The organism is Nonomuraea salmonea (genome assembly GCF_042428605.1).
Lineage (GTDB): Bacteria > Actinomycetota > Actinomycetes > Streptosporangiales > Streptosporangiaceae > Nonomuraea > Nonomuraea salmonea.
The window spans coordinates 396829-625422 of the sequence record NZ_JBHMCF010000029.1; the positions used below are offsets into that span (position 1 = coordinate 396829).

General features: G+C 71.2%; 205 protein-coding genes, 2 tRNA genes and 1 other RNA gene (2 of these 208 cut by a window edge). 105 read left to right on the plus strand and 103 right to left on the minus strand.

Annotation, left to right across the window (positions count from 1 at the left end):
* A protein-coding gene (locus ACFFR3_RS25965) for a sensor histidine kinase (RefSeq protein WP_345387353.1) crosses the window boundary here: on the minus strand, window positions 1–63 show its 5' end (the start). It extends 1053 nt beyond the left edge of the window; the window shows 63 of its 1116 coding nt (coding positions 1–63); its start codon is at window positions 61–63; the stop codon falls past the left edge of the window.
* 57 nt (window positions 64–120) lie between these two features.
* Entirely contained in the window at window positions 121–1347 is a 1227-nt protein-coding gene (locus ACFFR3_RS25970) for a glycoside hydrolase family 18 protein (RefSeq protein WP_379483984.1), read from the minus strand.
* A gap of 119 nt (window positions 1348–1466) precedes the next feature.
* On the opposite strand from ACFFR3_RS25970, the gene ACFFR3_RS25975 reads away from it, so the two are divergent.
* Window positions 1467–2384 carry an LLM class F420-dependent oxidoreductase gene (locus tag ACFFR3_RS25975; protein ID WP_364363737.1) on the plus strand — a complete coding sequence of 306 codons (918 nt, stop codon included), beginning with the start codon at window positions 1467–1469 and terminating at the stop codon, window positions 2382–2384.
* A 218-nt stretch (window positions 2385–2602) separates the two neighbouring features.
* The gene (locus tag ACFFR3_RS25980; protein ID WP_345387359.1) at window positions 2603–4003 is read left to right on the plus strand and encodes a sugar porter family MFS transporter; all 1401 of its coding nucleotides are present in this window, start codon (window positions 2603–2605) and stop codon (window positions 4001–4003) included.
* A gap of 204 nt (window positions 4004–4207) precedes the next feature.
* On the opposite strand, the gene ACFFR3_RS25985 is transcribed toward ACFFR3_RS25980, so the two are convergent.
* Together ACFFR3_RS25985 and ACFFR3_RS25990 are read right to left on the minus strand one after the other, a co-directional pair.
* Window positions 4208–4978 (minus strand): CAP domain-containing protein, encoded by a 771-nt coding sequence (locus ACFFR3_RS25985; RefSeq protein ID WP_364363733.1) that lies wholly within the window; start codon window positions 4976–4978, stop codon window positions 4208–4210.
* A 528-nt stretch (window positions 4979–5506) separates the two neighbouring features.
* The gene (locus ACFFR3_RS25990; RefSeq protein ID WP_364363730.1) at window positions 5507–6772 is read right to left on the minus strand and encodes a class I SAM-dependent RNA methyltransferase; all 1266 of its coding nucleotides are present in this window, start codon (window positions 6770–6772) and stop codon (window positions 5507–5509) included.
* A 65-nt stretch (window positions 6773–6837) separates the two neighbouring features.
* Here ACFFR3_RS25990 and ACFFR3_RS25995 point away from each other — a divergent pair, with 65 nt between their 5' ends.
* A complete protein-coding gene (locus ACFFR3_RS25995; protein ID WP_364363727.1) occupies window positions 6838–8463 on the plus strand; it encodes an alpha/beta hydrolase in 1626 nt (541 codons plus the stop codon).
* On the opposite strand, the gene ACFFR3_RS26000 is transcribed toward ACFFR3_RS25995, so the two are convergent.
* A complete protein-coding gene (locus ACFFR3_RS26000) occupies window positions 8460–10466 on the minus strand; it encodes an APC family permease (RefSeq protein WP_379483985.1) in 2007 nt (668 codons plus the stop codon). The genes ACFFR3_RS25995 and ACFFR3_RS26000 overlap by 4 nt on opposite strands.
* A gap of 139 nt (window positions 10467–10605) precedes the next feature.
* Between ACFFR3_RS26000 and ACFFR3_RS26005 the strand changes: the two genes are divergently transcribed.
* Together ACFFR3_RS26005 and ACFFR3_RS26010 are read left to right on the plus strand one after the other, a co-directional pair.
* Window positions 10606–11271, plus strand: coding sequence for a potassium channel family protein (locus tag ACFFR3_RS26005; protein WP_379483986.1), 666 nt, complete (start codon window positions 10606–10608; stop codon window positions 11269–11271).
* A complete protein-coding gene (locus ACFFR3_RS26010) occupies window positions 11271–11930 on the plus strand; it encodes a potassium channel family protein (protein ID WP_364363717.1) in 660 nt (219 codons plus the stop codon). The genes ACFFR3_RS26005 and ACFFR3_RS26010 overlap by 1 nt, the downstream gene beginning before the upstream one ends.
* 13 nt (window positions 11931–11943) lie before the next feature.
* Here the strand turns inward: ACFFR3_RS26010 and ACFFR3_RS26015 are convergent, their stop codons facing one another.
* Window positions 11944–12174 carry a hypothetical protein gene (locus tag ACFFR3_RS26015; protein WP_345387369.1) on the minus strand — a complete coding sequence of 77 codons (231 nt, stop codon included), beginning with the start codon at window positions 12172–12174 and terminating at the stop codon, window positions 11944–11946.
* A gap of 118 nt (window positions 12175–12292) precedes the next feature.
* Here ACFFR3_RS26015 and ACFFR3_RS26020 point away from each other — a divergent pair, with 118 nt between their 5' ends.
* Entirely contained in the window at window positions 12293–14020 is a 1728-nt protein-coding gene (locus tag ACFFR3_RS26020; RefSeq protein ID WP_379483987.1) for an HAD-IIB family hydrolase, read from the plus strand.
* A 97-nt stretch (window positions 14021–14117) separates the two neighbouring features.
* On the opposite strand, the gene ACFFR3_RS26025 is transcribed toward ACFFR3_RS26020, so the two are convergent.
* The 6 genes from ACFFR3_RS26025 to ACFFR3_RS26050 form a co-directional block, all read right to left on the minus strand.
* Entirely contained in the window at window positions 14118–14789 is a 672-nt protein-coding gene (locus ACFFR3_RS26025; RefSeq protein ID WP_364363708.1) for a DUF3159 domain-containing protein, read from the minus strand.
* A gap of 4 nt (window positions 14790–14793) precedes the next feature.
* A complete protein-coding gene (locus ACFFR3_RS26030) occupies window positions 14794–15180 on the minus strand; it encodes an OB-fold nucleic acid binding domain-containing protein (protein ID WP_355413502.1) in 387 nt (128 codons plus the stop codon).
* Window positions 15181–15208: 28 nt separating this feature from the next.
* A complete protein-coding gene (locus ACFFR3_RS26035) occupies window positions 15209–15844 on the minus strand; it encodes a DUF3710 domain-containing protein (RefSeq protein WP_364363705.1) in 636 nt (211 codons plus the stop codon).
* A 93-nt stretch (window positions 15845–15937) separates the two neighbouring features.
* Window positions 15938–16381, minus strand: coding sequence for a dUTP diphosphatase (dut, locus tag ACFFR3_RS26040; RefSeq protein WP_379483988.1), 444 nt, complete (start codon window positions 16379–16381; stop codon window positions 15938–15940).
* Window positions 16378–16932: a PaaI family thioesterase gene (locus tag ACFFR3_RS26045; protein WP_364363699.1), complete on the minus strand. Its 555-nt coding sequence runs from the start codon at window positions 16930–16932 to the stop codon at window positions 16378–16380. Before ACFFR3_RS26045 ends, dut begins: the two co-directional genes overlap by 4 nt.
* A 93-nt stretch (window positions 16933–17025) precedes the next feature.
* Complete coding sequence (locus tag ACFFR3_RS26050; RefSeq protein ID WP_379483989.1) at window positions 17026–18435, minus strand: AI-2E family transporter; 1410 nt, start codon at window positions 18433–18435, stop codon at window positions 17026–17028.
* Window positions 18436–18640: 205 nt separating this feature from the next.
* Here ACFFR3_RS26050 and ACFFR3_RS26055 point away from each other — a divergent pair, with 205 nt between their 5' ends.
* Both ACFFR3_RS26055 and ACFFR3_RS26060 read left to right on the plus strand, forming a co-directional pair.
* Window positions 18641–20791, plus strand: coding sequence for a DUF6351 family protein (locus tag ACFFR3_RS26055; protein ID WP_364363693.1), 2151 nt, complete (start codon window positions 18641–18643; stop codon window positions 20789–20791).
* A gap of 85 nt (window positions 20792–20876) precedes the next feature.
* Window positions 20877–21410, plus strand: coding sequence for an ArsR/SmtB family transcription factor (locus ACFFR3_RS26060; RefSeq protein WP_345387388.1), 534 nt, complete (start codon window positions 20877–20879; stop codon window positions 21408–21410).
* On the opposite strand, the gene valS is transcribed toward ACFFR3_RS26060, so the two are convergent.
* Window positions 21411–23918, minus strand: a complete 2508-nt coding sequence (valS, locus tag ACFFR3_RS26065) for a valine--tRNA ligase (RefSeq protein WP_364363689.1) — start codon at window positions 23916–23918, stop codon at window positions 21411–21413.
* Window positions 23919–23996: 78 nt separating this feature from the next.
* Here valS and ACFFR3_RS26070 point away from each other — a divergent pair, with 78 nt between their 5' ends.
* Window positions 23997–24281 carry a DUF4235 domain-containing protein gene (locus ACFFR3_RS26070; protein WP_345387390.1) on the plus strand — a complete coding sequence of 95 codons (285 nt, stop codon included), beginning with the start codon at window positions 23997–23999 and terminating at the stop codon, window positions 24279–24281.
* Here the strand turns inward: ACFFR3_RS26070 and ACFFR3_RS26075 are convergent.
* From ACFFR3_RS26075 to ACFFR3_RS26085, 3 genes are read right to left on the minus strand one after another with little or no spacing between them, the layout of a single operon-like run.
* Window positions 24214–25647, minus strand: coding sequence for an alpha,alpha-trehalose-phosphate synthase (UDP-forming) (locus ACFFR3_RS26075; protein ID WP_345387392.1), 1434 nt, complete (start codon window positions 25645–25647; stop codon window positions 24214–24216). The genes ACFFR3_RS26070 and ACFFR3_RS26075 overlap by 68 nt on opposite strands.
* Before the next feature lie 16 nt (window positions 25648–25663).
* Entirely contained in the window at window positions 25664–27202 is a 1539-nt protein-coding gene (locus ACFFR3_RS26080; RefSeq protein WP_379483990.1) for an FAD-dependent oxidoreductase, read from the minus strand.
* Window positions 27199–28146 (minus strand): MBL fold metallo-hydrolase, encoded by a 948-nt coding sequence (locus ACFFR3_RS26085; protein ID WP_364363682.1) that lies wholly within the window; start codon window positions 28144–28146, stop codon window positions 27199–27201. The genes ACFFR3_RS26080 and ACFFR3_RS26085 overlap by 4 nt, the downstream gene beginning before the upstream one ends.
* Before the next feature lie 191 nt (window positions 28147–28337).
* On the opposite strand from ACFFR3_RS26085, the gene paaI reads away from it, so the two are divergent.
* From paaI to ACFFR3_RS26100, 3 genes are read left to right on the plus strand one after another with little or no spacing between them, the layout of a single operon-like run.
* Window positions 28338–28706, plus strand: coding sequence for a hydroxyphenylacetyl-CoA thioesterase PaaI (gene paaI, locus ACFFR3_RS26090; RefSeq protein ID WP_379484089.1), 369 nt, complete (start codon window positions 28338–28340; stop codon window positions 28704–28706).
* A gap of 7 nt (window positions 28707–28713) precedes the next feature.
* A complete protein-coding gene (gene paaK / locus ACFFR3_RS26095; protein WP_379483991.1) occupies window positions 28714–30012 on the plus strand; it encodes a phenylacetate--CoA ligase PaaK in 1299 nt (432 codons plus the stop codon).
* Window positions 30005–30613, plus strand: coding sequence for a TetR/AcrR family transcriptional regulator (locus ACFFR3_RS26100; protein WP_345387400.1), 609 nt, complete (start codon window positions 30005–30007; stop codon window positions 30611–30613). Before paaK ends, ACFFR3_RS26100 begins: the two co-directional genes overlap by 8 nt.
* Here the strand turns inward: ACFFR3_RS26100 and ACFFR3_RS26105 are convergent.
* From ACFFR3_RS26105 to ACFFR3_RS26120, 4 genes are all read right to left on the minus strand, one after another.
* Entirely contained in the window at window positions 30603–31421 is an 819-nt protein-coding gene (locus ACFFR3_RS26105; RefSeq protein WP_364363673.1) for a hypothetical protein, read from the minus strand. The two genes, ACFFR3_RS26100 and ACFFR3_RS26105, sit on opposite strands and share 11 nt — an antisense overlap.
* 92 nt (window positions 31422–31513) lie before the next feature.
* On the minus strand, window positions 31514–31813 hold the full coding sequence (locus tag ACFFR3_RS26110; protein ID WP_020542847.1) for a DUF4193 domain-containing protein: 300 nt from the start codon (window positions 31811–31813) through the stop codon (window positions 31514–31516).
* 307 nt (window positions 31814–32120) lie between these two features.
* Complete coding sequence (locus ACFFR3_RS26115) at window positions 32121–33392, minus strand: sensor histidine kinase (protein ID WP_379484090.1); 1272 nt, start codon at window positions 33390–33392, stop codon at window positions 32121–32123.
* 38 nt (window positions 33393–33430) lie between these two features.
* Window positions 33431–34084: a response regulator transcription factor gene (locus ACFFR3_RS26120; protein ID WP_345387406.1), complete on the minus strand. Its 654-nt coding sequence runs from the start codon at window positions 34082–34084 to the stop codon at window positions 33431–33433.
* A gap of 255 nt (window positions 34085–34339) precedes the next feature.
* On the opposite strand from ACFFR3_RS26120, the gene ACFFR3_RS26125 reads away from it, so the two are divergent.
* Window positions 34340–34504: a hypothetical protein gene (locus tag ACFFR3_RS26125; RefSeq protein ID WP_165974805.1), complete on the plus strand. Its 165-nt coding sequence runs from the start codon at window positions 34340–34342 to the stop codon at window positions 34502–34504.
* 52 nt (window positions 34505–34556) lie between these two features.
* Here ACFFR3_RS26125 and ACFFR3_RS26130 read toward each other — a convergent pair whose 3' ends face one another.
* On the minus strand, window positions 34557–35345 hold the full coding sequence (locus tag ACFFR3_RS26130) for an inositol monophosphatase family protein (RefSeq protein WP_345387408.1): 789 nt from the start codon (window positions 35343–35345) through the stop codon (window positions 34557–34559).
* Window positions 35345–37366, minus strand: a complete 2022-nt coding sequence (locus tag ACFFR3_RS26135) for an alpha/beta fold hydrolase (RefSeq protein WP_379483992.1) — start codon at window positions 37364–37366, stop codon at window positions 35345–35347. Before ACFFR3_RS26135 ends, ACFFR3_RS26130 begins: the two co-directional genes overlap by 1 nt.
* 11 nt (window positions 37367–37377) lie before the next feature.
* Between ACFFR3_RS26135 and ACFFR3_RS26140 the strand changes: the two genes are divergently transcribed.
* Window positions 37378–38328, plus strand: a complete 951-nt coding sequence (locus ACFFR3_RS26140) for a ferrochelatase (RefSeq protein ID WP_364363663.1) — start codon at window positions 37378–37380, stop codon at window positions 38326–38328.
* On the opposite strand, the gene ACFFR3_RS26145 is transcribed toward ACFFR3_RS26140, so the two are convergent.
* Window positions 38319–39515, minus strand: a complete 1197-nt coding sequence (locus ACFFR3_RS26145; protein ID WP_345387410.1) for a lytic transglycosylase domain-containing protein — start codon at window positions 39513–39515, stop codon at window positions 38319–38321. The two genes, ACFFR3_RS26140 and ACFFR3_RS26145, sit on opposite strands and share 10 nt — an antisense overlap.
* A 99-nt stretch (window positions 39516–39614) precedes the next feature.
* Between ACFFR3_RS26145 and ACFFR3_RS26150 the strand changes: the two genes are divergently transcribed.
* From ACFFR3_RS26150 to sepH, 5 genes are all read left to right on the plus strand, one after another.
* Complete coding sequence (locus ACFFR3_RS26150; protein ID WP_345387413.1) at window positions 39615–40817, plus strand: MFS transporter; 1203 nt, start codon at window positions 39615–39617, stop codon at window positions 40815–40817.
* A 99-nt stretch (window positions 40818–40916) separates the two neighbouring features.
* A complete protein-coding gene (locus ACFFR3_RS26155) occupies window positions 40917–41636 on the plus strand; it encodes a polysaccharide deacetylase family protein (RefSeq protein WP_345387415.1) in 720 nt (239 codons plus the stop codon).
* A 44-nt stretch (window positions 41637–41680) separates the two neighbouring features.
* Window positions 41681–42958, plus strand: coding sequence for a D-arabinono-1,4-lactone oxidase (locus ACFFR3_RS26160; protein WP_379483993.1), 1278 nt, complete (start codon window positions 41681–41683; stop codon window positions 42956–42958).
* 192 nt (window positions 42959–43150) lie between these two features.
* Window positions 43151–44098: a protease inhibitor I9 family protein gene (locus ACFFR3_RS26165; protein ID WP_379483994.1), complete on the plus strand. Its 948-nt coding sequence runs from the start codon at window positions 43151–43153 to the stop codon at window positions 44096–44098.
* A gap of 157 nt (window positions 44099–44255) precedes the next feature.
* Entirely contained in the window at window positions 44256–47183 is a 2928-nt protein-coding gene (sepH, locus tag ACFFR3_RS26170) for a septation protein SepH (RefSeq protein WP_379483995.1), read from the plus strand.
* Between the two features lie 457 nt (window positions 47184–47640).
* On the opposite strand, the gene ACFFR3_RS26175 is transcribed toward sepH, so the two are convergent.
* Together ACFFR3_RS26175 and ACFFR3_RS26180 are read right to left on the minus strand one after the other, a co-directional pair.
* The gene (locus ACFFR3_RS26175; RefSeq protein ID WP_364363645.1) at window positions 47641–49119 is read right to left on the minus strand and encodes a PH domain-containing protein; all 1479 of its coding nucleotides are present in this window, start codon (window positions 49117–49119) and stop codon (window positions 47641–47643) included.
* Window positions 49120–49400: 281 nt separating this feature from the next.
* Window positions 49401–49922 (minus strand): PH domain-containing protein, encoded by a 522-nt coding sequence (locus tag ACFFR3_RS26180; protein WP_345387429.1) that lies wholly within the window; start codon window positions 49920–49922, stop codon window positions 49401–49403.
* A 793-nt stretch (window positions 49923–50715) separates the two neighbouring features.
* On the opposite strand from ACFFR3_RS26180, the gene ACFFR3_RS26185 reads away from it, so the two are divergent.
* The 4 genes from ACFFR3_RS26185 to ACFFR3_RS26200 all read left to right on the plus strand — a co-directional run bounded on the left by ACFFR3_RS26185 (window position 50716) and on the right by ACFFR3_RS26200 (window position 56333).
* On the plus strand, window positions 50716–51264 hold the full coding sequence (locus ACFFR3_RS26185; RefSeq protein WP_355413447.1) for a YbhB/YbcL family Raf kinase inhibitor-like protein: 549 nt from the start codon (window positions 50716–50718) through the stop codon (window positions 51262–51264).
* 184 nt (window positions 51265–51448) lie between these two features.
* Window positions 51449–53095 (plus strand): hypothetical protein, encoded by a 1647-nt coding sequence (locus ACFFR3_RS26190; protein ID WP_379483996.1) that lies wholly within the window; start codon window positions 51449–51451, stop codon window positions 53093–53095.
* Between the two features lie 78 nt (window positions 53096–53173).
* Complete coding sequence (locus ACFFR3_RS26195; protein ID WP_379483997.1) at window positions 53174–55450, plus strand: SulP family inorganic anion transporter; 2277 nt, start codon at window positions 53174–53176, stop codon at window positions 55448–55450.
* A gap of 250 nt (window positions 55451–55700) precedes the next feature.
* On the plus strand, window positions 55701–56333 hold the full coding sequence (locus ACFFR3_RS26200) for a class I SAM-dependent methyltransferase (RefSeq protein WP_379483998.1): 633 nt from the start codon (window positions 55701–55703) through the stop codon (window positions 56331–56333).
* On the opposite strand, the gene ACFFR3_RS26205 is transcribed toward ACFFR3_RS26200, so the two are convergent.
* On the minus strand, window positions 56334–57509 hold the full coding sequence (locus tag ACFFR3_RS26205; protein ID WP_379483999.1) for an epoxide hydrolase family protein: 1176 nt from the start codon (window positions 57507–57509) through the stop codon (window positions 56334–56336). It lies immediately after the preceding gene.
* Between the two features lie 177 nt (window positions 57510–57686).
* Complete coding sequence (locus ACFFR3_RS26210) at window positions 57687–58982, minus strand: FAD-binding oxidoreductase (RefSeq protein WP_379484000.1); 1296 nt, start codon at window positions 58980–58982, stop codon at window positions 57687–57689.
* 117 nt (window positions 58983–59099) lie between these two features.
* On the opposite strand from ACFFR3_RS26210, the gene ACFFR3_RS26215 reads away from it, so the two are divergent.
* Together ACFFR3_RS26215 and ACFFR3_RS26220 are read left to right on the plus strand one after the other, a co-directional pair.
* The gene (locus ACFFR3_RS26215; protein WP_379484001.1) at window positions 59100–62315 is read left to right on the plus strand and encodes an ATP-binding protein; all 3216 of its coding nucleotides are present in this window, start codon (window positions 59100–59102) and stop codon (window positions 62313–62315) included.
* Window positions 62312–62842, plus strand: a complete 531-nt coding sequence (locus ACFFR3_RS26220) for a hypothetical protein (RefSeq protein ID WP_345387448.1) — start codon at window positions 62312–62314, stop codon at window positions 62840–62842. The genes ACFFR3_RS26215 and ACFFR3_RS26220 overlap by 4 nt, the downstream gene beginning before the upstream one ends.
* 131 nt (window positions 62843–62973) lie before the next feature.
* Here the strand turns inward: ACFFR3_RS26220 and rnpB are convergent.
* The 4 genes from rnpB to ACFFR3_RS26240 form a co-directional block, all read right to left on the minus strand.
* An RNA gene (gene rnpB, locus ACFFR3_RS26225) (RNase P RNA component class A) lies at window positions 62974–63364 on the minus strand.
* Window positions 63365–63511: 147 nt separating this feature from the next.
* Window positions 63512–64864, minus strand: coding sequence for a bifunctional RNase H/acid phosphatase (locus tag ACFFR3_RS26230; RefSeq protein WP_379484002.1), 1353 nt, complete (start codon window positions 64862–64864; stop codon window positions 63512–63514).
* The gene (locus ACFFR3_RS26235) at window positions 64861–65601 is read right to left on the minus strand and encodes a zinc ribbon domain-containing protein (protein WP_364363616.1); all 741 of its coding nucleotides are present in this window, start codon (window positions 65599–65601) and stop codon (window positions 64861–64863) included. The genes ACFFR3_RS26230 and ACFFR3_RS26235 overlap by 4 nt, the downstream gene beginning before the upstream one ends.
* Window positions 65602–65603: 2 nt before the next feature.
* A complete protein-coding gene (locus ACFFR3_RS26240; RefSeq protein WP_364363613.1) occupies window positions 65604–66404 on the minus strand; it encodes a Nif3-like dinuclear metal center hexameric protein in 801 nt (266 codons plus the stop codon).
* A gap of 103 nt (window positions 66405–66507) precedes the next feature.
* On the opposite strand from ACFFR3_RS26240, the gene ACFFR3_RS26245 reads away from it, so the two are divergent.
* From ACFFR3_RS26245 to ACFFR3_RS26255, 3 genes are all read left to right on the plus strand, one after another.
* Window positions 66508–67959: a flavin-containing monooxygenase gene (locus ACFFR3_RS26245; protein ID WP_379484003.1), complete on the plus strand. Its 1452-nt coding sequence runs from the start codon at window positions 66508–66510 to the stop codon at window positions 67957–67959.
* Window positions 67960–68054: 95 nt separating this feature from the next.
* Window positions 68055–69080: a dipeptidase gene (locus ACFFR3_RS26250; RefSeq protein WP_364363607.1), complete on the plus strand. Its 1026-nt coding sequence runs from the start codon at window positions 68055–68057 to the stop codon at window positions 69078–69080.
* Window positions 69081–69324: 244 nt separating this feature from the next.
* The gene (locus ACFFR3_RS26255) at window positions 69325–70422 is read left to right on the plus strand and encodes a M20 family metallopeptidase (protein ID WP_364363604.1); all 1098 of its coding nucleotides are present in this window, start codon (window positions 69325–69327) and stop codon (window positions 70420–70422) included.
* A 52-nt stretch (window positions 70423–70474) separates the two neighbouring features.
* Here ACFFR3_RS26255 and ACFFR3_RS26260 read toward each other — a convergent pair whose 3' ends face one another.
* Complete coding sequence (locus ACFFR3_RS26260) at window positions 70475–70606, minus strand: hypothetical protein (protein ID WP_379484004.1); 132 nt, start codon at window positions 70604–70606, stop codon at window positions 70475–70477.
* 110 nt (window positions 70607–70716) lie between these two features.
* Window positions 70717–71676, minus strand: a complete 960-nt coding sequence (locus ACFFR3_RS26265; RefSeq protein ID WP_364363601.1) for a helix-turn-helix transcriptional regulator — start codon at window positions 71674–71676, stop codon at window positions 70717–70719.
* Between the two features lie 97 nt (window positions 71677–71773).
* Between ACFFR3_RS26265 and ACFFR3_RS26270 the strand changes: the two genes are divergently transcribed.
* The 5 genes from ACFFR3_RS26270 (at window position 71774) to ACFFR3_RS26290 (ending at window position 76839) form a co-directional block, all read left to right on the plus strand.
* Window positions 71774–72358, plus strand: coding sequence for a DinB family protein (locus ACFFR3_RS26270; protein WP_345387460.1), 585 nt, complete (start codon window positions 71774–71776; stop codon window positions 72356–72358).
* A 140-nt stretch (window positions 72359–72498) separates the two neighbouring features.
* Window positions 72499–73272, plus strand: coding sequence for a GNAT family N-acetyltransferase (locus tag ACFFR3_RS26275; protein ID WP_364363595.1), 774 nt, complete (start codon window positions 72499–72501; stop codon window positions 73270–73272).
* A 64-nt stretch (window positions 73273–73336) separates the two neighbouring features.
* Complete coding sequence (locus tag ACFFR3_RS26280; protein ID WP_345387464.1) at window positions 73337–74767, plus strand: Nramp family divalent metal transporter; 1431 nt, start codon at window positions 73337–73339, stop codon at window positions 74765–74767.
* A 75-nt stretch (window positions 74768–74842) separates the two neighbouring features.
* A complete protein-coding gene (locus ACFFR3_RS26285) occupies window positions 74843–75826 on the plus strand; it encodes a zinc-binding dehydrogenase (RefSeq protein WP_379484005.1) in 984 nt (327 codons plus the stop codon).
* Between the two features lie 17 nt (window positions 75827–75843).
* Window positions 75844–76839: a helix-turn-helix transcriptional regulator gene (locus ACFFR3_RS26290; RefSeq protein ID WP_364363589.1), complete on the plus strand. Its 996-nt coding sequence runs from the start codon at window positions 75844–75846 to the stop codon at window positions 76837–76839.
* Here ACFFR3_RS26290 and ACFFR3_RS26295 read toward each other — a convergent pair.
* From ACFFR3_RS26295 to ACFFR3_RS26310, 4 genes are all read right to left on the minus strand, one after another.
* Entirely contained in the window at window positions 76818–78308 is a 1491-nt protein-coding gene (locus ACFFR3_RS26295; protein ID WP_379484006.1) for an AMP-binding protein, read from the minus strand. The genes ACFFR3_RS26290 and ACFFR3_RS26295 overlap by 22 nt on opposite strands.
* Window positions 78309–79331, minus strand: a complete 1023-nt coding sequence (locus tag ACFFR3_RS26300; RefSeq protein WP_345387470.1) for an acyl-CoA dehydrogenase family protein — start codon at window positions 79329–79331, stop codon at window positions 78309–78311.
* Window positions 79328–80494: an acyl-CoA dehydrogenase family protein gene (locus tag ACFFR3_RS26305; protein WP_345387472.1), complete on the minus strand. Its 1167-nt coding sequence runs from the start codon at window positions 80492–80494 to the stop codon at window positions 79328–79330. The genes ACFFR3_RS26300 and ACFFR3_RS26305 overlap by 4 nt, the downstream gene beginning before the upstream one ends.
* A 133-nt stretch (window positions 80495–80627) precedes the next feature.
* A complete protein-coding gene (locus ACFFR3_RS26310; RefSeq protein ID WP_379484007.1) occupies window positions 80628–80981 on the minus strand; it encodes a hypothetical protein in 354 nt (117 codons plus the stop codon).
* A gap of 270 nt (window positions 80982–81251) precedes the next feature.
* On the opposite strand from ACFFR3_RS26310, the gene ACFFR3_RS26315 reads away from it, so the two are divergent.
* The 3 genes from ACFFR3_RS26315 (at window position 81252) to ACFFR3_RS26325 (ending at window position 83617) form a co-directional block, all read left to right on the plus strand.
* Window positions 81252–81899 (plus strand): sensor histidine kinase, encoded by a 648-nt coding sequence (locus tag ACFFR3_RS26315; RefSeq protein ID WP_379484008.1) that lies wholly within the window; start codon window positions 81252–81254, stop codon window positions 81897–81899.
* Window positions 81900–81963: 64 nt separating this feature from the next.
* Window positions 81964–82563 (plus strand): TetR/AcrR family transcriptional regulator, encoded by a 600-nt coding sequence (locus ACFFR3_RS26320; RefSeq protein WP_345387478.1) that lies wholly within the window; start codon window positions 81964–81966, stop codon window positions 82561–82563.
* Window positions 82564–82627: 64 nt separating this feature from the next.
* The gene (locus tag ACFFR3_RS26325) at window positions 82628–83617 is read left to right on the plus strand and encodes an AurF N-oxygenase family protein (RefSeq protein ID WP_345387480.1); all 990 of its coding nucleotides are present in this window, start codon (window positions 82628–82630) and stop codon (window positions 83615–83617) included.
* Here the strand turns inward: ACFFR3_RS26325 and ACFFR3_RS26330 are convergent.
* The gene (locus ACFFR3_RS26330; protein WP_345387482.1) at window positions 83574–84344 is read right to left on the minus strand and encodes a class I SAM-dependent methyltransferase; all 771 of its coding nucleotides are present in this window, start codon (window positions 84342–84344) and stop codon (window positions 83574–83576) included. The genes ACFFR3_RS26325 and ACFFR3_RS26330 overlap by 44 nt on opposite strands.
* 52 nt (window positions 84345–84396) lie before the next feature.
* Here ACFFR3_RS26330 and ACFFR3_RS26335 point away from each other — a divergent pair, with 52 nt between their 5' ends.
* Together ACFFR3_RS26335 and ACFFR3_RS26340 are read left to right on the plus strand one after the other, a co-directional pair.
* On the plus strand, window positions 84397–85080 hold the full coding sequence (locus tag ACFFR3_RS26335; protein ID WP_379484009.1) for a copper resistance CopC family protein: 684 nt from the start codon (window positions 84397–84399) through the stop codon (window positions 85078–85080).
* Complete coding sequence (locus tag ACFFR3_RS26340) at window positions 85077–86111, plus strand: CopD family protein (protein WP_364363568.1); 1035 nt, start codon at window positions 85077–85079, stop codon at window positions 86109–86111. Before ACFFR3_RS26335 ends, ACFFR3_RS26340 begins: the two co-directional genes overlap by 4 nt.
* 59 nt (window positions 86112–86170) lie before the next feature.
* Here the strand turns inward: ACFFR3_RS26340 and ACFFR3_RS26345 are convergent, their stop codons facing one another.
* From ACFFR3_RS26345 to ACFFR3_RS26355, 3 genes are read right to left on the minus strand one after another with little or no spacing between them, the layout of a single operon-like run.
* A complete protein-coding gene (locus ACFFR3_RS26345; RefSeq protein ID WP_364363565.1) occupies window positions 86171–87358 on the minus strand; it encodes a hypothetical protein in 1188 nt (395 codons plus the stop codon).
* 17 nt (window positions 87359–87375) lie between these two features.
* On the minus strand, window positions 87376–88194 hold the full coding sequence (locus tag ACFFR3_RS26350) for a class I SAM-dependent methyltransferase (protein ID WP_364363562.1): 819 nt from the start codon (window positions 88192–88194) through the stop codon (window positions 87376–87378).
* 33 nt (window positions 88195–88227) lie between these two features.
* Complete coding sequence (locus tag ACFFR3_RS26355) at window positions 88228–89487, minus strand: cytochrome P450 (RefSeq protein ID WP_379484010.1); 1260 nt, start codon at window positions 89485–89487, stop codon at window positions 88228–88230.
* Between the two features lie 283 nt (window positions 89488–89770).
* Here ACFFR3_RS26355 and ACFFR3_RS26360 point away from each other — a divergent pair, with 283 nt between their 5' ends.
* From ACFFR3_RS26360 to ACFFR3_RS26370, 3 genes are all read left to right on the plus strand, one after another.
* Window positions 89771–90178 carry a PaaI family thioesterase gene (locus ACFFR3_RS26360; RefSeq protein ID WP_379484011.1) on the plus strand — a complete coding sequence of 136 codons (408 nt, stop codon included), beginning with the start codon at window positions 89771–89773 and terminating at the stop codon, window positions 90176–90178.
* A gap of 303 nt (window positions 90179–90481) precedes the next feature.
* The gene (locus tag ACFFR3_RS26365) at window positions 90482–93307 is read left to right on the plus strand and encodes a CocE/NonD family hydrolase (protein WP_345387494.1); all 2826 of its coding nucleotides are present in this window, start codon (window positions 90482–90484) and stop codon (window positions 93305–93307) included.
* Window positions 93304–94152 (plus strand): ABC transporter permease, encoded by an 849-nt coding sequence (locus ACFFR3_RS26370; RefSeq protein WP_364363550.1) that lies wholly within the window; start codon window positions 93304–93306, stop codon window positions 94150–94152. The genes ACFFR3_RS26365 and ACFFR3_RS26370 overlap by 4 nt, the downstream gene beginning before the upstream one ends.
* Before the next feature lie 145 nt (window positions 94153–94297).
* Here ACFFR3_RS26370 and glpK read toward each other — a convergent pair whose 3' ends face one another.
* The 3 genes from glpK to ACFFR3_RS26385 form a co-directional block, all read right to left on the minus strand.
* Window positions 94298–95809 (minus strand): glycerol kinase GlpK, encoded by a 1512-nt coding sequence (gene glpK / locus ACFFR3_RS26375; protein ID WP_345387500.1) that lies wholly within the window; start codon window positions 95807–95809, stop codon window positions 94298–94300.
* 9 nt (window positions 95810–95818) lie between these two features.
* Window positions 95819–96625: an MIP/aquaporin family protein gene (locus ACFFR3_RS26380; protein WP_364363547.1), complete on the minus strand. Its 807-nt coding sequence runs from the start codon at window positions 96623–96625 to the stop codon at window positions 95819–95821.
* A gap of 100 nt (window positions 96626–96725) precedes the next feature.
* Complete coding sequence (locus ACFFR3_RS26385; protein ID WP_364363544.1) at window positions 96726–97175, minus strand: GNAT family N-acetyltransferase; 450 nt, start codon at window positions 97173–97175, stop codon at window positions 96726–96728.
* Between the two features lie 243 nt (window positions 97176–97418).
* On the opposite strand from ACFFR3_RS26385, the gene ACFFR3_RS26390 reads away from it, so the two are divergent.
* From ACFFR3_RS26390 to ACFFR3_RS26405, 4 genes are all read left to right on the plus strand, one after another.
* Window positions 97419–99518 (plus strand): ATP-binding protein, encoded by a 2100-nt coding sequence (locus ACFFR3_RS26390; protein ID WP_379484012.1) that lies wholly within the window; start codon window positions 97419–97421, stop codon window positions 99516–99518.
* A gap of 144 nt (window positions 99519–99662) precedes the next feature.
* On the plus strand, window positions 99663–100679 hold the full coding sequence (locus ACFFR3_RS26395; RefSeq protein ID WP_345387508.1) for a terpene synthase family protein: 1017 nt from the start codon (window positions 99663–99665) through the stop codon (window positions 100677–100679).
* Window positions 100680–101025: 346 nt separating this feature from the next.
* Complete coding sequence (locus ACFFR3_RS26400; protein ID WP_345387510.1) at window positions 101026–101925, plus strand: proteasome assembly chaperone family protein; 900 nt, start codon at window positions 101026–101028, stop codon at window positions 101923–101925.
* A gap of 62 nt (window positions 101926–101987) precedes the next feature.
* Window positions 101988–103082: a Gfo/Idh/MocA family oxidoreductase gene (locus tag ACFFR3_RS26405; protein ID WP_379484013.1), complete on the plus strand. Its 1095-nt coding sequence runs from the start codon at window positions 101988–101990 to the stop codon at window positions 103080–103082.
* A 187-nt stretch (window positions 103083–103269) separates the two neighbouring features.
* On the opposite strand, the gene ACFFR3_RS26410 is transcribed toward ACFFR3_RS26405, so the two are convergent.
* Window positions 103270–104073, minus strand: a complete 804-nt coding sequence (locus ACFFR3_RS26410) for a tyrosine-protein phosphatase (protein WP_379484014.1) — start codon at window positions 104071–104073, stop codon at window positions 103270–103272.
* Window positions 104074–104254: 181 nt separating this feature from the next.
* On the opposite strand from ACFFR3_RS26410, the gene ACFFR3_RS26415 reads away from it, so the two are divergent.
* Window positions 104255–105010 (plus strand): hypothetical protein, encoded by a 756-nt coding sequence (locus ACFFR3_RS26415; protein WP_364363529.1) that lies wholly within the window; start codon window positions 104255–104257, stop codon window positions 105008–105010.
* A gap of 90 nt (window positions 105011–105100) precedes the next feature.
* Here ACFFR3_RS26415 and ACFFR3_RS26420 read toward each other — a convergent pair whose 3' ends face one another.
* Window positions 105101–107200: a M6 family metalloprotease domain-containing protein gene (locus ACFFR3_RS26420; RefSeq protein WP_364363526.1), complete on the minus strand. Its 2100-nt coding sequence runs from the start codon at window positions 107198–107200 to the stop codon at window positions 105101–105103.
* A 105-nt stretch (window positions 107201–107305) separates the two neighbouring features.
* Here ACFFR3_RS26420 and ACFFR3_RS26425 point away from each other — a divergent pair, with 105 nt between their 5' ends.
* Window positions 107306–108463: a PucR family transcriptional regulator gene (locus ACFFR3_RS26425; protein ID WP_364363523.1), complete on the plus strand. Its 1158-nt coding sequence runs from the start codon at window positions 107306–107308 to the stop codon at window positions 108461–108463.
* Here the strand turns inward: ACFFR3_RS26425 and ACFFR3_RS26430 are convergent.
* Window positions 108430–108876: a MarR family winged helix-turn-helix transcriptional regulator gene (locus ACFFR3_RS26430; protein ID WP_379484015.1), complete on the minus strand. Its 447-nt coding sequence runs from the start codon at window positions 108874–108876 to the stop codon at window positions 108430–108432. The two genes, ACFFR3_RS26425 and ACFFR3_RS26430, sit on opposite strands and share 34 nt — an antisense overlap.
* Before the next feature lie 74 nt (window positions 108877–108950).
* Between ACFFR3_RS26430 and ACFFR3_RS26435 the strand changes: the two genes are divergently transcribed.
* The 6 genes from ACFFR3_RS26435 to ACFFR3_RS26460 all read left to right on the plus strand — a co-directional run bounded on the left by ACFFR3_RS26435 (window position 108951) and on the right by ACFFR3_RS26460 (window position 114741).
* A complete protein-coding gene (locus ACFFR3_RS26435; RefSeq protein WP_379484016.1) occupies window positions 108951–110684 on the plus strand; it encodes an ABC transporter ATP-binding protein in 1734 nt (577 codons plus the stop codon).
* A gap of 104 nt (window positions 110685–110788) precedes the next feature.
* Entirely contained in the window at window positions 110789–112042 is a 1254-nt protein-coding gene (locus tag ACFFR3_RS26440; RefSeq protein WP_345387522.1) for an MFS transporter, read from the plus strand.
* Between the two features lie 141 nt (window positions 112043–112183).
* Window positions 112184–112495 (plus strand): MerR family transcriptional regulator, encoded by a 312-nt coding sequence (locus ACFFR3_RS26445; protein WP_345387524.1) that lies wholly within the window; start codon window positions 112184–112186, stop codon window positions 112493–112495.
* 46 nt (window positions 112496–112541) lie between these two features.
* Window positions 112542–114086 carry a gamma-glutamyltransferase family protein gene (locus ACFFR3_RS26450; RefSeq protein WP_379484017.1) on the plus strand — a complete coding sequence of 515 codons (1545 nt, stop codon included), beginning with the start codon at window positions 112542–112544 and terminating at the stop codon, window positions 114084–114086.
* Between the two features lie 45 nt (window positions 114087–114131).
* Entirely contained in the window at window positions 114132–114383 is a 252-nt protein-coding gene (locus ACFFR3_RS26455) for a hypothetical protein (RefSeq protein ID WP_345387529.1), read from the plus strand.
* A 34-nt stretch (window positions 114384–114417) separates the two neighbouring features.
* Window positions 114418–114741, plus strand: coding sequence for a DUF5709 domain-containing protein (locus ACFFR3_RS26460; RefSeq protein WP_345387531.1), 324 nt, complete (start codon window positions 114418–114420; stop codon window positions 114739–114741).
* A 23-nt stretch (window positions 114742–114764) separates the two neighbouring features.
* Here ACFFR3_RS26460 and ACFFR3_RS26465 read toward each other — a convergent pair whose 3' ends face one another.
* From ACFFR3_RS26465 to ACFFR3_RS26475, 3 genes are all read right to left on the minus strand, one after another.
* Window positions 114765–115418 carry an HAD family hydrolase gene (locus tag ACFFR3_RS26465; RefSeq protein WP_345387533.1) on the minus strand — a complete coding sequence of 218 codons (654 nt, stop codon included), beginning with the start codon at window positions 115416–115418 and terminating at the stop codon, window positions 114765–114767.
* 105 nt (window positions 115419–115523) lie between these two features.
* The gene (hrpA, locus tag ACFFR3_RS26470; protein WP_364363502.1) at window positions 115524–119447 is read right to left on the minus strand and encodes an ATP-dependent RNA helicase HrpA; all 3924 of its coding nucleotides are present in this window, start codon (window positions 119445–119447) and stop codon (window positions 115524–115526) included.
* 92 nt (window positions 119448–119539) lie between these two features.
* A complete protein-coding gene (locus tag ACFFR3_RS26475) occupies window positions 119540–119899 on the minus strand; it encodes a VOC family protein (protein ID WP_345387535.1) in 360 nt (119 codons plus the stop codon).
* 57 nt (window positions 119900–119956) lie between these two features.
* Here ACFFR3_RS26475 and ACFFR3_RS26480 point away from each other — a divergent pair, with 57 nt between their 5' ends.
* Window positions 119957–120388, plus strand: coding sequence for a MarR family winged helix-turn-helix transcriptional regulator (locus ACFFR3_RS26480; RefSeq protein ID WP_345387537.1), 432 nt, complete (start codon window positions 119957–119959; stop codon window positions 120386–120388).
* A 78-nt stretch (window positions 120389–120466) separates the two neighbouring features.
* Here ACFFR3_RS26480 and ppgK read toward each other — a convergent pair whose 3' ends face one another.
* Window positions 120467–121183, minus strand: a complete 717-nt coding sequence (ppgK, locus tag ACFFR3_RS26485; protein WP_345387539.1) for a polyphosphate--glucose phosphotransferase — start codon at window positions 121181–121183, stop codon at window positions 120467–120469.
* A 112-nt stretch (window positions 121184–121295) separates the two neighbouring features.
* On the opposite strand from ppgK, the gene ACFFR3_RS26490 reads away from it, so the two are divergent.
* Window positions 121296–122429 carry a TIGR03118 family protein gene (locus ACFFR3_RS26490; RefSeq protein ID WP_379484018.1) on the plus strand — a complete coding sequence of 378 codons (1134 nt, stop codon included), beginning with the start codon at window positions 121296–121298 and terminating at the stop codon, window positions 122427–122429.
* 157 nt (window positions 122430–122586) lie between these two features.
* Here ACFFR3_RS26490 and ACFFR3_RS26495 read toward each other — a convergent pair whose 3' ends face one another.
* Window positions 122587–123165, minus strand: a complete 579-nt coding sequence (locus ACFFR3_RS26495) for an HAD family hydrolase (protein WP_345387543.1) — start codon at window positions 123163–123165, stop codon at window positions 122587–122589.
* 111 nt (window positions 123166–123276) lie between these two features.
* On the opposite strand from ACFFR3_RS26495, the gene ACFFR3_RS26500 reads away from it, so the two are divergent.
* Window positions 123277–124095 carry a DUF4253 domain-containing protein gene (locus ACFFR3_RS26500; RefSeq protein WP_364363494.1) on the plus strand — a complete coding sequence of 273 codons (819 nt, stop codon included), beginning with the start codon at window positions 123277–123279 and terminating at the stop codon, window positions 124093–124095.
* Window positions 124096–124160: 65 nt separating this feature from the next.
* Here the strand turns inward: ACFFR3_RS26500 and ACFFR3_RS26505 are convergent, their stop codons facing one another.
* Both ACFFR3_RS26505 and ACFFR3_RS26510 read right to left on the minus strand, forming a co-directional pair.
* Window positions 124161–124997: an SAM-dependent methyltransferase gene (locus ACFFR3_RS26505; RefSeq protein WP_379484019.1), complete on the minus strand. Its 837-nt coding sequence runs from the start codon at window positions 124995–124997 to the stop codon at window positions 124161–124163.
* Window positions 124998–125230: 233 nt separating this feature from the next.
* Window positions 125231–126487: a Scr1 family TA system antitoxin-like transcriptional regulator gene (locus ACFFR3_RS26510; RefSeq protein ID WP_364363488.1), complete on the minus strand. Its 1257-nt coding sequence runs from the start codon at window positions 126485–126487 to the stop codon at window positions 125231–125233.
* Window positions 126488–126711: 224 nt separating this feature from the next.
* On the opposite strand from ACFFR3_RS26510, the gene ACFFR3_RS26515 reads away from it, so the two are divergent.
* From ACFFR3_RS26515 to ACFFR3_RS26535, 5 genes are all read left to right on the plus strand, one after another.
* Window positions 126712–127449 (plus strand): hypothetical protein, encoded by a 738-nt coding sequence (locus ACFFR3_RS26515; RefSeq protein WP_345387553.1) that lies wholly within the window; start codon window positions 126712–126714, stop codon window positions 127447–127449.
* Window positions 127450–128223: 774 nt separating this feature from the next.
* Window positions 128224–128436, plus strand: coding sequence for a hypothetical protein (locus tag ACFFR3_RS26520; protein ID WP_364363484.1), 213 nt, complete (start codon window positions 128224–128226; stop codon window positions 128434–128436).
* A 58-nt stretch (window positions 128437–128494) separates the two neighbouring features.
* Window positions 128495–129241, plus strand: a complete 747-nt coding sequence (locus tag ACFFR3_RS26525; RefSeq protein ID WP_355413268.1) for a maleate cis-trans isomerase family protein — start codon at window positions 128495–128497, stop codon at window positions 129239–129241.
* Window positions 129238–130467: an FAD-dependent oxidoreductase gene (locus tag ACFFR3_RS26530; RefSeq protein WP_379484020.1), complete on the plus strand. Its 1230-nt coding sequence runs from the start codon at window positions 129238–129240 to the stop codon at window positions 130465–130467. The genes ACFFR3_RS26525 and ACFFR3_RS26530 overlap by 4 nt, the downstream gene beginning before the upstream one ends.
* Window positions 130468–130515: 48 nt before the next feature.
* A complete protein-coding gene (locus tag ACFFR3_RS26535; RefSeq protein WP_379484021.1) occupies window positions 130516–132558 on the plus strand; it encodes a hypothetical protein in 2043 nt (680 codons plus the stop codon).
* Between the two features lie 34 nt (window positions 132559–132592).
* Here ACFFR3_RS26535 and ACFFR3_RS26540 read toward each other — a convergent pair whose 3' ends face one another.
* A complete protein-coding gene (locus ACFFR3_RS26540; protein WP_345387565.1) occupies window positions 132593–134515 on the minus strand; it encodes a Xaa-Pro dipeptidyl-peptidase in 1923 nt (640 codons plus the stop codon).
* A 71-nt stretch (window positions 134516–134586) separates the two neighbouring features.
* Between ACFFR3_RS26540 and ACFFR3_RS26545 the strand changes: the two genes are divergently transcribed.
* On the plus strand, window positions 134587–135630 hold the full coding sequence (locus ACFFR3_RS26545) for an ADP-ribosylglycohydrolase family protein (protein WP_379484022.1): 1044 nt from the start codon (window positions 134587–134589) through the stop codon (window positions 135628–135630).
* A gap of 62 nt (window positions 135631–135692) precedes the next feature.
* Window positions 135693–136352 carry a FadR/GntR family transcriptional regulator gene (locus tag ACFFR3_RS26550; RefSeq protein ID WP_345387567.1) on the plus strand — a complete coding sequence of 220 codons (660 nt, stop codon included), beginning with the start codon at window positions 135693–135695 and terminating at the stop codon, window positions 136350–136352.
* Window positions 136353–136558: 206 nt separating this feature from the next.
* On the opposite strand, the gene ACFFR3_RS26555 is transcribed toward ACFFR3_RS26550, so the two are convergent.
* The gene (locus ACFFR3_RS26555; protein WP_345387569.1) at window positions 136559–137263 is read right to left on the minus strand and encodes a hypothetical protein; all 705 of its coding nucleotides are present in this window, start codon (window positions 137261–137263) and stop codon (window positions 136559–136561) included.
* Window positions 137264–137513: 250 nt separating this feature from the next.
* Between ACFFR3_RS26555 and ACFFR3_RS26560 the strand changes: the two genes are divergently transcribed.
* Complete coding sequence (locus ACFFR3_RS26560) at window positions 137514–137717, plus strand: hypothetical protein (protein ID WP_345387571.1); 204 nt, start codon at window positions 137514–137516, stop codon at window positions 137715–137717.
* A 124-nt stretch (window positions 137718–137841) separates the two neighbouring features.
* On the opposite strand, the gene ACFFR3_RS26565 is transcribed toward ACFFR3_RS26560, so the two are convergent.
* The 6 genes from ACFFR3_RS26565 to ACFFR3_RS26590 all read right to left on the minus strand — a co-directional run bounded on the left by ACFFR3_RS26565 (window position 137842) and on the right by ACFFR3_RS26590 (window position 146205).
* Window positions 137842–138369 (minus strand): YybH family protein, encoded by a 528-nt coding sequence (locus tag ACFFR3_RS26565; RefSeq protein WP_364363463.1) that lies wholly within the window; start codon window positions 138367–138369, stop codon window positions 137842–137844.
* Window positions 138370–138671: 302 nt separating this feature from the next.
* A complete protein-coding gene (gene nirD, locus ACFFR3_RS26570) occupies window positions 138672–139070 on the minus strand; it encodes a nitrite reductase small subunit NirD (protein WP_345387575.1) in 399 nt (132 codons plus the stop codon).
* A complete protein-coding gene (gene nirB, locus ACFFR3_RS26575; protein WP_379484023.1) occupies window positions 139067–141493 on the minus strand; it encodes a nitrite reductase large subunit NirB in 2427 nt (808 codons plus the stop codon). Before nirB ends, nirD begins: the two co-directional genes overlap by 4 nt.
* Entirely contained in the window at window positions 141490–142884 is a 1395-nt protein-coding gene (locus ACFFR3_RS26580; RefSeq protein WP_379484024.1) for an FAD-dependent oxidoreductase, read from the minus strand. The genes nirB and ACFFR3_RS26580 overlap by 4 nt, the downstream gene beginning before the upstream one ends.
* The gene (locus ACFFR3_RS26585) at window positions 142881–144893 is read right to left on the minus strand and encodes a molybdopterin oxidoreductase family protein (RefSeq protein WP_345387577.1); all 2013 of its coding nucleotides are present in this window, start codon (window positions 144891–144893) and stop codon (window positions 142881–142883) included. The genes ACFFR3_RS26580 and ACFFR3_RS26585 overlap by 4 nt, the downstream gene beginning before the upstream one ends.
* A gap of 1 nt (window position 144894) precedes the next feature.
* Window positions 144895–146205, minus strand: a complete 1311-nt coding sequence (locus ACFFR3_RS26590) for an MFS transporter (protein WP_345387579.1) — start codon at window positions 146203–146205, stop codon at window positions 144895–144897.
* A 201-nt stretch (window positions 146206–146406) separates the two neighbouring features.
* Here ACFFR3_RS26590 and ACFFR3_RS26595 point away from each other — a divergent pair, with 201 nt between their 5' ends.
* On the plus strand, window positions 146407–146697 hold the full coding sequence (locus ACFFR3_RS26595) for a hypothetical protein (RefSeq protein ID WP_345387581.1): 291 nt from the start codon (window positions 146407–146409) through the stop codon (window positions 146695–146697).
* An 86-nt stretch (window positions 146698–146783) separates the two neighbouring features.
* Here the strand turns inward: ACFFR3_RS26595 and ACFFR3_RS26600 are convergent, their stop codons facing one another.
* Window positions 146784–147251 (minus strand): GNAT family N-acetyltransferase, encoded by a 468-nt coding sequence (locus ACFFR3_RS26600; RefSeq protein ID WP_364363449.1) that lies wholly within the window; start codon window positions 147249–147251, stop codon window positions 146784–146786.
* A gap of 118 nt (window positions 147252–147369) precedes the next feature.
* On the opposite strand from ACFFR3_RS26600, the gene ACFFR3_RS26605 reads away from it, so the two are divergent.
* Window positions 147370–148347 carry an aldo/keto reductase gene (locus tag ACFFR3_RS26605; RefSeq protein ID WP_379484025.1) on the plus strand — a complete coding sequence of 326 codons (978 nt, stop codon included), beginning with the start codon at window positions 147370–147372 and terminating at the stop codon, window positions 148345–148347.
* Between the two features lie 179 nt (window positions 148348–148526).
* On the opposite strand, the gene ACFFR3_RS26610 is transcribed toward ACFFR3_RS26605, so the two are convergent.
* Both ACFFR3_RS26610 and ACFFR3_RS26615 read right to left on the minus strand, forming a co-directional pair.
* Window positions 148527–149045, minus strand: coding sequence for a hypothetical protein (locus tag ACFFR3_RS26610; RefSeq protein ID WP_379484026.1), 519 nt, complete (start codon window positions 149043–149045; stop codon window positions 148527–148529).
* Complete coding sequence (locus tag ACFFR3_RS26615; protein ID WP_345387585.1) at window positions 149036–149521, minus strand: hypothetical protein; 486 nt, start codon at window positions 149519–149521, stop codon at window positions 149036–149038. Before ACFFR3_RS26615 ends, ACFFR3_RS26610 begins: the two co-directional genes overlap by 10 nt.
* A 110-nt stretch (window positions 149522–149631) precedes the next feature.
* On the opposite strand from ACFFR3_RS26615, the gene ACFFR3_RS26620 reads away from it, so the two are divergent.
* A complete protein-coding gene (locus tag ACFFR3_RS26620) occupies window positions 149632–150972 on the plus strand; it encodes a YncE family protein (RefSeq protein ID WP_379484027.1) in 1341 nt (446 codons plus the stop codon).
* 136 nt (window positions 150973–151108) lie between these two features.
* Here ACFFR3_RS26620 and ACFFR3_RS26625 read toward each other — a convergent pair.
* Both ACFFR3_RS26625 and ACFFR3_RS26630 read right to left on the minus strand, forming a co-directional pair.
* Window positions 151109–151246, minus strand: a tRNA-OTHER gene (locus ACFFR3_RS26625).
* A gap of 120 nt (window positions 151247–151366) precedes the next feature.
* Window positions 151367–152098: a DUF7873 family protein gene (locus tag ACFFR3_RS26630; protein ID WP_364363434.1), complete on the minus strand. Its 732-nt coding sequence runs from the start codon at window positions 152096–152098 to the stop codon at window positions 151367–151369.
* A 265-nt stretch (window positions 152099–152363) separates the two neighbouring features.
* Here ACFFR3_RS26630 and ACFFR3_RS26635 point away from each other — a divergent pair, with 265 nt between their 5' ends.
* Window positions 152364–152660, plus strand: a complete 297-nt coding sequence (locus ACFFR3_RS26635; RefSeq protein ID WP_379484028.1) for an alpha-amylase inhibitor — start codon at window positions 152364–152366, stop codon at window positions 152658–152660.
* 151 nt (window positions 152661–152811) lie between these two features.
* Complete coding sequence (locus ACFFR3_RS26640; protein WP_345387595.1) at window positions 152812–154227, plus strand: glycoside hydrolase family 28 protein; 1416 nt, start codon at window positions 152812–152814, stop codon at window positions 154225–154227.
* Here ACFFR3_RS26640 and ACFFR3_RS26645 read toward each other — a convergent pair.
* Window positions 154217–155233 (minus strand): hypothetical protein, encoded by a 1017-nt coding sequence (locus tag ACFFR3_RS26645; protein WP_345387597.1) that lies wholly within the window; start codon window positions 155231–155233, stop codon window positions 154217–154219. The two genes, ACFFR3_RS26640 and ACFFR3_RS26645, sit on opposite strands and share 11 nt — an antisense overlap.
* 82 nt (window positions 155234–155315) lie before the next feature.
* Here ACFFR3_RS26645 and ACFFR3_RS26650 point away from each other — a divergent pair, with 82 nt between their 5' ends.
* Window positions 155316–155948 carry a maltokinase N-terminal cap-like domain-containing protein gene (locus ACFFR3_RS26650; protein ID WP_364363425.1) on the plus strand — a complete coding sequence of 211 codons (633 nt, stop codon included), beginning with the start codon at window positions 155316–155318 and terminating at the stop codon, window positions 155946–155948.
* Between the two features lie 75 nt (window positions 155949–156023).
* Here the strand turns inward: ACFFR3_RS26650 and ACFFR3_RS26655 are convergent, their stop codons facing one another.
* Window positions 156024–156395 (minus strand): DUF5997 family protein, encoded by a 372-nt coding sequence (locus ACFFR3_RS26655; protein WP_364363422.1) that lies wholly within the window; start codon window positions 156393–156395, stop codon window positions 156024–156026.
* A gap of 54 nt (window positions 156396–156449) precedes the next feature.
* Here ACFFR3_RS26655 and ACFFR3_RS26660 point away from each other — a divergent pair, with 54 nt between their 5' ends.
* On the plus strand, window positions 156450–157139 hold the full coding sequence (locus tag ACFFR3_RS26660; protein ID WP_364363419.1) for a LysR family substrate-binding domain-containing protein: 690 nt from the start codon (window positions 156450–156452) through the stop codon (window positions 157137–157139).
* Between the two features lie 13 nt (window positions 157140–157152).
* Here ACFFR3_RS26660 and ACFFR3_RS26665 read toward each other — a convergent pair whose 3' ends face one another.
* The 5 genes from ACFFR3_RS26665 to ACFFR3_RS26685 form a co-directional block, all read right to left on the minus strand.
* The gene (locus ACFFR3_RS26665; RefSeq protein WP_345387606.1) at window positions 157153–157638 is read right to left on the minus strand and encodes an NUDIX domain-containing protein; all 486 of its coding nucleotides are present in this window, start codon (window positions 157636–157638) and stop codon (window positions 157153–157155) included.
* A 29-nt stretch (window positions 157639–157667) separates the two neighbouring features.
* Window positions 157668–158114, minus strand: coding sequence for a DUF6941 family protein (locus tag ACFFR3_RS26670; protein WP_345387608.1), 447 nt, complete (start codon window positions 158112–158114; stop codon window positions 157668–157670).
* Window positions 158114–158299 carry a hypothetical protein gene (locus ACFFR3_RS26675; RefSeq protein WP_345387610.1) on the minus strand — a complete coding sequence of 62 codons (186 nt, stop codon included), beginning with the start codon at window positions 158297–158299 and terminating at the stop codon, window positions 158114–158116. Before ACFFR3_RS26675 ends, ACFFR3_RS26670 begins: the two co-directional genes overlap by 1 nt.
* Window positions 158300–158343: 44 nt before the next feature.
* Window positions 158344–158613 (minus strand): hypothetical protein, encoded by a 270-nt coding sequence (locus ACFFR3_RS26680; RefSeq protein WP_355413216.1) that lies wholly within the window; start codon window positions 158611–158613, stop codon window positions 158344–158346.
* Between the two features lie 190 nt (window positions 158614–158803).
* The gene (locus ACFFR3_RS26685) at window positions 158804–159295 is read right to left on the minus strand and encodes an Imm21 family immunity protein (protein WP_364363411.1); all 492 of its coding nucleotides are present in this window, start codon (window positions 159293–159295) and stop codon (window positions 158804–158806) included.
* Window positions 159296–159363: 68 nt separating this feature from the next.
* Here ACFFR3_RS26685 and ACFFR3_RS26690 point away from each other — a divergent pair, with 68 nt between their 5' ends.
* Window positions 159364–159885 (plus strand): GNAT family N-acetyltransferase, encoded by a 522-nt coding sequence (locus ACFFR3_RS26690; RefSeq protein WP_345387616.1) that lies wholly within the window; start codon window positions 159364–159366, stop codon window positions 159883–159885.
* Here the strand turns inward: ACFFR3_RS26690 and ACFFR3_RS26695 are convergent.
* From ACFFR3_RS26695 to ACFFR3_RS26710, 4 genes are all read right to left on the minus strand, one after another.
* Entirely contained in the window at window positions 159882–161450 is a 1569-nt protein-coding gene (locus tag ACFFR3_RS26695; protein WP_345387618.1) for a TROVE domain-containing protein, read from the minus strand. The two genes, ACFFR3_RS26690 and ACFFR3_RS26695, sit on opposite strands and share 4 nt — an antisense overlap.
* A gap of 189 nt (window positions 161451–161639) precedes the next feature.
* Entirely contained in the window at window positions 161640–161876 is a 237-nt protein-coding gene (locus tag ACFFR3_RS26700) for a hypothetical protein (RefSeq protein ID WP_345387620.1), read from the minus strand.
* An 889-nt stretch (window positions 161877–162765) separates the two neighbouring features.
* Entirely contained in the window at window positions 162766–163008 is a 243-nt protein-coding gene (locus tag ACFFR3_RS26705) for a GntR family transcriptional regulator (RefSeq protein WP_379484029.1), read from the minus strand.
* A 1074-nt stretch (window positions 163009–164082) separates the two neighbouring features.
* Entirely contained in the window at window positions 164083–164952 is an 870-nt protein-coding gene (locus ACFFR3_RS26710) for a GntR family transcriptional regulator (RefSeq protein ID WP_379484030.1), read from the minus strand.
* 112 nt (window positions 164953–165064) lie between these two features.
* Between ACFFR3_RS26710 and ACFFR3_RS26715 the strand changes: the two genes are divergently transcribed.
* The 3 genes from ACFFR3_RS26715 to ACFFR3_RS26725 are packed head-to-tail and all read left to right on the plus strand — an operon-like array spanning window position 165065 to window position 167912.
* Window positions 165065–166534, plus strand: coding sequence for a replication initiator (locus ACFFR3_RS26715; RefSeq protein WP_345387628.1), 1470 nt, complete (start codon window positions 165065–165067; stop codon window positions 166532–166534).
* The gene (locus ACFFR3_RS26720) at window positions 166531–166731 is read left to right on the plus strand and encodes a helix-turn-helix domain-containing protein (protein ID WP_345387630.1); all 201 of its coding nucleotides are present in this window, start codon (window positions 166531–166533) and stop codon (window positions 166729–166731) included. The genes ACFFR3_RS26715 and ACFFR3_RS26720 overlap by 4 nt, the downstream gene beginning before the upstream one ends.
* Complete coding sequence (locus ACFFR3_RS26725) at window positions 166728–167912, plus strand: site-specific integrase (RefSeq protein WP_345387632.1); 1185 nt, start codon at window positions 166728–166730, stop codon at window positions 167910–167912. The genes ACFFR3_RS26720 and ACFFR3_RS26725 overlap by 4 nt, the downstream gene beginning before the upstream one ends.
* 59 nt (window positions 167913–167971) lie before the next feature.
* On the opposite strand, the gene ACFFR3_RS26730 is transcribed toward ACFFR3_RS26725, so the two are convergent.
* The 7 genes from ACFFR3_RS26730 to ACFFR3_RS26760 all read right to left on the minus strand — a co-directional run bounded on the left by ACFFR3_RS26730 (window position 167972) and on the right by ACFFR3_RS26760 (window position 171509).
* Window positions 167972–168043 (minus strand) — tRNA-Val (locus ACFFR3_RS26730).
* 17 nt (window positions 168044–168060) lie between these two features.
* Complete coding sequence (locus ACFFR3_RS26735; RefSeq protein ID WP_364363392.1) at window positions 168061–169002, minus strand: ROK family protein; 942 nt, start codon at window positions 169000–169002, stop codon at window positions 168061–168063.
* Window positions 169003–169514: 512 nt separating this feature from the next.
* Entirely contained in the window at window positions 169515–169796 is a 282-nt protein-coding gene (locus tag ACFFR3_RS26740; RefSeq protein ID WP_345387636.1) for a hypothetical protein, read from the minus strand.
* Between the two features lie 72 nt (window positions 169797–169868).
* Window positions 169869–170324, minus strand: a complete 456-nt coding sequence (locus ACFFR3_RS26745) for a peroxiredoxin (RefSeq protein WP_345387638.1) — start codon at window positions 170322–170324, stop codon at window positions 169869–169871.
* 36 nt (window positions 170325–170360) lie between these two features.
* A complete protein-coding gene (locus ACFFR3_RS26750) occupies window positions 170361–170792 on the minus strand; it encodes a DUF3052 domain-containing protein (protein ID WP_345387640.1) in 432 nt (143 codons plus the stop codon).
* A gap of 117 nt (window positions 170793–170909) precedes the next feature.
* Complete coding sequence (locus ACFFR3_RS26755) at window positions 170910–171317, minus strand: secondary thiamine-phosphate synthase enzyme YjbQ (RefSeq protein ID WP_364363387.1); 408 nt, start codon at window positions 171315–171317, stop codon at window positions 170910–170912.
* Window positions 171318–171326: 9 nt separating this feature from the next.
* Window positions 171327–171509, minus strand: coding sequence for a DUF1918 domain-containing protein (locus tag ACFFR3_RS26760; RefSeq protein ID WP_345387644.1), 183 nt, complete (start codon window positions 171507–171509; stop codon window positions 171327–171329).
* Window positions 171510–172217: 708 nt separating this feature from the next.
* Here ACFFR3_RS26760 and aceE point away from each other — a divergent pair.
* From aceE to ACFFR3_RS26775, 3 genes are all read left to right on the plus strand, one after another.
* Window positions 172218–174965 carry a pyruvate dehydrogenase (acetyl-transferring), homodimeric type gene (gene aceE, locus ACFFR3_RS26765; protein WP_364363384.1) on the plus strand — a complete coding sequence of 916 codons (2748 nt, stop codon included), beginning with the start codon at window positions 172218–172220 and terminating at the stop codon, window positions 174963–174965.
* Between the two features lie 188 nt (window positions 174966–175153).
* Entirely contained in the window at window positions 175154–176674 is a 1521-nt protein-coding gene (locus tag ACFFR3_RS26770; protein WP_364363381.1) for an alpha/beta hydrolase, read from the plus strand.
* A 10-nt stretch (window positions 176675–176684) separates the two neighbouring features.
* Window positions 176685–177422: a maleylpyruvate isomerase family mycothiol-dependent enzyme gene (locus tag ACFFR3_RS26775; protein WP_379484031.1), complete on the plus strand. Its 738-nt coding sequence runs from the start codon at window positions 176685–176687 to the stop codon at window positions 177420–177422.
* Window positions 177423–177792: 370 nt separating this feature from the next.
* Here the strand turns inward: ACFFR3_RS26775 and ACFFR3_RS26780 are convergent, their stop codons facing one another.
* Window positions 177793–178515, minus strand: a complete 723-nt coding sequence (locus tag ACFFR3_RS26780; RefSeq protein ID WP_345387650.1) for a helix-turn-helix transcriptional regulator — start codon at window positions 178513–178515, stop codon at window positions 177793–177795.
* Between the two features lie 306 nt (window positions 178516–178821).
* Window positions 178822–179844 carry a PHP domain-containing protein gene (locus ACFFR3_RS26790; RefSeq protein ID WP_364363375.1) on the minus strand — a complete coding sequence of 341 codons (1023 nt, stop codon included), beginning with the start codon at window positions 179842–179844 and terminating at the stop codon, window positions 178822–178824.
* Window positions 179845–179973: 129 nt separating this feature from the next.
* Between ACFFR3_RS26790 and ACFFR3_RS26795 the strand changes: the two genes are divergently transcribed.
* The 9 genes from ACFFR3_RS26795 (at window position 179974) to ACFFR3_RS26835 (ending at window position 188372) form a co-directional block, all read left to right on the plus strand.
* The gene (locus ACFFR3_RS26795) at window positions 179974–180537 is read left to right on the plus strand and encodes a hypothetical protein (protein WP_379484032.1); all 564 of its coding nucleotides are present in this window, start codon (window positions 179974–179976) and stop codon (window positions 180535–180537) included.
* Window positions 180538–180540: 3 nt separating this feature from the next.
* Window positions 180541–181686 (plus strand): glutathionylspermidine synthase family protein, encoded by a 1146-nt coding sequence (locus ACFFR3_RS26800; RefSeq protein WP_345387658.1) that lies wholly within the window; start codon window positions 180541–180543, stop codon window positions 181684–181686.
* Between the two features lie 32 nt (window positions 181687–181718).
* Window positions 181719–182150 carry a DUF350 domain-containing protein gene (locus tag ACFFR3_RS26805; protein ID WP_345387660.1) on the plus strand — a complete coding sequence of 144 codons (432 nt, stop codon included), beginning with the start codon at window positions 181719–181721 and terminating at the stop codon, window positions 182148–182150.
* Between the two features lie 115 nt (window positions 182151–182265).
* Window positions 182266–183390: a PucR family transcriptional regulator gene (locus tag ACFFR3_RS26810; RefSeq protein ID WP_364364489.1), complete on the plus strand. Its 1125-nt coding sequence runs from the start codon at window positions 182266–182268 to the stop codon at window positions 183388–183390.
* 103 nt (window positions 183391–183493) lie between these two features.
* On the plus strand, window positions 183494–184390 hold the full coding sequence (locus tag ACFFR3_RS26815; protein WP_345387662.1) for an ACP S-malonyltransferase: 897 nt from the start codon (window positions 183494–183496) through the stop codon (window positions 184388–184390).
* On the plus strand, window positions 184387–185343 hold the full coding sequence (locus ACFFR3_RS26820) for a beta-ketoacyl-ACP synthase III (RefSeq protein WP_364363364.1): 957 nt from the start codon (window positions 184387–184389) through the stop codon (window positions 185341–185343). Before ACFFR3_RS26815 ends, ACFFR3_RS26820 begins: the two co-directional genes overlap by 4 nt.
* A gap of 75 nt (window positions 185344–185418) precedes the next feature.
* Entirely contained in the window at window positions 185419–185658 is a 240-nt protein-coding gene (locus tag ACFFR3_RS26825; protein ID WP_043614464.1) for an acyl carrier protein, read from the plus strand.
* Window positions 185659–185714: 56 nt separating this feature from the next.
* Window positions 185715–186947 carry a beta-ketoacyl-ACP synthase II gene (fabF, locus tag ACFFR3_RS26830; RefSeq protein ID WP_364363361.1) on the plus strand — a complete coding sequence of 411 codons (1233 nt, stop codon included), beginning with the start codon at window positions 185715–185717 and terminating at the stop codon, window positions 186945–186947.
* A complete protein-coding gene (locus ACFFR3_RS26835; RefSeq protein ID WP_345387666.1) occupies window positions 186948–188372 on the plus strand; it encodes an acyl-CoA carboxylase subunit beta in 1425 nt (474 codons plus the stop codon).
* Window positions 188373–188531: 159 nt separating this feature from the next.
* On the opposite strand, the gene ACFFR3_RS26840 is transcribed toward ACFFR3_RS26835, so the two are convergent.
* A complete protein-coding gene (locus ACFFR3_RS26840; RefSeq protein WP_364363355.1) occupies window positions 188532–189026 on the minus strand; it encodes a DUF3145 domain-containing protein in 495 nt (164 codons plus the stop codon).
* A gap of 174 nt (window positions 189027–189200) precedes the next feature.
* Between ACFFR3_RS26840 and ACFFR3_RS26845 the strand changes: the two genes are divergently transcribed.
* From ACFFR3_RS26845 to ACFFR3_RS26860, 4 genes are all read left to right on the plus strand, one after another.
* Window positions 189201–190226, plus strand: coding sequence for a S8 family peptidase (locus ACFFR3_RS26845; protein ID WP_364363352.1), 1026 nt, complete (start codon window positions 189201–189203; stop codon window positions 190224–190226).
* A gap of 72 nt (window positions 190227–190298) precedes the next feature.
* Complete coding sequence (locus ACFFR3_RS26850; protein ID WP_345387670.1) at window positions 190299–190835, plus strand: RNA polymerase sigma factor; 537 nt, start codon at window positions 190299–190301, stop codon at window positions 190833–190835.
* Window positions 190832–191281 (plus strand): hypothetical protein, encoded by a 450-nt coding sequence (locus tag ACFFR3_RS26855; RefSeq protein ID WP_355413162.1) that lies wholly within the window; start codon window positions 190832–190834, stop codon window positions 191279–191281. The genes ACFFR3_RS26850 and ACFFR3_RS26855 overlap by 4 nt, the downstream gene beginning before the upstream one ends.
* A gap of 66 nt (window positions 191282–191347) precedes the next feature.
* Window positions 191348–193870, plus strand: a complete 2523-nt coding sequence (locus tag ACFFR3_RS26860) for a CHAT domain-containing protein (protein ID WP_379484033.1) — start codon at window positions 191348–191350, stop codon at window positions 193868–193870.
* A gap of 25 nt (window positions 193871–193895) precedes the next feature.
* Here the strand turns inward: ACFFR3_RS26860 and ACFFR3_RS26865 are convergent, their stop codons facing one another.
* The 4 genes from ACFFR3_RS26865 to ACFFR3_RS26880 all read right to left on the minus strand — a co-directional run bounded on the left by ACFFR3_RS26865 (window position 193896) and on the right by ACFFR3_RS26880 (window position 199594).
* Entirely contained in the window at window positions 193896–194720 is an 825-nt protein-coding gene (locus ACFFR3_RS26865; RefSeq protein ID WP_379484034.1) for a sulfurtransferase, read from the minus strand.
* Window positions 194717–195832: an alkaline phosphatase family protein gene (locus tag ACFFR3_RS26870; RefSeq protein WP_379484035.1), complete on the minus strand. Its 1116-nt coding sequence runs from the start codon at window positions 195830–195832 to the stop codon at window positions 194717–194719. Before ACFFR3_RS26870 ends, ACFFR3_RS26865 begins: the two co-directional genes overlap by 4 nt.
* A 381-nt stretch (window positions 195833–196213) precedes the next feature.
* Window positions 196214–196804 carry a DUF5998 family protein gene (locus ACFFR3_RS26875; RefSeq protein WP_345387681.1) on the minus strand — a complete coding sequence of 197 codons (591 nt, stop codon included), beginning with the start codon at window positions 196802–196804 and terminating at the stop codon, window positions 196214–196216.
* A gap of 144 nt (window positions 196805–196948) precedes the next feature.
* On the minus strand, window positions 196949–199594 hold the full coding sequence (locus tag ACFFR3_RS26880; RefSeq protein ID WP_364363341.1) for a bifunctional acetate--CoA ligase family protein/GNAT family N-acetyltransferase: 2646 nt from the start codon (window positions 199592–199594) through the stop codon (window positions 196949–196951).
* 182 nt (window positions 199595–199776) lie between these two features.
* Between ACFFR3_RS26880 and ACFFR3_RS26885 the strand changes: the two genes are divergently transcribed.
* Window positions 199777–200670, plus strand: coding sequence for a carbohydrate kinase family protein (locus tag ACFFR3_RS26885; protein ID WP_364363338.1), 894 nt, complete (start codon window positions 199777–199779; stop codon window positions 200668–200670).
* Between the two features lie 105 nt (window positions 200671–200775).
* On the opposite strand, the gene ACFFR3_RS26890 is transcribed toward ACFFR3_RS26885, so the two are convergent.
* Together ACFFR3_RS26890 and ACFFR3_RS26895 are read right to left on the minus strand one after the other, a co-directional pair.
* Complete coding sequence (locus tag ACFFR3_RS26890; RefSeq protein WP_364363335.1) at window positions 200776–202890, minus strand: RecQ family ATP-dependent DNA helicase; 2115 nt, start codon at window positions 202888–202890, stop codon at window positions 200776–200778.
* Window positions 202891–202950: 60 nt separating this feature from the next.
* Window positions 202951–203775 (minus strand): TauD/TfdA dioxygenase family protein, encoded by an 825-nt coding sequence (locus ACFFR3_RS26895; protein ID WP_345387685.1) that lies wholly within the window; start codon window positions 203773–203775, stop codon window positions 202951–202953.
* Window positions 203776–204175: 400 nt separating this feature from the next.
* Here ACFFR3_RS26895 and ACFFR3_RS26900 point away from each other — a divergent pair, with 400 nt between their 5' ends.
* Window positions 204176–206677, plus strand: a complete 2502-nt coding sequence (locus ACFFR3_RS26900) for a DNA gyrase/topoisomerase IV subunit A (protein WP_364363332.1) — start codon at window positions 204176–204178, stop codon at window positions 206675–206677.
* A 128-nt stretch (window positions 206678–206805) separates the two neighbouring features.
* The gene (locus tag ACFFR3_RS26905; protein ID WP_379484036.1) at window positions 206806–209856 is read left to right on the plus strand and encodes a glycoside hydrolase family 3 N-terminal domain-containing protein; all 3051 of its coding nucleotides are present in this window, start codon (window positions 206806–206808) and stop codon (window positions 209854–209856) included.
* Between the two features lie 31 nt (window positions 209857–209887).
* Here ACFFR3_RS26905 and ACFFR3_RS26910 read toward each other — a convergent pair whose 3' ends face one another.
* Both ACFFR3_RS26910 and ACFFR3_RS26915 read right to left on the minus strand, forming a co-directional pair.
* Window positions 209888–210022 carry a hypothetical protein gene (locus tag ACFFR3_RS26910; protein ID WP_345387693.1) on the minus strand — a complete coding sequence of 45 codons (135 nt, stop codon included), beginning with the start codon at window positions 210020–210022 and terminating at the stop codon, window positions 209888–209890.
* Between the two features lie 151 nt (window positions 210023–210173).
* Window positions 210174–210581, minus strand: coding sequence for a VOC family protein (locus ACFFR3_RS26915; RefSeq protein ID WP_345387695.1), 408 nt, complete (start codon window positions 210579–210581; stop codon window positions 210174–210176).
* On the opposite strand from ACFFR3_RS26915, the gene ACFFR3_RS26920 reads away from it, so the two are divergent.
* Window positions 210580–211143, plus strand: coding sequence for a thioredoxin family protein (locus tag ACFFR3_RS26920; RefSeq protein WP_345387697.1), 564 nt, complete (start codon window positions 210580–210582; stop codon window positions 211141–211143). The two genes, ACFFR3_RS26915 and ACFFR3_RS26920, sit on opposite strands and share 2 nt — an antisense overlap.
* Window positions 211144–211278: 135 nt before the next feature.
* On the opposite strand, the gene ACFFR3_RS26925 is transcribed toward ACFFR3_RS26920, so the two are convergent.
* A complete protein-coding gene (locus ACFFR3_RS26925; RefSeq protein WP_355413133.1) occupies window positions 211279–211596 on the minus strand; it encodes a hypothetical protein in 318 nt (105 codons plus the stop codon).
* A 138-nt stretch (window positions 211597–211734) separates the two neighbouring features.
* Here ACFFR3_RS26925 and ACFFR3_RS26930 point away from each other — a divergent pair, with 138 nt between their 5' ends.
* On the plus strand, window positions 211735–212229 hold the full coding sequence (locus tag ACFFR3_RS26930; RefSeq protein ID WP_364363322.1) for a beta-class carbonic anhydrase: 495 nt from the start codon (window positions 211735–211737) through the stop codon (window positions 212227–212229).
* 719 nt (window positions 212230–212948) lie between these two features.
* Here ACFFR3_RS26930 and ACFFR3_RS26935 read toward each other — a convergent pair.
* Entirely contained in the window at window positions 212949–215015 is a 2067-nt protein-coding gene (locus ACFFR3_RS26935; RefSeq protein WP_345387701.1) for a DNA gyrase/topoisomerase IV subunit B, read from the minus strand.
* Window positions 215016–215262: 247 nt separating this feature from the next.
* Here ACFFR3_RS26935 and ACFFR3_RS26940 point away from each other — a divergent pair, with 247 nt between their 5' ends.
* On the plus strand, window positions 215263–215493 hold the full coding sequence (locus ACFFR3_RS26940) for a DUF7455 domain-containing protein (RefSeq protein WP_355413127.1): 231 nt from the start codon (window positions 215263–215265) through the stop codon (window positions 215491–215493).
* Between the two features lie 423 nt (window positions 215494–215916).
* Here the strand turns inward: ACFFR3_RS26940 and ACFFR3_RS26945 are convergent, their stop codons facing one another.
* A complete protein-coding gene (locus tag ACFFR3_RS26945) occupies window positions 215917–216618 on the minus strand; it encodes a GNAT family N-acetyltransferase (RefSeq protein WP_379484037.1) in 702 nt (233 codons plus the stop codon).
* 65 nt (window positions 216619–216683) lie between these two features.
* Between ACFFR3_RS26945 and ACFFR3_RS26950 the strand changes: the two genes are divergently transcribed.
* The gene (locus ACFFR3_RS26950; RefSeq protein ID WP_379484038.1) at window positions 216684–217418 is read left to right on the plus strand and encodes a YaaA family protein; all 735 of its coding nucleotides are present in this window, start codon (window positions 216684–216686) and stop codon (window positions 217416–217418) included.
* A gap of 119 nt (window positions 217419–217537) precedes the next feature.
* Here the strand turns inward: ACFFR3_RS26950 and ACFFR3_RS26955 are convergent, their stop codons facing one another.
* The 3 genes from ACFFR3_RS26955 to ACFFR3_RS26965 all read right to left on the minus strand — a co-directional run bounded on the left by ACFFR3_RS26955 (window position 217538) and on the right by ACFFR3_RS26965 (window position 222344).
* Window positions 217538–219184: an RNA polymerase sigma factor gene (locus tag ACFFR3_RS26955; RefSeq protein WP_364363310.1), complete on the minus strand. Its 1647-nt coding sequence runs from the start codon at window positions 219182–219184 to the stop codon at window positions 217538–217540.
* A gap of 242 nt (window positions 219185–219426) precedes the next feature.
* Window positions 219427–221520 carry a SpoIIE family protein phosphatase gene (locus ACFFR3_RS26960; protein ID WP_345387707.1) on the minus strand — a complete coding sequence of 698 codons (2094 nt, stop codon included), beginning with the start codon at window positions 221518–221520 and terminating at the stop codon, window positions 219427–219429.
* Between the two features lie 254 nt (window positions 221521–221774).
* Complete coding sequence (locus ACFFR3_RS26965) at window positions 221775–222344, minus strand: HhH-GPD-type base excision DNA repair protein (protein ID WP_364363306.1); 570 nt, start codon at window positions 222342–222344, stop codon at window positions 221775–221777.
* Between the two features lie 153 nt (window positions 222345–222497).
* On the opposite strand from ACFFR3_RS26965, the gene ACFFR3_RS26970 reads away from it, so the two are divergent.
* From ACFFR3_RS26970 to ACFFR3_RS26995, 6 genes are all read left to right on the plus strand, one after another.
* Complete coding sequence (locus tag ACFFR3_RS26970; protein WP_345387711.1) at window positions 222498–222722, plus strand: hypothetical protein; 225 nt, start codon at window positions 222498–222500, stop codon at window positions 222720–222722.
* 226 nt (window positions 222723–222948) lie between these two features.
* Entirely contained in the window at window positions 222949–224439 is a 1491-nt protein-coding gene (locus ACFFR3_RS26975; RefSeq protein ID WP_364364486.1) for a hypothetical protein, read from the plus strand.
* Between the two features lie 17 nt (window positions 224440–224456).
* Window positions 224457–225215, plus strand: a complete 759-nt coding sequence (locus ACFFR3_RS26980; protein ID WP_379484091.1) for a thioesterase family protein — start codon at window positions 224457–224459, stop codon at window positions 225213–225215.
* 23 nt (window positions 225216–225238) lie between these two features.
* The gene (locus ACFFR3_RS26985; protein WP_379484039.1) at window positions 225239–225994 is read left to right on the plus strand and encodes a LamB/YcsF family protein; all 756 of its coding nucleotides are present in this window, start codon (window positions 225239–225241) and stop codon (window positions 225992–225994) included.
* Window positions 225991–226608 carry a 5-oxoprolinase subunit B family protein gene (locus tag ACFFR3_RS26990; RefSeq protein ID WP_345387717.1) on the plus strand — a complete coding sequence of 206 codons (618 nt, stop codon included), beginning with the start codon at window positions 225991–225993 and terminating at the stop codon, window positions 226606–226608. Before ACFFR3_RS26985 ends, ACFFR3_RS26990 begins: the two co-directional genes overlap by 4 nt.
* Complete coding sequence (locus ACFFR3_RS26995) at window positions 226605–227471, plus strand: 5-oxoprolinase subunit C family protein (RefSeq protein ID WP_379484040.1); 867 nt, start codon at window positions 226605–226607, stop codon at window positions 227469–227471. The genes ACFFR3_RS26990 and ACFFR3_RS26995 overlap by 4 nt, the downstream gene beginning before the upstream one ends.
* On the opposite strand, the gene ACFFR3_RS27000 is transcribed toward ACFFR3_RS26995, so the two are convergent.
* Window positions 227461–228291: a PhzF family protein gene (locus tag ACFFR3_RS27000; protein ID WP_364363291.1), complete on the minus strand. Its 831-nt coding sequence runs from the start codon at window positions 228289–228291 to the stop codon at window positions 227461–227463. The two genes, ACFFR3_RS26995 and ACFFR3_RS27000, sit on opposite strands and share 11 nt — an antisense overlap.
* Before the next feature lie 61 nt (window positions 228292–228352).
* Between ACFFR3_RS27000 and sthA the strand changes: the two genes are divergently transcribed.
* Window positions 228353–228594, plus strand: partial view of a Si-specific NAD(P)(+) transhydrogenase gene (gene sthA, locus ACFFR3_RS27005; RefSeq protein ID WP_345387718.1) — the start only. Its footprint extends 1168 nt past the window's final position; 242 of the gene's 1410 nt are visible here — the first part of the coding sequence; it begins with the start codon at window positions 228353–228355; its stop codon lies off the right edge, out of view.

Consider the following 228594-nt stretch of genomic DNA (forward strand, 5'->3'; position numbering starts at 1 on the left):
CGCGATGGTGCCGTCCATCCAGTGCAGCAGGATCTTCTTGGCGGTCTCGGGACGCGCACCCATGACGCCCCTCCCCTGCTGACCGAAATCCTCCCGGGAACCTCCCAGGTCAGCGAAATCTTATCTATTGGCCGGGGTATGCCAAAGAATGCGTGACACGTCCGCCTCTGGGGCGGCGCCGCGCAGCGACAGCCAGGCCAGGCGGTGGCGGGTGGCGTAGGCGGTCAGCCTGCGGGCGTCGCCGGCGCTGAGGTCGCCCGTGTTCGCCTGGACCGGGGTGAGCGCCAGGTGCGGCCACACCTCGTCCTCGATCGTCAGGTCGTGGGCCTCGGCGAGCTGCTCGGCCGCCTTGCGTACGCCCGCCGCCATCAGGGCGAGCCGGGCGCCTCCTGAGGTGCCCGCTGAGGTGCCCGCTGAGGTGCCCGCTGGGGTGCGGGGCTCGACGGGGGCCAGCAGGTTGACGGTGCTCACCTCGGCGCCCGCCCTGCGGGTGGTCCGCAGCATGGCCACGTCGTCGGCCGACAGGCCGCCGGGGCCGAGCGGCAGCGTGAAGCTGACCCGCAGCGGGCGCTCGCGCTGCACGGCTTCGATGGCGCGGGCCCGGCGCAGCACGGCGGCGCGGTCGGCGCTGTCGCGGATCTCGAAGTCGGCGGACGCGGCGTCGAGCGTCCCCACGACGCGGCGGTACGCGGCGGTCAGCGCGCCCGGCCTCGTGCAGGCGGCGGCCAGTTCCCGCCCGCGCGGCCCGCCGAAGACCGGCACCGCGCTCCCCCCGAGCACCCGCAACCTCCCGACCCGCTCCACCACCCCGCCATCGCTCCCCTGCGACCCGCCGTTCCGACCGGCCATCCCGCCGTCGCTCCCCTCCGACCCCCCGTTCCGACCGGCCATCCCGCCGTCGCTCCCCTCCGACCCCCCGTTCCGACCGGCCATCCCGCCGTCGCTCCCTTCCGCCCCCCCGTTCCGGCCGGCCATCCCGCCGTCGCTCCCCTGCGACCCGCCGTTCCTGCCCGCTTTGCCTGCCCAGGTGGGGGTGCAGCCGTCGCCGGCGGCCACCAGGTGGCCGAGTGCGTAGTGGCGCAGGCCGGTGCGGCGGGCGTGGGACGCGAGGTCGAGCGGGGGCTCGCGGGTGGCGTCGGTGAACGCCACGAACCCGCTGGGCGGCTCCTGGGGCGGCTGCTCGACCTGCGTGGCGACCGGCCGCGCGGCCGGCGGGCGTTCGGGCCGCGGGGCGGCGCCCGCGGGGAGCATGCGGATCGCCGCGGCGGTGCCGGCGGCCAGGGCGAGCGCCCCGAGAACGGCGAGCGGGCGCGGGAGCGTGCCCGGCTCCCTCCTGTGCCGAGACATGGGCAACCCCGTGTGGTCGATCGGCTACGAATCGTCGCTGCGGCTGAACGCTAGCAAGCACTCACGGCGTGGCGCGGCCCTTTTCCGGTTCACGTCCGTTGTGTGCGGATAATGTGGTCATGAAGCTGCGGATCTTCACCGAGCCCCAGCAGGGCGCCACCTATGACGACCTGCTCTCCGTTGCCCAGGCCTCCGAGCGGCTGGGCTTCGATGCGTTCTTCCGGTCCGACCATTACCAGCGCATCGGCACCGGCGACCCAGGTCCCGGCTCCACCGACGCCTGGATCACCCTTGCCGGTCTTGCCAGAGAGACCTCCACGATCCGGCTGGGCACGCTGGTGTCGCCGGCCACGTTCCGGTTGCCTGGGCCGCTGGCCATCAGCGTGGCGCAGGTCGACCAGATGAGCGGCGGCCGGGTCGAGCTCGGCTTCGGCACCGGCTGGTACGACACCGAGCACTCGGCGTACGGCATTCCCTTCCCGCCCGTCAAGGAGCGCTTCGCCCGCTTCGAGGAGCAGCTGGAGATCGTCACCGGCCTCTGGACGGCGGAGAAGACGTATTCCTTTGAGGGCAGCTACTACCGGCTGGCCGACTCGCCCGCGCTGCCCAAGCCGGCCCAGCGGCCGCGCCCGCCGGTGATCATCGGCGGCACCGGGCCCAAGCGCACGCCGCGGCTGGTGGCCGCGTACGCCGACGAGTACAACGTGCCGTTCCACCGCCCGGCCGACACCGGGGCGGCGTTCGGTCGCGTGCGTCAGGCGTGCGAGGCGGCCGGGCGCGGCGTGATCCTGTCGGCGGCGCAGACCACCGTGGTCGGCGCCGACCGGGCCGAGGTGGAGCGGCGCTGCGCGGCCATCGGCGAGGACCCCGGCGCGCTGCGCGAGAGCGGCCTCGCGGGCACGCCGGCCGAGGTGCTGGAGAAGATCGGCACGTTCGCCGAGTTGGGGGCCGAGCGGCTCTACCTGCAGATCCTCGACCTGCAGGACCTGGAGCACCTGGAGCTCATCGCCGCCGAGGTGCTGCCGCACCTGCCGTAGCCGGTCACCGGCGGAGTGACTTCCCGAGCCGCGGGCCTTTTGTGCGGGCGCCGGGCGTGGGCTGGATGTGAGCGATCTGCTTGTCCCGCGCCCGGCGCCGCTCCCAGAACGCTGCCCTTTTCCGCGCCCCCTACGCACGCACGCCCGTCTGGGCCGGGTGTTCCGAATACGTGGGTGATCAGCGGGTAGCTCCCTTCCATTCTGGGGGAAGGACCTACATGGCTACTCAATACACCCATCATGAGCATTTGGGTCACGTGGTCTTCATCACCGCGGCCGCGGCCATCGGTGGGTTCCTCTTCGGGTACGACAGCTCCGTCATCAACGGCGCTGTGGTCGGCATCCAGCGTCACTTCCAGGTGGGCCCGGTCGAGATCGGTTTCGTGGTGGCCATCGCGCTGCTGGGCTCGGCGTTGGGCGCGTGGGCGGGCGGCGGGCTCGCCGACCGGTGGGGGCGTACGCGGTCGATGCAGGTCGCGGCGCTGCTGTTCGCGGTCAGCTCGGTCGGGCAGATGCTGCCGTTCTCGGTCTGGGATCTGGCGTTCTGGCGGGTGGTGGCGGGGTTCGCGATCGGCATGGCGTCGGTGCTCGGGCCCGCGTACATCGCCGAGGTGGCGCCGCCCGCCTACCGGGGGCGGCTGGGCTCGTTCCAGCAGCTGGCCATCGTGCTCGGCATCGCGGTCTCGCAGCTCGTCAACTACGTGTTCGCGCGCGTGGCGGGCGACGACGTGAACAACCACATCTGGTTGCTGCAGGCGTGGCAGTGGATGCTGGGCGCCTGCGTGGTGCCGGCCCTGTTGTTCCTGTTGTTCGCCTCGAACATCCCCGAGTCGCCGCGCTATCTCGTCATGTCGGGACGGACGAGCCGGGCCCGTCAGGTGCTGGCCGAGATCGAGAGCGACGACACCGACCTCGACGAGCGCATCGCGGAGATCCAGCACGTGCTGCGCACCGAGCGGGTGCCGGGGCTGAAGGACCTGCGCGGCAAGGCGCTGGGCCTGCTGCCGATCGTCTGGATCGGCATCGCGCTCTCCGCCTTCCAGCAGCTCGTCGGCATCAACGTGATCTTCTACTACTCGTCGGTGCTGTGGCAGTCGGTCGGCATCAACCAGAGCGACTCCCTGCTGATCAGCTTCTCCAGCTCGATCATCAACATCATCGGCACCTTCATCGCGATCGCGCTGGTGGACCGCATCGGGCGCAAGCCCCTGCTGCTGATCGGCTCGGCCGGTATGGCGATCTCGCTGGCCACCGCGGCCTGGGCGTTCAGCTTCGCGCAGGGCCAGGGCGAGTCGGTCTCCCTGCCCGACCCGCAGGGCACGATCGCGCTCATCGCGGCGAACGTGTTCGTGCTGTTCTTCGCGCTGTCGTGGGGTGTCGTGGTGTGGGTGCTGCTCGGCGAGATGTTCCCCAACCGCATCAGGGCCGCCGCCCTGGGCGTCGCCGCCGCGGCCCAGTGGATCGCCAACTGGGCGATCACCGTGTCGTTCCCCGCGCTGGCCGAGTGGAACCTGCCGCTGACCTACGCCGCGTACGCGCTGTTCGCCGTGCTGTCGTTCCTGTTCGTCGGCAAGTGGGTCAAGGAGACCAAGGGCCGCAAGCTCGAAGAGATGGGCTGACGGCACTGTTGGCGGCACTGTGGGCGGCACTGTGGGCGGCACTGTGGGCGGCACTGTGGGCGGCACTGTGGGCGGCACCGTGGGCGGCACCGTGGGCGGCACCGTGGGCGGCACCGTGCGTCGTGGCGGGGACGGGTAGAGGCGCGGCCTCCCCTTCCCCGCCACGAGCGCCCTCCTGGCGGAAGCCCTATACGGCAGGCGGGATCAGCGGGCGGCGAAGTCCTGGGTCCAGTAGATCTGGCCCCTGGAGTTCTTGGCCGCGCCGACTCCGATGAGCGTGTACTTGCAGTTCATGATGTTGGTGCGATGCCCGGCGCTGTTCATCCAGGACCTCATCACCTCGGCGGGCGTGCGCTGGCCCATGGCGATGTTCTCGGCCCAGGCGTTGCCGCCGGTGAAGCCGGCCGCCTTGATGCGGTCCATGAACGAGCGGCCGTCCTTCGAGTTGTGGGCGAAGTAGTTCTTCGCGGCCATGTCGGCGGAGTGGCCGTACGCGGCGGTGTGCAGCTGCGCGTTGTGCTGGAGCGGCCGGCAGCCGCCCTTGGCCCGCTCGGCGTTGACCAGCCTGACGACCTCGTTCTCCTCGGTGCTGCCGACTCCGCCGCCGTTGGCGGGCGGCGGCGTGACGGGCGCGGCGGTCGGGTTGCCGGGCTTGGGGGTCGGCGTGCCGGTGGCCGGCGGCGAGGGGACGGGCGTCGGCGTACCGCTACCGGGGGTGCAGGTGAGCTTGACCGGCCTGGACTTCGCGGTGTGCCCGCGGTAGTCGGTGGCGACGGCGTAGTACGTGCCCGGCTTGCAGGCCAGGGCGAGCGTGAGGCGGCCCTTCCTGGTGGCCCCGCTCTTGACGACCGGGTCGGCACCGGGGACGGCCCGCTTGATGCGGATGCGCATGAGCGCGCCCGTGAAGCAGCCGCGGCGGACGGCCGAGGACTGGATCTTCAGTGCGTCGCTGACGCGCGGCTTGGCCACGCTCACGCGGCACCGAGCCGCCTCCCTGGCTGCCTCAGTAGCCGCCTCCGTAGCCGCGGAAGCCTGTGCCGCGCTGAGTGGCGTGGCGATCGCTGCCAGGCTGACGGCGGCGGCGAGTACCCCAAGGGGTCTACGCATAGGGGGTTTCCTCCAGTTGCGGTAGACGCTGGATGGCAACGCATTCTGTCGGGACCGATACCGATTTGTCATCCGATCGGAGACATTTGGGACCCTCAGCTGTAAACCAAAGTGATCCCTGAGGCGTCTGCGCAGGCCAGCGCGGTCGTACCGAAACCCCTGTGAGCACGCGAGAACCGGCCTCCGCGTCAGAGCGCGCGGAGGCCGGTCATCCGGGCGGATGAGATTCCCGCCACATCACAGCAGCAGGTTGATGACGATCGTCAGCAGGATCGACAGCAGTACGGACACGACGATCATCGCCAGGCAGCCCATCCAGCCGCCCAGCGGTCGCACGTCCCAGTTCCCGAACCTCATGCCGGGGGCACCTGCCCCCTCAGCGCGGGTTCAGGTCCCTCATGACGGAGATTTGCCCTCGCGCACCAGCAGCGCCACGCATTCCACGTGGTGGGTCATCGGGAAGGCGTCGAAAGCGCGCAGGTCGGCGAGGGGGTAGCCGTGGTCGCGGAACCAGGCGAGGTCGCGGGCGAGAGTGGCGGGGTCGCAGGAGACGTAGACGATGCGCAGGGGCTCGAGCGCGCTGACCCGGTCGACCACCTCACGGCCGAGCCCGGCGCGCGGCGGGTCCACCACCACGATGTCGGCCCGCTCGATCTGGAAGCGGTCGAGCGCCTCCTCCACCCGGCCGCGCTCGACCCGCGCCTGCGGCAGGTCGCGCAGGTTGGCACGGGCGTCGCGGACGGCGGCCGCCTCGGACTCCAGCCCGAACACCGCGCCCTCGGGGCCCACCGCCTCGGCCAGCCCGGCGGCGAACAGCCCGACCCCGCAGTAGAGGTCGAGCGCCCACTCCCCCGGCTCGGGGGCGGCGTAGGCGAGCACCGCGTCGAGCAGCGTCTCGGCCGCCCCCGGGTGCACCTGCCAGAAGCCGCTGCCCGCCACCCGGAACTCGCGGTCGCCCACCTGCTCGTGCAGCACCCCCGAGCCGCGGCGCGGCACCGTGCGGCCCTTGCCCTGGTCGAGCAGGATCGAGGCGGGCGCGTCGAGCTCGGGCACGGGCACGCTGCGCCGCGGCCTGGGCGCGACCACGACGGCCCGCTCGCCGCCCGAGGAGGCGATGACCTCGACCACGGCGGCGCCCGGCCACGCGTGGTCCTGCGCGCCGACGGCCTCCACCTCGGGGTGGGCGATCAGGCAGGCGTCGACGACCTGGATGTCGTGGGAACGGTGCTTGCGGAAGCCCAGCTCGCCCGCCGGAGTGGCGGCGAACTGCACGCGCGTGCGCCACCCCAGGCCGTCTTTGGCGCCCGGCACCTCCTCGACGACGACCTCGCGCTCGATGCCCGCCAGCCGGCGCAACTGCTCGGCCACCACCTGGGCCTTGAGCCGCCGCTGCGCCTCCAGGGTCGCGTGCTGCCAGTCGCAGCCGCCGCACCTGCCGGGACCGGCGTAGGGGCAGGGCGGCACGACCCGGTCGGGCGAGGCGTCGAGGATCTCGACGGCGTCGGCCCGCAGGAACCTGGCCGTCTCCTCGGTGACGGCGGCGATCACCCGCTCGCCCGGCAGCGCGTGGCGTACGAACACGACGCGCCCTTCGTGGCGCGCCACACACCAGCCGCCGTGCGCGACCGGACCTACCGTCAGCTCGAGAGTTGCCTGTTCCACAGGGAACAGCCTATGCCCAGGCCCGGAGGGCTCCCGTCCCGCTCGGTCGCCTACTGTAGGTGGTCATGGACAGAGTGGTACGGCGGAGGCTCGGCTTCGGCGGCACTCTGCTGGCCACGCTGTTCGCGTGCGCCTCGCTGACCCCGTCGCTGCTGCCCCGCCCGTGGCTCTACCAGGGCGTGATGGGCGCGGTCACCGGCATACTCGGCTACGCCGTGGGCGCCTCGCTGGGCGCGCTCGGCCGCTCGGTCATCCGCTACCGCCCCTCTGAGCGGGCGCGGCGGATCAGCTGGCGGGTCATGCTGGGCGGCTGCGCCGCGCTGGCCGCCGTCGCCCTCTGGTACAGCTACGACTGGCAGCGCGACCTGCGATCGCTCATGGGCATGGACACCCGCATCACCTGGTTCCCGCCGGTGATCCTGGCCGTCGCCGTCGCGCTGTTCTGCCTGTGCCTGCTGCTGGCCCGGCTGATCCGCCTGGCCGGGCGCAGGCTCAACGCCTGGCTCGACCGCTACGTCCCCGCCTACGTGGGCCACGTGGTGGGCGCGTCCGTCATCGCGCTCGTGGTCACGGTGTTCGCCAACGACGTGCTGTTCAACGGGTTCGTGGCGCGGATCAGCGACATCTCCTCCGTCGCGAACGAGGGCACCCATCCCGGCGTGCGCAGGCCCGCCTCGGCGTCCGTGTCGGGCGGCCCGGGCTCGCTCGTCTCCTGGGAGTCGCTGGGCCGCGAGGGGCGCCGCTTCACCGCCACGGCCACCACGCCGGCCCGGCTGACCGCCTTCTCCGGCCGGCCCGCCGCCCAGCCCATCAGGGTGTACGTCGGCCTCGACGGCGCCTCATCACCGCAGCAGCAGGCCGCCCTGGCCGTACGCGAGCTGGAGCGGACCGGCGCGTTCGGCCGCCGGGTGCTGGCCGTGCTGGGCACCACCGGCACCGGGTGGGTCGATCCGCACATCGCCGACGCGCTCGAGTACATGTACAACGGGCAGTCCGCGCTGGTCGCGATGCAGTACTCGTACCTGCCGAGCTGGGTGTCGTTCATGGTGGACAGGGACAAGGCGGCGGCCGCGGGGCGGGCGCTGTTCGACGCCGTACGCGAGCGGTGGGCGCGCCTGCCCGCCGCGAAGCGGCCGAAGCTGGTGCTGTCGGGCGAGAGCCTGGGGTCGTACCAGATGGAGGAGAGCGTCCACGACCTCGACGAGCTGGCCGCGAAGGCGGACGGCGCGATGTTCGTGGGCCCGCCCAACGCCAACCCCATCTGGCGGCGCCTGACCACCGGCCGCGAGCGCGGCAGCCCCGTGTGGCGGCCGGTCTACGACGACGGCGAGACGGCCAGGTTCGCCCAGGAGCCCGGCGACCTGTCCGAGCCTCCGGCCCCGTGGCCCCACCCGCGCGTGGTCTACCTGCAGAACACCACCGATCCCGTCGTGTGGTGGTCGCCTGAGCTGATCTACGATCGGCCCGCCTGGCTGGAGGGCGAGCGGGGGCCTGGCGTCAACCCGGAGATGAACTGGTTCCCGCTGGTGACGTTCTGGCAGGTGCTGGTGGACATGACGGCCGCGCTCGACGTGCCGGCCGGTCACGGCCACCGCTACGGCGCGAACATCGCGGACGGCTGGGCCGCCGTCGCGCCGCCGCCCGGCTGGGCCGCCGGCGACACGCTGCGGCTGCGGGCGCTGCTCACCTAGCGAGGGCTCTTCTCCTGCCGATCGGCCGTCTGGTGCCAGGGGCGGCGCACCGCGCCCGGCGCGAACGGCTCCGGCCTGCCGATGAGCCGGTCGGAGGAGTGCAGCTGCCAGGGCACGCTGGTCACCATGACGCCCGGCTTGAACAGCAGGCGGGCCTTCAGCCGCAGCGCGCTCTGGTTGTGCAGCAGGTGCTCCCACCAGTGGCCGACGACGTACTCGGGGATGAAGACCGTCACCACGTCGCGGGGCGAGCGGCGGCGCAGCGTCTTGACGTAGTCGAGGACGGGCTGGGTGATCTCGCGGTACGGCGAGTCGAGCATCTTGAGCGGCACCGGGATGCCCCGCCGCTCCCACTCCTCCTGCAGCTTGCGGGCCTCCTCGCCCTCGACGCCGACCGTGACGGCCTCCAATGTGGAGGGGCGGGTGGCGCGGGCGTACGCGATGGCGCGCATCGTCGGCTTGTGGATCTTGGAGACGAGCACGATCGAGTGGTTGCGCGCGGGCAGCATGGACGGCTCGTAGTCCTCGGTGAGCTCCAGCTCGGCCGCCACCTTGTCGTAGTGGCGCCTGATGCCCTTCATCATGAGGAAGAGCACCGGCATCGCGATCACCACGATCCAGGCCCCGACCAGGAACTTCGTCAGCAGCACCACGATCAGCACCAGCCCGGTCATCACCGCGCCGACGAAGTTGATCACGCGGCTGCGGTGCATCTGGTGGCGGACCCGCAGGTCGGTCTCGGTCTTCAGGTGGCGGGTCCAGTGGATGACCATGCCGGTCTGGCTGAGCGTGAACGAGACGAAGACGCCGACGATGTAGAGGTTCAGCAGCCGGCTGACGTCGGCCTGGAACCCCCACAGCAGCAGGCAGGCGCCCAGCGCCAGGATGATGATGCCGTTGGAGAAGGCCAGCCGGTCGCCGCGGGTGTGCAGCTGGCGCGGCAGGTAGCGGTCCTGGGCGAGGATCGAGCCGAGCACGGGGAAGCCGTTGAACGCCGTGTTGGCCGCGAGGAACAGGATCAGCGCCGTCACCGCCGAGATCACCACGAACGGCGGCGACCCGCCGCCGAACACCGCGTCGGCCACCTGGGAGATGATCGGCTGCTGGTAGTAGCCGGGGCCGACCGGGGTGCCGTCGGGCTTGAGCAGGTCTTCCGCCACCACCGACGGCTCGGCCACCTTGACCCCCGAGGCCAGGCCGAGCGCGATGATGCCGCCGAACATGGTGATCGCGACCACGCCCATCAGCAGCAGCGTGGTGGCCGCGTTCTTGCTCTTGGGCTTGCGGAAGGCGGGCACGCCGTTGCTGATCGCCTCGACCCCGGTCAGCGCCGCGCATCCGGTGGAGAAGGCGCGCAGCACGAGGAACGCGGCGGCGAAGGCGGTGAGGTTCGTCTGCTCCGGCTGGATCGTGAAGTGCGCGCTCGGGGCCTGGAGGTGCTCGTGCAGCAGCAGCGTACGGAACCCGCCCCACAGGATCAGGCCCAGGACGGCGATCATGAACGCGTACGTGGGGATGGCGAAGGCGGCGCCCGACTCGCGGATGCCGCGCAGGTTGACCACGGTGAGCAGGACGACGATGGCGATGGCGACGGCCGGCTTGTGCTGGCCCACGAGCGGGATGGTCGCGCCGACGTAGTCGACGCCGTTGGCGACGGACACCGCGACGGTCAGCACGTAGTCGACCATGAGGGCGCTGGCCACGGTGAGCCCGGCGTTCTTGCCGAGGTTGGTGGTGGCGACCTCGTAGTCGCCGCCGCCGCTGGGATAGGCGTGCACGTTCTGCCGGTACGACGCCACGACCGTGAGCATCACGACCACGACGGCGGCGGCCACCCAGGGGCTGTAGGAATAGAACGAGACCCCCGCCAGGGAGAGGATGACGAGGATCTCTTGGGGTGCGTACGCGACCGACGAGAGCGCGTCGCTCGCGAAGACGGGTAGCGCGATCCGTTTCGGGAGGAGTTGCTCATGGAGCTGCCCGCTTCGGAGGGCGCGCCCCACGAGCAAGCGTTTGACAAGATCCGTTACCTTCGCCACGTAACGAGATGCTAGTCGCAGGCCGAGGCCCGGCCCTAGGCGCTCCCCCCGAGGGCCATACTGGTGTCGAGCAACCGGCCGACCGCGTCAGATGCGGGGGGAAATGCATATAGTGATCATGGGGTGTGGCCGGGTCGGATCGACCCTCGCGCACATCCTCGAGGACAGCGGGCATTCCGTCGCCATCATCGACCGCGATCCGCAGGCCTTCCGCCGGCTGCGCGCCGGGTTCCACGGGCGCCGGGTGACCGGCGTCGGCTTCGACCGCGGCGTGCTCATCGACGCCGGCATCGAGTCGGCCGCCGCCTACGTCGCGGTCTCCAGCGGCGACAACTCCAACATCATCTCCGCGCGCGTCGCCCGCGAGACGTTCGGCGTCGACAACGTCGTGGCCCGCATCTACGACCCCCGCAGGGCCGAGGTCTACCAGCGGCTGGGCATCCCCACGGTGGCCACCGTGCGCTGGACCGCCGACCAGATCATGCGCCGCATCCTGCCCGAGGGCGCCGAGCCGCTGTGGCGCGACCCGACCGGCACCGTCGTCCTCGCGGAGGTCACCGTCAACCCCGCCTGGATCGGCACCCGCGTCATCGACCTCGAAGAGCGCGCCCGCGCCCGCGCCGCCTTCGTCAACCGCATGGGCGAGGCCGTCACCATCACCCACGACACCGTGGTCCAGGAGGGCGACGTACTCCACGTGATCGCCGCCGAGGCCGACATGGACCGGATCAACAAGGTGCTCGCCGCGGCACCGGAAGAGGACGAGTGATGCGCGTCGCCATCGCCGGCGCCGGTGCCGTGGGCCGCTCCATCGCGGCCGAGCTGCTGGAGAACGGCCACGAGGTGCTGCTCATCGACAGCGACCCCCACGCCATCAAGATCGACAGCGTCCCGCGGGCCGAATGGCTGCTCGCCGACGCCTGCGAGATCGCCTCGCTCGACGAGGCCGGGCTCAACAACTGCCACGTCGTGGTGGCCTCGACCGGTGACGACAAGGTCAACCTCGTGGTGTCGCTGCTGGCCAAGACCGAATACGGGGTGCCGCGGGTGGTCGCCCGCATCAACCACCCCAACAACGAGTGGCTGTTCAACGAGTCGTGGGGCGTCGACGTGGCCGTCTCGACACCGCGCCTGCTCAGCGCGCTGGTGGAGGAGGCGGTGAGCGTCGGCGACCTGGTCAGGCTGATGACGTTCCGCCAGGGGCAGGCCAACCTGGTCGAGCTCACCCTCGCCGATGACGCGCCGGTGGTGGGGCAGCGGGCGGGCTCGGTGCCGTGGCCGGTCGACTCCGCGCTGGTGGCGATCCTGCGCGAGGGCCGCGTCCTGGTGCCGACCGCCGACGACCCGCTGGAGGCGGGCGACGAGCTGCTGTTCGTCGCCAGCCAGGAGGTGGAGCAGGAGCTCGCCCACCTCCTGTCGCAGCACTAGCGGGGTCCGCGGCTCAGAACAGGCCGAAGTGCTTGTGCTGGTGGTGGTGGTGACGGCGGAAGTCCACCTTCGCGCAGCCGCCGTCGGTGGTCCAGATCGTGAGCGGCTTCAGCCTGAGCACGCCGGTCACCTCCTTCCCGCACACGTGGCTCGGCCCCCAGAAGTCGTCCGCGATGGCGGGCGTGGGTGCGAGGAGCAGCGCGGCGGCGGTCATGGTGACGGCGGCGATGACGCTTCTGTACATGGCGGTCCCCCGAGATGTGAGAGGTGATCGTTCGCCAGCCTTGTACCCCTGCGTGTGGATCGAGTGATTCAGCGTTCGGCCCGGAGATCTTTACTCCTGAGCGGGTAGGTGCCGGGCCATGCGCTACAACGTGCTGGCCACCGACTACGACGAGACCCTCGCCTCGGGCGGCCAGGTGGCGGAGGCCACCATCGCGGCCCTCGAACACCTGTCCAAGGCCGGGATCAAGCTGCTGCTGGTCACCGGCCGCGAGCTGGACGACCTGCTGTCGGTCTTCCCCCACCCCGCCCTGTTCGACCTGATCGTGGCCGAGAACGGCGGGCTGCTGTACGACCCGCACCAGCGCACCTGCGACGCCCTGGCCCCGCCCCCGCCGCCCGAGCTGGCACAGCGGCTCAGGGACGCGGGCGTCAGCCCGCTCGGCGTCGGCCAGGTGCTGGTCGCCACCCGCGAGCCGCACGACGTACAGGTCCTGGAGGCCATCCGCGAGCTGGGCCTGGAGTTGCAGGTCATCTACAACAAGGGCGCCGTCATGGTGCTGCCGCCCGGTGTCAACAAGGCCAGCGGCCTCTGCGCGGCGCTCGACCGGCTCGGCCTGTCACGGCACAGCGTGGTCGCGGTCGGCGACGGTGAGAACGACCACGCCTTCCTGCGAGCCGCCGAGTGCGGGGCCGCCGTGGCCGACGCGCTGCCCGCCCTCAGGGACGCCTGCGACCTGCCGCTCGACGGCCCGGCCGGGCGCGGGGTGGCCGAGCTGGCCGAGAAACTCATGGCGGGCGAGCTCGACGAGCTGGAGCTCGCCCGGCATCACGTCCTGCTCGGCCACGACGAAGGGGACGAGGTGCGGCTGCCGACGTACGGGCTGGGCCTGCTGGTCGCCGGGCCGTCCGGCAGCGGCAAGTCCACGGTCACCACCGCGCTGCTCGAACGGCTCGTCGGCGACGGCTACCAGTGCGTCATCGTGGACCCCGAGGGCGACTACGCCGAATATCCCGGCGTGACCGTGCTCGGCGACCCCGACCGGGTGCCCTCCGTGGACGAGGTCGCCCACGTGCTGGAGCATCCCGGGCACAGCGTCGTCATCAACCTCATCGGGCTGCAGCTGCGCGACCGGCCGGCGTACTTCGCGGAGCTGCTGCCCCGGCTCACCGGGCTGCGCGCCAAGCTCGGGCATCCGCACTGGCTCGTGCTCGACGAGGCGCACCACCTGATGCCCGCCGAGGTCCGGCACGTGCCGCTGCAGCATCCCGGCGACCTCGGCTCGGTGCTGATGATCACCGTGCATCCCGACGCGCTCAGCCCGGCCGCGCTTGGCCTGGTCAACGGCACCATCGCGGTCGGCAAGGAGCCGGAGAGCACGCTCGCCGCGTTCGCCACCGCCCGTGGCCTCGACGCGCCCGCTCTTCCCGACGGGCCCGGCGACATCGCGCTGTGGCTGGACGGCACCGAGTCAGGCCGCCGGCTCACGCTGGCCCCCGCCCGGCAGGAGCGCACCCGGCACCGGCGCAAGTACGCGGCCGGGACCATGTCGAAGGACAAGAGTTTCTACTTCACCGGGCCCGAGCAGCGGATGCGGCTGCGGGCCAGGAACCTGCACACGTTCGTGGAGCTGGCCGAGGGCCTGGACCACGACACGTGGCTGCACCACCTGCGGCGGGGCGACTACTCGACGTGGATCCGCGACTGCCTCGGCGACGCCGAGCTGGCCGACGAGGTGGCGGCGCTGGAACGCGACGAGGCGGCCGACGCGGACTCGACGCGGCGGCGCGTGGCCGACCTCATCGGCGCCCGCTACACGCTCCCCGCCGAACCCACCGCCTTCGACCCGGACCACGACGACCGCTGACCACTCCCTGAGGCCCCCGGCCGCGAGCCTTCTGAGGGACCTCGGCCGCAACGGACCGAAGGCCCCGTCGCCGGGGCGCTCGGGCGGGTCAGGCGGGTCAGGCGGGGGCTACGGGGGGCTTGACCGGGGTGCGGCCGCGGCCGAGCATCCAGAGCATGGCCGCCAGCGCCGCCACCTGCAACGGCCAGCCCATGACGATCTTGGCGAAGCCGAGCGCGGCGACCGCCTCGTCACCGCCGCCGAACAGGTAGACGGGCCCCTGCACGGCCACCCTGACCGCGCACGGCAGCATGAGCAGCCAGGTCAGCCGCGTGCACAGCCGCACGATGCCGGGATCCTTGTGCCAGCCCGTCGGGTCACCCGTGACCGAGCCGATCAGGAACCCGACGACCGGCCACCGGGCGACGATCGAGATCAGCATCGCCACCGCATAGCCGGCGTTGTAGAGGATGCCGGGCAGGAAATAATCCTTCGCGTCGCCCGTACGGCTGGCGAAGAACGCCCCGATCGCGATGCCGATCAAGCTGTTGATCACGAACTGCGGCGTCGACCGCTGCAGCACGCGCGCCAGCAGCAGCACCACCGACAGCGAGATGCTGATGATGAGCGACAGCTTCAGATCCTCGCTGAGGATCCACGTCAGCGTGAACGCGACCGTCGGCACCGCCGCCTCGATGATGCCTCTGACCCCGCCGAACGCCTTCGCGAGCTGGGCCCGCACCGCCGCTTCGACCGTGTCGTGGGCGACCTCTTCCGCCTCGGCACTCACCTGATCAACTCCCTGGGCGCAGCTCGTAACGCGGATTGAACATCACTTTGCGCCCGTCCTGCAGGCTCACCAGGCCCTCGGCCTTGACCGTGCGGCCCGGCTCGATGCCCGCGATCCTGCGGCGGCCGAGCCAGACCAGGTCGATGACGTCGGACCCGTCGTAGAGCTCGGCCTCGAGAGCGGGAGCACCGCCCCTCGGACGCAGTGTCACCGTACGTAGCGTACCCGCCACGCAGAAGCGGCGGCGGCCGCCACACGAGACGATGGGGGTGGCGCCGACCTCGTCGGCGTCCTCCCGCAGCTCGCGGGCCTCGATCTCTGACTGGGGGGAGGCCAGCCGGCTGAAGAACCCGCGCAATCCCCCACGTTTCGGGGGCTCTGCCGTACTCATGATGCCTCAGCCTATGTGATGTCAGCCGTCAGCGAATCTCGCTGATCTCCGGTCCTCGCCTGAACGGGTTGAACCGCGGCCCCTCGCCCGCCTCGCCGCCCGGCTCGTTGGGCCGGCGCAGCGGGATCGGCTCCTCGCGCGCCATCGGCTCGTCACCCCGCACGACCACGACGTCCTTGATGAAGTCGTGGTACGCGGCCGCCGTCGCGTCGTCGACGGCCGCCTTGCCCGAGATGACCGCCAGCAGGAACCAGCGGGGCCCGTCGATGCCGATGTAGCGGGCCGGCCTGCTGTCACCGTCGAGCCGCATCTCGCCGCTCAGCTCCGTGCCGAACGGCCCCTCCTGCTCGTGCAGCACCCCCGCCTGGCTCGCCAGCTTGGTCCGCACCTCGTCCCACAGGCCCGAGCTGCGCGGCGCGGCCAGGGCCTGCAACTGCAGCGAGCTCTCGTCGTACAGGACGACCACGCCGACGTGCTGGTCCCCCACGGAGGCCAGCCGCACGTCGAAGTCGGGGTTGTGCGGCAACCGCAGGCCGCCCAGGTCGATGCGGTCGTTGTCCGGGTGGGGCTCGTCGGCGTCCCACGGGCCGGACTCCCGCATCGGCGCCGCAGCCTCCTGCTCGGCCGCCTGATCCGGCTGCTCACGACGACGACGTCGGAACACGTTCCTCACTCTCCCTGCTCGTCGGGCCCACCGGCCCGTTGTACGTCCGTCTCACGCGGACCCAATGGCTCGGGCCCGCTCGATCTGCACCGGTCAGCGCCCCGTGGATCCGAACCCGTTCGCACCGCGTACGGACCCCGGCAGGCGCTCCACCTCGTAGAAGGCCGCCCGTTCCACGCGCTGCACGACGAGCTGCGCCACCCGGTCGCCCCGGCGCAGCCGGAACGGCTCCTTGGCGTCGGTGTTGATCAGCGTCACCCTGATCTCGCCCCGGTAGCCGGCGTCCACCGTGCCGGGCGCGTTGACCAGCGTGACCCCGTGCTTGGCCGCAAGGCCGGAGCGCGGATGGACGAACGCCGCGTAGCCGTCGGGCAGCGCGATCGCCACCCCCGTGCCGACCACGGCCCGCTCGCCGGGCTGCAACTCGACGTCCTCGACCGCGTAGAGGTCGGCGCCGGCGTCACCCGCGTGCGCGTACGACGGCATCGGCAGCTCCTCGTCGAGCCGCTGGATGAGGACCTCTACTGTGTTGCTCAAGGATTCACCTCGTAATCCGGATGTTCGACCTCGATGGCGGCCAGATCGCCGTGCTTGGCGAAGTGTTCCATGTTCACCTCGATGAACAGCGCTGCCGCGCGGACGGCGACCGGTCCGTCCGGGGCGCCGATGCGCCCCTCAGCCTCAAGGTACGCCTTCCTGCCCGCGATGCCGTTGCACCAGGCACGCAGGTGGAGTGTCGTGCCCACGGGAACGGGGAGGAGGTAGTCGGTCTCCAGCCGTCCCGTCACATATGGCTTGCGGAACAGGTATACGGACATACCGATGACCTCGTCCATCGCGGTCGCCAGCACTCCGCCGTGCGCCAGCTTCGGCGCCCCCTGGTGCGCCTCCCCCACCGTGAACTCGGCCTCGACCGTCGTGCCGTCGGGCGTCCTGGCCTTGAGATGCAACCCCGTGGGGTGCTCGGCCCCGCACCCGAAACACTGACCGTAGTGGGAGGACAGAACGGTGCCCGGCGCGGGCGCCCCCGGCATCGCCTCGGGCGGTCCGGCGTTGGGAGGCGGCGTGGTGAGGGAGGAACGCGTCACGGGTGACGAGGTTACTCCGTACCACCCGCACCCGAATCCCACCCGACCCCCGCCCGCTCCACCGCCGCATCACCGGCCCCCCACGCCGGTGGATCATGGGCGCGAAGGAGCAGCCCCCGTATCGGCCCTGGACACGTCACCGCCCGCCATACCGCCGACGTCACCAGCGGCACCGGAACCGTGAGCGTCACCGTCACCAGCGCCACCGGAACCACGAACGTCACCGTCACCAGCGCCACCGGAACCGCGAACGTCACCGTCACCAGCGGCCCGGGGACCGTGAGCGCCGCTGTCACGGCGGCTGCCACCCTCGCCTCCGTCGTCACCACGACGGTCCCCTTCGTCGCTCCGGCGGTCTTCGCCGTCGCCGTGGTCGGGGGTGTCCGTCGTGTCGTCAGTGGGCGGGGGTGGGGCGGGTGAAGGTGCGTCGTTGTGGCCTGGGGGGAGCTCGGGGGGTTTGTGGCGGAGCTCTGGCAATGCCCGGTAGATGACGGCTGCCACGGGGACCGCCACCGCGGCGCCGGCGATGCCGGCCAGGACGCCGCCCACCGACAGGACGAGGATGATCGCCAGCGGGTGGAAGTGCAGCGCCCGGCCCACGATCAGCGGCTGCAGGACGTGGTTTTCGAGCTGCTGCTCCACGACGAGGATGCCGAGGAAGATCAGCGCGTAGACGAGCCCTTTGGCGCCCAGCGTGACCAGGGTGGCGACGGTGCCGGCGAAGAAGATGCCGACGATGGGGATGAAGCTGGCGAAGAAGATGAGCACGGCCAGCGGCGCCCACAGCGGCACGCCCATGCCGGCCAGCACGATGCCCATGATGAGCCCGTGGACCGCGGCCACCGCAACGGTGCCCTGGACGTAGTGGGAGAGCGTGGTCCAGGCGGCCCGCCCGGCCCGGTCGACTCTGGGTGCCACCCCGCCGAACGCCCTGAGGAACCACATCCAGATGCGGTCACCGTCTTTGAGCAGGAAGAACGTCACGAACAGCAGCAGCACGATGGACGCGAGCACCTCGACGGCGACCGCGCCGGCCGACAGCACGGTGCCGGTGATGGCGGTGCGCTGTTCGTTGACCATGGCGGCGATCTCGTCGACGTAGTCGGTGATCTGCGCCTCTTCGAGGTGGAGCGGCCCGGTGATCAGCCACTCCTGGACGGTCCTCGCGGTCTCCTGGACCTGGCTGACGAGACCGGGGAACTCTTCGCCGGCCCGCGCGCCGACCAGCCATCCCGTGCCGACGAGCACGGCCAGCGCCACCAGCATGGTGATCCAGGTGGCGTAGATGGGCCGCATGCCGGCGCTGCGCAGGCTCTTGGTGAGCGGGAACAGCAGCGCGGTCAGCAGGAGCGCGATCGCCACGGGCAGCGCCACGAACGCGAGGCGGGCGATGACCTGGACGATGAAGTAGACGACCACGCCGACGAGGATCAGGCAACCGGACCATGCGGCCATCCTGGCCAGCACGGGCGGCACGAGCTTGGTTGGGCGGTCGGACAGCACGTGTTCAAGACTGGCATGTCCGGGCCCGTCACGCGCGCGGATATCGCCGCGACCACGAGCGCTGTCAGCGTAATCCCGGCGAAGCGATCCAGCGGTCCCGGAGACCGACGGTGGCGGACGACGCGCACGATGGCGGACTGCCGTCCCCTCACATCGGCGACATCGGGTCTGTGCAAGGGGCGGTGATCGTGTCACCGTCGTGACCATGAAGGCTCCGGTGATCCTCGTCATGGCGGCGTCCTTTCTGGTCGCCGCGCCCGTCGCGCCCGCGTCCGCCTCCCGTGTCCCGCTGTCCCTGGAGGTGCTGTCCAGCCGGCCGGATCAGGTCAGCGGGGGTGATGCGCTGATCAGGGTGGACGGGGACGCCAGGGCCAGGGTGCTGCGGAACGGTGAGGACGTCACGGAGGCGTTCGAGCGCAGCGGCAAGGGACGTACGGGACTCGTGACGGGCCTGCGGGAGGGCGAGAACACGATCACGGCGGTCGCCGGCCGGCACAGGAAGAGCATTGAATTACACAACCACCCCATCCAGGGGCCGATCTTCTCGGGCGAGCACCAGTACCCGTTCCTGTGCAAGACGGAACGCAGCGGCCTCGGCCCCCCGAAGCCCGACAACCAGGACGGCCAGGGCATGCGGGTCGAAGGCGGCTGGAGCAGGGACTGCTTCGCCCCGACGGTGAACGACCGCCTCTACCGCTCGACGGACGGCACGTACAAGCCGATGCCCGCGGAACGGCCCGCCGACATGGCGACCACCACCCTGCCCGGCGGCCGGACGGTCGACTTCGTGGTACGCCGCGAGCGCGGCGTCATCAACCGCTTCCTCTACTCGATCGCGATGCTGGAGGACGGCTACACCGGCCGCGCGGTCTACCGGTTCGACGGCGGCGTGGCGATCGGCCACGACCAGGGGACGATCGGCGGCGGCGCGCTCGACGCGCACCAGCTCGGCCAGGGCTACGCGATCATGTACTCGTCCGGCACCCGCACCAGCACCCACTACAACCTGATCCTGGGCGGCGAGACGGCCCTGATGGTCAAGGAGCGGTTCATCGAGCGGTACGGCCAGCCGCTCTACACGGTGGGCGTGGGCGCGTCGGGCGGCGCGATCCAGCAGTACATCTACGGCCAGAACCACGGGACGAGGGTGATCGACGCCGCCATCCCGCAGTACTCCTATCCGGACATGGTCACCCAGACCATCCACGTGGGCGACTGCGAGCTGCTCGAACGCTACATGGACCGGCATCCGCGCTGGGCCAAGTGGGACGACCGCACGGCGCTGATCGGCATGAACGCGAGCGACACCGTCGCGAACCCGTACACCGGGCGGCCCGGCTCCGACGAGTGCGTGAACGGCTGGCGTGGCCTGACCCCGCTCACCATGAACCCGCTGTGGACGTCCAACAACGACCCCGAGTGGCAGCGCATGGACCCGCCGGGCGTCAAGGACACCGTCCAGTGGACGCACTGGGACGACCTGCGCAAGGTGTACGGCGTGGACAAGACCGGCTACGCCCGCTCGACCTGGGACAACGTGGGCGTCCAGTACGGGCTCGAGGCGCTCACCGACGGCGTGTTGACGCCGGAGGAGTTCCTTGACCTCAACGCGCAGGCGGGCTCGTGGAAGGAGGCGGCGGACATGGTGCAGGAGGGCTGCCCGTTCGTGCCCTCGGCCTGCCCCGCCGACCTCGACCCGTGGAGCGCCCGCAACGCCCACCAGGGTGATCCCGCGCCGCGCCGCACCGGTGACCCGGTGGCGATCAGGAACGTGCTGCGCAGCGGGCTGGTGTTCGGCGGGGACATCGACATCCCGGTGATCGACTGGCGGCACTACCTGGAGGAGGAGCTGGACATGCACAACGCGCACCAGTCGTTCGCCTCCAGGAAGCGGATGCTGGACCACGACGGGCAGGCGGGCAATCAGGTCATCTGGTTCACGGACGCGCGTCCGGACGGGCCCGAGTTCGACCAGACGCCCGAGGCGCTCAAGGTGATCGACGCGTGGATGGCCAACATCCGGAAATATCCGGCGCGCGGCGTGATCAAGAACAAGCCGCCCCAGGCCGTGGACCGCTGCTTCGCCACCGACGGCACCGAGATCGCCGCAGGCCCGCACGTCTGGGACGGCGTCCTCGACCGCCGTGCCCCCGGGGCGTGCACCAAGCGCTTCCCCCTCTACGGCACCGCTCGCACGGTGGCGGGCGGCCCGATCGAGGGCGGCGTCTACAAGTGCCGTCTCCAGCCGGTCGACCGGGCGATCGCCAAGGGCCTGTACGGCTCCTGGCGCCCCACTCCGGACCAGCGCGCCCGGCTGAAGCAGATCTTCCCGACGGGCGTGTGCGACTACCGCTAGGGGCGACGCAGGGGGCAGGGCCCGGGGCGGGTGCGGGGCTTGGTGGGCGGTGGTGGACGGAGGGGTGGCAATAGAGTGGCCTGCCATGGGCACTCAACGCCGCCCCGCCACCGAGCCGGAGGCCCGCGCCCTGGCCTCGGCCACCCGCCTGCGCATCCTGCGGCTCTGCCTCGACCAGGCGCTGACCAACAAGGAGATCGCGGGCCGGCTGGGCGCGAACCCCGCCACCACGCTGCACCACGTACGCAAGCTCGTCGAAACGGGTTTCCTGGCCGCCGAGCCGCGCAGGCCGGGCCCGCGCGGCTCGACGGAGATCCCCTACCGCACCACCGGCAAGACATGGGAGATGGAGGTCCGCGAGAGCGGCGTGACCGGCGCCAACGCGGCCATGCTCGGCGCGTTCCTCGAGGAGGTGCGGCTGGTCGACGTCGCGGACGGCGAGTTCACCAGGCTCGGGGTCAGGCTGACCGAGGAGGGCCGCGAGGAGCTGTGGCGGCGGCTGCGCGAGGTGATCGACGACTTCCGCGACCGCCGGCCACCGGCGGACGGCGCGGCCTACTCGCTCTTCCTCGCCGTCCACCGGGACGTCACCAGGGACCCACCCCCGGAAGAAGACTGATCAGACCAGGTCGACCTCGACCTTGAGCTGCTCACCGTGCTCCAGCACGAACTCCTCCACGTTGCCCGCCGCGCACACGTCGTCGGACGCCTGCGCGAGCAGCCCGGCGTCGGGCGTCCACACGTTCAGCCGCGACACCTCGGCCCGCATCGACAGCTTGGCCTCCGACTTGGCCTTGCGCACCTGCCCGAGCACGTCGGAGGCGACGGCCAGCACCGCCGGGTCGCCGCTGCCGCGCTGGGCGGCGGGCCAGGAGGTGCGGTGCACGGAGCCGTCGCGCCACCACGACCACACCTCCTCGGTGACGAACGGCAGGAACGGCGCGAACATCCGCAGCAGCACGTCGAGCGCCTGCCGCAGCGCCGCGTGCGCCGAGGCGGCGGCGGGGCCGGACTCGTACGCCCGCGCCTTGACCAGCTCCAGGTAGTCGTCGCAGAACGCCCAGAAGAAGCGCTCGACGGCCTCGATGGCCCTGGTGTGGTCGTAGGCGTCGAACGCCTCGGTGGCCTCGCGCACGGTGTCGGCCAGCGCCGCCAGCATCGACAGGTCGAGCGGCTCGGTCACCTCGCCGTCGCTCCCGGCCAGCCCGAGCACGAACTTGGAGGCGTTGAGGATCTTGATGGCCAGCCGCCGCCCGATCTTGAGCTGCCCGGGGTCGAAGGCGGTGTCGACGCCGTAGCGGCCGTTGGCGGCCCAGTAGCGCACCGCGTCGGAGCCGTGCTTGTCCAGCAGGTCGAGCGGGGTGACGACGTTGCCCTTGGACTTGGACATCTTCTTGCGGTCGGGGTCGAGGATCCACCCCGAGATGGCGACGTCGCTCCAGGGCAGCTCGCCGAACTCGTAGTGCGAGCGCACCACGGTCGAGAACAGCCAGGTGCGGATGATCTCGTGGGCCTGCGGCCGCAGGTCGGCGGGGAAGACCCGCTTGAACAGGTCGTCGTCGCTGCCCCAGCGGCCAGCGATCTGCGGGGTGAGCGACGAGGTGGCCCAGGTGTCCATGACGTCGGGGTCGGCCATGAACCCGCCGGGCACGCCGCGCTGCTCCTCGGTGTAGCCGGGCGGCACGTCGGACGACGGGTCGACGGGCAGCATGTCCTCGGTGGGCAGGATCGGCGCGTCGTGGACGGGCTGTCCCGACTCGTCGATCGGGTACCACACCGGGAAGGGCACGCCGAAGAAGCGCTGGCGGGAGATCAGCCAGTCGCTGGTGAGCCCCTCGACCCAGTTGTCGTAGCGCACCCGCATGTGCGGCGGGTGCCAGGTGAGCTCGCGCCCGCGGGCGAGCAGCCGCTGCCGCAGCTCCTCGTCGCGGCCGCCGTTGCGGATGTACCACTGGCGGGTGGTGACGATCTCAAGGGGCTTGTCGCCGCGCTCGTAGAACTTCACCGGGCGCTTGATCGGCTTGGGCTCGCCCTCGAGGTCGCCTGACTCGCGCAGCATCTCCACGATGCGCTCGCGGGCGCTGTGGACGGTCTTGCCGGCCAGCTCCTTGTACGGCTCCGCCTCCACGCCCTCGGGCGGCTCGGGCAGCAGCCGGCCGTCCCAGCCGATGACCGGCCTGGTGGGCAGGTGCAGCTCGCGCCACCAGGTGACGTCGGTGATGTCGCCGAACGTACAGATCATCGCGATGCCGGTGCCCTTGTCGGGCTCGGCCAGGCGGTGGGCCAGCACCGGCACCTCGACGCCGAACAGCGGCGTCAGCACCGAGGTGCCGAACAGGTCCTTGTAGCGCTCGTCGTCGGGGTGGGCGACCAGCGCCACGCAGGCCGGGATCAGCTCGGGCCTGGTGGTCTCGATGGTGACCGGGCCCTTCTCGCCGTAGAAGGAGATGGTGTGGAAGGCGCCGGGCCACTCCCTGTCCTCCAGCTCGGCCTGGGCGACCGCGGTGCGGAACGTGACGTCCCACAGGGTCGGGGCCTCGGCGAGGTACGCCTCGCCGCGCAGCAGGTTGCGCAGGAACGCCCGCTGCGAGACCGCCCGCGCCTCGTCGCTGATGGTGGTGTAGAGCAGCGACCAGTCGACCGACAGGCCGATGCGCTGCCACACCTCCTCGAACGCCTGCTCGTCGATGGCGGTGAGCTTGTGGCACAGCTCCACGAAGTTGCGCCGCGAAATGGAGATGTCGCGCTTGCCGGGCTTGTCCGGGGGCACGAAGTCGGGGTCGTAGGGCAGCGAGGGGTCGCAGCGCACGCCGTAGACGTTCTGCACGCGGCGCTCGGTGGGCAGGCCGTTGTCGTCCCAGCCGAGGGGGTAGAACACCGACTTGCCGAGCATGCGCTGGTAGCGCGCCATGATGTCGGTGTGGGTGTAGGAGAAGATGTGGCCGATGTGCAGCGAACCCGACACGGTGGGGGGCGGCGTGTCGATGGAGTAGATGTGCTCACGCGCCGCAGACCGGTCGAAGCGGTAGGTGCCCTCTTCTTCCCAGCGAGCTACCCATACCTGCTCCAAGCCGTCGAGAGTCGGCTTTTGGGGCATGGAGGGACGGCGTAGTCGCTGTTGAGTCATGCCTCCTTATGGTACGGCTTCGCAGGCCCGGCAAGCGGTAGAGACTAGTGTTCGTTACAAAGGGGAAGGGAGATCGACATGGCGGAGGAGAAGCCAGATATCGCCTGGCGGGTCATCGGCGGACTCGTGGGTCTGGTGACGGCGTGGGCGGCCCGCAAGGTGCTGGGTTTCGCCTGGACGAAAACGACCGGCAAGGAGCCGCCCATCGACACCGAGTCGCCTGAGGTGAGCCTCGGCGAGGCGATCGGCTACGCCGTCGTCATGGGGGTGGGCATGTCGGTGGCGCAGATCGTGGTCAACCGGACCGCCAAGAAGCGCTACGACGCGTGGAAGTCGCTGAAGCAGGTGACTCCAGGGCAGTGAGGAACTCGTTGGCCCAGCGGTCCACGTCGTAGGTGGCGACCCGGCGGCGCATCGTCCGCATCCGCCGGGCCAGCTCGTGCGGCGTGGCCCGCATCGCGTTCAGCAACTGCCGCTTGATGTCCTCCACGTCGTACGGGTTCACCAGGTACGACTGCCGCAGCTCGTCGGCCGCCCCGGTGAACTCGCTCAGCACCAGCGCGCCCTGCAGGTCGTGGTGGCAGGAGATGTACTCCTTGGCCACCAGGTTCATCCCGTCGCGCAGGGGCGTGACGACCATGACGTCGGCGGCGAGATAGAGCGCCGCCAGCTCCTCGTGGTTGTACGACTGGTGGAAATACCAGATGGGCTGGTAGCCGAGCTGGGCGTGCTCGCCGTTGATCCGCCCGACCTGCAGCTCGATGTCGTCGCGCAGCCTGCGGTACTCGTCCACGCGCTCCCTGCTGGGCGTCGCGATCTGCACGAACACCGCCTCGCCCGGCCGCAGCCGCCCGTCCTTGAGCAGCTCGCCGAAGCCTTCGAGGCGCTGGCCGATGCCCTTGGTGTAGTCGAGCCGGTCCACGCCGAGCAGCACGTGCTCGGGCTCGCCGAGCTCGATCCTGATCTCCTTGGCCCTGGCCACGACCTGCGGCTCGCGGACGAGCGCGTCGAGCTGCGCGAAGTCCACCGAGATCGGGAACGCCTGCGTGGTGACGATCCGGTCGTCGAGGAAGATCTCGTTCCCCTTGTACGGCAGCCCGAGCAGCCGGCGGCACAGCCGGCGGAAGTTCGAGGCGCCGCCGGGCAGCTGGAAGCCCACCAGGTCGGCCCCGAGCAGCCCTTCGACGAGGTCCTTGCGCCACGGCAGGCGCCAGAACAGCTCGGTCGGCGGGAAGGGGATGTGCAGGAAGAACCCGATGCGCAGGTCGGGACGCAGGCGGCGCAGCATGGCGGGCACGAGCTGGAGCTGGTAGTCCTGCACCCACACGACCGCGCCCTCCTCGGCCGCCTCCGCGGCGGCCTCGGCGAAGCGCTGGTTGACGACCTGGTAGGCCTCCCACATCTCCCTGTCGAAGACGGGCGTGGCCACGACGTCGTGGTAGAGCGGCCACAAGGTGGCGTTGGAGAAGCCCTCGTAGTAGAGCTCCACCTCGCGGGCCGACAGCGGGACGGGGATGAGGTTCATCCCGTCCTGCTCGAACGGCTCCAGCTTCTCGTCGGGCGCCCCGTGCCAGCCGGCCCAGGCTCCGTGGCGGCGCTGCATCACCGGAGCTATCGCGGTGACGAGCCCGCCAGGACTCCTGCGCCACGAGGCCGTTCCGTCGGGTTCGATCGTGCGGTCCACCGGCAATCGGTTCGCGACGATCAAGAACGAGCTACGGCCAGTCACGCAGTCCTCCTATGGGTCATATGTCAGGAAAGCCGCCGAGCGCGCGGCCAACAGCGGCCGCCACCGACTCCGGGCCCGCGTGAGGGAGGATCGCGGCGATGTGGGAGTCGGGCCTGATGAGCCATGCCTCATCCGGCCCGGCGCCGAGCCTCTCAGCGAGCGAGCCAGTCCCATCGATCTCCGCGAGCCCGCGAACGGCGAGCGGCGCCGTAATGACCTTGCCCAAGACCTGCACAAACAAACTCGAATCGCACATATCACCCAATAGCACGAGAAAGCCGTCTCGTGTAATATCGCGCAACCTGCCGCCCGGGACGGCCAGGTCAGGCAGGATCACGCCGGGTGACGGCGGGCACACCGCGCCCTTCGGTGGACGGCCGGCGAAGGGGCGCGAGGGCTCGGGCGTGGTCAGGGGCGAGCCGACGTACCAGAAGGGCTCGGCGAAACGCCCCGAGTCGACCTCGTCCACCCGCCCGCCCTCCAGCACGGCCCGCCGCCGCATGCGCTCCTCCACCGTGCGCGGCACGAGGAAGCGCATGGTGGCGCCGGTCACCTCCAGGTTCTCCACCGCCGCCGCGTGCCGCTCCACGTGGTACGACTCCAGCAGCCCCGCCCCCGCCCACCCGTTGAGCACGAAGGCGAGCTTCCACGCCGCGTTCTCGGCGTCCGGCACCCCCGAGTTGAGCCCGCGCGCCCCGAACGGCGCCACCAGGTGGGCGCAGTCACCGGCCAGCAGCACCCGCCCGACCCGCATCCGCGAGGCCAGGCGCGCGTGGAAGCGGTAGGTGCTGTGCCACAGCAGCTCGTACGGGCGGTCCCCGATGACCTGCCGGATCTTGCGCGCGATGTCGGCGTCGGAGGGGATGAAATCGGGCGCGATCTGCCAGTCGATCCGGTACGTGCCCCCGGGACACGGGTGGATGAGCACCTGCCGCCCCGGGTTCCACACGGGGTCGAAGTAGAAGCGGCGCTCGTTCTCCCAGCCCGGCAGGTCGGCCTTGATGTCGCAGATCAGGAACTGGTCGTCGTACGTCTCCCCGGTGAACGTCACCCCGAGCGCCGCCCGGATCGCCTGCGCCCGCGCCCCGGCGCAGACCAGCACGTACGGCGCCCGCAGCCGCCGCTGCCCGCAGTGCACGGTGACGCCGGAGTCGTCCTGGGTCAGGTCGGTGACCTCGTGCTCCCAGCGCACCTCGACGAGTGGCTGGGCGGCGATGGCCGCGTCGAGTATCTGCTCGGTGCGGGTCTGGGAGATGTTCACGCACGGCGGCAGCGGCCCCTCGCGCTCGAACGTCCACGACAGCAGCTCGCGGTCGCGGTAGTAGGTGCGGGCGGTGGTCCAGGCCAGCCCCTCCTCGGCCACCTGCCCGGCGCCGGCGGCGGCCCAGATGTCGAGCACGTCGCGCTGCTGGCAGATCGACTTCGACCCGCCGGACCCCCGGCCTGGCCGCTGGTCGAGCACCAGCACCTGAACGCCCCACCGGGCCAGCAACAGCGCGGCACTCTGCCCGACCGGCCCCGCGCCTATGACGATGACCTGCGGCTCGGCGCTCATGACTGGAGTTCGTCCCAGACCTGGCGGTCGCGCTCCGCGGTCCAGATGCGCGGGCGCTCGACGCCGTGCAGCTCGTCCCACAGCCGGGAGACGTTGAACGGCAGGCAGTGCTCGAAGATGGGCCAGGAGCCGTAGCGGGGGGCGAGTGCGCGGTGTGTGCGCTCGAACGCCTCCTTCACCGACCCCGAGGCTCCGACCTCGCGCAGCATGGCGGTCAGGAAGTCGCGGGTCTGCCCGATGGCGGCGGCGACGGCGTCATCGCCCTCGGCCACCGCGCCCCTGCCACCGACCAGCGTGCGCGCGCCGAGCGCGGCCACCCGGTCGAGCGTCGTCGAGACCCAGTCGCGGTGGAAGGCGTCGCCGGTGTAGAGGGCGGCCTGCGACTCCACCAGGTCGCCGGCGAACAGCACGCGCTGCTCGGGCAGCCAGGCCACCAGGTCGCCCTCGGTGTGACCGCGCCCGCAGTACTGCAGCACGAGGTCGCCGCGCCCGCCGCCCAGGTCGATCGTGAACCGGTCGCTGAACGTGGCGGTCGGCCAGGTCAGGCCGGGGATCGAGTCCGGCTCCTCGAACAGGCGGGGCATCCTGGCGTACTCGCTGGCCCAGTCCTGCGCGCCGCGCTCGGCGATGAGCTCGCGGGTCTTCTCGTGAGTGACGATCACCTCGGCGCCGAACGCGGACGCGCCCAGCACCCTGACCGCGTGGTAGTGCGACAGCACGAGGTAGCGGATCGGCTTGTCCGTGTGCTCGCGCAGCCGGGCCAGCCACCGGCGGGCCGCCACCGGCGTGGCCAGGGCCTCGAAGCAGACGAGGAAGTCCTCGCCCTCGATGGCCCCCACGTTGGGGTCGCCCTCGGCGGTGAGCGCGTACACGCCGTCCGCCAGGATCTCCAGGGACTGCCGCTTCTCGCCGAGGTCCGCCGACGAGGCGAACGGCTTCGCCATCGCTGTCTCCTCCCGCTCAGGGCGCCGCCGTCCCGGGGTCCGGGGCGGTGCGCGCACTCCTAGGAGTCTCTTCCCACCGGCGCGCCGGCAGTCCCGGCGGCGTGCTCTTGACAGGCGTGTCCCGCCGGTGATTGGTTTACCGAACATTCGGTCAGTTGACAAGGGAGACCTTCGTGGAGAGCGCGCGTCGCATGATGGACGCCGACACCGCCTCCGCCGCCCTCGGCATCGAGCCCACGGAGCTGGGCGACGGCCGGGCGGTGTGCCGGATGACCGTGACCGAGCGGATGGTCAACGGCCACGGCCTGTGCCACGGCGGTTACGTGTTCCTGCTGGCCGACACCGCGTTCGCGGGCGCGTGCAACAGTCATGGGCCGGTCACGGTGGCGGCGGGGGCGGAGATCACGTTCGTCTCTCCCGCCCGCGCGGGTGACGTGCTGATCGCCGAGGCGGAGGAGCGCACCCGCTACGGCCGCAGCGGCATCTACGACGTCACCGTGCGCAGACCCGACGGTCAGGTGGTCGCGGAGTTCCGCGGCCGGAGCCGGGAGCTGAAGTGAGACGGCCATGAGACTGGGACGACCCCCCGCCCCCGACGAGCTCGACCCGATCGAGCGCGTCTCCCGCGACGAGCTGGCGGCGCTCCAGCTGGAGCGCCTGCGGCACACCCTCGACCACGCCTACCGCAACGTCCCGCTCTACCGGGAGAAGTTCGACGCGGCGGGCGTGCACCCCAATGACTGCAAGGAGCTCGCCGACCTGGCCAGGTTTCCCTTCACCACGAAGGAGGACCTGCGCGAGAGCTACCCGTTCGGCATGTTCGCGGTGCCCCGCGAGCAGGTGGCGCGGATCCACGCCTCCAGCGGCACCACCGGGCGGGCCACCGTGGTCGGCTACACCAAGCGCGACCTCGACGTGTGGGCCGAGGTGATGGCCCGCTCGATCCGCGCGTCCGGCGGGCGGCCCGGCGACATCGTGCACGTGGCCTACGGCTACGGCCTGTTCACCGGCGGGCTCGGCGCCCATTACGGGGCCGAGCGGCTGGGCTGCACGGTGGTGCCGGTCTCGGGCGGCATGACGCCCCGGCAGGTGCGGCTCATCGACGACTTCAAGCCTGATGTGATCATGGTGACGCCGTCGTACATGCTGGCGCTGCTGGACGAGTTCAGGGCCCAGGGCATCGATCCGCGCGCCACGTCGCTGCGGGTCGGCATCTTCGGCGCCGAGCCGTGGACGGAGCAGATGCGCGCCGAGATCGAGGACGCCTTCGACCTCGACGCCGTGGACGTCTACGGCCTGTCGGAGGTGATGGGCCCCGGCGTGGCCAACGAGTGCGTCGAGACCAAGGACGGCCTGCACGTCTGGGAGGACCACTTCTATCCCGAGACCGTCGATCCGTTCACCGGGGAGCCGGCCGACGAGGGCGAGCTGGTCTTCACCACGCTGACCAAGGAGGCCATGCCGGTCATCCGCTACCGCACCCGCGACCTGACCAGGCTGCTGCCCGGCACCGCGCGGCCGGCGTTCCGCCGGATGCGGAAGGTGACCGGGCGTACCGACGACATGATCATTCTGCGTGGCGTGAACGTGTTCCCCACCCAGATCGAGGAGGTCGTGCTCGGCGTCGAGGGCCTGTCGCCGCACTTCCAGCTCCGCCTCACCCGTCCTGGGCGGCTCGACGTGATGACGGTCAGGGTCGAGGCGCGGCCGGGGTTCGACGAGGGGCGCGAGGCAGCCGGTCGGGCGCTGCGCAGCGCCGTCAAGGAGACCGTGGGCGTGAGCGTCGAGGTCGAGGTGGTGGACCCGGAGACGCTGGAGCGGTCGGTGGGCAAGCTGAAGCGCGTCGTCGACGAGCGTCATGATTGAGGCCGCCACCGAACCTCGGCGCAGGCGGGGTCGCGGGCTCGACCCCGAGTCGGTGCTGTCGATCGCGGTCGGCGTCTTCAACGAGCGCGGCTACGACGGCACCAGCATGGAGGACCTCGCCAAGGCGCTCGGCGTGACCAAGTCGGCCATCTACTACCACGTGCCGGGCAAGGAGCAGCTGCTCGCCAGGGCGCTCGACCGGGCGCTCGACGGGCTGTCGGCGATGGTGACCGACGAGCGGGCCGCGACGGGCGCGGCCATCGACCGGCTGGAGTGGGTCGTCAGGCAGAGCGTGCGCATCCTCGTCGAGCGCCTGCCGTACGTGACGCTGCTGCTGCGGGTGCGCGGCAACAGCGGCACCGAGCAGGCGGCGCTGGAGCGGCGGCGGGAGTTCGACCGGTTCATCACCGGGCTGGTCGGCGAGGCGGTGGCGGAGGGCGGGATCAGGGCGGACGTCGATCCGGGGCTGGTGACGCGGCTGCTGTTCGGCACCGTCAACTCGATCACCGAGTGGTATCAGCAGGCGCGCGGCGACTCGGCCGACGATCTGGCCGACGCGCTGCTCATGATGGCCTTCAGCGGCCTGCGGCCTACTCGCTGAGCTCGCCGCGCGGCTTCCCCTGGACGGCCTGCTGGGCCGGGGCGGGGGCCTTGACGCGCAGGTCGGCGCGGATGACCTCGCCGAGCTTCTTCGTGGCCATGCGGTTGAGCGCGCCGCCGGCGATGGCGCCGGTCAGGAAGGGGCCGAAGGTGGTGAGGTGGCGGCCGAGCGTCCGCATGAGGCGGTTGCGCAGGGCCGTCTTGGTGGCCGCTCCGAGCGCCAGGGAGACGGACGCGGGCGCGAGGGGGTCGATGCCGCGTTGCTTGGCCCAGGCGGCGGTGAAGGCGACGGCGCGCTGCGCGCCGGATCCCTGGACGTGGACGCCGTAGACCTCGTGCAGCTCGGCCAGCAGCTTGACCTCGATGGCGGCGACGACGATGGTCTCGGCGACGAGCTGGGCGGGGGCGGAGAGCAGGAGGGGTGGCGCGGCGAACTCGGCCGCGGCCAGTGCTCCGCCGATGGCGCCGACCGTCATCGTGGCCTTCTGAGCGGTGCGCACCAGGTCGTCGGCGAGCTCTTCGCCGGTCAGGCCGTGGTGGTGCTCGGCGAGGGTGTGCAGGTCTCTGATGGGGATGCGCGGCGCGATGTTGAGGAAGACGTCGGCCAGCCAGCGGCCCCGGCCCGCGCCGGTGGCCCGTGCCCGCTTCGCCCCGGCGGACAGCGCCTGAGCGAGTCGGCCGAGCAGCCTGCGCCGCTCGGCCGGCTCCAGCTCACCCGGAGCGGTGAGCTTGCCAACGAGCTCGCCGACCTCACGATCGGGGTCGGCGACCTCACTGCCCGCTTGGCGGTCTTTCTCCGGTTCGGCCACGCGATGCCTCCGTAATTCATGTCGCGATCGCTCGGGATCGTGGGCTTTGGTCGTCTTCGGTCCCTCTACCCCGGGCTCGTTCGCTCCAGTGATCAGGCGGCGCACTCCCGGCAGACCTGCTGGCCGTTCTTCTCGGAGGCCAGCTGGCTGCGGTGGTGCACCAGGAAGCAGCGCGAGCAGGTGAACTCGTCGGCCTGACGGGGGATCACCCGCAGGGAGAGCTCTTCGTTCGACAGATCGGCACCGGGCAGTTCGAGCGACTCCGCCAGGTCGGTCTCATCGATGTCGATGCTGCCGGACGACTTGTCGGTGCGCCGCGCCTGGAGTTCCTGGAGGCTGTCTTCACCCAGGTCGTCGTCTGTCTTGCGCGGGCTGTCGTAGTCGGTAGCCATTGTGCTTACTCCATCCCCCTCATCCATATGTGTTCGCGCTCATCGCGCGTCTTCTAACGTCCGGGAAGCCCATCTTGTGCCCGTTCCGTCGGGGAGATTTCCCATCGGTACCCCGAGGAAACGGACCACGAACCTCCCAACACGTCAGGGCCTGCTGCCGTCGGCAATGGTTAGCCAAATATGGCGAAACCCACAGCCTTGGCGTCATGCACCACCGTGTTCGACGGCACATCCAACCACATGTGCGGCGAGAACGAGACGCCCCCATGCGACAACACGCGGACGAACACGTCAGAACGTCACCACGTCAGCGCGGCGGCAGCCTAATGGTCACCACGAGCCCCCCGCCATCACGTGGCACAGCGGCCACATTCCCACCGTGGGCCTGCACGACCGCGCGCACGATGGACAGCCCGAGCCCCGCCCCCTTGGCCGAATCCACGCGATCCGCATGAAGCCTCCTGAACGGCTCGAACAGGCTGTTGACCTCGTACGCCGGGACGTGCTGCCCCGTGTTGGCCACCTGAACAACCAAGGCACCGTCCGCCATTCCCGTACGGATCCAGACTTTTCCGCTTTCGGGAATGTTGTACTTCACCGCGTTCTCCAGCAGGTTGCTCACCGACCGCTCCAGGAGCACCGGATCGCCCACGGTAGGCGCGCTGACCAGTTCGGTGGTGACGGTCACACCGTGTTCGGCGGCGAACGGTGCGACCTGTTCGACCGCCGTCTGCGCGACCTCCTTCACGTCCAGCGGTTTGCGCACGGCGAGTTCGCGTTCGCTCCTGGCGAGCAGCAGCAGCCCTTCGATGAGCTTCTCGTTACGCGCGTTGACCTCAAGGAGGGTACGCCCGAGCGCTTTGAGGTCCTCGGAGGCCGCCGGATCGGAAAGCGCGATCTCCAGGACCGTCCTGTTGATGGTGAGCGGAGTGCGCAATTCGTGTGAGGCGTTGGCGACGAATCTTCGCTGGGTGTCGAAGGCGACGTTGAGCCGGGTGAGCATGGCGTCGAAGGTGTCGGCCAGCTCCTTCAGCTCGTCGTTGGGGCCCTCGAGCGCGATGCGCTGATGGGCCAGCGTGCTCTCCGACAGCTTGCGCGCCGTCGCCGTCATCCTGGCGACCGGCCGCATGGCCCTGTCGGCCACGAAGTAGCCGATGATCAGCGCCAGGATGCCGACCCCGAACAGGGCCATCACCGCGCTCTGCAGCAACTCGCCGCGGGCGTTGTGCACGGTCGCCTCTTTGGCCTGCAGCCACTGGTTCTGGGCGATCGCCGCGTCGATGGGGTTGATGCCCCGCGTGTCCAGTGTCGGCCACTCGTTGCCGATGGACGCCCCGACGATGGCGTACATGGACAGCAGCAGCGCCACGGCGGCGCCGAACACGAGCGCGCCGTAGGTGAGCGTCAGGCGCCAGCGGATGCTGACCTTGCCGGGAAGCTCCTTCACACGTTCCATGGTGGAGCGCTGGGTGAGCTGCCGCGCGGGCGGCGGAGGGCCGTCCCACACCGGTGGTCCCGCCGGGGGCGGCGGCGTCTCCTGGACGCGCGTCGCCTTGCGTTCCGAGTGCGGGCTGATCATCGGATGCGTCGGGCCCGCTTCGCGCTCTGGCCTGTCCGTCACAACTTGTACCCAACCCCGGGCACGGTCTCGATCACCTGAGGCTCGCCCAGCTTCTTCCGCAGCGTCATCATGGTCACCCGGACCACGTTCGTGAAGGGATCGATGTTCTCGTCCCATGCCTTGTCCAGCAGGTCCTCCTGGCTGACCACGGCGCCGTCGGCCCGCATCAGCTCTTCGAGCACCGCGAACTCCTTCTTGGTCAGCACGACCTCCCTGCCGTCGCGCTCCACCAGCCGCTTGCCCGGGTCGAGCCTGATGCCGGCGCGCTGCAGCACGGGCGGCAGCGCGGGGGCCGAACGCCGGCCGAGCGCCCGCACCCTGGCCACCAGCTCGATGAACACGAACGGCTTGGCCAGGTAGTCGTCGGCGCCCAGGCCGAGGCCCTCCACCTTGTCGTCCACGTCGCCCGAGGCGGTCAGCATGAGGATGCGGGAGGCCGTCCGCTGCTCGACCAGCCTGCGGCACACCTCGTCACCGTGCACGACGGGCAGGTCACGGTCCAGCACGATCACGTCGTAGTCGATGTAGGAGGTACGCTCCAGAGCCCCGCCGCCGTCGTAGGCGACGTCGACCGCCATGGCCTCGCGCCGCAACCCCGTCGCGATCGCGTCGGCCAGCACCCGCTCATCCTCAACCACCAGCACGCGCACGCCCGGTACACCTCTCTCCGATTCTGGTCACTCATTCTGGCCACAACCTCGATAAGCGCACGGTAAGGCATGTTCCGGCCACCTGGGACCGGCCGGAGGCCCCCGGGCGGGCGCGGCTTACCGAGGCTTGGCGAAATTCATGTTTCGGAGGGCGACAAGCCGGGGTATGCCGTCGGGACACCCATTGCCCAGGCTTCATCCGGCAATGGGGAGACTTCGCCCTTGGACGGATCGAACCCCCGGAGAGTAGGTGAGATGGGCGAGTTCACGACCACGATCGAACACCGCCTCGACCAGGCTTACAAGGGCCTGCGGGAGGCCCGCAGCGTCGGCGACGACTACCTCGCCGACACCCTCACCGCCGAGATCGAGGACCTGCGCCGCCTGGCCGACGATCACGGCATACCGTTGCCCCGCTAGCGAGACGCCAAACGGCCGGAGCCACGCTCCGGCCGTTTCGCACCTGACGCACTCAGGCTCCGCGCAGCGGATCCAGTGACACAAGGAGGTCGTGCAGCTCCTCGAACAGGCCGGGAGCCGCGCACAGCGCGAACTCCGAGCTGACCGGCCGGCCGTGCAGCCCGCCGAGCCTGGCGCCCGACTCGGTGGCCACCAGCCCGGCCGCCGCGAAGTCCCACTGGTTGACGCCGCGCTCGTAGTAGGCGTCGACCCGGCCCGCCGCCAGCGAGCAGATGTCGATGGCGCACGAGCCGCCGCGCCGGATGTCGCGCACCCGCGGCAGCACCTTGGCCACGACCTCGCCCTGGCTCTCGCGGCGTGCCTTGGCGTAGCCGAACCCGGTGGCGACCAGCGCCTGCGACAGCGGCACGCCGGTGTTGCAGCGCAGCCGCTCGGCGCCGAGCCATGAGCCCTCGCCTAGCGCCGCGGTGTAGACCTCGCCGCGCTGCGGCACGTTGACGACGCCGGCCACGACCTTGCCCGCCACCTCGACGGCGATCGACACCGCCCAGTCGGGCAGGCCGTACAGGAAGTTGACGGTGCCGTCGATCGGGTCGACGATCCAGCGCACGTCGCCCTCGCCCGGCGCCTCGCCCTGCTCCTCGCCGAGGATGCGGTCGTCGGGCCTGGCGGCCAGGATGCGCTCGCGGATGAGCGCCTCCGACGCCTTGTCCAAGGTGGTGACCACGTCGGTGGGGCTTGACTTGGTCTCGATCTCGCGGGACATCGTGGGCCGCTTGGCGAGCAGCATGTCGCCGGCCTCGCGGGCGATGTCCTCGGCGAGCCTCAGGAAGTCCGTCATCAGGCCACCGACTCCGGGCGCTTCCACTCCTGGCCGAGCACATGGTGGCCGAGGAAGGCGAGCACGGTCTCGTACCAGGCGACGATGTTGCCGGGCTTGAGGATCCAGTGGTTCTCGTCCGGGAAGTACAGGAACTTCGCGTCGACCTCCGTGCGGCGCAGGTCCCACCACAGCCGCAGCGCCTCCCCGATCGGCACCCGGTAGTCCTTGTCGCCGTGGATGACGAGCATCGGGGTGGTGATCTCGTCGACGGAGTTGTGCGGCGACAGCAGCTGGTAGCGCTCGCCGCCCGGCTCGCCGAACTCGCGCTGCCAGTACATCGCGGCGTCGGTGGTGCCGGCGAACTGGTCGAGGTTCCACAGCGAGGCGTGGGTGACGATGGCCTTGTAGCGGTCGGTGTGGCCGGCGAGCCAGTTGGCCATGTAGCCGCCGTACGAGCCGCCCATCGCGGCCGTGCGCTCGGCGTCGATGTCGTCCCTCTCCAGGGTGGCGTCCACGATCGCGTCGAGGTCGGCCTGGGTGCGCGGGCCCCAGTTGCCCCAGCCGCGGTCGATCATCTCCTGGCCGTAGCCGGTGGACATGCACGGGTCGGGCATGAGCACCGCATAGCCCTGCTGAGCGAGGATCCACGACTGCCAGCGCCACTGCCAGTCGTTCCAGGAGCCGAGCGGGCCGCCGTGCACGAACAGCACGAGCGGGGCCGGGTCGGCGGCGGAGGCGGTCTCGGGCACGGCGAGCCAGCCGCGGACGGTGGCGCCGTCGTCGGCGGTGGCGGTGACCTCGGCGAGCGTGCCGGGCACCTCGGGGCGCGGTGCGGGCGACGGCAGGTCGGTGACCTCGCCGGTGACGGCGTCGATCCTGGCCGGCCCGGGGGCGAGTGCGACGCCGCTGTGCAGGGCGTAGACGAAGCGGCCGTCGGGTGACGGGTTGACGTGCAGGTACGCGGCGTCGTCCCCGGTGAGCCTGGTGACCTCGCCGTCGAGCGGGACGCGGAAGACCGGGCGGCGGCCCTGGTGGTCGGCGACCAGGTAGACGGCCGAGGAGTCGGGGGCCCACTGGACGTCGGTGGGGAACGCGTCGGGCGCGTACTCGCGGCCCTGCCCGGTGGCGAGGTCGGCGATCCACAGCGTGCTGCGCGCGGAGACGTCGTAGCCGGTCCTGCGGTCGCGGGCGCAGGCCAGCCGGGTGCCGTCGGGCGAGACGGCCAGCGAGCCGCCGAAGTCGTGGCCGTCCTCGCTGAGCAGCACGCGGCGTTCGCCGGTGGCCACGTCGATGACCACCAGGTCCGTACGCGACTCACCCTTGGGCAGGTAGACCTGCCACGTGGTGATCACTGAGGCGCCGTCGGGGGTCAGCTCGAACGTGCCCTGCCGCAGCGCGTCGCCGGCGTCGGGCGTCAGGTCGCGGACGTCCTCCAGCCGGTCGGCGCCGAGCCGCGCGGCGAACAGCCGGGGCCGGCCCGGGCCAAGGTCGTGGTCCCAGTAGCGGACCGGGAACTGCTCGTGCAGGATGGCGCTGATCCCGGCGTCCTTGCGGGCCTTGCGCTTGTCGGCGTCGGCCGACTCCTCGCCGTCGAGCACGTCGGCGGAGAAGACCACCACGTCGCCCGCCGTGCGCACGGCGCCGATGCCGCCGGCCCTGCTCGCCACCTGGCGGGCCTCGCCGCCGGCGCGCGGCAGCAGCCACAGGGCGGGCACCTCGTCGGTGGCGTCCTTGACGGTCGGGTCGGGGCGGGCGGAGGTGAACAGCACGTCTCCGGCCGCGGTGAAGACGGCGGCCGATTCGCCCTTGGCCGAGCGGGTCAGCCGGTACGGCTCGCCGTCCACGGGAATCGCCCAGAGCGCGGTGCCGTACGACTTGCCGTCGGGGTTCAGAGACTGCACGGCGGAGATCAGCCTGGACCCGTCGGGGGACAGCTTGAGCGAGAGAACTCGGGGGATGGCCACATAGTCGCGTATGTCGTTGAATGCGCTCACCCGACCGAACCTACCTCGCGGCGAGGACCGCCGACATCCCCGCATAGGGTTGTCACGTGGGAATTTACGACGCCTTGCTGGTCCTCTCGTTCGGCGGCCCCGAGGGTCCCGACGACGTGATGCCGTTCCTGGAGAACGTCGTGCGCGGCCGTGGCGTGCCGCGCGAGCGGCTGCTCGAAGTGGCCGAGCACTACCAGGGCTTCGGCGGGGTCAGCCCGATCAACCAGCAGAACCGCGACCTGGTCGAGGCGCTGCGCCCGGTCGCCGGGGTGCCGGTCTATTGGGGCAACCGCAACTGGCACCCGTTTGGCGAGGACACCGTGCGCCAGATGAAGGCCGACGGGGTGCGCAAGGCCGCGGTGTTCGCCACGTCGGCGTTCGCCGGCTACTCGAGCTGCCGCCAATACTACGAGGACATCGACCGGATCTCCGTCGAGGACGGCCCCGAGCTGGTCAAGATGCGCCACTACGGCGAGCACCCCGGGTTCGTGACCGCGATGGCCGACCACACCAGGGCGGCCCTCGAGCGGCTCGGCCGCGACGACGCCAGGCTGGTGTTCACCGCCCACAGCATCCCCACGTCCATGGCCGAGACCGCGGGCCCCGAGGGCGGCCTCTACGAGGCGCAGCTGCGCAGGAGCGCCGAGCTGGTGAGCCGGGCGCTGGGCCGCACCGAGCCGTGGGACCTGGTGTGGCAGTCGCGCAGCGGGCCGCCGCAGGTGCCGTGGCTGGAGCCCGACGTCTGCGACCATCTCCGCAAGACCGACGCGCGCTCGGTCGTGCTGGTGCCGATCGGGTTCGTCTCCGACCACATGGAGGTCGTCTACGACCTCGACACCGAGGCCAGGCAGGTGGCCGCCGAGCTGGAGCTGCCGATGGAGCGGGCGGCGACGGCGGGCACGCATCCGGCGTTCGTGCGGATGGTGCGCGAGCTGATGGACGAGCCCGAACCCGTCCCCTGCCCGCTGACCTGCTGCCCGCCCCCGCGCCGGCGGCCTCAGGCGTAGGCCTTCGCGTAGGCGTCGGCGATCGACATCACCTTGTTCACGTAGTCCCACGAGTGGTTGTAGAACCAGATCGCCTTACGCAGCCGCTCGCCGCCCTGCCCGGCCTTGTTGGCGCACAGGTAGTTCGCCGCGCCGGGCACGGCGTCGTACGGGCTCCAGATGTCCTTCTTGCCGTCGCCGTCGCCGTCCACGCCGTAGTGCTTCCAGGTGGCGGGCATGAACTGCATGGGCCCGAGCGCGCCCGCGCTCGACGGCCCGTTGTTGCGGCCGTGCCCGCTCTCCACCTGCCCGATGGCGGCGAGCACCGTCCAGGACAGCCCGGGGCAGCGGGTGGCGGCGGCCTTGTAGAGCTCCAGATAGCTGCTCGGCCGGCCGACGGTGACCTGCTGCTGCGCGGGCGGCTGCCGCCGCTTGGGCGTGCGGGCGGCGGCGTCGAGCACGACGACCTGGCTGCGCTTGCCGAGCAGCTTCTTCACGCCCGTCTGGCTGATCTTGCCCTCCTTGCCGTGCAGCAGCACGGCGACGCCCTGCGCGAACCCCAGCGACCTGCCGAGGTCGGCGCTGATGAGCCCGTCCACGCCGTGCAGCCCGAGCGAGGCGGAGGCGGCGACGCGCAGCCTGGGCCCGCCGTCCACCTGGTAGACGGCGCCCAGGATCATGCCGAACTTCTTCATCGCGTCCGCGTCGGCCACCAGCTCGCCCCTGGTCAGCGCGCTCCACACGGCGGGCTGGTCGGCGACGGGCCGCGGGGTCCAGGAGCGGAACTCGGCCGGGTCCACGGCCAGCAGGTTCAGCGACGTGCCCGACACCTTGACGGCGCCGGCGTCCACCACGGCGACCTTCTGCACGTGGGCCAGCTCGCCCAGCCGGAACCTGGTCTGCTTGGGCACGGTGCCGGCCGCGACGGCGAGCACGCGCGGCGGCGTGACGGTGATGCTGGGGCCGCCCTCACCGAAGTCCTTGACCGGCTCGGCGGTGGGCACCATCTCGTCGAGGCGCGGGGCGGGCGACTGCTGGGGCGACTGCTGGGGCGACTGTTGCGGGCGGAACCTGCGTACGGGCTGCTCCTGGGCGGTGCCGACCAGATCCTCACCCAGGACGACCACGACGCCTCCGGCCGCGGCGGTGACCACGAGCACAGCGGCGACCATGAGCATGACCGCGCGGAAGCTGGGAAGACCGGACACTCGGGACACGTTAACTCACCCCTGCGCGAAATCACTTGCCATCCGGACATACGGTGCGCAATGGTTAGCCCGCTCAAGCTCACGTAAGGGGGAAACAGCGTGGTCGGGCCTTACCGGGGACTGTTCGAAAGGCCCGGAGCGGCGGCTTTCGTCCTGGCCGGGCTCATCGGCCGGATGCCGATGTCGATGCTCGGCATCGGCGTGATCCTGCTGATCTCCACGCTCACCGAGTCGTACGCCACGGCCGGCGCGGTCGCCGCGACCACCAACCTCGCCTTCGCCGTGGCCGCTCCCCTGTCCGGGCGGCTGGTGGACCGGTTCGGCCAGAGCCGGGTGATCCCGCCGTTCGCGGTGGTGAACGCGCTCGCGCTGGCCGCGCTCATGGTCTTCGCCGGCTCCGGGCTCCCCGACTGGACGTACTACGCCTCCGGCCTGATCGTCGGGGCCACGTCGCTGTCGCTCGGCTCGATGGTGCGGGCCCGCTGGTCGGTCATCCACGGCGGTTCCGGGCGGCTGCACACCGCGTTCGCGTTCGAGTCGGTGATCGACGAGGTGGTCTTCGTCACCGGGCCCGCGCTGGTCACGGTGCTCGCGACCGCCGTGAACCCCTACGCCGGGCTCATCGTGGCGCTGGTGTGCATGCTGGGCGGCTCGCTCGCGCTGGCCGGGCAGCGCGGCACCGAGCCGCCCGTGCAGGAGATCAGGTCGTCGTCGGGGTCGCCGATCCTCATCCCCGGCGTGGCGGTGCTGGCCGGCGTCGCCCTCGCGCTGGGCGCGATCTTCGGCTCGGTGGACCTGATCACGGTGGCGTTCGCCGAGGAGCACGGCGTGAAGGGCGCCGCGGGGTTCCTGCTGGCGGCGTTCGCGGGCGGGTCGATGGTGTCGGGCCTGTGGTTCGGCTCGCGGCACTGGCGGATCTCGCTGCGGGCCAGGTTCGTACGGGCGCTCGCGCTGTTCGTGGTGGGCCTGGTGCCGATCATCTTCATCGACCACGCCTGGCTCATGGCCGCCGCTCTGTTCCTCGCCGGCTTCGCCATCTCCCCCACGCTCATCACCAGCTTCTCGCTCACCGAGCGGCTGGTGCCGCCGTCACTGCTCACCGAGGGCATGGCGTGGATCTCGACGGCCATCGGGTTCGGCGTGGCGGCGGGCGCGTGGGCGGGCGGGCGGCTCACCGAGTCGTACGGCGCCTCCGCCGCGTACGGCTTCTCCGTGGCCGCGGCCGTCGTGGCGGTGATCGTCGGTGTCGGAGGTTCGGGTTTGCTGAGACTTCCCGAGGCTGCTTCACCCTCCGAGAGTTGATCCGCTACGGTCGGGAGATCCCTCGCAACACCCAACACACTGGAAGCACTAGTCATGTCCCGACACATCAGTTCACTTCTAGCAATCGCGGCTGTTTGCGTGACCCTTGCCCCGGCGGCGGCCATCGCCGAGGCGACCCCCGCTCCCGCCCAGGGCGCCAAGTCCACGGCCGCCAAGAAGAAGGCGGCTCCCGTTGACTGCTCCCAGGTGAAGTGCCTGGCGCTGACGTTCGACGACGGACCGGGCAAGTACGCGGGCACGCTGCTCGACACGCTCAAGAAGTACGACGCCAAGGCGACGTTCTTCCTTGAGGGCCAGTACGTGAAGAGCCGCCCCCAGTTCGTCAAGCGCATGGTCGCCGAGGGCCACGAGCTCGGCAACCACAGCTACAGCCACCCCGACTTCACCAAGAGCGACGCGGCGACGATCCGTAACGAGATCAAGAAGACGCAGGACGCGGTGAAGAAGGCCGCGGGCGTCGAGCCGAAGCTGCTGCGCCCGCCGTACGGGCTGGCCGACATCCAGGTCTCCGACGTCGCCATCGAGTTCGGCATGCCGATGATCCTGTGGACCGCGGGCTCCGCCGACTGGAGCTCCAAGAACGTCAAGGCCATCCAGAAGCAGACGCTGGCCGTGGCCAAGCCGAACGGCATCATCCTCATGCACGACTGGGTGAAGCAGACCGTGGACGGCATGCCGGCGCTGATCAAGACCCTGAAGAACAAGGGCTACCACCTGGTCACGGTCTCCGACGTGATCAAGGACCAGAAACTGGAGCCCGGCGACATCTTCCCCGTTCCCGAAGGCTGGGAGAGATGAGTATCGTTCGCGTTTAACCGGACGACTTTCGCTGGAGGGTGCTCGTGGCCTTCGTCAACTGGGCGCGCAATCAGACGGGCACCCCGGCCGAGATCCGCGTACCGGCCCGCGCCGGCGACGTCGTACGCGCCGTGCGCGACGCCGCCGGCTCCGGCCGCCGCGTACGCATGGTCGGGACGGGCCACTCCTTCACCGGAGTGGCCCTCACCGACGGCATCATGCTCAGGCCGGACGCGCTCACCGGCATCGTCTCGCTGGCCGACGACCGGGTGACCGTCCAGGCCGGCACCCCCTTACGCGTGCTGAACGAACTGCTCGCCGAGCGCGGCCTGGCCCTGGCCAACATGGGCGACATCACCGAGCAGACCGTCGCGGGCGCCGTACAGACCGGGACCCACGGCACGGGACGCGACAGCGGCGGGCTCGCCGACCAGATCGCCGAGCTGGAGATGGTGCTCGCCGACGGCACCCTGACCACGGCCTCCCCCGGCGACGACCTCTTCGACGCCGCCCGCGTGGGCCTCGGCGCGCTCGGCGTCCTGACCACCGTCACCTTCCGCGTCGAACCCGCGTTCCTGCTGCGCAACCGGCGGCGCAAACTCGCGCTCAGCGAGATGCTCGGCTCGCTCGACGAGCTGACCTCCGCCAACGAGCACCTCGACTTCTTCTGGCTGCCGCACACCGACGCCTGCCTGGTCAAGACCAACAACCGCAGCCCGGGGCCGCCCCGGCCGCCCTCCCCCGCCCGGCGCTGGCTGGAGACCGTCTTCCTGGAGAACACCGTCTTCGGCGCCGCCTGCGCGCTCGGCGCCCGGCTGCCCGCGCTCATCCCGCACATCAACGCCGTCAGCGCCTCCGCGCTCGGGGAGTCGTCGTCGGTGGACCTGTCGTACAAGCAGTTCACGGCGCGGCGCGACGTGCGCTTCCTGGAGATGGAGTACGCCGTCCCGCGCGAGCGGCTGGCCCAGGCGCTGCGCGAGGTGCGCGACCTGATCGAGCGGATGAACTGGAAGATCACCTTCCCCGTCGAGGTGCGGGTGACGCCGCCCAGCGACGCGTGGCTGTCCACCGCGTACGGGCGCGCCACGGCCTACGTCGCCTGCCACGTCTACCGGCCGACGCCGAACCCGGCGTACTTCGCGGGCGTCGAGGAGATCATGACCCGCCTCGGCGGGCGGCCGCACTGGGGCAAACTGCACACGCGGGACGCCGCGTACCTGGCCAAGGCGTACCCGCGGTTCGCCGACTTCGTCGCGCTGCGCGACCGCCTGGACCCCGGCCGGTTGTTCGCCAACGCCTACCTGGACACCGTCCTGGGCTGACCCGCCGCAACCGAGCGGCTCCTCCGTCACGTCACCGCCGGCAGGCTCGGCTCGGCCTCCGGCCGATCGCCGCCCATCCCCCCGATCAGTGCTTCCTCACACCATGCGTTCGGTAAAGAGCTTTCTCGTGAATAGACGTGAGTGCGTGTCCCGGTGTTCGTGCGACCTGCGTGACAGGCACCCTTGTAACTCGTGCCCCGACGACTCGGCCTGCCCTCCGTGTACCTCGCCGCGGCTGTGGCAACGGCTGCCACGACCGCCGTCCCCTTGGCCATGACGCCCGCCTCCGGCCTCGCCCTGCGCGACACGCCGCAGGAGCCCGCCCGCCCCTACGTCGTCACGGCCCGCGACCGCGCGGCCGCGCGCGACCTCGTCGGGGAGGTGCGCTGGCGAGTACGCCGCTACTACACCTCGGCGCTGCCCGGCCTCGCGACCTTCCTCACGCCCGCCGAACTGGCCGAGCTGCGCGCCGACCCGCGCGTCCAGACGATCGAGCCCGACCGCGAGATCCACGCCATGGCCACCCGCGAACCCAGCCGCCGCGCCCCGGCCGGAGCCAAGGGTGACGGCACCACCGTGTACGTCGTGGACAGCGGGGTCAAGGTCCGCCGCGACCGGTTCGACGACCTGGCCTGGCGGGCCTTCGACGCCACCGGCGGCACCGGGCGCGACTGCCGCGGTCACGGCACCCGCGTCGCGTCCCGCGCCCACCGCGCCGCGCCCGAGGCGGGCATCGCGTCCGTACGCGTCCTCGGGTGCGCCGGCACGGGGACGCTGTCGGACGTCCTGGCCGGGCTCGACTGGATACACCGGCACGCCCGGGGCCCCTCCGTGACCGCGCTGGCCATCGACGGCGCCGACTCCCCCGCCCTGGCCAGGGCCGCCGGGTCGCTGTCGCGCTCGGGGATGTTCGTCGTGGGGACCGCCGACGGGGGCGCCTGCCACGTCACCGCCGAGGGACTCGCCTTCTCCGCCCGCGCGCCGTATCTGGCAGGAATCGCCGCCCGCCACCTGGCACTTCACCCCAATTCGGGACCGGCCGCCCTGGCCGACCGGCTCGGCTGCTCGACGGCGCGGGGCGCGATTCGCCAGAACCCGTCGCGGCCACATAACCTCCTCATGCGCGATGGCGGGCTCTAGAGGTATGGACTCCAATGTGACCGGCGTCACATCGCCCATGGGCTATCCCAGGAAGGCGATGTTCGGACATGCCGGGTACGGTGCTGGCAGGCAACCGGCACACGCGAGAGACTCAAGGGTCCGGGGGAAGAATGGCGACGCTGACGAAGGGACTCGCATGCAGGAGCTCCGACTCGTCGCGGTGAGTGAGGACGGCACCTACCTCGTGCTGGCTACTGCCGGGCGAGGGACGCGCTTCACGCTTCCCGTGGACGACCGGCTCCGTGCTGCCGTCCGCGGCAACTTCTCCCGTCTCGGCCAGTACGAGATCGAAGTGGAGAGTCCGTTGCGCCCCAAGGAGATCCAGGCCCGCATCCGCGCCGGAGAGACGGCGGAGGAGATAGCCGCGACCGCCGGGATCCCGGTCGAGCGTGTCCGCTGGTTCGAGGGGCCGGTGCTCCAAGAGCGGGAATACGTCGCCCAGCAGGCGCAGCGCGTCGCCGTACGCATGCCGGGAGAGTCAGCGCCAGGGCCCACGCTCGGCGACCTCGTGGCCGAGCGCCTCACCAGGCGTGGCGTGCCCACCGACGAGATCGACTGGGACAGCGCCAAGCGCGACGACGGCCTCTGGCGCGTCAAGCTCGGCTACGTCTGGAACGGTCACACCCGCCACGCCGAGTGGCTCTTCGACCCGCGCAAGCGCCACGTCACCCCGCACGACGACGAGGCGCTCCGCCTGTCCGCCGCCGACTTCGACCCCGAGCCGCCGGTGGTCGAGGACACCACGGTGACGCCGTTCGCGCCGCGCGTGGCCAAGCTCCAGCCGGTGCCGCCGCTCTCCTCCGAGACGCTGCCGTTCCCGTCCGTGGTACGCCGCGAGCCGGAGGAGCCGGCCGTGGGCTACGAGCCGGCCGGCCGCAGCGGCGACGGCGCGTACCCGTCGTCGCGCGGCACCCGCGACTCCTCCCACGACGACGACTTCTTCGACCCGCCCGCGCCGGCCGGACCGCCCGCGGCCTCGGACACGTCCACCCGCGACGAACGCCGCCCCGCCCCCTTCGACCCGCTGACGCGCGATCCCGCGCGGCAGGAACCGGCCGCCCGCGAGCCGTTCCACCCGCCCACGCACGAGCAGCCGCGGCCCGAACCGGGCCGCGAGACCGGCTACACCCGCCCCGGCGACCCGACCCGCCGCGGCGGGTCTTCGCCATGGCTGCCCGACTTCAGCTCCGGCCGCGACCCCGAGTCCGCGATCTACGCCCCGGCCGACCGCACCCCGGTCACCGCCGAGCCCACCCGCCCGGCCGACCACACCTCAGGCGCCACCCAGCTCATTCGCCCGGCCGATCACGCACCTGTCACCGAGCCCACCGGTCCGGGGGGCCGTGACTCCGCCGCGCCCCAGAGCCGGCCCGCTGACACGCCACAGAGCGCCTCCGCCACCACCGCGTCTCCTGAGCAGGCCACCCAGCCCCGGCCCCAGGCCCCTGCGCCCGCCGCCGAGCACCTCGCACAGCAGCCCATCACCACGCAGCCGGCTGCCGACGCGACGCCCGCCGTCCAGCAGCCGGCACCCGCCGCATCCCCGGCGACCGCCGCCGAAGCACTCACGCCCGCTCAGGAAATGGCGGCACCCTCACCCGAGGCCACCACCCCCGCATCCGAGCAGCCCCAGGCCACCACGGACGCCGCTGCCACGGCGACCGAGCCGACCAAGCCCGAGCCCGTCACCGCGACCGCGACCGCCGAGCCGACCACCACCACTGCGCCCCAGGCCGCCACCGCCACTGACACCCCGGCCAGCACCGCCACTGAGCCTCAGGCCACCACCGCCGCTGAGCCCGCGGCCAGCACAACCGCTGAGTCCCAGGCCACCACCGCCACTGAGCCCCAGCCCCAGGTCCAGGCCACCGCCGACGCTGCCGCAACCGCCGCTGCGGCCACCTCTGCGTCGCCCGGAAGCGCGGCCTCCGAGGCAGGCGAGCCCAAGACCGAGGCCGTCTCGCCAGCAGCCGAGCCCAAGACTCCGGAGGTCTCCGCGCCCGCCGAGTCGTCGGCGCCCGCGGAAGCCGCCCGCGAGGCCACACCGGCGCAGGCGGCAGAGACGACGCCGACCGTGCCCGCTGGCCAGCCCCAGGCCGAGACGCCCGACACCCAGGCCGCACCCACCGACGCTCCGGCGACCCAGGCCGCGCCCAACGACGCTCCGGTTGCCCAGGCCGTGGCCGCCGACGCTCCGGTGGTCCAAGCCGTGGCCGCCGACGCACCAGCGACCCAGCCCGTGCCCACCGGTGCCCCGGCTACTCAGGCCGCGCCCACCGATGCACCAGCGGCCCCGGCCGCGGCTGGGGATGCCCCAGCGACCCAGGCCGAGGCCGCCGACGTCTCTGCTGCCGGCACCCAGGCCGCTGCGGCACAAGACGACGCCGCTCCGCAGGCCGAGTCCATCACCTCCGAGGCGGAGAAGGCGGTCACCGTAGACACGCCCGCCGACGTTTCCTCGCCTGAGCCCGCCGCCGCTTCCGTACAGGAGCCGACGGCTCAGCCCACCGCCGGCCAGGAGCCGACGCCCGCCGCCGAGCAGGCGCCGACCGCCCAGCCCACGTCGGCCGAGCCCACCGACGCACAGCCCGCGAACACGGGCGAGGCGCCGAGCACCGTCGAGGCGACCGCCGCGAGCCGGCCCACACCCGCGAGCCAGGCGGCGTCCGCGAGCCAGGCCACCGGCGCCGAGCAGACCTCCAGCGCGGACGAGCCTGCCGCGCCCGAGAAGTCGGCCGCTCCCGAGCCGTCCGAGAAGGCGGCCGCTCCCGAGCCGGAGAAGACCCAGGAGCCGGCGGCCGTGGCCGAGCAGCAGGACGCCGATCGTGGGAAGAAGGCCGCGGAGCCCGTCCAGGAGCCGAAGCCGCGTCCGGCGCCCAAGCCCAAGCCCGCCCCTCCTGCGGTCCCGGCCGCACGGGCGGGCAAGGACGACGGCAAGGAGGAGCCCGCCGTCCCGGTGCCCGCGCCGAAGCCCGCTTCGGGCCGACGCAAGGGTTCGAGGGGCCGCCGCGCGTCCGTTCCGACGTGGGACGAGATCATGTTCGGCGCCCGCCGCCAGGACTGACCGCTCCGCACCAGGCCAGGGAAAACCCCTCCACGGCCAACCCACCCAAACCCAGCACCACCCGCACAAGCCAGAACCCGGACCAACAACGCACCACCCGGCCAACGCCCACGTGGCCACGGCATCACCCGGACAACGTCGGTGCCCGAGCCCGGTGTCCAGGCGCTCGCGCACCCGAGACCGTCGGCGCCACAGCGCAGCGGCACGCGAACGCGCCCGCGCGTGGACACGTCTGAAGCGGAACGCTGCTGCGAGCGAAGGCACCCGCACCATGTCCGGCCCGCCTCAGGGCACCGCCGCCCATCCTCCTGCCGCCCGGACCATCGCGCGCGATGACCACCGCCGGACGCCGGCCATCCCCGCTCGAACCTCCGCCCCCAGCCCCGCATCGTCCCGGCGTGTCCGAATCCTGCGCATGCCGACCGCTCACGGCATCACCTCGATGCCGGGGGTGGGATCAGGAGCGGCGGAGGGGATCGCCTCCCGCCGTCCCATCCTCGTCAGCGCTCTGGTTGAGGAAGGGGGCGAGCCATTCTGGGGTCACTTCGGTGGAGAGGTCGACGGCCTGCGTCATCGAGACGTCCATGGCCGAGTAGCCGCCCTTGCCCGCGCCCACGCCGGCGATCAGCGTGAGCACCCCGGCGCGCCGCTGGAACCAGGTCTGGCGGAGTCGCCAGCCCACCACGGCGCGGCGTTCGACCACGGCCTGTGCGCGCCGGAGCGACCCTGACCGTACGGAGAGCCGGCGGCCGTCGTAGCCGTGGCCGAGCGAGGCGTACCGGTCGAGGCCGAGCGGGACGCCGCCGGCGGCGAGCAGCAGGGTAACGATGAGGAGCATCCACCAGATCATCGTCCCGAGAACCCACACGCCGACCGCGCTCACCAGGGCCGCCGCCGCCCAGGGGGCGATCGCGCGGAACAGCCGCCGCTGCCGGGCCACGGGCGGGTGGGGACGCAGCTCGCCCCGGTAAGGGCCGATCGCGTCGCCGGTGACCTGGAAGGCGACGTTACGCGGTACGTCGGGCAGGAGCTGCCCCCGCGTCTCCGAGTCGCCGAGCCCCGTCACGATCGCCCACGCGCGGACGACCCCGGCCCAGCGTTCGGCGAGGCCGTCGACGATCTCGTAGCCGCGTACGCGCTGGAACTCCAGCGACACGCTGCGCCGGTTGATCAGCCCGCGCTCGGCCACCAGGTAGCCGTCGCGGCGCTTGAGGCGGAAGTTCCAGTTGAAGACGGCGTACATGACCCCGCCCGCGAACGGCATCGCCAGCACGAGCAGCACCGCGACCACGAGCAACAGGTACGGGTGGTCCCAGAGCCACTGCCCGGCGTTCCAGGCGGCGTCCCGGCCGAAGCCCAGCTCGTCGCCCCACTGGAACGCCAGCCCCACGGCACCGCCGGCGAAGGCGAAGGGGGTGAGGAGGTACGCGCCGGACAAAGGCCCGTACAGCAGCCACTTCCTGGGTACGGCGAAGATCGTGCGTTCGGCGGGCTGGGCCGGCTCATAGGCCTGGGCGCCGGGGGTCGCCGGTGCGGACGTGCGGCGGAGGAGGACGGCTTTGAGGCGTTCGGCCTCGTCGAGGGTGACGCCGGCGAGCTTGGCCTCCTCCTCGTCGCCGCTCGCCCCCGTGTCGATCTTGAGCACGGCGAGGCCGAGCAGCCGGTGCATGGGCGGGGTGGAGACGTCGACGCCGCGGATGCGTTCCAGGGGGATGGTCCTGATCGAGCGGCTGATCAGCGACTGCTTGGTCTCCAGGCGGTCGCCGACGATCTCGTACGTGAACGTCGCCCAGCGGACCACTGCGTACACCACGGCGGCGACGACTCCCACCGCCGCGAAGCCGTACGACCTGGCCGAGAAGCCGCCCACGAACAGCACGCCCACCAAAGGGAGGAGGAGGGAGGGCAGCATGCGTACGGGGTCGATCAGCAGCACCTTGGGACTGAGCCGCTGCGGCGCCCGCCCCGGCTGGGGGTAGGGGTACGGCCCCCCGGGCCCTTCCCACGGCCCCCGCTCCCCACCCGCTCCAGGAGGCGGCACCGGCTGACCGCCAGTAGGCGGCATCGGCTGACCGCCGGGCGGATGAGGGACCCCCATCTCCGGAGGCGGCGGCACCGGCCCCTGAGGCGGCGGCACCGGACTCTGCGAGCCCCCGTCCGGGGCCTCGCGGTCGTCGTCGGATGGCGGGTGGTCCGGGGTGCCGGGGTGGGGGCCGGTCATGTGGCGTCGTCCCGAAGTTGCTCGGCGCGGTGCGCGAGCTGCTCGGCCAGGCCCGCCGCCACGTGGAAGTCGAGGCCCTTGATGGTGGAGGAGCCGGCGTGGGAGGCCGTACGGATCTCAAGGGTGGCCAGGCCGAGCATGCGCTCGAACCAGCCTTGCCCCTTGTCGACCGTCTGGATGCGGCTCACGGGCACGAACACCCACTCCCTGGTCAGGAACCCCGATCTGGCATAGACGACGTCGCCTGACAGCTCCCAGCGGTGCACGGCGTACCGTACGAACGGCTCGGCCACCAGGAACGGCAGCACCACGACGAGGACCGCCACGGGCAGCAGCCACGAGTGTTCAGCGAACCAATCGGGCACCCATGACCACCCGCTCCCGCCCACCCAGGTGGACACCAGCAGCGCACCGCCCATGAAGAACGCGAACGCGATCAACGATTCGAGGAGCCACAACCTGATCGCCTTGGGCGAGACGCGGTTCGCCGGATCGCGCAGCGGGCCTGTTGACGTCACAAGCCCAGCTTAGGGTGCGAACCGGGCAGGCGATCAGTTCACCTGCGGTACGAATCCACCGCCTCACCCTATATCCGGGCCTACCATCCCGTCTCGCTCATCCGCCGGACCGGGGAGGTCCCGGGGCGGGTGGTTAAGATCCCCGGTGCGGCACGGCGTGTCGGGTCGTAGGGCCGCCGGGTGCGGTGCCATGCTCGGTGGCGGCCAACCGCAGGCTGTCGAGCTTGGCCACGTCGGCGGCGCCACGTTCGTGCCAGCCAGGCCCGGCAAGCGCGTGACCGCACCATTGCGCGATCGCCTCACGCAACGTGGCAGCCGCCGTCCGCGGAGACGCCCCCACCGCGGGAAGCCCCGCAGCCGCCGTCCGCGGAGACGGAGCCCCGTAGACAGAGGCCCGGAGACGGAGCCCCGTAGACAGAGGCCCGGAGACGGAGCCCCGGTGATTGCGCACCGGAGCGGTTCCGCTACCCTGCTGTGCGAGCTGGCACACCTGGTTTTCTGCTGAACGCCCGGTCCGAAACCTATGTCCGTTTTCGGGCGGTTGGCCGGAGGACCTCCCCATCGCCCCCCTACGCGATGAACTCGCAGGTAGCAAGGCTGTATCGGTCCGTGAGACGGAGCCCCGCGAGACCTCCTCATGCCCCGTTCATGTGGTCAACTTCACTACCCGGATGCCGTCATTCTGGCTGTTTTCGGATCCTTTACCGACCACGGACCATCGAGAAACGGTCTGCGCACCGCCGAGACCCGCGTAGCATCGTCCGGCATGGGGCTGTGTAACACGGCATCACGCGTGCGACGCGTCACCGCCACTGTGACGGCGGTGGGTGTCGCGTTCGCCTTGTCAGGTTGCGGCAGTCTCGGTTTCATCGGCAGATCACAGGCGAAGGACATCGCGGAGATCAACGTCACGAGTCCTGAGCTGCGCGAGGGCAAACCGCTGCCGCGCGAATACTCCTGTCACGGCGACCAGGGCAGCCCGCCGCTGCGCTGGTCGAGCCAGCCGCTGTCCGAGGCGAAGTCGATCGCGATCGTGGCCGACAGCCACACGGGGTCCGATTCGGCCGTCCACTGGGTGATCTACAACATCCCGGCGACCACGACCGAGCTCGGCCCCAACGCCGCCGCCGACCCGCCTGAGGGCTCCGGTCAGGCGACGGTGACCAGCGGGCGGGCCGGCTACGAGCCGCCCTGTGAGGAGAAGGCAAGCTATCGGTTCACCGTCTACACGCTGGACGACAAGGTCGAGAGCGCCGAAGGCTCGGAGCTCCCGCAGATCTTGAAGCAGATCGCGAACCAGACCATCGCCCGGGGGCGGCTCACGGCGGTGAACATCGAGTGAACACCCGAACACGGCATGTGGTGCCGGTGTACCAATTCTTCACGTAGGGTGTGACAACTCTCATAGTGGTCCGACACAATCAGATCCAATCGTTAGGCACTGGTGATCAAAGGGGGCAGATCGCGTCGATGGCCGCGCGATCTCATCGGTGCCAGAGGGAGGCCATGGCTTTGAGGGTGGTGCAATGATCGCGGTCGTAGTGAGCTTGGTCGCTGTCGTGCTCCTCGTGCTCGTCGTCGTGGCACTGGGCATGCGTTCGATGAACCGCAGGGAGAGCTCGCTTCCTCCGGAACGGCTGAAGGAGATGGCCGAGAAAGAGGAGCAGACCCAGACTCGTTCGACGGACGAGTTCGCGAAGCATGAGCCGCGGATGGCCAACTTCAGCCCTGATTTCAGCCCCATAGACGAGCCGAAACCCAAGCCGGTCCGCACCGGTCAGCGTGGCCGTCGTGGCGTCGACGAGTGGGGCAACCCCACCAACGACGACGATGACGAGGAGTTTTGGGCCAGCATCCGCAGTGACGCGGAGGAGGGCGGGTTCGGTGCGGGTGGCACCGTCGCCGCCAGGAAGGCCGCCTCCCGTCCTGTCGAGCGCCCGTCCGAGCGTGAGCGTCCCGCCGAGCGCGAGCAGCAGCGTCCCGCCGCCCAAGCCGACCGGCCCACTGACCGGCCCACCGACCGGCCCACTGATCGGCCCGCAGCGCGGCCCGGCGGACGTTCCTCCGGACGTCCCGCCGAGCGGTCCGGTGAGCGCCCCGCCAAGCGGCGTCCTGCCAAGCCGCAGCCCGCCGCCTCCGTCGACCCCAACGCGGCCACCGTGCAGGCCCCGCTCCCTCAGCGCCAGCCCGCCGCCGCCGCCAACCTCGCCGACCTCGTGGAGCCGCAGAAGCGGGCCAAACCCTCGCAGTCCGAGCTGGCCGACCAGCGCACGGTGACGTTCGCGGCGCCGACCGCCGATGTGATGAGCATCCTCGCCCCCGGCGCCCAGCCGGTGCCGGCCCCCACGCCTCCCGAGCCCGCCACGAGCCCCGCCACGAGCCCCGCCACAAGGCCCGCCCCGAGGTCCACCGCGAGGCCCGCCCCGGTGGCCTCCAGCGGCGTCTCCTCCAACTACCCCGCCACGGGCGGCGGCTACGGCGCGGGGTCGGCGAGCGGCTCCTATCCCGCCACCCCCGCGGCGACCGGCAGCGGCTCGTTCCCCGCGGTCAGCCCCACCTCCAGCGGCAGCTTCCCGGCCGCTCCCGCCGCGCCGATCCACGGCGCCCCGACGAGCGACCCGTTCCCCGCCTACGGGGGCACGCACGGCGGCACGCCCGACCCGCTCGACCCCTCCTACGGCAGCACCGCGCGGCCCGGCAGCACGTCCGGCTCGTGGCCCGCCGCCTCGCCCGACATCCTCGACGACCCGGCGCCGAGCGACACCCCCTACGGCGGGGCCAGCTCCTGGCCGGCGTTCGAGCAGCCCGCCGCGCGCTCGTCCTACCCCACCTCCTACGAGGTGCGCTCCGGCTACGCCGTGGCCGACGACTCCGACCCGCTCACGAGCCCCTCCCCCGCCACGGGCACCCCGACCGTGCCGGGCCGGGCGGTCTCCAACTACGACGTGCTCTCGGCTCCCACGCCGCCTCCGGCGCAGCCGGCGTCCCCGTTCGCGGTGGGTGCGTACGAAACGGGTGACATCACCACCAGCCCGGCGGCGTCCTGGCCGGAGCCTCCGGCGCCTGAGGGCGGCTGGCCCGCGTACGGCGGCGGCCAGGAGAAGGAGGGCGGCCGCGGCAGCCACCGCAGGTCGGCCCCCGAGCAGGACCTTCCGCACGACTATTACAGATGATCTTTCGTACCCATTAATCCGTAAAACCAGCGTGACGCCCCCCTAAAGCGGGGGAGACGGAGCAATAGGGTTTGCTCCATGTTCCGCGACACGAAGAGTAGCTGGCTGAGCACCCTCCGATATGACGTGCCGGCCTCGCTCGTGGTTTTCCTCGTCGCGGTGCCCCTCTCCCTGGGCATCGCGATGGCCTCGGGAGCGCCTCTCGTCGCCGGGCTGATCGCCGCCGTGGTCGGCGGCGTCGTGGCGGGCTCCCTGGGCGGCTCGGCGGTGCAGGTGAGCGGCCCCGCCGCGGGCCTGTCGCTGGTGGTCGTGGATCTCGTGCACACCTACGGCTGGCGGGCCACCTGCATGATCACCCTGCTGGCGGGGGCCGTTCAGCTCGTGCTCGGGGTGTTCAAGGCGGCCAGGGCCGCGCTGATGGTCTCGCCGGCCGTCATCCACGGCATGCTGGCCGCCGTAGGCGTGATCATCGCGCTCGCCCAGCTGCACATCGTGCTCGGCGGCAGCTCCCAGCGCTCGGCGGTGGCCAACCTGGTGGAGCTGCCCGGCCAGATCGCGAACCTGCACGGGCACAAGGTCGCCGTCGGCGTGCTGACGATCCTGGTGCTGGCGCTGTGGACGCGGCTGCCCAAGCCGGTCAAGGTGGTGCCGGCGCCGCTGGCGGCGTTGTTCGCGGCGGCGGTCACCACGTGGGCGTTCGGCTGGGACGTGACGCGCGTCGACCTGTCCGACAGCGTGACGGAGTGGGCCTTCCCCGTGCTGCCGCAGGGCGACTGGCACCTGGTGGTGGCCGCGGTGCTGCTGGTGGCGCTGCTCGCGGGCTGCGAGTCGCTGCTGTGCTGCGTGGCCGTGGACGGCCTGCACACCGGCCGCAGGGCCGACCTCGACCAGGAGCTGACCGGCCAGGGCGTGGCCAACATGGTCACCGGCGCGCTCGGCGGGCTGCCGGTCGCCGGGGTGATCGTGCGCAGCAGCGCGAACGTGCAGGCGGGCGCGCGTACCCGGTGGTCGGCGATTCTGCACGGGGTGTGGGTGCTGGTGTTCGCGTTCGGCTTCGGCTGGACGATCACGCTGATCCCGCTGGAGGCGCTGGCGGCGCTGCTGGTCTTCATCGGCGTGCAGATGGTGAACCTGGGCCACATCAAGAAGGTGCACGGGCACGGCGAGGTGCCGGTGTACGTCGTGACGATGGTCGCGGTCATCCTGCTCGGGCTGGCCGAGGGCGTGCTGGCCGGGCTGGCGCTGGCCGCGCTGCTGGCGCTGCGCCGCCTCACCATGGTGACCGTGCTCAAGCGGGAGGACCGCGAGGGCCGGCTGCGGGTGACGATCTCGGGGTCGCTGACGTTCCTCGGCGTGCCGCGGCTGACCCACGAGCTGCGGGCCGTGCCCACCGGCGCCCACGTGGACCTCGACCTGAACATCGACTTCATGGACAACGCGGCCTTCGAGGCCCTGCACTCCTGGCGGCTCGACCACGAGCGCACGGGCGGCACGGTGGACATCGACGAGCTGCATGACGAGTGGTACACGCTGGCCGCGAGCGGGGGACGTACGCTGCCGAAGAAGTCGCCGCTGAAGGCGCCCGACCGGTCGTGGCTGCCGTGGGCGCACCGGCGCCGCGCCCCCGCCGAGCCGCCTGACAGCGTGGGGGCCGAGTGCCAGCTCACCGCGGGCGCGCGCGAATACCACCGCCGTACGGCGCCGCTCGTGCGCCCGATCTTCACCGAGCTGGCCCGCAAGCAGCAGCCGTCGCACCTGTTCATCACCTGCGCCGACTCCAGGATCGTGCCCAGCCTGATCACCGCGAGCGGCCCCGGCGACCTGTTCACCGTGCGCAACATCGGCAACCTCGTCCCCCGCAGGGGCGCCGAGCCGCACGACGACTCGGTGGTGGCCGCCATCGAGTACGCCACGCAGGTGCTGAACGTCCGGACCATCACGGTGTGCGGGCATTCGGGGTGCGGGGCCATGGCGGGGGTGCTGAGCGGCGGCGTGCAGGCGGGCAGCCTGCCGGGGCTGCGCCGGTGGCTGCGGCACGGGCACCACAGCCTGGCCACGTTCATCGAGCTCGAAGGCGACCGGCTGCACAGCGGGGCGCTGGACGTGCTGTGCCGGGTGAACGTGCAGCAGCAACTGGAGAACCTGCGGACGTACCGGAAGGTGGACGAGCTGGTCAGGGCGGGCAAGCTGGAGCTGGTCGGGCTGTACTTCGACATCGGCTCGGCCCGCGTGCACATGGTGCCGCCGCTGCGGCCCGCCACCCCGTACGTCGGCATGCCCGCCCGCCGGGTGATGACCGCCGATCGCCGCGTTCTGGGTAATCCTCCGCAGACCGGGCGCGGCGCGCGCGGTTAAGGTCGCGGTGCCAGCGAGGTTCGGCCGTCTGCCCACGGCGTCTGCCCACGGCGTCTGCCCACGGCGTCTGCCCACGGCGTTCCTCGTGACGCCGGTCCTGGCTCCCAGGGGCCGGAGGGGCGGAGGTGCCTCGTTCGCCACGCCCTGTCGCGGTTCGTCGCGGCGGGGTGCCGACGGTGGCGCGATGTTCGGGACGATCACCTCCGCCCCTCGTCGCCCCTCGTCGCTCCTGGCGGGGCATGCTGGAGGGATGACCGCGTTCCAGCATCCCCGTTTCGCGCAGGCGTACGTACGGGCGTCCGAGCTCGCCGACCGGCGCGGCGCGTACGCGCACCGCCACCGCCTGCTGGCGGGCCTGCACGGCCGGGTGATCGAGATCGGCGCCGGCAACGGCCGCAACTTCCCCCACTACCCGCCGTCCGTCACGGAGGTGCTGGCGGTGGAGCCGGACGACACGCTGCGCGCCCACGCGGTCGCGCAGGCCAGGTCGGCGCCGGTGCCCGTGTCGGTGGTGCCAGGTCACGCCGACGCGCTTCCGGCCGGCGACGGCACGATGGACGCGGCGGTCGTGTCGCTGGTGTTGTGCTCGGTGCCCGCGCAGAGCCGGGCGCTGGCGGAGATCGCACGCGTGCTCGCCCCCGGCGGGCGGCTGCACTTCTACGAGCACGTACGCTCCCCGCGCCGCGCCACCGGCCTGCTGCAGGACCTGCTCACCCCGGCCTGGCGCCGGGCGGCGGGCGGGTGCCACCCGAACAGGGACACGGTGGCGGAGATCGTACGGGCGGGCTTCGAGGTGACGGAGATCGACCGCTTCCCCTTCGCCCCGCAGCCCCCGATCCCGCCCCTGACCCATGTCCTCGGCACCGCCGTCTTCAAGGGCTGATCAGCGCAGCTTGCCGAAGAACCGCCGCATGTCGTTCACGAGGAGGTCGGGCGCGTCCTGGGCGGCGAAGTGGCTGCCCCGGTCGTAGACGTTCCAGGAGACGATGTTCTTGTGGTCGCGCTGGGCGAACGTCCTGATCGACTGGTAGTCCCAGGCGAAGTTGGCCAGGCCGAGCGGCACCGTCGTCGGCTCCGGCACGCTGGTGCCCCGGCCGTTCGTCTTCTGGGTGGCGGAGGCGGTCGCCGCGTCCTCGTAGTAGAGCCGGGCGGCTGAGGCGGCGGTGTTGGTCAGCCAGTAGATCATCACGTGGGTGAGCACGACGTCGGGGTCGAGCGGGCCGAGGAGCTGGGCGTGCCAGCCCAGCAGGCCGGCGGGCGAGTCGGCCAGGGCGTGCGCGAGGGTCTGCGGCTCGGTGGACTGCAGCTTGTCGTAGGCGCCCCTGTTCTCGGTGAACCACTTGGCGAAGTCGAGCTTGCCGCGCTCGTCCTCGGTGAGCTGCTCCATCTCGGCCGGGTCGCCGGAGGGGAAGGAGAAGACCTGCGTGACGTGCACGCCGACGACGTGCTCCGGGTCGGTGCGGCCCACCTCGGGCGAGACGAGCGAGCCCACGTCGTTGCCGGCCGCGCCGTAGCGGTCGTACCCGAGCCTGCGCATCAGCTCGGCCCAGGCACGGGCCACCCGAAAGCGGTCCCAGCCACGCTCCTTGGTCGGGCCCGAGAAGCCGAAGCCCGGCAGCGACGGGATGACCAGGTGGAACGCGTCCTCCGGGTCGCCCCCGTGGGCCCGGGGGTCGGTGAGCGGGCCGATCACCTCCAGCCATTCGGCCACCGTGGCCGGCCAGCCGTGGGTCAGGATCAGCGGGGTCGCGTCCGGCTCCGGCGAGCGCACGTGCAGGAAGTGGATGGTCTGACCGTCGATCTCGGTGGTGAACTGCGGGTACGCGTTCAGCCTCGCCTCCCATGCACGCCAGTCGTAGTCCGTGCGCCAGTGCTCGACCAGCTGCTTGACGTATCCGACCGGGACGCCGTACTCCCAGCCGGGCGGCACCGGGCCGGCCGGAGCGGAGTCGTCCGGGGGCAGCTCCTCGGCCCAGCGGGTGCGTGCCAGCCGCTGCTGGAGGTCGTCGAGGTCGTCCTGGGGGACGTCGATCCGGAACGGGACGATGTCGTTGCTCATGAGACCAAGCTAGACACCGAACAGGCACAGTCCCTTCCTAATGGACCGGCAGACCGCGAAACGTGCTGGAAACCTCGGCGCGGCTGCTGCGCCTGCTCTCCCTCCTGGGTCAACGCCCTGCAGCGGTGCGCCGTCGCCGTGCCCAGGGACGCCGCCTCTTGAGACGGCCGGTGGTGGTCAGCCCAGGACGGGGAAGTTGCCGCGGAAGGTGCCGCGCGGGTCGCGGGCGCGCTTGATGGCGCGGAGGCGGTCCAGGGTCTGCGGGGTGAAGGCGGCGGCGGCGCGTTCGCCCGGCGCGAGGAAGGTGAACGGCTTGCGGCCCGTCGTGTGCGGGATGAGCGGGCCGGTGATCTGCCGCATGCGGTCGCGTACGGCGGCGCCGCCGTCGGCCCCCGGGATGCCGAACAGGTACAGCGCGAACGGCTCCTCCAGGTGACCCGCGGCGGTGCCGGACGGGCGGGCGAGGGCGCCGCCGAGGTGCCGGACCTGGACGCTGAGCAGCGGTTCGATGGGGCGTTCCAGCAGGGCGGCCGCCACCTCATCGCTCAGGCCGGTCAGGAGCTCGGCCCGCGAGCAGCCCGGGCCCGGGTCGGTGGGCTCGGCGGTGATGGAGCCCAGGCGGTCGACCGGCAGCACGGCGCGGGAGTCGGAGAGCGTGCCGCCGATCTTCTCCAGCGGGCGCAGCAGGGTCTCCGCGTCGCCGGCGTCACCGAGGAAGGTCACGTCGACCGCGACCATCGGGGCGGCGCCGGGAAAGTGCAGGAGTTCGTACCAGACGGTCAGCTCCTCCGGGGCGGTGCCGGTGATCTGCCGGTAGACGTCCAGGACGACCGGGGCCTTGGCGGCCGGCCACAGCAGGCGCCCGCCGTACAGCGTGGGCGCGGGGTGCAGGGCGAACTCGGTCGCGGTGACGACGGCGAAGTCCCCGCCGCCGCCGCGCAGCGCCCAGAACAGGTCGGGGTCGCTCTCGGCGGTCACCCTGGCACGGTCGCCGTCGGCGTTCACGACCTCGAAGGCGCGCACGCTCTGGGCGGCGAAGCCGTGCTTGCGGCCGAACCAGCTGAGGCCGCCACCGAGGGTGTAGCCGGTGACGGTGACCGCGGGGCTGCTGCCGGCCAGGCCGGTGAGTCCGTACGGGCTCGCCGCCGACAGGACGCGCCCCCACGAGACGCCGGCGCCCGCGCGGGCGATCCGCTCGTCCGGGCGGACGTCGAGCTCGTCGAGGCGGCCGGTGCGCAGGAGGATCACCTCGCCGGTGTTGCCACTGGCTCCGTGGCCGCTGGGCTGGGTCGCGACGGTGAGCCCGGTCAGGCGGGCGTACCGGACCAGGGCCGCCACGTCGTCGGCGTCGGCCGCCTCCACGACGGCCCGTACGGGCTGCTCGACCGCCAGGTTCCAGGGCCGCCGCGCCAGGTCGAAACCCTCGTCGCCCGCCACGAGCACCCTGCCGCGCAGTTCGTCCTTGATGTTCATGCTTTCCCGCCCCTTGTGATCGTTGACGGCTCCACCGTGCCGGACCGCGTCTGGGATCGAGCTGGGGTCGAGTTGAGGTGCCCTAGAGTGAGGTCCGGCATACCGGGGGAAAGGGTCATGACGGGGTTGGAGTTCCGGCTGTTCGGGCCGCTGGAGGTGACCGGCGGCGACCGGATCGTGCTGGATCTCGGCACACGCAAGCAGCGCGCCCTGGTGGCGATGCTCGCGCTGGAGCCCGGCCGGGTGGTGTCGCTCGACCGGCTGATCGACGAGCTGTGGGCCGGTGAGCCGCCTGCCGGGGCGACCCGGACGTTGCAGGCGTACATCGCGCACCTTCGCCGGGTCCTGGAGCCCGGACGCCCGCCGCGCACCCCGCCCGGCGTCCTGCTGACCCGCGACCCTGGTTACCTGCTGGCCATCGCGCCGGGGCAGGTCGATCTGTGGCGCTTCACCGCCTGGGCGGACGAGGGCCGCGCGGCGCTGGCTCAAGGCGCGCATGAAAGGGCGGCCGGCGTCCTCGGCCGTGCCCTCGATCTGTGGCGTGGCGATCCGCTCGGGGAGTTCGCCGGTGAGGAGTTCGCCCAGCCCGTCGTCGCCCGGCTCGCCGAGACGCGCGTGACGGCCATGGAGGACCGCTTCGACGCCAGGCTGGCCCTGGGCGAGAGCGCCTCCCTGATCCCCGGCCTCGAGGCGCTCGTGGAGCACCAGCCGTACCGGGAGCGTGCGTGGTCGTTGCTCGTGCTCGCGCTCTACCGGTCAGGCCGGCAGGCCGACGCGCTGGCCGCGCTGCGCCGCGTACGCACCCGCCTGGCCGACGACCTCGGCCTGAGCCCCGGACCCGGCCTGCGCGAACTGGAGCAGGCCGTCTTCGGCCAGGCACCGGATCTGCGCCCTCCCCCGCCGGTCTCCGTGACCGAGCCCGTGCCGGAGCCGGGCGAGGTCGGTCTCATCGCACGCTCAGGCCAGCTGGAGCTGGTGCAGCGCCTGCTGGGCGAGGCGCGGCGCGACCGGGGCGGCGTCGTCCTGGTCACCGGAGAGGCGGGAATCGGCAAGACCCGGCTCGTGCACGCCGCCGCCGACCTGGCCGCCGCACGCGGCTTCCAGGTCGTATGGGGGCAGTGCGTGGACGGCACCGCACCGGCCTACTGGCCATGGCGGCAGATCCTGCGCGAGGCCGGTGACGGCTCAGGGCTGCTGTCCGGCGGGGCGCCCGATCCAGAGCAGGACGTGTTCGGCCTGTACGAGCAGGTCGCCGACGTCCTGACGCGGAAGGAGACGCCGACGGCCGTCGTCCTGGACGACCTGCACTGGGCGGACGTCTCCTCGCTGCGGCTGCTGAGCTTCGTCGCGCAGGCGGCCGTACGGCACCGCCTGCTCGTCCTCGTCACCTGCCGCCCCGAGCCGGGCGACCATCCAGGCGCGCTGCGCGACACCCTCGCCGTGCTGTCACGAGCCGGCGAACGCGTGGAGCTGCGCCCGTTCACCGCCGGTGACGTGGCGTCCTACCTGCGCGCCAAGCGGATCGCCGAAGAGCCAGGGCTGGCAGGAACGCTGCTGGAAAGGACCGGCGGCAACCCCTTCTACCTCGGCGAGCTCCTGCGGCTGCGCGGAAGCGAGCAGGCGGTGCCCGACGGCGTACGCGACGTCATCGAACGCCGCGTCGCCCGGCTGCCCGAGGAGACCCGCGCCCTGCTCCGCGCGGCCTCGGTCGCCGGCCGCGACGTCGGCGCCGGCCTGCTGGAGAGCGTGACCGACAGCACGGCGGAGCAGGTGATGACGTCCCTGGAGCCCGCCGTCGCGACGGGACTGCTCGTCGAGCCGCCGGACGGGGCCGACTACCGCTTCGCCCACGCCCTGGTCAGGGAGGCACTCTACGCCGGGCTCGGCCGGCTGGCGCGATCCCGCCTGCACCTGCGCGTGGGCGAGGCCCTGGAGCCCGTCCTGCCGGAATCGGAGTCGGCCATCCTGGCCCACCACTTCACCCAGGCCGTCCGGTTGGGCGGGGCGGACAAAGCGGTCAAGTACGCCTCCCGCGCCGCCCGGCACGCCGCCGGCCAGCTCGCGCACACGGAGGCCGTCGACTTCTGGACGATGGCCCTGTCGGCACTGCCGCCCGGCCGGGACGGCGAACGGGCCCGCCTGCTCACCGAACGCGGCCAGGCCCACCGCGCCGTCGGCCGGCCACAGGAGGCACGCGGCGACTGGGAGGAGGCGATCCGCCTCGCCCGGACGATGGGCGATCGGGAGGCGCTGATCCCCGCGGTCACCGCCGCCGGCGGGCCTTCCCTGTGGAACTGGCGCGCGTACGGCGTGGTCGACGACGCCATGGTGACGGTCATCGAAGAGCTGCTCGACGGGCCGCTCACCGACCCCGACCGTGCCGCGCTGCTGGGCGCGCTGGCGCTGGAGCTGCACTACGGGCCGCGCGGCGCCGAAGGCGAACGCCATGCCGCCGAAGCCGTCAGGATCGCCAGAGACGTCGGGGACGTCCCCCTGCTGGCCAGGACGATGAACAACTACCTGCTCGCCGCGTTCCGCCCCGGCCGCAACGCCGAACGCCGCGCCGTGGCCGCGGAACTGGCCGCCCTGCCCGGCCTGCCGGTCAGCGGCGAGGTGATGGCGCGGGTCTTCCTGATGTCCTGCCTGCTGCGCGACGGCGACCTGACAAGCTGGGACCGGGAGCTGGCCCGCTGCGAGACGCTGCTGAAGGCGGCGCCGCGTCCTGAGCTGGAGTCGATGGTCCGCATCGCCCAGACCGCCCGCGCCACCCTCGACGGCAGGTGGGACGACGCGGAGGAGCTGCTCGCCGAGTACGGCGACCTGCGGTTCGGCGCAACGCTGTGGGGCCGGTCGTTCCGGCGCCTGGTGACGACATACACCTGCCGCCGCGCCCAGGGCCGAGTGCCCGAGATCCTGGACGACCTGACAACCGCCGCCGACGCCCCCGACCTGATCCCCCTGCGACCGCTCGCCATACTGGCGGCCATAGAGGCGAACCGTCCCGAGCTGGCCCACGACCTGATGGCCCGATGGGGCACCGACATCCCCGACGATTGGACCACCGACTTCCTTCTCCCGATCTGGGCCCTCATCTCCGCCCACCTCGGCACCCCGAACCCCCGCGATCTGTACGACCGCCTGATCCCGTACGCGGACCAACTCGTAGTGGCCGGAATGGGCTCCGCCTGCTGGGGCTCGACCCACCACATCCTGGCCCGCCTGGCCCACCGCCTGGGCGACGACCAAGCAGCCCAAATGCACACCCACGCAGCCCAACAAGCCACCACCGCCGTCGATCTTGTCAGTGGCGGCACTTACACTCCCCGCTCATGAGCAACGAGGAGACTCGCACCGTACGCCTGACGGTTGAAGTTCAGGACTGTGGTGTCGCTCACCTGCTGGACAAGGAACTCGACGGGTATGCCGACGTACCGGCCCAGTCCATCGGACTCATCGAAGTCAAGCAGGGGTGTGCCACCCTCCAGATCACTCACCAGTGGGGTCCGGCCAACTTCACCGTGACAGTCGCCGGCCGAGACCCCGGGGCAGATCTTGCTACCTACGACGACATCGTGGAAATCGGCTACGTGTCCATGTCGGGCGAAGCGGAGATGACGGGGTTCACCTTCGACGAGGCTGTGATGTGTCCCCTTCCCCCGCTTCAGGCCGGGCCTGGAACGTACCGCATCCGGTATCACGTCAAGGGCTTGGATCTGGAGGGCACGGATGATGCTGTCGATGACCACTACCTTCAGATATGGCCCGCCCCCCTTGAGGAGCCCGCTGTGGTCAAGGCCACGAGCAAGGCTTCTGAGTACTTTCTCGACCCGGAGAAGTTCGAGCGCGACCGAGGACTGTGAGCTGCGCTGGTCTGCGGCTCTTCCAAGCCTCCGGCTGATCGAGGCGAACCTCGACCCGAAGGTGATCCAGACCCGGCTGGGGCATGCCACCGTCGCCGAGACAGCTCCACCCCTGGTCACAGGGGTGGAGAGAGACGAGTCGGCCTGTAGGCCGGGTTCTGTCCTTCTTGCGAAGGGGCGACCATCCATCTAGGACCGCCGTTGCCGGCGGTCTCAAGCGGTCTACCCGCGCGACTCGGGCGGGCAGCCCTCGAACGTCGCGCGCGGAACGCCTCGAAAGGCGTCCCTTCTTGACCTTGCTCCGGGTGGGGTTTACCTAGCCGCCCACGTCACCGTGGGCGCTGGTGGTCTCTTACACCACCCTTTCACCCTCACCTTCCGGCCGAGGCCGGGAGGCGGTCTGCTTTCTGTGGCACTTTCCCGCGGGTCACCCCGGGTCGGCGTTACCGACCACCCTGCCCTGTGGAGCCCGGACCTTCCTCGGCGGGCCCGGAGGCCCGACGCGGCCGCCCGGCCGACTCGTCTGGAGGAGGTTATCAAACCTCAGGTCATCCCCAAGTCAACGACAAGATCGGATCGGTGGAATGAGCCGGTCATCGCCTGAGGGGGACGATGGCGCCCCCGGGGCCGTGCCGGTGCATGCCGGTGCCGGCACGGCCTCGACCTCGATCAGCGCAGGTGGGCGGTGTCGTTGAAGGTCTTCACCACGGCGGGGCCGTCGGCGTAGTACTCGATCAGCGACAGGCACGCCAGGTCGAGGTGCATGCGGTAGAGCGCCTGGAGGGGGGCCGTCAGGGCGTCCTGCAGGAGCAGCTTGATGGGGGTGACGTGGGAGACGGCCAGCACCGTGCGGCCCTCGTACCGTTCGATCAGGTGCTCCCTGGCCGCCTGCACGCGGCGGGAGGCGTCGGCGAAGCTCTCGCCGCCCGGCGGGGCGACCGCCGGGTCGGAGAGCCAGGCGGCGAGCTCGCCGGGCCAGCGGCGCTGCACCTCCGTGAACGTGTGACCCTCCCACGCGCCGAAGTCGGCCTCTCTGAGGTCGTCGCAGACCTCCACGTCGAGGCCGGTCTGCTGGGCGACCGCGGCCGCGGTCTGGCGGGCGCGCGTCAGGGGCGAGGTGACGATGACGTCCAGCCGGTACGGCTCCCGCGCCAGCCGCCCGGCCGCCGCCGACGCCTGGGCCAGGCCGTTGGCCGTCAGCTCCGCGTCGCCGAGCCCCGAGAAGCGGCGCTGGACGGACAGCTCGGTCTCGCCGTGGCGCAGGAGGAGGAGCGAGGTGGCGACGCGGGTGGGCGGGGCCCAGCCGGTGCCGGTGCGCTCCCCCGTGCGCTGGGCGGTCTGCTGGGCCGTGGCGACGGAGGCCGTCGGGGCGGACAGCTCGCCGGCGTCGAGGAGGTCGGTCTGCCGTGGTACGGACGGCGCCGCACGGCCGGTGGCGACCGCGGCGCCTCTGACGCGGCCCTCCGGCAAGGCCGAAACGCCCGCCGCACCTCGCGAGGATTCTTCCGGCCGGGCGGAACCACCCGCAGCGGCGCCCCCACCCGGCCCCTCGGGCAGAGCCGAAGCGGCGGTTTCCCGGGACGAGCCGCCGGCGGTCCAGGTCAGGCCCTGGGCGGCGGCGTCCATGGCCTCGTTGGCCAGGCGGTCGGCGTGCTTGTTGCGTTCGCGGGGAATCCAGGTCCACTCCGTCACCCGCAGCCGCCTGACCAGCGAGCCCGCCTCCGCCGCCAGCGGCCGGAGCCCCTCGTTCTTGATCTTCCAGCGGCCCGCCATCTGCTCGATGACGAGCTTGGAGTCCATGCGTACGGCCACCTGGGCGCCCTCGCCGGCCAGGTCGAGCGTGGCACGCAGGCCGGCGATCAGGCCCCGGTATTCGGCGACGTTGTTGGTCGTGACGCCGATCGCCTCTGCCGCCTCCGCCAGCACCTGGCCGTCGGAGGCGTCTTTGACGACCGCGCCGTAGCCGGCCGGGCCCGGGTTGCCGCGCGAGCCGCCGTCGGCCTCGATGACGTAGGTGGTCACAGGCCCGACTCTGGGGTGCGGACGAGGATGCGGCGGCACTCCTCGCACCGGACGACCTCGTCGTGGGGGGCGGCCTTGATCGAGTTCATCTCGGCGATGGACAGGGCCACCTTGCAGCCCTGGCACCGGCCGCCGTGCAGCATGGCGGCGCCGACGCCGTACTGCTCCTTGAGCTTTTCGTAGAGCTTGAGCAGGTCGGCGGGGATGTCGCCGGCGACGCCCCCGCGGCGGCCCTGGACATCGGCCGCCTCCTTCTCGATCTCGGCGAGCGCGGCGTCACGGCGGTCCTCGGCGGCGGAGAGCGCGGCGCGCACCTCGTCGCGCTGGGTGATCAGGTCGGTCACCTTGGTGTCGGCGGCCTCGCGGCGTTCCATGATCTCCAGCACGACCTCCTCGAGGTCGCCCTGCCGCTTGTGCAGCGAGGCGATCTCGGACTGCAGGCTCGCGAGGTCGCGCGGCGAGGTGACGGCTCCGGAGTCGAGGCGCTTCTGGTCGCGGTCGGCGCGGGTGCGTACGGCGTCGACGTCGTTCTCGGCCTTGGTCTGCTCGCGCGCCAGGTCGCCCGCCTCGGTCTCGGCCTCGATGACCTGGGTGACGAGCTTGGCGTAGAGCTTGGAGCGCTCGTCGATCTCGGCCAGCTCGGGCAGGGTGCGGCGGCGATGGGCCAGCCGATCAAGCACGGAGTCGAGCTCAGCCAGGTCGAGCAGTCGCTTCTGTGCCTCAGGGGCTGCTTTCATGATCAATATCCTCTTGTCCAAGCATCGGTGACCGTGGCGGAGACGCGCGTTTCAACGGTAACGCCACTCTCGCGCAGGATGGACGCGGCGCTGTCGAGCCAGGGCCACTCGGTCGCCCAGTGGGCGGCGTCGATCAGCGCGGGCCCGCCGGCCTCCACGAACTCGCTGGCCGGGTGGTGGCGTAGATCGGCCGTGAGGAAGACGTCGACGCCCGCCGCCTTGGCCGCGCCGAGCAGGGAGTCGCCCGCTCCCCCGCTGACCGCGACGCGCCGCACGGGACGGCCGGGGTCGCCCGCCACGCGGATGCCCCACGACGTGCGGGGCAGGCCCTTGGCCACCCGCGCGGCGAACTCCTCCAGCGTCGTCTCCTCCGACGGCTCGCCGATGCGGCCGAGCCCGCGCCACGGGTCGTCGGCGAACGGCTGGAGCGGCACGAGGTCGCCCACCAGCCCGACCGCTCTGGCCAGCGCGTCGGAGACGCCGGGATTGGCCACGTCGGCGTTGGTGTGGGCGGTGTAGAGGGCGATGTCGTTCTTGATCAGGGTGTGGATGAGACGGCCCTTGGGCGTGGTGGTGGCCACGGTGGTGGTGCCGCGCAGGTAGAGGGGGTGGTGGGTGACGATCAGGTCGGCGCCCCACTCCAGCGCCTCGTCGGCCACGGCGGCGACCGGGTCGACCGCCAGCAGCACCCGCCGCACCTCCTGGGCCGGGTCTCCGCTGACCAGCCCCACCGCGTCCCACGACTCGGCCCGGGCGGGCGGGTAGGCCGCCTCGAGCACTCCGATCACGTCCGTCAACGTCACAGCAGCCACCTGCGCAGACTACCGGTACGCGGGAGGCGGAGGGGTGTCGCGGCGGCGGGGTTCGGCGTAACGTAAGTGGATCCTGACTTGCGGAGGGACCGGCATGGCGCCACGCGTCGCGATCATCGGAGCGGGTTTCGGCGGGCTGTGCATGGCGATCCGGCTGGAAAGGGCTGGGATCCACACGTACACCGTCTTCGAGAGGGCCGCGGATCTGGGCGGTACGTGGCGGGACAACAGCTATCCCGGAGCGGGGTGCGACATTCCCTCGCATCTGTACTCGTACTCGTTCGAGAAGTACGCGAGCTGGACGCGGCGCTATCCCGAGCAGCCGGAAATTCTCGACTACCTGCACCATTGCGCCGATAAATACGACGTCAGGCGGAAAATCCGCTTACGGACGGAAGTGCGGCGGGCGGTCTTCGACGGCGGCGCCTGGCAGGTCACCACGTCGTCCACCGAGGGCGAACGCACGGAGACGTTCGACGTGGTCGTCATGGCGGTGGGGCAGCTCAACCGGCCCCACATGCCGGACATATCCGGGATGGACGAGTTCGAGGGCGTCTCCTTCCACTCGGCCCGCTGGAACCACGACCACGACCTGACCGGCAGGCGCGTCGCGGTGATCGGCACCGGGTCGTCGGCGGCGCAGCTCGTACCGCGGGTGGCGGAGCGGGCCGAGCACCTCTATCTCTTCCAGCGCACCCCCAACTGGGTCATCCCCAAGCCGGACGCCGCCTTCGGGCCCTTGACGCGGATGGCGTTCCGGTGCGCGCCGGGGCTGCAGCGGGCGTACCGGGAGTGGATCTACAGGTACGCCGAGGGCACCCTCTATCCGGCGCTGGCCCAGGGGTGGAGCGAGGGGTTACTCAGGCAGCGGGCGCTGCGCCACCTGCGCGACCAGGTGCCCGACCCCGAGCTGCGGGCGAGGCTCACCCCCGACTATCCGCCCGGCTGCAAGCGGGTGGTCATCGACAGCTCCTTCTATCCAGCCCTGACCAGGCCGAACGTGTCGCTCGTGACCGATCGGATCGCCCGCGTCACGCCCAAAGGTGTCCACACGGCTGAGAGCGCGTACGAGGTGGACACGATCGTCTACGCCACCGGCTTCAAGAGCACCGAGTTCCTGGTGCCGATGGAGGTGGTCGGACGCGAGGGGCGGTCACTGGGCGAGCGGTGGAAGGACGGCGCCGAGGCGTACCTCGGCATCTCCGTGCCGGGCTTCCCCAACCTCTTCATGCTGTACGGGCCCAACACCAACCTGGGGCACAACTCCATCATCTTCATGATCGAGTGCCAGGTGGCGCACATCATGGCGTGCCTGCCGCACGTCGGCGCCTCCGGGCCCATCGAGGTGCGGCCCGAGGCGATGGCGGCCTGGCGGCGGCAGCTCGACGTCGCCATGAGCAGGATGGTGTGGGGCGCGGGCTGCAGGAGCTGGTACAAGACGGCCGACGGCCGCATCACCAACAACTGGCCGGGGCCCACGACGCTCTACCGCAGGCTGACGGCCAGGCCGCCGGAGCCCGCGTACCGGGCCGTCGGACCTGGGTAGGACCTGCCGTCTGGTGCGTCGGACCAAGGCCGGACATGAAAGATCGGACCTGGGCACATTGTTGCTGGTCATGACCGCGAGGTAGCGTCCTGGCCATGACGATTCCCCTGCACCAGCGCGCAGTCGTGGCCGACACCCACAACGACCTTCTCATGGCGGTCTCCGCACGCCCGCCGCAGCAGTGGGCCTCGTTCTTCCGTGAGCAGTGGCTGCCGCAGCTCCGCGACGGCGGGGTCGACCTGCAGATCCTGCCCGTCTTCATCGACGACCAATATCTGCCGGAGGGCGCGCTGCGGCAGACCCTGCGGATGATCGAGTGCGCTCACGTGCTGGCCGAGGGCAACCCCGACGAGGTGAGCCTCTGTCTCGACGCCGCCGCCATCGACCAGGCGCTCGACGCGGGCAAGATCGCGTTGGTGCTGGCCATGGAGAGCATGCCCGGCATCGACGCCAGCGTCGAGCTGATCCCCACCATGCACCGGCTGGGGGTGCGGGTGGCGTCGATCGCCCACTTCGGGCGTACGCCGCTGGCCGACGGCAGCGGCCAGGACGCCACGGGCAGCCGCCTCACCTCGCACGGCGTCGAGGCGCTGCGGGAGATGGAGCGGCTCGGCATGATCTTCGACGTCTCCCACCTGGGCGCCTCCGGCGTCGCCCACGTGCTCGAGCTCGCCACCAGGCCCGTCATCGCCACCCACTCCTCGGCCCGCGCCCTGCGCGACCACCACCGCAACCTCACCGACGACCAGCTCCGCGCCGTCGCCGCCAACGGGGGCGTGGTCTGCGTCAACTTCTTCGCCCCGTTCCTCGCCGAGCGCACGGAGGACATGACGCTCGACCGGCTGCTCGACCACATCGAACACGTCGCCTCCGTCGCCGGCATCGACCACGTGGGGCTGGGGCCCGACTTCATCCGCGAGGTGATGGACGACCTGACGCCGCCGTGCTGCGAAGACGTCCACGCGAGGGGCGTCGACCCGAAGGCGGCGATCCCCGGCCTGGAGGGGCCGAGAGGGCTGCCCATGGTGACGGAGGGGCTGCTGGCGCGCGGCCTCCCGGAGAAGGACGTCATGCGGATCGTCGGGGGCAACGTCCACCGCCTGCTCGGGGAGCTGCTCTGATGCCGCTTCCCGTACGTCCGGACTCCCGCGCCACCGCGGCGGCGTTTCACGCCCGGACGACCGGTGGAGGTCCGGTGGCCGGCACCATCGCACCGGCCTCCCGCGTCCGCATGGGCGGCGCGATCGCCTTCCGCCCGCCGGCACGGCGGGCGGTCAGCGCGGCCGCTTCTTCTACGCGGCCCCGGGGCGCCGCCGGGGTGAGCGCCTCTCCGACCACGACCGCTTCTCACGGGGGACGACCGGCATGACGGACAGCACCACCTCTCCGCAGCTCGCGGCCATGCTGGCCGATCTCGAGGAGCTGGTCACGTGTGAGTCGTTCTCCAGCGACCTGGAGGCCGTGGCCCGCAGTGCCAAGGTGGTGGCCGCGATGGGGGCGCGCCACCTGGGCAGCGGGCCCGAGTTCCTGGTGATCGACGGCGTGACGCACCTGCGCTGGTCGTTCGGTACGCCCAAGGTGCTGCTGCTCGGTCACCACGACACCGTCTGGCCGATGGGCAGCCTCGCCACCCACCCCTGGTCGGTGGTCGACGGGGTGGCCAGGGGGCCGGGTGTGTTCGACATGAAGGCGGGGCTGGTGCAGACGTTCCACGCGCTGGCCGGGCTCGGCTCGCTCGACGGCGTCACGCTGCTCGTCACCGGTGACGAAGAGGTGGGCTCCATCACGTCGTCGCGGCTGATCCAGGACACCGCGCGCGGGCTGGCCGCCGCCTTCGTCATGGAGGCCAGTGCCGACGGCGGGGCGCTGAAGACGGTCAGGAAGGGCACCTCGCTCTACACCGTCAACGTGCACGGCAAGGCGGCGCACGCCGGGCTGGAGCCGGAGAAGGGGGCCAATGCGGGCATCGAGCTCGCACACCAGATCCTGGCCATCGCCGGGCTGGGCGCGGGGGCGACGACCGTGACGCCGACGGTCCTGTCCGGCGGCTCGACGCTCAACACCGTCCCCGCCTTCGCCTCAGTCGGGGTGGACGTGCGGGTGGCGGAGGTGGCCGAGCAGGAGCGGGTCGATGCGGCGATGCACGCGCTGCGGCCCGTCGTGCCCGGCACCCGTCTCGACGTCGTCGGCGGGCCCAACCGGCCGCCGCTCGAAGCCTCCATGTCGGCCTCGCTCTTCGGCCTGGCCCAGGAGCTGGCGGCGGGGCTGGGCCTGCCCGCACTGACCTCGGCCTCGGTGGGCGGCGCCTCTGACGGCAACTTCACGGCCGGCGTGGGCTGCCCCACCTTGGACGGCCTGGGCGCCGTGGGCGGCGGGGCACATGCCGACCACGAACACGTCCTGGTCTCGGAGCTCCCCAGCCGCACCGCCCTGCTCCGCGCCCTGCTCGAAGCCGTCCGCTGAGCCCTCTGCTCCCGCCGCCCACTCCCCCGCCTCCACCCGCGCGACCGCGTCATCACGAGCCCGCCACGACGGGCCGCCTGACCCCTGTGGCGGCCCGCCCGATCACGCGGCCGGGGTGCGGGGTGCCGGGTGCGGGGTGCCGGGTGCCGGGTGCCGGATGCCGGATGCCGGATGCGGGGTGCATGATTTGGCCCGGTGGGTGTGGGTGCCGCGGGGCCGTGCACCTGCCGAGGACGTGGACGCGTGGACACGTCGGTGTGGGGCGCGTGGCTCCCCGCAGGCGTGAATGTGGGTTCACTGGGCGCGGGTGAAGCGGGTGCCCAGAGTGTGGAAGCGGGTGAGGAGTTCTGGGGGGCTGATGACGCGGAAGTCGGCGTCCAGGGTGCCGACGGCCATGATCGGCCAGTCCAGGCTGTCGGTCATCATGTAGACCATGCATTGGCCGGGCTCGGTTTCCTCCACTGTGGCCCAGCGGCCCATGCGGGTGCGGACCTCTTCTGCGGGGGCGTAGACGAGGACCTGGGTGCGGTAGGACTGCGGGGAGACGTTGTCGAGGCTTGACTGGATGAATTCGGCGGCGTCGGCGGTGGGGAGGTCGCGGGGGCGGAAGCGGGCGCCGGTGCTCTGCGGGTCGGACAGGCGGTCGATGCGGAAGCTGCGCCAGTCGTGGCGGGTGAGGTCGTAGGCGACCAGGTACCAGCGGTGGCCCAGCGACACCAGGCGGTGCGGCTCGGCGTGGCGCTCGGTGGTGCGGCCGTCGGCGGCGGTGTAGGTGAAGCGGATGCGTTCGTTGTCGCGGCAGGTCAGGGCGATGGTGGTGAGGACGGACGGGTCGGCGGCGGCCTTGGCGGGGTTGCCCCAGCCGGCGGAGACGGTCATGGCGCGCAGCGCGTCGATGCGGCGGCGCAGGCGTACCGGCATGACCTGTACGACCTTGGCGAGCACCCGTACGGAGGACTCGGCGATGCCCTCCACCGGGTTCTGGGCGGCGGCCTGGAGGCCGACGGCCAGGGCGACGGCCTCCTCGTCGTCGATCACGAGCGGCGGGAGCGCCGCACCGGCGGCGAGCTGGTAGCCGCCGTCGACGCCGCGCTGGGCCTGCACCGGGTAGCCCAGCTCGCGGAGCCGGTCGATGTCCCTGCGCAGGGTGCGCGCCGACACGCCGAGCCGTTCCGCCAGCTCGGCGCCTGGCCAGTAGCGGTGGGTCTGGAGGAGGGACAGCAGGCGCAAGGTACGGGTGCTGGTGTTCGCCATGTTTTTCAGTCTCTCCGCTATTGAGGACGGAAAGTGGCCACAATGGGCGTCATTCTTTAGGTGAGCGAGCGAGAACGCAACCAAGGAGGCACCGCCCATGACCGTCGACACGCCGAGCACGAGCAGCACCGCCGAGGTGATCGCTGGGGTGACCGCCGAGGTGATCGCTGAGGTGACCGGTGAGCGCGCCGACCTGCTGGCCGAGCTGGCGCAGAGCCGGTACTTCCTGCGCTTGACCACCCAGGGCCTCACCGACGAGCAGGCCCGCATGCGCACCACCGCCAGCGCGCTGTGCCTCGGTGGCCTGATCAAGCACGTGAGCCAGGTCGAGAAGGGCTGGGTGGACTTCATCCTGAACGGCACTTCTGCGATGAAGAACTTCGCGGACATGACCGAGGAGGACTACGCCGCGCGGGAGGCGGAGTTCGAACTGCTGCCCGGTGAGACGCTGGCCGAGGTGCTGGAGACGTACGAGGAGGTGGCCAGGAGGACGGACGAGGTGGTCGCCACCCTGCCCGACCTGGGCGTCGCCCACCTGCTTCCCGAGGCGCCGTGGTTCCAGCCCGGCGTCCGGTGGTCGGCCCGGCGGGTGCTGATCCACATCGTCGCCGAGACGGCTCAGCACGCCGGGCACGCCGACATCATCCGTGAGTCGCTCGACGGCGCGAAGAGCATGGGCTGAGGCCCGCCTGTGTCTCCACATGCTGCCCGCCCCGGCCCCGGTACGCAGAGGCCAGGTGCGGGGGTGGGGACGGGGGTGGGGACGGGGGCGGGGGTGGGGGCGAAGGGTTGCGGGGTTCGGGGGCGTGCGTAAATGAAGGCATGGAGCACGAGGAGGCGGCGGCCAGGGCCGGTGTGACGGTCAGGGAGTTGCGGGAGATCGGCGAGTTCGAGCAGGTCTACCGGCTCTTCGACGAGATCTGGCGCCCTGGGCCGACGAACGTGCCGGCGACGGTGGAGCTCATGGTGGGGTTCGCGCACACCGGGAACTACGTGGCGGGCGCGTACGCGGGTGACGAGCTGGTCGGGGCGTCGGTGGGGTTCCGTGCCGCGGGGCGGGCGCTGCACTCGCACGTGACGGGGGCCGTGGCGGGCCGGGGCATCGGGTACGCGCTCAAGGCGCACCAGCGGTGGTGGTGCCTGGAGCAGGGGCTGGAGCGCGTCACGTGGACGTTCGACCCTCTGGTACGCCGCAACGCCCGCTTCAACCTGGTCAAGCTGGGCGCCCGCCCGGAGGAGTACCTGCCGGACTTCTACGGCGTGATGGCCGACGCGATCAACGAGGGGGACGCCTCCGACCGCCTCCTGGCCGTCTGGCATCTCCAGGAGCACATCGAGCCGAACGACGAGCCCAGGAACGCGGCCATCACGTTGTGGGAGGGGCCGAACGGGGAGCCCGTTCGCGAAACCGGCGACAAGAGCCGGTTCCTCCTGGTGGGCACGCCGAGCGATGTGGAGAAACTGCGGCGCGACAACGCGTACGCGGCGCGGGCCTGGCGCCGGGCGATGCGGGAGACGCTGGGCGGAGCCATGGCGGCGGGCGGCCATGTGGTGGGTTTCACCACTCGCGGAGAATACGTCGTGTCGATTACTTAGGTATTCCACTGCTGTTTTGGATCTCTGTAATGTGGCGGCAGGAATGCCGAGCAAGGAGATCCGCATGACGGAATTCACCCCAACCGTTCCTGCGCGAGTCCTACCGACCGTCGAAGTCCGCGACCTTCCCGAGCCACCCCGATCGACCTGGCGCATCATCGGCCCCGGCCTGGTGGGCGCAGGGGTCGGGCTGGCGTCGGGCGAATTCATCCTCTGGCCGTACATCGCCTCGCAGGTCGGCCTGATCTTCATCTGGGGAGCCGCGATCGGCATCATCACCCAGTGGTTCCTCAACATGGAGATCGAGCGCTACACGCTGGCCACCGGCGAGACGGCGCTGACCGGGTTCAGCCGCATGTGGAAACACTGGGGCCTGGTCTTCGTGATCATGACGTTGTGCTCGAACCTCTGGCCGGGCTGGGTGACCACGTCCGCGACGATGGTGACGTACCTGACGGGCTCAGGACAGGGCTCGGTGCGCTACATCGCGATCGGCATGCTGATCGTGATCGCGGCCGGGCTGACGCTGGCGCCCGTCATCTACACGCTGCTGGAAAAGGTGATCTTCGTGAAGATCGCCCTGGTCGCGACGCTGGCGATCGTGGCGATCGTGGTCGCGATCAACGCGGAGAGCTGGCTGCAGCTCGGCCGCGGCCTGACGGTCGGCGCCCGCTTCCCGGTCCCGCCGCTCGACTTCGCCGTCCTGATGGGCGCCATCGCGTACGCCGGTGCCGGCGGCGGCCAGAACCTGTGCCAGAGCAACTGGATCCGCGACAAGGGCTTCGGCATGGGCCTGTACGTGCCGCGCCTGGTCAGCCCGGTCACCGGCCACGAGGAGGCGGTGTCGTCGACCGGCTACCAGTTCGCGCCCACGAAGGAGAACCTGGCGCGCTGGAAGGCGTGGTGGCGTTTCGCGAACGTGGAGCAGGCGTGGACGTTCGCCATGGTGTCGTTCGTGACGATCGCGCTCATGTCGATGCTGGCGTACTCGACGGTGTTCGGCCGGCCGGGCCTGGAGAACAGCATCGCGTTCCTGGAGGCCGAGGGCCGGGTGCTGATGGACGTCGTCGGGCCGTGGTTCGGTGTGCTGTTCTGGGTGATCGGGGCGCTGGCGTTGTTCGCCTCGGCGATGGGCATCGTCGACTACACCTCGCGGCTGGCCTCCGACACCCTCAAGACCGTCTACCTGCGGGACAAGGCGGTCTCGGTCAACCGGGTCTACTTCATCGTGGTGTGGGCGATCGCGCTGGTCGGCACGGTGATCCTGCTGGCGGGGCTGGACCAGCCGCTGATCCTGCTGGTGTTCTCGGCGTGCTTCGCGGCCGTGATGATGTTCGTGTACTCGATCCTGCTGATCATCCTCAACAGGAAGGCGCTGCCTGAGGCGATCAAGGTGCGGTCGTACCGGCTGGGTGCGCTGGTCTGGTCGGTGCTGTTCTTCGGCACGCTGACCGTGATCGTGGTCTTCCAGCAGGCGCAGAACCTGTTCGGGTGACGGCGGGCGCGCCGGTGCGCCTCGCGCACCGGCGCGGTTGACCTCAACCGAGGTTGAGCTTGCAGACTCGGACGCATGCGAGTCGTTGAAGTGACGAAGTACGGCGGTCCCGAGGTGCTGCGCGTGACGCGGACGCCTGAACCGGTGGCGGGCCCCGGGCAGGTGGTCATCGGGGTGTCGGTGGTGGACGTCATGTCCATCGACGCCCAGTTGCGCGCCGGGTGGGGGCGGGACTGGCTCCCCGCCGAGCCGCCGTTCGTGCCGGGCACCGGGGTGGCGGGGCTGGTGGTGTCCGTGGGTGACGGGGTGGACACCTCCTGGATGGGACGGCGGGTCGCGGCGCTGCTGCCCGGTGGGGGTGCGTACGCCGAGCGGGCCGTCGCCGGCGTGGAGACCCTCGTGGAGGTGCCCGACGAGGTGTCGTCGCGGCAGGCGGCGGCGTTGCTCCAGGTGGGGCCGGCCGCGCTGAGCCTGGTGGGCGCGGCTGAGTTGAAGCCCGGCGCCAAGGTGCTGGTCACGGGGGGCGGTGGGGCGCTGGGGCTGGCCGTCGTACGGCTGGCGCGGGCGGCCGGCGCCCACGTGACGGCGGCGGCGCACGACCCGGCCAAGCGTCGTGCGGCTTCTGCCGCGGGGGCTGACGTCGTCATCGGCTATCAGGAGTTCGCGGGGCCGGTCGAGGTGGTCTTCGACGGCGTCGGTGGCGAGGTGGGCGGGGCCGCGTTCGAGCTGCTGGGGCCGGGCGGGCGGTTCTTCGCCTACGGGGTGCCCAGCGGGTCGGTCGCGCTGATCGACCCGGCGGAGGCCGCGCGGCGCGGGGTGCGGGTCGTCGGGATGGAGCAGGTCCAGTTCGCGCCGGACACGTTCAGGGAGCTCGCCGGGCAGGCGCTGCGGGAGGCGGCGGCCGGGCGGCTGGTGGCCGAGATCGGGCTGGAGGTCCCGCTGGAGCGCGCCGCCGAGGCGCACGCCGCCCTGGAGGGCCGCAGGCTGGTGGGCAAGGCGTTGCTGCTGGTCTCCGATCAACATGGGGACGCCATCGCGGCACCATCCTTGCCGCGATAGCCGTCACACTGGTTCTCATGCTCGACACCTCGGCCCGTCTGCTCAAGCTCCTGTCCCTGCTCCAGGCCCACCGCGACTGGCCGGGCCCCGAGCTGGCCACGCGGCTCGGGGTGTCGACGCGGACGATCCGCAACGACGTCGAGCGGCTGCGGTCGCTCGGTTACCCCGTGCACGCCACCCCGGGCGTGGCGGGCGGGTACCGGCTGGGGGCGGGGGCGGCGCTGCCGCCGCTGCTGCTGGACGACGAGGAGGCGGTGGCGGTCGCGGTCGGGCTGGGGCGGGCGGCCGGGGGCGGCGTCGAAGGGATCGAGGAGACGTCGGTACGCGCGCTGGCCAAGCTGGAGCAGGTGCTGCCGGCGAAGCTGCGGCGGCGGGTGAGCGCGCTCAACGCGTACACGGTGCAGATCCCGGGGACGGCGCCGCAGGTGGCGCCCGAGGTGCTGACGACGATCGCGAACGCCGCCCGCGACCACGAGCGGCTGCGGTTCGACTACGCCGGCCACGACGGCGAGGAGAGCGTGCGCGACGTCGAGCCGCACCGGCTGGTGCACCGGCGGGGACGCTGGTACCTGGTCGGCTACGACGTGGACCGGCGGGACTGGCGCACGTTCCGGGTGGACAGGGTGCGCCCGCGCACGCCGTCAGGCCCCCGGTTCGCACCGAGGGAGCTGCCGGGCGACGGCGACGTGGCGGCGTACGTGGAACGAGGGGTGAGCACGGCGATGCAGCGGCACCACGCGAAGGTGCTGCTGCGGGCGTCCGCCGAGCACATGCGGTCGCTGCGGCTGCCCCTGGACGTCGAGCCGGTGGACGCGGACACCTGCGTGGTCCGTTTGGGCGGCGACGACCTGCGGGGCATCGCGGTGTGGATCGGGTTCATCGGCGTGGACTTCGAGGTGCTCGACCCGCCGGAGCTGGCCCAGCACGTGCTGGAGCTGGCGGACCGCTACCGGCGGGCGGGAAGAGCGGGCGGTGAGAGGCAGGCGGGCGATCAGGAACGGGAGGCGAGGTAGTCCTCGCGGACCTTCGAGCGCGACAGCTTGCCGGTCGGCGTCCGCGGCAGCACCTCCCGGTATTCGAGCACCCTGGGCTGCTTGAACCGGGCGATGCGCGGCCCGCAGTGCTCCAGCAGCTCGGCCGTCAGCGCCGGCCCCGGCTCGACGCCGGCGGCGGGCTGGACGAGCGCGACCACGATGTGCCCCCACTCCTCGTCGGGCACCCCGATGACGGCCACGTCGGCGACGGCGGGATGGTCGAGCAGCGCCGCCTCGATCTCGGCGGGGTAGATGTTCACCCCGCCGGAGACGATCAGGTCGGTACGCCGGTCGCACAGGAACAGGTAGCCGTCGTCGTCGAAGTAGCCGATGTCGCCGGGGGTGTACCACTCCCCCAGCATGCTGGCGGCCGTCTTGCCGGGATCCTTGCGGTACTCGAACGTCCCCATGCTGGACTTGACGTAGACCAGGCCGGGCGACCCGGGAGGCAGCTCGCCGCCGGACTCGTCGCAGATCTTCGCCTCGAACGTGGGCACCGGCCGGCCTACGGTGCCGGGCCTGGCCAGCCAGTCGTGCGGTTTGACGGCGAAGGCGATGGTGGACTCGGTCGAGCCGTAATACTCGTACAGGACCGGGCCCCACCAGTCCATGATCTGCTGCTTGACCGCGACGGGACAGGCGGCGGCGGTGTGGATGACCTGCCGCAGGCTGGACAGGTCGTAGCGGGCCCGCACCTCGTCGGGCAGCTGCAGCATCCGGTGGAACATGGTCGGCACCATCATGGCGTTGGCGATGCGGTGGCGGTCGATCAGCTCCAGGATGTCGACCGGGTCGAAGCGGGGCGCGATCACCACGGTGTGCCCGAGATGCAGCGCGAACTGGGCGTGCGCGCACGGCGCCGAGTGGTACATCGGCGAGGTGACCAGGTGCCGCGCGGCGCCCGGCTCGAGGTCGACGACCTCGCGGAGGAACCACACGTACAGCGGCACCATCGCCTCGGGCTCGGCTCCCGAGAGCGGGCGCTGCACGCCCTTGGGGAAGCCGGTGGTGCCGGAGGTGTACCACATGACGGCCCCGGAGGTGCGGTCAGCGGGCGCCTCGGCAGGTTGGCCCGCGGCCAGCCCGTCCGTCCCGATCTCGCCGCCCGGCACGGCGTGGCCGGGCCCGGTGACGACGACCTTGGCGTCGCAGTCCTTGAGGATGTACGCGATCTCCGCCTGGGTCAGGTGCCAGTTGATCGGCACGTAGTAGAGCCCGATCTGCCCGGTGGCCATGACCATGACCACCGCGTCGACGCCGTTGGGCAGCACGCCCGCGACGACGTCGCCGGTGCCGAGGCCGCGGGCGCGCAGGCCGTGGGAGACCTGGTTGACGCGGGCGAGCAGCTCGCCGTAGGTGGTGCGGGTGCCGTCGGCGTCGATCACGGCGAGGCGGCCGGGGTCGGCGGCGGCGATGGCGTAGAAGCCGGGTAGGCCGCTGATGTCCATCTAGAGCTCCAGGAGGTCGGCGAGCCTGGCGCGGTGGATGCGGGGCGGGCCGAGCAGCACCTCGTCGGCCTTGGCCCTTTTGTAGAACAGGTGGGCGTCGTGCTCCCAGGTGTAGCCGATGCCGCCGTGCAGCAGCAGGTGGTCGCGGGCCACCTCGAAGCAGGCCCGGCCGACGTACGCCTGGGCGAGCGCGGCCGCCTCGGGCAGGTCGGCGGGCGACTCGTCGGCGGCCCACGCGGCGTACCTGACGATCGACTCGGCCTGTTCGAGCTTGGCGTGCATGTCGGCGAGCTTGTGCTTGACGCCCTGGTAGGAGCCGATGTACCGGCCGAACGCGACGCGGATCTTGGCGTAGGCCACGATGGCGTCGAGCGCGGCGCGCATCACGCCGAGTTGCTCGGCGGCCAGCGCCACGCACATCCGCTCGGTGACGCCGCTCTCGGGCGCGGGCCCGAGCAGGCGGGCGGGGGCGCCGTCGAGCACCACGTCGGCCTGGCCGCGGGTGAGGTCGAGCGTCTCCAGCGCGGTCCTGGTGACGCCGGGACCGGCCAGCTCGACGGCCAGCAGCACGGGCCCGTCGGCGGTGGCCGCGGGCACGACCAGCACGCCGGCCTCCATGCCGGACAGCACCTGGGGCAGCCGGCCGGAGGCGGTGGCGCCGTCGTAGGAGACCTCGGCGGAGTGGACGGTGGCGGCGACGCGGCCCTCGGCGATGCCGGCCAGCAGTTCCTTGTCGGGCACCCGGCCGAGCGTGATGGCGGCGAACGCGGTGGCGAGGAAGGGGCCGGGCAGCAGGGCCGCGCCGGTCTCCTCCAGCGCGACGGCCAGCTCGCTCAGCCCGGCGCCCGCGCCGCCGTACTCCTCGGGGACGATCAGGCCGGACAGGCCGAGCTCGCCGTTGAGCCGCGCGTAGACCTGCGGGTCGTACCCCTCGCGGGCCTTGGGGAGCGGGGAGGCGGCGCCGAGGAAGGCGCGTACGGCCGCGCGCAGCTCCTGTTGTTCGGTGCTGAGTACGAGCTTCACCCCTGCGTCCCCACCTTCAGGTCCTTGAACGGCACGGTCTTGTCCACGCGCGGCTCCGGCGGCAGGCCGAGCACGCGGTCGCCGATGATGTTGCGCATGATCTCGTTGGTGCCGCCGCCCAGCGCCATGCCGGGGGCCATGGAGATCGCGCGGGCGAGCGGGTGGCCGGCCAGCGTGGCTTCGGGGCCGACGAGCCGGGTGGCGAGGTCGGCCTGGAACTGGGTCAGCTCGGCGAGCAGCAGCTTGGCGGCGCTGCCGCGGGCGCCGGGGAAGACGCCGGCCCTGGTCTCCTGTGACAACCGCTCGTTGAACAGCTCGAGCGCGCGGCTGCGGATGTGCAGCTCGACGAGCTCGTCGCGGACCAGCGGGTCGGCGGTGTCGACCTGCCTGCGCAGCGCGTCGAGCGCGGCCGGGTTCTCCTTCTGGCCGCTCATGCCGACGCCCGCCGAGATCGACAGCCGCTCGTGCAGCAGCGTCGTGACAGCCACGCTCCAGCCGTCGTTGACCTCGCCGACGCGGTGCTCGTCGGGGATCGGCACGGCGTCGAAGAAGATCTCGTTGAAGTTGGCCCGGCCCGACATGTCCTTCAGCGGCCTGACCGTCACGCCGGGGTGGTGCATGTCCACCACGAACATGGTCAGGCCCTTGTGCTTGGGCCGGTCGACGTCGGTGCGGGCGAGCAGCAGGCCCCAGTCGGCGTGGTGGGCGACGGAGGTCCACACCTTCTGGCCGTCGATGATCCAGTGGTCGCCGTCGCGTACGGCCCTGGTCTGCAGGCTGGCCACGTCGCTGCCGGCGCCAGGCTCGGAGAAGAGCTGGCACCAGATCTCCTCGCCGCGCAGCAGCGGCCGGACGAACCGCTCACGCAGGGCGTCGCTTCCCCGGTCGACGATCGTCGGCCCGGTCATGCCGAGACCGATCGAGAAGACGTAGGTGGGCAGGGTGAAGTCGCGGGCCTCCTCGGCGAACACCCGCTCCTCCGCCTGCGTCAGGCCCTGGCCGCCCCACTGCTTCGGCCAGCTGATGCCGGAGTAGCCGGCGTCGTACAGCTTGGCCATGAACTCCTTGGCGCGGGGGATCCCGTCGGCCTCCGGGTAGTCGTCGGTCGGTGCGTTCTCCTGCAGCCAGCTTCTGGCCGCACGCCGATACTCAGCAAGGTTCACTTCGACTCCTCGGCATCAGTGCTCACTTACTCTAGTCAGCTCGCCCCGGCACGCATAGAGCATTGCTCTGGTGGGTGCCGGGGTGATTCGTCATGGAATCTCCGATGATTCGAGGAGAAGCCGCCCAATGTGATCACCTGACCTGCAGGGGGATGGGTGTGATCGTACGGCCGGGCCGATCCATACGCGCGAGACTGGCGCTGCTCGCCAGCGTGGCCATGACGCTGCTGTGCGTCGCCGCCGCCGCGCTGCTGCTCTGGGCCACCCGCACCACGATCGTGGACATCAGGACCCGCGAGGTCGTCAGCACCGCCCTGCGCGTGGTGTACCTCATCAAGGACCACGACCTGCCCCGCGTGACCTCGATCGACCTCGACGGGCTGCAGGTCGTCGACGCCTCAGGGCAGGTGGTCTCCTCGACGTCCAACCTGGCCGGGTCGCCGCGCCTGATCCGCACGGTCCCCGAGGACGACAAGGCCACCCGCATCGGTACGATGTGCGACCGGCCCGAGTTCGCCGGCGACTGCCAGATCGTGGTGTCCTTCCGCGCCTACGAGCCGGACGGCGACTGGATCGTCTACGCCTTCGGCCCGCTGCCGCCCTGGTACGTCAGCCCCGCCGCGATCACGTTCCTGACCCTGTTCACCGTGGTGCTGGTGGCGCTGACCTGGTTCGGCGTCTCGCGGGTGGTGGCGGGGACGCTGGCGCCCGTCCAGGCACCGAGCGGCTGGCGGAGATCACCGGCGGCGACGGGTCGTTGCGCCTGCCCGTGCCCGACAGGGCCGACGAGATCAGAGGGCTGGCCGAGACCGCGAACCAGACGCTCGAACGCCTGGAGTCCGCGCTTGAGCAGCAGCGCCGCTTCGCCTCCGACGCCTCCCACGACCTGCGCAGCCCGATCACGGCCATGCGGACCGAGCTGGAGATGGCGATGCTCGCGCCCGAGGAGACCGACTGGCGCGAGACCGGCGCGAAGCTGCTGGCCGGCCTCGACCGGCTGCAGAACATCGTCACCGACCTGCTGACGCTGGCCCGGCTCGACGCGGGCGAGCCGGGCACGCTGGAGCCGGTGGACCTGGGCGAGCTGGTCTCCTGCGAGAGCGCGACGCCGCGCTCGAAGCAGGTGGTCACCTCGCTGGAGCCGGGCGTCGTGGTCACGGGCGACCGCCACCGGCTGGCCCGCCTGCTGACGAACCTGCTGGACAACGCCGAGCGGCACGCCGAGAGCACGATCCCACGGAACGCTGCGGATCGAGGACTCGGAGACGGGTGCCCGTTTCGTCCTTCGCCTGCCCAAAGCCAGCGGCTGAGACGGTTTTCCGACCCCACCGAAAGGTGTTCGGTACCCCCAACTACCATGATCACCATGAACGGGACTGTGTGTACGTATCGGGGCTCCATGTAACCAGAAGGACTGACGTCCGTTTTGTCCTATAAATACTAGTGATCAGAAGTTAGAGTTACCCGCTGTGACAACTGGTTTCAGCCGATTACGGCGCGAGGATTTGCTGAAGACGGCCTGCGAGGTGATCGCGGAGCAAGGTTTCGGGCACACCAGGACCCTGGACATCGCCAGGGCCGCCGGAGTCAGCCAGGCCCTGCTCTTCTACCACTTCGAGACCAAGGAGCGGCTGTTCGCGCAGGCATTCGGCTATGCGGCACGCGTGCACCTCGAGGCGCTCGCCGACGTCGAACGTTCCTCCGGCACGCCGCTCGAGCGCCTGCGCTCGCTGCTACGGCTCTGCTCGCCGGCGATTCCCACGGAGGGCTGGCGGCTCTGGATCGACGCCTGGTCCGAGGCGATGCGCAGCACCGAGCTGGAGGAGATCTCCCGGCGCATCGACGCCAGGGGGCGCACGCTGATGCGCACGATCATCGAGGCGGGCGTGGTGAGCGGCGACTTCGACTGCGACGATCCCGACTCGGCGACGTGGCGGCTGTTCGCCCTGATCGACGGCCTCGCGGTGCAGACGCACACGCATCCCAAGGTGTTGTCACGGCGGCGGGTCAACGTGCTCATCCGTACGGCGGCGGCCAAGGAGCTGGGGGTGGACGCGGAAAACCTGTGACCCTCACCTTCCCAGGCTTATTGGATGCTTCGTACAATTACTGGGCGAGGAGAGGAGTGCAGCGATGACGTCCGCACCACGCTCTACCGCCTCCCAGGAACACGACGAGCACGTCGGCGACGGCGGCGCCTACCGCGCGGTCATCGAACGCCTCTCGAAGGCGTCCGTCGACAAGCACTGGGAGCCCTACCGCGACATCCCGTGGGACGACCCGGAGTTCCACGTGGACCCGTCCGATCCGCGCTGGGAGCTGCCAGGGGTCGACCGGCTGGGCGGCCACCCCTGGTACCGCGCCCAGCCCCCCGAGGTGCGCGCGCGGATCGGGCTGTGGCGGGTGGCCACCGCCATGAAGATCGGCCTGCAGTTCGAGAACCTGCTCAAGCGCGGGCTGCTCAACTACGCCTACCGGCTGCCCAACGGGTCACCCGAGTTCCGGTACGTCTACCACGAGACCATCGAAGAGGGACATCACGGGATGATGTTCCAGGAGTTCGTGAACCGTACCGGGATGCCGATCCGCGGCATGCCGCGCCCGCTGTCGGCCGTAGCGCAGGTCGCGCCCTGGATCCCGCTGGTCTCGACCGAGCTGTTCTTCGTGTTCGTGCTCGGCGGCGAGGACCCGATCGACCACGTCCAGCGCAGGGTGCTCAAGGACGGCAGGCCGCACCATCCGCTGGAGGAGACCATCATGCGCATCCACGTCGCGGAGGAGGCCAGGCACATCTCGTTCGCCCGGCACTACCTGCGCAACCGGGTGCCCAGGATGCCGGCGTACCGGCGGTTCCTGCTCGGCCTGTTCGCGCCCGTCGTGCTCGGCGTGATGGCGCGCATCATGCTCGCGCCGCCCGGGCCGATGATCCGGCGCTTCCGCATCCCCGCGAGCGTGGTCGCCGACGTCTATCTGCGCGACCCGGACGCCGGGCGCGAGATCCGCGACTCGGTGGCCCGCACGCGCGAGCTGTGCGCCGAGGTCGGGCTGGTCAACGCGGTCAGCAGGCGGGTCTGGAAGCTCATGGGGATCTGGGCGGACGCCGCGCCGTCACGACCTCGGTGACCGTCGTCAGGTCCCACCGGCCCGACGGGCGGTCGGCGAGCAGCGCGCGCCCGGCCTCCTCGGCGAACGCCTCCAGGCGGCCGCCGAGTGCGGCGGGCACGGTGTAGGGGTACGACAGCTGCGGGCCGACCACGGCCGTCACGTCGTACGTCAGCCGCTGCTCGAACCGCGCCCGGGCGAGCATCCTGAAAGGCGAGCCGCTCAGCACCGCCTCGCGCGGCTCGCCGGTCGCCTGGTAGCTGTTGCTCGCCGTGAACGTGTTGATGCCGGACGCGTCCCGCACCCGGCGCATCGCCGGCTCCCACGGCTGCTCCGGCTCGTCGGCGGCCGGGCCCACCAGCACCACGACGCCGTCTCGCGGCAGCAGCGCGTCCGGCTCGGCCAGCACCGCCCGCCGGTCCATCCAGTGGAAGGAGCGGCCCATCACCACGTGGTCGAACGCCGGCAGCTCGCCCAGCCGTGCCGAGTCGCCCGCCATCCAGCGCACGTTCGGCGAGCGCCGCGCCAGGCGCCTGCCCTCGGCCAGCATGCCGTGGTCGGGATCGACGGCCAGGACCTCGCGCACCCGTCCTGCCAGCGGGATCGCCAGCGTGCCTGGGCCGCAGCCGAGGTCCAGCACGGTGCTGTCCGCCCCGAACGCCGCCGCCAGGTGAGCGATCGCCGGCTCCGGTGGGCGGGTGCGGTATTTCGCGTAGGAGGGGGCCGCGCCGCCGAACAGGTCCGCCATGGGTGGGACCATATACAGGTTCATGACGAGGTTCGATGGAAGGTTTCGATCTGTGAGGCGGCTACTCACGGTCCTGCTGCTCGCCGTCGCGGCGACCGGGCTGCTCTGGTCCCCCGCGCGGGCGCACAACGTGCTCATCAGCAGCGACCCCAAGGACGGAGCCGCGTTGACGGCCGCGCCCGAGCGGGTGACGCTGGTGTTCGACCAGGCGGTGCGTCAGGGGTACGCGCAGGTGGGCGTCACGTCGGCGGACGGCGGCTCGTGGGCCGACGATGCCGCCTCGGTGGCGGCGGAACGGGTCACCGTCCAGGTCAAGCCGTTGCCCGCCGGGTCGTACGTGGTGGGCTACCGCATCCTGTCGGCCGACGGGCACCCGGTCACCGGGAAGATCTCCTTCACCGTGACGGGCGGCGGCGCCGCCGCGCCCGCCGCGCGGGAGACGGCCGGCGGCGCCGACGCCGCGGCGGCCGAGGCGGCGGCCAACGGCGGCGCCGGGATGGCCGTGCTGTGGGTCCTGGGCGCCCTGATCGTCCTGGCCGCGGGCACCATCGTCGCCCTCCGCCGCTCGACCCCCGCATCCCCTGCCACCTCCCCCGCAGTCCCCGCACCCCCTGCGGCTGTCCCCGCAGACTCCTCAGCCACCGCCGCGCTCGACTCCGCTGGCTCCTCCGGCTCCGAGGCCCCAGCCCCCACGGCGGGCGACGGTGGGCGTTCCGGTGAGAGGGGCCGGGCGTGAGTGTGATCGCTCCCCCGCTGCCGCAGACGCGGAAGGTCGGCGGGCGGCTGGTCGCCGGGGCGTTCGGGGTGTGCGCGGTCGTCGCGGCCGTGGCGGCCAGTTCGCTGACGGCGCAGGAGTCCGTGCCGGGCATCCCCATGCCGGGGCCCGTCGTGGAGATCGGCCTGCCCCTCGTCAGGGCGCTGCTCGACATCGCGGCCGTGGCCGTGGTCGGGCTCAGCCTGCTGCCCAAGCTGCTCGGCTTCAACGCGCCAGAGCGTACCGAGCCGGTCCTGGTGCGGGTGCGCCCGCTGGCGGTGGTGGCCGCGTGGGCGTGGGCGATCTGCGCGCTGCTCACGATCGTCTTCCAGACGGCCGAGCTCAACCCCGGCGTGGTGCCGACGTTCGGGATGATCGCGAGCTACGTCGACACCGTCGGCACGGGTCAGGGCCTGCTGTTCAGCGCCGCGTGCGCGCTGGCGGCGGCCGGGATCGGGCTGATGGCGGTGCGGTTCGGCGAGAAGGTGCCGGCCGAGCTGCGGGTGATCGTGGGGCTGTTCGGGCTGCTGCCGATCCCGGTCACCGGCCACGCCGTCAACTCGATCTGGCACGACCCCATCATGATCTCGATGGAGGTCCACGTGATGGGCGCGGCGGCGTGGACCGGCGGGCTGGTCGTCACGGCCGCCTTCCTCGCCCCGCACCGCGACCTGCTGGCGGTGGCGCTGCCGAGGTTCTCCAGGATCGCCACCGTGTGCCTGCTCCTGGTGGCGCTGTCGGGCCTGATCACGGGGCTCGGCACGATGGCGCTCACGCCCGGCGTGACGCTGCCCGGCGCGATCGTGACCAGCCACTACGGCCTGCTGGTCGTGGTCAAGGCGGCGCTGGTGGCGCTGCTGGTGCCGCTGGCCGCGCACATCCGCTTCCGGCTGCTGCCCGCCATCAGGAGGGGGCAGGCCACCGCCCTGGTCGGGTGGACGGTGGCCGAGGTGAGCGTGATGGGCCTGGCGTACGGGGTGGCGGTGGCGATCACCCGCGCCTCGATCGCCTGACCGCTCCTCCTGCCCGGAACTTCACGCGGTGGCGGGAACCTCAGGTGGTGGCGGGAACCTCAGGTGGTGGCCGGAGCCGCCACCACCGGGGCGGGCGTCCCCACGGGTCGAGCCTTCCTGCGGCCGGTGAGGGCCTCGATCGCCAGCCAGGCGACGAGCAGGCCGATGCCGGCCCACACCGCCGACGACGTGGCGAGCGGGGGCGCTCCGAGCAGCCCCTCCTGGCCCTTCAGAGCGCCGTAGACCGGCCCCATGGCCGCGTTCTGCACCACGAGCGCGCCGTACGCGGCGGCGGTCGCGACGACCGTGCCCAGCACCGCCCGCACGTACGGCATCCGCACCAGGAACGCGACGTCCACCAGCAACCCGGCCACGACCAGGAAGAACGGCAGCGCGGACGGCGGGAAGCCGGTGAAGGTGAGCAGCGGCCAGATCACGGTCCTGAACCCGACGTAGCCGGCCGCGACGAGCGTCGCCGCGCCGAACCTGCCGATCAGCCGCCTGGCCAGCACCAGCACCGACAGCCCGGCGACCACCGCGTAGACCGGATAGAGGTAGTCGGGTACCGGCAGCGTGAACCCGGCCATCATCTCCCTGTCGATCGGCCGGTTCATCTGGTCGGCCGCGAACTGGAGCAGGATGGGCTCGGCGTAGGTCGCCTTGTTGTCCCAGGCGCCGAGCGAGAGCACGCCGTACTCCTGGTGCTGCTCGGGGAAGTGCACGTTCTCCAGGAAGAACGCGAAGAAGGCGCCCAGCACGACCGTGCGCTCGCGCCCGGGTGGCGCGCCCATGAACCAGCCTCTGATCACGCCGGCGATCATGAAGAACGTTCCGACGTACAGCATGATGTGGGACGGGCTCCACGAGGTGATGTCGAGCCCGTTGACGCGGTGGTTGATCAGGTCGAGCGGCACCGCGACGAGGAAGATGCCGGTGCCCCACTGGATGAGCTTGAGCGCCTTCTTGTCGACGCCGTAGCCGGTGTAGCCGTGGATCAGGGTGAGGGCGACGGCGAGGGCGGTGCCGGCGGAGTTGAGCAGGTGGGGCGGCGCGAGGTCGTCACGCAGCCACTTGAAGTGCCAGGAGACGTCCCAGGCCGAGCCGAGCAGCTTGAGCGTGAGCGCCACCAGCCAGCCGAAGTAGAGCACCCTGAACAGGTCGGGCGGTGTGTCGCGGCCTGCCTCGCCGCGGGTCCAGTAGGGCAGGGCCCACGCGGCGGCCTTCTTGAGCGATGCTGGAGACTTCACGGCAGAGAATCTTACGGTCAGCCGCCCGGAACGCCGCTCCCGGCCGGGCTCGCGGTCGCCCGCAGGGAGAACATCAGCGGGACCCTCGGCGCGCCGGCGGGCGGGCGGTAGCCGCCGTCGCGTTCCGTGTAGGTGTCGAAGCGGCGGAACAACGTGTGGTCGTGCTCGTGCAGGAACTCCAGGCGCAGGCCGGCGTTCGCGACCGCGGTGACGATCTCGCCCATGCCGTGCCTGAACTCCACGGACGTCTGGTGTTCGAGCACTTCCGGGCCGGTGTAGGTGTGCGGGTAGTCCCATACGTGGGGGCCGCGGTCGAAGTAGTCGTTGGTGACCTTCGTACCGGTTTCGTCGTCGAGGACCTCGGTGAACGGGTGGAAATCGGCGACATAGAGGAATCCGCCGGGTTTGAGCAGGCGGGCGACGGTCCCGGCCCAGCGGGTGAGGTCGGGCAGCCAGACGAGGGCTCCGATGCCGGTGTAGACGATGTCGTACGTCGCGCCGAGCGCCTCAGGAGCGTCGTACACGTCGGCCGTGACGAACCGCGCCGGGATGCCGCACTCCGCGGCGATGCGCTCGGCCTGGTCGATCGCGGCGTCGGACAGGTCGAGGCCGGTCACCTCCGCCCCCCGCCTGGCCCAGGAGAGGGTGTCGAGGCCGAAGTGGCACTGCAGGTGCACCAGGCTGCGGCCGGCCACCTCGCCCATCTCCTCGATCTCGAACGCGCGCAGCGGGCTGCGGCCCGACTTGAAGCCCGCGACGTCGTAGAAGGAGCTGGCGACGTGGACGGGGACACGCGCGTTCCAGTTGTCCCGGTTGATGCGCAGGTAGTCGGCCATGATCGTGATGATAGGCAGCCGATGGCCGGGTTCTCAGCACGTTTTCCTGGAGCTCAGGCGTACCGGAAGGTGCTTCAGTCCGTTCTGGAAGTTGGACGTGAGGCGGCGGGGCGGGCCGGCGAGTTCGACGTCCCACCTGAGCAGTTCCCTGAACACCGAACGGAGCTGGGCGCGGGCCAGGTGCGCGCCGAGACAGAAGTGCGGGCCGAAGCCGAAGCTGACGTGGTCGTTGGGGGTGCGGGCGATGTCGAAGCGGTCGGGGCCGGGGAAGACGGCCGGGTCGCGGTTGGCTGAGGCGTGGTAAACGACCACCTTCTCGCCCGCCCTGACCCGCTGCCCGCCCAGGGTGAGGTCGCGGGTCGCCGTACGCCTGAAGTGCATGACCGGCGGCCAGAAGCGCAGCATCTCCTCGACGGCGGAGTCGAGCAGCTCGGGGTGCGCGCGCAGGCGCTCCAGCTGGTCCGAGTGCTGGAGGAGGGTGAGCAGGCCGCCGGGGATGCCGTTGCGCAGGGTCTCGTTCCCGGCGACGGCGAACAGGAAGAACATGTTCTCGAACTCGGCCTCCGTCAGGCCGCCCTTCCGCATGGCGGACATGACGGACTCGTCGTCCACGGGGGCCTCCCCCAGCGCGTGCGCGTAGGCGAACATGTCGGCCAGGGCCGCCCGCGACCGCGGGTTGACGCCGGGCCGCGGCTCCGGCCTGGCCTTGACGGCGTGACGGCCCATGGGGGTCAGGGATGCGACGTCCGCCGTGGACAGGCCCGCGTAGTCGGCGTCCTGGTAGCCGATGACGCGCGACGCCCAGTCGTACAGCAGCCGCCTGTCCTGCGCGGGCACCCCCATGACGTGCGCCAGCGTCCAGACGGGCAGGTCGGCGGCCACCTCCACGAAATCGCACTCCCCCTCGCCGAACAGCGCCGCCGCCCGCCGCTCGATCGTCCGTTCCAGGGCGCGTACGGCGCGGGGCGTGAACGCCGCCGCCACGATCCTGCGCAGCCTGGAATGGCCTGGCGGGTCCATGTTCAACATCTGCACCTGGACGAACTCCAGGTCGGACGGGGTGTCGGGGTCGCGGATCTGGGTGGCGCCGAGGTAGGAGGAGAAGTCCTCCGGGGTACGCAGGACGTGCTTGACGTCGGCGTGCCGGAACACCGCCCAGTACCCGGCCCCCGCCCGCCACGGCCCCACCGGAGGCTCGGGGACGCGGCAGACGGGGCTCTCCTCACGCAGCCGGGCGAAGAGCTCGTACGGGACGGCCCGGTCGTAGGTGGAGGGCAGGAACACCTCGACCACATCACCGACAATCCCCGCCTCCGTCACCTGACACCGCCGGTCCCGCTCCCCTGGCCTCTGATCCGCCTCCGTCGCCTGGCGCCGCCGATCCCGCTCGCTCGGCCTCTGGTCCGCCTCCTCGGGCGTCGGGCGTCGGGGGCGTCGGTCCATCGGACCGTCGTCGTTCGCGGTCGACATGCGCATCCTCCCGGCTCGTCCACAGGCGTTCGCGGGGCGTGGCCCGTTGTCCACAGGTCGTGCGTGAGGCGGCCCGCCCGTCGTGTCCAGCGTGCATGATGTCCGCGTGACTCCAGAAGACGCAGAGGCGATCCTCCAGGAATACTTCGCCCCCTGGATCCGTCAGCTCGGGCTGCGCGTGGAGGAGGTCGGCGAGCGCCACGCGATCGTCCGCCTCCCCTGGTCCGACGACCTGGCGAGGGAGGGCGGCGGGCTGTGCGGCCAGGCCATGATGGCCGCCGCCGACACCGCCACGGTCGTCGCGATCTCGGCGGCGCGCGGCGGGTTCGTGCCGATGACGACGGTGCAGCAGTCCACCACGTTCCAGCGGCCGGTGGTCGGCGACGACGTGCTGATCGACGTCCGCATCACCAAGCTCGGACGCACGCTCGCCTTCTCCGAGATCACCTTGCGTGCGGCGAGCAGCTCAGAGACGGCCGCCCACGCCACAACCGTCTACGCACTCCTGGGGTGAGACCCGCCCAGGCCGTGGTCTGAGCGCTGCCGGCGTGTCCGTTCGCCCAGGCCAGGACCTACGCGCTGCCGACGTGACGATTCGTTCGGGTCAGGACCTGCGCGCTGCCGGCGTGAGCGTTCGCTCAGGTGGTGCAGGTTCGGGGCCTGGGCCGCGAGGGTTCGGGGCCTGGGCTGCGACGGTGCGCGCGATCTTGCGGAGACGGCCGCTGACCAGTCCTTTCAGCCCCGGTTCACTCCTGGGGCGGTGTTCGCGCGGGCGCCGTCTCAGGGATCTCTCAGGTGTGGAAAGTAGGCTCACCACATGAAGCGTGTGGCCGCTCTGGTAGTGGCACTCGCCCTCATCGGGGTGGCGACATGGCTCGTGTGGCCGTCGGCGCCCCAGGTGCGGGGCCAAGACCAGCAGATAACCGTCGTCGACGGACCGTCGGACGACCAACGGGTCGAACTCGACACGACGTTCTTCCCGCCGCCAGAAGGCGGAAAAGCGCCCGTCATCCTGCTCGCCCACGGTTTCGGCGGCAGCAAGCAGAGCATGCGGGACCAAGCGGTCCGCCTCGCCCAGCAGGGCTACGGCGTGCTGACGTGGTCGGCGCGCGGCTTCGGCCGTTCCGGCGGCCAGATCGCGCTCAACTCGCCCGACTACGAGGTCAAAGACGTCAAGCAGCTGATCGACTGGCTCGCCAAGCGTCCCGACGTGCAGCTCGACGCGGCGGGCGACCCGCGCGTGGGCATCGCGGGCGGCTCCTACGGCGGCGCCATCGCGCTGATGACGGCGGCGTACGACCAGCGCGTCGATGCGATCGTCCCGCAGATCACCTGGTCCGACCTGGCCGACGCGCTGTTCCCCAACGCGGCCGCGCCGAGCTCGGGCGAGCCGGCCGGCGGGGTCTTCAAGCGCATGTGGGCCGGCATCTTCTTCGGCCAGGGCGTCTCGCTCGACGCCTCGTCGCTGCTGGGCCGGCGCGAGGCCGCCGCGCCGCTGACTCCTGAGCAGGCGCGGTGCGGCAGGTTCCTGCCCGCCATCTGCGACGTCTACCAGCAGGTCGCCACCGACGGCCGGGCCACGCCCGAGGCGGTGGCGCTGCTGCGCAAGTCCAGCCCCGTCACGGTGGCCGGGCAGATCAAGGCGCCGACGCTGCTCATCCAGGGGCAGCGCGACTCGCTGTTCCCGATCGGCCACGCCGACGCCAACGCCAAGGCCATCGCCGCCGCCGGCACGCCGGTGAGCATCGCCTGGTTCGACGGCGGGCACGACGGCGGCAACGGCGAGGCCGACTGGCTGTTCGAGCAGACCTCGGCCTGGTTCGGCCGCTACCTCAAGGGCGAGGGCTCGGGTGACGCCGCGACGCCGGTGAGCGCGTTCACGGTGACCCGCGACGGCGGACGCGACCCCGGCACCCGCCAGCGCATCCGCCTCCACCCGGAGGCCGACTCCTATCCCGGCCTGACCGGCACCGACACCACCGCGGTCGAGCTGAGCGGCCCCGCCCAGAACATCGTCAACCCGCCGGGCGGCGCGCCCGCCTCCATCTCCACGGTGCCCGGCATCGGCGGCCTGCTGGGCGGTCAGGGCGTCGGCGTCTCCCTCGACATGCCGGGCCAGAGCGCCGCCTTCGAATCCCGGCCGCTCACCGAGCCGCTCCAGCTCACGGGCAGCCCGACCGTCAAGGTCACGGTGACCGGCAAGGGCGAGGCGACGCTGTTCGCCAAGCTCTACGACGTGGCCGACGCCCTCCAGCCGCCCACCCTGCCCGCGGGGCTGGTGGCGCCGTTCCGGGTGACCATCCCCGAGGGCGCGGGCAGCGCCGAGGCGACGATCACGCTGCCGGCAGTCGACCACCGCTTCGCCGTGGGCCACCGCCTGCGCCTGGTGGTGACGACGACCGACATGGGCTTCGCGACGCCGGCCCAGCCCGCCGCGTACCAGGTGGCGCTGGCCTCCCCGGCCCTGACCGTCCCCACGGTCTCCACGCTGGCCGCCGCGCCGACGGGAGTCGCGTGGTGGGTGTGGGCGATGCCGCTGGCCGCCATCGTGGTCGCCGCCGTCATCCTGGCGACGGGCCGCACCACCTCCCGCCGCCGCCCGGCCTCTCCCGCCAAGCCCGCCCCCTCCGACGCCACCGACGCCACCGACGCGAAGGAGCGCGCGACCACCGCCGTCACGGCCGACCTCACCACCGCCGGAACGTCCGGAAGCACGGCCGGTCCGAACGGCCGAACACACGCGCACGACGCGTCCGGTGACGCCACCTCCGGCGACACCGCCGCCATCGGCACTTCCGGCGCGGTGGTCCGCCCCAACGGCAAGACGCACGATCTCGACGTGGCCGGTGACGCCGCCGCACCCAGCGAGGATGCGGGAAGTCGCGAGGTCGCGGTGGCCGGTGCGGGAGTGCCGCTGGAGATCAGTGGGCTGACCAAGGCGTACAGGAATGGTGAGCTGGCCGTCGACAACCTGTCGTTCCGCGTCGAGCAGGGCCAGGTGCTGGGGCTGCTCGGCCCCAACGGCGCCGGCAAGACGACGACGATGCGGATGATGATGGGCCTCATCCAGCCCGACGCGGGCGAGATCCGCATCTTCGGCGAGCGGGTGACGCCCGGCGCGCCCGTGCTGTCGAGGCTGGGGTCGTTCGTCGAGGGGCCGGGGTTTCTGCCGCATCTGTCGGGGCGCGACAACGTCCAGCTCTACTGGGCGGCCACCGGCAGGCCCACCGCCGACGCCCACTTCGACGAGGCGCTGGAGATCGCCGGTCTCGGAAAGGCGCTGGAGCGGGCCGTACGCACCTACTCGCAGGGCATGCGGCAACGGCTGGCCATCGCCCAGGCGATGCTCGGCCTGCCCGACCTGCTCGTGCTCGACGAACCCACCAACGGGCTCGACCCACCCCAGATCCGGGAGATGCGCGAGGTGCTCAAGCGCTACGCGCGCGACGGCCGTACCGTGATCGTCTCCAGCCACATGCTGGCCGAGGTCGAGCAGGCCTGCAGCCACGTCGTGGTGATGCAGCGCGGCCGGCTGGTCTCGACCGGCCCCGTCTCGCGGCTGCTCAGCTCGGCCGCGACCGGCAACGGTCACGGGCCGCGCCTGGAAGACGTGTTCCTCGACCTCATCGGAGACAAGGGATGACCACCGCGACCGGTTACGCGCCCCGCCGCACGCTGCCGCTGCGGGTGGAGATCGTCAGGCAGTTCAAGCGGCGGCGGACGATCGGCATGTTCGCGCTGCTGCTGGCGTTGCCGTGGATCCTGGTGATCGCGTTCCAGTTCGGGCCGCAGTCGAGCGGGCAGGGGCAGTCGTCGCTGCGCATCTCCGACCTGGCCACCGAGAGCGGCCTCAACTTCGCCGCCTTCGCCCTGTCGGTGTCGGCCAGCTTCCTGCTGGTGGTGGCGGTGGCGCTGTTCTGCGGCGACACCGTGGCCAGCGAGGCCAACTGGTCGTCGCTGCGCTACCTGCTGGCGGCGCCGGTCCCCCGCGACCGGCTGCTGCGCCAGAAGCTGATCGTCGCGCTCGGCTACTCGGCGGCGGCGGTGATCTGCCTGCCGCTGATGGCGCTGCTCGCGGGCACGCTGGCGTTCGGCTGGGACGACATCCAGGTGCCGGGCACGGGTGAGGTCATCCCGGCGTTCGACGTCCTGCCCCGGTTCGGGATCGTCATCGGGTACGCCCTGGTCAGCCAGCTCGTGGTGGCCGCTCTGGCCTTCCTCATCTCCACGATGACCGACTCGCCGCTCGGCGCGGTGGGCGGGGCCGTCGGGCTGTGGATCGTCTGCACGATCCTGCAGGCGGTCGAGGCGCTGGGGTCGCTGCGCGAGTTCCTGCCGACGTTCTGGAACAACGCCTGGCTCGACGCCCTGGCGCCCGAGCTCGACTGGAGCGGCATGGTCAAGGGCGCCTCGGTCTCGATCACGTACGCCGCGATCCTGATCGCCATCGCCTTCCGCCGCTTCCGCAGAAAGGACGTAGTGAGCTGACGCTCCCGCTCCTCCCCTGACCTCGGGGGCCACCAGACGATCGATGGCGGGGCACCCGGCGCTTGTGGCCGGGCACCCCGCCGTCGACGTCAGGCACCTGCTCCGCCGTTCTGGAGGCGCGGCAGTCCTGGCCCCCTGTTGGGCGTCAGTCGAGCCAGGCGAAGGACTTCGTTACTGCCTTCTTCCAGCCGGCGTAGCCTTCCTCGCGTTGTTCCTGTGTCCAGGTTGGTTCCCAGCGGCGGTCTTCTGCCCAGTGGGTGCGGAGTTCGGTGGTGTCTCTCCAGTAGCCGACAGCCAGGCCCGCCGCGTACGCGGCGCCCAGGGCCGTGGTCTCCGAGACCGTGGGGCGGCTGACGGGGACGCCGAGGATGTCGGACTGGAGTTGCATGCACAGGTCGTTCGAGGTGACGCCGCCGTCCACGCGCAGGACGTCCAGGACGACCCCCGAGTCGCGCTGCATGGCCTCCACCACGTCGCGGCTCTGGTAGCAGATGGCCTCCAGGGTCGCGCGGGCGATGTGGGCGTCGGTGTTGTAGCGGGACAGGCCGACGATGGCGCCGCGGGCGTCGGCCCGCCAGTACGGCGCGAACAACCCGGAGAAGGCGGGCACGAAGTAGACGCCCCCGTTGTCGGGCACCTGCCGCGCGAGCGTCTCGCTCTGCGGGGCGGAGGTGATGATGTGGAGCTGGTCGCGCAGCCATTGGACGGCGGAGCCCGTGACGGCGATGGAGCCCTCCAGCGCGTAGACGGCCGGCTGGTCGCCGAACTTGTAGGCGACGGTGGTGAGCAGGCCGCTCTCGGAGCGTACGCGGGAGGTGCCGGTGTTGAGCAGCAGGAAGTTGCCGGTGCCGTAGGTGTTCTTGGCCTCGCCGGGCGAGAAGCAGACCTGGCCGACGGTGGCCGCCTGCTGGTCGCCGAGGATGGCGGTGATGGGCACCTCGCCGCCGACCGGGCCGTACCCGAGCGTGACGCCGTAGTGGGAGGGGTCGGCGGAGGGGCGGATCTCGGGGAGCATGGCGCGCGGGATGCCGAAGAAGGACAGCAGCTCGTCGTCCCAGTCGAGGGTGTCGAGGTCCATGAGCATCGTGCGGCTGGCGTTGGTGACGTCGGTGATGTGCACGCCACCGTTGACGCCGCCGGTGAGGTTCCACAGGGTCCAGGTGTCGGTGTTGCCGAAGACGGCCTCACCGCGGTCGACGGCCTCGCGGACGCCGTCCACGTTCTCGAGGATCCATTGGATCTTGCCGCCGGAGAAGTACGCCTCGGGCCGCAGCCCCGTCCTGTCGCGGATGACCTGGCCGCGGCCGTCGCGTTCGAGTGCGGCGGCGATGCGGTCGGTACGGGTGTCCTGCCAGACGATGGCGTTGTAGTAGGGGCGGCCGGTGCGCGGGTTCCACACGACGGTGGTCTCGCGCTGGTTGGTGACGCCGAGCGCGGCGAGGTCGCTGTGGTGCAGGCGGGTGCGCTGGAGGGTGGTCTGGATGACGGCGGCGGTGCGCGTCCAGATCTCGATCGGGTTGTGCTCGACCCAACCGGCTCTGGGCAGGATCTGCTCGTGTTCGAGCTGGTATTTGGCGTATTCGGCGCCATCGTGATCGAAGATCATGAAGCGGGTGCTGGTGGTGCCCTGGTCCACCGCGCCGACGAAATCAGGCATGGCTCACTCTCAATCTGACGGCTTCACGGTGTCGCGGTCCTCGCCCTGCGGCAGGAAGCGGGCGATGCACAGCTGGTAGAGAGCGGCTCCGAGCGCTGCGCCGACCAGCGGGCCGACGATGGGGACCCACCAGTACGGGTCGCCGTACTGATCTCGCCAGGCCCCGTCGTAGCCGGTGAGCCAGCTGGCCAGTCGGGGGCCGAAGTCGCGGGCCGGGTTGATGGCGTAGCCGGCGTCGGTGCCGAACGACATGCCGATCCCGACGATGAGCAGGCCGATGATGAACGGCCCCAGGTTCGCCCCCGGTGCCATGTTGAGGACGTCGGAGAGCGCGAAGAGGACGAACAGCAGGATCGCGGTGCCGATGATCTGGTCGCGCAGCCCGCCCCACATGGAGACCGGCAGGGTGCCGTTGCCCGGCAGGGTGGAGAAGACGATCTGGGTCTTGATCGTGTGGCCGGGGTCGGCCATGGCCAGGACCTCGGTGTAGTTCCAGCGCACGATGAGCGCGCCGACGAACGCGCCGAGTGTCTGCGCCAGCGCGTACGGCAGCACCTTCGGCCACGGGAACCCCCGGAACAGCGCGAACCCCAGGGTCACGGCCGGGTTGATGTGGGCTCCCGTCGTGCGGCCCGCGACGTACACGCCGAGCGTCACGCCGATGCCCCACGCCCACGCGATGCTGTCGTGGTCGCCCAGCTCGGCGGCGATGACCTGCGCGACGACGCCGCAGCCGAACAGGATGAGCACCATCGTGCCGAGGAACTCCGCGATGAGCTCCCCTGTCAGCTTCCGCTGGGTGAGCAGATGCGCCACCGATCCACCTCCTTGCCGTGCTTGTCTGCTTTCCCGATCAACGGGCGCCGCATACGGCATGTGGTGGATAGGTTGCGCAAAGTGCTGGAGGGTGGACCTCTCAGAGAGCGCGGGTGAAGGTGACCAGGCTGGTGCCGGGGCCGTTGTAGCCGGGCACGGGGTCGCTGACCGTGAAGCCCATCCGCTGGTGGAACGCGATCGACGTCGCGTTGGCGGAGGACGTGACCGCGCGGACGACGTGGCGGCCGTGCTCGCGGGCGAGGGCGAAGAAGCGCTCGTAGAGGGTGCGGGCGAGGCCGCTGCGCCTGGCCGCAGGGTGCACGCCGGCGAAGTGGATGTACGCCTCGCCGGGCAGGGACGGCGAAGGGAAGCCGATCAGGAAGCCGGCCAGGTCGCCGGAGCTCTCGGCGACGAGGCTGGTGGCGTGGAAGTGGTCGAGGAAGAGCCGCGGGAGCGCGGCGCGGACCGGCCGGCCCCACCAGTCGTCGACCACGGCGGCGATGGCGTCGTAGTCGGCCGGTGCGGCGGGGCGGAAATCGTAAGGGGGCACCTGGTCAGTCCCAGTGCGGGGGGCGGTTCTCCAGGTAGAAGGTGTCGTCGTCGGTGTCGCGCCACTCGCCCCAGCCGAGGTCGGTGTCGTCGGAGGTCTGGTCGGGTAGGAATTCCTTCACGTCGTACATGCTACCGAGGCGTACAAACCTGTCCCCGGTGTGTCCGCTGGATCAAGGACAGTTCGCAAGGTCAGCGGTACGATGCGTAGGCAGGTGTCGCCGATCCCCCCGTGAGGCTGCTCATGGCCACCCCGACAGGCTGGCGGCGAGAAGGCAATCTACCGGCGGAGCTGACCAGCTTCATCGGCAGGACACGTCTCCTCGCCAACCTCAAACGACACCTCAACGAGTCACGCCTGGTGACCGTGACCGGCATCGGTGGTGTCGGCAAGTCGCGCACGGTGCTGCGCCTGGCCCATCAGGTGCGCGCCCACTACCCCGACGGCGTGTGGTTCGCCGATCTCGCCCGGCTGCAGGACGCGGGCATGGTCAAGCACACGATCGCCTCGGCGCTCGGCATCGCCGACCAGTCTTCGCGCACGGAGTCGGAGTCGCTGTCGGAGTGGGTCGGCGAGCGCGACATGCTGCTCATCATCGACACCTGCGAGCACCTGGTGCAGGGCTGCGCCGAGCTGGTGCACGAGCTGCTGGAGGCGGCGCCCAACCTCAAGGTGCTGGCCACCAGCCGCCAGTCGCTGCACCTGCCTTACGAGCACGTCGTGCCGGTGCCGCCGCTGCAGGTGCCGGGCGACGACCCGGCCGAGAACCTGTTCACCAACGAGTCGGTGCAGCTGTTCGCGGCCCGCGCGAGCGCCAGTGTGCCCGACTTCGTGCTCGACGAGGACAACATCGGCCCGGTGGCCGAGCTGTGCCGCAGGCTCGACGGCATCCCGCTGGCGATCGAGCTGGCGGCGGTGCGGCTGCGCGCGCTGTCGGTGGAGCAGATCCTGGGCCTGCTGGCCGACCGGTTCAGCCTGCTGGCGGGCGCGAGCCGCACGGCGCTGCCCCGGCACCAGACGCTGCGCGCGGCGATCGGCTGGAGCCACGAGCTGTGCGAGCCGGCCGAGCGGCTGCTGTGGGCGCGGCTGTCGGTCTTCGCCGGTGACTTCGAGCTCGACGCGGCCCGGTTCGTCTGCTCCGACGGGCGGCTGCCGTCGGAGGACATCACCGACCTGGTGACGGGCCTGGTGGAGAAGTCGATCCTGCTGATCAGGAGCAACCACGCGGGCGTGCGCTACAAGCTGATCGACACGCTGGCCGAATACGGCGAGGAGTGGCTGGAGAAGCTGGGCCAGACGGAGCAGCTGCGCCAGCGCCATCTGGAGTATTACCTGAGCCTCGCGCAGCGCAGCGAGGACGCCTGGTCGGGGCCGCGGCAGATCTACTGGTTCGTCCGCATGCGGCAGGAGCACGACAACATCCGTCTCGCGCTGGAGCACACGCTGTCCACGCCGGGTAAGGAGCCGCTGGCGCTCACCCTGCTGGCGTCGCTGTGGTTCATGTGGGTGTGCTGCGGGTTCGCCCGCGAGGGCCGCCTTTACTTGGAGCGGGCGCTGGAGGCCAATCCCACGGTGAGCAAGGAGCGTTGCAAGGCGCTGTGGGTGCTCTCCTATGTGCGTAGTGCTCAGGGCGACATCGTGGGCGCGCGTGAGACGGCTGAGGCCTGCAGCGTCGAGGCCGTTCGGGTGGGCGACTCCCGAGCCGTGATCTTGGGTTCCAAGATGCAGGGCACGGCCGCGATGCTGCAGGGCGACCTGCAGAAGGCAAGCGCCCTGCTCGGTGTGGCCATCGAGTTCAACACGGATAACAAGGAGCTCAACCCGGGGCTGCTCCCCGCCATCGTAGAGCTTTCCATCGTCCTCACCGAACAAGGGAGCATGCACGAGGCCGAGTCACTGTTGCTGGACTGTCTGCAGGTCTGCCGCGAGCGCGGGGAGCTGTGGCTGAGCTCGTACGCGCACTGGGCGTTGTCGCTGCCGATGATGGCGATGAACCGGCTGAACGAGGCGCTGGCGACGGCTCAGGAGGCGCTGCGCATCAAGCGCTACTTCCACGACACCGTCGGCACACTCATGGCACTCGAGACGATCGCCAAGATCTACTCGGCCCTGGGCGAGGCCGAGCGCGCAACGCTTCTGCTCGGTGCGCTGCATCAGAACTGCCGCTCCTCCGGCCTGCCCATGCTCGGTGCCCCGTTCCTCACGGCCACTCACGAGAAATGCGTCAAGGAGTGCAAGAGTCTCCTCGGTGAGGACCGCTACAAATTGGCATTTGAGGCGGGCGCAGAACTGGACCTGGACCAGGTAGTCGCAACCGTACAGGATGACCCACACAGCACCTAAATCGCCCAGGCCGTAACCTTTTTCCTTCTGGCCCGTTATTGCGTAAATGATTCGGCAAATTCGGCTTCGGGTAGGCCCCACAAGAACGACATCTGCCCCAACGAGGGGTATTTGCCACGGTTGCCGTGGGGAGGCTGCGCACTCATGCCCGAACTACCACCGGTTTCGTTACCCACCCCTTCTATCCCGTACCCGTCGAAGATCAATCCCTTCGAGGCCGTTGCGGCCGAGCGCACCATCGCCTGGGCTCAGCAGCTGAGACTCATCGCGGATGAGACCGCAGCCTCGCGCTTCGCTGGGGAGTCGTATTCCCGGCTCGTCGCCAGGCTGTATCCCGAGGCGTCGGTGCCGGTCCTGGCGCTGGCCGCCGACCTCAACAGCTGGTTCCACGTCTACGACGACCAGTTCGAGCTGGCCGACGTGGGCTCCAACCCCGATCTGGCGCGGCGCATGGCGGACAAGTTCCGTGCGGTGCTGAACGGCGAACCGCTGCCTGCCACCGCAGGACCGATACTCCACGGGTTGGCCGATATCCGTGACCGTATGCTCCTACACGCCAGCGCCCAGTGGTGGAACCGCTTCGCCACCCACCTTCAGGACTGCTTCGAAACGGCCCAGTGGGAGGTCGACAACCGCACGAGGGGCGAGGTCCCCGATCCCGACAGTTACGTCGAGCACAAGCTCAATATCGCCTATGTCCCGCCCTCGTTCGACCTCATCGAACTCGCCGAGCAGTTCGAGGTGCCCGACGACATCCGCGCCTCGGCCGTGTACCGCACTCTCGTCCACGAGGCCGGACACGTGGTGGTCTGCACCAACGATCTGATCGGCTTACGGCGTGAGCTGCTGCAAGGGGAATTCCACAACCTCGTCATCGTCTATTGGAAGGCCTTGGACTGTCCTCTTCAGGTTGCCGTCGAAATGGTCAACCAGAAGATCTCCGAGCGTATACGCGTCTTCGAAGCGGCCAAGGCAGACCTCCAGCACACGTTCGACGAACTCGGCACCGACCAGAATCGCCGGCACGGCACCCTCCGCTGCGTAACAGGGCTCGAGAACTGGATGCGCGGTTACCTCGACTGGGCCAAGGAGACGCGCCGATTCGCCGACCCGGTGCTGCGCGGACAGATCACCGGCTTCCAGCGCGAGCTGGCCGACTAAGACGATGTCACTGATTACCATGCGGGCGGTGTTCGCGACGAAGAGCGCCCGCATGGCATCAACGTCTGCCTGGATCGGCGGTGTGGGCACGACCGTGATGAGCCGTCTGCAGCAGCGAAGTGTCACCTTGCCGTCTGCCGGGCCCCCGAACCCCGCCCGAGGCGTACGCGTGCTGTGAACGCGGTGTCGCCCGCTCTGACCAGGTAGATCGAGGTCCTCCTGGATGTCTCCGCCCTTAGGGCCTTCGTCCATACAAAACGGTTCTCCCGATAGGGTGCCCTGCACGGAATCGTTCCGACGCGCCGTAGGTTCTGGTGAAGAGTACCTAGGGAAAGGCTGTCCAACCGTGTTCGACCCGAAGGATCTCTACGAGCTCGCAGACGACGCGCCCGAGCTGCCCGATCCGGTGTTGCTGTACCACTTCGACGGTTTCGTCGACGCGGGCGGTGCCGGACGTCTCGCGCTGGGCCACCTGCTGGCCGAGCTGGAGCACCGGGTCGTGGCGACGTTCGACGTGGACCGGCTGCTCGACTACCGGTCGCGGCGTCCGATCATGACGTTCGACACCGACCGGTGGGTGGATTGGGAGAGTCCCGAGCTGGCCGTGCACGTCGCCAAGGACGCGACGGGCACGCAGTTCCTGGTGATGAGCGGGCCCGAGCCCGACCGGGAGTGGGAGCTGTTCGCCAAGGCCGTGGCCGAGCTGGTCGAGCGGCTGAACGTGAGCAAGCTGGTGACCCTGCACGGCATCCCCATGGCCGTGCCGCACACCCGGCCGCTCGGCGTCACCGCGCACGCCAGCCGGCCCGAGCTGATCTCCGCGCAGACCAGCGTGTTCGGCCGGGTGCAGGTGCCCGGCAGCGTGGCGGCCCTGCTGGAGCTGCGGCTGGGCGCCAAGGGCCACGACGCCGTGGGCTACGCGGTGCACGTGCCTCACTACCTGTCGCAGGCCGAATACCCGACCGCCGCCGTGGCGGCCCTGGAGGCGGTGACGCGCGGCACGGGGCTGGTCTTCCCGATGGAGTCGCTGCACGACGCCGCCCGGCGTACGACGACGGAGATCGAGGAGCAGATCAAGGCCTCGGCCGAGCTGTCCACCGCGATCACCGGCCTCGAGCAGCAGTACGACGCCTTCGCCGCGGGCGCGGAGCGCGAGAACCTCATGGCCGAGACCACGCCGATGCCCACGGGCGACGAGCTGGCCGCCCAGTTCGAGCGGTTCCTGGCCGAGCGCGACGACGACTAGCGCCGCCTGGAGGGGCGCGCGGACAGCACGGTCGCGAAAGGACGGGCGGATAACCTGGGCCGATGAGCGATCAGGCAGACCGGCCGCAGCCGCGGCGCGCCTCTCAGCCGTCCGCCGGCACGGACATCCGTGTCGGCCTCGTCGGCTACGGCACCGCGGGGGCCTACTTCCACGCCCCGCTGATCCACGCCACCCCCGGCCTGTCCCTGGCCGCCGTCGTGACCAGGAACCCCGATCGCCGGGCCGAGGTCGCCGCCGCGTACGGCGCGGCCGCGGTGGACGACGTGCAGGACCTGTGGGGCCGCTGTGACCTCGTCGTGGTCGCCTCGCCCAACCGCACCCACGTCGCCACGGCCGCGGCGGCGCTCACCGAGGGCCTGCCCGTGGTCGTGGACAAGCCGCTGGCCAGGACCGCCGAGGAGGGGCGCGGGCTGGTCCGCCTGGCCGAGGAGCGTGGTCTCCTGCTGACCGTGTTCCAGAACCGGCGCTGGGACGGCGACTTCCGCACCGTGCGCCGCCTGGCCGGCGAGGGGCTGCTGGGCCGGGTGCTGCGCTTCGAGTCGCGCTTCGAGCGCTGGCGGCCCGTGCCCAAGGGCGGCTGGCGCGAGAGCGGCGGGCCCGATGAGGTGGGCGGGCTGCTGTACGACCTCGGCAGCCACCTGGTGGACCAGGCGCTGCAGCTGCTCGGCCCCGTACGCGCGGTCTACTGCGAGAGCGACGTGCGGCGCGAGGGCGTGGAGGCCGACGACGACACGTTCATCGCGCTCACCCACGCGAGCGGGGCCAGGTCGCATCTGTGGGCCAGCTCGATGGCCGCCCGGCTCGGGCCCAGGTTCCGGGTGCTCGGGTCGGCGGCCGGCTTCGTCAAGTACGGCATGGACGTGCAGGAGGAGCGGCTGCGGGCCGGGATGACGCCCGACGCGCCGGGGTTCGGGGACGACCCGGAGGAGCGCTGGGGCGAGCTGGGCACGGAAGGCGAGCGGCGCGTCGTGCGTACGGAGGCGGGGGCGTACCTGGACTTCTACCGGGAGGTGGCGGCGACGCTGCGCGACGGCGGCCCGCCGCCGGTGGACCCGGCGAGCGCCGTCGAGGCGCTCGCCGTCATCGAGGCCGCCCGCCTGTCGGCCTCCCAGGGCATCGTCGTCCACCTCGGCTGAAGCCCCGGGAAGCCGCTGGGGCCGGCTGCAAGCCCAGGCCGCCGTTCAGGCGGGCTGTCCGGGCGGGCTGTCCGGGCGGGCTGTCCGGGCGGGCTGTCCGGGCGGGCTGTCCGGGCGGGGCCGTCAGTCGCGCAGGCAGGCCCGCAGGGCAGGGCGGTCGTGTCAGCGGTCCAGCCGTTCGCGGCCGTCAGTCGCGCAGGCGGGCGCGCAGGGCGGTCGTGTCGGCGTCGGTCCAGCCGTTCGCGGCCAGCCAGCCCATGGGCCCGCCGAACCGGTCGTCGAGCACGCCCAGGAACTGCTCGATGTAGCGGGCCCGCGGCATGTGGTCGTCGGCCGGGCGCGAGTCGAGGTCGTCGCGGTAGGTGTCGCTGCCGCGCAGCCGCTTGAGAATCAGCTCAAGCCGCTCCCCCGTGGCGACGTAGTCCTCGACGATGGCCTCCCTGGTGGCGCCGGCGACCTCCAGGGCCAGCGCCGCCAGCACGCCGGTGCGGTCCTTGCCCGCCGCGCAGTGCACCAGCGCCGCGCCGTCGTCCAGCGCCATCGCCCGCAGCGCCGCCACCACGCCGTCGGGCCGGTCGCGCAGGTAGCCGAAGTAGAACCCGGTGACCCGCAGCTCCTCGTCGAGCACCCGGTCCGCCCACGGCAGCACCCGCTCGCCGTCGATGCCCTCGGGCGCGACGTCCGCCTCGACGTCGGTGTGCCGGCCGCCCTCGGCGAACAACGTCAGGTGGTGGTGACGCACCTCGGGCACCCGGGTCAGCGGACCGGGCCCCTCCAGCGTCACCTCGGCCGTCGAGCGCAGATCCACGACGTGCCGCAGGTTGAGCTCGCCGACCAGCAGCGCCACGTCGGCGGGCGTCAGGCCCTGCAGGTTGTCGGCGCGGTAGAGCTGGCCGCGACGGGTGCGGCCGCCGTCACGAGTGGGCAATCCGCCCAGGTCACGCGCGTTGACCGCGCCTTCAAGGTCGATCCACCTCGTCATCTCGCTCATTATTACGACCCTATATGTCCGGCAGAACGCAGCGAATTCGAGGTTCATAACGCAGCATGAACGTATGGATCCACGAGCTCTGCCTCCACGGCTGGTGATCGATCCATCGCTGCCCCCGGAGATCTCGGTCGAGTTGCGGTCGAGCCCGCACATCCTCCGCCAGGCTCGGTCGGGCGCGCGAATGGACACCACGCGAAACCCCGCCACCCTGTTCGTCCTGCCGGCCTTCCTGTTGCTGCTGTTCATGCTGACCAGCAGCACGCCCCTGTTCGTCATGGGCACGGGGGTCGGCATGATCGTCGTGATCAGGTGGTTGGCGACGGACGGCACCTACCGCTCGACCAAGCGAAGACTGGGGCTCGCGCGGGCCCACGCCGAGCACTACATCCTTCCGGAGGACCTCGACCACCCCTGCCAGATGCTGCTGCGCAGGGCGCAGAACGCCGTGGAGGCCATTCTCCACTCCAACGTGCACAAGGCCGGGCTCATCGACAGCGTCGACAACCAGGTGTCGCTGCCCGAGGAGGTCTGGCAGATCGCCCAGCGGCTGCGCCGGCTGTCGTCGATGCACGCCGAGCACGGCAAGCTGGTGCCGCGTGAGCTGCCGCCGGACATGGAGGCGGCGTTCAAGCCGTACACGAGCGCGCTGGACGCGGCCTGGACGTCGCTGACGCACCGCGTACGGCATCTGGAGAAGTACGCCAAGCAGGTGCTGAAGGCCGACAAGGTCTACCACGCCCACCTGCGGCTGGAGAAGCTGGCCGCGAAGACGCCGGAATACCAGCAGCTGCTGGCCGAGACCGTGCGCGACGAGCTGGCCCACGGCCGCATCAACGAGCTGTCGGACCAGGCGGCCCATGTGCGCAAGCTGTTCGAGGAGAGCATCCTGCAGGCCAGGCAGACGGCGGGCGAGCTGCTGCGCTCGCCGCTCACCTGAGCTGCTGCGCCCGCCGCTCACCCAGGCCCGGCACAGACGAACGGGGCACAGACGAACGGGGCACGGCTTCGGCCGTGCCCCGTCGTCATGTCAGCCGATCACGGTGCAGCTGGCCGTGGCCTTCTTGGCCGGGTCGCTCTCGGACGTGGCCGTGAGCTTGATCTTGCCGACGTGGCCGCCGCCGGTGCGTACGGCGTCCACGCTGACGAGCTCCTGCTTGCCGAACTCGACGGAGGCCAGCGCGTTGGGCAGCCGGACGTCCCAGCCCTTGCCCTGGACCTCGGCCTTGAGCCGGTAGATGTCGGCGTTGAGGTAGGCGCTGACGTCCTCGGGATGCTGGCCACGGGCCGCGGCCTTCTTGCCGGTGTTGAACAGCGGGAACTTGCAGGTGGAGACGTTCTTGCCGGACGGCAGCCCCACCGAGGGCAGCAGCTTGACGCCGCGCCGCTGCGGGCCCGCGCCGTCGAGCGAGCGGATCGCGACCGTGTACGACAGCTGGCCCTTCTTGTCCCGGTGCAGGTCGGTGACGTAGAAGTGCAGCCGGTTGGCCTCGTCGACGTACTCGTACTCGCTGCCGGAGTCGGTGCCGGCGTGGAAGAGGGCGTCAGACAGCTGGCGGTAGTCGCCGATGGTGATCGGCACCTTCGTGCCGTCGGGCAGCACGTAGTCGGTCATGCCGATGTCCTGCGGGTTGGCGTCGATCACCCACTCGAACGGCGACCTGTCCTCGTTCTTGGTCTTGGCGAGCAGCACGCCGGAGTCGGGCGTGAACGAGTCGGCGCCCATCCGGTCGACGACCTCGACGGTGTAGTTGTTGTAACCACCGCCGTCGCACAGCGGATCGCCGCTGTCACAGGTGCTGCGGTCCTGGTCCATCGCGATGTTGACGCCGGACAGCCCGTTCTTGCCGGGCTGCACCACGCGGGCCGTCACCTTGGCGGTCACCAGGCCCGACTCGGCGAGCGCCTCGCGGCTGAGCCGCAGCACGTTCGCCTCGTCCACCATGTTCAGCTTGATCTTGTTGCGGAGCATGTGCTGGGCGCCCATGGACCCGCCCGCGGTGGGCGGGACGAGCCAGCGTGAGTGCGGGCCGCCGGGGCCGTTGAAGCTGCCGCGGCTCAGCATCTCCCAGATGCCGGTGTACGACCGCCGCGGCGGCACCCCGTACGGGTTGTTGTAGTTGTCGGCGATGCCGAAGATGTGGCTCAGCTCGTGGGCGTAGACGCCCATGCCGGAGCTCTCGGCCTGCACCGAGTCGACGCCGAAGCGGGCGTTGGGCCAGAAGTTGGAGCCGGCCTGCCAGGAGGTCCACTCGACGTAGCGGGTCGGCGACCAGTTGGGCAGCGCCGGGTCGTCCGGGCCCCACTCGTCGGTGACGTCCTCCTTGGTCGGGAACTTCATCATCCCGAACTCCTGCCAGGTGGCCGATTCGTCCTGGCCGGCGCTGAGGTAGAAGACGAAGTCGAACTGGTCCGCCACATCCTGGCCGACGTCGGCCAGCCAGGCCGCGTTGCCGTCGGCGCGCAGGTTCTTGTTGCAGCTGTCGCCGGAGGGGCACGACTGGCGCTGGTACTCCATCGCGTACTCGTGGTCCTTGCCCGGCATCGTGTACGGGCCGAACCCGGTCAGCTCCACGCCGATGCGGCCACCGGAGTCCTCCATCCAGTATTCGTGGATGGTGTGCCCCTTGTTGAGGTCGTTCGGGGTGTTGAGGAAGTCCTGGTAGAACCTGGCGACCTGGTCGCGCGGGATGTCGTGGGCCTCGGCGCTCGGGTTGGCGTACACCGTGGAGTTCTGCGGCTGGGTCACCACGAACGGCTGGTTGGGGTAGTCGAGCAGCACGAGCGCGCCCTTGAAGGTGCGCTGCGACCCCTTGACGGCGGGGTCGTTCCACTTCGTGCCGGGGGGCTTCTTGTAGTCCGCCCACGTCATGTTGTCGGGGTTCACCCAGTTCTGCGGGTCGACGGGCTTGAGACCGGTGCTGGGAGTCTTGCGCAGGGCCCGCTCCTCGGCAGCGGCGTCGAGGGATTCGTCGAGCTGCCAGGGCTGGGTCTGCGGCCAGTGGTTCTGCCGCCACGGGTGCTCGGGGTTCTCGGGGGGTGCTGCGGAAGCAGGGGTCGCCATCAGGCTCACCGGGATCAGCACGATGGCCGCCAGCAAACCCTTCAGCAGCTTCTTCGGGGCGTTCACGGCTTGACCGTATAGACGTTGTTGACGGAGATCACCGAGCAGTTGTAGGGAAGACCTGTACTGACATTTCCGTCATTTGTCGAAAAGGCCATGTAAGGGGTGGTTGTGGCGGATCTTCAACGGGCCGTGGACGAGCTCGCCGCCCGCCTCGAACGCCCCCTGCTCCTGGAGGACCGCCACCAGCGCGTGGTCGCCTACAGCGAGCAGAACGGCGCGATGGACGACGTCCGCCGCGACTCGATCCTGCGCCGGCACACCGTGCCCGAGGTGCGGCAGTGGCTGCGCGCGGCCGGGATCACCGAGGCCACCGGGCCGCTGCGCACGCCTGGCGCGCCCCAGCTCGGGCTGCTGCCGCGGGTCTGCGTTCCCGTACGGCACGCCGACGGCCTGCTCGGCTTCCTGTGGTTCATCGACGCCGAGCCGCCCATGCCCCAGCCGGCCGTCGCCGAGGCCGCCCGCGCGGTGCCGGGGCTCGCCCTCGCGCTGTTCCACGAGAGCCTGGCCAGCGGGCTCGCCTCGCAGCGGGAGCTGGAGGCGGTGACCGGGCTGCTGCTCGGCGAGCGGGACGCGGCCAGGCAGCTCATCGAGGCGGGCGCGTTCCCGCAGGCGCAGCCGGTGACCGTCCAGGTGGCCAGGCCGCGCACGGCCGAGCCCGACGACGCGCTCCGGCTGGCGCTGGAGCAGGGGCTGCTGGCGCTGCGGCGGCGGCTGAGCGGGCACCACCCGCTGCACCTGATGCGCTACGACCACGCGGTGCTGCTCACGGCGGGGCCGCCGGTCTCGGCCGACGAGCTGCACGCGGCCATGCCGGTGCCGGTGGTGGTCGGGGTGGGCCGGCCCAGGCCCGAGCTGGCGCTGGCGGCGGAGTCGTACCGGGAGGCCAGGCACGCGGCCGAGGTGACGGCGCGGGTGCCCGGCCTCGGGCGTACGGCGGAGTGGGCCAGGCTGGGCGTCTACCGGATGCTCACCCAGCTGCCGGACCGGGAGCTGCACCCGGGGCTCGAAGGGCTGCTGGCGGACGCGCAGTACCTGCCGCTGCTGGAGACCCTGGAGACGTATCTGGATCTGGCGGGCAGCGCGGTGGCGACCTCGAAGGCGCTGCGGCTGCACAGGACCTCGCTGTACTACCGATTACAGCGGGTGGAGGAGCTGGCCCGCACCGATCTGAAGGACGGCGGCGAGCGGCTGGCGCTGCACCTCAGCCTGAAGCTGGCGCGCCTGTCCGGGCGTTATCTGCCGCGCGAGCCGCCCGGCCCGTCCTGACCTCCGCTCTCGACGCGTTCGAGCAGCTCGCGCAGCGACGCGCGTTGCTCGGGCGTGAGCACCGCGAGCAGCTCCTCCCCCGCTTCCCTGCGCGCCTCGCGAGCCCGATCGGCCAGCGCGCGCCCCTCGCCGGTGAGCACGACCAGCGTGGAGCGCCGGTTGGCCGGATCGACCTGCCTGCGCACCAGGCCCGCCGCCTCCAGCGCGTCCACGACGGGCGTGAGCGAGCGCGGCACGATGCGCAGCTCGTCGGCCAGCCGGACCATGCGCATCGGCTGCCCTGCGTCGGCCAGAGCCCGCAGCGCCCGCGCCTGGCCCGGATTGAGCCCCAGCGGGACCAGCCGGTGGGCGTAGCCGTGCCGCACACGCTTGCCGACCAGGTAGAAGAGCTCCGCGAGCTCCTTGTCTGCCATGCCGAGAAGTTTAGCCGGAACAAATATGAGCTAACCTCTGTTCGAATGGGCAGCCGAAAGAAGGAGGTTCCACGTTGGCGGAGGAACCGCGCGCGCCGATCGGGCGCATCATCAAGCTGTTCGGCGCCTACCGCGGCCGCCTCACCGTGGTTGCCTCGCTCATCGTGCTGTCCTCGCTGGTGGGGCTGGCCTCGCCGTTCCTGCTGCGCGAGGTGCTCGACGTGGCGATCCCGGCCAGGGACGCCGGGCTGCTCACCCTGCTCGCGCTCGGCATGATCCTCGTGGCGGTCACGACGACCGTGTTCGACGTGCTGCAGACGCTCGTCTCCACCACTGTGGGTCAGCGGGTCATGCACGACCTGCGGGTCTCGGTCTACAGCCACCTCCAGCGCATGTCGATGGCCTTCTTCACCAGGACCAGGACCGGCGAGGTGCAGTCGCGCATCGCCAACGACATCGGCGGCATGCAGGCCGTCGTCACCTCGACGGCCGCGTCCCTGGTCTCCAACCTGACCACGGTGATCGCCACGGTCGTCGCCATGGCCGCCCTCGACTGGCGGCTGACCCTGGTCTCGCTCGCGCTGCTGCCGGTGTTCGTGTGGATCAGCCGCAAGGTCGGCTCGGAGCGCAAGCGCATCACCTCCGAGCGCCAGCGCAAGCTCGCCGGCATCGCCTCGATGGTGCAGGAGTCACTGTCGATCAGCGGCATCCTGCTCGGCCGCACGATGGGCCGCTCCGCCGAGCTGACCGAGCGCTTCGGCAGGGCCTCGCACGAGCTGGCCGAGCTGGGCGTGGCCACCAGCATGGCGGGGCGCTGGCGGCAGGCGTCGATCCAGCTCGTGATGGCCGCCATGCCCGCCGCCATCTACTGGGCCGCCGGCCACACCGCGGCGATCTCGGTGGGCACGCTGGTGGCGTTCACGACGTTGCAGACGAGCCTGTTCCGGCCGATGGTGTCGCTGCTGCGGCTCGGCGTCGAGGTGCAGACCTCGCTGGCGCTGTTCGGGCGCATCTTCGAGTATCTCGACCTGCCGGTGGACATCAGGCCGGGCACGCGGGAGCTGACGGACGTGCGCGGCGAGGTGCGCTTCGAGCAGGTCGACTTCTCCTACGGCGACACCCCCACGCTCACCGGCGTCGACCTCACCGTGCCCGCGGGCTCGTCGCTGGCCATCGTGGGCGAGACGGGCTCGGGCAAGACCACGCTCAGCTACCTGCTCCCCCGCCTGTACGACGTCACCGCCGGCCGGGTCACCATCGACGGCGTGGACGTGCGGGAGCTGACGTTCGAGACGCTCAGCGGCACCGTGGGGGTCGTGTCGCAGGAGACGTACCTGTTCCACGCCTCGATCGCCGACAACCTGCGCTTCGCCCGCCCCTCGGCCACCGACGAGGAGCTGGAGGCGGCGGCGCGGGCGGCGCGCATCCACGACCACATCGCGGCGCTGCCCGACGGCTACGACACCGTGGTGGGCGAGCGCGGCTACCGCTTCTCAGGAGGCGAGAAGCAGCGCCTGGCCATCGCCCGTACGCTGCTGCGCGACCCGCCGGTCCTGGTGCTCGACGAGGCCACCAGCGCGCTGGACACGCAGACGGAGAAGGCCGTGCAGGAGGCGCTGGACACGCTGGCGCGGGGGCGTACGACGATCACCATCGCCCACCGCCTGTCCACCGTGCGCGACGCCGGCCAGATCGTGGTGCTCGCCCACGGGCGGGTCGTGGAGCGCGGCACCCACGACGAGCTGATCGCCCGCGGCGGCCACTACGCGGCCCTGGTGAGCCGCGATCATCCCGTGGAACTCGTCTGACCGCCCCCTAAACGTGCTTTGCCTCACATTACGGTCAGGCCGGAATCCGCTTCGCGGAAGCGCTTGTTCATCCCCCCGGTGCTTCCCCAAGGCAAGGATTCTTCGTGTCTCTGTCCTCCTCCACGTTCAGGGCCCTGCGTCATCACAATTACCGGCTCTGGGCGGGAGCCGACATCGTCTCCGTGACCGGCACCTGGATGCAGGTGCTCGGGGTGAACTGGCTCATCCTGACCCTGACGGGCTCGGCGACCAGCGTGGGGCTGAGCCTTGTGATGCAGGCGCTGCCGACGCTGCTGCTCGGCATGTGGGGCGGGGCGCTGGCCGACCGGCTGCCGAGCAGGCCCGTCGTGATCGCCGCGCAGCTCGCGCAGGCGGGCCTCGCCGCCGTGCTCGCGGTGATCGCGCTGAGCGAGGTGACGTCCGTGCTGCCGATCTACGGCGTGGCGCTGGCGGGCGGCGTGGTGAACGCGCTCGGCGGGCCCGCGCTCGGGCGCTTCGGGGCCGAGGTGGTGCCGCCCGACGACCTGCCGAACGCGATGGCGCTCGGCTCGATCCTCAACTCCGCCGGCCGCATCCTGGGCATGAGCCTGGCCGGCGCGCTGCTGCCGTTCACCGGCAACGGCGGCCTGTTCGTGGTCAACGCCGCCAGCTTCTTCGTGGTGATCGCGGCCGTTCTGGGCATGCGGCGGCGGGAGTTCCACCGGCTGGCCGCCGCCGACCGGCAGCCCGGCGCCGTGCTCGACGGCCTGCGGTACGTGCTGCGCACGCCCTGGCTGCTCGTGGTGCTCGCGCTCTGGTTCGTCTCGGGCAGCGTCGGCCGCAACTACCAGGTCACCATGGCCGCCATGAGCGCGGGCCCGCTGGAGGCGGGCGCGGGCGGCTACGGGCTGCTGTCCACGGTCTTCGCCGTCGGCACGGTGCTGGGCGGCTTCCTCGCCGCCACGCGAACCCGGCTGACGCTGCGGCTGCTGCTCATCATGGCGTTCCTGACCGGGCTGGTGCAGGCGCTGAGCGGGCTGATGCCGTCGCTGTGGTCGTTCGCGGCCCTGATGGTGCCGATCGCGGCGGGCGCGGTGGCGCTGGACACCACCGTCTCCGCCCGCGCCCAGCTCGACAGCCCCGACGCGATGCGCGGGCGGGTCATCGCGGCGCTGTCCATCGTCAGCGCCGCCGCGGGCGCGGTCGGCGGGCCGCTGCTCGGCTGGCTGAGCGACACGCTCGGGCCGCGCGTCGCCCTGGAGGTCGGCGGCGTGGCGTGCCTGTCGGCCGCGCTGCTCGCGGCGGTGGGGCTGGCCCGGCTCTCCGGGCGTACGGTGCGGCAGGCCATCCGCCTGCGCCCGCAACTGGAGAACGCCTGACCACCTGTGGGAACACTCTTTCCCGCGTTGCACCGCATACCAGCGAGCAGTCAACCCATAACGTGAGTTGGAGGTCAGCCGAACGGCGTCCTCGCCGTGCGCATCCCGGTCCTGGAGCGGCCAGGCCCGTGAGGAGATGACATGCCGGACCTGCCCTTCGACGACGAGCACGCACCTCTCTACTCACTCGGGCAGGTGGCGGAGATGCTGCAGGTGCAACCCGCCTTCCTGCGCCGGCTCGACCAGCACGACGTCGTCAGGCCCAGCAGGTCGAGCGGCGGCCAGCGGCGCTACTCGCGGCGCGACATCGTCATCGTCCAGCACGTCACCCGCATGGCCGAGGAAGGCATGACGCTCATCGCCATCCGCCGCATCCTGGAGCTGGAGCGCGAGGTCGCCGCCCTGCGCCAGGAGCTCGAAGGGACGCGGGCACGGCTGCGCGAGCAGGAGTGACACCGGAGATCTGCCCCGAGATCGGTGGGGCGCGTACTCTCGTGGCGTGCACAACACGAGATACGCGCCCTCCGGCATGGTGTGCAGCGTCGACCACCTGGCCTCGGCGGCCGGGCTGGCGATGCTGGAGCGCGGCGGCTCGGCCGCCGACGCGGCGATCGCCGCCAACGCCGTGCTGGCGGTCGTCGCCCCCCACATGTGCGGCCTCGGCGGCGACCTGTTCGCCCTGGTCCACGACGGCGCCACCGTCACCGCGCTCAACGCCTCAGGACGCGCGGGCTCCGGCGCCGATCCGGCCCGGCTTCGGGCCGAAGGCCACACGCGCATGCCCCACCTGCACGACATCAGGTCCGTCACCGTGCCTGGGTGCGTCGACGGCTGGGCCTCGCTGCACGGCAGGCACGGCAGGCTGCCCATGGCCGAGCTGCTGGCGCCCGCGATCAGGCTGGCCTCCGCCGGGTTCCCCGCCTCACCCCTGATGGTGGCGGGCGCCGCCAACGCGGCCCGGCGGCCCGGTGGCGGCGACTTCGCCTCCGTACGCGCGGCGGGCGACCGCGTCACCAGGCCCGGCGTGGCCCGCGCGCTGCAGGCCCTGGCCGGGCACGGCCGTAACGGCTTCTACCTGGGCGAGTTCGGGCAGGGCCTGGTCGAGGCGGGCGCCGGCGAGTACGTCGAGGCCGACCTGGCCGCGCCGGGCGCCGACTGGGTCGAGCCGCTCAGGACCCGCGCCCACGGCCACGACGTCTGGTCGATGCCGCCCAACTCCCAGGGCTACCTGCTGCTGATGTCCCTCGCCATCGCCGAGGGGCTCGACCTGCCCGCCTCCCCTTCCCATCCCGTCTGGGCCCACCTGCTGGCCGAGTCCGCCAGGATCGCCGGGCACGACCGGCTCGACGTGCTGCACGAGGATACCAAGGACCTGCTCGACCCGGCCGAGATCACCCGGCGGCGGTCGCGGATCGACTCGCGGTCCCGGCTGCGGCTCGGCGGGCCGGGCCAGGACGGTGACACGACGTACCTGTGCGTGATCGACGGCGACGGCATGGGGGTCTCGCTCATCCAGTCGAACGCGTCCGGGTTCGGCAGCATGGTGTTCGAGCCCCGTACGGGGATCAACCTGCACAACCGCGGCATCGGCTTCTCGCTCAAGCCCGGTCACCCGGCCGAGTACGGGCCGGGCCGCCGCCCGCCCCACACGCTCACCCCCGCGCTCATCACCCGCCCCGACGGCTCGCTGAGGTCCGTCGTCGGCACCATGGGCGGCGACGCCCAGCCCCAGGTCCTGCTGCAGGTCATCACCCGCCTGCTGCGCCACGGCGAGGAGCCGGGCCGCGCGATCGCGGCGCCGCGCTGGCGGCTCGGCACCGGCGGCACCGGGTTCGACACCTGGGACGCGCCCGACGACGCCGTGCTCGACCTGGAGGAGGGCGGCGGCTGGTCCGACGGCCTCGCCGCGCTCGGGCACCGGGTGGCGGCGCTGCCGTACGGGAGCTCGTTCGGCCACGCCCACCTCATCGACGTCCGCCCCGACGGCATGCTGGCCGGCGCCGCCGACCCGCGCTCGCTCGTCGGCGCCGCGATTGGACGCTGAGCCGCCGGGTAGCGGGTGCCGCTATGGCTACGGACGTCATCACGCTTGGAGGAGGGGAGCACGCTGCTGCCCGCGCTGCGGCAGACGGCCGACGCCAAGGAGCTCGACCGGCTCGGCAGGGCCTTCGAGCAGCGCCGCGCCGAGGAGCTGAAGGCCCTGTCAGGTTCGGCCTCCGGCTCTCCCGACGGCGCCACCAAGGCCGAGTTGCACGAGCAGGCGCAGCAGGCCGACGTCCCCGGCCGGTCACAGATGGACAAGCAAGAGCTGGCGCGGGCTTTGAAGAAGGCCGGATCCTAGGATTCCGGCCCGTTGGGAGGGTAGGGGTACCGACATGACGGAGCTGCCTCCGGACCGGTTCGGCCTGGCTGACGAGCAGGAGATCGAGGTCGAGGAGTGGACCGACGACCTCGGGTTCCGGCACGAGGTCGTGCCCGACGACCCCCGGCACCACGACTCGCTCGACGAGCGCCTGCGCCGCGAGGCTCCCGACCGGCTGCGCGGGCCCCGCCCCAAACACCGGCTCACCCAGCCGGACGAGGGGCTCGGGCCCGACCTGGACGACGAGGAGATCGCCACGGAGTACTCCGACGACGGCGACGACCTCTCGGCCGAGGAGCGCGCGATCCGCATCGACTCGGAGGACGACCTCACCTGAGGTGAAGCGGCCTCAGGCGGCGGTCAGGGGAGGCGGCGCAGGGCGGGGAGGATGGCGTGGAGGTCGTCGACGATGACGTCGGCGGCCTTCGCCTGCGGCCGCTCGGCGTGCAGGTAGCCCCACGGGCCGCGGCGCAGCAGCGCGGTGCGCATGCCCGCCGCCGCGGCCGGCAGCACGTCGTTGTCCAGCCGGTCGCCGACGTACAGGATCTCGGCGGGCGCGCACCCGGCCACCGCGGCGACCTTGGCGAAGAAGCCGGGGTCGGGCTTGGAGACGCCCCAGCCGTCGGAGGTGTGGACGGAGTCGGCGGGCAGGTCCATCGCCACCAGCGCGTCGTAGGCGCGGCGCGGCTGGTTGCCGGCGATGATCACCTGGTGTCCCGCGGCCCTGATGGCCGCCAGCGCCTCGCGCACGTCGGGATAGAGGTCGTCGGCGTCGAAGTGGTTGCGCAGGCCGTCGGGGTCGTCACGTTCCCAGGCCGCCTCCTCGACGTCGGGATCGATGCCGGGACGGACGAGGCGAAAGGCGTCACTGTGCGGCCGGTCGAGGGCCGCCATCCCGCCCAGGGCGCCCATGAGCAGGAAGGGGCTGACGCCCAGCCGCTCGGCCCAGCGGTGCCAGATGCGGCCCTCGCTGACGAGCGTCTCACCGACGTCGAACACCACTGCCTTGATCATCGATCCCCCTGCTCACCTGGCGGCTAGGCGCACCGGCCGGCCCGACAGACCCGGACAAACGGTGCACGGGTGATTTTCTCACGGGACGGCCGTGAACCACACGTCTCAGGGCGCCAGCCGGTCCATCGCCTTCGCGATGCGCTTCTCCGACACCGGGGTCGGCGTGCCGAGGGTCTGGGCGAAGAAGCTCACCCGCAGCTCCTCGATCATCCACCGGACCTCCACCACGTCGGGGTCACCCCGCCGCGCCGGATGCAGCTTGGCCAGCAGGTCGTCGTAGTCGTCCTCGACCTTGTGGACGCGGTCCATCCACTCCTGGTCGCGCCACGGGTCCTCGGGCAGCTTGATCAGGCGGCGGTCGATGGCCCGCAGGTAGCGCAGGACGTCGGAAAGCCGCCCGTGACCGGTCGCGGTGACGAAGCCCGGGTAGACGAGCCTGCCGAGCTGCTCGCGTACGTCGTCGGTGGCGGCGCTCGCGCGCAGGGAGTCGAGCCGGGCCCCGGCCTCGTGCCACACGCTGAGAATCTGCTCGACCTTGTCCAGCACGTCGCGGGCGGTGTCGTAGAGGTGGGTGCGGACGTGCTGGTAGAGGCGGTCGTAGCCGACCGGCTCCCAGACGACGCCGCCCGCCTCCAGCATGAGCTTGTCGACCGCCGCGTTGACCACGTCGTCGAACAGCGCCACCGCCCCGCCGTGCGGGCTGCGCGACAGCGCCAGCTTGGCCTGGTTGGACAGGCCGCCGAGCAGGGACTTCGCGGGGTTGGTGACGTTGAGCAGGAGCAGGCGGCGCAGGCCGGGCCAGTGGGAGCGGCGCTGCTCTGCCTCGGTCTCGAAGATCTTGACGGAGACGGAGTCGCCGGCGTCGACGAGCGCCGGATAGCCCTTCATCCGGCCCTGCTCGAACACCTTGGGCAGGGTGCCGAAGCTCCACGTGTGCAGGCCGGTCTGCTCGAGGTCGTCGCCGGCTTGCGAGAGCGTCTGGCGCAGGCGCGGGGCCAGCCGCCGTTTGAGCGCGTCGAGGTCTTTGTCCTCGGCCACCGTACGCCGCTTCTCGTCGATCACCCGATACGTGATGCGCAGGTGATCGGGCACCTGGTCGAGCTGCCACGCCTCGCGCGGCACCCGGACGCCCGTGAGCCGCAGCAGCTCGCGCTCGACCGCGGCCAGCAGCGGCTCGCCGCCCTGCTTGACGCCGGCCAGCACCTGCTTGGCGTAGTTGGGGGCGGGCACGAAGTTGCGGCGCAGGTGCTTCGGCAGCGACCTGATGAGTGCGGTGATGAGCTCTTCGCGCAGGCCGGGGATCTGCCAGTCGAAGCCGTCGGAGCTGACCTGGTTGAGCACCGCCAGCGGCACGTGGACGGTGACGCCGTCGGCGTCGGCCCCCGGCTCGAACTGGTAGGTCAGCTTCATCCGCTGACCGAGCTGCTTCCACGTGTCGGGGTAGTCGCGGGTGCTGATGTCGGCGCCCTCGTTGACCAGCATCTCGGGCGAGAACGTGAGCAGGTCGGGCTGCTCCCGCCCGGCCTTCTTCCACCAGGAGTCGAAGTGGCGGGCCGAGACGACGTCGGCGGGCACCCGCTGGTCGTAGAAGTCGTAGAGCGCCTCGTCGTCCACCAGGATGTCGCGTCGGCGGGCCCGGTTCTCCAGCTCCTCGACCTCGCCGAGCAGCCGGCGGTTGTCCTTGAGGAACCTGTGGTGCGTGTCCCAGTCGCCCTCGACCAGCGCGTGCCTGATGAACAGCTCGCGTGACAGGTCGGGGTCGATGCGGCCGTAGGTGACCTTGCGGCCGACGACGAGCGGGACGCCGTAGAGGGTGACCTTCTCCAGGGCGATCACCGCGCCCTGGTTCTTCTCCCAGTGCGGCTCCGAGTAGGTGCGCTTGACCAGGTGCTGGGCGAGCGGCTCGACCCAGTCGGGCTCGATCTTGGCGTTGACCCTGGCCCACAGGCGCGAGGTCTCGACCAGCTCGGCCGACATGACCCACTGCGGCTGCTTCTTGGCCAGCGCGGAGCCGGGGAAGATGGCGAAGCGGGCGTTGCGGGCGCCGATGTACTCCTGGATCGGCCGCCGGCCGTCCTGCCCGCGCTGCTTGTCGATGACGTCCTTCACGCCGATGTGCGACAGCAGGCCCACCAGCAGCGAGGCGTGGATGTGGTACGGCTCGGCGGGCTGGGAGTTGGGCTGGGCGCCGAGCGTCTGGCGGAGCTGGCTGTAGATGTCCTGCCACTCGCGTACGCGCAGGTAGTTGAGGAACTCGGCCTTGCACAGCCGCCGGAACGCGCTGGACGACAGCTCCTTCTGCTTGTCGCGCAGGTAGTTCCACAGGTTGAGGTAGGCCATGAAGTCGGACTCGGGGTCGGCGAAGCGCCGGTGCTTCTCGTCGGCCTGCTGCTGCTTCTCGGCGGGCCGCTCGCGCGGGTCCTGGATGGACAGCGCCGCGGCGATCACCATGACCTCGCGCAGGCAGCCGTTCTTCTCGGCCTCCAGCACCATGCGGCCGAGCCGCGGGTCGACCGGGAGCTGCGCCAGCTTGCGGCCGACGGGGGTGAGCTTGTTGTGGGCGTCGAACGCGCCCAGCTCATGGAGCAGGTTGACGCCGTCCTTGACCTGGCGGCGGTCGGGCGGCTCGACGAACGGGAACGCCTCGATGTCGCCCAGCCCGATCGAGGTCATCTGCAGGATGACCGAGGCCAGGTTGGTGCGCAGGATCTCGGGGTCGGTGAACTCCGGCCTGCTGAGGAAGTCGTCCTCCTCGTAGAGCCGGATGCAGATGCCGTCGGACGTGCGGCCAGAGCGGCCCTTGCGCTGGTTGGCGCTGGCCTGCGAGATGGGCTCGATCGGCAGGCGCTGCACCTTCGTGCGGTGGCTGTAGCGGGAGATGCGCGCGAAGCCGGGATCGACCACGTATTTGATGCCCGGCACGGTCAGCGACGTCTCGGCGACGTTGGTGGCCAGCACGATGCGGCGGCCGGTGTGGCGCTGGAAGACGCGGTGCTGCTCGGCGGCGCTCAGCCGGGCGTAGAGCGGCAGCACCTCGGTGTTGCGGAAGTCGGCCTTGCCCAGGCTGTCGGCGGCGTCGCGGATCTCCCGCTCGCCCGACAGGAACACCAGGATGTCGCCGGGGCCCTCGCTGATCAGCTCGCGGCAGGCGTCGACGATGCCCTGGGTCTGGTCGTCGTCGTCATCGAGCGGGCGGTAGCGCACCTCGACCGGGTAGGTGCGGCCGGAGACCTCGATGATGGGGGCGTCGTCGAAGTGGCGGGAGAAGCGCTCGGGGTCGATGGTGGCGCTGGTGATGATGACCTTGAGGTCGGGGCGCTTGGGCAGCAGCTGTTTGAGGTAGCCGAGGATGAAGTCGATGTTGAGGCTGCGCTCGTGGGCCTCGTCGATGATCAGCGTGTCGTACTGGTCGAGCATGCGGTCGTTCTGCAGCTCGGCCAGCAGGATGCCGTCGGTCATGAGCTTGACCAGCGTGCGGTCGCTCGCCTGGTCGGTGAAGCGGACCTTGTAGCCGACCACCTCGCCGAGCCCGGTGCCGAGCTCCTCCGCGATGCGCTCGGCGACCGTGCGGGCGGCGATGCGGCGGGGCTGGGTGTGGCCGATCAGGCCGCGTACGCCCCGGCCCAGCTCCAGGCAGATCTTCGGGATCTGGGTGGTCTTTCCCGAGCCCGTCTCGCCGGCGATGATCACGACCTGGTGGTCGCGGATGGCGGCGAGGATGTCGTCCTTACGCTGCGAGACCGGCAGGTTGTCCGGATAGGTCACCGCCGGGACGGCGTCGCGGCGGCGTACGAGCCGCTGCTCGGCCCGCTCGACGTCGGCGAGGATCTCTGCGGCGATCTTGTCGCGCGCGTCGCGGGAGCGGACCCTGCGCATGCCGTCGAGCCTGCGCCGCAGCCGCCGCTGGTCGCGCGGCATGAGCTCGGGCAGGCGCGACTGGAGGTCCGCGAATGACCCGGAGGCCCGCGCGGATCGGGAAGGCGAGGCCGGAGACGGCGAGGACGGCGAGGACAACGAAGACGTTCCCATACTGCTTTCAGGATATTTGAGCTCCGCTTCGCCGGAGCCAACCGCCCATGGTGCCCGACCCGCCCGCCGCGCGCATCCCAATATCGCCGCGACTAGCGGCTGTGCGCGGTGACCACGTAGCCGTCGGGGTCGGTGAAGCTGAACGAGCGGCCGAACGGGCCGTCCGCCGGCGGGGTCACGATCGGCACGCCGGCCGCCTGGAGCTCGTCGTGCAGCCGCTGGGCGTCGCCGCACTCGAACCACAGGACGACGCCCGTGCCGGGGCGCTCGGGCAGCTCGACGCCGGGGAGCGGCTCGCGTACGGCGAAGGGGACGGGCTCGGTGGCGAACACCACGGCTCCGGGCGGGCCGGCCGGGGCGCGCTTGAGCCCGAGGCGCCGCTCGTAGAAGTCGGCGGCCTTGGTGAGGTCGCGGACCTGAAGGGCGACGAAGTCGATGCCGGTGGCGGTCATGGTCTCTCCTCGTATGTCAGAACGTTGACATAGAGAACTGTATGTCAGAATGTTGACATGACGCAAGACGAGCTTGGGCGCAGCGTCGGATACCAGCTCAAACGGGTGCAGGCGGCGCTGCGGGCGGCCATGGACGGCGTGCTGCGCGCGCACGGGCTCACCACGCCGCAGTACTCGTGTCTCGACGTGCTCGGGCAGCGGCCAGGGCTGTCGAACGCGGAGCTGGCGCGCGCGGTGTTCGTGACCCGGCAGTCGATGAACGTGCTGCTGCAGCACCTTCAGGAGACCGGGCTGGTCGAGCGGCCGTCGACGGCCCCCTCGGGGCGCGCGCTGCCCGCCCGGCTCACCGAGGCAGGGCGGCGCCGCCTGGCGGCCGCCAAGGCCGACGTGCTGGCCGTGGAGCGGCGGATGAACTCCCCGCTGGCCCCGAACCAGGCGGAGGAGCTGGCGCGACTGCTGGCCCGCATGGCCGAAGCCCTCACGGACTGACACCCGCGGGCCCCCGCACAGCGGCGGCGGCTACGCGTGGGAGGCGCTGCGGCGGCGGCGCCATGTGTGGGCGGCGGCTCAAGGGGCGGCGGCGTGGGCGGCGCCGATGATGCCGGCCTGGTTCTGGAGGCCGGCCGGCACGATCGGCGTGTCGAGCCGTACGTGCGGCAGGAACTTCTGGGCCTTCTTGCTCACTCCCCCGCCGAGGACGATCAGCGACGGCGAGAACAGCATCTCGACGTGCCGCAGGTACTCCTCGACCCGCTCGGCCCACTTCTCCCAGCTGAGGTCGTGCTCCTCGCGCACCCGGGCGGCGGCGCGGTGCTCGGCGTCCTTGCCGTGCAGCTCCAGGTGCCCCAGCTCGGTGTTGGGCACCAGCACCCCGCCGGTGAACAGGGCGCTGCCGATGCCGGTGCCGAAGGTGAGCACCAGCACCGTCCCCTGGTGCCCGCGGGCGGCGCCGAAGCGCATCTCGGCGAGGCCGGCCGCGTCGGCGTCGTTGAGCACGGTCGCCCCGCCGAACAGCCGGCCCGCGTCCACGCCGATCCACGAGCGGTCGACGTTGGCCGCCGAGCGCACCACGCCGTCCACGACGACACCGGGAAAGGTGACTCCGACCGGACCGTTCCACCCGAAATGTTCGCGCAGCTGAGCCACCACGCCCGCGACCGCGTCCGGGCCCGACGGCTCCGGCGTGGGGATGCGCAGCCGCTCCCGCAGCAGCTCTCCTGCCTCTGTGTCGACCGGCGCGCCCTTGATGCCGGAGCCGCCGATGTCGATGCCCAAGACGTCCATGCTCTTCCTCTCCCCGTTACGACGCCGGCGAACGCTATTTATGGCCACGGCTGAACCCTTCTCCCGCCCGCATGCGTACCTCGCGTCACAAGCGCTCATTAGGAGGCACCGGATGCGGCCACGCATCATCACACTCTGCGCTGTTGCGGTCGTTCTGGGAGCGACTCTCACCACTCCCGCACACGCCACCACCAGGACGCGTTTCGACGTCATCAGCCTTGTGTCGGACGTCAAGGGCAAAGCCCCTGTCACCGACCCCAAGGTCGTCAACCCGTGGGGCCTGGCCATGGGCAAGACTCTGTGGGTCTCGAACACCGGCACCGGCACCGCCACCGTCTACTCCGGCACGGGCAAGAAGGAGAAGACCGAGGTGGCGATCCCGGGCGGAGCCCCGACCGGGCAGGTGTTCAACCCCGGCCAGGGCTTCACCGTCAAGGGCAAGCCGGCCTCGTTCATCTTCTCCAGCCCGAGCGGCGCCATCAGCGGCTGGAACGCGGAGGTCGACCCGGCCAACGCGATCATCGCGGCCTTCACCCGCGGCGCCGACTACAAGGGGCTGGAGCTCGTCCAGACCGAGGACGAGGCGTTCCTGCTGGCGGCCGACTTCGCCGGTGGGCGCATCCACGCCTTCGACCAGGACTTCCGGCGCGTCAAGCTGGCGCGCTGGCAGTTCAGGGACTCGGCGCTGCCGAAGGGCTACAACGCCTACAACGTGGCGGTGGCCAACGGCAACATCTGGGTCGCCTACGCCCTGCGTGACCCGGCGACCGGCAAGCCGGTCTTCGGCAACGGCAAGGGGTTCGTCAGCCGGTTCAACGCCAACGGGCGGCTGACCGGGCGCATCTCCCGGGTCGGGCTCAACGCCCCCTGGGGACTGACCGCCGCGCCCAAGGGCTGGGGCCGCGAGTACGCGGGCTCGCTGCTGGTCGGCAACTTCGGCGACGGCACGGTGCACGCGTACAGGCAGGGCCGGCACCTCGGCGCCCTGCGCGACTCCGGTGGCAGGCAGATCGTGCTGCCCGGGCTCTGGGACCTCGAGCCGGGCACCGCCGCCACCGGCGGCGAGAAGGCCCTGTGGTTCTCCGCCGGCATCGACGGCACCAAGCACGGCCTGATCGGCGTGATCGCGCCGAAGGGCACGAAGGTCAGCTCGAACGGGGCGGCCGCGGCGCCGAAGCCGTCGGGCCAGAGGACGAGCGCCCCAGCGACCCGGCCCCCCTCCCAGAATCCCTACGGCGGGTACTGACCGGCGCTCAGCCGCCGCCGTCCCCTCCAGCCCGGCGAGGAGCGCAGCTCGCCCACAGGGGCGAGGGGGCGGCGGTCGGGGGGTCTCCGGCGCGGCCGGCGCGAGCCGCGCCGGAGACGCCCGCAACCCTCGCGAGCGCGGGACCGCGCGCGGCCGGTCAGGTGAGGGCGGCGGTCAGGTCGGTGAAGGTGCGGTAGTGGACGCCGGTCATGCCGAGCGCCACGGCGGCCTCGACGTTCTGCGGCCGGTCGTCCACGAACAGGCAGCGCTCGGGCGCCGCCCCGGCCAGCTCGGCGGCGATCTCGTAGATGCGCCGGTCGGGCTTGGCCACGCCGACCCTGGCGCTGCTGACCACGGCGTCGGCGAAGTACGTGAGACCCAGCAGGTCGAGATGCGACTCCAGGGTGTCCATGGCGTTGGTCACGATGACCACCGGCACGTGCTCCTGCACCCGGGCCAGCAGCTCCCTGACCTGCTCGTCCACCCAGAACCTGATCTCCACGAACTCGGCCACCGCCCGCCTGGCCCGCTCGTCTCCCCCGAGCGCCACGGCGACCGACTCGGCCCATTCGGCCTCGGTGCGCTCGCCGAGCGTGGCCGGCAGGATCAGCTCGGGGTCGAAGGCCGTCTTCGTGAGCGGCAGCCCGTAGCGGGCCTCGATCTCGGCCTGGGCGGCGTGGTCGAAGTGGCGCAGCACGCCGTCGAAGTCGGTGAGAACCGCGTCGTAGGGGATCACAGCCCACCATTCTGCCCGGTGCGGGCAACCCCGTCCCCCCTGCCACAGGTGCTGAGGGGACCCGCGGCACTACCATCTCCGAGACAGGATTCGGTATCGGAACGGTAGGGCATGAGCGATCACCGGCTGCCACGCGAGCTGTGCCAGCTGTTCGCCGACGGCGGCAAGGGGAGGAGGCTGCCCGTGGCGCTGCCTCCCGGCGACGTCGTATGGCCGGATCCCGGCTACACCGGGCAGGGGGAGGCACCGCGACCGGCGTTCTGGATGAGCGACGAGCAGGCGAACGGCGCCGACTGGGCGCTGCTGCGCGAGTGGCACCCGCACAGCGGGTTATGGCCGCTGCTGCTGGACGAGTCGGCGCAGCCGTGGGCGGTCGGGCAGGTCGTGCCGGACGATCCCCGTCAGATCGACCACTTCACCGCCGACGGGTTCATGGCCGAGGTGTGGGAGGAGTGGGTGGCGCAGATGCCGGCGGACGCGCTCGAAGAACTGGAGCCGTACGGCGCGATCTGTCCTGGTCCGGCCCCGCCCGGCGTGCTGCGGGCCGATCCCGAGGCGGTGGCGGCGTGGCTGGCGGGCGAGCTGGCGGCGAAGGGGATGCCGCTCGGCCTGGTCGCCGCGGGCCGCGGCGCGGACGCGCTGGCCGTCATGGGCTGGCAGGGGGCGCTGCACCACAACGAGTGGATGGTGCCGATGGCGGCGGTGGTGCGCAGCTGGGAGGACCGCTTCGGGGCGCGGGTGGTGAGCGTCGGGTTCAACACGCTCGACCTGAGTGTCGCGGCGCCGCCGGTCGATCCTGAGCACGCGCTGCACGTCGCGGCCGAGCACTGGACGTTCTGCCCGGACAACGTGGTGCAGGGTCCTGGCGATCTGCAGGGGTACGCCGAGCAGATCATCGGCGGGCACGCCTGGTCGTTCTGGTGGGACTGAGCGCTCAAGGGCGCCCCTGACGCGCGGGGGCCGGTGTCCTTGCCGTCCCGGCCCCGTCGTCCGCGTCAGGGGACGCGCACCACGGCCCCGTACGTGCCGGACGCGCCGGGATCGCAGACGTCGTCGGAGCCGTCGGAGCCGTCGGGCCGCCAGTCCGGGACCCACACCAGCCCCGGCTCGACCAGTGCGAGCCCTTCGAGCAACGCCTTGACCTCCTCCCTGGTGCGTACGGCGTGCCCCGGCAGCGTCATCGCCAGCAGGTCGTGAATGGCCGGCAGCAACTCGGGGGGAATGGCGTCGAACGTGGTCTGCACCAGCGACAGATAACTCCGCTCGGGAACCACCTGCCGAATGCGTTTGATCACGTAATGGAAGTATTCGTCGTCGTTGAGGCTGTAAGCCGACAGCAGTAACACGGCCATGGGCCGGTCCCAATCGAGGAACGTCTGCAGGACGCGGTCGTCGAGCACCTCGTCGATCTCGCGCAGGTCGCCTTCGACGACGCGGACGAGATCGGTGACGGGCTCGATGGTGGCCCGCGCGCCGGCCAGCACCATCGGATCGTTCTCGACATAGACCACGCGCGGCACGGAGTCGAGCAGCGCCTTGCGCGCGACGTCGTGCAGCTGGCGGCCGGCGGGCAGCCCGCTGGGCACCCCGCTGCCGACGATCACGAACTGGTCCACACCGCGTACGGCCAGGTGACGGACCACCCGGCACAAGAACCGCAGCACGGCACGGGCGGCCGTCGTGGTGACGGGGGCGGCCAGGTCGTAGCGCCGCACGGCGTCCAGATCGGCCGTGAAGTGGTTCTTCCCACCTGCGGCCGCGTCGAGAATCCGGGTGACTCTCGCTTGGGTCAGCTCCAGCTTCGCCAGATTTCGGATGGCACGCTGACGCATTGAGTGTTGCCCCTTTCCCCTCGCCCACAATCTCGGGAAAAGATGATCCTTTCGGACCCCACTCGATGACCCAGACCATATGATCCTCGCCACACGGGGAAAGACAACCGGAAAAGCCATTAGTTTTGGGTATATGTCACTAACCACTCGCCGGCATAAATGATCTCGCGGGCGGGAAGGGGCTCATTTCCCGAACGAACGCGAAAGCCTTTCGCGATGGTTCGGGAAGGGGCTCATTTCCCGAACGAACGCGAAAGCCTTTCGCGATGGTGGTTGAGCACCTCGAAGGTCTCTTCGCGGGTGGTGGTCGTCACCGATAGCTTGGTGAACGCCTGGTGGTAGACCTCGACCTCGGCCGCGTCGCCGGTCAGCCGGTCGGACTCGATGCCGTGGGCGCAGGCGATGTCGGGCTCGAACGCCTCGGCGAAGCGCCAGATCGTGAACGGGCCGGTGCGCGGGACGTAGACGGGGTCGTCCGTCGGCACCACGTGCAGCGAGACGTTGGGCCGCTTGGCGTGCTCAAGGAGCACCTCGAGCTGGCGGAGCTGCACGTGCTGCCCGACGATCGAGCGGGTCAGCACGCTCTCGTCGATGACGGCCCACAGCACCAGGCCGCTGTCGCGGGGCAGCGCCTCCTGGCGGGCCATGACGAGGGCGAGTGCCTCGTCGACCGTCTGCTGGCCGAGCGTGGCGGGGCCCGCGACGGTGAGCGCGGCCCTGGCGTACTCCTCGGTCTGCAGCAGCGGCGGCACGAACTGGGGGTGGTAGCTGCGGATCACGGTGGCGCGCTGTTCGAGCGCGTAGCCGGTGGCCAGCCAGACGGGCACCGACTGGGCGTCGTACCAGGCGGCCTCGCGCTCGCCCCTGGCCAGGCTCAGCACGTATTCGCGGATGGGCGGCGACGAGACGCCGTAGACGGTCAGCAGGCGCTCGACCGTGATGGGGGCCGGCGCGATGCGGCCCTCCTCGATGGCGGGGATCGCCGCGGCGCCCTTGCCGATCGCGGTCTCGACCTGCTCGACGGAGAGCCGGGCCGAGACGCGCAGGCCGTGCAGCCGCTTGCCGAGCGCCCTGCGCTGCGGCCCGCTCAACGGCGCGACCGCCTCGGGAATCTCGGCGGTGGGCTCGGGCTCGTCGGGCAGCCCCTCGGCCTTGCGCGCCATCTCGACCACGCCGCGCAGCACGGCCAGCGAGCCCTCGGACAGCCCTGAGGCGGACAGGCCGATGGTGGCGGCGCGCAGCTGGAGGTCCTCGACCGACCCTGACTCGAGGTAGTCGTCGCCGACCAGCCAGCCCACGCTCACCTGAAGGCACGAGGCCAGCGCCCGCAGCACCTGGAGCGTCGGGTTGGTCTGCTTGCCCGTGCGCAACTGGCTGACGTAGGCGCGCGTGATGGGGATGCCCGCCTCCGTCAGGGCGGAGGCGACCTGCGCGCCGGTGTAACCGCGCTTGGTCAGCGCGAGATCGAGCCGTTCGGCGAAGTTCGCCACGGCACACCTCCTACCGCCCGTGAACTTTTCCAGCGTAAGGGACGCGGGGCCCGGTGTCCCCTGCCATGCGGGCAAGCTCTGCCCCGCGATGGGGTATCAACATATTCGCAAACTGTCAGTTGACATAGCCCGCCTTGAAAGCGGACTATCGGAAGCGCGTGGTAACTGTGGCTTAACAGCCTACGGGTTCTGGAGAGATTCCCCGGGCAAGGAGGTGGCCGGACATGACCATGGAGCATCGGGACGGTTCCCGGTTCATGGACGATCCGGTCTCCGCCGGGCAGGAAGAGGCGGTGCGCCGCATCTGTGCCCGCGTGACCGGGCCAGAGGCGGGCGACGACGTCCAGGTCGCCGGCCTGCCGCTGGGCGGTCTCCAGGTCTGGCTGGAAAGCCCTCGTCACCGCTGGCGCTTCTACCATCGGATGGCCCGCGAGCTGCGGCTGGCCGGCTGGCACACGGAGACGGGACCGGAACGGCTGCTGTTGCTCGGGTGGAGTGCGGTCTGCCTGAGCCACCGCGTCAGGATGCTGGGCGCGGCCCTCAAGGGACGGCTGGCCGACTTCGACCAGACGGCGTTCACCGCCGTCATGCTCGCCACCCGGCTGTGTCACGACGGGTTCCCGATGGCGGACGTGCCCGCCGAGGTCGAGGCTCGCTGCGCCGACGCGCTGCGCTGGCCGGCCCGGCTGGCCGACCTCGAAGGGCTCGAACGCCGGTCGTCGCTGGAGCCGATGCGGCTCAGGCTGGCCCAGGTGGCCGGTCTGGAGGCCAAGGTGGCCAGGCGCTGCGGTGAGCACCTCGTCCTGGCCTCGAAGGTCGCGCGTACGGTCGCCGGTGGTGCGGGACCGGCACGGACGCGGACGGCCGGGCCCCGATCGGCGGCACAGCGTGCCGGGCTGACGGAGCGCATGGTCTGCGTCAGCGTCCCGAACGTGGCCGAGAGTGCGGTGACGGCCCGATGACGAACACCAGCCGCCAGGGCGCGACCGCGGTCATCACGGCCGCGCCAGGGCCAGGACCGCGGGGAGGACGGCCCGATCCCTGCATCGGAGCCGCGATGTGCCTCCCCGTCTCGCTCGCGCCGTTCGCCGGCGAGCGGTCCACCGGACGCGTGCCTCCGGGCACCGCGCCGACGCGCGTCAGCGCAGGCGCCGGAATGCCGGCGCTGCCATCCGGCGGCGGGAGGTGGCGGGCCGCGCGCGGCCTGCCCGGCCCGTCCGCCTTCAGTGCGGGAACGGTGGCAGCGCGCAAAGCGCTGGCCCCGGCGCTTCCCCGCCCCCCCGGCACCGTGCGGCACGTGCCCGACTCAGTCGGTTCGGTGCTGTTGGCCAGCGCGGTAGCGGCTGGCGTGCTGGCCAACTCGAGGGGTAGCGCCTGGGGTCGGCTCAACTTGTTCCAACCCGGCTTCGGCGGGTCGATCGGCAGGGCGGGCGCCACTGAGCCGATCGACCGGCCGTCCCGGCGGGCAGCGGTGCCCGGGTGTGCGCCCGTGACCGTTCCGCCGGCCGCCGTTCTGCTCGCCGCCACGGCGCTGGTGCGGGTCGCCGTGGCGTCGGGACGTGAGACCGGACGTCGATCTCAGCGCGCGGCGGAAGAGGGGCCGGCGATCGCCCGCCGGCTCCTCGCCGCACGACGCGCGGCCTTCCTCCCGGTACGCGGCCACGCGCCGCGCCCGCGCGGAGGCCCCCGACTCAGCCCGCAACCGTTCAGGACACCCGCTATAGACAGGAGCGATCATGCTCACCGACGAAACGCGCAGGTCACAACCCCATGAAGTGCACCCGCGAGGCGTGAGGCCCGGCCCGCCGCCACCCAACGGCGACGAGGACAGGGCGGCTCCGCCCCCGCAGGCGACGATGCGCAGCGCCCACCGGTTGCGCCGCATCCGTCAGGTGTCCGTCGACGCCATCACCGAGATCGACCAGGCGCTCCGGCACCGCGCCTCGTGACCCTTTCTCTCGCCTTCCCGCACAGGAGGAAGACCATGCGCACCGTCCGGGGCACGCTATGAGCCGCGGCAGGGTCGGCGTGATCGTCGCGCCGGAGAACCCCTCCGCAGAGCCGGAACTCACCCGGCTGTTCGGCTCGCGTGCCGACATGTACGTCGCCCGCCTCCCCATCTGTCCGCGTCCCTCGCTGACCGACCGCCTGGAGAGCTACAACGCCGCGCTGCCCGCCATGGCGCGCGCCTTCGGCGGCCTGCGGCTGGACGCGCTGGTCATGGCCTGCACAGAGCCGCGCTACCTGCTGGGCCCCGACGAGGACCGCCGGCAGTGCACGGAGCTGACCACGGCGACCAAGCTGCCGATCGCCTCGGCGACGCTGGCCACCCACGAGGCGCTCGACCATCTCGGCGTGAGCGACATCGTGCTGGTCTCGCCGTACGAGCCGTGGGTGACCGATCTCGCCGAGCGGTTCTGGAAGACGGCCGGCGTCACCGTCACGCAGGTCGTGCAGATCCGCGCGGGCGACGGCTACTCCTCGTACGCGGTCACCCCCGAGGAGCTGATCTCCCAGGTCGAGTCGGCCGAGCCGCCCGATGACGCGGCGCTGCTGTTCACCGGCACAGGGCTGCCGACGCTGCCCGTGCTCGGGCCGCTGACCACCGGCAACGACCGGCGGCTGCTCACCACGAACCTCTGCCTGGCCTGGTGGGCGCTGTCCAGGGCGTTCGGCCGTCAGGTGACGCTCAGCCCGCTCCCCCACCGCAGGACGGCCGCGCGGAGGGTGGCGCACACGGGAGGCCGCGCATGAACGGCGTCATCGTCGCCGGAGCCGGGCCGGCCGGCCTGACCGCGGCGCTCTCCCTGGCCAGGGCCGGGATCCCGGTCACCGTGCTGGAGCGCGAGAGCGAGCTGCCCAGGCAGCCCCGGGCCTGCACCTTTCACCCCGCCACCCTCGACCTGCTCGACGACCTCGGCGTGGCCGCCAGGCTGGTCGCCGGCGGCCGGGTGGTCGACCGGGTGCAGTGGCGCGACAGGGCGGGGCTCGTGCTGGCCGAGATGGGCATGAACCGGCTCGACGGCCTGACCAAGCACCCCTTCAGGATCCACGCCGACCAGAGCGCGCTGACGCCGCTGCTGCTGGAGGCGCTCAACGTCTACCCCGACGTGGACGTACGCTTCGGCGCGCAGGTGGACGGCGTCGCCGAGGGCGGCACGGGCGTCCGGGTCCGCGTCGGCCACACCTGGACGCGGGCCCGGTACATGATCGCCGCCGACGGCGCCGACAGCAGCGTGCGCGGGGCGCTGGGGCTGCCGTTCCCCCGGGCCGCCTGCCCGGCCCAGGCGCTGCGGGTCTTCACCGAGGCGCCGCTGGACCGGCTGCTGCCGAGCCTGGCGCCGCTGACGTACGTACGGGACGTGCAGCAGTCGTGCACCCTGCTCAAGCTGCCCGACCACTGGCGGATCATCTTCAAGATCCCCTGCGAGGCGTACGAGCCGCTGTCGCCGTCGAACCTGTCGCTGCTGGTCCGCCGGTCCCTGCCGGGCGCCACCGAGCCCATCAGGGTCACCGGGGCCGACCGGTTCGGGCTTAACCGGAGGGTGCTGACCTCGTACCGGTGCGGGCGGGTGCTGTTCGTGGGCGACGCGGCGCACCTGACCTCGACCATCGGCGGGCTGAACATGAACGCCGGCATCCACGACGCAGCCGAGGCCGCCCAGGTCATCGCGGCGGTGATCGGCGGGTACGCCCCGGCCGCCGCGCTGGAGGCGTGGGCCTGGCGGCGGCGCTCGGTGCTGATGCACCGAGTGATCCCGCGCGGCGAGACGCGTCCCGCGGGCGTACGGGAACGTGACAGTGCCCGGCTCGCCGCGGCCATGGCCGGGTTACGCGCCATCGCCGGCGACCCCGACGCCACCCGCGCCTACCTGGCGCAGGCTTCGCTGCTCGACCCTGTGCCGAACCCGGTGCCGAACCAGGTGCCGAACCAGGTGCCGAACCAGGTGCCCGTGCGGAGAGCCGTGGGGAGGGCCTGACGCTTGAACACCACCCGACCGCGTACCGAATGGAGGAGGTGACACCGGATGTGGCGAACCCTGTCAGACGACGCGCGCCAGGCCATTCGTGACCTGTGCGACAAGCACGGAGCCCGGCTCTACGACTACTGCCGCACCGAGCTCGCCGCCGGCGACGCCGAGCAGGCCGTGGCCGGCGCCGCGATGACGGCGCACCTGTACGCGGACCGCGTGGTGGACCCGGCCCTGCGCCGCCCCTGGCTGTACGCGGTGGCCCGCGCGCACCGGGCGTTCGTGGCGAGTCCGGCGAGCATCGGCTCGTGGTCGCGGCCAGGCCGCATGTCGGAGCTGCTGCCCGAGGCCCTGCTGTCCCTGGAGCGGCCCCAGCGGGAGCTGCTCGACCTGTCCGTACGGCACGGCCTGTCCGACCCGGAGCTGGCCGCGATCTTCGAGCTGCCCGCGGCCGAGGTGCACGCCATCGTCACCAGGGCCGCGTCCGGCCTGGAGGAGTGGTTCGCCGCGATCGTCGCGGCCCGCTCCCCCGACGGCTGCCCCGACCTGACCGCCCGGATGGAGGCGTGGGTCGCCGCGCCGGGCCGCCGGGCCAGGGCCAGGATCGGCCGGCACATCCAAGCGTGCGCGACCTGCCGGGCCGCGCCCAGGACGATGACGGCGGCGGCGCTGCTGCGCCGGCTGCCCATCGCCACACTGCCCGGCACACTTCCCAACCGGCTGGCGTCGGCGCAGCCGTTGCCCGGCGAGGGGCCACTCTGGCGGGCCGACGGCTTTCCTGTGCAGGCCCGCACACTGGTGGAGACCTCCTCGTCGCAGGCTCCACCGGCCGCCGACGCCATGCCGTCCGCCCCGGTCGCCGGCCCCACGACGGCGACCCCGGGAAAGCCCTGGTCGGAGGCGGGCGCGGCCGCCTCCGACCAGGAGCCCCCGACCATTCCCGCGGCGCGGCTGCCGCTGGAGTCCCTTCCGCGGCCGATGTCCATGCCGCTGGCGGCTCCCACGTACGCGGAGTACGACACCGAGGACGAGGCTCCCGAGGAACCCATCGCGGCGCCGGCCGTGCGGGGGCGGCATCCGTTCACGCCGCCGAGCCGTACCAGGGCCTTCCGCGGCGGCGTGGCCGGCGACAAGCTCGTCTACCGCACCGCGCTCAAGGGCGAGAGCAACGGCGTGCCCCATGACGCCCCGGTCATCCGCTACGGCGGGATCACGGCGTCCAACACGGTGTCCAACACGGCGTCCAACACGGTGTCGAACTTCGTCCAGCCGCCGGGGGGCGGGGACGGCGGGCAGTGGCAGGAGTACTGGCGTGAGCCGCCCGACGACGATCCCGAGCAGGGCACCCCGATCAGGGCCGTCGCCAGGCTGGCGCTGATCCTCGGTGTGGGGCTGCTGGCGGTGGGGCTGATCTGGGCCATCATGAACGGCCAGGCCGGCACCCCGGCCCTCACCAAGGCCGCCGCCCAGTCCAGCGCCGACCCCGAGGCGCCGTCCGGCGCCCAGGCCGGAGCGGGGAGCGAGGCCGAGAGCGGGCCGCGGAGCAGCGCCCAGCCCGACGAGCCGGCACGCGAGGCGTCCGGTTCTGACGCCGCCGAGCGGGAGGCGTCAGAGCGGGAGGCGTCAGAGCGGGAGGCGTCCGGGCGAGAGACGTCCGGGCGAGAGACGTCCGGGCGAGAGACGTCCGGGCGGGAGGCTTCGGGAGGCGGGGCTGAGGAGAGCGCCGGGTCCGGGTTGAAGGCGGTGCCGAGGAAGAGCGCGCTGCCGAAGCCGGCCGCGCCGGTCGCCGAACTGTCGCCGTCGTCGGCGTGGCTGGGCGAGCGGCGCACCGGGTCGTTCGCGCTGGCGTGCACCGGCCGCTGCCAGGTCGTCTCCGCGGCCGGCACCGCCGGCATCGCCGTGTCGGGCACCCGCTTCCGCGTCGCCGACCGGCTGGAGAGCTGCGACCCCGCACCGGCCGTACGGCGCGGGAAGATCACCGTCAAGTGGGCGGGCACCGCGAAGGGCGACGGCGAGCGCACCGGCGGCACCACCACCGCGAGCGGCACGCTCACCATGAACGTGACCTGGACGCCCTCCCCCGACGCGAGCTGCGGGTAGGAGGCCCGGGGCCGGGCCCCCTACCAGGGACTTCTTAGAAGAAGTGGAACCCGGGCTCGGGCTCCGGCAGGTCCAGCTTCTCGGGGCCGCGGAACGTGGTGGCGTCCTTCGGCACGTCGGCGAGCGGCGTCCCGAGCACGAACGGCACGCTGACGCTGCTCTTGGTCAGGTCGAGGGTGACGTTGGCGCCGGTGCCCTGCTCACCGGTGTAGGTGCCGTCGGTGCCTGCCACGATCAGGCCGATGCGGTGGCCCTTCTTGAACGTGTAGTCCTGCGGCAGCGTCAGCCACTTGACCGTGCCGTACGTGCCGGGGGTCAGCGGCTTCGCCTGGCTGAGCGAGTCGCGGTTCTGCACGTCGATCCAGCCGCGGGCGACGATCTCCAGCGGGCGGGTGGCCACGTTCGTGACGACCTTGCGGTAGCAGGCGTCGTCGTCAGCGGTGCTCTCGCCGTGGCAGTCCTCCTCGGTGAGCGTGGTGATGCCCTGGCCCGTCCGCCAGTCGACGCGGGTGTCGGTGCCGAAGTCCACCAGGAGCGCGGTCAGGTTGGCGGTCGGCTTGTCCAGCTTGACCCGCAGGTCGGCGGTGGGCGTGCCGGACAGGCGCAGGCTCAGCGGGAGCGGGCCCGTGGTGAACGCGACCCGGCCGGGCTTCGCCGTGCCCACGTCGGCCACCATGTCGTTCTCGCTCATGCGGACGTCGGTGAAGGAGGCGGTGCTGTTGCGCTTGGCGGGCTTGAGCCCGAGCGTGCCGTCCGCCGACGGGCGCAGCGGCACCTTGAGCGCGTACGGCGCCGGCCAGTCGCGCTGGGTGATCCACTTCGCCGGGGCCACCTCGACGTCCGCGCGGGGCTCGTTCGTGATCCCGTTGCGCACGCCGTGCAGCCAGTGGTCGAACCAGCGGTGCAGCGTGTCCACCCAGAGGTCCCTGCGGCCCTCGAAGTCGAACGGGTCCACGTGCTGGGTCTGGCCGACCCAGATCTTGCGCGGCACGTTCCTGTCGGCCAGCGCCTTCCACCAGACGGAGAAGTTGTCGGGCTTGACGTTGAGGTCGTTGACCGTGTGGATGACGAAGACGCTCGCCTTGACCTTGGAGACGTCGCCGAGCAGGCCCTTGATGTAGTCGCGCTCGGCCCAGAACGTGTTGAAGTTCCCCGTGTCGTCGCCGTCCTCGGCGTCCATCTTGTCGCGGACCTGGCGGCACTTGTCCTCCGGGTCGGTGTCGACGTAGTTGGCCAGCCAGGACGCGTAGTCGTAGTTGTAGATCACGCCGTTCGAGCGCTGGTACTTGTACCAGGAGCTGATCGCCGAGATCGGCACGATGGTCTTCAGGCCGTCCACGCCGGTCGCGGCGACGGCGTTGGCGAGGGTGCCGTCGTACGACTTGCCGATCATGGCGGCCTTGCCGGTCGTCCAGTCGGCCACGGCGGGGCTGCCGTCCGCCCAGAACGCCTTGGCGCGGCCGTTCAGCCAGTCGATGACGGCCTTGCCGCCCAGCACGTCGGCCTTGCCGCCGATGTCGGGACAGCCATCGGACTTGGTGGTGCCGAGCATGTCGACGTTGAGGACGGCGTAGCCGCGGGGGACGAAGTAGTTGTCGTAGAAGAGCGGATATTTCACGACGTTTCCGGCGGCGTCGTAGACCTTCCGCTCGCCTTCGTTGCCGCGGCCCGAGTTGTCGTAGTACGGGCTCTCATCGATGATCACCGGGACCTTGAGCCCCGGGCCGGACTCCTTGGGCCGGATGATGTCCACCCTGACCTTGTCGAGGGCGCCGTCGAGGTCGCTGTCGACGGTCGACTCGACGTACACGTGCTCGCGGACGGCGTCCGCGTAGGAGAAGACCGGCTGCGTCCGGCCGTTCTTGACGGTGATGGCCGGGCCGGCGGCGGCCTGGGCCGGAGTCGCGATCGCGAGGGTGAGGGCGACGGCGAAGAGGGCTGGGCGTAATTGTGACACGCGTGACCTCCGGGACATTTGACAACAAACGCCACCGTCTCAGACGGCCTGAGAGGTGGCAAGATCCGACTATGAATGTTCTGGATCGGGTGCTGGGCTGCCTGCTGGGCGGCGCGATCGGTGACGCGCTGGGGGCGCCGATCGAGTTCCAGTCGCTGCGGGAGATCCGCAGGGCGTACGGGGAAGAGGGCGTCAGCGACTACGTCACGGATTGGCGCGGTAAGGCCGGCCTGATCACCGACGACACCCAGATGACCCTCTTCACCGTCGAGGGCCTCCTGACCGACGGTGGCTCCGCGGCCGTGGAGGCCGTACGGGCGGCCTATCTGCGGTGGCTGGACACGCAGGACCACAAGGCGCCGCCCCCGGCGAGCCTGCCGCACCACACGGGACTGCTGCGCGAGGAGGGCTGGCTGTACTCGCGGCGCGCCCCCGGCAACGCCTGCCTGTCCGGCCTGCACCGGCCCTTCCCAGGCCCGGCCGCGTGGGGCGAGCCCGGCCCGGTGAACCCCGACTCCAAGGGCTGCGGCACCGTGATGCGCTCCGCCCCCTTCGGCCTCCTCGCCGCCCTCGCCCATCAGGCGCCCGCCGACAGCGGGGAGCGGGCGGTGCGGGAGGCGTTCGAGCTGTCGGCGGTGTGCGCGCAGATCACGCACGGGCACCCCACCGGGTACCTCGCCGCCGGGGCGTTCGCGGCGATCATCGCGCAGCTCATGGCCAGCGAGGCGCTGGAGCCCGCCGTCCGCCGCACCCTCGCCCTCCTGGCCACCTACCCCGGCCACGAGGAGACCACGGCCGCCCTCCACGCCGCCATGGAGCTGGCCGCGAAGGGGCAGCCCGGCCCCGAGGCGATCGAGTCGCTCGGCGGCGCATGGGTGGCCGAGGAGGCGCTCGCCATCGGCGTCTACTGCGCCCTCGCCGAGCCCGAGGCGGACCGCGCCCTGCTGCTGTCGGTCAACCACTCGGGCGACAGCGACTCGACCGGCTCGGTGTGCGGAAACCTCGTCGGCGCCCTGTACGGCAGGGACGCCCTGCCCGCCGCCTGGCTGCTTCCGCTGGAGGGCCGCGAGACGATCGAACGGCTGGCCGCCGAACTCGTCGCCACCCCGGGGTGATCGTCCGCCCCCGCCCCCGCAGCATCTAGGGTGGTGGGCGTCAGCCGTTGAGGAGAAGGTGGATGCGTAACGTCGCTCGGACCTCGCTCGTGGACGCCGCCATCGCCGAGCTCCGCCGGGAGATCGCCGAAGGGGTGTGGCCGGTCGGCACCAAGATCCCGTCGGAGAGCCGCCTCGCGGAGAGCCTCGGCATGAGCCGGCTGTCCGTACGCGAGGCCGTACGCGTCCTGGCCCACGCGGGGCTGCTGCACACCCGGCAGGGCGACGGCACATACGTCACCGCCACCGACGAGTCCGAGGTCGCCCTGCGCCGCCGGCTCGACACCGCGGCCGCCATGGACATCATCGACGTACGCCGCGGCCTCGACCTCGTCGCCGCCCGGCTGGCGGCGGGCCGGCGCACCGACGACGACCTGGCCGCGATGCGCGCCGCCCTGGCCCGCCGCGACGCCGCCGCCCAGGCGGGCGACCTCGACGGGTTCGCCGACGCCGACGTGGCCTTCCACCTGAGCGTCGCGGAGGCCGCGCACAACGCCCTCCTCGGCGACCTCTACCGCAGCATGAGCGCGGCCCTGCGCGACAGCGTCAGAGACCAGGAACAGGCGGCCCTCGACCCTGACCCCTGGCACGCCGAGCTGCTCAAGGCCATCGAGAACCGCGACCCCGCCGAAGCGGTCGCCGTCTCCATCGCCCTCCTCGACAAACAGGAACGCGACCTCTGACCCTCAGCGCCGCGACCGGTTGTCAGGGAAGGGCGCGGGGTAGGCGGACACGGGTCCGCAGCCGCCCGGGACAGGCCCGGTTCTGGGTGCACGCGTGTGCGCGAGTGCCGGTTCTGGGCACGCGTGTGCGCGAGTGCCGGTTCTGGGTGCACGCGTGTGCGCGAGTGCCCGGGACGTGGTCGCGTCCCTGGCGCGCGGTGCCTCTCTCATGGGATGGCCAGGGTGTCCGTGGAGGGATCCGCCGGTGGGTCGGAAGCCTGGCGCCGGCGGCGGGTCGCCAGCCACAGCGCCGCCGCCGCGAGCGCCGCACCTCCGGCGGCGGCGAGCAGCAGGGTGTAGGCGGGGATCCCGGTGCTGGTGACCGCGCTCTGAGCGCCGGCCTTGAGCACGTCGCCACCTGTCGCAGCCGCCTCATCGCCGGGTCCGGCCGCTGTTCCGTTCGCGGGCACTGCCTCTTGCGAGGTCGCCGCTCCTGGCTCGGGCGCCGTCGCCAGTTGGTCGGGAGAGGCGGGCACGAAGGTGGGGACCTTGCCGGGGACGACCTTCGGGGGCCGGATCGCGCCCCAGCGCTCCTCCGTACGCTGGCCACCCACCATCTCGGCCGGCACCGGCGCGACGCGCAGGTCTCCGGGCACCTTCAGGACGCCCACCTCGTACGGCGGGAACCAGCCCTGCAGCGCCTCCACCTTCCACTCCCCGCGCGGCACCGCCAGGGACGTCGCATAGTGCGCCGCCTCGGGCAGCGGCGTGGCCTCGAACGTCACGCTGCGGCCGTCCGCCCGGGTGAGCCGCAGCCCGACACGGTCGAGCACGCCCTCGAACGGATGGGTGCCATGCTGCAACACCCAGAACCCCACCGTGTACGTGTGCCCGGCCTCGAACCGCCCCGGCACCGGATCAAGGTACGTCACCGCCCATCCCCCACGGGCCCCCTCTTTGGCCCCCTCTTGGGCGCCCGCCTGGGAAGCCGCCTGGGATGCCGCCTGGGATGCCGGCACCGGCACCGGCGCCAGAACCGGGGCCGCCGCAAGTGCCAGGGTCGCCAACGCGACCATCGTCTTTCGCATGAAAGTCACCTCCGGTGTGCATACACCGCAGAGGTGCCGGAGGTTCTGGGGGCCGCGCAATCAGCGGGCGACATTTCCTGACAAGGGTGCGCACATGCGAACGTGTGACCCGGTGGCCCGGGACGGCCGCAAGTTCTCCTGCGCCGACCCACTGCTCGTCTCGCACGAGGGCGAGGAGATCAGGCTCACCGCACAGCAGGCCGACGCGTGGACGCGGGGTGCTTTCGCGGTCTGCCTCGCGCTGGTGGACCAGCGCCGCATCAGCCCCCGCATCCCCGGCGCTACTCCACATCATTAACTCGAAAAGCGCATATTTCCGGCGTTCGCCGGGCCGGCAGGGGCGGGTCTGGTCGGCGGCCGGTCGCCTGCGACCCGCCGCCTCCCCCGCCCCCGAAAACCCCGTCAGGGCGTCACCGACCTCGTCAGCCCTTGTTGTTCATGAACTGCGAGATCTTCCACTCCTCGCCTTCCTTCGTGAGCACGAACAGCTCACGCATGTTGTTGTCGCCCTGCTTGCTGGTCGCCCTGACGATGGCGTCGTCGGGGCCGGCGGTGCGGGTCTCGTCGATGGTGTGGGTGGCCTGCTTCATGCCGTTGCCGCCCTGGAGCTGCTTCTGGAACAGCGACTTGATGGCTTCGCCGCCCTCGGCGGTGGGCTGCCCGGCGAGCAGGACCACCGCGTCGTCGGCGAAGGTGTCGGTGACCTGGTCCACGTCGCCCGCCTTGAGCGCGTCGAAGAAGCCCTGGACGGCGGTCTCCGCCTGCCCGCCGCCCGCGGTGTCGCCCGGCGAGGGCGAGTCGTCGGGTGAGGTGTCGGGCGCCATGGAGTCCATGTCGGTGGGGCTGGCCGCCCCCTTCATGGCCTGGGTGTTGCCGGAGCAGCCCGCAACCAGGAGGGCGGGGACGATCGCGGCCAGCAGGAGTGCCCTGCGCTGAGAAATCTTGCTCATGGCCGCTTTGATGCCCCCGCCGATGAGTGGCGAATGCGGGGTTTAGGCACTCCGCACGACGCCTTTACCTGGTCGGGGTGGTCTGGACGGTAACGGTTAACGGATCAGGGAGAGACGCGTCAGAGGTTCGATCGTTGCCGTCCTGATACCAGCGGGCCGGAGAGCGCCGATAGCGTGCCTACAGTGCCGCGAATCATGGCGAACGCCGAACCCCTCCCCCAGCGCGAAGACGCCGAACGCTGCGACAGTGTCGAAGCAGGACGGCGCTGCGTGCTCCCGGTGGCGCATCGCAGCCCCCACGTCTACCCACCGGTCGAGGCGCCCGCCGTGGAGGCCAGCGCGTAGGCGGGCACTTCCCGGGTGACTTCCGGCGCGGCTTCCAGGGTGACCTCGACGTGGCCGAGGGCGTTCACGCGTACCGGATAGGCCGGCACCGAGACGCCCGGGTCGTCCAGGCAGCGGCCGGTGCGCAGTGAGAACACCTGCTTGTGCAGCGGCGACGCGACGGTCGGCTCGCCCTTCCTGGTGCCGACGATGCCGCGCGAGAGCACGTAGGCGCCGCTGAACGGGTCGAGGTTGGCGAGCGCGTGCAGCTCGCCGTCGTACGTGCGGAAGACCGCCACCTGCGTGCCCTCGACGAGGGCGCAGACGCCGCGCTCTGGCAGCAGGGAGTCGTAGGCGCAGATCGTGGTCCAGCTCATCGGGCCATCACCGGCTTGATCTGGCCGCGCTCGCTGGCGAACACGATCGACGGGTCGGGCACTCCGGGCGCGTTGACGAAGCTGACGAACCTGGTCAGCTTGTCGGGGTCGTCCAGGGTGGCGGCCCATTCGTCGGTGTACGTGGCGATGTGGTGCTCCATCTGGGCGTCGAGGTCGGCGCAGATGCCGAGCGAGTCCTCCATGATCACCTCACGTAGGTAGTCGAGGCCGCCGTCCAGTGACTCGATCCAGGCGGCGGTGCGCTGCAGCCGGTCGGCGGTGCGGATGTAGAACATCAGGAAGCGGTCGATGGTCCTGAGCAGTTCGTCGGTGGTGAGGTCGTTGGCGAGCAGGTCGGCGTGGCGGGGCTTGAAGCCGCCGTTGCCGCCGACGTACAGGTTCCAGCCCTGCTCGGTGGCGATGACGCCGAAGTCCTTCGAGCGGGCCTCGGCGCATTCGCGGGCGCAGCCGGAGACGGCGGACTTGAGCTTGTGCGGCGAGCGCAGGCCGCGGTAGCGCAGCTCCAGCGCGATGGCCATGCCCACGGAGTCCTGGACGCCGTAGCGGCACCAGGTGGAGCCGACGCAGGACTTCACGGTACGCAGGGCCTTGCCGTACGCGTGGCCCGACTCGAACCCGGCGTCCACGAGCCGCCGCCAGATCTCCGGCAGCTGCTCGACCCGGGCGCCGAACAGGTCGATGCGCTGCCCGCCGGTGATCTTGGTGTAGAGGCCGAAGTCGCGGGCCACCTCGCCGATCACGATGAGCTTGTCGGGGGTGATCTCGCCGCCGGGGATGCGCGGGACGACCGAGTACGTGCCGTTCTTCTGGATGTTGGCGAGGAAGGCGTCGTTGGTGTCCTGCAGCGCGGCCCGCTCGCCCTCCAGCACGTGCCCGTTGTGCAGGGAGGCGAGGATGGAGGCCACGGCGGGCTTGCAGATGTCGCAGCCCCGGCCCTGCCCGTGCTGGGAGATCAGCTCGGAGAAGGTGGTGATGCCGCGCACCCGTACGATGTCGAACAGCTCGGCCCGCGAGTACGTGAAGTGCTCGCACAGTGCCTTGCTGACCTCGACGCCCGACTTCTCCAGCAGCTGCTTGAGCATCGGCACGCAGCTGCCGCAGGTCGTCCCGGCCCTGGTGCACGCCTTGATCGCGGGCACGTCGGTGGCGGAGCCGTCGGCGATGGCGGTGCGGATGTCGCCGGCGCACACGTTGTTGCAGGAGCAGACCTGGGCGTCGTCCGGCAGGTCGAGCCCGGCTCCCGCGCCGGAGAAGAGCAGGTCCGACGGCGAGGCGGGCAGCTCCTTGCCCACGAAGGGCCGCAGCGAGGTGTACGGCGCCGCGTCGCCCACGCAGATGCCGCCGAGCAGGGTGCGGGCGTCGTCGCTGATGAACAGCTTCTTGTAGATCCCGGCGACCGGGTCGAGGTAGGTGACGTCGAGCGCCCCTTCCATGGCCCCGAACTGGGCGACCTCGACGCCGAGCAGCTTGAGCTTGGTGGACAGGTCGGCGCCGCCGAACGTGGCCGTGCCGCCCATGATCTGGTCGGCGGCCACCTCGGCCATCGTCTGGCAGGGCCCGACGAGCCCGTACACCATGCCGCCGGCCAGCGCGCACTCGCCGACGGCGTAGACGGCGGGGTCGGAGGTGCGCATGGCGGCGTCGACGACGATGCCGCCGCGCGGCCCGACCTCCAGGCCGGCGTCCCTGGCCAGCTCGTCGCGCGGCCTGATGCCCGCGGAGAACACCACGACCTGCGCGTCGATCAGCGTGCCGTCGGGCTTGCGCAGGCCGCTCACCTCGCCGCCGGCGTGCACGATCTCCTGCACGCCGGCGCCGGCGTGCACGGTCAGCCCGAGCCCCTCGATGTGCGACTTGAGCACCGAGCCGCCGCCCTCGTCCACCTGGCGCGGCATGAGCCACGGGCTCATCTCCACGATGTGGGTCTTCAGCCCGAGCGCGCGCAGCGCGTCGGCGGCCTCCAGGCCGAGCAGCCCGCCGCCGACGACGACGCCCTGCTCGGCGTCCTTGGCGGCGGTCCTGATGGCGTCGAGGTCCTCGATGGTGCGGTAGACGAAGGCGTGCTCGGCGCCGGGCACCGGCGGCACGAACGGCGCGGATCCGGTGGCCAGCACGAGCACGTCGTACGGCTCGCTGCCGCCGTCGGCGAGCGTGACCCGCCTGGCCTGCCGGTCGATGGCGGTGACCCGGGTGTTCAGCCGGGTGACGACGCCGCCGGGCACGGTGTAGGTGAGGTCCTCTGCCGAGGTGCCGTTCAGGTAGGAGGTCAGGTGCACCCGGTCGTAGGCCGGTCGCGGCTCCTCCCCGATGACGGTCACGCTGCCGCTGAAGCCCTTGCTCGTGAGGGTTTCGACGAGCCGGTGGGCGGTCGGGCCGTACCCGACGACGACGATCCTGTTCACGCTGAGATCCCTTCCTGCTCGCACAGCCAGCCGACGATGCCCTCCACGGCGTCGCGGCAGGTCCCGCATCCGGTGGTGGCCCTGGTCGAGGCCGCCACTCCGGCCACGTCACGGGCGCCGGCCTCCCAGCACGCCCTGATCCGGCCCTTGGTCACGTTGTTGCAGCGGCAGACGATGGCCGCGTCCGGCATCAGCGTCGGGCTGTCGGCCACGGGCGCCGCCGCGAGGCCGGGGAACAGCAGCCCGGCGCGGTCGCCCGGCAGCGGCCCGCCGCGGTCGAAGAGCTGGGTGAGGGTGCCGACGGCGTCGCTCTCGCCCAGCAGGATCGCGCCGACCAGCCGGCCGTCCCTGATGACGAGCTTCCTGTAGGTGCCGCGGGCGCGGTGGCTGAAGCGCACCACCTCGGCGTGCTCCTCCCCGAGCTGGGTCTCGCCCATCGCCGCCAGCTCGACGCTCTTGGCCTTGAGCCTGGTGACCAGGCGGGAGCCGCGGTAGAGCGCCTTGCCGCCGGTGATGACCTCGGCGGCCACGGTGGCCTGCTCCCAGGCGGGGGCGACGAGGCCGTAGACGGTGCCGTCGTGCTCGGCGCACTCGCCGATCGCGAAGATCGACGGGTCGTCGGTGCGCAGCTCGTCGTCCACGACGATGCCGCGCCGCACTTCGAGACCGGCGTCGGCGGCCAGGCCGGTGACCGGCCGCACCCCGCAGGCCAGCACGACCAGGTCGGCCTCGACCAGCTCGCCGTCGTCGAGCCTGACGCCGTCGTCCTCGACGCCCGCGGCGCTGACGCCGGTGCGGATGTGCACGCCCAGCCCGGCGAGCGTCTCGCCGAGCACCTCGCCCGCCTCCACGTCGAGCTGGCGTTCCATGAGGTGGCCCGCCAGGTGCAGCAGCGTGACGGGCAGGCCGCGCCCGGCCAGGCCGCGGGCGGCCTCGATGCCGAGCAACCCGCCGCCGATCACGACCGCCGTACGGGCCCGCTCGGCCTCGCCCAGGATGCGTTCGCAGTCGTCCAGCGTGCGGAAGGGGATGGCCCGCTCGACGCCGGGGATCGGCGGCACGAGCGCGTCGCTGCCGGTCGCGAGGACCAGCAGGTCGTACGGCTCGCGCCGTCCGTCCTCCGTCACGACGTGCCTGGTCTCCCTGTCCACGTGCGCGACGGGGCTGCCGAACGCGGCCTCGACGTCGTGGGCGTCGTACCAGGCGGGGTCCACCAGGCGGACCTGCTCGGGCCGGGAGCTGCCGGCCAGGACGTTGGACAGCAGGATCCGGTTGTAGGGCCGGCACGCCTCGGCGCCGAACACGGTGATCTTCATGTGCGGGTCCCGGGTGCGTACCTCGCTGACCAGGCGCGACCCGGCCATCCCGTTGCCCACGACGACGAGCCTCATGAGTCCCTCTCCACCCTGACGGCGCAGACCTTGAACTCCGGCATCCTCGACGTGGGGTCGAGTGCCGGGTTGGTCAGCCGGTTGGCGCCCTCCCAGTGGAAGGGCATGAACACGGTGTCGCGCCTGATGGCGTCGCTGATCCTGGCCACTGCCTTGCTCTCGCCCCTCCTGCTGCTGACGCGGACGACGTCCCCTGCCGTGATGTCGAGCTGCTCGGCCAGGTCGGGGTGCAGCTCGACGTACGGCTCCGGGGCGGCCTGGACGAGCGGCGCGATCCTGCGGGTCTGGGCGCCGCTCTGGTAGTGGGCCAGCACCCGGCCGGTGCTGAGGTAGACGGGGTAGTCGGCGTCGATCTCCTCGGCGGCGGGCCGGTGCTGGACGGGCACGAACCTGGCCAGCCCGTCGGGGTGCGCGAACCGGTCGAGGAACGGCCGCGGCGTCCCCGGGTGCTCCTCCGACGGGCACGGCCAGAACACGCCGGTCTCGTCCGCGATGCGCTCGTAGGTGATGCCGGAGTAGTCGGCGGGGCCGCCCGCGCTGGCGCGGCGCAGCTCGTCGAAGACCTCGACCGGCTCGGTCCCGAAGGTGTGGCCGAGCCGGTCGGCCAGCGCGGCGATGACGTCGAGGTCGCTGCGCACCCCCGGCGGCGGGTCCAGGGCCTTGCGGCGCAGCAGCACCCGGCCCTCCAGGTTGGTCATCGTGCCGGTCTCCTCGGCCCACTGCGTCACCGGGAAGACCACGTCCGCCAGCGCGGCGGTCTCCGACAGCACGAAGTCGCAGGTCACCAGCAGGTCGAGGGAGCCGATCCGCTCGGCGACGTGCTCGGCGGCGGGCGCCGAGATGATCGGGTTCGAGCCGAACAGCAGCAGCGCCCTGGGCCCCTCAGGGGTGCCCAGCGCGTCGAGCAGCTCGTACGCCGACCGCCCAGGCCCCGGGATGTCCTCGGCCCGGATGCCCCAGATGCGGGCCATGTGCGCGCGGGCCGCCGGATCGTCGATCTTGCGGTAGCCGGGCAGCTGGTCGGCCTTCTGCCCGTGCTCCCTGCCGCCCTGGCCGTTGCCCTGCCCGGTCACGCAGCCGTACCCGGAGCCCGGGGTGCCGGGCAGGCCGAGCGCGAGCGCCAGGTTGATGAACGCGGTGACCGTGTCGGTGCCCTTGGCGTGCTGCTCGGCGCCGCGTCCCGTCAGGATGTACGCCCGCTCCACCGCGGCGAGCGCCCTGACCGCCTGCCGCATCTGGTGCACGGGCACCCCGGTGATCCGCTCGACCCGCTCGGGCCACCAGGAGGCCAGCGAGGTGCGGACGTCGTCGAAGCCGGTGGTCCGCGCGGCCACGTACGCCTCGTCCACGAGCCCGTCGGCGACCGCGATGTGCAGCAGCCCGAGCGCGAGCGCCAGGTCGGTGCCCGGGGTGGGCTGCAGGTGCAGCCAGGCCAGCCGGGCGGTCGGCGAGCGGCGCGGGTCGACGACGATGAGCCGCGGCCCGTCGAGGTGGCGGACGAACGGCGGCATGGTCTCGGCGACGTTCGCGCCGGCCAGCAGCACGACGTCCGCCTCCGCGAGGTCGGTGACGGGGAACGGCATGCCCCGGTCCATGCCGAACGCCCTGATGGACGCGGCGGCGGCCGACGACATGCAGAACCGGCCGTTGTAGTCGATCTGGCTGGTGCCGAGCGCGACCCTGGCGAACTTGCCCAGCGTGTACGCCTTCTCGTTCGTCAGCCCACCGCCGCCGAACACGGCCACGGCGTCGGGGCCGTGCTCGGCGCGGATGGCGGACAGCCGGTAGGCCACGTAGTCCAGCGCGACGTCCCAGTCCACGGGCTCGCCGTGCAGGAGCGGGGTGGTCAGGCGCTCGGTGCTGGTGAGCAGCTCACCCGCCGTCCACCCCTTCTGGCACAGCGCTCCCGGTGCGTTGGCCGGGATGTCGGTGCGCGGGCTGATGGCCGGCCCGGGTCCGATCTTCATGCCGCACTGCAGCGCGCAGTACGGGCAGTGCGTCGCCGTCATGTCAGACCCTGGCATGGGCGAGGCTCGCCACCACGTTGACGCCGACCGTGCGCATGTAGCACCACCAGGTCAGGGCGAAGCAGGAGGCGTAGAACAGGCCGAAGGTGAGGAACGCGGCGGCGGGGCTGCCGGAGGCGGCGAACGACATGCCGAACGCCCGGTTGATGAGGAACCCGCCGAGCGCCCCGACCGCCGAGATGATGCCGATGGCGGCGCTGGCCTGGCGCTTGCCGTACAGCAGGGCCTCCTCGCCCTCGCCGCGCTCGGCCACGGCCTTGGCCTGGAAGATGGCCGGGATCATCCGGTACGTCGAGCCGTTCCCGACGCCCGAGGTGACGAAGAGCAGCTGGAAGGCCAGGAAGAACAGCCAGAAGTTGCCGCTCGTGCCGGCCAGCCAGACCAGCAGCACGCCGCCGCCCATCGCGGCGAAGTTCCACAGCGTCACGGGCGCGCCGCCGTGCCGGTCGGCCAGCCAGCCGCCGACCGGCCTGATCAGCGAGCCGAGCAGCGGCCCGACGAAGGCGACCGCCGCGTACGGCGCGTCGGGGAACAGGTTCTGGCTCAGCAGCGGGAAGGCCGTCGAGTAGCCGATGAACGAGCCGAACGTGCCGATGTAGAGGAACGACATGACCCAGGTCTGCGCCTTGCCCGCCACCGCGAACTGCTCGCGCGGGTCGGCCTTGGCGCTGGTCAGGTTGTCCATGAAGAAGAACGCGCAGGCCCCGGCCACCACGATGAACGGGATCCAGAACCACCCGGCGGCGGCCAGCCCGAGCGAGCCGATCACCAGCGGCATGACGAGCTGCACCGAGCTGACGCCGACGTTGCCGCCCGCCGCGTTCAGCCCGAGCGCCACGCCCTGCTTCTCGCGCGGGTAGAAGTAGGTGATGTTGGCCATGCTGGAGGCGAAGTTCCCGCCGCCCAGCCCGGCCAGGGCCGCGATCACCAGGAAGAGCCAGTACGGCGTGGCCGGGTTGTTCACCGCGACACCGAGCAGCACCGCGGGGATGAGCAGCAGCACGGCGCTGACCACGGTGAAGTTGCGCCCGCCGAACCTGGCGGGCCCGAACGTGTAGGGCACCCGCAGCACGGAGCCGATCAGGTTGGGCAGGGCGACCAGCCAGAACAGCTGGTCGGTGGAGAACTCGTACGACCCCATCTTGGTCGCCACGATGCTCCACAGCGTCCACACGGTGAAGCCGAGGTGCTCGGCCACGATCGAGAAGACCAGGTTGCGCCGGGCCACCCGCCGGCCTGATCTCTCCCAGAAGGCTGGGTCATCGGGGTGCCACTCGGCGATCCAGCGCGCCATCGACCTCTCCTACGCTCGGCGTCCGGGATCTCCAAGGTAGGAAGGGCTCATTACGCACGATGACCGTGCGTGGCTGTGCGTTCGTTACGGGTGATTCACCGCGGTAACAAGCTCCGCACAACCGTCACCCGCGAAACATGATGTTAATGATCGGTTATCGGCCTCTTGCTGGGGTAACAGCACTCAGACAAGGGGGGAAACATGATCAAACAGCTGCACAAGATGGGCGTTAAGTCGGGCCACATGTACACCTGCGGCCTGGCGTCGATCGCGCTGGCCTTCGCCAGCTGGGCGGTGTCCACGAAGGCCGAGAAGGCCGGGCTCGACCGGGCCGACCGGTGGGGCATCTTCGTCGGCGAGTGGGCGCCGACGTTCTTCGCGATCGGTGTCGCGCTGCGGATGGAGGAGACCCACCGCGAGCTCGACGAGTCCGAGATGGGCATGTTCGATCAGTCCGAGAGCACGCGGAGCAGGACGCACGCCGGCGTCTGAACCGTTTGTGTCACGCAGGTCACGTCACCGTGCGTGACCTGCGTGGCCGTGTGCGGGGGGGTGTTCTCAGCCGGCCAGGGGTGCTTTCAGCCGGCCAGGCGGCGCAGCGGCTCGTCGGTCAGCCGATAGCGGAACCACTCGTTCTGGTTGACCGCGCCGAGCTTCTCGTAGAAGGCGATGGACGGCTCGTTCCAGTCGAGGACCGCCCACTCCAGGCGCTCGTAGCCGCGCTCGGCGCAGATGCGGGCCAGCTCGCGCACCAGCGCCACGCCGTGGCCGCCGCCCCTGTGCTGGGGGCGGACGTACAGGTCCTCCATGTAGACGCCGTGCACGCCGCGCCAGGTGGAGTACGTCAGGAACCACAGCGTGAAGCCCACCACCTCACCGTCCTGCTCGGCCATGTGCGCGAAGGCCGCGGGGTGGTCGCGGAAGAGGGTGTCGTGGAGCTGCTCCTCGGTCACCCGCACCTCGTGTGCGGCCTTCTCGTACTCGGCTAGCTCGCGGATCATGCTGACGATCTCGGGCACGTCAGCGGGTGTGGCGGGACGAATCATGGCAGACAGGGTACGTGCCCTGGCCCATCGCCCGTGCCTCGCCGAGGCCCCGGCGTGCGCAGTGGGTATCGGCATCCGGAAGACTGGTGCCGGTCACGTTCGAGAAAGGCAGACACCCATGGAACAGCGCGTTTTGGGACGTACCGGACGCCAGGTCGGTGTGGTCGGCCTCGGCGCCTGGCAGCTCGGCGCCGACTGGGGCCAGGTGACGGAGTCCGACGCGGTCGCCACGCTGGAGGCGGCGGTGGACGCGGGCGTCACCTTCATCGACACCGCCGACGTCTACGGCGACGGCCGCAGCGAGCAGATCGTCGGCCGCTTCGCCAAGAACCACCCCGGCCTCACGGTGGCCACGAAGATGGGGCGGCGGGTGGAGCAGATCCCCGCCAACTACGTGATGGACAACTTCCGCGCCTGGAACGAGCGCTCCCGCCACAACCTCGGCGTCGACACCCTCGACCTGGTGCAGCTCCACTGCCCGCCGACGCCCGTCTACTCGACGGACGCGGTGTTCGACGCGCTCGACACGCTGGTGGCGGAGAAGAAGATCGCCGCGTACGGCGTGAGCGTCGAGACCTGCGAGGAGGCGCTGACCGCGATCGCCCGTCCCGGTGTGGCGACCGTGCAGATCATCCTCAACGCGTTCCGGCTCAAGCCGCTCGAGCAGGTCCTGCCCGCCGCGCGCGCCGCCGGGGTCGGCATCATCGCCCGCGTCCCGCTGGCCAGCGGCCTGCTGTCGGGCAAGTACGACGAGCACACCACGTTCTCCTCCGACGACCACCGCTCGTTCAACCGGCGCGGAGAGGCGTTCGACGTCGGGGAGACGTTCTCGGGCGTCGACTTCGCCACCGGCCTGGAGGCGGTCCGCCGCCTGGCGCCGCTGGTGCCGCCGGGGGCGACGATGGCGCAGTTCGCGCTGCGCTGGATCCTCGACCAGGAGGGGGTCTCGGTGGTGATCCCGGGCGCCCGCAACCCCGCCCAGGCCCAGGCCAACGCCGCCGCCGACGCCCTCACCCCGCTGGACGACGCGGCGCTCTCGACGGTCCGCGAGGTCTACGACGAGCTCATCCGCCCCCAGGTCCACGACCGCTGGTGACAGGGCGGTCCGGCGTCCCGCCCGGAGCGGCAGAGGCACCGTCAAGCGGCGGCAGGTCTGGTGACCTCGCCGGTCACCGCCACCCATCTCGCCGTCCGGGCGGGACTACCCGCCGGGGACACGCCCCGGCCGGGTCTCCCTCCACCTTCGTCCCGCAACGCCGCCCCGGCAAGGGCCTTTCAGGCTCGAAGCCGCCAGAGGATCACGACCAGCAGGGCCAGCGCGCAGTACATGGCGATGACGGCGACCTCGCCGAGCCAGGCGTACCCGGACTCAGCCAGCAGGGCGACCGCCCCCGCCCCCACCACCGCCCATCGCAGCGCGTCGAGCAGCGTGACGTCGTAGTGGTCGCCGGAGGGGCGGATGTACCGGATAGCGACGTCCACCACCGCCCAGAGCGTGACCAGCGCCCCGGCGGCGTACCCGAGCCAGAACGCCGAGTACGACGTCCCCTGCGCCGCATCGCCTTCAAACAGCGCGACGACCGACAGAACGGCCATTCCCAAGGCGAGCCACCCCGCCTTGCTGCCCGGCTTCAGGTCGCCCACCCCGAGCAGGCACAGCCACCAGCCGATCGGGTCGAACAGCAGGTCGAGCCCGCCCACCCGGAGGGCCGCGAAGGCGACCAGCAGCCCGATCGCGATCTTCAATCCCGGCCGGGCGGGTGCCGCAGGGGGCGCCGGCTCCTTCAGGACCACTCGTCACTCACCGCCTCGTTGCACGCCTGGGCCGCGAGTCCGCGCTGCCAGGCCAGCGGCACGCGGTCCTCCTCCCCGGGCGTCGAGATGTGCCAGGCGCCCGGCACCGCCTCAGACTCTCCCGACCACAGCGGGGTCCGGTAGGTGAACCGCACCGGCCGCGGCTCCCTCGGCACCTTGGCGCAGTCGCCCACGTGCACGGTCCTGTAGATCACGTCTCTCTCGTAGCCCGCCACCTCGACCGACGCCCACTCGTTGTTCTTCGCGTCGAGGGGCAGCAGGCGCAGGCCGGGGACGTCGAGCGCGATGCCCGTGATCGTGACAGGAACCGGCCCCTCGTTCAGCACTTCGAGGGTCATGGTGGTGACGAGCCGCCCGGCGTCGTCCCGGTGGGGCAGCCAGGCTTCGGCCGTCCAGGCGGCCCGTGGCGTCGCCGCGCCCGCCCACGAGAAAATGGCGGCGGCGACGGCGAGCATCGCACAACACCAGCTCACTGCCCCAGGCCAGGGTAAGCGCCGGTCGCCGATGCCTAATCGCTGCCATATTAAATCGGGATGCATGGCACAGCACCTTATATCGTGTCCCGGTGATGATCTGGGTGTTGGGGGCCGCCGCCATTCTCGCGGCGGCGGTAACGGTGTCGCGGGAAATGCTCACGAGGTTCGCCACGCTGAGCGGTTATCCGGTCACCATGGAAAATGCGCCGCAGGTCATCGACTATTTCTCGCGATTACGCCGCTGGCGGCTGGCCGCCGTCGTCCTGGCCGTTCCGGTGGCGGGTTTCACCGGTGACCCGTTCTATCTGGTCGCCGGCTGGTGCGCCGGGCCGCTATTGGCGGCGCGGCGCGTGCCGTTCTTCGCGATGAATGTTCCGCGCGCCCTGTGGCTGACGTCCGTGACCGCCGCCGCGCTGGCCGGCGTCCACCTGGTCGTGTCCGAGGACCCGGGCCGGACCCTGCTGCCGCACGCCGCCGTGGCCGTCGCCGTCGCGGCGGCCGTGACGCTCGCGGACCGGCGCCCGCGCATGGAGGATCAGGATCAGGCCGCGCAAGCACTCGGCGCTTGGTCGGCGCGGAACGTGCACCTCGCGGGCAGCGCGGTCGTGCTGGCGGGCGTCCTGCTCGTCCCAGGCCGCCCGCCCCAGGACGAACCGCTCGCCCACAGCGGGCCCGCCGAGGTGCGGGCGATCCCGGCCACGTTCGAGACCGTCGACGAGCACGACGCCCCGACCTGCCCGTGGTTCGACGAGATCGTGGCCCCGTGCCGGTTCTGGCTGGTCAACGGCGAGCCGTTCCCGCAGGCCGCACCCTATGTCGCCGAGGCGGGCAAGGCCCCCCGTAGCGCCCCCTTCGCCGTCGCCCCGAACCGCAAGGCGGTGGTCTACCTGCACGCGGAGGACCGCCGTCTGACGTATCAGGACGCACGCGGCAGCCGTGCCCTCACCCCGCCCCTGACCGACGCCGACGTGCCCGCCGTCACCTTCGACGGCCGCTTCGTGGTCATGTCGGGAGCCGGCGCGCGGGTCGTCGACACCCGCACCTGGGCGCCGCTGGTGCTCGCCGGCGCGCGGGAGGTGCACGACGTCAACGCGGCCGGCGTCGTCGTCACCACGGGCGATCGGGTCCTCGTCCTCGACCCCAGGGGCAGGGAGCGCATGCGGCTCCCGCTGGGGAAACTCGGCGACAACTACCACCTGCGCCCCGACGGCCGCCGGCTGGTCGTCATCCGATGGGCGAAGCAGCGCGCGGAAACCTATGATCCGGCCACCGGGAAACGCCTGTCGGCCGTCACCTATCGCTTTCCCGGTGATGACGTGCTGGAGAATGTGCCGGGCTGGTCGAAGGGCGGGCGATTCCTGCTGCACAGCGCGTACGAGGACCGCTCCTATTCGCTCGACCTGGCGACCGGCAAGCTGACGCCGCGGTGAAAAGGGCGGCGGCCCCCCGGTTACCCTACCGGGGGGCCTGAGTGAGGCCGCCATATCGCGGTGCCGGCGGCGTTTAAGAGGACGGGTCAGTCATCATGACGTGCGCTCGACCATTGAACCATCGGGGCAGGAATAGAGCCCCGAACCGGATTCGAACCGGTATCTCACCATCACAGCCCGTCCTCGGTCGATCCGGCGCCTGGCGGCGAATGCTGAATCTGGAGCGAGAATCTGAGTTTCAGGCGGTTGCCTCTACCAATTGGGCCACCGGGGCGCGTGAATGCCCCGGGGAGGACTCGAACCTCCATGTCACCGCCGATCAGCTTCAGGCGTCAGCCTCAGCTTGCGCTCCTGGCGCACCCCCGCCCGAAGGCGAGGGGGTCTGGGGGAGGGTTCACCCGAACAGGTAGGTGAACACCTTGTCGCCGATCTTACGGTCGACGACCTGCGTGCCGTTCGCCTCCTCACGCGCGTACTTCACCGCGTCCTGCAGCTTCTGTACGCGGGTCAGCAGTTCGTTCACCCGCCGCTGCGGCAGCGCGCCGGAGAAGGCGACCTTCGTCCAGTATCCGACCACGACGTCCTCGTTGTACACCTGCACCTGCGCCGGGTGCTTCTCCGTCGCCTCGGCGAGCACGTGGTTGCGCGGCACCTTCTTGGTGCGGGTGGTCTTGACCGGGTCGGTGCGCCACGTGTCGGTGGCCTCGTCGCGCGACCAGGTCTCGGCCGGGTCGAGGGTCGGCAGCTTGGAGACGAACGTGTAGACGTCGGTGAGCTGCTTCTCCAGGAAGAGCAGGTACGTCACCGGCACGTCCTCCAGCAGCACCTCGCCGTCGACCCGCACGCTGGCCTTGGCCTCGCAGTTGGCCCAATCCTTGGTGGCGGTCACGTCGAACAGCCGGGTCAGAGTCGTGCCGACCCCCTTGAGCACCTCTTCGGCCTGCACCTGCACGCGCGTCGACTCGGGCGGCAGCCGCTCGCCCTCGTCGTCGATCGGCTGGTAGGTGCGGGAGAGGCCGGACAGCAGGGGCGCCTTCTGGATCTGGTGGTAGGCGTCCGTCACCTTGCGCTGGACGTCCGACTTCACACCCTTCTCGACCGCGAGGATCTGGTTGAGCTTGGTCACGGATCAACCCTAGATGTCCGGCGAACCAGGACACATCCGGTTTTCTGCCAAACGCCGGGATCCCTCCTGGCAAGGAGAGGGATCCCGGCGTCCGGCGGACGTTGGCGCTCCAGGGCCCCCACTGGAGCGATGCCAGATTAGTAGCTTCATGTCCGTTTTGTGAAGATATGCGAACCGTTCCGCTGCGTCATCGCGACATTGACTTTGTGTAGTCAATCGATTACTACTCGTTGGGTAACTGATGGCAGCAGGAAGGACACGTTCCGTGCGCAAGACTCTCACCGCCCTCGCCGCCGCGTGCTGCGCCCTGGGTGCGGCCACCGCCCCCGCCCAGGCCGCCGCCCCCGCCGGCAACGCACCCTCCTGCGTGGTCGTCTGGCAGACGACCGGCACCATCACCAAGACCGGCTACGCGCGCAACGACTGCAGCAGGACGCTGCGCCTGAAGATCGTGTGGGCCCACGGCACCGACGGCCAGTGCCACACGGTCCGCCCCGGCGGGACGATCTGGTCGAAGGTGGCCCGCGGCGTCCGTACGTTCGACGGCGCCAACTCCTGCTGACCTCCTGAGCACGGCGAGGCCGCCTGGCCTCGCCGTGATCTGCAACCGGTTGCACCGCGCTTCCAGCGGAAACAGGCGGCGGACGTCTGGATCACCGCAACGGGTCGGCATATGCTCCGGGCGGTCCCGAGCGTGACAGGGAGAGTTGCCCGTGCTGAGCCGCCGCGCCGCCATGCGTGCCCTGGCGATGTCCGCCATCGCCGTCCCCATCCTCACCCCCGAAGCCGCCCTCGCCCGCCGATCAGGAACGGCCGCTGCCTGGGCTCGTGCGAACCGCATCGCCGCGCGCGTCCGCCCGCCCGTCTTCCCACACCGTCGCTTCGACATCACCCGCTTCGGCGCACGCGGCGACGGCACGACCGACTGCACCGCCGCCATCCGCGCCGCGATCAGAGCCTGCCACCGGGCGGGCGGCGGCCACGTGGACGTGCCGGAAGGCCGCTGGCTCACCGGCCCCATCCACCTGCTCGACCGCGTGGACCTGCACGTCAAGGAGGGCGCCACGCTGCTGTTCAGCACCGACCCGAAGGCGTACCTGCCGCTCGTGCCGACCCGGTTCGAGGGCGTCGAGCTGCTCAACTACTCGCCGCTCATCTACGCCTACGGCCGCAGCGACATCGCCGTGACCGGGTCGGGCGTGCTCGACGGGCAGGCCGGCGCCGAGCACTGGTGGCCGTGGAAGGGGTCGAGCGACCACGGGTGGGAGCCGGGCGAGCCGACCCAGGCCGCCGCGCGGGCCGCCCTGTTCGCCCAGGCCGAGCAGGGGGTGCCGGTCGCGCAGCGCCGCTACGGCGAGGGCGGTTACCTGCGGCCCTCCTTCATCGAGCCGTACCGGTGCCGCAACGTGCTCATCGAGGGCGTCACCATCGTCAACTCCCCCATGTGGGAGATCCACCCCACCTTGTCGGAGAACGTCCTCGTCCAGAACGTCACCGTCATCTCCCACGGCCCCAACAACGACGGCTGCAACCCCGAGTCCAGCCGCATGGTGGTGATCAGGGGCTGCACGTTCGACACCGGCGACGACTGCATCGCGATCAAGTCGGGCCGCAACGCCGACGGCCGCCGGGTGAACGTCCCCAGCGAGCACATCCTGGTCGAGAACTGCACCTTCCGCGACGGGCACGGCGGCATGACGATCGGCAGCGAGATGTCGGGCGGGGTGCGCGAGGTGTTCATCAGGGACTGCGCGATGTCCAGCCCCAACCTCGACATCGCGCTGCGGTTCAAGACGAACTCCGTACGCGGCGGGTTCATCGAGGGCTTCCACGCCAGGGACCTGGAGATCGGGCAGGTCGGCGGCTCGGTGATCGACGTGAACTTCTTCTACGAGGAGGGGCCCGGGCACGGGTTCGACCCGTCCGTACGCGGGATCGACGTCAGGGACGTGACCGTACGGACCGCCAGGCGCGCGCTCAACCTGCGCGGCTACCCGGAGGCGCCGATCCGCGACGTCACCCTCACCGACGTGGACTTCGGCGCCACCATCACCGCGAACGTCATCGAGAACGTCGAGAACCTCGTCCTCGAGAACGTCACCGCCAACGGCGTCCCCGTCACGGCCTGAGAATCGCCAAGCTCTCCCGCCAGTCCGCAGGCAGCTCGTGCCTGGTCAGGGTCGCCTCGCCCGGCCTCCACAGGGCGACCACACTCGCGTAGTCGCTCTCGCGGGGGTGGTCGTCCGCCGTGGTGACGAAGCCGCCCGCGAGCACCAGCCGGCCGTCCGGCGTCCATCGCATGCGGCGGCTCTTGACGTCCACGGGGAGAGGCATGGACGGGACGTGCGTCCATGCGAGCGTGCGCGTGTCCAGCACCCAGACGTCGAGTGACTCGTGCGCGCCGGGTGTGGGCGTGAGGAACGGAACGGCGACGTACGTGCCGTTCGAACTCACCTCACCCTCGGCCGCCACGCCCGTGCCGCTCGGCCTGCCGACCGGCCGTTCCTCCCCACCTGGCACCACCAAGGCGAGCCGCCCGTCGTTCCGCTCGACCAGCAGCTCCGTGGACGTCACGGCGACGATCCGCGGATGGCGGGCGGTCTTCCGCAGACCGTCATGGGTCAGGAGCAGCGACTCGCGCCGGTGCCTGGCATGCAGTCCGTAAGGCGTGTCGGCGTACGGCAGGGCACCGCAGGGGCTCCACTTGGGGCGGCGCAGGATCGTCCCGTCCTCGGCCTGCTCGCGTACGGTGCAAGGACCGCCGTACTCCGGCTGATCCGTCACCCAGAAGCCCGAGCCGTCAGCGGCAGGGAACGCGTTCCAGCCGCTGGCGAGTTCGACCGCCTTGGACCCTTTGAGCAGAAACAGCCGTACCTGGTTGACGCCAGGACCACTCGCGGCGATCACCGTGTGCGGCCCGTGGACGGTGGTCGTGAGGGTGACCCTCTGCTCCGCCGGCAGCCCGGTCACAGGCGTCGCGGCGCCGGTGTCCACGTCCACGATCCTCGTGCCGCCCACCAGCAACCGGATCCCGCTCAACCGTGGGCTCTCCGTGGCCCGCCCGGCCTGGGGAGCGGCGGCGCAACCCACCGCGAACAGCAGCACGAGCACCGGCCCCACCCTGCCCGCCCACATGCCGAGAAGCTACCGGAAAAGCGTCTCTCGTGGCATGCGAAGATCCCGGTGTAGGCACGACGCGACGAAAGAGACCCCCGCCATGGCCGTCATCCACCACACCACCCTCAAGCCGACCAAGCTGGAGCTGCTCACCGCCTGGCTCCCCACCCGCCCGTGGTACCGCGGCTCGACCGCGCCCGAGCTGTCGAAGGCGGGCGGCTTCCGGCTGGACGATCCCGAGGGCGCGGTGGGCATCGAGTTCATGGTGGTCAACGACACGTCAGGCGACCGGGCGACGGCGTACCTGGTGCCGCTCACGTACCGGGGAGCTCCGCTCGCGGACGCCGAACACGCCCTGATCGGCACCGCCGAGCACGGCGTGCTGGGCCGCCGCTGGATCTACGACGGCTGCCACGACCCCGTACTGATCGTCCAGCTGACGGCCCTGCTCGAAGGCCAGGTGGCAGCCCAGGACCAGAACGCCACCGACACCCCCGACCCCACCATCACCGTCTCCTACACCGCGACGTCGGCAGGCCCCGCCGGGACCGGCACCACCGACGACGCAGACGGCACGATCCTCCCCGGCCCACCCGGCACAGCTCTCCGCCTCCACCGCGTGCTCCAGCCCGCCACCCCACTGGCCGCAACCGGCCACATCACCGGCCCCTGGGCCAACTCCGACGGCACCAAGGCCACCGGCCCTTTCCTCACCGTCCACCCACGACATTGAGCGACCGCAAGACCATCGGCCGAACGCCCGCCGGCTCAGCGGCAGAACGCCCGCGGGAGGGGCAGGACGGGCGATTCAGCGCTGCTTGAGGCGGGCGGCTTCCTTGCGGGCCTCGGCGTGGACGCCGCGCTCGTGCTCAAGCCACTCCGGGTTCTCCGCCTTCAGCTGCTCGATCTCGGCCGTGGTGAGCGGCTCGGTGATGCCGGCCCTGGCCAGGCCGGAGATGGAGACGCCGAGCTTGGCGGCCACGACCTGCTTGGGGTGCGGGCCGTTGCGGCGCAGGTCGGTGAGCCAGGCGGGCGGGTTGGCCTGCAACGCGTTCAGCTCGTCCCTGGAGACGACGCCCGCGCGGAACTCCGCGGGGGTGGCCGAGAAGAGGACACCCAGCTTTTTGGCCGCCGTCTCGGGCTTCATCGTCTGAATGCTCTTCGGTTTGGACGAGGTCATGGCGCCAAGCGTAGCCAGTCGGGAGGGGTTCGCTGACATCGGTACGCTGTGGCGGTGACCGATGGTGAGACGTTCCGGCTGGCGTACGTGCCCGGCGTGACCCCCGCGAAGTGGGTGAACGTCTGGACCGAGCGGCTGCCCGACGTACCGATCACCCTGTCCATGGCGCCCACCCCCGAGGTGGTGGCGCTCCTGCGCGACGGCGGCGCCGACGCCGGCTTCGTCCGGCTCCCGATCGACCGCGACGGCCTCAACGTCATCCCTCTCTACGTCGAGACCACGGTGGTCGTGACGCCGAAGGACCACGCGGTGACCGCCGCCGACGAGGTGACGCTCGCCGACCTGGCCGACGACGACATCTTCCACCCCTTGGACGACGCCCTCCAGTGGACGACGCTCCCCGGCCGCCCCGCCTTCACCCGCCCGCCCACCACGGCCGAGACCATCCCGCTGGTGGCCTCCGGCACCGGCCTCGTCCTGGTCCCCCAGTCACTGGCCCGCCTGTACCACCGCAAAGACCTCACGTACCGGCCGGTGACGGACGCCCCGCAATCCCAGATCGGCCTGACCTGGCTGACGGACGCGACGACGGACCTGATGGAAGACTTCATCGGCATAGTCCGCGGCCGCACGGTCAACAGCTCCCGCGGCCGCCCCCGCCCCACCACCCCCGAAAAAACCAAAAAACCAGCACAAAAACGCCACACCCCTCCCCCCAAAAACCGCAGAGGCCGACGCCGCTGAGCCCGCCATACCGCTACCGGAGAGCCCGACCGTGCTCCAGGTAGCCGGTCAGGCCACGTTCCCGTGCGGTGACACCGGCCTTGACCCGACGGGCGAGCCGCTCGATCAGCAACCCGTCGAGCTCCTCAACGGAATGAAAAGCGAAGGCGCTCAGCTCGCCGTCCACGAAGGTGATCTGCTCAAGCACCTCACCCTGCAAGACCCCGCCGTCGAACACGAACAACACCAGCTCGCCCGCCACCGGATCAGGCGCCCAATCGGCCACGAGCAACCGCCCGATCCGGGGCTCGACCCCCAGCTCTTCCCGCACCTCCCGGACGCACGCCTCGTACGGGGTCTCCCCCGGCTCCACGAACCCACCCGGAATGTCGAGCGTGGGCTTGTACGTAGGCGTGACCACCATCACCCGGCCACCCTCATCGAAGAACAGCGCCCCAGCGGCAGCCCGAGCCCAAGCGAACCGCGCACCCCCTTGATCACTCACACCCTCGCCCCTCACAACGGCCTGAACCGCGCCACCTGTATCCGCTACTCCGACGTGTATTGGTCGCGTCCCTGCTGAGCGGTGAACGACTTGCTGACCACTTGCTCGCCCACCTGAACTCGCCATTGGTAGCGCCCAGGTCCAAGCTGGAGAGGAGGAATGCTGACGCTGAATGCCGCATCGATCAGCGTTTCTGCCGCAAGCTCGGGCGGCTGCCCTATCTCGAGATCGCCGCTATGAACGATCGGCGTCCGCTCGCCATCCGGCTTGGTCACCTGAACCGGCTGACCGTTCTCATCACAGAGTTGGAGCCGAAGTGGAATCTTCTGGTTCGCGCGATCCCGCGGGATGCCCATCAGCACGACGACAGCATGTGGCGCGATAGGCGCTCCGGTTACGGACCAACCGGCGCCGAGCATGTGCACCTTGCCGCTCGGATCAGAGACAGCCGCATCACACAAGATGAGCTGGATATCGATAGGTGCGGCCATCAGCAGACGTTGACCAGTACGGAGCCGCTCGTCCTGGTCTCCCCGACCGTGGGCGTCCCCACGATCGTCAGGTGCTCGTTGAACCCACGATCGGGCCTGCGGGTCACCCGCTTCTCGCCACGCTCGAACGCCTCAAGGATGTCTTGGACGGGTTCGTCCTCTTCGTAGAAATCGTTGGCGCTCATGTACGTCATGATGCCCTCCAGAGCATGCTTGAGACCAGCGACGATCAGATCGGGTACGCGCTGCCGAGGTTGTAGACATCACCGTCAAGTTCAGTGGCGGGATAGAGGACGACCAGCGTCGTCATCCCCCGTATGCGCACCTGCACCAGGGCTCGGACGCCACGCTCCGGATGATGGTGCCAGGTGTACACCAGTCCCTCACGGCACACCACCGCGTCCCTTACCTCAAGGGCGCTCAGTCCATGGCGATTCTGGATCTTCTCTGCGGTCTTTGCACTGACATTCAGCCATGCAACCCACAGCTCCTCCCTCATGCCGCTCCGCCTGTCCGGGCACTACTGTGCGTGTCCGTACCATTGCGCTACATGATGATTCGCCACGAAGATCGTTCGCATTGAGACGGCCACATCGGGCCGCGAGCAGAAGCGTCCCGGCGGAAAGACTCCACATACCGCCGACCTGCAAGCCGCTCGTCCGGAGCCGTCGTCGCCGCTCGGGATCAGCCTAGGCGAGGGCGACGAGGTGGTAGCAGCGGAAGCAGGTGCGTTCGTCCAGGCTGACTTCGCCGCAGTCCACCCGATACAAGCCCGGCTCGATCTCGACGCTGATCGCCTCCGCATCCATCTCGCCCCGCGCCTGGTCGATCCGTACCTCTGCTCCAGGCGCCGCGGCGTCGAGAAGCACCATCGGCCCGCCGACGTCCACGATCGGCCCTTGCTCCCAGACGACGTCGCGCAGGTCCGACACCGCCTGCTCCACGTCAGCATCGGAATCGGCGTACATCCACTGCACGAAGAGCCGCTCGAAGAACGTGGTCCGCGCAGGCTCATCCCAGACAATCAATGCCGACCGGTCTTTTCCAAATCTGATGACCCCGAAGCTTTCAACCGCGCATGCCGCGTCGTAATCGGCGCCGTTCACGCCGGTCCACTCGTGCAACGCCTCCGCAGGCACGAGTGCCAGCGGTCCGCCCGAGGAGTCCACCCAGATCCGCACGTCCCGTCCTTTCCCACACCGCTGAAATCCGCTTGGTCCCCAACACCCACCCGGGCATCATGGTCGCCATGCCGGAACTCATCGACCCGACCAGCAAACTGAGGACATCGTTCGTGGCCGCGGTGAAAGAGTTCCGCGCCGACCAGGATTATCCGGTGCCGTGGTTCGTCGAGGACGTCGACCCGCAGGCTCTCGTGGATCCGGCGGCTTTCGAGGCGTACACCGTGCGCGTCATCAACGAGCGGACCGCATCGGGCGTACGTCCCGGATTCGTGCCGATGACCACCCTGTGGTGGGCCGACGGCGAGCGATTCCTCGGAAGAATGGCCATCCGTCACCACCTCACTCCGGCTCTGGAGAAGTGGGGCGGTCACATCGGCTATGACGTCCGGCCCAGCGCACGCCGCCAGGGCCACGCGACGGCCATGCTGGCCGCGGCGCTCCCGATCGCGAAAAGCCTGGGCATTTCCCAGGCGCTGGTCATGTGCGACAAGACCAATGTCGCCTCCCGCCGGGTCATCGAAGCCAACGGCGGGCAATTGATCAACGTCACCGACCAGAAGCGCCGCTATTGGGTCCCGACCGCTTAGAACGGCCAGCCGGCGTCGCCCCCGGCCTCCAGCAAAGGAATCAACGCGAACATGGAGTCGGAGAAACCGCCGAACTCGTGCCGGTTCCCCCGCCCGGTCGGCATCGCGGCGTACCGATAACCCTGAAGGTTGAAGCCGTACATGGGGACATGCTCAGGTGCGGCCGACGTGACGCCGCGCCCGATGGAGCGGGTCATGGTCTGCATGTCCGACAGGATGACGACGCGATCATGCCCTCGGTACGTGCTCCGCACGGCCTCCGCGATCCGCGTACCGTGCCCGACCGCTCCGATTCGCCGGCAGAACCGCCGCATCTCCGCCAGCACCGAGCCATCCGCAGGAACGGGGTGCTCGAAGACCCCGTCGGCGAAGCCGTACAGATCCACTTGTGAGCCCCGGACGGCGAGCGTGACGCCGAACAGCGCCGCCGCCTGCACCGGCGAGACCGACGAACGCGCCGCGACCGCCCCCGACGTCATGGACGCGGACGTGTCGACAAGGACGAGCGTCCGCCCCTTGAACGACGGCACGTTCGAGGTCGCCAGCGTGAGCGCCCGGTCCAGCGTGGCCCCCCATCGCGACGACGAGGACGCCCGGTACGCGGAGTAGAACCGGAACGGCAGCTGCCGCGACCTGGCCACCTCGTCCGGGTCCGCGAGCTTCGCCATGATCTGTTCGGCGACGGCGTCGCTGATGCCGGCCGCGTCGAAGTTGCGCAGGTTACGGAGCAGGGCCATGTACCCCATGCTCGGGATGATCGCCTCCCACACCTGCGCGTCCAGGGGCCCCTGGAGCCATCCGGCGAGCGCTTCCCAGGTCATGCCCGCCTCGGCGAGCGTCGCCGCGGGCCGGCCCTGGGTGAGGAGCGCGCGCCGCTCGGCGACGGGGATCGACATCAGGTATGCGCGCCGCCGCAGCATCGCCAGCGAGTCGGGAAGGGCGTTGTCCCGGTTGTGACGCCGGTCGAGGGCATGTCGGAAAAGGTCCCCCTGCCATGGCTTGTCCGGGTGTGGAGCCGGGTGGACGAGGTCGATGACGTCCCCGAAGCGGTACGGCTGGGAGGCGGTGTCGTACTTGAGCAGGTTGCGCTCGGTGTAGAGCCGCTGGACGGCGTCCGCGATGCCGCGCTTGACCGGCTTCGGGATGGATCGTCCGTACGTGGAGGTCCAGTATACGAGCGCTTCCCCCGGCTCGTCCGCACGCTGGAGCACGCCGTCGACGAGCCCTCGGTTCAGCCCATGCCGCCCCGCGGCGAGCCGCGCCCTGACCGCTTCGAGCGCGGCGACGAGCGACGCGGAGCGCATGTTCGCCTCAGAGCGCAGCCACGGCAGGAACCGGGCCAGCCACTCACCGTCCTCGACGGCCACCCGGTGGACCAGCCGCCGGAACCGGCCGTCGCGATCACCGGCCTGCTCGTAATAGGTGTCCTCGCCGACCATGTTCGAGACCGCGATGAGGAAGAGCGCGCTCTTGGGGTCGCGTACGTAGCCGGAGGCGCCCTCGTACGTGCCGGAGGACGGCTCCCGCTCCGTCACGACGGGAGACGTGCCACGATCGAGCACCACGAAAGGCCTCCCGAACGTAGCCCGAGGTCAGGAGAACGTGCCCGAGATCAAAGCGGCGAAGCGTCACGACCGATGCTCTGCCATCTGAGCTACCGAGGCCGAAGCCTGCGGGCAGGACTCGAACCTGCGACACACGGGAGAAGAATTCCTCGCCTGCGCACCGGGCACGTTCCCGGAGATCCTATCCCGCTACTTCCTCAGCCAGAGCATGTAGAACGGGCTGTCCCAGCGGCAGTCGTATTCCTTGTAGTTCTCCATGATCAGCTTGGCCGTCCCCGCCTGAACGCAGGTCGTCAGCGTCCGGAAGCCCTGGTACGGGAACCAGCCGGCAGCCGCGGCGCTGGCCGGGGCGGCGGTGAGGGTTCCGGTGGCGAGAGCGCCGGCCATGGCCATGGTCACGCCGAAACGTGCGGCTTTGCGTCGCATGACATCGTCCTTCCTCTATGGGCGACACACGCGCCGCCCGTACGGATGACCTCACGCTACGGCTTGTCGATCTAGAAAATCCCCACTTATGGATCTTGTCGGAAAACTATGGATCATGAGCGGACGGCGCGCAGGGGCAGCTCGGCCAGGGCGTTGCGGCTGTTACTGGCGGGAGCGGCGAGCCGACGACCCCTCATACGCCTTGCCGGTTGGAGCCACCTGCTCTTCGTCGCTCGGCTCAGCCCGCGATCCCGCATGTCAACGGCGGCCTCAACGCGTCGTAGGCGCACCTCGAAAGCCGTATGGTGACGCCCGCCAGAAGCGCGCAACAGACCAGCATCACCAGAACCACCCCGATGCCGACAAGCGCAAGAATCCTCCCGGAGGAGGCACCGAAAAGTCGCCGGCCGTTATGCCCAACGCAGTGAGCGCGCCTCCACCCATCAGGGCGAACACCAACATCAGCCCAGCCCGGATGGAAACAGCTAACAACCTCTTAGCATGCATGCGCGGTGACCCCAGTCGGCTCTCGCAGAACATCTGCCTCGCTGACGGAGTGCTGTATCGGCCTACCTCCACGATGAGCAAGACCGTAGTGCCGGGTCAGGGACATGGACCTCGGCGCTCGCCCCTGAAGCGGCCGTGAAGATCCCGGTCCCGCAAAGGGAACACGGGAAGGCAGGTTAATGGCACGAAGCCCCGTTCCCATGATCGGAGACGGGGCTGATGTCACAGGTGGGCGGTACTGGGTTCGAACCAGTGACCCCTCGCTTGTAAGTCGCCTCACAGCCAGGTGGGATGGCTGGTCGAACGGCCTCTCACCTGGACCTTCATACCGTGGAAGATCACCAGCGTCCACGGCCGTCCACGGCGGTTGTCACTCAGTTGGTCACTCAGACTTCGAGCGCTTCGCCCGTTCGGCCTCGATCTCCTTGCGCTCTTCAGGCGTGGTCACGAAGCTGCCCATGCCGGGCTCCGTACGAATCAGCCCGTCCGCGCGAAGGGCGCGCATGACCTTCTGGCCGGTGGCGTTGGCGATGCCGAACTCCTCGATGAGATCGATCAAGGACGGAATGCGCTCCCCCGCCTTGTACTCGCCCGTGCGGATGCGCTCGGCGATGATCGCGTGCACCTGCCGCCACCTGGGCTGATTCGCCTTCAACTCCACCATTGCAGCAACGCTAGGGATGCATACCGCGCCATGGCGATGGACAGCGCGCCAGGTGCGCTATAGCGCGCTATAGCTTGGTGAGCCTATGATGCCGCCATGACACCAGCTCAGAACCTCCGTGGCATCGCCATCGGTGAGTGCGCAAGCCGTCACGTACGCACGCTGCGAAAAGATCATCAACGCATAGAGTGGGCGCCACCCTGCGACGCCCTCGAACGACCTCGCCCGCTGGCCTGGACCTGCTCGTGCAAGGCCACGGTGTATGAGCTGTGCTCCAGCGGAGCCAGAGGCTTCATCCGGCGCACCGTCCAGCACGACAGCGGGCATGTGGTGCACGAGACGCACACGATGTCGATCAACGACGCATGGACTCTCTGGGCGGCCCTGCTGGACGGAGCCGCCCGGTAAGCCACCGAACTGCGGCTCACCCGCCATGGCAGCCCAGACGTGAAACGCATCGGGCTGCCATCACTACCCCTCATGTATGCATGCCGATCACTCCCACCACCTCGTACGCCGTCGACTCACCGCGTAGCGGCAGCGGGCCGGGGACGGAGCGTCAAGCCCGGCTTCGCGTGTACGTTGGCCGGTCGCCGTTCCTCGGTCATGTGTTGTCCTGCGGTCAGAGCCGGGCTTGATGCGGAGGAGCCGGGCTGCTGGGCTTGCCTGAGTCGATGGCGTGCGAGGTGGTCCCCCACCTCGGGGCCGGAGCGCTCCCGCCGGAGGCACGAGGGTTGAAGAGTCCCCCTCTTCTGGTGAGTGGAGCGGCCGGCGCCCATGCGAAGCACCCGGAGGGCCGCGAAGCGGTGGGGGCCGGCGGCGGAACGTCGGCGACGGCGCGGAGGTCGGCCGGGGAAGGTGTACGGCGGTGCGGCGGCCGTGCGGCGGTACGGCCCGAGCCGCTGCCGCCCGGGACCGGCCCCCAGGCCGCACGCCCGGGCGGCGGGCGGGCGCGGGGCCGTGCGCACGGCGCGGAGCGCCGTCGCCTTGAACCAGTAAAGAAACTCTGAGCCAGACCGACGCCCGGTGGGCCGTCTAGATCACGAGGTCTATGCCGTTGTCGCTGAGTTCCTGTGGCGTGAAGTCGTCGTCAGGGTCGTCGGCGAGTTCGCGGTGGTAGCCGATCTCGTAGCGGTTGGCGGGGGCCTTGACCTCGGTGACCTCGATGGGGTGGCCGTTGGGGTGCGCCATGGTGCGGCGGATGATGAGGACGGCTTCGGCGTAGTCCATACCGAGTGCGGCGCGTTCGTCTTCGTAGGCGATGCGGGCGGTGGTGAGGGTCATCCAGCGGACGGGGCCGTGTTCGCGGATGAGCGACTGGTAGAAGAAGCCGGGCCGCTTGCGGTATTGGGCGTGGCGCTTGGGGTCGTCATAGTCGGGGAGCATGTCGGCGTTGGTGTAGGAGTTGATCTCCAGGCGGGCTGATGCGCCGTGGATGGCGGCGGTGTGGCCGCGGTGCCACATGCTGCGGCGGTGGATGACCGGGTGGCCGGGGCGGACGCCGAGCATGATCGCGACGTCTCGGCTGGCGATGGTCTTCTCGCCGGTGAACAGTGGGGTCTCGTGGTCGCGTTGGGCGAGGTCCCAGCCGAAGGCTTGGACGTCGGGGTGGTTGCCGGGGGCGGCGAGGTCGGGCCGGTCTCGGTCGGTGATGACGATGGCGCGGCGTTCGGGCATGGGGCGGACGAAGGAGCCGCGTCCGCGCATGACGTAGGCGAGCCCTTCGGAGACCAGCGTTTCAATGGCCTTGCGGACGGTGGGTCGGGAGACGTCGTACTTGCGGACGAGTTCGGGTTCGCTGGGCAGTGCGCCGCCGGGTGGATAGCGGCCGTCGAGGATGGCGCCTCTTAGGTCTGAGGCGATGACGCGCCAGAGGGCGTCCTTGTCGTCGGTGCTGGTCTCCATGGTTGGCCTTCCTCGGTAAAGCTTTCAGGACTACTTGTACTACAGGTTGACCACCAAGCGCGATGTCTGTCAACCTGTACTACAGGTAGTCCAACAGAGGAGGTGGTGCCCTATGAGCAAGGAGGAAGAGTCACTAGGTTCCGACTGGATGGCCGACCTGACCCGCCTGATCAACGCACCGGGCTATGGACGCTGGAAGTCCATGGTCACGGCGATCGGCGGATGCGCCCACCCAGTACACCTGGCCGGACAATCGATGATCGTCAACGCGAGCACCGGCGAGATCCTGCACGCCTACACAACAGACGGTGAGCCCTCAGGACATCTCCTGGTGGCCTGCGGGAACCGGCGGGCCTCGGTCTGCCCGGCCTGCTCCCAGACCTACCAGGCCGACACGTTCCACCTGATCCGGGCAGGACTGTCAGGAGGCAAAGGCGTGCCCGAGACCGTCAGCACGCACCCCCGGGCATTCGTCACCCTGACCGCGCCCTCCTTCGGTCCCGTCCACTCCCACCGCGACGGCCGTCGCTGCCGTCCCCGCAACCGCGACAGGGTGTGCGAGCACGGGCGGCCGGTCGGCTGCCACCTCCGGCACGAGCCCCAGGACGACCGGCTCGGCCAGCCGATCTGCCCCGACTGCTACGACTACACCGGCGCGGTGCTGTGGCAGGCGCACGCGGGCGCGCTGTGGCACCGCTTCACCCTCGCCATCCGCCAAGAGCTGGCCCGCCAGAGCGGGATGACCCGTCGCGGCTTCGCCGAGCACGCCAAGGTGTCCTTCGCCAAGGTCGCCGAATACCAGCGGCGCGGCCTGATCCACTTCCACGCCGTCATCCGCCTCGACGGACCCGCCGGACCTGCCCAGCCGCCACCCGACTGGGCAGACCACCACCTGCTCACCCAGGCCATCCCACCCGCCGTCCACCAGGTCACCGTCACCACACCACCGAGCGACCTCGGCAGATGGACCCTCACCTGGGGCGACCAGCTCGACATCCGCCCCATCCTGCTCGACCCCGACGCCGACGGGCTCAGCGAACGAGCCGTCGCCTCCTACATCGCCAAGTACGCCACCAAGGGCGCCGAAGCCTCCGGCACCATCGACCACCGCCTGTCCTGCCGATCCTGCGCCGGACGCGGGCGGCTCAGCCCGATGACAACCTGCGGGCACTGCCACGGCAGCGGCCTCAAACCCGGCCTGAACCTCGACGCCCTGCCCGTCACCGACCACGCCCGACGCATGATCCGTACCTGCTGGTACCTCGGCGCACGTCCCGAGTTCCGCGCACTACGCCTCCGCCCCTGGGCGCACATGCTCGGCTTTCGCGGCCACTTCTCCAGCAAGAGCCGCGCCTACTCACTCAAGCTCACCGACCTGCGCAACGCCCGCGCAGCACACCGCGCCGCCGAAGCCCGCGAGCGCCACGGCCTGCCCGCCCTCGACGACACCACCACCCTCGTCCTCGGTCACTGGCGATTCACCGGAATCGGCCACACCCCAGGCGAAGCGATCATGGCCGAACACATCCGCCACCGCGTCCAGACCGCCCGCCAGATCGCGGCAGAACAGGCGGATGCATGACCCCACCCCTACCCGCCCACGACCGGCGGCTCTACCGCGTCTGCGAAGCCATGCACCTGCTCAGCCTCAGCCGCAGCGTGATCTACGAACTCATCCGCTCAGGACGGCTCCGCTCCGTCACCCAAGGGCGCACACGCCTCATCCCCGCCTCAGCCATTGAGGACTACATCGCACTACTCGAACAGGAGGCATCATGACCGAACGACGCAGCCGGGGCGACGGCGGCCTGCACTGGGACGACAAACGGCAACGCTGGATCGCCTCGGTGACGGTCGGCTACACCCCGGCCGGCAAACGCATCGTCAAGAAGGCCAGCGGCAAGACCAAGACCGAAGCCAAGGCCAAGCTCAAAGAGATCATCCGCGACTACGAAGACGGCCTGGCAATCGCGCCGACCAACTACACCGTGGCCGACGCGGTGCGCTACTGGCTGGAACACGGCCTCGGTGGGAGGTCGGACGCCACGGTGAAGATGTACATCACCTACGCCGACAAGCACGTGATCCCTGCCCTCGGCGCTCGCAAGCTGCGCGACCTCTCGGTGGAGGACGTGGACAAGTGGCTCACCAGTAAGACCGGTGACCTGGGCACCCGGTCGCTGAAGCTGATCCACGGCATCCTCAACCGGTCGGTCAAGAGCGCCATGCGCCGTGACAAGGTGAAGCGGAACGTCGTGGATCTGTGCGACATCCCGGAGGGGCGCGCCGGTCGTCCGTCCAAGGCCCTGACGCTGGCCCAAGCTCTCGCCGTTCTCGCCCAGGCGGAGAAGAGCAACGAGCGCATACGGGCCTACATCGTCTTGTCCCTGCTGACCGGGGCTCGTACGGAGGAACTGCGGGCACTGCTCTGGTCGCACGTCGTGGCGTACGACGAGAGCCGTGAAGCCTGGCTGCCGGTGGCAGAGGCGGGCTGGGAGCACACCGACTTCGCGGTCTACGTCTGGCGATCCGTCCGGCAGAAGGGCGACACCAAGACGGTGAAGTCCCGCCGGTCACTCAAGCTCCCCCAGCGCTGCGTGGACGCGTTGCGCCTCCTCAAGGAAGCGCAGGACCTCGCGAGGGAGAAGGCGGGCAACCGATGGCAGGACACCGACCTCGTGTTCTGCACGCGAACGGGCACACCCGTCACGGCTCACAACGTACGGCGTGACTTCCGCAAGGTCGTCGTGGCGGCGGGGCTCACCGAACGAAAGTGGTCACCTCGCGAGCTACGCCACAGCTTTGTGTCCGTGCTGTCAGACTCCGGTGTCCCCATCGAGGACATCTCGCGCCTGGTGGGCCACTCCAACACGGTGGTCACCGAGACGGTCTACCGGCACCAGATCCGGCCCGTGATCATGCAGGGAGCTGCGGCGATGGACAAGATCTTCGGGAGTTAGTCACTCACTTAGTCACTCAGTCGCCGTTTTCAAGATCAAAGATCGTGTGTTTTCGCAGGTGGGCGGTACTGGGTTCGAACCAGTGACCCCTCGCTTGTAAGGCGAGTGCTCTACCGCTGAGCTAACCGCCCCTGATCGGCACTACACCTTACGACACCAACGGGCCCGATCGCACATCCACCACCCACCCGGGCCCCAGCTCGGGGCGGCCGGCGGCGCGCCAGCCCAGGAGGGCGGCGCCGAGCATGCCGGCGTCCACGCCGAGTGCGGCGGGGACGAGCGGGGGCGCCTCGCGGAAGGCCAGGCGCTTGATCAGGCGCGTGCGTACGGGGTCGAACAGGGCGGGGCCGGCTTCGGCGAGGCCGCCGCCGAGGACGATGACGGACGGGTCCAAGAGCAGCGTGTACGTGGCCAGCGCCAGCGACAGCGCCTCCACGGCCTCGTCCCATACCTCGATGGCGATGGGGTCGTCGGAGGAGACCACCTGCTCGGCCTTGACGCCCTCCACGCCGGCTCGCTGGCTGTAGCGGCGCCCGACGGAGGCCGCCGACGCGTACGTCTCCAGGCAGCCGAACTGCCCGCACGCGCACTGTTCACCGTCGGGGAAGACGGGGGTGTGGCCGATCTCGCCCGCCCAGCCGGCGGCGCCGCCGTACGGTTCGCCGTTGATGATCGAGGCGCCGGCGATGCCCGTGCCGATGGGGAGGAAGAGGAAGTCGGAGACGCCGCGGCCCGAGCCGAGGATGCTCTCCGCCAGGCCCCCGGTGCGTACGTCGTGCCCGAGCATGACCGGGATGTCCAGGGTGGTGAAGTCCGTGGCGGGGACGTCGCGCCAGCCCAGGTTCGTCGCGTATACGGCGGTGCTCTCCGTCACCAGCCCCGGTACGGCGAGCCCGACGCCTGCGGGGATGCCGTCGCCCGATCCGGCCAGGTGGCTGATGAAGTCGGAGATCGCGGCCACGACCGCCTCCGGTCCCTCGGTCCGAGGGGTGGGGCGCCGCTCGCTCAGCAGCACCGCGCCGGACTCGCTGACCAGGCCGCCCTTCATGGACGTGCCACCGACGTCAAGCGCGACGACGAACGAACTCATTGCGGACACGGAAGGAGACGATAGCGCAGCTCAGCAAATGTCCGGAAAGGGCGTCCGGCCCCAGGCACAAGATCAGCACGTGAACGCGACATCGATCGGCCGCCGACCACGACCTTGATCAACCAGCCAAACCGCGGCCCGTGCCAGGGGGCCGTGGCAGGGGGCCGTGCCAGGGGGCCGTGCCAGGGGGCCGTGCCAGGGGGCCGCGGCAGAGGTCCGCGGCAGAGGTCCGCGGCAGAGGTCCGCGGCAGAGGTCCGCGGCAGAGGTCCGCGGCAGAGGTCCGCGGCAAGAATCAGTAGCAAGGGTCCGTGGCAGAGGTCCGTGGCAGGGGTTCACGACCTGCCCGGAGCCCGGGGGCAGGGCGTCCCAGACATCTTGGGTGCGGCGTCCCAGACACGATCAAGCTGAGGCGCGCATCCCGTTCAAGACGCCCCAGATCATCACACAGCCCCGCGAACCCAAGTGAAGCACCCCAAGTCCGCCACACACCCGCAACCCCGCACAAGCCCCCTCAGGCCCGCCCAAGGACCCGGTTGAGCGCCGCCTCCACCTCGGCCGACAACCCTGGCGGTGCGGCGACGGCGGGTGGGTGGATGGGGTCGGTGGACGAGCGGGCCATCCAGACGGCGCCGCATCCCCGGCACTCCACCTCGCCCAGCCGGCAGAACAGTGCCGTGGACCCGCATGTCGAGCAGGAGTCGAGGTCGAGGTCGTGCAGCCGCTGACAGTCAGGGCAGATGAGCACCTGGGACTCGTGGCGCACCCCGCGCTGCCACGGGCTGGCTCCGCGCACCGGGTCCGTCTGCCGGGCCCCGCACCGGAAGCAGGGCATCGTTTCCTCCGAAGTCGGCGATGTCCTTGAACGTCATACGATATCGGCGAGTGCCTTGACATAGTCGGCGACGTCACGTGCTGAGGAGATCGGATTGACCACCGACCACCGGATCACGCCCTCGCCGTCGATGATGAAGGTCCCCCGCTGCGCGAGCCCCTTCGCCTCATCGAACACACCGTACGCCTGCGCGACCTGTCCGTGTGGCCAGAAATCAGACAGCAGGGAGAACGTGTAACCCTCGCGATCCGCCCACGCGCGGTGGGTGAAGACCGAGTCGACGGACACGGTCAGCAACCGCGCGCCCTCGATGGGCTGATCGCGCAGGGCGGACAGCTCGCTGCCGCAGATGCCGCTGAACGCCAGCGGATAGAAGACCAGCACGACCTTCTCGCCCCGGAACTGTCGCAGGCTCACCGGGGTGCCGTGCTGGTCCTGTAGCTCGAAATGAGGAGCCTGGGCGCCGACCTCGGCAGGATGTGCGTTCACAGGTCCATCCTGCCGTACGGCACGCGCTCGGGACTCCTACCGGCGGCTGCCCTTCGGCGGGACGAGCCTGGTCCCGGACCAGTCGGGTGCGGCGGAGATGCTGCTCGTCTGCGAGAGACCCGCGGTAGCGGCATCCTCCCCGATGTCGCTCGGCTCCACGTGGCCATCGCGCCCGGCCTTGGGAGTCAGCAGCCAGATCTGGCCGCCGTCGGCGAGTGCTCGCATGGCGTTGGTCAGAGCGTCGAAGAGGTCGCCGTCACCGTCGCGCCACCACAGCAGCACCACGTCGACGACGTCATCACTGTCCTCATCCAGCAGCTCGTTGCCGGTCAGGTCTTCGATGGAGTCGCGAAGCTCGTCGTCGACGTCCTCGTCCCAACCGATCTCCTGCACCACCTGACCCGGCTTGAGGCCGAGTCGTTCGGCCAGGCCGCGCTCGCCCTGCGCCTGACCCGCGGTCGCGCTCACGTTTATCCCTCCTGCTTGAGTGGCCCCGCTTATGCGGTTTATCGCTTCGGCACAGTCCACACGCTGTGACCCTCAGTCGTCAACGGTCGCCACGGGTACGGCCCTGGTCGGCCAGAATCAATCAGACAAAAACGACAGCCGAACCTGGCGTTGCGGGTTGTCGACGTTCAGGTCGATCAAGGCGACCGACTGCCACGTGCCCAGTGCCATTCGCCCGCGCAGCACGGGGATCGTGGCGTACGGCGGGATCAGTGCGGGCATCACGTGGGACCTGCCGTGACCTCGCGAACCGTGGGCATGACGCCATCGATCGTCGGCGGGCAGCAGGTCGCGCAGCGCGGCCAGCAGGTCGTCGTCGCTGCCCGAGCCCAGCTCCAGCAGCGCGACCCCGGCCGTGGCGTGGGGCACGAAGACGTGCAGCAGCCCGTCGCCGCCCTGACCGCGTACGAATTCGGCGCATTCGGCCGTGATGTCGTGCACGGTCTCCCGGGAACCGGTGGCCACAGCGATGATTTCAGATCTCACGCGAAAATCTTACTGATGCACCACCACGGCATCGGGCCCGGGAAAGACCAGGCAGGTGTGCCCGTCGTCGTACTGGACCCGGTACGGGGGCGCGCCGTCCACGCCCTGGACCTCAGTGATTACGCCACTCCTGTCACTTTCGCCCACGGTATTGCCATGTACCAGGAGCCGATCGCCAACCGTCGCATTCATACCTCTCACATTGGTACGCGGAATGCCGTACGAAAAGTGAGATTCCTAAGTTTTGCCGGGTCTGGAGAGCGCTCCAGAATCATGACCGGATCGTTACGGTGCATGGAGCGGACGTCGCCACCGCGAGAGCGACGGTTGGGAGCCCCGATCGGCGGCGACGCGCCCGGGCGGTGGGGCACCGGACAGAGGGGTGCGAAGAGCCTCCAGGGCACACCGGCGCAAGGCCCCCACGGCGCAAGAAAGAACGCGGCGGGCAGCCCGGGAACAGGCCGAAGCCGCCGCCCGCTCGCGCCGAAAGCCGGCGCATGATCCGCGTGGGTCACCTGAACCAAGAGCGGTCCGGCCAGGAGCGGCCGGCGGACGGCCGCGATCCCGGCCTGAGCGCCCGGCCGACCTGGCCGGATAGACTCGCCCGCCGCGAGTGAGAAGCCTCCCCTGAGGGGGAGGCTAAGGCTACGGAGGAGACATCGCGGAAGCAGCCGGGAATCGAGCGAAATTTCGTTGGTTTTCTGGTCTTGTTAAATTGCTTGCGGGATGTAACCTTTGGTGGCGATTCGTCCTACCATCGGTGGTCTAGGCCATCAGGGGCGGCCCTGCCAGCAGGGACACTCTGGTTACTGGCTAGTAGAGATGCGTTTTCTCCGGCTAGAGACCAGGATGGAAGGCGACCCAGACCAGACATCAGTCCATCTCGGAAGGCGAGACCCAGTGGCTTCCGGACGCCAGCGATTCTCGATCATCAGCGACGGCCTACCCAGCCAGCTGCCTGATGTCGATCCCAGCGAGACCAACGAGTGGCTCGAGTCTCTCGACAACGTCGTCAAGACCGAGGGCCGCACCAGAGCCCGCTATCTCATGCTGCGCATGCTGGAGCGGGCCCGCGAGCACCAGGTCGGCGTGCCGGGCCTGCGCAGCACCGACTACATCAACACCATCCCGCCGGAGCGCGAGCCCTGGTTCCCGGGTGACGAGCACGTCGAGCGCCGCATCCGTGCCTACATCCGCTGGAACGCGGCGGTCATGGTGTCGCGAGCCAACGCCCGCACCAACGTCGGCGGCCACATCGCCACCTACGCCTCGGCCGCCTCCCTCTATGAGGTGGGCTTCAACCACTTCTTCCGCGGCAAGGACCACGGCGAATCCGGCGACCAGGTCTTCTTCCAGGGTCACGCGGCCCCGGGCATCTACGCGCGCGCGTTCCTCGAGGGCCGGCTCAACGAGGCCCAGCTCGACGCGTTCCGCCAGGAGCTGTCGCACGGCTTCCACGGACTGCCCTCCTACCCGCACCCGCGGCTCATGCCCGACTTCTGGGAGTTCCCGACGGTGTCGATGGGTCTCGGCCCGATCGGCGCGATCTACCAGGCGCGGTTCAACCGCTACCTGTTCAACCGCCAGGTCAAGGACACCAGCCGCAGCCACGTCTGGGCCTTCCTCGGCGACGGCGAGATGGACGAGCCCGAGTCGCTGGGCGCGATCGGCCTGGCCGCGCGCGAGGAACTCGACAACCTCACGTTCGTGATCAACTGCAACCTGCAGCGGCTGGACGGCCCGGTACGCGGCAACGGCAAGATCATCCAGGAGCTGGAGTCGTACTTCCGCGGCGCCGGCTGGAACGTGATCAAGGTCGTCTGGGGCCGCGACTGGGACCCGCTGCTGGCGGCCGACGTCGACGGCGTGCTGGTCAACCAGATGAACACGACCCCCGACGGCCAGTTCCAGACCTACTCGGTCGAGTCGGGCGCCTACATCCGCGACCACTTCTTCGGCTCCGACCCGCGCCTGCGCAAGATGGTCGAGCACCTCACCGACGACGACATCCGCAAGCTGTCGCGCGGCGGCCACGACTACCGCAAGGTCTACGCCGCGTTCAAGGCGGCCCGCGAGCACGTCGGCCAGCCGACGGTGATCCTCGCCCAGACCATCAAGGGCTGGACGCTGGGCAAGGACTTCGAGGCGCGCAACGCCACCCACCAGATGAAGAAGCTCACCAAGGCCGAGCTCAAGGAGTTCAGGGACCGGCTCTACCTGCCGATCCCCGACTCCGCGCTGGAGGGCGACCTGCCTCCTTACTTCCACCCGGGCGAGAACGACCCCGAGATCCAGTACATGAAGGAGCGCCGCGCGGCGCTCGGCGGCGTGCTGCCCAAGCGGGTCATCCGCGCCAAGCCGGTCAAGCTGCCCGGCGACGAGGTCTACGCCACCTTCCAGAAGGGCTCGGGCAAGCAGCAGGTCGCCACCACGATGGCGTTCGTGCGGCTGCTGAAGGACCTCATGCGCGACAAGGAGATCGGCCACCGCTTCGTGCCGATCATCCCCGACGAGGCCCGTACGTTCGGCATGGACGCCATGTTCCCGACGGCCAAGATCTATTCGCCCCACGGGCAGACGTACGAGGCCGTCGACAGGGAGCTGCTGCTGTCGTACAAGGAGGCGACGCAGGGGCAGATCCTGCACGAGGGCATCAGCGAGTCGGGCTCGATGGCCTCGGCGATCGCGGCCGGCACCTCCTACGCCACGCACGGCGAGCACATGATCCCGATCTACATCTTCTACTCGATGTTCGGGTTCCAGCGCACCGGCGACCAGATGTGGCAGATGGGCGACCAGATGGGCCGCGGCTTCCTGCTGGGCGCCACCGCGGGCCGCACCACGCTCAACGGCGAGGGCCTGCAGCACGAGGACGGCCACACGCCGCTCATCGCCTCGACGAACCCGGCCGTCGTCGCCTACGACCCGTCGTGGGCGTTCGAGGTGGCCCACATCGTCAAGGACGGCCTCAGGCGCATGTACGGCGACCAGCCCGAGGACGTCTTCTACTACCTGACCGTCTACAACGAGCCCTACCTGCAGCCGGCCCAGCCGGCCGACATCGACGTGCAGGGCCTGCTCAAGGGCCTGTACAAGTTCGCCGACGGCCCGGAGACGCAGGGGCCCAAGGCCAACATCCTGTCCTCCGGCGTGGCGGGCCCGTGGGCCGTGGAGGCGCAGCGGCTGCTGGCCGAGCACTGGGGCGTGTCCGCCACGCTGTGGTCGGCGACATCGTGGTCGGAGCTGCGCCGCGAGGCGCTGGCGTGCGACGAGCACAACCTGCTCAACCCCGACGCCGAGCGCCGCGTCCCCTACGTCACGCAGGCGCTGTCCCAGGCGCAGGGCCCGTTCGTGGGCGTCAGCGACTACATGAAGGCCGTGCAGGACCAGATCGCGCAGTGGGTGCCGGGTGACTGGTCCTCGCTGGGCACCGACGGGTTCGGCCTGTCCGACACCCGCTCGGCGCTGCGCCGCCACTTCCACGTCGACGCCGCCTCGATCACGCTGGCCGTGCTGAGCAGCCTGGTCAAGCGGGGCGAGCTCGACGGCGAGGTGCTGCGCGAGGCCATCGCCCGCTACCACCTCAAGAACGGCGTCACCGAGGCGGGCGGCGCGGAGAGCAACGACACCCAGTCGATGGGCGTCTGACCCGACCGAGATACGGCGCTCCCGCGAAGATCTTCGCGGGAGCGCCGTCATATCAGGCCGTCCCGGCCGCCGGGCATCTGAGGCGGCAGGTTCAGGAGGGGGTACGTGCCGCCTCACTCACCATTGGTGCACGTTGCCGTATTGTGGGCACTACTTCCCCCTGAAGAGATGTGAGGGGAAGTTTCGTCATGCGTCGCGTTATAGCCGCCGCCCTGGTCCTGGCGGCCGCCGGCTGCTCCACCGCACCCGCCCAGCCGGCCTCGGAGGCCCTCGACGGCGCGAGCCCCGGGCCCGCCGCATCAGGGTCGATCGCCTGGGGGCCGTGCACCGACATCAAGCGTCCCGACGGCGAGCCGCCCGCCCGCCAGGACGCCTCCGTCCGGTGCGGCAAGCTCGCGGTGCCCCTCGACTACGCCAAGCCGGACGGCGAGAAGATCGACCTGGCGCTCATCAAGCTGCCCGCCACCGGCAAGGCGAAGAAGCTCGGCTCGATGGTGTTCAACTTCGGCGGGCCAGGGGCCTCCGGCGTCGACACGCTCGACCAGGCCGCCAAGGCGCTGACCGCGCTGCGCGCCCGCTACGACCTGATCAGCTTCGACCCCCGCGGCGTCGAGCGCAGCTCCGGCGTGCGCTGCGGCGACGGCGCCGAGATGGACAGGTTCACCTCGCTCAACACGCTGCCGGCCGACGCGCAGACGCACCAGGCGGCCGAGGCGGCCAACAAGGAGTTCGCCGCCCTCTGCCAGGAGCACTCCGGCAAGATCCTGCCCTACGTCGGCACCGTGAACGCCGCCCGCGACATGGACCGCATCCGCGAGGCCGTCGGCGACCCCAAGCTCAACTACGTCGGCATGTCGTACGGCACCCAGCTCGGCGGCGTCTACGCCACCCTGTTCCCGAAGAACGTCGGCCGCATGGTGCTCGACGCGCCGCTCGACCCGACGGTCACGTTCGAGCAGCGCACACTGGCCCAGACGCGCGGCTTCCAGCAGGCGTACGAGAGCTTCCTCAAGGCGTGCGTGAAGGAGGGCAGCTGCGCGGTCGGCAAGACGCCCGAGGAGGCCAACGCGAACGTGGCCCGGCTGATGAACCAGCTGACCACCAAGCCGCTGCAGGTGGGCGGCCGCGCGCTGACCCAGGGCCTGGCCTCCACCGGCGTGGCCGCCGCGCTCTACTCGGAGCTGACCTGGCCGTTCCTTGAGCAGGCGCTGGGCGAGGCGCTCAAGGGGCGGGGCGAGGCGCTGATGTACCTCGCCGACTCCTACACCGGGCGCGACCAGAACGGCAACTACTCCACGCAGATGACCAGCTTCCCCGCCATCACCTGCGTCGACACCGCCGAGCGGCCCGACGAGGCGACGCTGCGCCGCACGGAGGCGGCGGCGCTGAAGATCTCGCCGCTGTTCGGCAGCGAGGGCTCGGGCGGGCTGTGCCGGGTCTGGCCGGCCAAGGGCAGCGACGAGGCCAGGCACGTGGACGCCACCGGCTCCGCGCCGATCCTGGTGGTGGGCGGCAAGGGCGACCCGGCCACGCCGTACCAGTGGGCGCCCAAGCTGACGGCCCAGCTCAAGACCGCGACGCTGGTGACGTACGAGGGCGAGGGGCACGGGGCGTACCTGTCGGGCAGCAAGTGCGTGCAGGGGATCGTGGACGCGTACCTGATCGACGGCAAGATGCCGCAGAAGGGCACGACTTGCCCGGCGGCCTAATGTAGATCGCGTGACTGACTACCTCGCGAAGATCGAAGCCGAGACGACCAGGCTGGCGGCGCTGTCGGGGGATCTGTCGGTGCCGGTGCCGACCTGTCCTGGCTGGACGATCGCCGACCTGGTCACCCACGTCGGGCGGCTGCACCGCTGGACCGCGCACGTGCTGGGCAACCAGGCGCAGGAGCGGATCTGGTCGTTCCAGGTGCCGACCGGCCTGCCGGAGGGCGTCCCCGGCGACGCGGCGTGGCTGACGGCGGGGGCCGGCGAGATGCTGGAGACGCTGCGCGCCACCGATCCCTCGACGCCCGTGTGGTCGTGGGGGCCGGAGAAGCGGGCCTCGTGGTGGCCGCGCCGGATGTTCTTCGAGCTGCTGATCCACCGGGTGGACGCCGAGCTCGCGCTCGGCGTCGACCCGGAGATCCCGGCGGAGACCGCGATCGACGGCATCGAAGAGCTGCTGCACAACCTGCCGTCCGCCAGGTGGGTCACCAAGCCGCTGGCCGAGCTCGGCCTGGAGGGGGCCACGATCCACCTCCACGCGAGCGACGCCGACGGCGAGTGGACCATCACGCAGGGCCCCGCCGGGACGTTCACCTGGGAGCGCGGGCACGCCAAGGGCGACGTGGCCGTGCGCGGCCCGGTCGCCGAGCTGCTGCTGGTGCTCTACGGCCGCCGCTCACCCGCCGCGGTGACCGTGCACGGCGACCAGGACCTCCTCGACCGCTGGCTGTCGGCCGCCTCCCTTTGAGCACCGCCCTGCTCCCTGACCGCCGTCTCCGAGCACCGTCTCCGAGCACCGTCTCCGAGCACCGTCTCCGAGCCCCAACTCTGAGCCCCGACTCTGAGCACCGTCCGATCGCCGCGAGCGCAAGGGCCCTGGACGCGCCGCCGCTCGGCGATCGGCGGCGGGTCCAGGGCGACGGGTGACCCGCCCCGCGCAGGCGGGGCGGCCCGCTCGCCGGGACCGGGATCTCGCGGGGAAGGCGCTCTCTCCGGCCGGCGAGCGGATGATCACCTGGGATGGAAGATCATGCGCCCTTCGTTGTTCGAACACCACAAGCATGTATCCCTATGGCGACAACCCCCTGTCGGTGTTTTCGAAAAAACTCTCGGATAAGTCAGTCGAGCACCGTGCCGTGCACGACCATCTCGGGCACGTCGGTGGCGAAGCCCTCAAGGGGCCGGTCGGGGCAGCGCTCGGCGGTGACGGCGGCGGCCGCGATGCGATCGAGGCGGAAGACGCGTACGTCGTCGCGCAGCCGGCACCACGCCACGAGATACCAGAACCCGCCGCGCCCGCCCAGGAACACACCAGGCTCGACGTCGCGCGAGGTCAGCGCCCCCTTGGCGTCGGCGTAGTCGAGCCTGAGCACCCGGCGGCGCAGCAGCGCCTCCTCGATGGCCCTGGAGATGCCCTCGCCGCCCATCGGCCGGACGTCCGGCTCGTCCTGCGGGCGCGCGAGCTGCACGCGCCTGGCCAGCTCTCTGGCCAGCTCGCCCTCGGCGCCCGGCATGGCGGCCACCACCTTGCGTAACGCGCTGCGCGCCTGGCGGCCGAACGGCTGGTCGCCGGCCCGGCTGAGCGCCACCGCGATGGCCACCGCCTCGGTCGGCGTGAAGTTGAGCGGAGGCAGGGATGCCTTCCTGTCGATCGCGTAGCCGCCCCTGCGACCCGGCTCGGCGTAGATCGGCACGCCCGACTCCTGCAACGCGGTGATGTCGCGCTCGATCGTGCGTACGCTCACCTCGAACCGCGCGGCCAGCTCGCGGGCGGAGCGGCAGCGTGGCGCGATGGCGCGCAGGTCTTCGACGAGCGCGTAGAGCCGGTCGGTACGGTTCACAAGCGGAACGCTACGCGCCGCCACCGACAATCGCGGGCCGCGCGGCAGCTCCGCGACACCCACCTAACCGCGCCGCCACAGGGATCTCACGCCCGCGTGACCACCCCCGGGACCCCGGAGAAAAGCGGAACGACCTTACAGGCGGCATGCGAGCCGTGCTCGCCTTTCCGCCACGTGACGATCCGCGGTTCTTCCCGTCAGCCGAGCAGTCAGCCGAGCAGTCAGCCGACTGGTCGGCCGACCGGTCAGCCGCGCAGCCAGCCGACCGATCAGCCGCGCGAGCAGCCGGCCGGTCATCCCGCGCAGTCAGCCGCGCGTCCAGTCGAGCAGCCGGTCGAGCGGCCAGGTGTTGACGATCCTGTCCGCCTCGATCCCGCACCTCGCGGCCCGCTCGCAGCCGTTGCGCTGCCAGTCGAGCTGCCCCGGCGCGTGCGCGTCGGAGTCGATCGCGAACAGGCAGCCCGTCTCGTACGCCAGCCGCATCAGCCGCTTGGGCGGGTCGAGCCGATCGGGCCTGGAGTTGATCTCGACCGCCACCGAGAACCGCCGGCACGCCTCGAAGACCAGCTCCGCCTCGAACTCCGACTCGGGACGCTTCACCCCTCGCTTGCCGCCCGCCCGCACGACGCGGCCCGTGCAGTGGCCGAGCACGTCCACGCGAGGGTCGGCGATGGCGGTGACCATGCGGCGGGTCATGTCCTCCGCGCCCATGCGCAGCTTGGAGTGCACGCTGGCGACCACCACGTCCAGCCGGTCGAGCAGCTCGGGCTGCTGGTCGAGCGAGCCGTCGAGGTTCACGTCCACCTCGATGCCGGTCAGGATCCTGAACGGCGCCAGCCGCTCGTTCAGCGCGGCCACCTCGTCGAGCTGGCGCTCCAGCCGCTCGGCCGACAGCCCCTTGGCCACGGTCAGCCGCGGTGAGTGGTCGGTCAGAGCCAGGTAGTCGTGCCCGAGCGCGATCGCCGCCCGCGCCATCTCCTCGATCGGCGAGCCGCCGTCCGACCAGTCGGAGTGGCTGTGCAGGTCGCCCTTGAGCGCCGCGCGCAGCTCCGCGGTCTCCGCGTCGAGCTCCGTGCCGGCAGTCGCCCGCATTCGCCGCAAATAAGTTGGAACCTCACCCATAAGGCTTTCGTTAACCACAAGGGCGGTGACCTTCCCGATGCCGGGCAGATCACCGAGCCCGCCGTCACGGGCCAGACGGGCGAGTTCTCCGGGGGACAGCTCATCGATCACCGCGGCGGCGCGGCGAAAGGCACGCACGCGGTACGGGGGCTCATCCGCGCGCTCGAGCAGAAAGGCGATCTCGCGCAGGGCCTCGACCGGATCCATGCGTCCAGTCCTACCCCAGGAGAGCGGCGACCGGGAGCACCAACCCTGATCAGGGCAAATCGGCCAGGGACCATTGATCAGGGCCGAGGGCCGCCGCTAGTCTGATCGGCCCAGGAAAGCAGGAGTTTCATGCCACACCCGTCGCAGGCGCCGAAGCAACCGCCGCGCAAATCGTCCAAGATCGTTCCGCTGGCGGTCCTCGGTGTCCTCTCGGTGATGGTCGTGGGTTATTGCGCGGCGGTCGACGACGACGAGGAGGTCACGGCCGACTGCGTCCTGCTGGGCAGCCCGACCGGCAGCGGCGACTTCCCCGCCACACCGACCCCCACACCGACCGGCACTGACAGCGCCACCCCGACCGCCACCCCGACCGCCACCCCGACCGCCACCGACTCCCCGACCGCCTCCCCGACCCCGACCAGCAGCCCCACGGCCACGAGCACTTCCTCCGACGGCTCCTACCAGGTCGTGGACGACTCCAACTGCGACGACGACAGCCGCTCCTCCTCCACCGGCGGCCACTACTACGGCGGCTCCCACGGCGCCTACGTCTGGTACTACGGCGGCCACCGCGTCGGCACCCGCGTACGCGGCGGCACCACGCTCAAGCCCTCCGACGTCAACATCAGCAGCAGGAGCGGCAAGTCGATCCAGCGCGGCGGCTTCGGCCGCGGCTGGAGCGGCGGGAGCTGAGCCATGCGCCGCGAGCACGCCGCTCCCAGGGACGGCTGGGAGAAGACCATCGAAGGCCAGGGCCTGGCCTACCACCGCGCCGCCCACCCGGCCGGGCTGAGCCGCCCCTACTGGGACGAGTCCGTCCATTACGTCTTCTCCATGGACGAGGTCGAAGAGCTCGAACGCCAGGTGGAAGAGCTGCACGAGATGTGCCTGCACGCCGCGGCGCACGTGGTGGAGAGCGGCCGCTTCGCCGACTTCGCGATCCCTGAATGGGCGTGGGAGGACGTCGCCCGCTCATGGGAGCGCCGCGACGACCACCTGTACGCCCGCTTCGACCTGCGCTACGACGGCACAGGCCCGGCCAAGCTGCTGGAGTACAACGCCGACACGCCCACGTCGCTGGTGGAGTCGTCGGTCGTGCAGTGGTTCTGGCTGCAGGACGTCTTCCCCGGCGACGACCAGTGGAACTCGGTGCACGAGCGGCTCATCGACCGCTGGCGGGAGCTGCGCCTGCCGTCCGGCCCTGCCCACTTCGCCTTCACCAGCGCCGACGAGACCGGCGAAGAGGCCATGACCGTGGCCTACCTCCAGGAGACCGCCGAACAGGCGGGCCTCGCGACCGTGGCCGTCGCCATGGAGGACATCGGCTGGGACGCGCTCAACCGCACGTTCGTGGACACCGAGGGCCGCGTGATGCGCTCGGTGTTCAAGCTGTACCCGTGGGAGTGGATGCTGTCCGACGAGTTCGGACGCCACGCCGTACGCCACTCCACCTGGATCGAGCCGCTGTGGAAGGTGCTGCTGTCGAACAAGGCGCTGCTCGCCGTGCTCTGGGAGCTCAATCCCGGCCATCCCAACCTGCTGCCCGCCTACCTCGACGGGCCCCGCGACCTGACCTCGTTCATCAGCAAGCCGCTGCTCGGCAGGGAGGGCGCATCGATGCGCATCGTCACCCCTGAGGGGGTCCAGGAGACGGCCGGCCAGTACGGCCGCGAGGGCTACGTCCACCAGGGCTTCGAGGCGCTGCCCGCCTTCGAGGGCCAGCGGCCGGTGCTCGGCGCCTGGATGGTCGCCGACGAGGCGGCCGGCCTGGGCATCAGGGAGACGACCGGCTACATCACCGACGACACCTCCTCCTTCGTCCCGCACCGCATCGAGACCTGACCCCGTACCGACCCGTTTCGAATGGATCTTCCGTGACCCTCCTTGAGACCCTCGCCCGCGGTTCGGGCGCCATCGCCGCCTACGCCGCCGTCGGCCTGATCCTGCTGATCGTCGGCTTCTACGTGATCGACTGGGCCACCCCCGGCAAGCTGAGCGAGGTCATCCGCTCCGAGCGCAACCCCAACGCCACCCTGCTCGCCACCTCCGCCCTGGCCGCGATCGGCCTCATCGTGGCCGCCTCCATCTGGTCGGCCGGCGGCCGCCTGGGGGAGGGACTCGCGGGCACGGCCGTGTTCGGCCTGGTCGGCATCGTGGTCCAGACGCTCGCCATGCTGATCTTCGACAAGGTGGCCGGCATCTCCGTCCGCGACCTCGTCAAGGAGCAGGAGCTGCAGCCCGGCGCCCGCCTGCTCGCGGTCACGCACGTCGCGATCGGCCTGATCACCGCGGTCGCGGTCATCTGAGCCGCGAACCCGTCGCGCTCCGAACCGCCGTTCCGGACATCCGGAGGGACCTGGCACTCTAGGAGGCGTGACAGACCGGACCCGGGAGGACACCACCCGTCGGCTCGAGCGCGCCATGGGCGCGCTCGGCACCGCGGCGATGGCCCGCATGGACGAGCAGCTGCCGTGGTTCCGCGCGCTCAGCGCGGAGGACCGCTCGTGGGTGGGACTCGTGGCCCAGGCCGGCATCGCCGCCTTCGTCGAGTGGTTCCAGCACGCCGGCGAGGGCCGGCTCACGCCCAGCATCGAGTTCTTCGGCACCGCGCCGCGCGAGCTCAAGCGCTCCATCTCGCTCCAGCAGACCGTCGACGTCGTCAGGATCGTGGTCGAGGTGGTCGAGGCGCAGACCCATGAGCTGGCCGCCCCCGGCGGCGAGGACCAGCTCCAGCAGGCCATGCTGCGCTACACCCGCGACGTCGCGTTCGCCGCCGCCCAGGTCTACGCCCGCGAGGCCGAGGCCAGGGGGTCGTGGGACGCCAGGCTCGAGGCGCTGATCGTCGACGCGCTGGTGCGCGGCGAGGTGGACGACGGCCTGCACTCCTGGGCCGCCGCGCTCGGCTGGACCTCCTCCCCCGTGGTCGTCATCGCCGGCAACGCGCCCGGCGACGACCCGCGTGCGGTCATCGACGGGCTGCGCGAGAAGGGCCGCCGCATCGGCATGGACCTGCTGGCCGGGGTCCAGGCCGACCGGCTGATCGTGATCGTGGGCGGCGCGAGCGACGCCGACCACGCGGCCAAGCAGGTCGTGGCCAGGTTCGGCGTCGGTCCCATCGTCATCGGGCCCGAGGTGCCCGACCTGCACGCCGCCGCCAGGTCCGCGCGGGCGGCGCTGGCCGGGCTCAAGGCGTCCTGCGGCTGGCCCGACGCGCCCCGCCCGGTGCACGCCGAGGACCTGCTGGCCGAACGGGCGCTCGACGGCGACGCCGACGCCAGGGAGCAGCTCATCGAGAACGTCTACCTGCCGCTCGCGGGCACGCCGCTGCTCGACACGCTGGCGACGTACCTGGAGCAGGGCACCTCCCTGGAGGCGACGGCGCGGCTGCTGTTCGTGCACCCCAACACCGTGCGCTACCGCCTGAAGAAGATCACCGAACTGACGGGCTACCAGCCGACGGAGGGCAGGTCCGCCTTCACCCTCCAGGTGGGTCTCATCCTCGGCAGGCTCTCGGAGAGCGCCGAAACGTGGCGAGCGCTAACGTAACGCCGCCGAAATCCCCACTGTGGGGAACCTACAAATCACCCCGGACAAAGTTCGTACGGATCTCCATCCGCGTGTCGAAGTTCTACAGGGCAAGGTGGTTTTTGTGCTTGTACTCGTCGCCCCGGGCCAAGGTGCCCAATCACCGGGCTTCCTGACTCCCTGGCTCGAGCTGCCCGGCCTGGCCGACAGACTCGGCGCCTGGTCCGACGTCGTCGAGCTCGACCTGATCGCCTACGGCACCACCGCCGGCGCCGACGAGATCCGCGACACCGCCGTGGCGCAGCCGCTGCTCGTGGCCGCCGCACTGGCCGCCGCCGAGGCGCTCGGGGCGACCCCCGACGTGCTGGCCGGCCACAGCGTCGGCGAGTTCGCCGCCGCCGCGCTCGCCGGGGTGCTCACCCCCGAGCAGGCGCTCGGCCTCGTCCGCGAGCGCGCCCAGGCCATGGCCAGGGCGGCCGCCACCACCGAGACCGGCATGACCGCGGTGCTCGGCGGCGTCGAGGAGGACGTGCTCGCGGCCATCGAGAAGCACGGCCTGACCCCGGCCAACATCAACGGCGCCGGCCAGATCGTCGCGGGCGGCACGCTCGAGCAGCTCGCCGCGTTCAAGGACGACGCTCCCGCCCGCGCCAGGCTCATCCCGCTGAAGGTCGCGGGCGCCTTCCACACCGACCACATGGCCTCCGCGGTCGAGAGCCTGCGCGCGGCGGCCGCGGCCGTCGAGCCCGCCGACCCGTCGGTCACGCTGCTGTCCAACGCCGACGGCCAGGCGGTCGCGTCCGGGGCCGAGTTCCTGCAGCGGCTGATCAGGCAGGTGAGCAACCCCGTCAGGTGGGACTCCTGCATGGAGACCATGGCCGCGCTCGGCGTGACCGACATGATCGAGCTGCTGCCCGGCGGCACGCTGACCGGGCTGGCCAAGCGCGGCCTGCGCGGCGTGCGCACCGCGGCGCTCAAGACCCCCGACGACCTCGACGCGGCCAGGGAGCTGATCCAGTGAAGATCCCCGACATCGTTCCCGGCGCGAAGGTGCTGGCGCTCGGCCACTACCAGCCCGCCAACGTCGTCACCAACGACGACCTCGCCAAGACCATGGAGACCAACGACGAGTGGATCCAGTCGCGGGTCGGCATCAAGGAGCGCAGGGTCGCCCCGGCCGGCGAGTCCGTCGAGGACATGGCGGCCATCGCCGGCGGCAAGGCCATGGCGGCCTGCGGCATGTCGCCCGACGACATCGACCTCGTCATCGTGGCCAGCTGCACGCTGGAGACCCAGATCCCCAACGCCTCCGCGGTCGTCGCCCACCGCCTGGGCATCAACGCCCCCGGCGCGTTCGACGTCAACGCCGCCTGCGCCGGGTTCTGCTACGCGCTCGGCACCGCCAGCGCCGCCGTCCGTGCGGGCTCGGCCAAGAACGTGCTGGTCATCGGCGCCGAGAAGCTGTCGCAGTGGGTCGACTGGACCGACCGGTCCACGGCCGTGATCTTCGCCGACGGCGCCGGCGCGGCGGTCGTCGGCCCGTCCGACACTCCCGGCATCGGCCCCGTCGTGTGGGGCAGCGCCGGCGACAAGTCCGACGCCATCATCATCAAAGACCGCAACGACAGCCTCCACCAGGAGGGCCAGACGGTCTTCCGGTGGGCCACCACCGCCCTGCACCCGGTGGCGCTCGAGGCCTGCAGGCGCGCCGGCGTCGAGCCGTCTGAGCTCGCCGCGTTCGTGCCTCACCAGGCCAACCTGCGCATAGTCGAGTCGATCGCCCGTAAGCTGGGCGCCGACAACGCCGTCATCGCCCGCGACATCGTCCTCGCCGGCAACACCTCGGCCGCCTCCATCCCGCTCGCGCTCTCGCGCATGCTGGAGCGTGGCGAGGTGCAGTCGGGTGGCCTGGCGCTGGTGCTCGGCTTCGGCGCGGGCCTGACGTACGCAGGACAGGTGATCGAGATCCCGTAGGGAGCTCGGCCACCCTTCCGTACTTGTGCGGCACCGCCCGCACAGAACCCAGAAAAACAAAGGAGAACTAGCGACATGGCTGCCACCGAGCAGGACATCCTCGAGGGCCTCGGCAAGATCATCAACGAGATCACCGGCATCCCGGCGTCCGAGGTGACCCCCGAGAAGAGCTTCGTGGACGACCTCGACATCGACTCCCTGTCCATGGTCGAGATCGCCGTGGCCGCCCAGGACGAGTTCGGCGTCGAGATCCCCGACGACCAGCTCAAGAACCTGAAGACGGTCAAGGACGTCCTCACCTTCATCCAGAACTGAGCGATCGATCACCGATCCGATCCATCCATGACTGATTCCAGCAAGGAGCGCGAAACGTGAGTGCGAACCGGGTACGTGTCGTCGTCACCGGGCTTGGCGCGACGACGCCCGTCGGTGGAGACGTCACCTCGACCTGGTCGGCGCTCCTAGCCGGTCAGTCGGGCGTCAAGACCCTGACCACGGACTGGATCGACACCGTCCCCGTGAAGTTCGCGGGGACGGCGGCGGTCGATCCCGCCGAGGTGCTGCCGCGGCCCGAGGCCCGCCGCCTCGACCGCAGCGAGCAGTTCGCGCTGGTCGCCGCCCGGGAGGCCTGGCAGGACGCCGGCGCCCCCGAGGTGGCGCCCGAGCGGCTCGGCGTCGTGGTCTCCAGCGGCATCGGCGGCATCAACACCACGCTGTCGGCGTACGACACCTACCGCGAGCGCGGCTGGAACCGGCTGTCGCCGTTCACCGTGCCCATGCTCATGCCCAACGGCCCGGCCGCCTGGATCGGGCTCGACCTGGGCGCCATGGCGGGCGTGCACGCCACGGTGTCGGCCTGCGCGTCCGGCGCCGAGGCCATCGGCTACGCGATGGACATGATCAGGGCGGGCCGCGCCGACGTGGTCGTGGCCGGCGGCACCGAGGCAGCGATCCACGGCCTCAACATCGCGGCCTTCGCCGCCGCGCGGGCCATGTCCACCCGCAACGACGACCCCGAGGGCGCCTCCCGCCCGTGGGACCGCGACCGCGACGGCTTCGTGCTGGGCGAGGGCGCGGGCGTCGTCGTGCTGGAGTCGGAGGAATACGCCAAGGCGCGTGGCGCGCGCATCTACGCGTACTGCGCGGGCGTCGGCTACTCCGCCGACGCGCACCACATCACCCAGCCTGAGCCCGAGGGCCGCGGCCAGATCATGGCGATGACGCAGGCGCTCAACGACGCCGACGTCACGGGCCTCGACGTCAAGCACGTCAACGCCCACGCCACCTCGACCCCCGCGGGCGACATCGGCGAGGTGCAGGCCGTGGCCAAGGCCATCGGCACCCACCCGCTCGTCACCTCCACCAAGTCCATGACCGGGCACCTGCTCGGCGGAGCCGGCGGCATCGAGTCCGTCTTCACCATCAAGGCTCTGCAGGAGCGGATCGTCCCGCGCACGATCAACATCGACGACCTCGACGACGGCATCGAGGTCGACCTCGTCCACGACGCGAACCGCGCGCTGCCTGACGGCGACATCGCCGCGGTCAACAACTCGTTCGGGTTCGGCGGCCACAACGTGACCGTCGTGTTTAAGGGGGCTTAAATGACCGTGCTCGACAACCGGGTGGTGAGCGAGGGCTCCGATCAGGAGCCCGCTGATCCCCGCGATCCCGTCGTCCGCCTGACCGCGCTGCTCGACGAGGGCTCGCTGCGGCTGATCACGCCCGAGGACAAGAGCGGCGCGCTCGCCTCGATGGGCCGCGTCGAAGGCGTCCCCGTCGTCGCGTTCTGCAGCGACGCCCGCGTCCAGGGCGGCGCCATGGGCGGCGAGGGATGCGAGCACATCGTCCACGCCTACGACGTCGCCGTCCGTGAGCGGGTGCCCGTCATCGGCATCTGGCACTCCGGCGGCGCGCGCCTCGCCGAAGGCGCCGAGTCGCTGCACGCGGTCGGCCGGGTCTTCGCCGCCATGACCAAGGCGTCCGGCATCGTGCCGCAGATCTCCGTGGTCGTCGGCCCCGCCGCCGGCGGCGCCGCCTACGGGCCCGCGCTCACCGACCTGGTCATCCTCGCCGACACCGGCCGCATCTTCGTCACCGGTCCCGACGTCGTGCGCAGCGTCACCGGCGAGGACGTCGACGCCGCCGCGCTCGGCGGGCCCGACCCGCACAGCAAGCGCAGCGGCGTGGCCCACATCGTCACCAAGTCCGAGACCGACGCCCTCGTCAAGGCGCGCCAGCTCGCCACGCTGCTCGGCCACCAGGGCCGCATGCGCACCGGCGAGATCGGCGAGATCGACTTCTCGTCCCTGCTGCCCGACTCCGCCCGCCGCGCCTACGACGTCAAGCCTCTGGTCAACGGGCTGCTCGACGAGCCGGGCCTGGAGCTGCACCCCAAGTGGGCGCCCAACATCGTCACCTCGCTCGGCCGCATGGGCGGCCGCACGGTCGGTGTCATCGCCAACAACCCGATGCGGCTGGGCGGCTGCCTCGACGCCACGTCCGCCGAGAAGGCCGCCCGGTTCGTCCGTATGTGTGACGCCTTCGGGGTGCCGCTGGTTGTCCTGGTGGACGTACCCGGTTACCTCCCGGGTGTCGGGCAGGAGCACGACGGCGTGGTCCGGCGCGGGGCCAAGCTGCTGCACGCCTTCGCCGAGGCGTCGGTGCCGCGGGTCACGCTCATCACCAGGAAGGCGTACGGCGGGGCGTACATCGCGATGAACTCCCGCGCGCTCGGCGCCACCAAGGTCTTCGCCTGGCCGACCACCGAGATCGGGGTCATGGGTGAGGTGGCCGCGGTGCGCGTGCTCAAGCGCCGCCAGCTGGCCGCCGTCCCCGAGGAGGAGCGGGCCGAGCTGGAGCTGCGCCTGGCCGAGGAGCACAAGCAGGAGTCCGGCGGGCTGGTCAGGGCTCAGGAGCTGGGCGTCGTCGACGAGGTGATCAAGCCCGGCGAGACACGCGGCGCGATCGCCAAGGTGCTGTCCCAGGCCACCCCTGCCAGGGGCGCCCACGGCAACATCCCGCTGTAACACGCGACCTCACGGCAGAGGCCCCGCACCGGAATCGGTGCGGGGCCTCTCTCGTGTCTTCGGGCGCCCTTCACGGGTCTCGGGCGCTCGTCAGCGTCGTCGCGGGGCTCATACGGCCGTTCGGGGCGTCACCCTCGCGGCCGGTGCTCGCTTTCGGGGTCAGACGGCCGCGTGCAGCCACCTGACCGGGGCGCCGTCGCCGGCGTACCGGAACGGCTCCAGCTCCTCGTCCCACGGCCGGCCCAGCATCTTGTCCAGCTCGTCCTCAAGCACGCACCGGCCCTGCGCGGCCATCATCATCACGGAGCGCAGCCGGTCCTCAGGGATCATGATGTCGCCGTTGACGCCGATCACGGCCGTGAAGGGGCCGAGCGTCGGCGTGTAGGCATGGCGGGAGCCGTCGACGCCGGGTGAGGCGTCCTCGGTGATCTCGAACCTGAGGCGCTGCCAGCCCATGAGGGAGGAGGCGATGGCCGCCGCGATGCCCGGCCGGCCCTCCCACTCCGCCTGGGCCCGCACGACGTTGGGCGCGGCGGGTTGCGGAGTCCACGTCAGGTCTACGGGCACGCCAAGGACACCCGCGACTGCCCATTCGATGTGAGGGCACAGCGCGGGCTGAGCCGAGTGGACGTAAAGGACGCCACGAGCAGACACCGGACCTCCCGTTCGGTACGAGGTGCGCCTTCCCCAACGGCCTCGTCCCGGGATGATCACAAGTGACTAGGGAGAGACTACCGTCGGTCGCTATCCGGCACCAGAGGGGGGCCATACCAAGTTGGTGCGCAAGTGGCGGGTGACAGGTCGTCTCCGCAGGAAACATACCCGCTCATGGAAATCCAATCAGTCGGGGAGGCGTTCGTCCGCCCGCGCCAGGTGCTGACCGACCGGACGGCGCTGTCGTCCGTGCGGCGCTGGACGCAGGCGGTCTCGGAGGCGGACGGCGTCTGCGTGCTCCACCTGGCCGAAGGCGTCGATCCGTGCGAGCTGACCGCCGAGTTGCGCGAGCAGGGCCTGCGCGCCTCTCCCAACCACGTCTTCCGCGGCCAGCCGCTGTTCTTCGGCGGCCCGGCCTCACGGCCCTTTCCCACGCCGCCGATCGGCGGCAGGACCCACAGATCCCGCTCCGACGTGGTCGTGGGCCTGCTCGACACCGGCGTGTCCAAGCACCCCTGGTGGTCGGGCAGCGAATGGTACGCCCGCCTCGGCCCCCAGGAGGCCGACGCCATGGAGGGCGAGCAGGCGGGGCACGGCACGTTCATCGCGGGTCTGCTGACCCGCCGCGCCCCGGGCGTGTCGCTGCGCGTGGAGCGGGTGCTCGACGCCGATGGCGTGACCGACGAGGCGACCGTCGTCCGCGCCCTGCACCGCATGCGCGAACGTCCCCCGCACGTGCTGAACCTCTCCTTCGGCGGCCACACCTTCGACGACCGGCCGCCGCCCCTGCTGTCCGACGCCCTCGGCGCGCTGGGCGCGACGTCCACGAGGACGGTGACCGTGGCGTGCGCCGGCAACACCGCGTCCGACCGGCCGTTCTGGCCCGCGGCGCTGCCCTTCGTGGTCGGCGTGGCGGCCGTGGACGCCTCCCAGCAGTGCCGCGCCCCCTACTCGGGCTACGGCACCTGGGTCGACGCGTGCGCCCGAGGCGACTGGCTGACCAGCAGCTATCTCGACGTGGGCGAGTTCGGCGGGTACGCGGCGTGGAGCGGCACGTCGTTCGCCACCGCGCTGGTGAGCGGCGCCATCGCCGACGCGGCCAGGGACGAGCCCGCCAGGCCGTGGATCGACCGGCTGCTCGACTCCGAGGAGACGCCGCAAATTCAGGATCTGGGGGTCCTCTTCCCGGCGAGTCTGTAGAGTTTACGCTCAGTCCCCGGACCATCACGGGGAGGCATGATCGCCTCCCCTGGCCGGGCGGAAGGAGGCCGTATGCGTGATCTGCGTGATCCAGCGGAGCTGCTCACGGCCGCTGCCAAGGACGACCGGGCGGCATGGGACGAGCTCGAAGCGAGGTTCGGGCCGCGCATGTGGGCGGTGGCCAGGGCCTGCGGCCTGAGCACCGTCGACGCGGCCGACGCGGTCCAGGGCGCCTGGCTCCGCCTGCTGCAACACCTCACCGACATCAGAGACCCGGCGAGCGTGGGCGGCTGGCTCGTGACGACGGTGCGTCGCGAGGCCCTGCTCATGCAGCGCAAGGACCCGCCCCTCGTCTCCGCCGCCGAGCCGGTCGGCGAGCCCGACCCGGCCGCCGCCGTCCTGGAGGCCGACGGTCGCCGCCGGCTCTGGCAGACGGTCTCCACGCTCGACGAACCCTGCCGCTCGATCCTCGAACTCGTCGCGAACGAGGCCGGCAACCAGCAGGTGGCATCGCGGCTCGGGCTGCCCGCCGGCAGCGTCGGCCCGACGAAGGCACGCTGCCTGGAGAAACTGCGCACTCTGCTCTCACTACAGGAGACAGCGCAATGATCAACGACGAATACTTCCTGGCGGCCCTCCGGCTGGGCGCCGGGAACGACCCGATCCCGGGTCACGTGTCCGCCGCCGCACGTGACGCCTACCGGCTTCGGGTGCCGATGGCGGTCACCGCCGCCGCCCACGCCGAGTCCGCCACGATCCGCAGCGTGCGCGACGACGACAGCTCGCATCTGGTCAGGTTCATCGCCGCCGGCCTCACGTTCGACCTGGAGGTGACGGAGGGCGACGGGCTCATCGACGTCGCCGGCCACATCTCCCCCTACCCCGGCGAGGGCGCCCTCGTCGACGTGCGCTCCCCGCACCTGACGCTGACCAGGCGCATCGCCCCCACCGGCCACTTCGTCGCCACGGGGTTGCCGCCCGGCTGGCTGAGCGTGGTGTGCCACCGGCCGGGCCACGCACCCGTACAGACCACATGGGTGCGCATCCGCCCCTGACCCGCCAATGACCCGGCCGGGAGAGCCGCGCATTTCTCCCGGCCGTCTTCTCCTCCGAGGCCGGCCATGAGCGCATCATCGGACCCCCACGACCTCCATCCGGACCTCCATCCGCTCGTCAGAGCGGCCGAGGCCGCCATGATGCGTTCCCTGATCGACCCCGAGCACGCGCTGCTGGCCTCCCGTGCCGTCCGGGAGGCCGCGCGGCGCGACGGGTGCCGCGAGGCCGAGGCCGTCGCGCTGCGCTCGATGGCGCTGGCCGCGCGCGAGCTGGGCGACCTCGAAGGCGCCGAGCACCACCTGCGGGCGGCCATCGCCATGACCGACATCCCGCCGGAGCGCGTGGCGCAGGCCAGGTTGTCGCTGGTCACCGTACGCACCGAGCGTGGCCACCCGCTGCAGGCGCTGCGCGTGGCGGCCCTCGCCTGGGCCTACCTGTCGCCGCTCGACCAGGCCAAGCTCGACACGCAGCGCGCGGTGGCGCTGGCGCGGCTCGGCCGGCTCCAGGAGGCCATCGCGTCCTGCGACCGTGCGCTGCGGGCGCTGGTGAAGGCGCCCGGCACGCTCGACGACCGCAGGTTCCTGGCCGGCGGGCTGCTCAACCGGGGGCTCATCCACTCCTGCCGGGGCGACTGGGACGCCGCCCTGCGCGACCTCACGGCCTGCCTGGAGATCGCCAAGCACGCCGGGCTGCGGCACCTGGAGCGGCTGTCGGCCGCCAACCTGCCGTTTCTGTCCGTACGCAGGGGCGATCTCGCCGCCGCGTTCAAGCACTACCACGAGGCCGAGGACACCCTGTTCGGCTATCCCGAGCGGCTGGCCACGATGCGAGCCGACTTCGCCGGCGCGCTGCTGGCCGCCCACCAGCCGGGCGAGGCCAGGGCGATGCTGAGCCTGGCCGTGCCCGACCTGGAGGCGTCGGGAGCGCGGGTCGCGCTGGCCGAGGCGCGGCTGAGGCTGGCCCAGGTCGAACTGCTCACCGGCGACCCCACCAGGGCCTGGCAGGTGGCCGAGCAGGCGGCGGCCGAGCTGTCGGAGCAGCAGCGCGTGTCGTGGCTGCCGCTGGCCAGGGAGGTCGTGCTGCGCTCGCGGCTGGCGCTCGGGCCCGTCACGCGCGAGCTGGTGGGCGAGCTGGTCGAGTGCGCCCGCGAACTGGAGGAGTGCGACGAGCACGGCGCGGGTGCGGCGGCCCTGCGGCTGGTCGCAGCCGAGGCGGCGCTCGCCGTGGACGACCGCGGCACGGCCATGGCGCAGCTCGCCCGGCTCACCCGCAACGCCGGGCCTCAGGAGCGGCGGCCGCCCGCGGGCACCCGGCTCACCCGCCTCGCCTCCGAGCCGCAGGCCAGGCAGCTCGCCCGTACGTCGCCGATCCCGGTGCCGGTGCGCCAGCACGCGCTCGCCCTCAGGTCGGCGCTGCAGGAGGACCTCGCGGGGGCCTTCGCCGCCGTACGCGACGGGCTGGCCGAGGTGAGCGGGTGCGTGGAGGGGCTGGCGGACCCGTCGCTGCGGGCCCACGCGGCGCGGGCGGGTGAGCGGCTGGCGGCGTTCGGGCTTGAGCTGGCCGTACGCGACGGGAGCGCGCGGGCCGTCTTCGAGTGGGCCGAACGGTGGCGGGCCGTCGCCGCGCCCGCCCACGCGTGCGCGCTCGTGGACCCTGACCGGGTGCGTGCCGAGCTGGGGCGGGGCGCGCTGGTCGAATACGTGGCCGACCGCGACACGCTGCTCGCCGTCCTCATCACCGGTGAGCGCCTGCTGCTGCGGCGCATCGGTGACCTGCGGCAGGTCAGCGAGGCGATCCTGCGGCTGCGGTACGCGCTGCGCAGGCCCGCGCAGCGGCACGACGCCGAGGCGGCCGCCGTCGCGCTCGAAGAGCTGGTCCTGCGGCCCCTGGCTCCGGCGATCGGTGACCGGCCGCTGGTGGTGGTGCCGGTGGCGAGTCTGCACACGCTGCCCTGGGGTGCGCTGCCCGGCCTGCGCGAGCGGCCGGTGAGCGTGGCCGCCGGAGCGGCGGCGTGGCTGCGGGCCCGCGCGTCCGCCCGTCGTGCCGGCGTCCCGCCCACGCTGGTCGCCGCCGCCGGGCCCGCGCTTTCGCACGCGCACGCCGAGGTGGAGCACGTCGTACGCTGCCATCCTGGCGGGCGCTCGGCCCCCGGGCGGGTGGGGCCGGTGAAGGAGGCGCTGGTCACGGCCGACGTCGTGCACCTGGCGGCGCACGGGGTGTTCCACTCGCGCAGCCCGCTGGTGTCCGGCATCACGCTGGAGGACGGGGCGCTGATGGCGTACGACCTGCTGGACCTGCCGCGCACGGCCGGGCTGGTGGTGCTGTCGGCGTGCAACTCGGGGATGTCGCGCACGCCCATGGAGGGGGCGCCGCTCGGGCTGTCCGGGACGTTCCTGTCCAAGGGCACGTCGTGCGTGATCGCCGGCATGCTGCCGATAGGCGACGAGTCGGCGCGGACCCTGATGAGCGCCTTCCACGAGCTGCTCACCGCCGGACAGGCCCCCGACGCGGCGCTGGCCTGCGCGGCGGCCAAGACAGGCGAGCTGGGCTTCACCTGCTTCGGCGCCGGCGACCTGCCCGTCTACTGAGCCGCACGGCCCGGACTCTCGATGGTCAGCCGGTGGCGATCGGGCGGTCGGGGTCGGTGACCCAGTCGGACCAGGAGCCGACGTAGAGGGCGGCGGGCAGGCCCGCCACCTCCAGGGCCAGCACCTCATGTGCGGCCGTCACGCCCGAGCCGCAGTACGCGCCCGTCTCGACGCCGTCGCCCACGCCCAGGGCGGCGAAGCGGGAGCGCAGGTCATCGGGGGCGAGGAAGCGTCCGTCCGGGGTGACGTTGCCGGTGGTGGGGGCGCTCACCGCGCCGGGGACGTGGCCGGCCACCGGATCGACCGGCTCCACCTCGCCGCGGTAGCGCTCGCCGGCGCGGGCGTCCAGCAGCACGCCGCGCCCGGCCAGCTCGCCCGCCTCATCGGCCGACAGCACCGGCATGCCGCCCGGCCTCGCCGTGAAGTCGCCCTCGGCCGGGGCCGGCGCCTCCTTGGTGACCGGGAAGCCGGCCGCGAGCCAGGCGGGCAGGCCGCCGTCGAGGACGCGTACGTCCTGGTGGCCGAAGTAGCGCAGCGTCCACCAGGCGCGGGCCGCGACCGTGGCGGCGGCGTCGTCGTACACGACCACCGGGCGGCCTGCGGAGACGCCGAGCCGGCGCATCGCGCTCTGGAACGCCGCCGCGCCGGGCAGCGGGTGGCGCCCGCCCGCGCCGGGCGGTGCGGCGAGGTCGGTGTCGAGGTCGCAGTAGACGGCGCCCTCGATGTGGCCCTCGCGGTAGGACTCGAGCCCGGGCGGCCCGCCGAGCCGCCAGCGTACGTCGAGCACGGTGACCTCGCCCTGCCTGACGAGGTCCGCGAGCGCGGCCGGGGTGATGAGCGGGCTGGTCACGGGCGTACCTCCAGGAGCGGGACGTGCTGCTCCGCCGAGGTCAGCGAGCCGTGGTAACCGGTGAACGCCGCCTCGACGGGATGTCTGCTGGGAGCGGTGATGGCGAGGTCGGTGCGGGGGACGGCCACGACATCGCCGATGCGGGCCAGCCACGGCTCGCGTACGCGGGGGCCGAACCAGCCGGACTCGACGGCCTCCTGCCGCGACACCACCCAGGCCCGCTCGCCCAGCGTCTCCCGCCAGGCGTCGAGCACCTGCGCGGCGGCCCCCGGCTGCGCGTAGACGTGGCGCGCCCTGGACTCGCCGCCCAGCATCGCCACCCCTTCGGTCAGCTCGGGGACGCTCTCCGCGTCGATCTTCTCGGTGGCGTTGATCATGCCGTGGTCGGCCGTGACGTAGAGGGCGGAGCCGGGCGGCAGGCCCTCGGCCAGGCGGCGGGCCATGTCGTCGACGATCTCCAGCTGGCGCAGCCACTCCTCGCCGCCCCAGCCCTGCAGGTGGCCCGCGGCGTCGAGGTCGCCGTAGTAGACGGTGACGTGGGACCGGCGGCGAGCCCGCAGCGCCTCGTGGACGCGGGCCACCCGGTCGTCCACGGTGGCGGCCGGGACGTAGCGGACGCCGCGGTAGACGGCCCTGGTCAGGCCGGTGCCCTCGAACTCGGCGGGGGCGACGTAGACGGGCTCGACGCCCGCGGCGGCGGCGCGTTCGTAGACGGTGGCCGCCGGTTGCCAGGTCTCGGGGTCGATCGGCGCGCCGCCGGGGAAGGTCCAGCGCAGGCAGTTGAGCATGGCGCCGGTGCCCGGCACGGCGAGCAGCAGGCCGACCATGCCGTGCTCGCCGGGGGTCAGGCCGGTGCCGAGCGAGGTCAGGCTGGTGACGGTGGTGGCGGGGAAGCCGGCGGTGAGCCGCTTGGAGGTGCGGTGTGCCGCCAGGAACGGGGCCCGCTCGGGGTGGGCGTCGAGCAGCTCGGCGCCGAGGCCGTCGACCAGGAACAGGCAGACGCGGTCGGCCGGGTCGAGGGCCAGTGGGTTGGGCTCGGGCATGCCGAGCGCGGCCAGCAGCGAACCCGGAAGGTCGGCCAGGGACGCGCCACCATATCCGGGCACCAGCATGCCCCTCAGTCTAGCCCCGCCCCGATCACCCGCCCCGGCGCCGGCGAACGCATCGGCAGCAGGCCGAAAGCGAACACCCATCAGCCCCGGCTCCACAGCTCAGCCGCCTCCACCGACGGAACCTGCTCGTCAGACATCGGCTTGCGGCGGTGATCAGCGTCCAGGCCCAGGCACGGACACGGCCCCCGCAACCAGCATCGGCTCGCGGTGGTCAGAGTCGGGCGCGAGGCACAGACAGACACAGAGAGGCACAGAGAGGCACGGACACGACCCGCATGCCAAGTGCCGGAGCGCGCGGCGGGCAGGGGCGGGCACACGGATCCGCGTGACAGGCGCCGGCTCAGGCGGGGGTTGCCTGGTGAAGGGGTCAGGTGGAGGGGGTCAGGTGGTGGCGCGGGCGGTGGCTTCGGAGAGGGCCTTGGCGAAGGCGAGGACGTGGGTGACCGCCTCGGGGCCGTCGGCGGCCTCGCTGACCCGCAGCGACAGGTCGTCGGCGGTGATGGCGCCGGTGTAGCCGTGGTCGGCCTCGCAGTTTTCGTCGCCGCACGTGGCCGGCTCGAGGTCGACGTGGGAGATGGCGCCCCAGCCGATGGTGAGCGTCACCTCCGTGGGAGGGATGCCGGGCACGTAGGAGGCGGGGTCGGGCACGACGCGGGTGACGGCGACGGACTGGACGCGGCTCAGCCGCACCGCCTCGGTGGTGGTGGAGGCATGGGACGCCGAGACCCCCTCCACCGCGGGGTGCTCGTCGGTGTGGCAGACCAGCAGCCGCGTGCCCGTCAGCACCAGCACGGTGACGTGGCGGCGCACCTCCATCGCGGGATCGAAGGTCGCCTCGTGGTGGACCACGAACGCGGTCACGGCCTCCTTGCCCAGCGCGGATTCGACCGCATCGGTGACGAGGTCGGGGTAGTAGCCGCTGCGCTCGATCGCTTCGCGCAGGCCCGCGGCTGAGACTCGGGTTTCCCTCATGGGTCCATCCTGCCAGGGACGGGCAGTACACTCACCCGCCGGATATAACGCTCTATAACGTCTTATGCCGGGTCATCAGGGGCACTCGGTCCGCTCCCTTCGCTCAGGGCTGACCGAGAGCCCCCGAGGAGCCGGGCGGGCCGGTCAGGACAGCCGCCGCGGGCCCCCGTCGAGTCTCGGGCCCGCCGGGGTGCGCAGGGTGGCGCGGGCCCCGAGGATCATCACCGCCGACTCCCCCACGAGCACCTGGTCGAGGTCGAGCCTGGCCACCTCGGGCAGATCGTGCGCCAGGCGGCCGACGCGTACGAGCAGGTCCTCCAGGGCGTCGACCGCGACCGGCGGATAGCCGTACTGGCCGAAGAGCAGGGGCGCCGCGCGTACGGACCTGATCAGGTCGGAGGCGTCCTCCGGGGAGAGCGGCGCGAGGCGGAAGCTCTGGTCGAGCAGGAGCCGCGCGGTCACCTCGCCCAGCCCGAACGACACCACGGGCCCGAACGCGGGATCCTCGACCATCCCGACGACGGTCGGCACCGCGGGCTGCGGCGCCATCCGCTGCACGGCCAGCTCCGCGTGCTCGCCCAGCAGCTCGGCGTAGGCGTGGCGGACCATGTCGGGGCCGGTCAGCCCGAGGCGCACGGTGCCGGCCCGCCGCGAGGCCGCGGGATCGGCCACCTTGACCACCACCGGCCAGCCCAGCCGCTCGGCGGCGGCCACGGCCTCGTCGGGCGAGCGGACGATCTCGGCGGGCCAGACGGTCAGCCCGTAGCAGGACAGCAGCTCGGCCGCGTCGACCTCGACGGGCGGCCCCTGCTGGGCGAACCCGCCGGGCGGGATGTCGGGCGCGGTGCCCGCCAGCGTCTCGCGGGCCAGCGTCTGGGCCCGGTCGGTGTCGATGCCGCTCAGCTCGGGCGGCGGCTGCACCGGCTGGGCGCGCCAGCGGGCGTAACGGACGACGTGGGCGAGGGCGCGTACGGCCTCCTCGGGGGCGGCGTACGACGGGATGGACCCCCGCGCGGGCCCGTCACCGGGGACGCGCAGCGCGGGATGCATGCCGAGATGCCCCATGAACGTGGCGAGCACCGGCTTGCCGGAGTCCTGGGAGGCGCGCAGCAGCTCGGCGGCCACCTCGTCGGTCTCGCCCGGGATCGGCGGCATGTAGATGACGACGGCGGCGTCCACCTCGGGGGAGGCCAGCTCGCCCGCGAGCGCGGCACCGTACTCGGCGGGCCCGGCGGCGGGGCCGAGGTTGACCGGCTTGCGGGGTTCGAGCCCGGCGGCCAGGCAGGCGTCGGCGGCGAGCAGGCCGAGCGCGTCGGAGTTGGTGACGAGCGCGGTGCGCGGCCCGCCGGGCAGCGGCTGGTAGGCAAGCAGCTGCCCCACGTCGAAGAGCTGGATGAGGTCGTCGACCCTGATCAGCCCCGCCTGCTCGAACAGCGAGCTGATCGCCGAGTCGGGCAGCCCCAGCTCGGCGGCGGAGTGGCCGGACGGGGTGCCGCCGCTCTTGACCACCACGACGGGCTTGCGGCGGGAGATGCGCCTGGCCAGCCGGGTGAACTTGCGCGGGTTACCGAGCGACTCGAGGTAGAGCAGGATGACCTCGGTGGAGTCGTCCTCCTCCCAATACTGCAGGAGGTCGTTGCCCGAGACGTCGGCGCGGTTGCCGGCCGAGACGAACGTCGAGATGCCCATGCCGCGCTGGGCGACCCGCTGGAGCAGCGCGGTGCCGAGCGCGCCCGACTGGCTGAAGAAGCCCACGTTGCCGCGGCCCGGCACGGTGGCGGCGAGGGTGGCGTTGAGCTTGACGCCGGGGTCGGTGTTGGCGATGCCGAGGCAGTTGGGGCCGACGACGCGCAGGCCGTAGGAGCGGGCGATGCGGGCCAGCTCGTCCTGCCTGGCCCGGCCCTCGGCGCCGGTCTCGCCGAACCCCGACGACACCACGACCAGGCCGTGCACGCCTTTCTCCGCGCACTCCTTGACCACGTCGAGGACGCCTTCGGCGGGCACGGCGACCACGGCGAGGTCGACCTCGCCGTCGATGGCCGTGACGCTCGGGTAGGCGCGCACGCCCGCCACCGCCCGCACCTCGCGGTGCACGGGGTAGACGGGGCCGGTGAAGTCGGCGGCCAGCAGGTTGCGCAGCACGGTCTGGCCGACGCCGCCCGGCTCGCGCGAGGCGCCGATCACCGCGACGGATCCGGGGGTGAGCAGCCGGGCGATCGAGCGGGACTCGGCGCGGTGCTCGCGGGCCGCGGTGACCTCGGCGGAGGTGTCGGTGGGGGTGAGGTCGAGCGTCATGCGGACGACGCCGTCCTCGAACTGGCTCTGCGCGGTGTAGCCGGCCTGGCGCAGCAGCCCGGTCATGCGCATGTTGGCGGGCAGCACGTCTGCGATGAAGCGTTCGATGCCGCGCTCGCGCGCGGTGGCGGCCAGGTGTTCGAGCAGCACGGAGGCCACGCCCCTGCCCTGGTGGGCGTCCTCGACGAGGAAGGCGACCTCGGCCTCGCCCGGGCCGGTGCGGTCATAGCGGATGACGGCCACCATCTCGGTGCCGATGGTGGCGATCAGCGCGACGCGGTTGACGTAGTCGACGTTGGTGAAGCGTTCGACCTCGCGGTCGGACAGCCGGGGGCGCGGCCCGAAGAACCGAAAATAGATCGACTCGTCGGACAGACGGGAGTAGAACGAACGGAGACGGTCGGCGTCGGCGGGCCTGATGGGGCGCACGTGCGCGGTGCCGCCGTCGGCAAGGACGACATCGGCCTCCCAATGGGCCGGATATTGTGCCTCCACAGAAACGAGCGTAAACCCGCATCCCACATGCCAAGACGCTGGGGCCCTGTTGGGCAACGCTTGTGCATCGACTCCTGCCCGGTGTCGGGGGTATGCCCCACGAGCAGCTCGGAAGCTGTTAGTTTTGCCGTGGCGTTTTGCCGTGGCCAGGCTCGATCTGAAGGCAGCAAGGTGGTGACATCATGACGCGGGTCGTCGTGGTGGGCGATCTCATGACCGACGCGGTGGCGCGCGCCCGTTATGCGCTCGCCAGGGCGAGCGACACCCCGGCGATCGTGACGATGCACGGCGGCGGCTCGGGTGCGAACATCTCGTCCTGGCTGGCCGTCGAGAACAGCGAGGTGGCCTTCATCGGCCGCAGGGGCGCCGACATCACGGGGCGTAACCGCGACATGGAGCTGATGGGCTACGGCGTCGACGCCCGGCTCGTCATGGACCCCGAGCGGCCCACCGGCACGTGCGTGGTGCTGGTCACGCACAAGGGTGAGCGCACGATGCTCTCCGACCCCGGCGCCAACGCCGCGCTGTCACCGGAGGACCTCCCGCGCGACCTCTTCGTCCAGGGCTCCCACCTGCATCTGTCGGGTTACACGCTGATCAACGAGGGCTCGCGCGACGCCGGGCTCGCGGCGCTCGACATGGCCAGGCACACCGGCATGTCGATCTCCGTCGACTGCGCGTCGTCGGCGCCTCTTGAGCGTACGGGCGCCGAGCCGTTCCTCGAGTGGACCAACGGCGCGAAGTTGCTGTTCGCCAACATCGACCAGGCCAAGGTGCTGACCGGCCGCGACGACGCCGAGGCCGCGGCCAAGGTGCTCACGGCGTGGTTCCCGCAGGTCGTGATCAAGATGGGCGCCGAGGGCGCGCTGTGGTTCAGCAACGGGCGCCCCGACCCCGTGCGAGTGGCCGCCGAGCCGGTCGACAAGATCGTCGATGGCACGGGGGCCGGTGACGCGTTCTGTGCCGGGTTCCTGCCGCCGTGGCTGGAGGGCAAGCCCCCGGCCGACGCGCTGGCCTCCGGCTGCCGGCTGGCGTCGAAGGCGATCATGCACCTCGGCGCCCGCCCGCCGTTCTAGACTCAGACCTCCTCAGCCAGTCACGGCGCCCGCGACCGCCGCACTCCCTCAGCTGGTCACGGCGAGCGCCAGCAGAAGCACGGCCGGCGCGCCCGCCGCACTCCCTCAGCTGGTCACGGCGAGCGCCAGCGGCAGCACGGCCGGCGCGCCCGCGTGGCGCACCTGCGCCGCCGCCAGCGTCATCGTCCAGCCGGTGTCGACGCGGTCGTCGACCAGCAGCACCGGCCCGCCGCACTGCGCGATCGCGGCACTGAGGTCCTTCGGCATCGCGAGGGTGCCCCTGATGGCCAGCACCCGCTTGGCGCTGTTGAACTGCTTGCCCGGTGAGCCCGCGCGGTAGCCCAGCTCCCCCAGATAGTGCAGCCGCCCCACCTGCGCCAGCCGCTCGGCGAACCCGCGCACCAGCTTGGGCCGGCTCGCCGACGGCACGTTGACCACCGCGACGGGCCGCTCCCGCCACTCCCACGCCGACAGCACCTTGATGACGGCGGCGAACATGTCGTCGGGCATCGGCCCGTCGTCGCCGGCGAACAGCTCGCGCAGCCGGTTGCCCCAGCCGATGTCGGTCAGCCGCCCGAGCGCCCTGCCCGGCTCGGCGCCCAGCTCGGGCTTGATGCGCCCGGACAGGTCGGACAGGCCGGTGGGCCACTGCCTGCGGGCGTCGATCTCGACGCCTGGCCTGCTCAGGCGCTCGCGGGCGGTCTCGACGGCCTGCGCGGCGATCTCCGGCGAGCGGTGCCTGCCGGTGCAGTTGTCGCAGCGGCCGCAGGGCGTGGCGGTGTCGTCGTCGAGGTGGCGGCGCAGGAACTGCTCGCGGCACTCGGTGGTGGTGAGGTAGGCCAGCATGGCCTCCTGCTCGGCGCGGCGCTCGGCGGCGATGCGGGTGTAGCGCTCGGTGTCGTAGGCCCAGGGCTCGCCGGTGGCCGCCCAGCCGCCCTTGACCCGGCGTACGGCGCCTTCGACGTCGAGCACCTTGAGCATCATCTCCAGCCGGCCGCGGCTCAGGTCGACCGCGGTCTCCAGCGCCGGGGTGGACATGACGCCGCGCTCCTCCAGCGTCTGGAGCGTGGTGCGCACGACGGGCTCGGGCGGGAAGGCCAGCGAGGCGAAGTAGGCCCAGATGTCGCGGTCTTCGACGCCGGGCAGCAGGATGACCTCGGCCCGCTCGACGCCGCGCCCCGCCCTGCCGACCTGCTGGTAGTAGGCGACCGGCGACTGCGGCGCGCCGACGTGGATCACGAACCCCAGGTCGGGCTTGTCGAAGCCCATGCCGAGCGCGCTGGTGGCGATGAGCGCCTTGATCTTGTTGCCGATCAGCGCGTCCTCGGCGGCCAGCCGCTCGGCCGGCTCGGTCTGCCCGGAGTAGGCGGCCACTTCGAGGCCCTGCTCACGCAGGTAGCCGGCGATCTCGTGGGCGGCGGCCACGGTGAGGGTGTAGACGATGCCGGAGCCGGGCAGCTCGCGCAGCGTCTGGGCGAGCCAGGCGAGGCGCTGCTCGGCGGTGGGCAGGCGGACGACGCCGAGGTGGAGGCTGTCGCGTTCGAGCGGGCCGCGCAGGACGAGCGTGTCGTCGCCCTCGGGACGCAGCTCGGGCGGCAGGCTCAGCTGCTCGGCGACGTCGCGGGTGACGCGGGCGTTGGCCGTGGCGGTGGTGGCCAGCACGGGGATGCCGGGCGGCAGTTGCGCGAACAGCGTGGACAGCCGGCGGTAGTCGGGCCGGAAGTCGTGGCCCCAGTCGGAGATGCAGTGGGCCTCGTCGACCACGACCAGCCCGGCGCTCTCGGCCAGCTCGGGCAGGACGTTGTCGCGGAAGTCGGGGTTGTTGAGCCGCTCGGGGCTGACCAGCAGCACGTCGACCAGGCCCTCGGCGACCTGGCCGTAGATCTCCTCCCACGCCTCGGGGTTGGCGGAGTTGATCGTGACGGCTCTGATGCCCGCGCGCTCGGCGGCGGCGATCTGGTTGCGCATGAGGGCGAGCAGCGGCGAGACGATGACCGTGGGGCCCTCGCCCATCTCGCGCAGCAGCGCGGTGGCCACGAAGTAGACGGCCGACTTGCCCCAGCCGGTGCGTTGCACGACGAGCACCCTGCGGCGGTCGAGCACCAGGGCCTCGATGGCGGACCACTGGTCGTCGCGGAGCCTGGCGTGCTCGCCGGCCAGCGCCTGCAGCCGCTCTTCGGCCTCTTCCCGCAGCATCGCGGCATCGGGGGCATCAATCATGCCTCCCTTGTTACCAGCTCCGGGCGACGAAATTCGCCGCTACCGCGACGGAAACGCCTCTCAGGCCGGGTCGGCGTGCTCGGGGAAGGCGTTGATCGTGACGCGGTGCATGCGGCGGCGCTCGGTGTAGTCGGCGACGGCGTAGTGCTGGGTGGGCCGGTTGTCCCAGAAGGCCAGCGTGCCGGGCCGCCAGCGCAGCCTGACCTGGAACTCGGGCGAGCGGATGTGGTCGATGAGGAGCGGCAGCAGCGCCTCGTTCTCCCTGTCGGTCAGCCCGGCCAGGCGGGTGGTGGAGGCGCGGTTGACGAACAGCGCCTTGCGGCCGGTCTCGGCGTGCACGCGGACGACCGGGCGCTCCACGGGCGGCCACTTGGCCTGGATCTCGGCCAGGTCGAACGGATGCCCCTTGGCGATGGCCTTCTTCATGGACATCGTGATGTCGTGCACGGCGGTCAGCTCGTCGCACAGCCGCTGGATGGAGGGCGAGAGCGTCTCGTAGGCCAGGTACGTGTTCGCCCAGCACGTGTCGCCGCCCACGCTGGGCAGCTGCACGCAGCGCAGCAGCGAGCCCATGGGCGGCGTCGGCTCGAAGGTGTTGTCGCTGTGCCACTCGTCGCCGCCCTCCCCCTTGGGCGAGGTCTGGTCGAGGACGTGGATGGGGCTGGTGGCGTCCTTCTTGAACGCGGGGTGGTTGAGCGTGCCGAAGTTCAGGGCGAACTGCAGGTGCTGCTCGTCGTCGATGGGCTGGTCGCGGAAGAACAGCACGAGGTGCTCGAGCCAGCCCGCCCGCAGGGTCGCGACCTCTTCCTGTGACAGGGGCTTGCGCAGATCGACCCCGGTGACCTCGGCGCCGATGTGCTTGGTCACGGGATGGAACTCGATCATGACGCCCTCCGGAGACAGATGCGGATCCCTCGGATCGAACGTACGACCCAAGCAATTGCTTGGTCAAGCTACTCGTCCAGCTCGAACAAGTCAGCGAGAACTCGTACGGATCGAGTAGGATCTGAGCCTCGGCAGGATCCCTCCCAGGGCACCGGAAGCGTGAGCGACACCATGGATACGCCACAGAAGACCTGGCTCGTGCGATCATCTGCCATAGGCGAAGACGTCCCCACCCCTTCCGGTCGCGTGGCCGCGCCGGCTCGGGAGACGGGTCGCATCGCCGTCTCGCACGCCGATCTGACGCTTCTCCAGCGGGCTGACGGCTACCGTTAGAGCACAAGAACTGAAGGAGGATGCGCTTCCCCTCGGCGCGACGGCCGAGGCAGCCGCGCAGCATACGATGGCCCGACGCACGACAGCACCCCCGCCCGAGGACTTCGAGGAGCGGATCGTCGACATCGACGTCTCCTCCGAAATGCGCAGGAGCTATCTCGAGTACGCCTACTCGGTGATCTACCAGCGCGCGCTGCCCGACGCACGCGACGGGCTCAAGCCGGTCCAGCGGCGCATCCTCTACTCGATGAGCGAGATGGGCCTGCGGCCCGACCGCGGCCACGTCAAGTCCTCCCGCGTCGTCGGCGACGTCATGGGCAAGCTGCACCCCCACGGCGACGGCGCGATCTACGACGCCCTCGTCCGCCTGGCGCAGCCGTTCTCCATGCGCCTGCCGCTCGTCGACGGCCACGGCAACTTCGGCTCACCCGACGACCTGCCCGCCGCCATGCGTTACACCGAGGCCAGGCTGGCCCCGGCGGCGATGCTCATGGTCGAGTCGATCGACGAGGACACCGTCGACTTCAAGCCCAACTACGACGGCCAGGAGACCGAGCCGGTCGTCATGCCGTCGGCCTTCCCCAACCTGCTGGTCAACGGCACGAGCGGCATCGCCGTCGGCATGGCCACCAACATGGCGCCGCACAACCTCGTCGAGGTCGTGGCCGCCGCCCGCCACCTGATCAAGAAGCCCGACGCGACGCTCGACGAGCTGATGAGGTTCGTGCCGGGGCCCGACCTGCCGACGGGCGGGCAGATCATCGGGCTGCAGGGCGTGCGCGACGCCTACGAGACCGGGCGCGGCACGTTCCGCATGCGGGCCAAGTGCACGATCGAGCAGATCACGCCGCGGCGCAAGGGCATCGTCGTCACCGAGCTGCCGTACAACGTGGGTCCCGAGCGCGTGGTCGCCAAGATCAAAGAGCTCGTGACCAGCAAGAAGCTGCAGGGCATCGCCGACCTCAAAGACCTCACCGACCGCCACAAGGGCCTGCGGCTGGTCATCGAGATCAAGAACGGCTTCATCCCCGAGGCGGTCCTCGAAGAGCTCTACCGGCTCACGCCGATGGAGGAGACGTTCGGCATCAACAACGTCGCGCTGGTCGACGACGAGCCCCGCACGCTCGGGCTGCGCGAGCTGCTGCAGGTCTACGTCGACCACCGGCTCGAGGTCGTGCGCCGCCGCTCGGAGTTCCGCCGCCGCAAGCGCGAGGAGCGCCTGCACCTGGTCGACGGCCTCATCATCGCGCTGCTCAACATCGACGAGGTCATCCAGGTCATCCGGTCCAGCGACGACTCCGCCCAGGCGCGCACCCGCCTGATGGAGGTCTTCGACCTGACCGACATCCAGGCCGCCTACATCCTCGACACGCCGCTGCGCCGCCTGACCCGCTACGACAAGCTGGAGCTCGACCGGGAGAAGGAGACGCTGACCGACGAGATCGCGAAGCTGACCGAGATCCTCTCCTCCGACACCAAGCTGCGCCAGGTGGTCTCGGGTGAGCTGGCCGACGTCGCCAAGAAATACGGCACGCCACGCCGCACGGTCCTCCTGGAGTCGCCGGGCGTCACCCGCACTCCCGTGGTGGAGCTGCAGGTGGCCGACGACCCGTGTCTCGCGCTGCTGTCCTCGACCGGCCTGCTGGCCCGCACCTCCGACGCCTCGCCGCTGCCCGGCGAGGGCGAGCGGGCGGCCCACGACGTGCTGGTCAGCGTCGTACGCACGTCCGTACGCGGCGAGGTCGGCGTCGTCACCTCGCTGGGCCGGCTGATCCGGGTCCAGGTCGTCGACCTGCCCACGCTGCCGTCCACGGCCAATCCGCCGTCGCTGTCGGGCGGGCACCCGGTGTCCGAATACGTCTCGCTGGAGCCCGACGAGAAGGTGGTCGGCCTCGGCTCGCTCGATCCCGAGGGCCCGGGCCTGGCGCTCGGCACCGCTCAGGGCGTGGTGAAACGGGTGGTGCCCGACTATCCCGCCAACCGCGACGACTTCGAAGTGATCACGCTGAAGGACGGTGACCGCGTGGTGGGTGCGGTCGAGCTGGTGTCGGAGTCCCACGACCTGGTGTTCATCTCCTCCGACGCCCAGTTGCTGCGCTACCCCGCCTCGCTCGTACGCCCCCAGGGCCGGCCCGCGGGCGGCATGGCCGGCATCAGGCTCGACGACGGCGCCAGGGTGATCTGGTTCGGCGTGGTCGATCCGCAGGTTCCCGCCCGGGTGGTCACCATCGCGGGCTCCTCCACGGCGCTGCCCGGCACCCAGGTGGGCGGCGGCAAGATGTCCGACTACGCCGAGTTCCCCGCCAAGGGCCGGGCCACCGGCGGCGTACGCGCCCAGCGCTTCCTCAAGGGCGAGGACGAGCTGCTGCTGGCCTGGGCGGGCCCGGCGCCGGCCAAGGCGGTCTCTGCGGTGGGCAAGCCGGTGCCGCTGCCCGAGGAGCTGGGCCGCCGCGACGGCTCCGGCGTACGCCTGACCAACACGATCGGCGCCATCGGCGGCGCGCTCGCCTCCACGCCCGACGCCCTGCCGAGTGGCAGCGGAGGCCAGGCGCCCGCCGAGGACGAGTAGCGGGCAACGGGGGGCGCTCCCGCGTCCCCCGCGCCTGTCTCACTTCGGCCACCGCGATCCTGTTATGAAACACGTTCCGCCACCGATCCTCTGAGAGAGCGCTCTCAGTCTCCGGATCTGGAGGAAACGTGTCCCGACTCAAACCCCCGTTATGGGCGGCCCTCGTCCTCGCCGCCTCGCTCATCGTCGCCCCCGCCCCCGCGCAGGCCGCCGAGCCGCTGACCGTCACCGACTTCGAGTCCGACGGCGTGCCCGCCGGCGTGTACGCCTGGGGCAACGACACCGCCTCGACCCCGGCCCTGACCGTCGAGCCGGGCGCCGACCGTCCCGACGCGCCCGCGACGAACCGGGTGCTCACCTCCGCCTTCACCATCAGCCAGTGGGGCGGCTGGTCCCACGACCTGCCCGCCACCGCGGACTGGTCGGCGTACGAGGGCTTCTCCTTCCACGTCAAGGGCACCGGCTCGGGCCAGCGGGTCTTCTTCGAGCTGAAGGACGGCGGCGGCGGTCCCGGCACCGCCGAGCTGTTCGAGTCCTCCTTCACCGACGACGTCGCCGGCTGGCGCGAGGTGCGGGTGCCGTTCGCCGACTTCACCCGGCGTACCGACTACCAGCCGGGCGGCGCCCCCACCGACGGCGAGCTGGACCTCGTGGAGATCTGGGGCTACGCGATGCGCCTGCCCGTCGGGACGGGCACGTTCACCTGGGACGAGGTGCGCCTCTACGGCACCGCTCCCCCGCGCCCCGTCCGGCTGAGCGCCGACAGACCCGTCCTGCCGGTGGACGAGAAGGGCAGCGCCGAGCTGCGCGTCACCGTCACCACCGCCGACGGCGCACCCCTGCCCGCCGACCTGGCCGTGGACTACCGCACCGGTACGGGCACCGCCACCCCCGGCGCCGACTACACCCCCGTCCAGGGCACGCTGAGGTTCCCGGCCGGCACCGCGTCGGGCTCGGCCAAGACGATCACCGTCAGGACGCTGCGCGACCACCGGAACGAGGTGGCCGAGACCATCCCGATCGAGCTGTCCGGCGAGGGCGCCCGCCCGCCCGCCGAGCCGCCCGTCGTCGTCATCAACGCCCACGGCCTGCCCTACCTCGACGCCCGCAAGCCGATCAAACAGCGCGTCGCCGATCTGCTCGCCAGGATGACGCTGGAGGAGAAGGCCGGGCAGATGACCCAGGCCGAACGCGGGGCCCTCGCCAAGCAGAGCGACATCGCGGCGTACCGGCTCGGCTCCCTGCTGTCCGGCGGCGGCTCGACGCCCCCGCAGAACACCCCGCAGGCGTGGGCCGACATGATCGACGCCTTCCAGCTGCAGACCCGGCAGACCCGCCTGCAGGTGCCGCTCATCTACGGCGTGGACGCCGTGCACGGCTACAACAACGTGGTCGGCGCCACGATCTTCCCGCACAACGCCGGGCTCGGCGCCGCCCGCGACCCGCGCCTGGTCGAGCAGGCCGCCGCGATCACCGCCAAGGAGGTCAAGGCCACCGGCATCCCCTGGAACTTCGCCCCCTGCCTGTGCGTCTCCCGCGACGACCGGTGGGGCCGCGCGTACGAGTCGTTCGGCGAGGACCCGGCGCTGGTCACCCGCATGGCCACCGTCGTGGACGGCCTGCAGGACCACGGCGTGCTGGCTACCGCCAAGCACTACGTCGGCGACGGCGGCACCGTGTTCGGCTCGTCCACGACCGGCGACTACACCATCGACCAGGGCGTCACCACGACCACCCGCGAGGAGCTGGCCGCGATCCACCTGGCGCCGTTCAAGGAGGCGGTGAAACGCGGCGTCGCCACCGTGATGCCGTCGTTCTCCAGCGTGGACTTCGGCGACGGGCCGCTCAAGATGCACGCCCACGACGAGCTGATCAACGGGACGCTCAAGGGCAAGCTCGGGTTCAAGGGGTTCGTGATCAGCGACTGGCAGGCCATCGACCAGATCCCCGGCGACTATCCGTCCGACGTGCGCACCTCGGTCAACGCCGGGCTCGACATGATCATGGTGCCGTACGCCTACCCCGAGTTCACCGGCACGCTGAAGGCCGAGGTGGAGGCCGGACGGGTGCCCATGTCGCGGATCGACGACGCCGTCGCCAGGATCCTCACCCAGAAGTTCCGGCTCGGCCTGTTCGAACGCCCCTACGCCGACCGCTCCCACCTGCGCGACGTCGGCTCGCCCGCGCACCGCGCGGTCGCCCGCAAGGCCGCCGCGAAGTCGCAGGTGCTGCTGAAGAACGACGGCGGGCTGCTGCCGCTGCGCCGTAACGCGAAGGTGTACGTGGCCGGCTCCAACGCCGACGACATCGGCAACCAGAGCGGCGGCTGGACCATCACCTGGCAGGGCTCCTCAGGGCCCATCACGCCCGGCACGACCATCCTCGAGGCCGTCCGCTCGCGTGCCGCCTCCGTCACCTACTCCCGCGACGCCTCCGCCGGCCTCGCCGGGCACGACGTGGGCGTGGTCGTCGTGGGCGAGACGCCGTACGCCGAGGGGCAGGGCGACGTCGGCCGCGCCGGCCGCACGCTCGACCTGCCGGCCGCCGACCGGGCCGCCGTGGACAAGGTGTGCGGGGCCATGAAGTGCGTCGTCCTCGTCGTGTCCGGCCGGCCGCTGCTGCTCGGCGACCTGTCGGGCGTCGAGGCGGTCGTCGCGTCGTGGCTGCCCGGCACCGAGGGCGACGGGGTCGCCGACCCGCTGTTCGGCGCGGTCCCCTACACGGGGCGGCTGCCGTTCACCTGGTTCAGGAGCGTCGCGCAGCTGCCGATCAACGTGGGTGACGCGTCGTACGATCCGCTGTTCCCGTACGGGTGGGGGCTGCGTACCGACCGGGCCCGCGACCGGCTCAAGGACGCCCGCGACCGGCTCGCGCGCGGAGACGTCGCGTCCGGGGCGGCCGCGCTGACGCTCTCGGCCACCCTGTCCAGCCGGAACTGGAACGCCGACGGCTCGGTCCGCGACCAGCGAAAGGTGCTGGACGGACTGGCGGCCACCGCCACCCTGCTCGACCGCTCGAAGAACGAGCCGTACGAGGCGGCCGACGCCGTGGTCTCGGTAGCCCGCGACCTGGCGCAGAAGTCCGGAAAACGCCCGGACCTCCAGGCACTGGCCGACCACGAACTGGCGTCAGGCAACATCCGCAAGGCAGTGGACCTCCTGACCCAAGCGACCCGCTGACCCTTCAGGCCCCCGGCCGGGGGCCTGAAGCTCATCGAGACGTGACGCCTCTTGGCTCCGTGGAGACGTCGGCATCGGCCACGACCACGTCGAAGCCGGCGACGCGTGCGGAGACGTCCAGCATGGTCACCACGAGGTCGCGGGCCATCTCCTCGGCCTCGCTCACTGTTGCTTCTTCTCCTTCACGGCGTCCTGACACGATTCGGGGCTGACCCCGCGGAGTGCGGGGTCAGCCCCTCATCCGGGCCGGGAGCAGTCCCCTTCGCCCGGCCCGGGCTTCGATGCCGCCGGGTCGGTCGCGGCTCTGGGCGGTGTGGTCAGTCGTGGCAGAGGCAGAACGGGTGGCCGGCCGGGTCGAGGAAGACGCGGAAGGAATCGTTCTCGCTGGGCTGGTGCTCGTGCTTGCGGGCGCCGAGCTTGAGCACCTGGCGCTCGGCCTCGTCCATGTCGGACACCGTCACGTCGATGTGCATCTGCTGCGGGCGCTCGGCGCTCGGCCAGTCGGGCGGCTGGTGGTCAGGGACGAGCTGGAAGGCCAGCCGGTCGGGCGAGCCGCCGTTCGTGACCACCACCCAGTCGTCCTCGACCGAGGTGATCGGCCAGCCCAGCAGCTGCGAGTAGAACTCCGCCAGTCCCTTGGGATCCCGGCAATCGATGACGGTGGTTCGGAAAACGGCTATGCCGCCCATCCTGTTCAGCCTCTCCGTGACGACAATGGGTGTCATGGCTGCCAACTCGTTCATGGTTCCGCTCGGCACTCCCGCACCCGCCTTCGACCTGACCGCCATCGACGGCGGCAGCGTGTCGCTGGGTGACCTCGAGGGGTCGCCCGCCACCCTCGTGATCTTCCTGTCGAACCACTGCCCGTACGTACGGCGGATCGAGGACGGCCTCGCCGCCCTGGCCAAGGACTACGGCGCGAGGTTGTCGATCGTCGCCATCTGCAGCAACGACAGCGTGACCTACCCCGATGACGACCCGACACACCTCGCCGAGCAGGCGGCACGGGCGGGGTTCACGTTCCCGTACCTGCTGGACGACACCCAGGAGGTGGCCAAGGCCTTCCGCGCGGCCTGCACGCCCGACTTCTTCCTGTACGACGGGCGGCTCCGGCTGGCGTACCGGGGCGAGTTCGACGGGGCGCGGCCGGGGAACCACGGGCCCGTGACAGGTGCGTCGCTGCGCGCGGCCATCGACGCGGTGCTGGCGGACGAGCCGGTGCCGCAGGACCAGCGGCCGTCGATCGGCTGCGGCATCAAGTGGCGGCCGGGCAACGAGCCCGCCTGATCGCACGCGGGACGGCGGCCCGCCTGACCCGAGCGGCCCGCCTGACCCGAGCGGGCTGCCTGACCCATGCCTGGGCAGCGGCCTGTTCAGGGCCTGGATCAGGGCACAAGCCCGACGCCGGTGGGCCCCTTCCGGTCAGGAGGTGGCGGCGGCGATCGCGGCGGGGAGGGCGAGGAGCAGGTCGTGGGGCTCCCCGCCCTGCCAGTGCCGGATCAGCGCGGTGCCGGCCTCCCCCGGATCGAACTCCTCGCACCCCAGCGGGCCGAAGCAGCCGGCCTGGTCGAGCATGAGGATGAGGGGATCGTCGTCGGGCAGGGCGGCCGCGTACGCGGCGGCGTCGAGGAGCGCGAGCGCGCATCTGGCGTTTCGCCCCTCGTCCCTGGACTCCACGCGGTCGAGGCGACGCCGGGCTTGCGCACGGAGGTACTCGGCGAGCGATTCTGACCTACTCACGACAACCTTCTTCGATCACGTACGTACGGCTACGACATCATCACTCAAGGTGATGCTCTCTCGTGGGACGTTTGCCAACTACGGCCAGTCGGGCCCCCCGCGAACATGACTTTTGCGGGGTGGGGGATTATTTGAGGCATGAGTGCGTTCGACGACCTGTATGCCGCCAACGCGACGTTCGCCAAGGAGTTCGGCACCTCCGAGCTGACCGGCCGCGCGGCCCGTGGTCTGGCGGTGGTGACCTGCATGGACTCCCGCATCGACCCCCTCGGCCTGCTGGGGCTCAAACCCGGCGACGCCAAGATTCTGCGGAACGCGGGCGCCCGCGTAACGGATGACGTCCTGCGTACTTTGGTGCTGGCCGTTTACCTGCTCGGCGTGGAGCGGGTGCTCGTCATGGCCCACACGGACTGCGGCATGTCGAAGGTGACGGACGAGGACGTACACGACCTCACCGAGGCCCACGGGGTGGACACCCGCATGCTGGACTTCCACACCGTCCCCGACCAGGCCGCGGCCATGCGCCACGACCTCACCCGGATCCGCAGCACCCCGTTCCTGCCCCCGGGCATGCCGGTGGCCGGCGCCCTCTACGACGTCCACACCGGCCTGCTGTCCCCCTACCCGGACTGACGAGCACGCCGCCCCTTACTCGCGCCCACCCACCCCTCGCTGCGGCACCGACCCGCCGCAGCGAGGCTTTTCGTGTCCGACGCACCACCCACCTCTCCGCCGGACACGCTGAAGGGCACTCAGACGGCCTCAGCGCCCGAATGACGCGCCGAGACGATCAAGGGGCACAAGGGGGCCATGAAAGGGCTTCCGCAGGCCCAGAAAGCCGCACAGAGCCGCTGAGCCCTCGCCAGTCCCTTCAGACCCTTCCGTTCGAGCCCGCGCGACGCGTAATCGGGCGCACAGGCGCCTCATCGGGACAGCGGAACCAACCAGGCGCCCCATGACGCGCCGATGCGAACACCCCCTCGGACGCGAAGGAGGCGAACGCCAAGGACCCCTCGCACACGTTCATGATGACCTTCCGCGGTCGCCGCACCGCCATGACCGCCGAAACCGCGCTCACGCGCGCCCAGGCGAGCGGGGAACACGCGCCGGCACACAGGCAAGGCCGACGGATCCCGCGCTCACAAGCGAGGCCAGCGGACCGCGCCTGAGCCAGCGCGCCGCTCACCCACCTCAAGCCAATACCGCCGCTCGCCCCCCGCAGGTCGGCGTGCCGCTTGTCCGTCTCGGGCCGGGCCGCCCCCCGCTCACACGCCGCGGTCGCGCAAGCGGCCCGGCCGCCGTATCGCCCATGGGCGGTCGGGGGTCGGGGGTCGGGCCGGAAGGGTGGCGAGTCAGGCGTCGATGTGGTCGCGGTCGACTTCGGCGGCGCTGTTGACGATGAACTCGCGGCGCGGCGCGACCTCGCTGCCCATCAGCAGGTTGAAGATGTGCTCGGCCGCCTCGGCGTCCTCGATGCGGACGCGGCGCAGGATGCGGTGGCGCGGGTCCATGGTGGTCTCGGCCAGCTGGTCGGCGTCCATCTCGCCCAGACCCTTGTAGCGCTGCACCGGGTCCTTCCACCGCTTGCCGCGCCGCTCCAGGTCGCGCAGCACCTTCTGCAGCTCGGCGTCGGAGTAGCAGTAGATGTACTTGTCCTTGCCGCGCCCCGGGTTGCTCAGCTCGATGCGGTGCAGCGGCGGCACCGCGGCGAACACCCGCCCGGCCTCGACCATCGGCCGCATGTAGCGGTGGAAGAGGGTCAGCAGCAGGCAGCGGATGTGGGCGCCGTCGACGTCGGCGTCGGCCATGAGGATGACCTTGCCGTAGCGGGCGGAGTCGATGTCGAACGTGCGGCCCGACCCGGCCCCGACCACCTGGATGATGGCGGCGCACTCGGCGTTCTTGAGCATGTCGCTCACGGACGCCTTCTGGACGTTGAGGATCTTGCCCCGGATCGGCAGCAGCGCCTGGAACTCGGAGTCGCGGGCCAGCTTGGCGGTGCCGAGCGCCGAGTCGCCCTCGACGATGAACAGCTCGCTGCGGTCGACGGCGTCGCTGCGGCAGTCGACCAGCTTGGCCGGCAGCGCGGAGTTTTCCAGCGCGCTCTTGCGGCGCTGGTTGTCGCGGTGCTCGCGGGCCGCGATGCGGGCCTTGGCGGCGGCGACGATCTTCTCCAGCACCGCCCTCAGCGGCTGCTTGTAGCCGCGCGGCGGGTTGGTGAACAGCTCTTTGAGCTCGCGCGAGACCACGTGGGAGACGATGCGGGTGGCGGCGGAGGTGCCGAGCACCTCCTTGGTCTGTCCCTCGAACTGCGGCTCTGGCACCCGGACCGTGACCACGCCGGTCAGGCCCTCGGAGATGTCGTCCTTGGTGACGGGGTCGTCGCCGTTCTTCAGTAGGCGGGTCTCGCGCAGCAGCTCGTTGATCGTACGGACGAGGCCGCGCTCGAAGCCGGTGATGTGGGTGCCGCCCTTGGGCGTGGCGATGACGTTGACGAACGAGCGCACGGTGGACTCGTAGCCCTTGCCCCAGCGGACCGCCACGTCGACCGTCAGCTCGCGCTGGACCTCGGTGGGCGTCATGTGGCCCTGGTCGTCGAGGACCGGCACGGTCTCGTGGAAGTGGCCGACGCCCTGCAGGCGCAGCACGTCGCAGATCGCCTCGTCGCGGGCCAGGAACTCGGTGAACTCGGAGATGCCGCCGTCGAAGCGGAACTCCTCCTCCAGGCGCTCCTCGTGCCGGCTGTCGTAGACGGCCAGGGTCAGGCCGGGGACCAGGAACGCGGTCTGCCGCAGGCGTACGTGGATCTCGTCGAGCGAGACCTCGGCGTCGGGGAGGAAGATCTGCTTGTCGGCCCAGAAGCGCACGCGGGTGCCCGAGACGTTCTTCGGGATCTTGTCGCCGATGCGCAGGCCGGACTTCTTCTTGAACTTGGCGGTGGGCCCATCGCCGTCGAAGATGCCGGGGACCCCGCGCCTGAAGCTGATCTCGTGGACCACCCCGTCACGGTCGACCTCGACGTCGACGCGCGCCGACAGGGCGTTGACCACGGAGGCGCCCACGCCGTGCAGGCCGCCGGAGGCGCCGTAGGAACCGCCGCCGAACTTGCCGCCCGCGTGGAGCTTGGTGTAGACGAGCTCGACGCCGGCCAGGCCACTCTTGGGCTCGATGTCGACGGGGATGCCGCGGCCGTTGTCGCGCACCTCGATGGAGCCGTCGGCGTAGAGCTCGACCTCGATGCGGTCACAGTGGCCCGCCAGCGCCTCGTCGACGCCGTTGTCCACGATCTCCCAGAGGCAGTGCATGAGCCCGCGACTGTCGGTGGACCCGATGTACATGCCCGGGCGCTTGCGGACGGCCTCAAGACCCTCAAGCACCGACAGGTGACGAGCCGTGTAACCCGCCTCCACTAGCGTCACTCCAGCTCCCCTGTTCTAGTCATCGAACACGTGTGCGTAGCCTACCGTTCTTCCCGTACGCGCGCGTACAAGCTTGCCATGGCCGCTCGTTTGCCGTTACCAACCGGCTGATCGTCATTACTTCCGGGCACATTCCGCTCTGGGCGTAGAGAGGGGGCGGTTGGGAACGTCCACGTCCGGTTAGATGTTGTTCCAAGTGACTGACGCCAGATCCTCGCTTCGGCGGGGGTGACCCGAAAGGCGATACGTGACTGGAGCTCTCGCCCCCGTTAAGCCGCTGACGGCCCTCGACCGCTGCGACCGCTGCGGTGCCCAGGCCTACATTCGCGCGACCCTGCCTGTGGGTGGGGAGCTGCTGTTCTGCGCCCACCACGGGCGTCAGCACATCGCAGCGTTGCGTGAAAAGGGCGCCGACATCCTGGACGAGTCGGCTCGGCTCAGCGAAACCCCTGCAACCGCCCCCAGCGATGAGCGCTGATCACAGCGTTCATCGTGTGAGATAACCACATATTGCGAAACGCATGACGGCGACTCCGGGTCCACCCGGAGTCGCCGTCGTGCGTTCACCTGCTCGCGATGAGAGGCCGCGCCGGCTCCTACCGCACGGGCGGCGGCTCGGGCAGGACGAGCGACGAATGAACCGGATTCCCCTCAGCGGGCGGCATCTCACTGAGACTGCCCAGCCTCTCGTCGCGCAGCCTCAGCGCCTGGGCCGTGGTCGGCATGAGGGTGGCGCGCCCGTGCCCACCAGGTCCTGGTTCGCGGTGACGAAGCCACGGGCGTCGCGCTCGTACGCGGCGAAGCCCGGTAGGGGCGCATCTCCCACCTCCGCCGGCCGGTCCCTTGAGGGCGAAGGCTGAAGGGACGGTGGCCGCCGTGGCGACACACCGGGGGGTGCGGGTCAGAGGGGGGCGGCGCGGTAGTGGTAGCGGCCGGTCGCCGTGAAACCCTCGCTTCGGTAGAGGGACTGGGCGCCCGCGTTCTGAGCCGTCACCACCAGATACGCCTCGCCGCCGCCCGCATGGGCGACCAGTGCCCGCAGCACCGTCCTGGCCAGTCCCCTGCGCCGGGCCCCGGGCAGCGTGGCCATGCAGTAGACCCCGAGCGTGTCCCCCTGCGGGACGGCCCGGCCGACGGCCAATGCCCGGCCGCCCTCCTCGTACGCCGCGTACAGGGCCGGCACGCCGGTGCAGATCCGCTCGGCCACGGCGAGCCCGTCTGCGTAGCGGCCGTCCACGGCCCACCAGGTCTCCAGCCAGCCCGGCCAGGGCCGCTCCTCGACCCTGACCTCGGGGGCGGGCTCGCCCTTGGGCGTCCCCGACATGACGACCGTGGGATCGACCACCTCGTATCCCCGGCGTCCGAGCTCCTCGTCCAGCCCCGGCATGGTGCCGGGGCCCATGGAGAAGAAGCATCGCCGCCCCCGCTCCCGGTAGAAGTCCTCAGCCGCCGAGATCGCCCGGTCGAGGTCGGACGGCCGGTCGAGCGCCAGCACGGAATTGGCTCTCTTGGTGACCCCGCCGGCGTGTCGCAGCAGCCATCCGTCGTACGCCCGCACCTCGAAAGCGGGCCATGCCTCATGAACGAGCAGGTCGACATCCACCCGCGCAGCCTAGCGACCCGGGCCTGGGAAAGGGCCACTGGCCAGGGCCAATAGGGTAGAGGACTGTGCTGATCCTGTTGCCGCCGTCCGAAGGCAAGGCGTCGGAGGGTGACGGCCCACCCGTGGGCGAGCTGTCCTTCCCCTCCCTCGGCAAGTCCCGCAAGCGGGTGATGACCGCGCTCGTCCGGGCCTCCAAACGCCGCGACGCCCTCGACGTGCTGGGCCTGACGTCGGGCCTCGCGGGTGAGCTGGCCAAGAACACCGCGCTGGCGACCGCGCCCACCCTGCCCGCCGCCGCCCTCTACACCGGCGTCCTGTACGACAACCTCGGCCTGGCGGCCCTGGACGCGGAGGCGCTCGCTCGGGCCGAGGAGTCCGTACTGATCTTCTCCGGGCTCTGGGGCGTGGTGCGGATCACCGACCGCATCCCGCCCTACCGCCTGTCCATGGGCGTCAACCTGCCGCCGGTCGGCGGTCTGGCGGCCTTTTGGCGTCCGGTGATCTCCAAGGAGCTCGACCGGCTGCCGGGGCTGGTGGTGGATCTCCGCTCGGCCACGTACGCGGGTGCCTGGCAGCCGGGGTCACGCTCGGTGACGGTACGCGTGTTCCGCGACGGCAAGGTCGTCAGCCACATGGCGAAGGCCACCCGCGGCGAGATCGCCCGCGCCCTGCTCCACCAGCCGACCCAGCCGGCCACGCCTGAGGAGCTGGTCAAGACCCTCGACTCCCTCGGCTACACCACCCAGCTCACCGCTCCCCCAAACTCCAAGCGCCCCTGGGTGCTGGACATTCACCTGTGAAAAGTTGGAACCCCAGGAACACCTGAGGTCACCGAAGAAGCCGAAACGCCCCGCCGGAACTCCGGCGGGGCGTTTCGCACAACGAGGTGAGCCCCAGCGAACCAGGGCCCTGATGCGGGTCAGTCCAGGTAGTCGCGCAGGACCTGGGACCGCGACGGGTGGCGCAGCTTCGACATGGTCTTGGACTCGATCTGGCGGATGCGCTCACGGGTGACCCCGTAAACCTTGCCGATCTCGTCCAGCGTCTTGGGCTGGCCGTCCGTGAGGCCGAAGCGCATGGACACGACGCCCGCCTCCCGCTCCGACAACGTGTCGAGAACGGAGTGCAGCTGCTCCTGCAGCAGCGTGAAGCTGACGGCGTCGGCCGGCACGATGGCCTCGGAGTCCTCGATGAGGTCACCGAACTCGCTGTCGCCCTCCTCACCCAGCGGGGTGTGGAGGGAGATGGGCTCGCGGCCGTACTTCTGGACCTCGACGACCTTCTCGGGCGTCATGTCCAGCTCGCGGGCCAGCTCTTCCGGCGTGGGCTCGCGGCCGAGGTCCTGCAGCATCTGCCGCTGGACGCGGGCCAGCTTGTTGATCACTTCGACCATGTGGACCGGGATGCGGATGGTCCGCGCCTGGTCGGCCATGGCACGCGTGATCGCCTGCCGGATCCACCACGTGGCGTAGGTGGAGAACTTGTAGCCCTTGGTGTAGTCGAACTTCTCGACGGCCCTGATGAGGCCCAGGTTGCCTTCCTGGATCAGGTCGAGGAACAGCATGCCGCGCCCGGTGTAGCGCTTGGCCAGCGAGACCACGAGCCGGAGGTTGGCCTCCAGCAGGTGGTTCTTGGCGCGGCGGCCGTCTTCGGCGATCCACTCAAGCTCGGCCTTGACGTCGACGGGAAGCCCATCGGTCTCGGCACCGCCCAGCTGCTCCTCGGCGAACAGGCCGGCCTCGATGCGCTTGGCCAGCTCGACCTCCTGCTCGGCGTTGAGCAGGGGGACCTTGCCGATCTGCTTGAGGTAGTCCTTGACCGGGTCGGCGGTGGCGCCGGCGGCGGCCACCTGGGCGACCGGGGCGTCATCGTCGTCGTCGGAGAGGATGAGGACTTCTTCCTCGCTCTTCTCCACGGCGACCTCGGCGGGCTTCGGTTCGTCGTCGGACTCGGTGTCGTCGTCGGACTCGCCCTCGGAGTCGCCCTCGGCCACGATCTCGTCGTCGTCGACGTCGATGTCCTCGAGCTCGTCGAGCACTACGTCGCCGTCGAGCTCGATGTCCTCGTCGTCGTCGGCGTCGCGCGCGGCGTCGGGCCCCTTGGGCTTGGTCTCGGCAGGCCCAGCGTTCTTCGGCTCGGCCTTCTTGGCGGCGGCGGATGCCGCGGCCTTCTTCGCCGCCGGAGCGGCCTTCTTGGCAGGGGCCGCCTTCTTGGCGGCCGGCTCGGCTTCAGCGGTGCCCACGACCGCGGTCACGGTCTCGGGCTGCTGCTCTTTGGCGGCCGCCGCCGTCTTGGTCTTGACGGGGGCGGCGGTGCGGCGCTTTGCTGGACGAGACTTCTTCGGCGCAGCCGAATCCGCGGCGGTCACCACCACGGTCACGCCCTCTTTGCTGAGGTTCCGCAAGAACGCGGCGGCGTGCGACATGGGGATGTCCGCCTCCTCGAAGGCCTGACGGACATCCTCAGACTCGAGGAAACCCTGCGAGCGCCCACGCTCGAGCAGTCGCTGAATGACGGGCTCGTTCAGCTCTTGTGGCTTCGAGCGAGTCGAACTTGCAGGCGACACGAACACCTCTCGAACGAACGCGTGGCGACAATGGACCCAGATGCCCGCTGGGGGGCTGTTGCCTCTCTCGGAGATCGGTGAGGCCGTGCGGACCGCGACGGACCTGCACAGCATTGTGGCACGACCCCGCGATCCATACGGCCACCTCCCGGCGGTTGACCTCCACCCTAGGCCGACCAAGACAGTAGTGCGTACGTAAGCGGGGCACTGATACCCGAAAGCAACCGTTATGACTGTTTCATTCAGTCACTCTTCGTGGCTGGTGGGACGTGGATTGCGAGCGCGGTAACGTCATCATCCTGTTCATATCCAGACAACATCCGGTCAACCAGGAAGTCCAGCAACATGTGCGGACTACTCACCACCTCAGGCGGCGCTTCGGTCACAACACTGCAAAGCTCTGCGAGCCCGGCATCCAGTCCGCGCTTCCTGTTCTCGACGAGACCGTCGGAGTAGAGCACGGCGGTATGGCCGGGCGGCACCACGAACCTGAACTGCCTCCGGCTGGTCGGCCAGCCTAGCGGAGTGCCGGGCTCCGCGTCGCACAGGATCGCCGTGCCCTGAGGAGAGACCAGGACGGGTGGCGGGTGTCCCGCCATGGCCAGCGTGCCCTCGCCGGTGACGGGCTCGACCACCATGTACGCCAGCGTCGTGACCTGCTCCTCTTCCTCGGTCGCGTCGAAGACGCGGTCGAGACCGGTGAGCACGGCCGCGGGCGGCGGGTTGGTCAGCGCCAGCGCCCGCATGGCGTTGCGGATGCGGCCCATGCCGGCCGCGGCCTTGACGCCCTTGCCCATGACGTCGCCGACGACCGCCGCGACCCGCCCGTCCTGCAGCTCGAACGCGTCGTACCAGTCGCCGCCGACCTGGACGTGGCGGCTGCCCGAGCGGAAGCGCTGGGCCAGCACCAGGCCCTTGATCACCGGCAGGCGGTCAGGGAGCAGGCTGCGCTGCAGCGTCTCGGCGGTGCGGTGCTCGCGCTCGAACAGGGTGGCCCGCTCGACGGCGAGCGCGCACTGACCGGCCAGCGCCTCCAGGAAGACGCCGTCTTCCTGGGAGATCTTCTGTGGCCTGGTGAAGGAGAAGCGCAGGGCGCCGAGCGCGCGGCCGGCGGCCAGCAGCGGCAGGCCCACCCAGGCCCGCTCGTCGCCGCGGGCGATGAACTGGGCCAGCACCTCCTCGTCGCCACCGGCCTCGAGGAGCTGGGCCTTGAGCGACTCGGGCGACTCGGCGAAGACCGGGCGGCGGCTGTTGACCGCCATGGTCATCACGTTGGAGTGGGACAGCGGGATCTCGTCGCCGGTGGCCCCTGACGCCTCGAGGATGCCCTCGCCGTTGATCAGCTTGAGTGCGGCGCGGTCGGTGTCGAGCAGCGCGACGGCGGAGCGGTCGGCGGCGAGCGCGGTGCGGCCCACGTCGATGATGACCTGAACGACCTGCTCGACCGTCAGCGCCTCCGCCAGCATGGCCGTGGCGCCCTGGAGGCGCGCGGTGCGCAGGGCGGCGGCGCCGAGCTGGTCGGTCAGCCTGCCGCGCATCTCCTCGGCCTCGCGCTGCGGCGTGACGTCGGTGTTGGCGCCGACCCACTCCACCACCCTGCCGTGGCGGATGATCGGCACGGCCCGCACCTCGAAGTGGCGGTAGCCGCTCGCCCGGGTGCGCACCCGGTAGTTCCACTCGAACATGGTGCGGCCGCGCAGCGCCTCGCGCCACGCCTCCTCGGTCTGCTGCCGCTCCTCGGGGTGGACGACCTCCAGCCAGCCGTTGGCGAGGTATTCCTCCAGGCCCTGGCCGGTGATGGCGCGCCACTGCGGGGCGTCCTCGACCACGGCGCCGGTGGGCGAGGTGATCCAGACGAGCTGGGACTGCGCCTCGACCAGCGAGCGGTAGCGCTCCTCGCTGCGGCGCAGCGCCTCCTCGGTCTGGCGGCTCTCGGTGACGTCGAGCCCGACCAGGGCGATCGCGCGCAGCTCGCCGGCGTCGTCGTGGACCGGCGAGAAGGACAGCGACCAGTGGCGCGTGTCGCCCTCGGCGGAGCGCACGCGGACGCGGCCCTCGGTGACCGGCGCGTCACCCTCGATGACCGCCTGCACGGCGTGCGTGATGATCTGGCTGAGGTCGGCGGACAGCACCTCGACCGGCTGCCTGCCGATCATGCGGTCGGCGGGCACGTTGACGACGTCGCTGAAGACGTCGTTGACCCGCTGGATGCGGCTGTCGGCGTCGAAGAACGCGAAGGCGAACTCGGCCTCCGACAACATGCCCTTGAAGAGGGCGGAGTCTGAGATGTCCACATCCGACTCCCGGGGACGGGGAACGGAGGTCTCGGCGCTCATGGTCCGCACCTCCGTCGCGTGCCAGGGTCTCCCACGCGGCACATCTCCATAACTGTGTATCGGCGTAGCGCAGCTCCGGGCGACCGGATTCTGCAGTACATCATCGACGATGGGCATGTACGGACGGAAGCCCCCGCCGCGGCCCTGTCGCCTCTAGGGTCTACGCATCCTGTCAAAGTCGCTCCACATTGCGCAGCAAGATCAGGTTACAGCGCCAGATCGCCGGGGCGGATCCCGCCACGACCTCTGGGCCCCTACTGGCCCTTGGCCGCGCGCTTGGCCTCCTGTTTGGCCGCCCGCACGCGGGCCAGGCTGTCGGCGTCGACCACGTCGGCCACCGACCGGTACGACCCCTCCTCGCCGTAGAGTCCGGCTGCTTCACGCCAGCCTGATGGCTGGACCCCCGACTGCTTGCCCAGCAATGCCAAAAAGATCTGGGCCTTCTGCTTGCCGTATCCCGGCAGGGCCATGAGTCGTTTCACCAATTCTTGACCGTCGGCGGCGTCGGCCCAGATGTTCTCGGGCCGTCCGTCGTAGTGCTCGACGATATAGGCAGCCAGCTGCTGGATGCGGGCCGCCATGGATTTGGGGTAGCGATGCACGGCCGGCTTGTCCGCGAGCAGGGCGGTGAACGCCTCGGGGTCGTAGGAGGCGACCTCCTGCGCGGTCAGGTCGCGCCCGAGCCGCTCGGAGATCGTGTACGGCCCCGTGAACGCCCATTCCATGGGGATCTGCTGGTCGAGCAGCATGCCGACGAGCAGGGCGAACGGACTGCGGCCGAGGAGCTCATTCGCCTCGCTCCGCTGGGCGAGCTGGATGCGCATGGAGACAGCTTTGCATGAAAGCTCACCCGGCGAAGTGAACACAGGCCGCGCGGAGCCTTGACACGCGCCCGAGAAAAGGTGGAATGGGAGCGCAAGTCGCCCTGCAGACATTCCTGGGGGTTTGCCCCTACGGTTCAGAGGAATCTCACTCCTATGCTCGCTCTGGCCACACGGTTCCTGCGGGAGCCGGTCAGTCTCAGGCTGGCCGAAGAGTTCCTGACCGTGCCCGTGGACACGATCGACCGATGCGTGGCCGACGTGTGCGCGTGCGCGCAGCACCTGGGCATCTCGGCGACACCCGAGATCGTGGAACGCATCGCCCGGGAGCACCTGCTCGCGATCGTCAACTCCGCGCCGCCGCCGCGCGGCGTCCGCTGACCCCGGGACGCCGGCGCACGGCGTCCCACGACAGCGTGACGAGCGTGAAGTGTCCTGATCGGCGGGTCCGTCTCGTGTCCTTCTCGATCGCCGCCGCCGATAACATCGAGGTCACCGGGCCGTGTTCTCCGCACCGTCCGCGCCCGGAATACGAGAGAGTGAGGGTGTGCGCCGACACCGACGAGATCCCCGGGAGAGCACCCCTCCTGACGACGTGTTCAAGGAGATGGTGCAGGCGGCTCGTGAGTTGCTGGCCGTACGCACTCCCCTCGACGCGGAGCTGATGGTCTCCGACATGATCGGCGCCTGGTGGGGCAGGCGGGTCAGGGGCGGCGACGTCGAGCAGGTGCTCGGCGAAGGGCTGGTCGACTACGCCGCCAAGGCCGGCACCCCGGCCTCGCTCACGCTGCTCATCTGCCTGGCCTACCTCGGCACCGCCCGCCAGGGCGCCAAGGCGGAGGGCGCGGCGCTGGCGATGATGGAGTCGGGCGTGGCGCGCCCCGGCTGGGCCGACCGGGTCGGCGCGGTGAAACCGGCCGGCTGCTACGTCTCCCGCGACGCCTACGGCGACCAGGACACGGTGATCTGCACCTTCGCCTACCGCTGGAACGACAGCGAGCAGCCGATGGACCGCCACGCGCTGGTCCTGGTGGTCGACTACAACATGAGCGGCATGGCCCGCGACGCCTGGGTCTCCTCGCAGGTCGACAAGCTGCTGGAGCAGGCCAGGGCCGAGGCGGCGGGCAACCCGCTGCTGCTGTTCGAGGAGATCGAGCCCGACCAGGCCAGGGCGCTGCTGGAGTCGGCGATGAAGGCCACCAGAGAGCCGAAGACGCCGCCGCCGGTGAGCGACAGCTACAGCGCCTACCACGCCTTCGCCAGGGCCAGGCTCAAGGCGCTGCCGCCGGGGCGCAAGCGTCCCGCGCCGCTGCACACCGAGGCCCCCTACAGCAGGGAGCGGCGGGCCATGCTGGCGGCGGAGTTCCTCGCCTCCGACGCGGCCGAGCACCTGTCCGACCCCTCGGCGGCCTCGCGCTGCGCCGACCACATCATCGACTACGGCTGCGACCAGGACTTCAACCGGCCGCTGCGGGTGAGCCCGACCAAGTGCGAGACGTTCCTGCTCGACTGGCTGCCGCGCAAGGTGATGCTGAGCGAGGCGGAGCAGGAGGCGATGCCGCACGTGCTGGCGGCGTGGGTGCGCTTCGCGGCGCGCCGCACGGGGCTGCCCGAGCAGGGGCTCAAGGCCACGCTCGACGCGGTGTGGGAGGCGATCGGGAAGTTCCCCGAGGCCTACCGCGACCCGACGACGTTCGGGCTCGACCGGCCGCTGCTCGAAAGACTCCTGCCCGACGGCGACCTGTCGGCGCTGGCCAGGCGGGCCTTCGCCTTCCCCTATCTGCAGGGCACCCACAACGGCATCGACCTCGACCGGCTCGACCCGGCCGACGCCGCCGACCGCCGTACGTTACTCGAGATCGACCACGGCACCGTGATCGACCAGGAGCACCTGGCCTGGCACGAGGAGATCGCGAGCCGGCTGTGGGACGGCGACCCGCCGCAGCTGTGGGAGGCCGCACAGCGGCTGCTCGACCTCGGCCACGACCGCCACGACGTGCTCCACGTGCTGATCGAGATCGTCGAGCGGATCGGCGGCCATCCCGACGAGCTGGCGGCGGCGCTCGACGACATCGCGGACATCCCCGACGAGTTCTAGAGTCTTCATCCATGGCGATGTACCGGCGACTTGCCCGCGGCCGCTACTTGGCGTCGGAGCACACACAAGGTCCTTGGGATCCTCGCACGCAGCACATGGGGCCGGTCGCCGCGCTGATCGCGCACGAGCTGGCCCAGACCGCGCCGCGCCCGGGGCTGGAGCCGTCCCGGCTGGTGGCCGACGTGTTCGCGCCGGTGCCGGTGGCCGAGCTCGAGGTCACGACCGACGTCGTACGCGACGGCAAGCGGGTGCAGTGCCTGTCGGCGAGCGTGTCGTCGGGCGGCCGCGAATACGTCAGGGCCACGGCCTGGCGCATCCGTACGGAGGAGATGCCCCCGGTGGGCGGCGCCGCCCCGCCCGCTCCCCCGCGCTCCGTCGAGCCCGACGGCTCCTGGCTGGCCACCGACTTCGGCTACGGGCGGGCGATGGAGTGGCGGTTCGTCGCGGGCGGCCCCGGTGAGACGGGCCCCGCGACGGCGTGGGGCAGGCTGCGCGTGCCGCTGGTCGAGGGCGAGGAGCCGGCGCCGTTCGAGCGGGTGGCGGTGCTCGCCGACAGCGGCAACGGCATCAGCGCCGCCCTGAGCTTCGGCACGCACGTGTTCGTGAACGTCGATCTGACGATCTCGCTGTTCCGCGCGCCGGCGGGCGAATGGGTCTGCATGGACGCGGAGACCGTCGTCGGACCGTCCGGCCGCGGCCTGACCCGGAGCACCCTGTACGACGAGAGCGGTGAGGTCGGCGCGGCCACGCAGACGTTGTTCGTCGCGCCGAGGTAGCCGTACCCGCCATGATGGGTGCCATGGTGATCGACCTGAACGCTGACCTGGGCGAGGGTTTCGGCATCTGGCGGCTCGGCGACGACCTCGCGCTGCTCGACGTCGTCACGAGCGCCAACGTGGCCTGCGGCTTCCACGCGGGCGACCCGGTGACGATCAGGCGCACGTGCGCGGCGGCCGTGGACCGCGGGGTGTCGATCGGGGCGCAGGTGTCCTATCGCGACCTGGCCCACTTCGGGCGCAGGGAGATGGAGGTCGAGCCGGAGGAGCTGTGCGCCGAGGTGCTCTACCAGCTCGCCGCCGTCGACGGCATCGCCAGGGCGATGGGCGGGCGGGTCTCCTACGTCAAGCCGCACGGCGCGCTCTACAACCGGATCTGCCGCGACGAGGAGCAGGCCATGGCGGTGATCGAGGCGGTCGCCGACTACGACCCCGCGCTGCCGGTGCTGACCCTGCCGGGCTCGGTGGTGCACCGGGTGGCGGCTTCCGAGGGGGTGCCGACGGTGAGCGAGGCGTTCGCCGACCGGGCGTACACGCCGGCGGGCATGCTGGTGCCGCGCCGCGAGCCGGGGTCGGTCATCCACGACCCCGAGGCGGTGGCCGCCCGCGCCCGCCAGATGGCCGTGGAAGGCTCTGTGACGGCCGCTGACGGCAGTTCCGTGCCTCTTTCCGCGCGTTCCATCTGCGTCCACGGCGACACGCCTGACGCGGTCAGGCTGGCGCAGGGGGTGCGCGACGCGCTGCTGGCCGCCGGAGTGGTCCTGCAGGCGTTCGCGTGATCCGCACGGCCGGGGAGCACGGGCTGCTCGTGGAGACGGGCTCGCTGGAGCTGTCGCACCGCGTCGACGCGGCGTTGCGCGCGGCGCGGCCGGCGGGCGTCGTGGAGATCGTGCCAGGGCCCGCGACGGTGCTGGTGGTGGCGCCTGGCGCGGATCAGGGGCGGTTGCGGGCGCGGCTCGAATCGGTCGTAAGCGAGGAGAGCGGCAAGACGGCGGCGGACGAAGGCCGCGAACGGCCTGTCGTCACCATTCCCGTCGTCTACGACGGGGCCGACCTGGAGTCCGTGGCCGAGCTGGCCCGGCTCTCCGTGGCGGAGGTGATCGACCGGCACACCGGGCGTGAGCTGGTGGTGGGGTGGCTGGGGTTCGCCCCCGGCTTCGCCTACCTGACCGGGCTCGACCCGGTGCTGGAGATGCCCCGGCTGGACACGCCGCGCACGTCGGTGCCCGCGGGCTCCGTGGCCGTCGCGGGACCCTACTCGGCGGTCTATCCGACGGCGTCGCCTGGCGGCTGGCGGCTGCTCGGGCGGACGTCGGTGCGGGTGTGGGACGTTTCCGCCGATCCGCCGTCGCTGTTCAGGCCGGGCACGCGGGTGCGGTTCGAGGTCGCATGATCGAGGTCGTGGCGCCGGGTCCTTATGCGACCGTCCAGGATCTCGGGCGGCCGGGGTTCGCGCATCTGGGCGTGCCGTGCTCGGGCGCGGCCGACGCGCCCGCGCTGAAGCTGGCCAACCGGCTGGTCGGCAACGCCGAGTGGCTGGCAGGAGTCGAGCTGACGTTCGGCGGGGCGCGGCTGCGGTTCGCGGACGCGGCGTGGGTGGCGGTGACGGGGGCGCCGCTGGAGGTGCGGACGGCGGGCGCCTCCGGGGTGCGGCCCGGCATGGGGGCGCCGTTCTGGGTGCCCGCCGGAGCCGAGCTGAGCTTCGGGATGCCCGAGACAGGGCTGCGTACGTACGTGGCGGTGCGCGGCGGCATCGCGGTCGGGCCGGTGCTCGGCAGCAGGTCGACCGACTCGCTGTCCGGGCTCGGGCCCCCGCCGCTGCGGTCCGGCGACACGCTGCCGGTCGGCGCGGCCGACGGACTGATCACCGTGGACCAGGCGCCGCTGCCGGGGCCGCGGCCCGCCGTGCTGCGGGTGGTGCCGGGGCCGCGCGACGACTGGTTCGCGGGCGGGGCGCTGGAGGTGCTGTGCGGGCGGCCGTACGAGGTGAGCCAGGACAGCAACCGCGTCGGCGTGCGGCTGCACGGACCCGAGCTGGCGCGGGCCAGGGAGGGCGAGCTGCCGAGCGAGGGCATGGTGACCGGGGCGGTGCAGGTGCCGCCGAGCGGGCAGCCGATCGTCTTCCTCGCCGACCACCCGCCCACCGGCGGCTACCCGGTGATAGCGGTGGTGCTGGCCGCCGACCTGCCGGTCGCGGCCCAGCTGCGGCCAGGCGACGAGGTCCGCTTCACGCTCGCGCAGCAGCTCAGCGGTTGAGCGTGCCCGTGACGCAGGTCGTGACCGCGCCGCCGACCCAGATCCGGCCCTCGGCGTCGGTGGAGACGTGCACGCGGCCCCGCCTGCCGATCACGGTGCCCTGCGAGGCGACGTAGGGGGCGCTCGCCCGGCCGGTGCGCAGCAGCCACTGGGCGAGCGCGGCGTTCAGGCTCCCGGTCACGGGGTCCTCGACGGTGGCGCCGTTCTGCGGGAAGAACGCCCGCACCTCGAACGCGCACTCCGACCCCTCGGGGTGGGGACCCACGACGCCGATGTCCTCCGGCACCGTGCCGGGGCGCAGCGCCAGCACCTGCTCGGCGTCCGCCAGCAGCACCCCGATCCAGTGGGGGCCGTTGGCGGCCCACTCGGCGGCCACGATGTCGGCGCGCTCGATGCCGAGCGCGCCGGCGACCCGGCCGAGCAGCTCCTCGTCCACCGGTCCCGAGCGGATCAGCGGCGGCGCCTCGAAGGCCAGGCCGTCGCCGGTGACGCGCAGCGGCACGAGCCCGGCCTCGCACTCCTGCACCACCTCGCCCTCCTTGCGCGGCACGCCGCCCGCCTCCAGCCAGGCGTGGCAGGAGCCCAGCGTGGGATGCCCGGCGAAGGGCAACTCGCGGTCGGGGGTGAAGATGCGCACCCGGTAGTCGGCCTCCCCGCTGGTGGGCGGCAGCAGGAAGGTGGTCTCCGACAGGTTCGTCCATCGGGCGAAGCGCTGCATCTCCTCCGTGCTCAGCCCGTCGGCGTCGATGACGACCGCGAGCGCGTTGCCGAGGTACGGAGTGGCGGCGAAGACGTCGACCTGTGTGAATCTGCGAGACATACCCCGGAGTCTCCCAGAGGGGTCTTTTCCGCCGCACGGGCGACCCCGCAGACTGGACGGCGTGGCGGACTTCGATGTGGTGGTCCTGGGCTCGGGACCGGGCGGGCAGAAGGCGGCGATCGCGGCCGCGAAACTCGGCAAGCGTGTGGCGGTGATCGAGAAACGGAACATGATCGGCGGCGTGTGCATCAACACGGGCACGATCCCGTCGAAGACGCTGCGCGAGGCCGTCCTCTATCTGACGGGGCTCAACCAGCGGGAGCTGTACGGCGCCAGCTACCGCGTCAAGGACGAGATCACGGT

Bases quoted from the DNA above. Each gene is read 5' to 3' on its own strand.
- ACFFR3_RS26465 (WP_345387533.1), bottom strand. From the start codon at position 115,418: ATGATCAAGGCAGTGGTGTTCGACGTCGGTGAGACGCTCGTCAGCGAG.
- ACFFR3_RS26890 (WP_364363335.1), bottom strand. From the start codon at position 202,890: ATGATTGATGCCCCCGATGCCGCGATGCTGCGGGAAGAGGCCGAAGAG.
- sepH (WP_379483995.1), top strand. From the start codon at position 44,256: ATGCAGGAGCTCCGACTCGTCGCGGTGAGTGAGGACGGCACCTACCTC.
- ACFFR3_RS26210 (WP_379484000.1), bottom strand. From the start codon at position 58,982: ATGAACATCAAGGACGAACTGCGCGGCAGGGTGCTCGTGGCGGGCGAC.
- ACFFR3_RS26895 (WP_345387685.1), bottom strand. From the start codon at position 203,775: ATGATCGAGTTCCATCCCGTGACCAAGCACATCGGCGCCGAGGTCACC.
- ACFFR3_RS26725 (WP_345387632.1), top strand. From the start codon at position 166,728: ATGACCGAACGACGCAGCCGGGGCGACGGCGGCCTGCACTGGGACGAC.
- ACFFR3_RS26475 (WP_345387535.1), bottom strand. From the start codon at position 119,899: ATGACCGCCACCGGCATCGACTTCGTCGCCCTTCAGGTCCGCGACCTC.
- ppgK (WP_345387539.1), bottom strand. From the start codon at position 121,183: ATGGACGTCTTGGGCATCGACATCGGCGGCTCCGGCATCAAGGGCGCG.
- ACFFR3_RS26280 (WP_345387464.1), top strand. From the start codon at position 73,337: ATGACGGAATTCACCCCAACCGTTCCTGCGCGAGTCCTACCGACCGTC.
- ACFFR3_RS26500 (WP_364363494.1), top strand. From the start codon at position 123,277: ATGAGCGATCACCGGCTGCCACGCGAGCTGTGCCAGCTGTTCGCCGAC.
- ACFFR3_RS26235 (WP_364363616.1), bottom strand. From the start codon at position 65,601: ATGAAAGCAGCCCCTGAGGCACAGAAGCGACTGCTCGACCTGGCTGAG.
- ACFFR3_RS26015 (WP_345387369.1), bottom strand. From the start codon at position 12,174: ATGTACAGAAGCGTCATCGCCGCCGTCACCATGACCGCCGCCGCGCTG.
- ACFFR3_RS26680 (WP_355413216.1), bottom strand. From the start codon at position 158,613: ATGAGGGAGGAGCTGTGGGTTGCATGGCTGAATGTCAGTGCAAAGACC.
- glpK (WP_345387500.1), bottom strand. From the start codon at position 95,809: ATGCCTGATTTCGTCGGCGCGGTGGACCAGGGCACCACCAGCACCCGC.
- ACFFR3_RS26195 (WP_379483997.1), top strand. From the start codon at position 53,174: ATGTTCCGCGACACGAAGAGTAGCTGGCTGAGCACCCTCCGATATGAC.
- ACFFR3_RS26085 (WP_364363682.1), bottom strand. From the start codon at position 28,146: ATGGCGAAGCCGTTCGCCTCGTCGGCGGACCTCGGCGAGAAGCGGCAG.
- ACFFR3_RS26975 (WP_364364486.1), top strand. From the start codon at position 222,949: ATGGTGCAGGCGGCTCGTGAGTTGCTGGCCGTACGCACTCCCCTCGAC.
- ACFFR3_RS26245 (WP_379484003.1), top strand. From the start codon at position 66,508: ATGGCGCCACGCGTCGCGATCATCGGAGCGGGTTTCGGCGGGCTGTGC.
- ACFFR3_RS25975 (WP_364363737.1), top strand. From the start codon at position 1,467: ATGAAGCTGCGGATCTTCACCGAGCCCCAGCAGGGCGCCACCTATGAC.
- ACFFR3_RS26125 (WP_165974805.1), top strand. From the start codon at position 34,340: ATGGGCGAGTTCACGACCACGATCGAACACCGCCTCGACCAGGCTTAC.
- nirD (WP_345387575.1), bottom strand. From the start codon at position 139,070: ATGAGCTGGACCACGATCTGCGCCTACGACTCCCTGCTGCCAGAGCGC.
- ACFFR3_RS26560 (WP_345387571.1), top strand. From the start codon at position 137,514: ATGCGAACGTGTGACCCGGTGGCCCGGGACGGCCGCAAGTTCTCCTGC.
- ACFFR3_RS26295 (WP_379484006.1), bottom strand. From the start codon at position 78,308: ATGGACATCAGCGGCCTACCCGGCTTCTACGCCATCGCCGCCGCCGAC.
- ACFFR3_RS26760 (WP_345387644.1), bottom strand. From the start codon at position 171,509: ATGAATGCGACGGTTGGCGATCGGCTCCTGGTACATGGCAATACCGTG.
- ACFFR3_RS25970 (WP_379483984.1), bottom strand. From the start codon at position 1,347: ATGTCTCGGCACAGGAGGGAGCCGGGCACGCTCCCGCGCCCGCTCGCC.
- ACFFR3_RS26850 (WP_345387670.1), top strand. From the start codon at position 190,299: ATGCGTGATCTGCGTGATCCAGCGGAGCTGCTCACGGCCGCTGCCAAG.
- ACFFR3_RS26080 (WP_379483990.1), bottom strand. From the start codon at position 27,202: ATGAGCGCCGAGCCGCAGGTCATCGTCATAGGCGCGGGGCCGGTCGGG.
- ACFFR3_RS26255 (WP_364363604.1), top strand. From the start codon at position 69,325: ATGACGGACAGCACCACCTCTCCGCAGCTCGCGGCCATGCTGGCCGAT.
- ACFFR3_RS26445 (WP_345387524.1), top strand. From the start codon at position 112,184: ATGCCGGACCTGCCCTTCGACGACGAGCACGCACCTCTCTACTCACTC.
- ACFFR3_RS26845 (WP_364363352.1), top strand. From the start codon at position 189,201: ATGGAAATCCAATCAGTCGGGGAGGCGTTCGTCCGCCCGCGCCAGGTG.
- ACFFR3_RS26260 (WP_379484004.1), bottom strand. From the start codon at position 70,606: ATGCACCCCGCATCCGGCATCCGGCATCCGGCACCCGGCACCCGGCAC.
- ACFFR3_RS26060 (WP_345387388.1), top strand. From the start codon at position 20,877: ATGGGCACTCAACGCCGCCCCGCCACCGAGCCGGAGGCCCGCGCCCTG.
- ACFFR3_RS26960 (WP_345387707.1), bottom strand. From the start codon at position 221,520: ATGAGCGCCGAGACCTCCGTTCCCCGTCCCCGGGAGTCGGATGTGGAC.
- ACFFR3_RS26800 (WP_345387658.1), top strand. From the start codon at position 180,541: ATGCGCCGCGAGCACGCCGCTCCCAGGGACGGCTGGGAGAAGACCATC.
- ACFFR3_RS26900 (WP_364363332.1), top strand. From the start codon at position 204,176: ATGGCCCGACGCACGACAGCACCCCCGCCCGAGGACTTCGAGGAGCGG.
- ACFFR3_RS26030 (WP_355413502.1), bottom strand. From the start codon at position 15,180: ATGAGTACGGCAGAGCCCCCGAAACGTGGGGGATTGCGCGGGTTCTTC.
- ACFFR3_RS26980 (WP_379484091.1), top strand. From the start codon at position 224,457: ATGTACCGGCGACTTGCCCGCGGCCGCTACTTGGCGTCGGAGCACACA.
- ACFFR3_RS26710 (WP_379484030.1), bottom strand. From the start codon at position 164,952: ATGGAGACCAGCACCGACGACAAGGACGCCCTCTGGCGCGTCATCGCC.
- ACFFR3_RS26715 (WP_345387628.1), top strand. From the start codon at position 165,065: ATGAGCAAGGAGGAAGAGTCACTAGGTTCCGACTGGATGGCCGACCTG.
- ACFFR3_RS26520 (WP_364363484.1), top strand. From the start codon at position 128,224: ATGCTCACCGACGAAACGCGCAGGTCACAACCCCATGAAGTGCACCCG.
- ACFFR3_RS26135 (WP_379483992.1), bottom strand. From the start codon at position 37,366: ATGCGGGGATGTCGGCGGTCCTCGCCGCGAGGTAGGTTCGGTCGGGTG.
- ACFFR3_RS26860 (WP_379484033.1), top strand. From the start codon at position 191,348: ATGAGCGCATCATCGGACCCCCACGACCTCCATCCGGACCTCCATCCG.
- ACFFR3_RS26325 (WP_345387480.1), top strand. From the start codon at position 82,628: ATGACGTCCGCACCACGCTCTACCGCCTCCCAGGAACACGACGAGCAC.
- ACFFR3_RS26590 (WP_345387579.1), bottom strand. From the start codon at position 146,205: ATGGCGCGCTGGATCGCCGAGTGGCACCCCGATGACCCAGCCTTCTGG.
- ACFFR3_RS26885 (WP_364363338.1), top strand. From the start codon at position 199,777: ATGACGCGGGTCGTCGTGGTGGGCGATCTCATGACCGACGCGGTGGCG.
- ACFFR3_RS26530 (WP_379484020.1), top strand. From the start codon at position 129,238: ATGAACGGCGTCATCGTCGCCGGAGCCGGGCCGGCCGGCCTGACCGCG.
- hrpA (WP_364363502.1), bottom strand. From the start codon at position 119,447: ATGGGAACGTCTTCGTTGTCCTCGCCGTCCTCGCCGTCTCCGGCCTCG.
- ACFFR3_RS26700 (WP_345387620.1), bottom strand. From the start codon at position 161,876: ATGCGACGCAAAGCCGCACGTTTCGGCGTGACCATGGCCATGGCCGGC.
- ACFFR3_RS26070 (WP_345387390.1), top strand. From the start codon at position 23,997: ATGGCGGAGGAGAAGCCAGATATCGCCTGGCGGGTCATCGGCGGACTC.
- paaI (WP_379484089.1), top strand. From the start codon at position 28,338: ATGATGGACGCCGACACCGCCTCCGCCGCCCTCGGCATCGAGCCCACG.
- ACFFR3_RS26410 (WP_379484014.1), bottom strand. From the start codon at position 104,073: ATGAGCGAGATGACGAGGTGGATCGACCTTGAAGGCGCGGTCAACGCG.
- ACFFR3_RS26515 (WP_345387553.1), top strand. From the start codon at position 126,712: ATGACCATGGAGCATCGGGACGGTTCCCGGTTCATGGACGATCCGGTC.
- ACFFR3_RS26005 (WP_379483986.1), top strand. From the start codon at position 10,606: ATGCATATAGTGATCATGGGGTGTGGCCGGGTCGGATCGACCCTCGCG.
- ACFFR3_RS26390 (WP_379484012.1), top strand. From the start codon at position 97,419: ATGGCCACCCCGACAGGCTGGCGGCGAGAAGGCAATCTACCGGCGGAG.
- ACFFR3_RS26550 (WP_345387567.1), top strand. From the start codon at position 135,693: ATGCGTAACGTCGCTCGGACCTCGCTCGTGGACGCCGCCATCGCCGAG.
- ACFFR3_RS26055 (WP_364363693.1), top strand. From the start codon at position 18,641: ATGAAGGCTCCGGTGATCCTCGTCATGGCGGCGTCCTTTCTGGTCGCC.
- ACFFR3_RS26270 (WP_345387460.1), top strand. From the start codon at position 71,774: ATGACCGTCGACACGCCGAGCACGAGCAGCACCGCCGAGGTGATCGCT.
- ACFFR3_RS26110 (WP_020542847.1), bottom strand. From the start codon at position 31,813: ATGGCTACCGACTACGACAGCCCGCGCAAGACAGACGACGACCTGGGT.
- ACFFR3_RS26275 (WP_364363595.1), top strand. From the start codon at position 72,499: ATGGAGCACGAGGAGGCGGCGGCCAGGGCCGGTGTGACGGTCAGGGAG.
- ACFFR3_RS26430 (WP_379484015.1), bottom strand. From the start codon at position 108,876: ATGGCAGACAAGGAGCTCGCGGAGCTCTTCTACCTGGTCGGCAAGCGT.
- ACFFR3_RS26600 (WP_364363449.1), bottom strand. From the start codon at position 147,251: ATGATTCGTCCCGCCACACCCGCTGACGTGCCCGAGATCGTCAGCATG.
- ACFFR3_RS26250 (WP_364363607.1), top strand. From the start codon at position 68,055: ATGACGATTCCCCTGCACCAGCGCGCAGTCGTGGCCGACACCCACAAC.
- ACFFR3_RS26215 (WP_379484001.1), top strand. From the start codon at position 59,100: ATGACGGGGTTGGAGTTCCGGCTGTTCGGGCCGCTGGAGGTGACCGGC.
- ACFFR3_RS26675 (WP_345387610.1), bottom strand. From the start codon at position 158,299: ATGAGCGCCAACGATTTCTACGAAGAGGACGAACCCGTCCAAGACATC.
- ACFFR3_RS26770 (WP_364363381.1), top strand. From the start codon at position 175,154: ATGCGTCGCGTTATAGCCGCCGCCCTGGTCCTGGCGGCCGCCGGCTGC.
- ACFFR3_RS26870 (WP_379484035.1), bottom strand. From the start codon at position 195,832: ATGCTGGTGCCCGGATATGGTGGCGCGTCCCTGGCCGACCTTCCGGGT.
- ACFFR3_RS26835 (WP_345387666.1), top strand. From the start codon at position 186,948: ATGACCGTGCTCGACAACCGGGTGGTGAGCGAGGGCTCCGATCAGGAG.
- ACFFR3_RS26505 (WP_379484019.1), bottom strand. From the start codon at position 124,997: ATGCGTCAGCGTGCCATCCGAAATCTGGCGAAGCTGGAGCTGACCCAA.
- ACFFR3_RS26460 (WP_345387531.1), top strand. From the start codon at position 114,418: ATGACGGAGCTGCCTCCGGACCGGTTCGGCCTGGCTGACGAGCAGGAG.
- ACFFR3_RS27000 (WP_364363291.1), bottom strand. From the start codon at position 228,291: ATGTCTCGCAGATTCACACAGGTCGACGTCTTCGCCGCCACTCCGTAC.
- paaK (WP_379483991.1), top strand. From the start codon at position 28,714: ATGAGACTGGGACGACCCCCCGCCCCCGACGAGCTCGACCCGATCGAG.
- ACFFR3_RS26265 (WP_364363601.1), bottom strand. From the start codon at position 71,676: ATGGCGAACACCAGCACCCGTACCTTGCGCCTGCTGTCCCTCCTCCAG.
- ACFFR3_RS26595 (WP_345387581.1), top strand. From the start codon at position 146,407: ATGATCAAACAGCTGCACAAGATGGGCGTTAAGTCGGGCCACATGTAC.
- ACFFR3_RS26580 (WP_379484024.1), bottom strand. From the start codon at position 142,884: ATGAGGCTCGTCGTCGTGGGCAACGGGATGGCCGGGTCGCGCCTGGTC.
- ACFFR3_RS26010 (WP_364363717.1), top strand. From the start codon at position 11,271: ATGCGCGTCGCCATCGCCGGCGCCGGTGCCGTGGGCCGCTCCATCGCG.
- ACFFR3_RS26810 (WP_364364489.1), top strand. From the start codon at position 182,266: ATGGGCGCGCTCGGCACCGCGGCGATGGCCCGCATGGACGAGCAGCTG.
- ACFFR3_RS26285 (WP_379484005.1), top strand. From the start codon at position 74,843: ATGCGAGTCGTTGAAGTGACGAAGTACGGCGGTCCCGAGGTGCTGCGC.
- ACFFR3_RS26130 (WP_345387408.1), bottom strand. From the start codon at position 35,345: ATGACGGACTTCCTGAGGCTCGCCGAGGACATCGCCCGCGAGGCCGGC.
- ACFFR3_RS26915 (WP_345387695.1), bottom strand. From the start codon at position 210,581: ATGACACCCATTGTCGTCACGGAGAGGCTGAACAGGATGGGCGGCATA.
- ACFFR3_RS26735 (WP_364363392.1), bottom strand. From the start codon at position 169,002: ATGAGTTCGTTCGTCGTCGCGCTTGACGTCGGTGGCACGTCCATGAAG.
- ACFFR3_RS26920 (WP_345387697.1), top strand. From the start codon at position 210,580: ATGGCTGCCAACTCGTTCATGGTTCCGCTCGGCACTCCCGCACCCGCC.
- ACFFR3_RS26605 (WP_379484025.1), top strand. From the start codon at position 147,370: ATGGAACAGCGCGTTTTGGGACGTACCGGACGCCAGGTCGGTGTGGTC.
- ACFFR3_RS26645 (WP_345387597.1), bottom strand. From the start codon at position 155,233: ATGTGGGCGGGCAGGGTGGGGCCGGTGCTCGTGCTGCTGTTCGCGGTG.
- ACFFR3_RS26395 (WP_345387508.1), top strand. From the start codon at position 99,663: ATGCCCGAACTACCACCGGTTTCGTTACCCACCCCTTCTATCCCGTAC.
- ACFFR3_RS26020 (WP_379483987.1), top strand. From the start codon at position 12,293: ATGCGCTACAACGTGCTGGCCACCGACTACGACGAGACCCTCGCCTCG.
- ACFFR3_RS26350 (WP_364363562.1), bottom strand. From the start codon at position 88,194: ATGGCCGACTACCTGCGCATCAACCGGGACAACTGGAACGCGCGTGTC.
- ACFFR3_RS26535 (WP_379484021.1), top strand. From the start codon at position 130,516: ATGTGGCGAACCCTGTCAGACGACGCGCGCCAGGCCATTCGTGACCTG.
- ACFFR3_RS26995 (WP_379484040.1), top strand. From the start codon at position 226,605: ATGATCGAGGTCGTGGCGCCGGGTCCTTATGCGACCGTCCAGGATCTC.
- ACFFR3_RS26985 (WP_379484039.1), top strand. From the start codon at position 225,239: ATGGTGATCGACCTGAACGCTGACCTGGGCGAGGGTTTCGGCATCTGG.
- ACFFR3_RS25995 (WP_364363727.1), top strand. From the start codon at position 6,838: ATGGACAGAGTGGTACGGCGGAGGCTCGGCTTCGGCGGCACTCTGCTG.
- ACFFR3_RS26200 (WP_379483998.1), top strand. From the start codon at position 55,701: ATGACCGCGTTCCAGCATCCCCGTTTCGCGCAGGCGTACGTACGGGCG.
- ACFFR3_RS26795 (WP_379484032.1), top strand. From the start codon at position 179,974: ATGCCACACCCGTCGCAGGCGCCGAAGCAACCGCCGCGCAAATCGTCC.
- ACFFR3_RS26720 (WP_345387630.1), top strand. From the start codon at position 166,531: ATGACCCCACCCCTACCCGCCCACGACCGGCGGCTCTACCGCGTCTGC.
- ACFFR3_RS26545 (WP_379484022.1), top strand. From the start codon at position 134,587: ATGAATGTTCTGGATCGGGTGCTGGGCTGCCTGCTGGGCGGCGCGATC.
- valS (WP_364363689.1), bottom strand. From the start codon at position 23,918: ATGACTCAACAGCGACTACGCCGTCCCTCCATGCCCCAAAAGCCGACT.
- ACFFR3_RS26365 (WP_345387494.1), top strand. From the start codon at position 90,482: ATGAAGCGTGTGGCCGCTCTGGTAGTGGCACTCGCCCTCATCGGGGTG.
- ACFFR3_RS26650 (WP_364363425.1), top strand. From the start codon at position 155,316: ATGGCCGTCATCCACCACACCACCCTCAAGCCGACCAAGCTGGAGCTG.
- ACFFR3_RS26480 (WP_345387537.1), top strand. From the start codon at position 119,957: ATGACGCAAGACGAGCTTGGGCGCAGCGTCGGATACCAGCTCAAACGG.
- ACFFR3_RS26655 (WP_364363422.1), bottom strand. From the start codon at position 156,395: ATGACCTCGTCCAAACCGAAGAGCATTCAGACGATGAAGCCCGAGACG.
- ACFFR3_RS26115 (WP_379484090.1), bottom strand. From the start codon at position 33,392: ATGATCAGCCCGCACTCGGAACGCAAGGCGACGCGCGTCCAGGAGACG.
- ACFFR3_RS26525 (WP_355413268.1), top strand. From the start codon at position 128,495: ATGAGCCGCGGCAGGGTCGGCGTGATCGTCGCGCCGGAGAACCCCTCC.
- ACFFR3_RS26220 (WP_345387448.1), top strand. From the start codon at position 62,312: ATGAGCAACGAGGAGACTCGCACCGTACGCCTGACGGTTGAAGTTCAG.
- ACFFR3_RS26490 (WP_379484018.1), top strand. From the start codon at position 121,296: ATGCGGCCACGCATCATCACACTCTGCGCTGTTGCGGTCGTTCTGGGA.
- ACFFR3_RS26405 (WP_379484013.1), top strand. From the start codon at position 101,988: ATGAGCGATCAGGCAGACCGGCCGCAGCCGCGGCGCGCCTCTCAGCCG.
- ACFFR3_RS26205 (WP_379483999.1), bottom strand. From the start codon at position 57,509: ATGAGCAACGACATCGTCCCGTTCCGGATCGACGTCCCCCAGGACGAC.
- ACFFR3_RS26790 (WP_364363375.1), bottom strand. From the start codon at position 179,844: ATGGATCCGGTCGAGGCCCTGCGCGAGATCGCCTTTCTGCTCGAGCGC.
- ACFFR3_RS26310 (WP_379484007.1), bottom strand. From the start codon at position 80,981: ATGCGGGTGGCCTTGTCGTCCTCGGGGACCGTGCGGATCAGGCGCGGC.
- ACFFR3_RS26100 (WP_345387400.1), top strand. From the start codon at position 30,005: ATGATTGAGGCCGCCACCGAACCTCGGCGCAGGCGGGGTCGCGGGCTC.
- ACFFR3_RS26875 (WP_345387681.1), bottom strand. From the start codon at position 196,804: ATGAGGGAAACCCGAGTCTCAGCCGCGGGCCTGCGCGAAGCGATCGAG.
- ACFFR3_RS26330 (WP_345387482.1), bottom strand. From the start codon at position 84,344: ATGGCGGACCTGTTCGGCGGCGCGGCCCCCTCCTACGCGAAATACCGC.
- ACFFR3_RS25980 (WP_345387359.1), top strand. From the start codon at position 2,603: ATGGCTACTCAATACACCCATCATGAGCATTTGGGTCACGTGGTCTTC.
- ACFFR3_RS26855 (WP_355413162.1), top strand. From the start codon at position 190,832: ATGATCAACGACGAATACTTCCTGGCGGCCCTCCGGCTGGGCGCCGGG.
- ACFFR3_RS26290 (WP_364363589.1), top strand. From the start codon at position 75,844: ATGCTCGACACCTCGGCCCGTCTGCTCAAGCTCCTGTCCCTGCTCCAG.
- ACFFR3_RS26825 (WP_043614464.1), top strand. From the start codon at position 185,419: ATGGCTGCCACCGAGCAGGACATCCTCGAGGGCCTCGGCAAGATCATC.
- ACFFR3_RS26965 (WP_364363306.1), bottom strand. From the start codon at position 222,344: ATGCGCATCCAGCTCGCCCAGCGGAGCGAGGCGAATGAGCTCCTCGGC.
- ACFFR3_RS26615 (WP_345387585.1), bottom strand. From the start codon at position 149,521: ATGCTCGCCGTCGCCGCCGCCATTTTCTCGTGGGCGGGCGCGGCGACG.
- ACFFR3_RS26970 (WP_345387711.1), top strand. From the start codon at position 222,498: ATGCTCGCTCTGGCCACACGGTTCCTGCGGGAGCCGGTCAGTCTCAGG.
- ACFFR3_RS26670 (WP_345387608.1), bottom strand. From the start codon at position 158,114: ATGGCCGCACCTATCGATATCCAGCTCATCTTGTGTGATGCGGCTGTC.
- ACFFR3_RS26370 (WP_364363550.1), top strand. From the start codon at position 93,304: ATGACCACCGCGACCGGTTACGCGCCCCGCCGCACGCTGCCGCTGCGG.
- ACFFR3_RS26565 (WP_364363463.1), bottom strand. From the start codon at position 138,369: ATGAGCAAGATTTCTCAGCGCAGGGCACTCCTGCTGGCCGCGATCGTC.
- ACFFR3_RS26930 (WP_364363322.1), top strand. From the start codon at position 211,735: ATGAGTGCGTTCGACGACCTGTATGCCGCCAACGCGACGTTCGCCAAG.
- ACFFR3_RS26415 (WP_364363529.1), top strand. From the start codon at position 104,255: ATGGACACCACGCGAAACCCCGCCACCCTGTTCGTCCTGCCGGCCTTC.
- ACFFR3_RS26190 (WP_379483996.1), top strand. From the start codon at position 51,449: ATGATCGCGGTCGTAGTGAGCTTGGTCGCTGTCGTGCTCCTCGTGCTC.
- ACFFR3_RS26585 (WP_345387577.1), bottom strand. From the start codon at position 144,893: ATGACGGCGACGCACTGCCCGTACTGCGCGCTGCAGTGCGGCATGAAG.
- ACFFR3_RS26690 (WP_345387616.1), top strand. From the start codon at position 159,364: ATGCCGGAACTCATCGACCCGACCAGCAAACTGAGGACATCGTTCGTG.